This window comes from Rhodanobacter sp. C01, assembly GCF_002001045.1.
Lineage (GTDB): Bacteria > Pseudomonadota > Gammaproteobacteria > Xanthomonadales > Rhodanobacteraceae > Rhodanobacter.
This window is the reverse complement of sequence record NZ_MUNR01000011.1, coordinates 346,030-515,415: the sequence shown is the minus strand read 5'-3', so window position 1 is coordinate 515,415 and position 169,386 is coordinate 346,030. Positions and strand designations below refer to the sequence as shown.

At 64.0% G+C, this 169,386-nt stretch carries 168 protein-coding genes, 2 tRNA genes, 1 pseudogene and 1 riboswitch (1 of these 172 only partly in view); of the genes and pseudogenes, 80 read left to right on the top strand and 91 right to left on the bottom strand.

Translation table 11 applies throughout. The features are described 5' to 3' along the window. Both B0E50_RS18415 and B0E50_RS11600 read left to right on the top strand, forming a co-directional pair. Positions 1 to 337: pseudogene (locus B0E50_RS18415) on the top strand (hypothetical protein); the annotation flags it as partial. A gap of 144 nt (positions 338 to 481) precedes the next feature. Next, complete coding sequence (locus B0E50_RS11600; protein ID WP_077441333.1) at positions 482 to 1,576, top strand: phospholipase A; 1,095 nt, start codon at positions 482 to 484, stop codon at positions 1,574 to 1,576. Between the two features lie 86 nt (positions 1,577 to 1,662). Here the strand turns inward: B0E50_RS11600 and B0E50_RS11595 are convergent, their stop codons facing one another. Next, a complete protein-coding gene (locus B0E50_RS11595; RefSeq protein ID WP_077441332.1) occupies positions 1,663 to 2,145 on the bottom strand; it encodes a peptidylprolyl isomerase in 483 nt (160 codons plus the stop codon). A 121-nt stretch (positions 2,146 to 2,266) separates the two neighbouring features. Here B0E50_RS11595 and dacB point away from each other — a divergent pair, with 121 nt between their 5' ends. Beyond that, positions 2,267 to 3,817 (top strand): D-alanyl-D-alanine carboxypeptidase/D-alanyl-D-alanine-endopeptidase, encoded by a 1,551-nt coding sequence (gene dacB / locus B0E50_RS11590; RefSeq protein ID WP_077441331.1) that lies wholly within the window; start codon positions 2,267 to 2,269, stop codon positions 3,815 to 3,817. A 15-nt stretch (positions 3,818 to 3,832) separates the two neighbouring features. Here dacB and B0E50_RS11585 read toward each other — a convergent pair whose 3' ends face one another. After that, complete coding sequence (locus B0E50_RS11585; RefSeq protein ID WP_077441386.1) at positions 3,833 to 4,318, bottom strand: glutathione peroxidase; 486 nt, start codon at positions 4,316 to 4,318, stop codon at positions 3,833 to 3,835. Positions 4,319 to 4,420: 102 nt separating this feature from the next. Between B0E50_RS11585 and B0E50_RS11580 the strand changes: the two genes are divergently transcribed. The 3 genes from B0E50_RS11580 (at position 4,421) to B0E50_RS11570 (ending at position 7,131) form a co-directional block, all read left to right on the top strand. Then, positions 4,421 to 5,431 carry a methionine ABC transporter ATP-binding protein gene (locus B0E50_RS11580; RefSeq protein WP_077441330.1) on the top strand — a complete coding sequence of 337 codons (1,011 nt, stop codon included), beginning with the start codon at positions 4,421 to 4,423 and terminating at the stop codon, positions 5,429 to 5,431. Next, complete coding sequence (locus tag B0E50_RS11575) at positions 5,428 to 6,105, top strand: methionine ABC transporter permease (protein ID WP_077441329.1); 678 nt, start codon at positions 5,428 to 5,430, stop codon at positions 6,103 to 6,105. Before B0E50_RS11580 ends, B0E50_RS11575 begins: the two co-directional genes overlap by 4 nt. A 228-nt stretch (positions 6,106 to 6,333) precedes the next feature. After that, complete coding sequence (locus B0E50_RS11570) at positions 6,334 to 7,131, top strand: MetQ/NlpA family ABC transporter substrate-binding protein (RefSeq protein ID WP_077441328.1); 798 nt, start codon at positions 6,334 to 6,336, stop codon at positions 7,129 to 7,131. 4 nt (positions 7,132 to 7,135) lie between these two features. Here the strand turns inward: B0E50_RS11570 and pncB are convergent, their stop codons facing one another. Continuing rightward, entirely contained in the window at positions 7,136 to 8,320 is a 1,185-nt protein-coding gene (pncB, locus tag B0E50_RS11565; protein WP_077441327.1) for a nicotinate phosphoribosyltransferase, read from the bottom strand. 364 nt (positions 8,321 to 8,684) lie between these two features. On the opposite strand from pncB, the gene B0E50_RS11560 reads away from it, so the two are divergent. Continuing rightward, positions 8,685 to 9,506, top strand: coding sequence for a cytochrome c (locus B0E50_RS11560; protein WP_077441326.1), 822 nt, complete (start codon positions 8,685 to 8,687; stop codon positions 9,504 to 9,506). On the opposite strand, the gene B0E50_RS11555 is transcribed toward B0E50_RS11560, so the two are convergent. From B0E50_RS11555 to B0E50_RS11540, 4 genes are all read right to left on the bottom strand, one after another. Further along, positions 9,500 to 10,525, bottom strand: coding sequence for an aminopeptidase (locus B0E50_RS11555; protein WP_139350851.1), 1,026 nt, complete (start codon positions 10,523 to 10,525; stop codon positions 9,500 to 9,502). The two genes, B0E50_RS11560 and B0E50_RS11555, sit on opposite strands and share 7 nt — an antisense overlap. Before the next feature lie 94 nt (positions 10,526 to 10,619). Continuing rightward, positions 10,620 to 10,985: a hypothetical protein gene (locus B0E50_RS11550; protein WP_077441324.1), complete on the bottom strand. Its 366-nt coding sequence runs from the start codon at positions 10,983 to 10,985 to the stop codon at positions 10,620 to 10,622. Positions 10,986 to 11,113: 128 nt separating this feature from the next. After that, positions 11,114 to 11,806: a histone H1-like repetitive region-containing protein gene (locus B0E50_RS11545; RefSeq protein WP_077441323.1), complete on the bottom strand. Its 693-nt coding sequence runs from the start codon at positions 11,804 to 11,806 to the stop codon at positions 11,114 to 11,116. 125 nt (positions 11,807 to 11,931) lie between these two features. Next, a complete protein-coding gene (locus B0E50_RS11540; RefSeq protein WP_077441322.1) occupies positions 11,932 to 12,540 on the bottom strand; it encodes a rhomboid family intramembrane serine protease in 609 nt (202 codons plus the stop codon). Between the two features lie 200 nt (positions 12,541 to 12,740). Here B0E50_RS11540 and B0E50_RS11535 point away from each other — a divergent pair, with 200 nt between their 5' ends. Beyond that, on the top strand, positions 12,741 to 13,625 hold the full coding sequence (locus B0E50_RS11535; RefSeq protein ID WP_077441321.1) for a PhzF family phenazine biosynthesis protein: 885 nt from the start codon (positions 12,741 to 12,743) through the stop codon (positions 13,623 to 13,625). A 28-nt stretch (positions 13,626 to 13,653) separates the two neighbouring features. Here the strand turns inward: B0E50_RS11535 and B0E50_RS11530 are convergent, their stop codons facing one another. Both B0E50_RS11530 and B0E50_RS11525 read right to left on the bottom strand, forming a co-directional pair. Continuing rightward, the gene (locus B0E50_RS11530; protein WP_077441320.1) at positions 13,654 to 14,544 is read right to left on the bottom strand and encodes an NAD(P)-dependent oxidoreductase; all 891 of its coding nucleotides are present in this window, start codon (positions 14,542 to 14,544) and stop codon (positions 13,654 to 13,656) included. Between the two features lie 91 nt (positions 14,545 to 14,635). Next, positions 14,636 to 15,808 carry an NAD(P)/FAD-dependent oxidoreductase gene (locus tag B0E50_RS11525; RefSeq protein WP_077441319.1) on the bottom strand — a complete coding sequence of 391 codons (1,173 nt, stop codon included), beginning with the start codon at positions 15,806 to 15,808 and terminating at the stop codon, positions 14,636 to 14,638. Positions 15,809 to 15,904: 96 nt separating this feature from the next. On the opposite strand from B0E50_RS11525, the gene B0E50_RS11520 reads away from it, so the two are divergent. After that, positions 15,905 to 16,387 carry a YajQ family cyclic di-GMP-binding protein gene (locus B0E50_RS11520; protein WP_077441318.1) on the top strand — a complete coding sequence of 161 codons (483 nt, stop codon included), beginning with the start codon at positions 15,905 to 15,907 and terminating at the stop codon, positions 16,385 to 16,387. Between the two features lie 108 nt (positions 16,388 to 16,495). Here B0E50_RS11520 and B0E50_RS11515 read toward each other — a convergent pair whose 3' ends face one another. Both B0E50_RS11515 and B0E50_RS11510 read right to left on the bottom strand, forming a co-directional pair. Continuing rightward, complete coding sequence (locus tag B0E50_RS11515) at positions 16,496 to 17,149, bottom strand: NrsF family protein (protein WP_077441385.1); 654 nt, start codon at positions 17,147 to 17,149, stop codon at positions 16,496 to 16,498. Between the two features lie 5 nt (positions 17,150 to 17,154). After that, positions 17,155 to 17,742, bottom strand: coding sequence for a sigma-70 family RNA polymerase sigma factor (locus B0E50_RS11510; RefSeq protein ID WP_254427261.1), 588 nt, complete (start codon positions 17,740 to 17,742; stop codon positions 17,155 to 17,157). A 206-nt stretch (positions 17,743 to 17,948) separates the two neighbouring features. On the opposite strand from B0E50_RS11510, the gene B0E50_RS11505 reads away from it, so the two are divergent. The 7 genes from B0E50_RS11505 to B0E50_RS11475 all read left to right on the top strand — a co-directional run bounded on the left by B0E50_RS11505 (position 17,949) and on the right by B0E50_RS11475 (position 25,149). Further along, entirely contained in the window at positions 17,949 to 19,670 is a 1,722-nt protein-coding gene (locus B0E50_RS11505) for a cytochrome c biogenesis protein DipZ (RefSeq protein WP_077441316.1), read from the top strand. Between the two features lie 113 nt (positions 19,671 to 19,783). Beyond that, on the top strand, positions 19,784 to 20,386 hold the full coding sequence (msrB, locus tag B0E50_RS11500) for a peptide-methionine (R)-S-oxide reductase MsrB (RefSeq protein ID WP_077441315.1): 603 nt from the start codon (positions 19,784 to 19,786) through the stop codon (positions 20,384 to 20,386). Between the two features lie 121 nt (positions 20,387 to 20,507). Further along, on the top strand, positions 20,508 to 21,251 hold the full coding sequence (locus B0E50_RS11495) for an SH3 domain-containing protein (protein ID WP_168170859.1): 744 nt from the start codon (positions 20,508 to 20,510) through the stop codon (positions 21,249 to 21,251). Between the two features lie 97 nt (positions 21,252 to 21,348). Further along, positions 21,349 to 21,774, top strand: coding sequence for an FKBP-type peptidyl-prolyl cis-trans isomerase (locus B0E50_RS11490; protein WP_077441313.1), 426 nt, complete (start codon positions 21,349 to 21,351; stop codon positions 21,772 to 21,774). Positions 21,775 to 21,854: 80 nt separating this feature from the next. Further along, positions 21,855 to 22,958 carry an SRPBCC family protein gene (locus tag B0E50_RS11485; RefSeq protein ID WP_077441312.1) on the top strand — a complete coding sequence of 368 codons (1,104 nt, stop codon included), beginning with the start codon at positions 21,855 to 21,857 and terminating at the stop codon, positions 22,956 to 22,958. Then, a complete protein-coding gene (locus B0E50_RS11480) occupies positions 22,955 to 24,265 on the top strand; it encodes an amino acid permease (RefSeq protein WP_077441311.1) in 1,311 nt (436 codons plus the stop codon). The genes B0E50_RS11485 and B0E50_RS11480 overlap by 4 nt, the downstream gene beginning before the upstream one ends. 113 nt (positions 24,266 to 24,378) lie before the next feature. Continuing rightward, on the top strand, positions 24,379 to 25,149 hold the full coding sequence (locus B0E50_RS11475; protein WP_168170858.1) for an SH3 domain-containing protein: 771 nt from the start codon (positions 24,379 to 24,381) through the stop codon (positions 25,147 to 25,149). 99 nt (positions 25,150 to 25,248) lie between these two features. Here B0E50_RS11475 and B0E50_RS11470 read toward each other — a convergent pair whose 3' ends face one another. Then, on the bottom strand, positions 25,249 to 25,737 hold the full coding sequence (locus tag B0E50_RS11470; protein ID WP_077441309.1) for a hypothetical protein: 489 nt from the start codon (positions 25,735 to 25,737) through the stop codon (positions 25,249 to 25,251). Between the two features lie 100 nt (positions 25,738 to 25,837). Here B0E50_RS11470 and trxC point away from each other — a divergent pair, with 100 nt between their 5' ends. Together trxC and B0E50_RS11460 are read left to right on the top strand one after the other, a co-directional pair. Continuing rightward, positions 25,838 to 26,281 carry a thioredoxin TrxC gene (gene trxC, locus B0E50_RS11465; RefSeq protein ID WP_077441384.1) on the top strand — a complete coding sequence of 148 codons (444 nt, stop codon included), beginning with the start codon at positions 25,838 to 25,840 and terminating at the stop codon, positions 26,279 to 26,281. Between the two features lie 84 nt (positions 26,282 to 26,365). Then, positions 26,366 to 27,871 carry a peptidase S10 gene (locus B0E50_RS11460; protein ID WP_077441308.1) on the top strand — a complete coding sequence of 502 codons (1,506 nt, stop codon included), beginning with the start codon at positions 26,366 to 26,368 and terminating at the stop codon, positions 27,869 to 27,871. A 51-nt stretch (positions 27,872 to 27,922) separates the two neighbouring features. Here the strand turns inward: B0E50_RS11460 and egtD are convergent, their stop codons facing one another. The 5 genes from egtD to B0E50_RS11435 form a co-directional block, all read right to left on the bottom strand. Continuing rightward, positions 27,923 to 28,912 carry an L-histidine N(alpha)-methyltransferase gene (egtD, locus tag B0E50_RS11455; protein WP_077441307.1) on the bottom strand — a complete coding sequence of 330 codons (990 nt, stop codon included), beginning with the start codon at positions 28,910 to 28,912 and terminating at the stop codon, positions 27,923 to 27,925. After that, the gene (gene egtB / locus B0E50_RS11450; RefSeq protein ID WP_077441383.1) at positions 28,909 to 30,159 is read right to left on the bottom strand and encodes an ergothioneine biosynthesis protein EgtB; all 1,251 of its coding nucleotides are present in this window, start codon (positions 30,157 to 30,159) and stop codon (positions 28,909 to 28,911) included. Before egtB ends, egtD begins: the two co-directional genes overlap by 4 nt. 230 nt (positions 30,160 to 30,389) lie before the next feature. Further along, positions 30,390 to 30,782, bottom strand: coding sequence for a hypothetical protein (locus B0E50_RS11445; RefSeq protein ID WP_077441306.1), 393 nt, complete (start codon positions 30,780 to 30,782; stop codon positions 30,390 to 30,392). A 65-nt stretch (positions 30,783 to 30,847) separates the two neighbouring features. Further along, positions 30,848 to 33,049: a bifunctional 23S rRNA (guanine(2069)-N(7))-methyltransferase RlmK/23S rRNA (guanine(2445)-N(2))-methyltransferase RlmL gene (rlmKL, locus tag B0E50_RS11440; RefSeq protein ID WP_077441305.1), complete on the bottom strand. Its 2,202-nt coding sequence runs from the start codon at positions 33,047 to 33,049 to the stop codon at positions 30,848 to 30,850. Continuing rightward, on the bottom strand, positions 33,046 to 33,573 hold the full coding sequence (locus tag B0E50_RS11435; protein ID WP_077441382.1) for an alpha/beta hydrolase: 528 nt from the start codon (positions 33,571 to 33,573) through the stop codon (positions 33,046 to 33,048). The genes rlmKL and B0E50_RS11435 overlap by 4 nt, the downstream gene beginning before the upstream one ends. Positions 33,574 to 33,664: 91 nt before the next feature. On the opposite strand from B0E50_RS11435, the gene B0E50_RS11430 reads away from it, so the two are divergent. Genes B0E50_RS11430 through B0E50_RS11415 form a run of 4 tightly spaced genes read left to right on the top strand, consistent with a single transcriptional unit; the run spans position 33,665 to position 36,340 of the window. Next, positions 33,665 to 34,225, top strand: coding sequence for an N-acetylmuramoyl-L-alanine amidase (locus B0E50_RS11430; RefSeq protein WP_077441304.1), 561 nt, complete (start codon positions 33,665 to 33,667; stop codon positions 34,223 to 34,225). Between the two features lie 56 nt (positions 34,226 to 34,281). Next, positions 34,282 to 35,148, top strand: coding sequence for an acyl-CoA thioesterase II (locus B0E50_RS11425; RefSeq protein ID WP_077441303.1), 867 nt, complete (start codon positions 34,282 to 34,284; stop codon positions 35,146 to 35,148). Positions 35,149 to 35,181: 33 nt separating this feature from the next. Continuing rightward, complete coding sequence (locus tag B0E50_RS11420; RefSeq protein WP_077441302.1) at positions 35,182 to 35,574, top strand: DUF2007 domain-containing protein; 393 nt, start codon at positions 35,182 to 35,184, stop codon at positions 35,572 to 35,574. A gap of 58 nt (positions 35,575 to 35,632) precedes the next feature. Continuing rightward, a complete protein-coding gene (locus tag B0E50_RS11415) occupies positions 35,633 to 36,340 on the top strand; it encodes an arginyltransferase (RefSeq protein WP_077441301.1) in 708 nt (235 codons plus the stop codon). Positions 36,341 to 36,410: 70 nt separating this feature from the next. Here B0E50_RS11415 and B0E50_RS11410 read toward each other — a convergent pair whose 3' ends face one another. Together B0E50_RS11410 and purT are read right to left on the bottom strand one after the other, a co-directional pair. Continuing rightward, positions 36,411 to 37,931 carry an FMN-binding glutamate synthase family protein gene (locus B0E50_RS11410; protein ID WP_077441300.1) on the bottom strand — a complete coding sequence of 507 codons (1,521 nt, stop codon included), beginning with the start codon at positions 37,929 to 37,931 and terminating at the stop codon, positions 36,411 to 36,413. Between the two features lie 75 nt (positions 37,932 to 38,006). Beyond that, positions 38,007 to 39,188, bottom strand: coding sequence for a formate-dependent phosphoribosylglycinamide formyltransferase (purT, locus tag B0E50_RS11405; protein ID WP_077441299.1), 1,182 nt, complete (start codon positions 39,186 to 39,188; stop codon positions 38,007 to 38,009). Between the two features lie 151 nt (positions 39,189 to 39,339). Between purT and B0E50_RS11400 the strand changes: the two genes are divergently transcribed. The 5 genes from B0E50_RS11400 to B0E50_RS11380 are packed head-to-tail and all read left to right on the top strand — an operon-like array spanning position 39,340 to position 41,863. Then, positions 39,340 to 40,209 (top strand): SPFH domain-containing protein, encoded by an 870-nt coding sequence (locus B0E50_RS11400; RefSeq protein ID WP_077441298.1) that lies wholly within the window; start codon positions 39,340 to 39,342, stop codon positions 40,207 to 40,209. Positions 40,210 to 40,259: 50 nt separating this feature from the next. Next, a complete protein-coding gene (locus B0E50_RS11395) occupies positions 40,260 to 40,451 on the top strand; it encodes an Arc family DNA binding domain-containing protein (RefSeq protein WP_077441297.1) in 192 nt (63 codons plus the stop codon). 21 nt (positions 40,452 to 40,472) lie between these two features. Continuing rightward, complete coding sequence (locus B0E50_RS11390; RefSeq protein WP_077441296.1) at positions 40,473 to 40,667, top strand: DUF4177 domain-containing protein; 195 nt, start codon at positions 40,473 to 40,475, stop codon at positions 40,665 to 40,667. 26 nt (positions 40,668 to 40,693) lie between these two features. Then, positions 40,694 to 41,074 (top strand): DUF3887 domain-containing protein, encoded by a 381-nt coding sequence (locus B0E50_RS11385; protein WP_077441295.1) that lies wholly within the window; start codon positions 40,694 to 40,696, stop codon positions 41,072 to 41,074. Positions 41,075 to 41,077: 3 nt separating this feature from the next. Then, positions 41,078 to 41,863, top strand: coding sequence for a CPBP family glutamic-type intramembrane protease (locus B0E50_RS11380; protein ID WP_077441294.1), 786 nt, complete (start codon positions 41,078 to 41,080; stop codon positions 41,861 to 41,863). Between the two features lie 13 nt (positions 41,864 to 41,876). Here the strand turns inward: B0E50_RS11380 and B0E50_RS11375 are convergent, their stop codons facing one another. Further along, positions 41,877 to 42,239, bottom strand: coding sequence for a hypothetical protein (locus tag B0E50_RS11375; RefSeq protein ID WP_139350840.1), 363 nt, complete (start codon positions 42,237 to 42,239; stop codon positions 41,877 to 41,879). Between the two features lie 51 nt (positions 42,240 to 42,290). Then, a complete protein-coding gene (locus tag B0E50_RS11370; protein WP_077441381.1) occupies positions 42,291 to 42,668 on the bottom strand; it encodes a DUF423 domain-containing protein in 378 nt (125 codons plus the stop codon). An 82-nt stretch (positions 42,669 to 42,750) separates the two neighbouring features. Between B0E50_RS11370 and B0E50_RS11365 the strand changes: the two genes are divergently transcribed. Next, the gene (locus B0E50_RS11365) at positions 42,751 to 43,368 is read left to right on the top strand and encodes an SCO family protein (protein WP_077441292.1); all 618 of its coding nucleotides are present in this window, start codon (positions 42,751 to 42,753) and stop codon (positions 43,366 to 43,368) included. Continuing rightward, complete coding sequence (locus B0E50_RS11360; RefSeq protein WP_077441291.1) at positions 43,365 to 43,817, top strand: copper chaperone PCu(A)C; 453 nt, start codon at positions 43,365 to 43,367, stop codon at positions 43,815 to 43,817. The genes B0E50_RS11365 and B0E50_RS11360 overlap by 4 nt, the downstream gene beginning before the upstream one ends. Before the next feature lie 19 nt (positions 43,818 to 43,836). Here the strand turns inward: B0E50_RS11360 and B0E50_RS11355 are convergent, their stop codons facing one another. The 7 genes from B0E50_RS11355 to B0E50_RS11325 all read right to left on the bottom strand — a co-directional run bounded on the left by B0E50_RS11355 (position 43,837) and on the right by B0E50_RS11325 (position 52,243). Further along, complete coding sequence (locus B0E50_RS11355; RefSeq protein ID WP_077441290.1) at positions 43,837 to 44,715, bottom strand: cytochrome c oxidase assembly protein; 879 nt, start codon at positions 44,713 to 44,715, stop codon at positions 43,837 to 43,839. 132 nt (positions 44,716 to 44,847) lie between these two features. Next, complete coding sequence (locus tag B0E50_RS11350; RefSeq protein WP_077441289.1) at positions 44,848 to 46,764, bottom strand: Gldg family protein; 1,917 nt, start codon at positions 46,762 to 46,764, stop codon at positions 44,848 to 44,850. A 3-nt stretch (positions 46,765 to 46,767) separates the two neighbouring features. After that, a complete protein-coding gene (locus B0E50_RS11345) occupies positions 46,768 to 47,502 on the bottom strand; it encodes an ABC transporter permease subunit (protein ID WP_077441288.1) in 735 nt (244 codons plus the stop codon). Then, a complete protein-coding gene (locus B0E50_RS11340) occupies positions 47,499 to 48,455 on the bottom strand; it encodes an ABC transporter ATP-binding protein (protein ID WP_077441287.1) in 957 nt (318 codons plus the stop codon). The genes B0E50_RS11345 and B0E50_RS11340 overlap by 4 nt, the downstream gene beginning before the upstream one ends. 204 nt (positions 48,456 to 48,659) lie before the next feature. Continuing rightward, on the bottom strand, positions 48,660 to 50,024 hold the full coding sequence (locus tag B0E50_RS11335) for a polyketide cyclase (protein ID WP_077441286.1): 1,365 nt from the start codon (positions 50,022 to 50,024) through the stop codon (positions 48,660 to 48,662). A 254-nt stretch (positions 50,025 to 50,278) separates the two neighbouring features. Next, positions 50,279 to 50,920 carry a response regulator transcription factor gene (locus tag B0E50_RS11330; protein ID WP_077441285.1) on the bottom strand — a complete coding sequence of 214 codons (642 nt, stop codon included), beginning with the start codon at positions 50,918 to 50,920 and terminating at the stop codon, positions 50,279 to 50,281. Positions 50,921 to 51,019: 99 nt separating this feature from the next. Further along, positions 51,020 to 52,243 (bottom strand): sensor histidine kinase, encoded by a 1,224-nt coding sequence (locus tag B0E50_RS11325; protein WP_077441284.1) that lies wholly within the window; start codon positions 52,241 to 52,243, stop codon positions 51,020 to 51,022. Between the two features lie 209 nt (positions 52,244 to 52,452). On the opposite strand from B0E50_RS11325, the gene B0E50_RS11320 reads away from it, so the two are divergent. From B0E50_RS11320 to B0E50_RS11300, 5 genes are all read left to right on the top strand, one after another. Then, positions 52,453 to 53,073 carry a GNAT family N-acetyltransferase gene (locus B0E50_RS11320; protein WP_077441283.1) on the top strand — a complete coding sequence of 207 codons (621 nt, stop codon included), beginning with the start codon at positions 52,453 to 52,455 and terminating at the stop codon, positions 53,071 to 53,073. Next, positions 53,070 to 53,840, top strand: coding sequence for a septum site-determining protein MinC (gene minC / locus B0E50_RS11315; RefSeq protein WP_077441282.1), 771 nt, complete (start codon positions 53,070 to 53,072; stop codon positions 53,838 to 53,840). Before B0E50_RS11320 ends, minC begins: the two co-directional genes overlap by 4 nt. Before the next feature lie 48 nt (positions 53,841 to 53,888). Beyond that, positions 53,889 to 54,704 carry a septum site-determining protein MinD gene (gene minD / locus B0E50_RS11310; protein ID WP_077441281.1) on the top strand — a complete coding sequence of 272 codons (816 nt, stop codon included), beginning with the start codon at positions 53,889 to 53,891 and terminating at the stop codon, positions 54,702 to 54,704. 5 nt (positions 54,705 to 54,709) lie between these two features. Continuing rightward, positions 54,710 to 54,976, top strand: coding sequence for a cell division topological specificity factor MinE (gene minE / locus B0E50_RS11305; RefSeq protein WP_077441280.1), 267 nt, complete (start codon positions 54,710 to 54,712; stop codon positions 54,974 to 54,976). 89 nt (positions 54,977 to 55,065) lie between these two features. Beyond that, the gene (locus tag B0E50_RS11300) at positions 55,066 to 55,563 is read left to right on the top strand and encodes a hypothetical protein (protein WP_077441279.1); all 498 of its coding nucleotides are present in this window, start codon (positions 55,066 to 55,068) and stop codon (positions 55,561 to 55,563) included. A gap of 29 nt (positions 55,564 to 55,592) precedes the next feature. On the opposite strand, the gene chaB is transcribed toward B0E50_RS11300, so the two are convergent. Together chaB and B0E50_RS11290 are read right to left on the bottom strand one after the other, a co-directional pair. Then, entirely contained in the window at positions 55,593 to 55,820 is a 228-nt protein-coding gene (gene chaB / locus B0E50_RS11295) for a putative cation transport regulator ChaB (RefSeq protein WP_077441278.1), read from the bottom strand. A gap of 105 nt (positions 55,821 to 55,925) precedes the next feature. Beyond that, on the bottom strand, positions 55,926 to 56,516 hold the full coding sequence (locus B0E50_RS11290) for a DNA-3-methyladenine glycosylase (RefSeq protein WP_077441277.1): 591 nt from the start codon (positions 56,514 to 56,516) through the stop codon (positions 55,926 to 55,928). 255 nt (positions 56,517 to 56,771) lie between these two features. Between B0E50_RS11290 and B0E50_RS11285 the strand changes: the two genes are divergently transcribed. Continuing rightward, positions 56,772 to 57,923 (top strand): DUF2235 domain-containing protein, encoded by a 1,152-nt coding sequence (locus B0E50_RS11285; protein WP_077441276.1) that lies wholly within the window; start codon positions 56,772 to 56,774, stop codon positions 57,921 to 57,923. 32 nt (positions 57,924 to 57,955) lie between these two features. Here the strand turns inward: B0E50_RS11285 and B0E50_RS11280 are convergent, their stop codons facing one another. Further along, complete coding sequence (locus B0E50_RS11280; RefSeq protein ID WP_077441275.1) at positions 57,956 to 59,224, bottom strand: multidrug effflux MFS transporter; 1,269 nt, start codon at positions 59,222 to 59,224, stop codon at positions 57,956 to 57,958. A 107-nt stretch (positions 59,225 to 59,331) separates the two neighbouring features. Continuing rightward, positions 59,332 to 59,434: riboswitch (Fluoride riboswitch) on the top strand. Between the two features lie 69 nt (positions 59,435 to 59,503). Between B0E50_RS11280 and crcB the strand changes: the two genes are divergently transcribed. From crcB to B0E50_RS11240, 8 genes are all read left to right on the top strand, one after another. Next, complete coding sequence (gene crcB, locus B0E50_RS11275; protein WP_077441274.1) at positions 59,504 to 59,890, top strand: fluoride efflux transporter CrcB; 387 nt, start codon at positions 59,504 to 59,506, stop codon at positions 59,888 to 59,890. Positions 59,891 to 59,904: 14 nt separating this feature from the next. Beyond that, positions 59,905 to 60,243 (top strand): DUF190 domain-containing protein, encoded by a 339-nt coding sequence (locus B0E50_RS11270; RefSeq protein WP_077441273.1) that lies wholly within the window; start codon positions 59,905 to 59,907, stop codon positions 60,241 to 60,243. A 31-nt stretch (positions 60,244 to 60,274) separates the two neighbouring features. Continuing rightward, complete coding sequence (gene cfa, locus B0E50_RS11265; RefSeq protein ID WP_077441272.1) at positions 60,275 to 61,393, top strand: cyclopropane fatty acyl phospholipid synthase; 1,119 nt, start codon at positions 60,275 to 60,277, stop codon at positions 61,391 to 61,393. A gap of 66 nt (positions 61,394 to 61,459) precedes the next feature. Next, entirely contained in the window at positions 61,460 to 62,338 is an 879-nt protein-coding gene (locus B0E50_RS11260) for a TraB/GumN family protein (protein ID WP_077441271.1), read from the top strand. 68 nt (positions 62,339 to 62,406) lie between these two features. Beyond that, positions 62,407 to 64,647, top strand: coding sequence for a DNA topoisomerase IV subunit A (parC, locus tag B0E50_RS11255; protein ID WP_077441270.1), 2,241 nt, complete (start codon positions 62,407 to 62,409; stop codon positions 64,645 to 64,647). A gap of 115 nt (positions 64,648 to 64,762) precedes the next feature. After that, on the top strand, positions 64,763 to 65,224 hold the full coding sequence (locus B0E50_RS11250; protein WP_077441269.1) for a hypothetical protein: 462 nt from the start codon (positions 64,763 to 64,765) through the stop codon (positions 65,222 to 65,224). 43 nt (positions 65,225 to 65,267) lie between these two features. Next, positions 65,268 to 65,558, top strand: coding sequence for a biotin--protein ligase (locus B0E50_RS11245; protein WP_077441268.1), 291 nt, complete (start codon positions 65,268 to 65,270; stop codon positions 65,556 to 65,558). Continuing rightward, entirely contained in the window at positions 65,555 to 66,331 is a 777-nt protein-coding gene (locus B0E50_RS11240; protein WP_139350839.1) for a biotin/lipoate A/B protein ligase family protein, read from the top strand. Before B0E50_RS11245 ends, B0E50_RS11240 begins: the two co-directional genes overlap by 4 nt. A 26-nt stretch (positions 66,332 to 66,357) precedes the next feature. On the opposite strand, the gene B0E50_RS11235 is transcribed toward B0E50_RS11240, so the two are convergent. Beyond that, positions 66,358 to 66,846: an 8-oxo-dGTP diphosphatase gene (locus B0E50_RS11235; RefSeq protein WP_077441267.1), complete on the bottom strand. Its 489-nt coding sequence runs from the start codon at positions 66,844 to 66,846 to the stop codon at positions 66,358 to 66,360. 238 nt (positions 66,847 to 67,084) lie between these two features. Here B0E50_RS11235 and B0E50_RS11230 point away from each other — a divergent pair, with 238 nt between their 5' ends. The 3 genes from B0E50_RS11230 to B0E50_RS11220 all read left to right on the top strand — a co-directional run bounded on the left by B0E50_RS11230 (position 67,085) and on the right by B0E50_RS11220 (position 70,772). Beyond that, entirely contained in the window at positions 67,085 to 67,786 is a 702-nt protein-coding gene (locus B0E50_RS11230) for a phosphodiester glycosidase family protein (protein ID WP_254427253.1), read from the top strand. Between the two features lie 2 nt (positions 67,787 to 67,788). Next, entirely contained in the window at positions 67,789 to 70,212 is a 2,424-nt protein-coding gene (locus B0E50_RS11225; protein ID WP_077441379.1) for a penicillin acylase family protein, read from the top strand. Between the two features lie 218 nt (positions 70,213 to 70,430). Continuing rightward, on the top strand, positions 70,431 to 70,772 hold the full coding sequence (locus B0E50_RS11220) for a hypothetical protein (RefSeq protein WP_254427252.1): 342 nt from the start codon (positions 70,431 to 70,433) through the stop codon (positions 70,770 to 70,772). 57 nt (positions 70,773 to 70,829) lie between these two features. Here B0E50_RS11220 and B0E50_RS11215 read toward each other — a convergent pair whose 3' ends face one another. The 6 genes from B0E50_RS11215 to dapD form a co-directional block, all read right to left on the bottom strand. Then, the gene (locus tag B0E50_RS11215) at positions 70,830 to 71,915 is read right to left on the bottom strand and encodes a class I SAM-dependent methyltransferase (RefSeq protein WP_077441266.1); all 1,086 of its coding nucleotides are present in this window, start codon (positions 71,913 to 71,915) and stop codon (positions 70,830 to 70,832) included. A 60-nt stretch (positions 71,916 to 71,975) separates the two neighbouring features. Then, a complete protein-coding gene (gene dapE, locus B0E50_RS11210; RefSeq protein ID WP_077441377.1) occupies positions 71,976 to 73,142 on the bottom strand; it encodes a succinyl-diaminopimelate desuccinylase in 1,167 nt (388 codons plus the stop codon). Positions 73,143 to 73,215: 73 nt separating this feature from the next. Continuing rightward, positions 73,216 to 74,280 carry a VIT1/CCC1 transporter family protein gene (locus tag B0E50_RS11205; RefSeq protein ID WP_077441265.1) on the bottom strand — a complete coding sequence of 355 codons (1,065 nt, stop codon included), beginning with the start codon at positions 74,278 to 74,280 and terminating at the stop codon, positions 73,216 to 73,218. Between the two features lie 15 nt (positions 74,281 to 74,295). After that, the gene (locus tag B0E50_RS11200) at positions 74,296 to 74,793 is read right to left on the bottom strand and encodes a DUF2165 domain-containing protein (RefSeq protein WP_077441264.1); all 498 of its coding nucleotides are present in this window, start codon (positions 74,791 to 74,793) and stop codon (positions 74,296 to 74,298) included. Positions 74,794 to 74,802: 9 nt separating this feature from the next. Further along, the gene (locus tag B0E50_RS11195) at positions 74,803 to 75,159 is read right to left on the bottom strand and encodes a Spx/MgsR family RNA polymerase-binding regulatory protein (RefSeq protein ID WP_077441263.1); all 357 of its coding nucleotides are present in this window, start codon (positions 75,157 to 75,159) and stop codon (positions 74,803 to 74,805) included. Further along, positions 75,156 to 75,983, bottom strand: a complete 828-nt coding sequence (gene dapD / locus B0E50_RS11190; RefSeq protein ID WP_077441262.1) for a 2,3,4,5-tetrahydropyridine-2,6-dicarboxylate N-succinyltransferase — start codon at positions 75,981 to 75,983, stop codon at positions 75,156 to 75,158. The genes B0E50_RS11195 and dapD overlap by 4 nt, the downstream gene beginning before the upstream one ends. Positions 75,984 to 76,231: 248 nt before the next feature. Here dapD and B0E50_RS11185 point away from each other — a divergent pair, with 248 nt between their 5' ends. After that, complete coding sequence (locus tag B0E50_RS11185) at positions 76,232 to 76,426, top strand: hypothetical protein (protein WP_077441261.1); 195 nt, start codon at positions 76,232 to 76,234, stop codon at positions 76,424 to 76,426. Positions 76,427 to 76,481: 55 nt separating this feature from the next. Beyond that, the gene (locus B0E50_RS11180) at positions 76,482 to 76,763 is read left to right on the top strand and encodes a hypothetical protein (protein WP_077441260.1); all 282 of its coding nucleotides are present in this window, start codon (positions 76,482 to 76,484) and stop codon (positions 76,761 to 76,763) included. A gap of 104 nt (positions 76,764 to 76,867) precedes the next feature. Here B0E50_RS11180 and B0E50_RS11175 read toward each other — a convergent pair. Both B0E50_RS11175 and uvrB read right to left on the bottom strand, forming a co-directional pair. After that, positions 76,868 to 76,942, bottom strand: a tRNA-Val gene (locus tag B0E50_RS11175). 86 nt (positions 76,943 to 77,028) lie between these two features. Next, positions 77,029 to 79,050: an excinuclease ABC subunit UvrB gene (gene uvrB / locus B0E50_RS11170; RefSeq protein ID WP_077441259.1), complete on the bottom strand. Its 2,022-nt coding sequence runs from the start codon at positions 79,048 to 79,050 to the stop codon at positions 77,029 to 77,031. A 151-nt stretch (positions 79,051 to 79,201) separates the two neighbouring features. On the opposite strand from uvrB, the gene B0E50_RS11165 reads away from it, so the two are divergent. Then, positions 79,202 to 79,759, top strand: a complete 558-nt coding sequence (locus B0E50_RS11165; protein ID WP_077441258.1) for a GspH/FimT family pseudopilin — start codon at positions 79,202 to 79,204, stop codon at positions 79,757 to 79,759. A gap of 57 nt (positions 79,760 to 79,816) precedes the next feature. On the opposite strand, the gene B0E50_RS11160 is transcribed toward B0E50_RS11165, so the two are convergent. The 8 genes from B0E50_RS11160 to grxD form a co-directional block, all read right to left on the bottom strand. Next, positions 79,817 to 79,893 (bottom strand) — tRNA-Asn (locus B0E50_RS11160). Positions 79,894 to 79,963: 70 nt separating this feature from the next. Beyond that, positions 79,964 to 81,364 carry a nucleotide 5'-monophosphate nucleosidase PpnN gene (gene ppnN, locus B0E50_RS11155; protein WP_077441257.1) on the bottom strand — a complete coding sequence of 467 codons (1,401 nt, stop codon included), beginning with the start codon at positions 81,362 to 81,364 and terminating at the stop codon, positions 79,964 to 79,966. Positions 81,365 to 81,520: 156 nt separating this feature from the next. Next, positions 81,521 to 84,880 (bottom strand): carboxypeptidase regulatory-like domain-containing protein, encoded by a 3,360-nt coding sequence (locus B0E50_RS11150; RefSeq protein ID WP_077441256.1) that lies wholly within the window; start codon positions 84,878 to 84,880, stop codon positions 81,521 to 81,523. Positions 84,881 to 85,196: 316 nt separating this feature from the next. Next, the gene (locus B0E50_RS11145) at positions 85,197 to 87,713 is read right to left on the bottom strand and encodes a TonB-dependent receptor (protein ID WP_077441255.1); all 2,517 of its coding nucleotides are present in this window, start codon (positions 87,711 to 87,713) and stop codon (positions 85,197 to 85,199) included. Between the two features lie 523 nt (positions 87,714 to 88,236). Then, complete coding sequence (locus tag B0E50_RS11140; RefSeq protein WP_077441254.1) at positions 88,237 to 89,949, bottom strand: lysophospholipid acyltransferase family protein; 1,713 nt, start codon at positions 89,947 to 89,949, stop codon at positions 88,237 to 88,239. A 125-nt stretch (positions 89,950 to 90,074) separates the two neighbouring features. After that, entirely contained in the window at positions 90,075 to 90,674 is a 600-nt protein-coding gene (locus B0E50_RS11135; protein ID WP_077441376.1) for a YhgN family NAAT transporter, read from the bottom strand. 65 nt (positions 90,675 to 90,739) lie between these two features. Then, positions 90,740 to 91,507 carry an SDR family NAD(P)-dependent oxidoreductase gene (locus B0E50_RS11130; RefSeq protein WP_077441253.1) on the bottom strand — a complete coding sequence of 256 codons (768 nt, stop codon included), beginning with the start codon at positions 91,505 to 91,507 and terminating at the stop codon, positions 90,740 to 90,742. Then, on the bottom strand, positions 91,507 to 91,830 hold the full coding sequence (gene grxD / locus B0E50_RS11125; protein ID WP_077441252.1) for a Grx4 family monothiol glutaredoxin: 324 nt from the start codon (positions 91,828 to 91,830) through the stop codon (positions 91,507 to 91,509). Before grxD ends, B0E50_RS11130 begins: the two co-directional genes overlap by 1 nt. 114 nt (positions 91,831 to 91,944) lie before the next feature. Between grxD and B0E50_RS11120 the strand changes: the two genes are divergently transcribed. Then, a complete protein-coding gene (locus tag B0E50_RS11120) occupies positions 91,945 to 92,526 on the top strand; it encodes a Fe-Mn family superoxide dismutase (RefSeq protein ID WP_077441251.1) in 582 nt (193 codons plus the stop codon). A gap of 121 nt (positions 92,527 to 92,647) precedes the next feature. Here the strand turns inward: B0E50_RS11120 and B0E50_RS11115 are convergent, their stop codons facing one another. Further along, on the bottom strand, positions 92,648 to 93,421 hold the full coding sequence (locus tag B0E50_RS11115; protein ID WP_077441250.1) for an RNA methyltransferase: 774 nt from the start codon (positions 93,419 to 93,421) through the stop codon (positions 92,648 to 92,650). Positions 93,422 to 93,578: 157 nt separating this feature from the next. Here B0E50_RS11115 and B0E50_RS11110 point away from each other — a divergent pair, with 157 nt between their 5' ends. After that, positions 93,579 to 94,382, top strand: a complete 804-nt coding sequence (locus B0E50_RS11110; protein WP_077441249.1) for an inositol monophosphatase family protein — start codon at positions 93,579 to 93,581, stop codon at positions 94,380 to 94,382. Between the two features lie 53 nt (positions 94,383 to 94,435). Here B0E50_RS11110 and hda read toward each other — a convergent pair whose 3' ends face one another. The 3 genes from hda to B0E50_RS11095 form a co-directional block, all read right to left on the bottom strand. Next, positions 94,436 to 95,143 (bottom strand): DnaA regulatory inactivator Hda, encoded by a 708-nt coding sequence (hda, locus tag B0E50_RS11105; protein WP_077441248.1) that lies wholly within the window; start codon positions 95,141 to 95,143, stop codon positions 94,436 to 94,438. After that, entirely contained in the window at positions 95,140 to 96,279 is a 1,140-nt protein-coding gene (locus tag B0E50_RS11100; RefSeq protein ID WP_174575044.1) for an AI-2E family transporter, read from the bottom strand. Before B0E50_RS11100 ends, hda begins: the two co-directional genes overlap by 4 nt. A gap of 111 nt (positions 96,280 to 96,390) precedes the next feature. Then, positions 96,391 to 97,374, bottom strand: a complete 984-nt coding sequence (locus B0E50_RS11095; RefSeq protein WP_077441247.1) for a DUF2066 domain-containing protein — start codon at positions 97,372 to 97,374, stop codon at positions 96,391 to 96,393. A gap of 150 nt (positions 97,375 to 97,524) precedes the next feature. On the opposite strand from B0E50_RS11095, the gene purM reads away from it, so the two are divergent. From purM to B0E50_RS11080, 3 genes are read left to right on the top strand one after another with little or no spacing between them, the layout of a single operon-like run. Next, positions 97,525 to 98,553 (top strand): phosphoribosylformylglycinamidine cyclo-ligase, encoded by a 1,029-nt coding sequence (gene purM / locus B0E50_RS11090; protein ID WP_077441246.1) that lies wholly within the window; start codon positions 97,525 to 97,527, stop codon positions 98,551 to 98,553. A gap of 23 nt (positions 98,554 to 98,576) precedes the next feature. Then, positions 98,577 to 99,263 carry a phosphoribosylglycinamide formyltransferase gene (purN, locus tag B0E50_RS11085; RefSeq protein ID WP_077441245.1) on the top strand — a complete coding sequence of 229 codons (687 nt, stop codon included), beginning with the start codon at positions 98,577 to 98,579 and terminating at the stop codon, positions 99,261 to 99,263. A gap of 35 nt (positions 99,264 to 99,298) precedes the next feature. Then, positions 99,299 to 100,006, top strand: a complete 708-nt coding sequence (locus B0E50_RS11080) for a DUF3108 domain-containing protein (RefSeq protein ID WP_077441244.1) — start codon at positions 99,299 to 99,301, stop codon at positions 100,004 to 100,006. 29 nt (positions 100,007 to 100,035) lie between these two features. Here the strand turns inward: B0E50_RS11080 and B0E50_RS11075 are convergent, their stop codons facing one another. The 3 genes from B0E50_RS11075 to B0E50_RS11065 all read right to left on the bottom strand — a co-directional run bounded on the left by B0E50_RS11075 (position 100,036) and on the right by B0E50_RS11065 (position 102,526). Then, on the bottom strand, positions 100,036 to 101,052 hold the full coding sequence (locus B0E50_RS11075; RefSeq protein ID WP_077441243.1) for a HAMP domain-containing sensor histidine kinase: 1,017 nt from the start codon (positions 101,050 to 101,052) through the stop codon (positions 100,036 to 100,038). 23 nt (positions 101,053 to 101,075) lie between these two features. Next, a complete protein-coding gene (locus tag B0E50_RS11070; protein ID WP_077441242.1) occupies positions 101,076 to 101,807 on the bottom strand; it encodes a response regulator transcription factor in 732 nt (243 codons plus the stop codon). Between the two features lie 107 nt (positions 101,808 to 101,914). Beyond that, positions 101,915 to 102,526 carry an arylesterase gene (locus tag B0E50_RS11065; RefSeq protein WP_077441241.1) on the bottom strand — a complete coding sequence of 204 codons (612 nt, stop codon included), beginning with the start codon at positions 102,524 to 102,526 and terminating at the stop codon, positions 101,915 to 101,917. Between B0E50_RS11065 and B0E50_RS11060 the strand changes: the two genes are divergently transcribed. From B0E50_RS11060 to B0E50_RS11045, 4 genes are read left to right on the top strand one after another with little or no spacing between them, the layout of a single operon-like run. Then, positions 102,525 to 103,226, top strand: a complete 702-nt coding sequence (locus B0E50_RS11060) for an ATP-binding cassette domain-containing protein (RefSeq protein ID WP_077441240.1) — start codon at positions 102,525 to 102,527, stop codon at positions 103,224 to 103,226. The genes B0E50_RS11065 and B0E50_RS11060 overlap by 2 nt on opposite strands. Continuing rightward, positions 103,223 to 105,706: an FtsX-like permease family protein gene (locus B0E50_RS11055; RefSeq protein WP_077441239.1), complete on the top strand. Its 2,484-nt coding sequence runs from the start codon at positions 103,223 to 103,225 to the stop codon at positions 105,704 to 105,706. Before B0E50_RS11060 ends, B0E50_RS11055 begins: the two co-directional genes overlap by 4 nt. A gap of 44 nt (positions 105,707 to 105,750) precedes the next feature. After that, a complete protein-coding gene (locus B0E50_RS11050) occupies positions 105,751 to 106,380 on the top strand; it encodes a glutathione S-transferase family protein (protein WP_077441238.1) in 630 nt (209 codons plus the stop codon). Between the two features lie 26 nt (positions 106,381 to 106,406). Then, entirely contained in the window at positions 106,407 to 107,549 is a 1,143-nt protein-coding gene (locus B0E50_RS11045; protein ID WP_077441237.1) for an SLC13 family permease, read from the top strand. A 9-nt stretch (positions 107,550 to 107,558) separates the two neighbouring features. Here the strand turns inward: B0E50_RS11045 and B0E50_RS11040 are convergent, their stop codons facing one another. Continuing rightward, positions 107,559 to 108,332, bottom strand: coding sequence for a DUF4097 family beta strand repeat-containing protein (locus tag B0E50_RS11040; protein WP_077441236.1), 774 nt, complete (start codon positions 108,330 to 108,332; stop codon positions 107,559 to 107,561). 140 nt (positions 108,333 to 108,472) lie between these two features. Between B0E50_RS11040 and B0E50_RS11035 the strand changes: the two genes are divergently transcribed. Continuing rightward, entirely contained in the window at positions 108,473 to 108,976 is a 504-nt protein-coding gene (locus B0E50_RS11035; protein WP_077441235.1) for a hypothetical protein, read from the top strand. 52 nt (positions 108,977 to 109,028) lie between these two features. Here the strand turns inward: B0E50_RS11035 and mazG are convergent, their stop codons facing one another. Genes mazG through B0E50_RS11010 form a run of 5 tightly spaced genes read right to left on the bottom strand, consistent with a single transcriptional unit; the run spans position 109,029 to position 112,798 of the window. Further along, on the bottom strand, positions 109,029 to 109,841 hold the full coding sequence (gene mazG / locus B0E50_RS11030) for a nucleoside triphosphate pyrophosphohydrolase (RefSeq protein ID WP_077441234.1): 813 nt from the start codon (positions 109,839 to 109,841) through the stop codon (positions 109,029 to 109,031). Between the two features lie 4 nt (positions 109,842 to 109,845). Beyond that, entirely contained in the window at positions 109,846 to 110,661 is an 816-nt protein-coding gene (gene cysQ, locus B0E50_RS11025) for a 3'(2'),5'-bisphosphate nucleotidase CysQ (protein ID WP_077441233.1), read from the bottom strand. Next, the gene (nudE, locus tag B0E50_RS11020) at positions 110,658 to 111,215 is read right to left on the bottom strand and encodes an ADP compounds hydrolase NudE (protein ID WP_077441232.1); all 558 of its coding nucleotides are present in this window, start codon (positions 111,213 to 111,215) and stop codon (positions 110,658 to 110,660) included. Before nudE ends, cysQ begins: the two co-directional genes overlap by 4 nt. Positions 111,216 to 111,254: 39 nt before the next feature. Continuing rightward, positions 111,255 to 112,049, bottom strand: a complete 795-nt coding sequence (locus B0E50_RS11015; protein WP_077441231.1) for an inositol monophosphatase family protein — start codon at positions 112,047 to 112,049, stop codon at positions 111,255 to 111,257. Then, on the bottom strand, positions 112,046 to 112,798 hold the full coding sequence (locus B0E50_RS11010; protein WP_254427259.1) for a type II secretion system protein N: 753 nt from the start codon (positions 112,796 to 112,798) through the stop codon (positions 112,046 to 112,048). Before B0E50_RS11010 ends, B0E50_RS11015 begins: the two co-directional genes overlap by 4 nt. Positions 112,799 to 112,919: 121 nt before the next feature. On the opposite strand from B0E50_RS11010, the gene B0E50_RS11005 reads away from it, so the two are divergent. Beyond that, positions 112,920 to 114,299 carry an adenosylmethionine--8-amino-7-oxononanoate transaminase gene (locus tag B0E50_RS11005; RefSeq protein WP_077441229.1) on the top strand — a complete coding sequence of 460 codons (1,380 nt, stop codon included), beginning with the start codon at positions 112,920 to 112,922 and terminating at the stop codon, positions 114,297 to 114,299. A 25-nt stretch (positions 114,300 to 114,324) separates the two neighbouring features. On the opposite strand, the gene B0E50_RS11000 is transcribed toward B0E50_RS11005, so the two are convergent. Next, positions 114,325 to 114,648 (bottom strand): hypothetical protein, encoded by a 324-nt coding sequence (locus B0E50_RS11000; RefSeq protein ID WP_077441228.1) that lies wholly within the window; start codon positions 114,646 to 114,648, stop codon positions 114,325 to 114,327. 184 nt (positions 114,649 to 114,832) lie between these two features. Between B0E50_RS11000 and B0E50_RS10995 the strand changes: the two genes are divergently transcribed. After that, complete coding sequence (locus B0E50_RS10995) at positions 114,833 to 115,567, top strand: 16S rRNA (uracil(1498)-N(3))-methyltransferase (protein ID WP_077441374.1); 735 nt, start codon at positions 114,833 to 114,835, stop codon at positions 115,565 to 115,567. A 24-nt stretch (positions 115,568 to 115,591) separates the two neighbouring features. Here the strand turns inward: B0E50_RS10995 and B0E50_RS10990 are convergent, their stop codons facing one another. The 7 genes from B0E50_RS10990 to B0E50_RS10960 form a co-directional block, all read right to left on the bottom strand. Continuing rightward, positions 115,592 to 116,113 carry a chemotaxis protein CheW gene (locus tag B0E50_RS10990; RefSeq protein WP_077441227.1) on the bottom strand — a complete coding sequence of 174 codons (522 nt, stop codon included), beginning with the start codon at positions 116,111 to 116,113 and terminating at the stop codon, positions 115,592 to 115,594. Further along, positions 116,110 to 117,840, bottom strand: coding sequence for a chemotaxis protein CheB (locus tag B0E50_RS10985; protein ID WP_077441226.1), 1,731 nt, complete (start codon positions 117,838 to 117,840; stop codon positions 116,110 to 116,112). Before B0E50_RS10985 ends, B0E50_RS10990 begins: the two co-directional genes overlap by 4 nt. After that, positions 117,833 to 123,868 carry an Hpt domain-containing protein gene (locus B0E50_RS10980; protein ID WP_077441225.1) on the bottom strand — a complete coding sequence of 2,012 codons (6,036 nt, stop codon included), beginning with the start codon at positions 123,866 to 123,868 and terminating at the stop codon, positions 117,833 to 117,835. The genes B0E50_RS10985 and B0E50_RS10980 overlap by 8 nt, the downstream gene beginning before the upstream one ends. A gap of 74 nt (positions 123,869 to 123,942) precedes the next feature. Beyond that, the gene (locus tag B0E50_RS10975; RefSeq protein WP_077441224.1) at positions 123,943 to 125,973 is read right to left on the bottom strand and encodes a methyl-accepting chemotaxis protein; all 2,031 of its coding nucleotides are present in this window, start codon (positions 125,971 to 125,973) and stop codon (positions 123,943 to 123,945) included. A gap of 132 nt (positions 125,974 to 126,105) precedes the next feature. After that, complete coding sequence (locus tag B0E50_RS10970; RefSeq protein WP_077441223.1) at positions 126,106 to 126,645, bottom strand: chemotaxis protein CheW; 540 nt, start codon at positions 126,643 to 126,645, stop codon at positions 126,106 to 126,108. Then, the gene (locus tag B0E50_RS10965) at positions 126,642 to 127,013 is read right to left on the bottom strand and encodes a response regulator (RefSeq protein ID WP_077441222.1); all 372 of its coding nucleotides are present in this window, start codon (positions 127,011 to 127,013) and stop codon (positions 126,642 to 126,644) included. Before B0E50_RS10965 ends, B0E50_RS10970 begins: the two co-directional genes overlap by 4 nt. Positions 127,014 to 127,035: 22 nt before the next feature. Next, positions 127,036 to 127,446, bottom strand: coding sequence for a response regulator (locus B0E50_RS10960; protein ID WP_305775357.1), 411 nt, complete (start codon positions 127,444 to 127,446; stop codon positions 127,036 to 127,038). 356 nt (positions 127,447 to 127,802) lie between these two features. On the opposite strand from B0E50_RS10960, the gene gshB reads away from it, so the two are divergent. The 7 genes from gshB to B0E50_RS10925 all read left to right on the top strand — a co-directional run bounded on the left by gshB (position 127,803) and on the right by B0E50_RS10925 (position 134,206). Further along, entirely contained in the window at positions 127,803 to 128,780 is a 978-nt protein-coding gene (gene gshB / locus B0E50_RS10955; protein WP_077441221.1) for a glutathione synthase, read from the top strand. Beyond that, positions 128,777 to 129,643 carry an energy transducer TonB gene (locus B0E50_RS10950; RefSeq protein ID WP_077441220.1) on the top strand — a complete coding sequence of 289 codons (867 nt, stop codon included), beginning with the start codon at positions 128,777 to 128,779 and terminating at the stop codon, positions 129,641 to 129,643. The genes gshB and B0E50_RS10950 overlap by 4 nt, the downstream gene beginning before the upstream one ends. A 57-nt stretch (positions 129,644 to 129,700) precedes the next feature. Continuing rightward, positions 129,701 to 130,270: a YqgE/AlgH family protein gene (locus tag B0E50_RS10945; RefSeq protein ID WP_077441219.1), complete on the top strand. Its 570-nt coding sequence runs from the start codon at positions 129,701 to 129,703 to the stop codon at positions 130,268 to 130,270. Continuing rightward, positions 130,267 to 130,716, top strand: a complete 450-nt coding sequence (gene ruvX, locus B0E50_RS10940; RefSeq protein ID WP_077441218.1) for a Holliday junction resolvase RuvX — start codon at positions 130,267 to 130,269, stop codon at positions 130,714 to 130,716. The genes B0E50_RS10945 and ruvX overlap by 4 nt, the downstream gene beginning before the upstream one ends. A 33-nt stretch (positions 130,717 to 130,749) precedes the next feature. Further along, on the top strand, positions 130,750 to 131,676 hold the full coding sequence (locus B0E50_RS10935; protein WP_077441217.1) for an aspartate carbamoyltransferase catalytic subunit: 927 nt from the start codon (positions 130,750 to 130,752) through the stop codon (positions 131,674 to 131,676). Positions 131,677 to 131,796: 120 nt separating this feature from the next. Then, the gene (locus tag B0E50_RS10930) at positions 131,797 to 133,584 is read left to right on the top strand and encodes a hypothetical protein (RefSeq protein ID WP_077441372.1); all 1,788 of its coding nucleotides are present in this window, start codon (positions 131,797 to 131,799) and stop codon (positions 133,582 to 133,584) included. A gap of 250 nt (positions 133,585 to 133,834) precedes the next feature. After that, complete coding sequence (locus tag B0E50_RS10925; RefSeq protein WP_077441371.1) at positions 133,835 to 134,206, top strand: BON domain-containing protein; 372 nt, start codon at positions 133,835 to 133,837, stop codon at positions 134,204 to 134,206. 74 nt (positions 134,207 to 134,280) lie between these two features. On the opposite strand, the gene B0E50_RS10920 is transcribed toward B0E50_RS10925, so the two are convergent. Next, positions 134,281 to 135,453, bottom strand: coding sequence for a PilT/PilU family type 4a pilus ATPase (locus B0E50_RS10920; RefSeq protein ID WP_077441216.1), 1,173 nt, complete (start codon positions 135,451 to 135,453; stop codon positions 134,281 to 134,283). 98 nt (positions 135,454 to 135,551) lie between these two features. Continuing rightward, positions 135,552 to 136,589 (bottom strand): type IV pilus twitching motility protein PilT, encoded by a 1,038-nt coding sequence (locus tag B0E50_RS10915; protein ID WP_077441215.1) that lies wholly within the window; start codon positions 136,587 to 136,589, stop codon positions 135,552 to 135,554. Between the two features lie 366 nt (positions 136,590 to 136,955). Between B0E50_RS10915 and proC the strand changes: the two genes are divergently transcribed. The 3 genes from proC (at position 136,956) to B0E50_RS10900 (ending at position 140,548) form a co-directional block, all read left to right on the top strand. Continuing rightward, a complete protein-coding gene (proC, locus tag B0E50_RS10910; RefSeq protein WP_077441214.1) occupies positions 136,956 to 137,780 on the top strand; it encodes a pyrroline-5-carboxylate reductase in 825 nt (274 codons plus the stop codon). Then, the gene (locus B0E50_RS10905) at positions 137,777 to 138,352 is read left to right on the top strand and encodes a YggT family protein (RefSeq protein WP_077441213.1); all 576 of its coding nucleotides are present in this window, start codon (positions 137,777 to 137,779) and stop codon (positions 138,350 to 138,352) included. Before proC ends, B0E50_RS10905 begins: the two co-directional genes overlap by 4 nt. An 84-nt stretch (positions 138,353 to 138,436) precedes the next feature. Continuing rightward, positions 138,437 to 140,548, top strand: coding sequence for a M13 family metallopeptidase (locus tag B0E50_RS10900; protein WP_077441212.1), 2,112 nt, complete (start codon positions 138,437 to 138,439; stop codon positions 140,546 to 140,548). A gap of 39 nt (positions 140,549 to 140,587) precedes the next feature. On the opposite strand, the gene B0E50_RS10895 is transcribed toward B0E50_RS10900, so the two are convergent. From B0E50_RS10895 to pdxH, 3 genes are read right to left on the bottom strand one after another with little or no spacing between them, the layout of a single operon-like run. Beyond that, the gene (locus B0E50_RS10895) at positions 140,588 to 141,406 is read right to left on the bottom strand and encodes a cobalamin-binding protein (protein WP_077441211.1); all 819 of its coding nucleotides are present in this window, start codon (positions 141,404 to 141,406) and stop codon (positions 140,588 to 140,590) included. Between the two features lie 4 nt (positions 141,407 to 141,410). Further along, the gene (locus B0E50_RS10890; RefSeq protein WP_077441210.1) at positions 141,411 to 141,851 is read right to left on the bottom strand and encodes a secondary thiamine-phosphate synthase enzyme YjbQ; all 441 of its coding nucleotides are present in this window, start codon (positions 141,849 to 141,851) and stop codon (positions 141,411 to 141,413) included. Next, positions 141,848 to 142,435, bottom strand: coding sequence for a pyridoxamine 5'-phosphate oxidase (gene pdxH, locus B0E50_RS10885; protein WP_077441209.1), 588 nt, complete (start codon positions 142,433 to 142,435; stop codon positions 141,848 to 141,850). Before pdxH ends, B0E50_RS10890 begins: the two co-directional genes overlap by 4 nt. Before the next feature lie 239 nt (positions 142,436 to 142,674). On the opposite strand from pdxH, the gene B0E50_RS10880 reads away from it, so the two are divergent. Continuing rightward, a complete protein-coding gene (locus B0E50_RS10880) occupies positions 142,675 to 143,505 on the top strand; it encodes a kinase (RefSeq protein WP_077441208.1) in 831 nt (276 codons plus the stop codon). A gap of 42 nt (positions 143,506 to 143,547) precedes the next feature. Here the strand turns inward: B0E50_RS10880 and B0E50_RS10875 are convergent, their stop codons facing one another. Beyond that, positions 143,548 to 143,892, bottom strand: coding sequence for a YbjQ family protein (locus B0E50_RS10875; RefSeq protein WP_077441207.1), 345 nt, complete (start codon positions 143,890 to 143,892; stop codon positions 143,548 to 143,550). A 29-nt stretch (positions 143,893 to 143,921) separates the two neighbouring features. After that, the gene (locus B0E50_RS10870; RefSeq protein ID WP_254427251.1) at positions 143,922 to 144,773 is read right to left on the bottom strand and encodes an NAD-dependent epimerase/dehydratase family protein; all 852 of its coding nucleotides are present in this window, start codon (positions 144,771 to 144,773) and stop codon (positions 143,922 to 143,924) included. 32 nt (positions 144,774 to 144,805) lie between these two features. Between B0E50_RS10870 and B0E50_RS10865 the strand changes: the two genes are divergently transcribed. From B0E50_RS10865 to hemE, 4 genes are all read left to right on the top strand, one after another. Beyond that, the gene (locus tag B0E50_RS10865) at positions 144,806 to 145,363 is read left to right on the top strand and encodes a shikimate kinase (RefSeq protein ID WP_077441206.1); all 558 of its coding nucleotides are present in this window, start codon (positions 144,806 to 144,808) and stop codon (positions 145,361 to 145,363) included. Then, a complete protein-coding gene (gene aroB, locus B0E50_RS10860; RefSeq protein WP_077441205.1) occupies positions 145,360 to 146,451 on the top strand; it encodes a 3-dehydroquinate synthase in 1,092 nt (363 codons plus the stop codon). The genes B0E50_RS10865 and aroB overlap by 4 nt, the downstream gene beginning before the upstream one ends. Positions 146,452 to 146,599: 148 nt before the next feature. Continuing rightward, on the top strand, positions 146,600 to 146,860 hold the full coding sequence (locus B0E50_RS10855) for a WGR domain-containing protein (RefSeq protein ID WP_077441204.1): 261 nt from the start codon (positions 146,600 to 146,602) through the stop codon (positions 146,858 to 146,860). Positions 146,861 to 146,865: 5 nt separating this feature from the next. After that, positions 146,866 to 147,936 carry a uroporphyrinogen decarboxylase gene (gene hemE, locus B0E50_RS10850; protein WP_077441203.1) on the top strand — a complete coding sequence of 357 codons (1,071 nt, stop codon included), beginning with the start codon at positions 146,866 to 146,868 and terminating at the stop codon, positions 147,934 to 147,936. Between the two features lie 46 nt (positions 147,937 to 147,982). Here the strand turns inward: hemE and B0E50_RS10845 are convergent, their stop codons facing one another. Beyond that, positions 147,983 to 148,915, bottom strand: a complete 933-nt coding sequence (locus B0E50_RS10845) for a bifunctional helix-turn-helix transcriptional regulator/GNAT family N-acetyltransferase (protein WP_077441202.1) — start codon at positions 148,913 to 148,915, stop codon at positions 147,983 to 147,985. A 228-nt stretch (positions 148,916 to 149,143) separates the two neighbouring features. On the opposite strand from B0E50_RS10845, the gene B0E50_RS10840 reads away from it, so the two are divergent. Next, on the top strand, positions 149,144 to 151,972 hold the full coding sequence (locus B0E50_RS10840; protein ID WP_077441201.1) for a valine--tRNA ligase: 2,829 nt from the start codon (positions 149,144 to 149,146) through the stop codon (positions 151,970 to 151,972). 76 nt (positions 151,973 to 152,048) lie between these two features. On the opposite strand, the gene rimI is transcribed toward B0E50_RS10840, so the two are convergent. From rimI to B0E50_RS10825, 3 genes are all read right to left on the bottom strand, one after another. Continuing rightward, entirely contained in the window at positions 152,049 to 152,531 is a 483-nt protein-coding gene (gene rimI, locus B0E50_RS10835) for a ribosomal protein S18-alanine N-acetyltransferase (protein ID WP_077441200.1), read from the bottom strand. Positions 152,532 to 152,535: 4 nt separating this feature from the next. After that, complete coding sequence (locus tag B0E50_RS10830) at positions 152,536 to 152,898, bottom strand: hypothetical protein (RefSeq protein ID WP_343124519.1); 363 nt, start codon at positions 152,896 to 152,898, stop codon at positions 152,536 to 152,538. 134 nt (positions 152,899 to 153,032) lie between these two features. Then, positions 153,033 to 153,812, bottom strand: a complete 780-nt coding sequence (locus B0E50_RS10825; protein WP_077441199.1) for a phosphatidylcholine/phosphatidylserine synthase — start codon at positions 153,810 to 153,812, stop codon at positions 153,033 to 153,035. Between the two features lie 124 nt (positions 153,813 to 153,936). Between B0E50_RS10825 and B0E50_RS10820 the strand changes: the two genes are divergently transcribed. The 3 genes from B0E50_RS10820 (at position 153,937) to B0E50_RS10810 (ending at position 156,770) form a co-directional block, all read left to right on the top strand. Further along, positions 153,937 to 154,359 carry a DUF4124 domain-containing protein gene (locus B0E50_RS10820; RefSeq protein WP_254427250.1) on the top strand — a complete coding sequence of 141 codons (423 nt, stop codon included), beginning with the start codon at positions 153,937 to 153,939 and terminating at the stop codon, positions 154,357 to 154,359. Positions 154,360 to 154,470: 111 nt separating this feature from the next. Next, the gene (locus B0E50_RS10815) at positions 154,471 to 156,168 is read left to right on the top strand and encodes a proline--tRNA ligase (RefSeq protein WP_077441197.1); all 1,698 of its coding nucleotides are present in this window, start codon (positions 154,471 to 154,473) and stop codon (positions 156,166 to 156,168) included. A gap of 278 nt (positions 156,169 to 156,446) precedes the next feature. Continuing rightward, positions 156,447 to 156,770: an H-NS histone family protein gene (locus tag B0E50_RS10810; RefSeq protein WP_077441196.1), complete on the top strand. Its 324-nt coding sequence runs from the start codon at positions 156,447 to 156,449 to the stop codon at positions 156,768 to 156,770. 165 nt (positions 156,771 to 156,935) lie between these two features. On the opposite strand, the gene B0E50_RS10805 is transcribed toward B0E50_RS10810, so the two are convergent. The 11 genes from B0E50_RS10805 to B0E50_RS10755 all read right to left on the bottom strand — a co-directional run. Next, positions 156,936 to 158,216: a threonine/serine exporter family protein gene (locus tag B0E50_RS10805; protein WP_077441195.1), complete on the bottom strand. Its 1,281-nt coding sequence runs from the start codon at positions 158,214 to 158,216 to the stop codon at positions 156,936 to 156,938. Continuing rightward, complete coding sequence (locus tag B0E50_RS10800; RefSeq protein WP_077441368.1) at positions 158,213 to 158,659, bottom strand: NfeD family protein; 447 nt, start codon at positions 158,657 to 158,659, stop codon at positions 158,213 to 158,215. Before B0E50_RS10800 ends, B0E50_RS10805 begins: the two co-directional genes overlap by 4 nt. 10 nt (positions 158,660 to 158,669) lie before the next feature. After that, positions 158,670 to 159,614 carry an SPFH domain-containing protein gene (locus B0E50_RS10795; protein ID WP_077441367.1) on the bottom strand — a complete coding sequence of 315 codons (945 nt, stop codon included), beginning with the start codon at positions 159,612 to 159,614 and terminating at the stop codon, positions 158,670 to 158,672. Between the two features lie 49 nt (positions 159,615 to 159,663). Continuing rightward, the gene (locus B0E50_RS10790) at positions 159,664 to 161,082 is read right to left on the bottom strand and encodes an ATP-binding protein (protein ID WP_077441194.1); all 1,419 of its coding nucleotides are present in this window, start codon (positions 161,080 to 161,082) and stop codon (positions 159,664 to 159,666) included. A 31-nt stretch (positions 161,083 to 161,113) separates the two neighbouring features. Beyond that, a complete protein-coding gene (locus tag B0E50_RS10785) occupies positions 161,114 to 161,407 on the bottom strand; it encodes a hypothetical protein (RefSeq protein WP_139350837.1) in 294 nt (97 codons plus the stop codon). Between the two features lie 136 nt (positions 161,408 to 161,543). Further along, positions 161,544 to 162,884 (bottom strand): sigma-54 dependent transcriptional regulator, encoded by a 1,341-nt coding sequence (locus B0E50_RS10780; protein ID WP_077441192.1) that lies wholly within the window; start codon positions 162,882 to 162,884, stop codon positions 161,544 to 161,546. A 147-nt stretch (positions 162,885 to 163,031) separates the two neighbouring features. Next, positions 163,032 to 164,855, bottom strand: coding sequence for a DUF885 domain-containing protein (locus B0E50_RS10775; RefSeq protein WP_077441191.1), 1,824 nt, complete (start codon positions 164,853 to 164,855; stop codon positions 163,032 to 163,034). Positions 164,856 to 164,945: 90 nt separating this feature from the next. Then, positions 164,946 to 166,181: an FtsX-like permease family protein gene (locus B0E50_RS10770; RefSeq protein WP_174575038.1), complete on the bottom strand. Its 1,236-nt coding sequence runs from the start codon at positions 166,179 to 166,181 to the stop codon at positions 164,946 to 164,948. 8 nt (positions 166,182 to 166,189) lie between these two features. Beyond that, a complete protein-coding gene (locus B0E50_RS10765; protein WP_077441189.1) occupies positions 166,190 to 167,497 on the bottom strand; it encodes an ABC transporter permease in 1,308 nt (435 codons plus the stop codon). Positions 167,498 to 167,626: 129 nt separating this feature from the next. Next, positions 167,627 to 168,832, bottom strand: coding sequence for an FtsX-like permease family protein (locus B0E50_RS10760; RefSeq protein ID WP_077441188.1), 1,206 nt, complete (start codon positions 168,830 to 168,832; stop codon positions 167,627 to 167,629). 11 nt (positions 168,833 to 168,843) lie between these two features. Further along, positions 168,844 to 169,386, bottom strand: partial view of an ABC transporter permease gene (locus B0E50_RS10755; protein WP_077441187.1) — the end only. 765 nt of this gene lie beyond the right edge of the window; 543 of the gene's 1,308 nt are visible here — the last part of the coding sequence; the start codon falls outside the window, past its right edge — the gene reads right to left on this strand; the stop codon is at positions 168,844 to 168,846.

Here is a 169,386-nt window from a genome sequence, read left to right as displayed (position 1 = left end):
CAGCGAAACGCCCGACCAGCGTCGGGCGGCGTGGATGGCTGCCGCGCAGGCGGGCGATCGGCGTGCCTACGAGAAGCTGCTGGCCGATTCGGTGGCCTTGATCCGTGCAGCAGCACCGGCTCCCCAGGCTCAAGTCACCGTACAAAGCGTTCAACCTCCGGCACCGTCGATAGGGCAGGCTCCCTCATTCGAACAGCTGTCCGGTGGCAGCAAATGGATCACCGCCGACCAGGCGAGTGCCTATCCACCGCTGGCCAACGATTTTCTGAATGCCAGCCACAACGGCAGCCGCGTCAGCAAAGCCCAGTACGACGCGTGGGTAAAGCAGCTTCAATGAAGCTTTGATGCAATGGCCGGCCATGAGCATGCTCGTGGCCGGCACATTGCTGGCAACATGCAGGGCTTCACCCCGTCAATCTGCCATCCGGCTTAAACTCCCGCCTCGATTCCCCAGCCTCGATCGTGCGGCGTGGAGCATTTGATGAAGCCACATTTCATTGCGGCCTGCCTGTCACTGGCAGGCTGTCTGTTCGCCAGCTCCAGCCACGCGCAGAATCCGGATCCAGCCGATATCCGCGCCTGCACCGGGATCGAAAGCGACGCCCAGCGGCTGGCCTGCTATGACCAGGCCACGGGTCGGGTGAACCTGCCAGCGGCACAGAAACGTACCGAGCAGCAGGCGGCCGCACCAGGCGTCTTCGGACACGATCGGAACGGTACTTCAACGATTTCAGCGCAGCCCGACAGTGGGGTTACGCAGCCACTGTCGCTGCTTGACAGTCGCTGGGAGCTTTCGCCGGAAAGCAAGCTCGGCACGTTCAATGTGCGCGGTTACAAGCCGGTCTATGTGATGCCGGTGTTTGCAACCAGCAACCAGAACAATGAACCGCACAGCCCCAATCCGGTCAACACGGTGACTTCGCCGCAGCTGCTGGACAATGTCGAGTCGAAGTTCCAGCTCAGCCTCAAGACCAAGGTCTGGCAGGGCGTGTTCGGCGACGCCGGCGACATCTGGGTGGCTTATACGCAGGACTCGCACTGGCAGGTCTACAACTCACAGGCGTCGCGTCCCTTCCGCGAAACCAACTACGAACCCGAAGCCATGCTGGTGTTCGACACCCACTATGAGGTGCTCGGATGGGATGGCCGGCTGCTCGGCATCGGCGTTGATCATCAGTCCAACGGCCAGTCCGACCCGCTCTCGCGCAGCTGGAACCGGGTGATGGCCGATATCGGTTTCGAACGCGCCGGCTGGACCGTGATGCTGCGGCCGTGGTGGCGCATCCCCGAATCACGCGCGGACGACAACAATCCCGACATCAGCAACTACATGGGTCGTGGCGACATGCAGATCATCCACGAATGGAATGGTCAGGAGTTCGGATTAATGCTGCGGCACTCGTTGCGCGGTGGCAGCGAAAGCCACGGCGCCGCCCAGTTCACCTGGAGCTTCCCGCTGATCGGCAACCTGCGCGGTTACATGGAAGCCTTCAAGGGTTACGGAGAAAGCATGATCGACTACAACCACAACGCCACCTACCTCGGCATCGGCATCTCGCTGCTCGACTGGTATTGACCGACAGCCACAATGACAGAGGCCCGGCGACTGCGAGTCGCCGGGCCTCTGTGTGATGGATCACCAGACATCCGTGATCCGGCACATCAATGGTGATGACCACCGGCGCCGTGCACGTGACCGTGCGCCAGCTCCTCTTCACTGGCCGCGCGCACATCGGTCACTTCGATCGCGAAATGCAGGGTCTTGCCGGCCAGCGGATGGTTGCCATCGATGAACACCTTGTCATTCTCGACCTTGGTGACCGTGACGTTGATCTCGCCCTGCGGGCCGCGGCCCTGGAACTGCATGCCTGGCTGGATGTCCTCGACGCCCTGGAATGCCTCGCGCGGAACTTCCTGCATCAGCTCGGCGTGGTGCACGCCGTAACCTTCCTCGGGCGACACGTCGGCCGTGAACTTGTCGCCTGCTGCACGGCCTTCCATCTGCCTCTCCAGGCCCGGCACGATGTGCCCGCTGCCGTGCAGATAGGTCAGCGGTTCGCGTCCCTCGGAGCTGTCGATGATCTGGCCCTGGTCATCGGTCAGCGTGTAGTGGAAGGCGGCAACGGCGTTCTGTGCAATCTGCATGGGAGTCTCGCGAATAGGTTCAAGTCCGCCGGCCAGGTGCCGACACGAACGTGCAAGGTTAGCAGAACCCCGACATCCCGCCCCGCTGCAGGCGATGGCGGGATTGGCGATACTGGGGACCATGAGCCTGCCGCCCCGCCGCCCCCGACACCGCCTCATTTCATTTCTGCTGCTCGTGGGTGCATGTTTCACCACGCTGGCGACGGCCGCATCGACAACACCACCAGCCGCCACGTTCACCGCCAGCGCATCGCCACTGGCGGCGCAGATTGACGCCTACATCGGACAACCCCGTTTTGCCGCAGCCAGCTGGGGCATTGCGGTGGTCTCGCTGGACAGTGGCCGCACGGTTTATGCATACCACGCCGACCAACTGCTGCAACCCGCCTCCACTGCCAAGCTGTTCGCCGCCGGACTGAGCCTGGCCACGTTCGGCCCCGATTACCGCATCCCCACCCGGCTACTGAGCGACGCGCGTGAACAGGACGGCCGCCTGAATGGCCCGCTGATTCTCTATGGCATGGGTGACCCTACCCTGGGTACCGCCGAGAGCACCGCCTGGGCCGATCAGCTTGCCGCTCAGCTCGCGGCAAGCGGCGTGCGGACCGTGCATGGCGACTTGATCGTCGACGACAGCTACTTCACCGGTCCGACCTTTGGCGCCGGCTGGGAGGCCGGCGATCTGCAGAGTTCGTTTGCAGTGCCCTCCTCGGCACTCAGCGTGCAGGAAAACACCGTCGATATCACGGTGAACCCCGGAAGCGCCGTCGGTCTGCCAGCCAGCCTGGGTTTCACGCCGATCGACGCGCAGCCGCACGTGTCCGGCCAGATCACCACCACCCTGCCGCGCACAACCAGCGACATAAACCTGTATCGCGCACCGGGTTCGGACACGCTGCACGTCTTCGGCAACGTGCCTGCACAGGCACCACCGCAACAATTCAAGCTGGCCATGACGGAGCCCACCCTGCAGGCCGGACGGGAATTGCGCAGCGCGCTGCAGCGCCATGGCATCCGCGTCACCGGTCAGCTGCAGGCGCTGCATTGGCCGCAGGATGATGCCGGACTACTGGCACACGCCCGGACCGTCGGCGAAGTGTGGTCGCCGCCTGTGCTGGAAATCCTCAAGCGCGGCCTGAAACGCTCGCAGAACCTGTACCTGCAGAACCTGCTGCTGAATGTGGGCGCACACGAGCAGGCCACGACTTCCCCACCGCCCCCCGGCTTCACCAGCACGGAGAGCTACGGCATCAGGGCACTGCAGGCGTGGTTGCCGCAGATCGGAATTCAGCCATCGACCAGCCTGATCGCCGAAGGTACCGGCCTGTCCCGCCGCGACCTCGTGACGCCCGACGCGCTGGTTCGCCTGCTCGGTTACCTGGCTGCACAGCCATATGCCGCCGCGCTGCGTGACGCACTGCCGATCGCCGGCGTCGACGGCACCCTGATCGGCCGCATGCGCGGTACCGCCGCCGAAAACAACGTGCATGCAAAAACCGGCAGCATGACCTATGTGCATTGCCTGGCCGGTTACGTCACCACGGCCGCAGGCGAACGGCTGGCGTTCGCGATCATGCTCAACAACTATGAACCGCCCACGGATGCCCCACGCGCCAGCAGTGATCTGGACGCGATCGCCGTGCTGCTGGCGGACCATCGCGGCAGCGATTGAACGCTTCCGACCGCCTCAGCCAGCCAGGCGCACCTGCGTATCCTTGGCGATCTTCTCCGGAGTATCGGTGGGCGCATAACGCTTCACCACCTGCCCTTCGGCATCGACCAGGAACTTGGTGAAGTTCCACTTGATCGATTCGCTGCCAAGGATGCCCTTGCCCTCGCTCTTCAGCCACTGGTAGAGCGGATCGGCATGTTCGCCGTTGACCTCGATCTTGGCGAACATCGGAAACGTGACGTCGTAATGCGTGCTGCAGAAATTCATGATCTCCGCTTCGCTGCCGGGCTCCTGATGCCCAAACTGGTCGCACGGAAAACCCAGCACCACCAGCCCGCGGTCGCGCTGGTCCTGCCACAGCGTCTCAAGTCCCTTGTACTGCGGCGTGAAACCGCACTTGGATGCGACGTTGACGATCAGCAGGGTCTTGCCGCGCCATTCGGCCAGCGAGCGCGGCTTGCCATCGATATCGCGGACGGTGAAATCGTAGACGCTGGACATGGTCACACTCCGGTTGATCGGGTCAATCCAGCAGTCTACGCCATCGCTGGCCGTATCCGTGGCATAGAATGACGCTTCCGCCCGCAGGTCGAATCCCACGCCGTGATCCGCTTTGTCGATGTCCACAAGTCCTACCGCGTCGACGGCCGGGACATTCCCGCGCTGCAGCCATTCAGTCTGGACGTCAGCGATGGCGAGGTATTCGGCATCATCGGCCTGTCCGGCGCCGGCAAATCGACGCTTATACGGCTGATCAATCTGCTGGAGCGACCCAGCGGCGGCAGCATCTTCGTCGACGACACCGAGATGACCGCACTCGCCGAGCCGGCGCTGCGCGCGCAGCGCCGCAAGATCGGCATGATCTTCCAGCATTTCAACCTGCTTGCCTCCCAGACGGTGGCAGACAATGTCGCGTTTCCGCTGCGACTGGCCGGCGAACGCGATGCCGGCGTCATCCGTGCACGTGTCGACGAGCTGCTGGCACGGGTCGGGCTGACCGCGCATGCCGACAAGTACCCGTCGCAGCTCTCCGGCGGCCAGAAACAGCGCGTCGGCATTGCACGCGCGCTGGCCAATCGGCCGTCGATCCTGTTGTGCGACGAGGCAACCAGCGCGCTCGATCCGCAGACCACCGCGTCGGTGCTGGAGCTGCTGGCCGAGATCAACCGCGAGCTGAAGCTCACCATCGTGCTGATTACCCACGAGATGGATGTGGTACGCCGCATAGGCGATCGTGTGGCGGTGCTGGATGCAGGCGTGATCGTCGAGCGCGGCGCGGTGGCCGACGTGTTCCTGCATCCGCGGCATCCGACCACGCGGCGCTTCGTCAACGAGGCGTTGCCCGAAGAGGCGGCCAGCGAGCTGGCGCCGTTCGCGCAAGTGCCTGGGCGCATCCTTCGGCTCAGTTTCCGTGGCGACACCACCTTGACTCCCGCGCTGGGGCGCGTCGCCCGCGAGACCGGCATCGACTTCAACATCCTTGCCGGTCGCATCGACCGCATCAAGGATCTGCCCTACGGTCAGCTCACCCTCGCGATGCAGGGCGAACATGTGGACGCCGCACTGGTCGCGCTCCGTCAGGCTGGTATCGAGATCGAGGAACTGCACCGATGAACCTGCTGCAGACACTGTTCCCCAACATCGACGACTGGAGCGAGCTTGGCCGCGCCTGTGTCGACACCTTGCTGATGCTCGGCGGTTCGCTGCTGCTCACCGTGCTGATCGGCCTGCCGCTCGGCGTGCTGCTGTATCTCACCGGCAGCGGTCAGTTGCGTCCGATGCCCAAGTTCCATGCCGTGACCTCGCTGCTGGTGAACATCCTGCGCTCGGTACCGTTCATCATCCTGATGATCGTGCTGATGCCCGTGACGTATTTCCTGGTCGGCACCAAGCTCGGCATCCGCGGCGCCATCCCGCCGCTGGTGATCGGTGCGGCGCCGTTCTTTGCACGGCTGGTGGAAACTGCGTTGCGCGAAGTGCAGCAGGGCGTGATCGAAGCCAGCCAGGCAATGGGCGCCAGCCTGTGGCAGATCGTGCGCCACGTGCTGCTGCCCGAAGCACGCGGCGGGATCTTCGCCGGCATCACCGTCACCGCGATCGCCCTGGTCGGTTACACCGCAATGGGGGGTGCCATCGGCTCCGGCGGTCTTGGTGATCTGGCCTACCGCTACGGCTACCTCAGCTACAAATCCGACTATATGGTAGTCACCGTGGCGCTATTGGTAGTGCTGGTGCAACTGCTGCAGATGCTCGGCGACCGTATCGTGACGCGTTATAAGCAACGCTGATTTTTTCATTTGCGCTTGGCGGCATGGGCGGCCTACTTTCGTTTGCCACTCATGAGAATCACCGCCATGACCTTGCTGCTCGCCGCCATTGCCGCCATCCTGGCCCTGATCCTGTTGGGCCGCTCTATCGCGCCAAAGGCGTGACGCGTCGCGAGCTCCGCTGGCCCATGTTTGTGTTTGGCAGTATAGACGGCTTATCATTGTGCATCGCACAAGTGAATATTTTCCATGAAACTTCCGTTTGTCGCCCTCGCCACTGCCCTGACTCTGTTCTTGCTGGCGGGCTGCTCCGCGCCGAAGGAGGACGACCATACGCTCACCGTGGCCGCGACCGCGGTACCGCACGCGGAAATCCTCAAGCAGATCCAGCCTGTCTTGGCGAAGGAAGGCGTGAACCTGCAGATCAAGGTATTCGCCGACTACGTACAGCCGAATACCCAGGTGGCCGAGAAGAACATCGACCTGAACTATTTCCAGACCAAGCCGTACCTGGATGCGTTCAACCGCGAGCGTGGCACCCATCTGGTCATTGTTACCGGCGTGCACATCGAGCCGTTCGGCGCGTATTCGCGCAAGTACAAGAGCATCGACCAGCTGCCCGACGGCGCCAGCGTGACCATCCCGAACGACCCCAGTAACAATAGCCGCGCCTTGTTGCTGCTGGCCAGGCACGGACTGATCACGCTGAAGGATCCCACCAACGAGCTGTCCACCCTGAAGGACATCACCGTGAATCCGAAACATCTGAAGTTTCGCGAGCTGGAAGCGGCCATGTTGCCGCGCACGCTGGACGAAGTGGATCTGGCCCTGATCAACACAAACTATGCGCTGGCTGCCGGCCTCAACCCGACCAGGGATGCGTTGCTGATCGAGGACAAGGACTCGCCTTACGTGAATTACCTCGTCGGTCGTCCGGACAACCAGAATGACCCACGCGTGCAAAAACTGGCGAAGGCATTGAACAGCCCCGAGGTGAAGGCTTTCATCGAGCAGAAGTATCAAGGGGCGGTATTGCCCGCATTCTGAATGCTCAACCCTGTGTCGCAGGTATCTCGAACACCTGGCGAAGATAGGTCACATAAGCCTCATCCTCGCACATGTTCTTGCCCGGCGAGTCGCTCAGCTTGGCCACCGGTTGCCCGTTGCAGCGGATCATCTTGATCACGATGTTGAGCGGTACCGGCCCCACGTCATTGGTGAGGTTGGTGCCGACGCCGAATGCCAGCAGACAGCGATCACGGAAATGCGCGTACAGCTGCATCACCTTCGGGATATCCAGGCCGTCGCTGAACACCAGCACCTTGCTGCGCGGATCGACCCGGTTCGCACGGTAATGCGCCAGCACCTTCTCGCCCCATTCGAACGGGTCGCCGGAATCGTGCCGGGTACCGTCGAACAGCTTGCAGAAATACATGTCGAAATCGCGCAGGAAGGCATTGAGTCCGTAAACGTCTGACAGCGCGATGCCGAGATCGCCGCGATATTCCTTTGCCCACGCCTCCAGCGCGGCCACCTGCGAATCGCGCAGGCGCGGCCCCAGCGCCTGATGCGCCTGCAGGTATTCGTGCGCCAGCGTTCCCAGCGGAACCAGGTTGAGCTTGCGCGCGAGCCACACGTTGCTGGTACCGGCCAGTTGGGTGCCGAGCCCGTCGCGCAACGTGGTCACCACCTCTTCCTGCCACGCCCGCGAGTAACGCCGCCGCGTGCCGTAATCGGCAATCCTGCAACCGGCGTAATCCGGCGTATCACGCAACAAGGCGATCTTCGCGTGCAGGCGCCGGCGGCCCTCGTCCAGATCAAGGCCCGCACTCGTATTGCGGAAATACACCTCGTTGACGATCGCCAGCAACGGCACCTCGAACAGGATCGTATGCAGCCATGGACCGCGGATGCGGATATCGATCTCGCCGTTGCCTGCCGCGGCCGGAGCGATCTCGACATATTTCTCGTTGAGCTGGAACAACCCGAGGAAATCGACGAAGTCGCTCTTGATGAAACGCCACGTGCGCAGGTAGTCGAGCTCGTCCATCGTAAAACGCAGCCGGCACAGCGCTGCCAGCTCGGCGCGGATCTCGTCGATATACGGCACCAGGTCGATGCCCGGATTGCGACACTTGAAGCGGTACTCGACCTGCGCCGCGGGATACTGATGCAGCACCACCTGCATCATCGAGAACTTGTACAGGTCGGTGTCGAGCAGTGAATCGATGATCATCAGTCGCCCAAGCGAAGAAGGGGGATGCGCAAGTCCATTATCCATGTCGAGGCGCATCGCATGCGAACCATGCTCATCCGGGCAAAAAAACCCCATCAGCCAGGGGAGGACTGATGGGGTTTGTCAGGCGGCCTCCAGGGGAGGAAAGGCCGGCCCCTCAGTGTCACGATGATCTGTGCCACTTCCTGTCGCCGTCACGGCGATACATGGAGTTAGTGTGGCTGGCACGACGTGAGTTCAACGTGCATGCTGAAATTTGTTCAGCTTTCCGACAGGCTCACGAACAGGTAGCTGGTGCGAGCCCAGCGTGCCTTGCATGCGCGACTGGACCTACAATTTCTTTACATCCCTGCCAGAGTCCGTCATGAAGCTGTTGACCCTGTATCTGCTGATGCTGAGTGTGGCCCTGCCGGTGACCGCCGCCGAACTGAAGGTCGATCTGGGCCAAGGCATCATGACCTATCGCACGGAAGCGCTGCTCAAGCGCCATGACGCACGCACGATCAGCGTACCTGCCGATGTCGCATTCGAACACACGATGCAGTATCGCGCCGTGCCTTTGGCGGCCTTGCTCAAGGGCATCGGCCCGGGCGATCACCTGCAGTTCGTCGCCAGTGATGGTTTTGCCGCGGAGATTCCAGCGGAGATCATCCTGAACCATCGTGGCAGCGAAGCATGGCTGGCCATCGAGGATCCCGCCCATCCATGGCCGGCGCTGGGCAAGGATCATGGCCATGCCGGACCCTTCTACGTGGTGTGGACGCAACCACGAGCGGCCCATATCGGCCCGGAACAATGGCCTTACCAGCTCGCGACGATTCGCAGGATGGACAGCGTGGCCAGGCGCTTCCCTGCGATCGTGCCTGATTCATCGCTGCCGGCAGACAGCGAAGTTCAACACGGCTTCGTCGTGTTCCAGCACACCTGCTTCGCCTGCCACACGCTCAATGGCGAGGGTGATGCACGACTCGGACCCGATCTGAACATTCCCCACAACCCCACCGAATACCTGCGCGCAGACCTGCTGCGTGCCTACATCCGCAATCCGCAGTCGCTGCGGCAATGGCCACAGGCAAAGATGCAGGGCTTCGATACGCAGGCATTGTCCGATGCCGATCTCGATGCCTTGCTGGCGTATCTGCGGCATATGGCGGGGCGCAAGGCGCAAGGCTCAGCTGCTCACTGAACCGCCTTGCGTCCATCCAGCAGGCGTTGCAATTCCTTGTCACGTGCGTCCGCAGGCTGGCGTGCCAGCATACGCACCTGAGCATAGAAAGCCGGCCATTGCTGCCCAGCACGCTGAAACAGCATGGCGAACGCAGGTGTCCACTGGTCGTACAGACCAAATGGCAACAGTCGCGCGTTGTTGATCGGCTGCGCCACCCAGGCATCGTAGCCGTGCTCGTTCGGCCACTTGCGATCCCGCCATTGCGCATAACGCGTGCGGAACGCCGCGATCTCGCGTTGCTTGCCTTCGGCCATCGCTGACTCGGCCATACCGCTGGCATAAAGAGTCTTGAGGCGCTCGCGCAGGTCCAGCACGAGCTGGGTGAAACCATCATCCATCGCCTCTGCATGATCGTCCTGCGGCAGCAAGCCACGCGACTTCCGCCATTCGCGCAGGCCTTCGGTCTGCACGAAGGTGGCGAAGGATTCGTTGAATGCCGTGTCGTCCTTCACGTAAATCAGCTGATGTGCCAGCTCATGGAAGATCGTGCTGTCGAGTTCGTCGTCGTCCCAATCGAGCATGCTGCTGAGGATCGGATCGGCGAACCAGCCAAGCGTGGAGTACGCCGGTACACCGCCGATCCAGACATCGTCGCCGCGAGCCTGCAACCGCGCGGCATCCGCCTTCGCATCAGCCTCTTTGAACCAGCCGCGATAGGCGACACAGCCGGCGATCGGGAAGCATTGCGGCAACGCTTCCACCGAGAACGGTGGCGCGGCAAACACGTTCCACACCACGTACGGACGGTGCAGGTCGACGTAACCGGTGTAACTGCGGTTGTCTGGCAGGCCCAGCCGCTCTGAGGCGAACCGGCGCGCCTTCTGTGCCAGCTGCAGGCGCACCGCGAGCTTCGGATCGGTGGCCGGATCGCGCAAGACGGCACTCACCGCGCGCCGATGGGTAACCAATTCCCCTTGTCCATGCGCAGCCTGCGCGTAGTAACGCAGGCTGCTGCAGGCACAAAGCACAAGGCCCACCGTCGCTATGACGATGAGCCTTGGAAAGCTGATGGATTGCGGCACGAATCGAAATCGGGGCATGCCGCGATTGTGCCTGAAGCGTCAGGCCTGCCTAGTGGCCGTTGTGATTGCCACCGTGCCCGCTGCCATGGGAGACACTGCCGCGGGCCGCGCCACGCGCCGCACCTTGCCAGTGACCAGCCGGACCACGGTAACCCCGGTAACCATAACCGCCACGGTAATAGCCATAACCCGGGCCGCCATACCAGAGGTTCACGCCGGGTGCGTAACAGCATCCGTAATAGCCGTTGTAGTAACCGTAGTAGCCACCGTAGTAGTAGCCCGGCGTCACGTATGCATTCTGGGTGTAATAGACGCCGTTGTAACCGGTGGCGCGCACGTAGCCCGGATCGTAGTAACAACCTGACAGCGTCGCCGCAGCGGCAATCAGTGCAAGACCAGCCAACAGGCGTTTCATGATCCGTCTCCCTCTGGAGTGACGGCACCATTCTGGGACGTAGTGCTTGAATGCGTACTGAGTTTTCAGCACGTGGCTGACCGGCATTTACCTGCCAGCCATGTGCCGCGGATGGACCACCCCATGACTCAGTCCTTGCGTTTGCTCTGTTCACCGCGTTGTGGGGCGAGCACGCGACCATCGCCTCGCTCAAGGGCTGCATCAGCGGGTGCGGAACGGTGTATTTCTGCACCATTCGAGTCCGGATGTGTTGAATTGGCACCTGGCCAGCTCGGTCCTTGCCGCACCCGCTCCTGCTTGGCCTCGAGGAGTGCCTGGATATGCGCTACCGCTTCTTCCGGACTGATGTGCTTGATCGGCGCCTCGACCACCGGACGCCTGCGCAGAGTCGGCCTTTTCGCAGGGGCCACCGGTTTGGCGACGGCTCTGCTGACCGGGCGCTTGGCAACCTTTCGAGCGACCGGTTTTTTCGCAGCCACCTTCTTTGTGGCGATCTTGCGGCCGCTGGTCTTCCTGGCGATGGCTTTCTTCGCTGCCGGCTTCCGGGTCGCGATTTTCTTTGCAGATACTTTCTTCGCTGGCACTTTCTTCGCAGCGACCTTCCTGGCGACAGCTTTCCTTGCGAGCGGTTTCTTCAGCGCTGGTTTCTTCGTCGCTGATTTTTTGACGGCAACCTTCTTCGCAACCTGCTTGCGGGGTGCCGTCTTGGCCACGTCACGCGCGGCTGCCTTCTTCGCAGATGCTTTCTTCGTGGTGGTCTTTTTGGCGGGAGCCTTCTTTGCCGCGGACTTCTTCGCAGCTGACTTGCGGGTCATAGCCATGCGTTCGTTCTCCTGCGGTGATCAATGGTACCGAGGCCAGTATGCTCGCCCCGATGCCACAGATCATCATCGACGGCGTGATGTCTCCGTCATGAGCGTCCGCTCATGTTCATCTTGAACCTCGTTTATCGAAAGCTTGGCCGCATCAGCGCGTTGAGGAAATACGGCAGCACACGCGGGTCCACCAGCAACATGAAGATCACACCATAAGCTGCACCCCACAGATGCGCACTGTGATTCACATTGCCCTGCCCACGCCGGTCCATGTAGATCGAGTAACCGGTGTACAGCACTGCATAGACGATCGCCGGCATCGGTATCACAAGCACGATGATCCGCGACCACGGCGCCAGCAGGATGTAGGCGAACAGCACGGCCGACACCGCGCCAGAGGCACCGAGACTGCGGTAGTTCGGGTTGCCGCGGTTCTTCAAGTAGGTCGGCAGGATCGATACCACCAGGCCGCCGATATAGAACAGCGCGAAACCGAGCATACCCAGGCGATCGTTGATGAATCCCTCCATCGCCCGCCCGAAGAAGAACAGCGTGATCATGTTGAACAGCAGGTGGTTGAAGTCCGCATGCACCAGCCCGTAGGTCACCAGCCGGTGGTATTCGCGCTGACGGGTGATCGCCGGTGGCCACAGGATCAGGTCGTTCATCAGCCGGGTGTTGTTGAAGGCCATGAACGAGACGATGCAGGTGATGGCGATGATGGCCAGGGTGATCAGCATGAACGCATCCGCAGCAGGTGGACAAGGTTCGGCATCTTGGCGCCCCTGCCGGCGCTTGTCGACTTTCCGCTGGCGCCGCCCCGCTTGATAGGTGCTTATGCCACGGTCCGGCGCCGATATTTCGAAAAATCACTGCCCGGAGCACCGCTGCAGGACTATCATCCGCCGCTTTACGCAGCTTGCTGCTGTGTCACGGAATCATGACCTTGCTTCGTTATCTGCATCTGGACGTCTTCGCCGCCACCCTCGGCGGTGGCAACCATCTCGGCGTGGTCATCGGTGCGGATGACTGGAGTGACGCTGCGATGCAGCGTTTCGCACGCTGGACTGCACTGGTCGAAACCACCTTCCTGTTGCCGCCGACCGACCCGAAAGCCAGCTACCGCGTGCGGATCTTCACTCCGCACAAGGAAATCCCGTTTGCCGGGCATCCCAGCATCGGCAGTGCACATGCGGCACTGGAATGCGGGCTGGCCGAGCCACGCGATGGCCTGCTGTGGCAGGAATGCGGAGCCGGTGTGTTGCCGATCCGGGTTGAAGGCAGCGGCGCCAGTCGCGATCTGCTGCTGAAATCACCCGGCGAACGCGTATTGGAAACGGGCCATGCGGCGCACCCGCTGCTGTCAGCGGCACTTGCCGGCATCGAACCCGGTGTACTGCCGCCAGCACTCGTCGATGGCGGCCGGCGCTGGTGGCTGGCCGAGGTTGCCGACGAGGCCAGCCTGCGCGGTTGGCAACCCGATCATGCCGCGATCGCCGCACTGGCGCAGGCCAGCGACAGCATGGGCCTGTGTGCATTCACGCGAGCTCGTGATCCGGACTATCAGCTCGTCGTGCGTGCTTTCCCGGCCGGCGTCGGCATCGTCGAGGATCCTGCCTCCGGCGCCGCCAACGGCCTGATCGCTGCGTATCTCGTGCACGCCGAGCCGCAGGGCACGCTGGCACGCGGTTACTGCGTCAGCCAGGGTCGCGAGATCGGTCACGATGCGCGTTTGATCGTGCGCATCGATGGCAGCGCGATCTGGGTCGGTGGCCGCAGCCACACCGTAGTGAGCGGACCGCTCGACTGGCTGCCGCGCGAGTAATGCCAAGGGGATGACGACCTCGTCCTTGTCAGCCCTGTTTGCGCTCATCCAGATGCGCACGTCGCGCCGCTACCAAGGCCAGTGCCGACCAGTCGAGTTCGGCATCGCCGGCAGCCAGAGCCTCCAGCAGACTGTCACGCAGTACACCAGCGAATGGCAGCGGTACGCGTGCCGCCGAACCTGCGGTCAGTGCCAGCTCCACGTCCTTGAGACCCAACGGCAGCGTGAATCCTGCCGGCTTGAAGCGCTGCTCGGCGATCAGCTTGCCGTAACCCTGATAGGCCGGCGCAGCGAAGAGGGTGTTCACCATCACCTCCAGGAAATCCGCGGCACTGACACCGTGTGCACGGGTCAATGCGGTCGCCTCGGCCATGCTCTCGATCGCCGCGGCCAGCATGAAGTTGCCGGCGATCTTCGCCACGTTGGCGCGTTCCGGCGACTCGCCCAATGGCCACAGCTTGCTGCCCATCGCTTCCAGCAACGGCCGCACGCGTTCGATGGCCTCCGGTTGGCCGGCCACGAGGATATTCAGCTTCGCCGCGGCCGCCATATCCGGGCGACCAAACACCGGCGCAGCGACATATTGCAACCCGCGTTTCGCGTGTTCCTCGGCAAGCTGCCTCGCCAGCGCCACCGAAATCGTCGCGTGATTCACATGCACCATGTCGCGATCCATCGCATCGAGCAGGCCGCCGTCGAGGAACACCTCGCGCACAGCCTGATCGTTCGCAAGCATGCTGCACAGCACCTCACCCTGCGCGGCACGATCAGCCGTACGCGCCGTCTTCGCACCGAGCGAGGCCAGCGGTTCCATGGCTGCTTCGGAACGGTTCCACACTGTCACTGTGTGACCGGCCGCAACCAGATTGCTGGCCATGGCGCTACCCATGGCGCCCAGCCCGATAAATCCGACTTTCATGAAGGCTTCCTCATCTCAACGATGCCGCAGTGGAACATCCTGTGCGTTCAGGGCACGCGAAGCGTCTGCGAACAACCAGGGGCGCAGCCCATCAAGCCATTGCACCTGCCGCCTGCCCCGAAGCCCACGCCCACTGGAAGTTGTAGCCGCCGAGCCAGCCGGTGACATCGACCACCTCGCCAATGAAATACAGGCCAGACACCAGCTTCGACTGCATGGTGCTGGAGGACAGACCGTCGGTATCGACGCCACCCAGCGTCACTTCGGCAGTGCGATAGCCCTCGGTGCCGCTGGCGGTGATCGGCCATGCGTTGAGCTGGTCACCGATCTGCATCAATTCGGCTTCGCGGTACTGGCGCATGGGTCGATTGCCAAACCACTGCTCGCACAATCGTTGTGCCAGCCGTTTCGGAAGCACCTCGCCGAGCACGGTCTTCAGCTCGGCCAGTGACCGTGCGCCGCGCTGTTCGACCAACCAGACGCCCGCGACCTGATCAGGCAGCAGATCGATACGCAGGTCGTCGCCCGGTTGCCAGTACGAGGAAATCTGCAGGATCGATGGCCCGCTGATGCCGCGATGGGTGAACAGCAAACCGGCACGAAAACCCTGCTTGCCCATGCGCGTTTCCACCGCAGACAACGCGACACCAGCCAGATCCTGGTAATGCTCCTGATGCTTGCCGCTCAGCGTCAGCGGCACTAGGCCTGCGCGCGTTGGCAGTACGTCATGACCGAACTGCCGCGCGAGCTGGTAACCGAAGCCGCTGGCGCCCATGCTGGGGATCGACAGGCCGCCACTGGCCACCACCAGTGATTCGGCATGCACCTCGCCGCGCGCGGTAAGCACGCTGAAACCTTCCGGCGTCTTGCGCACGCGCTGCACGCCGCAGCTCGCTTCCACCGTGACGCCAGCGGCGGCGCATTCGTCCAGCAGCATGCGCACGATCTGCTTGGACGAGTCGTCGCAGAACAGCTGGCCCAGCTCCTTCTCGTGATAGGCGATGCGATGCTTCTCGACCAGCGCAATGAAATCGGCCGGGGTGTAGCGCGCGAGCGCGGACTTGGCGAAATGCGGGTTTGCCGAGAGATAGTTCGCCGGGGTCGTGCCGGTATTGGTGAAATTGCAGCGCCCGCCGCCGGACATCAGGATCTTCTTGCCGACCTTGTTGGCGTGATCGACCAGCAGCACGCGGCGACCGCGTTGGCCGGCGGCAATCGCACACATCAGCCCGGCGGCGCCGGCGCCGATGATCAGCACATCCATTTTCACGAATTCGCGTCCTCGCGCCGCATAGACTGCGCATTATTGCCCAGATGCATCGCTTACACTTGCCGCTCCGCCTTCCATCGAGCCACCGCCATGCCTTCCTTTGACGTGATCTCCGAAGTCGACAAGCACGAACTGACCAATGCGGTCGATCAGGCTAACCGCGAGCTGACCACGCGCTTCGATTTCAAGGGTGTGGATGCGAAGTATGTGCTGGACGAATTCGTGATCACGCAGAGCGCCCCCAGCGAATTTCAGCTGCAGCAGATGCTGGACATCCTGCGTGGCCGCCTTGCAGCAAGGAAAATCGACATTCGTGCACTGGACGTTGGCGACCCGGAAACCAACCTGGGTGGTTCGCGGCAGAAGATCACCGTCAAGCAGGGCATCGAGCAGCCGATCGCGAAGAAGCTGGTCGCTTCGTTGAAGGCCGCCAAGCTCAAGGTCGAGGCGCAGATCAACGGCGACAAGCTGCGCGTCAGTGGCAAGAAGCGCGATGACCTGCAGGATGCGATGGCGGTGCTGCGCAAGGCGGAGGTCGAGCTGCCGCTGCAGTTCGACAATTTCCGCGATTGACGAAATCCCTGCAGGAGCGGCCTCAGCCGCGATGTTCTTGATTTGATGCTGGTCGATCCCGAAGACCATCGCGGCTGAAGCCGCTCCTACACATCGAGGCGCCCTGGATCAGGCCTTCGAAAGAAGCCGACCACCCATCGCCGCATTGACACCCACCACTACCGCCACGGCCAGTGCGTGCGTCAGCAGATCGGTCGCAGCGGCATCGTATGCATGGCAGATCTCCAGCAGGCTGGCCGAAGCCGCCGCGCTGGCCAGCCCGATCATCACGGCGGTGAGCACCGGCCGCAGCGGACAGGCGCGTCGCAGTAGCACGATCAGCAACGCAGACAGCGGGATCGAGAAGCTGATGATGAAGACCAGGCAATCGGCGGACTGATGCATGCTGGCGATATGCGTACCCGGAGCAATCCACGTGCGCAGGCAGCCCATACCGCTGGCGCCGATCCACAGCAAGGCACCTGGCAGCGGCAGCCACGCCCAGGCTGCACGCTGCCCCGGCACGCCCAAGGCAAAGGCAGCCCAGGCCGCGGTGATCGCGGTGATCACCGCTCCCATGCCGGCCCAACCGAGATCCGGTGTGCCCGCCCAGCGCCGCAACATCGGATCCGCGCCGTAATGCATCAGCAGCACGACTGCGATCGCCACCACCGCCAGCAGCCAGCCGGCGGTGCGAAGCCATGGCGGCAACAGACGACGCACCGGCACCAGCTCGGTGCCGAGCTGGTCGATCAATGCCTCATGCGATCGCGGGTCGGACATGGTGTTCAAGATTCTCCATGGAAACGTTCGCGCAGCGCCTTCAGCGCGCGATGCAGGTTCACTTTCAGTGCGCCAGTGTTGCGTCCGGTGATTTCGGCTGCCTCGCTCAACGAACGTTCGCGCAGACCCAGCTGCTCGACTGCCTCACGCTGGCCCGGCGGCAATTCGGCGATCGCCTCGCGCAGACGTTGCGCGCGTTGGCCGCTTTCGGTGGCGGCACTGGCATCGTCGGTGTCGGGGTGACTGTCGAGCGCGAATTCGTCATGCAACTCGCGACTGTCGCGACGACCGCGACTGCGCAATGCGTCGATCGCCCGGCGGTTGGCGATCGCGGTGAGCCACGCATCATAGGAGCGGGTTGGATCATAGGTGTGACGTACGCGATGCACGGTGATCAGGGTTTCCTGCACCACGTCATCCAGATGATCCTGCGCCACACCCTGCCGGCGTGCTGCTGCACGGATCAAGGCCACCGAATCGGCCAGCAGCTTCTCGTAGGCACGCCGATCGCCCGCCTGCGCGGCAGCCATCCACGCCGCCCGACGCTGGTCGGGCGTTTCGCTGATGCTGGCGGCGGCGGATTCGACTGGCACGGTCCGGACGAGACTCATCCCACGGGAAAGTCCACTATCTAGACCCATGAAGCCGGTGGCGGTCAAGGTTTGCGACATGCTCGGTCCACGACGGAACGTCTATCGGGTCTTCGCTGCATCTGCGGCCGGCGTTACCTCGTACCTGCAGGTAACCGCCGCGAGCCTGCCGGCGAATAACCAGACAACCTCCCACGGATGACGCTTCCATGCTCGTGTTGATCCTCGCCTACCTCGGCGGCGTACTGACCATCCTCAGCCCATGCATCCTGCCGGTGCTGCCATTCGTGTTCGCCCGCTCCGACCGGCCGTTCATGCGCAACGGGCTGCCGATGCTGCTGGGCATGGCGATCACGTTCTCTGCGGTGGCCACGCTGGCTGCCCTCGGTGGTGGCTGGGCGGTGCATGCGAACCAGTACGGTCGCTACGTGGCGATGGTGGTGCTGGCCTTCCTCGGCCTGACCCTGTTGTCAACTCATCTGGCCGAGTGGATCAGCCGCCCGTTCGTGGCTCTGGGCAACCGGCTGTCGCAGCGCTCGGCCGGCGATGGCGACTCGATCTGGGGCGCCGCCGGTCTCGGCGTGGCCACCGGCTTGCTATGGGCACCATGCGCGGGGCCGATCCTCGGTCTGCTGTTGACTGGCGCGGCGTTGAACGGCGCCAGCGTGCAGACCACCTTGCTGCTGCTCACCTATGCCGGGGGCGCGGCGACCTCGCTCGGCCTGGCACTCCTGATCGGCGGCAAGGTCTTCGGCTTGATGAAGCGCTCGCTCGGCGCCGGCGAATGGGTCCGCCGTGCACTCGGCGTCTTGGTGCTGTGCGGCGTCGCCGCGATCGCGCTGGGGCTGGATACCGGCCTGCTCACCCGCGTCTCGCTGGCCAGCACCGGCGGCATCGAGCAGAAGCTGATCAACGCGGTGCGCCCGGCACCGGCGCCCGAACCCGTGTTGAAAGCCGGCGCACCGCTGCCGGTGGAAGGCGACATGCCGTCGCTGGCCGGCGCCACGCAATGGCTAAATAGCCCGCCGCTGACCACCGAGTCACTGCGCGGCAAGGTGGTGCTGGTCGACTTCTGGACCTACTCCTGCATCAACTGCATCCGCTCGCTGCCGTATGTGCGCGGCTGGGCCGACAAGTACAAGGATCACGGCCTGGTGGTGATCGGCGTGCATGCGCCGGAGTTCGCGTTCGAGAAGGATCCGGCCAACGTGACCAAGGCGGTGAAAGACTTGAGCGTCGATTACCCGGTCGCGCTGGATAACGACTACGCGATCTGGCAGGGCTTCCACAACGAGTACTGGCCCGCGCATTACTTCATCGATGCGCAGGGACAGATCCGCCATCACCACTTCGGCGAAGGCGGCTACCAGGAAAGCGAGGATGTGATTCGCCAGTTGCTGACCGCGGCGGGCCAGAAGGATCTACCCGGCGGTTACGTCAGCGACGACCATCATGGCGTCGAGGCCGCCGCCTCGAACGATCCCACCCGCTCGCCGGAAACCTACGTCGGCTATGCCCGTGCGCAGAACTTCGTCGGTGGCCGGGTGGCGCATGACGATGCCGCGGATTACCGCGCGCCCGACTCGCTCGCCGCGGACCACTGGTCGCTGGACGGCCACTGGAACGTGCACGGCGAAAGCGCCCAGCTCGACCAGGCCGGTGGCGCCATCGTCTACCGTTTCCGCGGCCGCGATCTGCACCTGGTGCTCGGCCCCGCCAACGACGGCAAGCCAGTCCGCTTCCGCGTCACCATCGACGGCAAGGTACCCGGTGCCGATCACGGCATGGATACCGATGCCGACGGCAACGGCACGGTCAGCGCACAGCGCCTGTACCAGTTGGTGCGCCAGGCCAGCGGCAGCGGTGAGCGGCTGTTCGAGATCACCTTCCTTGACCCTGGTGTGCAGGCGTACGCCTTCACGTTCGGCTGATTCGAAACCCGGCTCTTGCAGGAGCGACTTCAGTCGCGATCGCTCTTCTCGAATGGCGCATAAAGCATCGCGACTGAAGTCGCTCCTACAGAAACACAATCACGGAGGTTGCCATGTCACGCATCGATGAAACCCTTGCGATGGATCGCCGCCGCTTCCTGCGCGCTGCACTCTCGGGCGGCGCGCTGCTGGTGGCTGGTGGGGGGCTGGTCATGCCACGCCTGTTCGCCGCCGACAACACGCCGGTCGGCAAGCCCGGCAGCGTGCTGCTGGAAATCTTTGCCGACAACGGCCGCGACCTCGGCCCACGCCAGGTCCCGAAGCTGGTGCTGACCGATGCGCAGTGGCGGCAGCGGCTGTCGCCGGCAGCGTTCGACGTGATGCGCCGCGATGGTACCGAACGGGCCTTCAGCGGCGACCATGAGAAGCCTGCCCATGCCGGCCTGTTCCGCTGCGCCGCCTGCGCCACCGCGTTGTACGACGCAGCCACCGAATTCGATTCCGGCACCGGCTGGCCCAGCTTCTGGCAACCCATTGCCGCGCGCAATCTGATCCAGCACCGGGACGACAGCTTCGGCATGGATCGCACCGCGATCAGCTGTGCCGGATGCGACAGCCACCTCGGTCATGTCTTCGACGATGGCCCGCAACCGACCGGCCTGCGCTACTGCATGAACTCGGTGGCGTTGCGCTTCGTGGCGCGGACGACAAGCTGAGCTGTACCGGCGATATATCGGGCATGTACCGGACATAACCCGGACATGGATGGCTCCGGATATCGCCGTGCTCGCGCGCGCATATACTGTCGCCGACACCCACCCGTCGGAGATCGTCCGCATGAAACGCCTCACCCGTTTTGCCCTTGCATCACTGTCTGTGGCGTCACTTTCACTGGCCTTCTCCGCACTGGCATACGCGCAGGACGGCTATGTCACCGGCAACGTCAACTTGCGCGCAGGCCCTGATCCGAGCTACCCGCTCGTCGACCAGCTTCCTGCAGGCACGGGAGTCAGCGTGCAAGGCTGCACCTCGGGCTGGGAATGGTGTGACGTGATCAACGCCAACGACGGCAATCGTGGCTGGATCGCCGGCAACTTCATCCAGTACGAGTACCAGGATCAGCCGGTGCTGTTGTCCGACTATGGCGCAGAGATCGGCGTTCCCATCGTCGCCTTTTCGATTGGCCTGTACTGGGACAATTACTACCGCGGGCGGCCGTTCTATGGCGAACGCGAGCAATGGTACCGCCGCCCCATCATGAGCCGACCACCGCCGCCGCGGCACGAGTTTTACCGTGGACCGATCCGTGGCGGCGGCCCGGACAACCGGCAGTACCATGGCTCACAGCCGGGTCACCCGGAGGCTGTCGGACCGGCACGTCCGGTTCAACCGGTTGAGCATGGCCGACCGCAGGAGTACGGCAATCGTGCGCCAGCAGCCAACTATGCCCAGCCGGCCCAGAACGGCCGGCCGCAATTCAATGGAAACCGTCCGGCTGCTCCCGCCCATGGCCAGCCGGCGCGGCCAGCCAATGGCAACGCCAAGCCAGCCGAGCACAAGGACGATCACGACAATCACTGATCGCCGGATCACGCGATGATGGCGCGGCGGGGTGAACCCTGTTCATCCCGCCGCGTCGTTTTACACTGGCGGCTTGCCTGTCACCGGAAATCCCCGCATGCACCGATCATGGTTGTTGACCGCCAGCATGCTGCTGACCGCCATTGCAGTACTCCCTGTCAGCGCCGCCGATGGACCCTCCGGGCTTGTCGTGATCGACCGACAGGTAGGTACCGGCGCAATCGCCCGCAACGACGCACAAGTTGAGCTCAATTACACCGGCTGGCTGTACGACGAAAACGCGAAGGATCACCATGGCGCGAAAATCGACAGCTCCTACGACCACGGCCAGACCATCACTTTCACTCTGGGCGAGGGCAAGGTCATTCCTGGCTGGGAACGCGGCATCAAGGGCATGCGCGCAGGCGGCAAGCGCACCTTGCTGATCCCGCCGAAGCTCGGCTACGGCGGACGCAGTGTCGGCAAGGTGGTGCCACCGAATGCCTCGCTGGTCTTCGATATCGAACTGGTGAGCGTGCACTAGCAGCCGCCCGCCAGCGAAGCCCTTTCCGCGGCACGCCCGGCGGTCAATACTGTGGCATCGCATCCGACCGGCGCGTGGCCATGGCTGATCTGCCTTCTACCGATCTGTTCTCTCCCGGCGTGCTTGCCGCGCAGCCGCTCGACCATGCACTGGCGCTGCCAGCTCGCTACTACACCGACCCGCGCATGCCAGCGCTGGATGCTGCTGCGGTGTTCGCGCAGAGCTGGCAGCTGGTCTGCCACCAATCACAGCTGAGCGGCGTGGGCGATCATGTGGTAACGGCGATCGCCGGCCTGCCGCTGCTGATCGTGCGCAGCGATGCCACCACGATCCGCGCGTTCCACAACGTGTGCCGGCATCGCGCCGGCCCGATCGCCAGTTGCGACGGCCGTGGCGCTACCGCATTGCGCTGCCGTTACCACGGCTGGACCTACGGGCTGGATGGCGTGCTGCGCGGTGCGCCGGAGATGGGCCGCACGCCGCACTTCGATCCGGCCACCATCCGCCTGCCTGAAGTGCGCGTGCAGGTCTGGCAGGGACTGGTGTTCGTCGCCACCGGCGAGGCTCCGCCGTTCGACGAGTTCGTCGCCGGCATCGATGCACGGCTCGGCCCTGACCGCTCGCTGGCCGGCTTCGAATTCCATCACCGCGCCAGCTGGGAAGTCGCCTGCAACTGGAAGGTCTACGTCGACAACTATCTGGAGGGCTACCACGTCCCGCACATCCATCCGGGCCTCAACAGCGTGCTCGACTATCGCAGCTACATCACCGAGACGGCGCAATGGTATTCGTTCCAGTTCAGCCCGCTGGACAGCGGTGACGACCTGTACGGCAGCGGCGAGGCGCTGTACTACTTCCTGTATCCCAACGCGATGCTCAACATCCTGCCCGGCCGCCTGCAGACCAATCGCGTGCTGCCGCTGGGTGTTGATCGCTGCCGCGTCGAATTCGATTTTTACTACGCTCCCGCGGCCAGCCCCGAGGCGCTGGCGCGGCGCGCGAAGGACATCGCGTTCAGCGACGAAGTACAGGACGAGGACGTCACGATCTGCGAGGACGTCCAGCGCGGCCTCGCCTCCGGCTCCTACGAGGCCGGCCGGCTGAATCCGTTGCGCGAGAACGCCGTGCACCACTTCCACGAACTATTGCGCCGTACCTACCGCACCGCTCGCGTATCCCCATGAGTCACGACACTCGCGTACTCGGCCTGTGGACGCTGATCGCGCTGGTGGTTGGCAACATGATCGGCTCCGGCGTGTTCCTGCTGCCGGCCGCGTTGGCGCCATATGGTGCGGCAAGCGTGCTCGGCTGGGCATTCACCCTGGGCGGCGCCTTGTTGCTGGCACTCGTCTACGCATGGCTGGCGCAGGCGATGCGTAACCATGGTGGCGGTTATGGCTATGCGCGCAAGGCATTCGGCGACGGCATCGGTTTCGTGGCGGCGTGGAGCTACTGGGTCAGCGTATGGACGGCTAACGCGGCGATCGCCGTGGCATTTGCCGGCAGTCTCGGCGCGGTGTGGCCGGAGGCCACCGCGACACCATGGCGTGGTGCCGCCTGTGCGCTGGGAGCGCTATGGTTCTGCACCGTGGTGAACCTGGCCGGCATACGCGAGGCCGCGCGCATGCAGTTCGTCGCCACCGTGCTCAAGCTGGTGCCGCTGCTGCTGTTCGGCGTGGTCGGGCTGGGCTGGGTCCATCTCGACGCCTATCGACCGTTCAACCCCAGCGGCCAGCCTCTGCTCCAGGTCACCACCGCCGTGGCGGCATTGACGCTGTGGGCACTGCTCGGGCTGGAATCGGCCACGGTTCCGACCGGCGTGGTGCGCGATCCCGAACGCACGGTGCCGCGCGCCACCGTGATCGGCATGCTGATTGCCGGTAGCACCACCATGCTTGCCTGCACCGTGGTGATCGGCCTGTTGCCGATCGACATGCTGCGCAATTCAGCGGCGCCGATGGCCGAGGCAGCAAGCCGATTATGGGGACCGCTGGCCGGCGTCGGCGTCGGCGTGGTCGCCACGGTCTCCTGCTTCGGCGCACTCAACGGCTGGGTGCTGCTGCAGGCGCAGACACCACTGGCGGCAGCACAGGATCGGGTGTTTCCTGCAGCGTTCGCGCAAGTGGATCATCACGGCACGCCACGTTTCGGCCTGCTGCTCAGCAGCGTGCTGGCCAGCGCACTGATTGCCGCCAACTACAGTCGCAGCCTGGTCGCGCTGTTCACCTTTTCGATCCTGTTGTCCACCGCGACCTGCCTGCTGCCGTATGTGATCAGCGTGCTGGCATGGTGGCGCATCGATGCCTCGGCGCATGCGCATGGATGGCGTAAGCTGGTTGCCGCGGGCGCCTTGCTGTACAGCCTGTGGGCGCTGGTCGGTACCGGCACGGAGTCCCTGTGGTGGGGACTGGTGCTGCTGGTCGCCGGATTGCCGATCCATGTCTGGCAGCGCATCCACATCAGGTCACACAAGAAGGCCCAGCCAGGCTGACAAGGCTTGCGCCACCACCACAACCGGTCCAGAGTAGCCAGGCCTTTCAGCACCTGATGGAACGCGAACCCGGGAACGCTTGTTGCCAGACGGCAACACAGGAGATGTCATCGATGAAACGTCTAGCCTGGCTTGTTCTTGCTTCACTCGCACTGGCCGTACCTGCCTTGGCACAAGCTGCGGATGGCTTCGTCACCGGCAACCTCAATCTGCGCGCGGGTCCTGATCCGAGCTATCCGCTCATCACCACGGTTCCTGCCGGCACCGCGGTCAATATCCAGGGCTGCACCGAGGGTTGGGAGTGGTGCGATGTGATCACCATGGGCACCCGCGGCTGGGTAGCCGGTACGTACATCCAGTACCAATATCAAAATCAACCGGTGATCGTGCAGGAGTACGGCGCGAACATCGGCATCCCGATCGTGAGCTTCGTGATCGGTACCTACTGGGGCAACTACTACAGCAATCGTCCGTTCTATCGGCAGCGCAATTACTGGTACCGCCGTCCGATCATCAGTCGTCCGCCACCGCGGCCGATACATCGCCCGCCGCCGCGGCCGCAGCCAGGTCATGGGAACAGGCCACCACCTCGCCCGCAGCCGGGTAATGGCAACAGGCCGCCACCTCGCCCACAACCGGGCAATGGCAACAAGCCGCCACCTCGCCCGCAGCCGGGCAATGGCAACAGGCCGCCGTCGCGGCCGGGCACCGGAAACCCAGCCCAGGGACAAAAGCCGCCACCGGCCCAGGGCAATCGTCCTCAACCGGGACAGGGTAATCGCCCACAACCCGGACAAGGCAATCGTCCGCCGCAGGGGCAGGGTAATCGTCCCAAACCGCAGACCCGACCGGCGCCTGACGACAAGAGCAAGAACGGCAACTGACTGCACTTGTCCGGGCACCTTCAGCAAAACGCCGCGCCAACCCGCGGCGTTTTGCAATTGGAGCTTCGTCGCGATCGGTGCAAGTACGATATCAGGCAGTCATTCGTGGCTGGTCCATGGCCACCAGCCCCGTCCACTCTGCGCGTAGCGATCCGCTGCACGCTCAAACGGATTGCGCACACTGACGCCGCCGCACAGCATGTACAGCGGCAGGAACAACGGCCCGAGCAGCATGTACTGATGCACATGCGCGCGCTCATGATCGGCCAGCGACACTGGTGGCTCGACGTCGTAACCGGCACGATGCGCATAGGTGAAGCAGAGCGTATCCAGCCGCTCGCCCGTATGCAGGATCACATTGCCGAGCGTCAGCGCACCGCCTGTTCCCCATGGCCACGGCCAGCAGCGCACCACTACAGCCAGCTCGGCCCCCTGCCAGTGCATGCGCGCGCCGAATGCGCAGCCGATGATCCCGGCCAGCAACCCGAGCAGGCTGTTTGGCAAGGTCCAGCACATTCCGAGTACAACCAGGCCACGCAACAGCAGCCGGGGTGTGGACTGGCTGACATCAGGCAAAGGTCTCTTCATGCTCATCCGCCGCGGCACTGGTCGATGGCTTGGGTTGGCGCAAGGCCGCCGCCATCTTGCCGACCATGGCGCGGAATACCTGCCCATGCCGGAGTCTGCCATGAGTACAGTACTGACGATCCCCTGTCCGCATTGCGGCGCGCTCAATCGCGTGCCTACCGCGCGCGTGGGCGAGCAACCGAATTGCGGCCGATGCAGGCAGGCCTTGTTTGACGGGCACCCGGTCGACTTGACGACCGCGAACTTCGACGCCGTTGCCGGGCGTGGCGACCTGCCGGTGCTGGTGGATTTCTGGGCACCATGGTGCGGGCCATGCGTCGGCTTCGCACCAGTGTTCGTGCAGGCCGCACGCCAGTTCGAACCTCGCCTGCGGCTGGCCAAGCTCGACACCGAGGCACAGCCGCAGCTGGCCCAACGCTTCGGCATCCGCAGCATCCCCACCTTGATCCTGTTTCGTCAGGGACACGAGATTGCGCGACAGTCCGGCGCGCTCAACGCGGCACAGCTGCAGCAATTCATCCAGACGGCGCTTGCAGGGCCCTGAGCCGCCTTCACCCATGCCTTTGTGCACACTCCGGCCGCATCGCGGCCCGCTACGCTTGGATCTTTCACCCACGAGGAAATATCCGTGCGCAAGTCCCTGCAAACGGCCCTGCTGGCAGCCATGGTGCTGGCCGGATTCAATACATCGCTACTGGCGGCCGATTCCCACAAGCCGCCGCCGACGCAGGATGCGGCCAGCAGCAATGGTTTCCACCTGCCGCCGTTCCCGGCCGACGCGCACGTGACGCAATCCGCCACGGTGGCTGGCAAGACACTCAAATACACCGTCACCGTGGGTTCGCTGCCGGTGCTCGACGAGAAGGGCACCACCATTGGCGAAGTGGTGTTCACGGCCTACACGATGCCCGGCAAGGATCGTCCGGTGACATTCGCGCTCAATGGTGGTCCGGGCGCCTCGTCGGTGTATCTGAACCTCGGCGCGATCGGGCCGAAGAAGGTGAACTTCGGCGTCGAGGGCGACAACCCGTCCGACCCCGCGACCTTGCACGACAACCCCGGCACCTGGCTGGGCTTCACCGACCTGGTGTTCATCGACCCGATCGGTACCGGTTTCAGTCGCGCGCTGGTGGACGACAAGGAGGCGACCAAGCAGTTCTACAGCACCGACACGGACATCAAGTATCTCTCGCGCATCGTCTACGACTGGCTGGTGAAGAACGGTCGCATGACCTCGCGCAAGTACCTGGTCGGCGAGAGCTACGGCGGCTTCCGTGGTCCACGCATCACCGACTACCTGCAGACTCAACTTGGCGTGGCGATGAGTGGTGTGGTGCTGCTGTCGCCGTATCTCGACCCCGCCGCATCGGACGACGAGAACGTGTCGCCGCTGCCGTGGATGCAGACCCTGCCCTCGATCGCAGCCGCGCACCTGGAGCGTGAGCACAAGCTCACCGCCGATGCGATGGCACCGATCATCGAGTACACACGCGGCGAATATGCCGCTGACCTGATGCGTGGACGCTCCGATCCCCAGGCCACCGACCGCGTGGTGAAGAAAGTCACCGATCTGACCGGACTCGATCCGCTGTTCGTGAAGCGCTCCGGTGGCCGGCTGGAAACCCAGGCCTACCTCCGCGAGGTCTATCGTGCCGAAGGACGGCTCGGCAGCCGCTACGATTCCAACGTGACGGCGTGGGACCCGTTCCCGTATGCGCCACATCAGCAGACCGGCGACCCGATCCTCAACGGCATCATCGCGCCGACCACCAGTGCGATGGTCAACTTCGTCACGCAGACGGTGGGCTGGAAATACGCAGGCCGCTACAACGCGTTGAGCTACGAAGTGAACAAGCTGTGGCATGAAGACGACGATGCCAACCAGGGTTCGGTATCGCAGTTGCGCGAGGCGGTGGCAAACGATCCTGGCCTGCGCGTGCTGATCGCCCATGGCTGGGACGATCTGTCCTGCCCGTTCATGGCCTCGGTGCTGATCGTCGATCAGATGCCGGCGATGGGCGATCCGACCCGGGTGCAGGTGAAGGAATACCCCGGCGGCCACATGTTCTACGCGCGACAGGACAGCCAGGCGGCGCTGACGTCCGACGTGCGGGAGCTATACGGCGTGAAGTGAGCGACTCTGCCGGGGCGCGTGATACGCGCCCCGACAAGCACACGCAGGAACTCAGCGTGCCACGGTGCTGGCACGCACCAGATATTGCAGGCTGAACATCTGCGCCGGGTCGGTCCATGTGCGCAGCACAGCCAACCCGGCCCTGGCCGCCAACGCGGCGAAATCGGCCAGCGAATACTTGCAGCTGTATTCGACCAGCATGGCCTCGTCCTCGCGGAACGCCACGTTCAGGCGCCCAAGCTTCACCTGTTGCTCCCGCCGGCTGACGATATGCGTCTCGATGCGCCCGGCCATCCGGTTGTAATGCGCCCGATGGGCGAACGCCGACAGCTCGAAGTTGCTGCCGATCTCGCGGTTCAGCCGGGCCAGCATGTTGAGCGTGAACTCCGCCGTGACCCCGGCACGGTCGTTATAGGCAGCCTCGATCAGCGCGTGGTCCTTCTTCAGGTCCACCCCGATCAGGATGCCACCTGCATCGCCCATCTCGTTGCGCATCTTGCGCAGCAATGCCGCCGCCTCGCGATTCTCGAAGTTGCCGATGGTCGAGCCGGGGAAATACACCACCGTGCGGCGCGGCGCACGTGGCGGGATCGGCAGGCGCAACGGCCTGCTGAAATCCGCGCACAACGGCTGTACCGGCAACGGCGGAAATTCCCTGGCCAGCCGCACGACACTCTGACGCAACGGCTCGGGCGAGATTTCCACCGGCACATAGGCCACCGGCTCATGCAGGTGTTGCAACAGCATGCGGGTCTTGAGTGCGTTGCCACTGCCGTATTCGACCAGACGCACGTCACTACCGAGAGTGTCGGCGATGCTTTCCGCGTGCTCGTCCATCAGCGCAATTTCGCAGCGGGTGAGGTAGTACTCCGGCTGCTCGCAGATCCGCTCGAACAGGGCCGAGCCGCGCTCGTCGTAGAACAGCCACGACGGCAGCCGCTTGGGCTTGAGCGCCAGTCCGCGCTGGGCGATTTCCAGCAAATCGTTTACCGGCGGCCGACGGTCGTCGTCGCTGACGCCACAAGGCTGCACACTGCTCATCGGTCCTGTCCCAGTCGTAGCCCGGCAAATTGCCAACGGGCGTGAGGTGGAAAGAAATTGCGGTAACTGGCGCGGATATGGCTGCGTGGAGTGGCACAGGAACCACCTCGCAACACCCATTGCCCGCACATGAATTTGCCGTTGTATTCGCCCAGCGAACCAGGCAACGGGCGAAAGCCCGGATAGCTGACATACGGCGAGGCGGTCCACTCCCACACATCGCCATACAGCTGCTGCAAGCCGTCGCCATCTGGCGCGACTCGCGGCTGGAAGCGCTGCTCGTCCTGCAGATTGCCGTCGATCCCGGCACCCTGCGCCGCCGTTTCCCATTCGGCTTCGGTCGGCAGCCGTACGCCTGCCCAGCGGGCAAATGCCTCGGCCTCGTAATAGCTCAGATGACATACCGGCTCATGCGGATCGAGCGCACGCACGCCAGCCAGGGTGAACTCGCTGGCCAGGTCGGCCTGCCAGTAGAGCGGATGCTGCCAGCTCTCGCGCTGCACGGTGGCCCAGCCGTCGGACAGCCACAGGCCGGGCTCGCGGTAACCACCTTCGCGCACGAAGGCCAGGTATTCCGCATTGGTCACCAGCCGGTTGGCCAGTGCATGCGGCTGCAACAGGGTGCGATGACGCGGTGTCTCATTGTCAAACGCAAAGCCTTCACCGCGGTAGCCAATCTCGACGATGCCATCGTGGCCATCGACAAAGCGCAGCGGCGGCGCTTTCGCATTCACCGTGACAACCGGAGTCGTGCGATACACCGGCTGCAACGGATTGCACCAGAACGCATGCTTGATGTCGGTGAGCAGCAGTTCCTGATGCTGCTGCTCGTGCTGCAGGCCCAGCTCGACCAGGGTCGCCAGTTCGGCGTCCTCGCTGCGTTCGAGCAATTCGCCCACCGCATCGTCGATATAGCGCCGGTAACCATGCACCTCATCCAGCGACGGACGTGACAGCAGACCGCGCTGCGGCCGCTCGTGCATGGGCCCGATTGACTGATAGTAGGAATTGAACAGGTAATGCCATGCCGGATCGCGCGGTTGGTAGGCGGGATCGCGCCCGAGCACGAACTGCTCGAAGAACCAGCTGGTATGCGCCAGATGCCATTTGCCGGGGCTGGCATCCGGCATCGACTGCACCTGCAGATCCTCGGCACTGAGACCGGCGCACAACTCCAGAGTCCGCTGGCGCACCTGCCGGAACCGCGTCGTGATCGGCAGCTGACCGGGCACCGCTCGAACAGTCATTACGACGACCTCGGCGTAGTCATCCGTGAGATCCCGGCTCGAAGTGTCGCGCGACATGGATGGTGCGGAAACATGGCCGCCAGCATGCCGTGCCCATCGTTCAAATCCCGTGATACGAGGATGGCTGTTTGATGGCACGTCACCTGAAGTCAGCCGTTCACGGCGTGACAGCCTGCAAACGAGAGAGCCCGGCTTTCGCCGGGCTCTCTGGCATCACCGATCAGGCAGACTCAGTTGCTGTAACCGTCATCGCGGACGTAATTTCCCGGCGGCGGATTGTTGTAGATCACCGTGCGACTCGGGCCGTCCTGATAGACCACACCAGGCTGGGCATAAACCACGCCCGGCTGTGCATAGACTACCGGCGGTGCGTAATACACCGGTGGCGGGCTGAGGGCGTTGGCCACCAGTCCGACCACGGCACCCGTGACGAGTGCGCCGGCAATCCAGCGACCACCGCTCCAGTAACCACCACGGTAGCCACCGTGGTAATAACCGTGATAACCGCCATGGTAGCCGTAACCCCAGCCACGAGCCGACGCGCTGAGCGGCATTGCCACCGCGGCCGCGACTGCCAGACTGATGACTGCCAGCTTGCCCGCATTGCTGAAACGTTTGCTCATGACACTGGTCTCCGTTTAGACGATGCCAATGCTCGTCTTGTCGCGCTTAATGTGGACTGAAGGGTTCATTTTTTGATACGGGCGCTATCCCAGGGGTTAATGCCGGCGTCAGGTTTGCGCCGCCGCAGCAGCCAGCAGCCGTGGATGTCGGCGCGACGGGCGAAGTCGAACGGGATGCTGGGCACGGTCCAGTCCTCGATCTCATAACGCTGTTCCAGTTCCGCGCGTTCGAGCTTGAAACGGCGAAAATTGTTGGAGAACACGATCACGCCGTCGCGGGTCAGCCGCTCATTGCAGGCATCGAGCAGCTTCACGTGATCGCGCTGCACGTCGAAATCCTCGGCACGCTTGGAATTGGAGAATGTCGGTGGGTCGACAAAGATCAGCCCGTAGTGCCCGCGATCGCGTTGCAGGAAGTCCAGCGCATCGAACTGCATCAGACGGTGACGAGCGCCACTGAAGCCGTTCAGTGCCAGATTGCGCGAAGCCCATTCCAGGTATGTGGCGGACAGATCCACGCTGGTGGTCTCCACCGCGCCGCCCGCCGCCGCATGCACGCTGGCGGTGGCGGTATAGGCGAACAGGTTGAGGAAGCTTTTACCTTTCGCCAGCTCGCGTACCTTGGCACGCACCAGCCGGTGATCAAGAAACAAGCCGGTGTCGAGGTAATCGGTGAGGTTGACTAGGAACTTCAGACCACCCTCTTCCACCTCGATGAACTCGTTGCGTTGATCGAGCTGGCCATACTTGGAGCCGCCCTTGCCACGCTCGCGCGTCTTGATCGCGATGCGTTCACGCGGCACGCCGAGTACTTCACCGGCAACACGGGCAATCTCGCGCAGGCGCAGGCGCGCGATGTCGGCAGGTACGTCGGCCGGCGCACGGTATTCCTGGATGTGCAGGTGATCGTCGCCGTTCGTCGCACCGTAGACGTCGATTGCGGCGGCGTACTCCGGCAGATCCTGGTCATAGGCGCGCCAGCAATGGATGGCTTCGCGGGTCAGCCGCTTGCGCAGGTGCTTGAGGTTCTTCTCCAGCCGGTTCTTCAGCATCTGTGCGCCGGCCGACAGCGGCTTCGGTTCGCGCGGAGCTTCTTCGCGCTTGCCCAGGTCGAACGTCAGCAGCACGGTTTCCAGCGCACCGTTGTACAACACGTAGCGCTTGTCTGCGTGCAATTGCATCGCGCGCCCCAGCTCCACATCACCGGCCAGTACGGCGGCACGCCAGCCGCTGAAGCGGTTGCGCAGCGTGTCACCGAGCGCACGATACAGCTTCGGCATCTCGGCGCGCTCGCCGAGCCGTTCGCCGTAAGGCGGGTTGGTGATGACCAAACCGTAATCGCCCCCCGCAGGTGGCGCGGCGTGCGTCATGTCCTGCCGGTCCAGCGTGAAGAAGCCGGCCACGCCCGCCTCCTGCGCATTGCGTTTGGCCGTCTGCACCATGCGTGGATCGGCATCGCTGCCGAAGAACACGCTGCGCAGACCGCGCAGGCCGGTTTCGGCCCGCTGTCTCGCCTCGTCCAGCAGACCGCGCCACAGCGCAATGTCATGCTGCTGCCAGCCGAGGAAACCGAAATATTCGCGGCGCAAACCTGGCGCCACATCTGCCGCCATCAGCGCGCCTTCGATCAGCAAGGTGCCGGAACCGCACATCGGATCCAGCAACGCGCCGCCGGCGGCGTATACCTCCGGCCAGCGCGCACGCAGCAGCATCGCCGCGGCGAGGTTCTCCTTCAGCGGCGCCTCGCCCTGCACCTCGCGCCAACCGCGCCGATGCAGCGGCGAACCGGCCAGGTCCAGCGACAACGTGGCGCGATCGCGACGCAGGCGCACATTGATGCGGATATCGGGCTCATCCGTGTCGATGCCGGGCCGCGTGCCGTCACGCTGGCGGAACTGGTCGACCACTGCATCCTTCACGCGCAGACCGATGAACTGGCTGTGCGTGAGCTTGCTCATCGCGGTACCGGCATCCACCGCGAAGGTCGCATGCGCGGCCAGATGCCGGCTCCAGTCGATCTCCTGCACGCCGCGATACAAGGCGTCGTCGTCGGCCGCATCGAACTCGGCCAGCGGCAACAGGATGCGGCTGGCCAGCCGCGACCACAGGCAGGCGCGATACGCGGTTTCCAGTGTGCCTGAAAAGTGCGCGCCAGCCAGCGCCTCGCGCACGTCGCTGGCACCGATCGCAATCAGCTCGTCGCGGAGCAGGTATTCCAGCCCCTTCGGGCAGGTGGCAAAGAACAAACCCGATGAAAGCAGGCTCATGCGCCGGCCGCCAGTCGATCGAGCATCTGCCGGAACTGTACGGTGATCACATCCATGCTGGCACCCAGTCGATGGTCGTCGTCCAGTACCAGCAACGGCAGCCGGCGCTGTGCTGCGAGCGCATGCACGCCTGCCAGCGGGCACACGTCGTCCCGCCAGCCATGAATCAACATGGTCGGCACTTCGCGGCGCAGGTCGAACGGACGCGGATAACCGGGGATCGCACTGGGCGTGGCCAGCAGCAGCAACCCGGCCACCGGCACGTCCAGCGACGCCAAGCCGGACACGAATGCGCCCATGCTGGAACCCACCAGCAGCGGCGGCGCATCCAGCGCCTCGATGGTGGCGCGCAGCCGGGCGATCCGCGGCGCCACCGAGCCGGCATGGCCGCGTGCATCGTCGCTGCGGTAATCCGGCCGCTGCGTGCGCCAGCCCAGTGATTCGGCCAGCGCGGCCAGCATACTGACCTTGGTCGCATCCGGACCGGAATCCGAGCCGTGCGAAAGAATGATCTGGCCGCGCATGGCGGTCTCCATGGAAAACTTCGAAAAGCCAAGGCGTGCATGGTAACAGGCGGCGTTTCCGCCCGACCTCGCTGCGTGCGAGACTTGGGCGATGCCACTGACCATCCACGACCAGCCGCTACCCTACGTCCCCCAGCTGCCCGAGCGTACCGCCAGCGCGGTCGAACTGGTGGTGGTCCACTGCACCGAGCTGCCGGATCTGGCCACTGCCCGCGAATACGGTGAAAAGGCGCTGTACGACAACGGCACCGGCAACAGCGGTCATTACTACATCGACCGCGACGGTGCGATTTACCGCTATGTACCCGGCACCCACGTCGCGAACCACGTGCGCGGCCACAACCCGAATTCGATCGGCATCGAACTGGTCAACCTCGGACGCTACCCGCACTGGTGGGATTCGCATCACCAGCAGATGACCGAGCCGTACACCACCGCCCAGATCGCTGCGCTGCGCGCCCTGCTGGCGCAACTGCGCCAGGATTTCCCGAACCTGCGGCAGATTGCCGGCCATGAGGATCTGGATACCGCGCTGATGCCGGCCAGTGACGACCCGGCGAAGGAAATCCATCGCAAGCTCGATCCCGGCCCGATGTTCCCATGGACTGCGGTACTGGAAGACAGCGGCCTGACGCGGATCGGCGCGCACTAGGCGCCAGCCTGCGGCCGGTATAATCGCGCCTTCGCCGCCACAACGAGTTGCTCCCCATGTCGCCAAACCACGTCACCGAACTGGTCGAGCTGCTGCAGCTCGAACGGCTGGAGGACAACCTGTTCCGCGGCCAGAGCCGCGATATCGGTACGCGCTTCGTGTTCGGCGGCCAGGTGCTTGGGCAGGCGCTGGCGGCAGCGCAAGAAACGGTGGACCCGGTGCGCGAGGCGCATTCGCTGCACGCCTATTTCCTGCGCGCCGGCGATATCGAGGCACCGATCGTGTACAGCGTGGAGCGTACCCGTGACGGCGGCACGTTCTCATCGCGGCGTGTGGTGGCGATCCAGCACGGCCAGCCGATCCTGAATGGCTCGATCTCGTTCCAGGTGCCTGAATCCGGCGTCGAGCACCAGACTTCGATGCCGGAGGTGCCCGCACCGGAAGACATCGAACCGCTGCATCCGCTGCCGCCGGACGAACTGGCCCGGCTGCCGGTGAAACTGCAACGCTGGCTGGGCATCGACGGCCCATTCGAGTTTCGCCAGGTATGGCCACGCGACGAGCTGCATCCGGTCAAACGGCCGCCGATCCAGCACATCTGGTTCAAGCTGACCTCGCCGATCAGCGACTCGGCGATCCTGCATCGTGCCCTGCTGGCATACGCGTCGGACTTCCACCTGATCGGTACCGCCACGCTGCCACACGGCATCTCGTACATGACCCACAACGTGCAGATGGCCAGCCTCGACCACGCGCTGTGGTTCCACCGTCCGTTCCGCGTCGACGAATGGCTGCTGTATTCGTTCGACAGCCCGACGGCGCAGGGTGGCCGCGGCCTGGCGCGCGGGCAGATCTTCAGCCGCGACGGGCGATTGGTCGCATCCACCGCGCAGGAAGGACTGATCCGCGTCCGCGGCGACTGAGCCGGTTCAAGGCCGATCGCGTAAACTGCGCACATGCGCCAGATCTATACCTCGCCCCGCCCGGAAAACATCGATCGTGTGGTCGCCCTGATGGCCGAGCACGGCATCGAGGCCACCGTGGCCAATCGGTCCAACTACAACCGCCAGAGCTGGCAGCGCTTCAGCTATACGCAACGGCAGGACAACCGTGACAGCTGGGCGCAGGTGTGGATCACCCGCGCCGACGACTACACCAGGGCGCGTGAACTGCTGCGCCAGATCGGCATCGAGCCGGTAATCCGCCACGCCGACGAACTGGCCGCCGTGCGCAACCCCACCCCGGAAATGCGTCGAGAGCACACCGTGGCCCGCGTGCGCCGTATCGTGATGCTGGTGGTGCTCGCTGCGTGCGCGATGGTGATGTTGCGCTACCTGCACGTGGTCTAGCGAGCGCCAAGTACGGCCCAGCCGTGCGCATGGCGATCCTCAAGCATAGAATCGGGACATGCGCCGTTCCGATCCCGTCCGCCTGTTCCAGACGCTGCCTCACGTGTGCGGCTACTACGCCGAGCGCACGGCACAGAACCTGGTGATCGATCCGGCTGCGCCGCAACTGGACAAGCTGTACGGCGCAGCGCTGGAACGCGGCTTCCGGCGCGCGGGAGGCCATCTGTACTTCCCGCACTGCCCGCAGTGCCGAGCCTGCACGCCATGCCGCATCGATGTGGCGAACTTCCAGCCGGACCGCACGCAACGCCGCTGCCTGAAGCGCAATGCCGACCTCGTCGTCAGTGAATCGATCCCCGGCTACAACCGCGAGCGCCATGGTCTGTACGAACGCTACCTGCAGAGTCGCCATGCCGGTGGTGGCATGGACGATGCCGAAGCCAGCGATTTCCGCCGTTTCCTCACCGCGCCGTGGAGTCCCACGCTGTTCCTGGAACTGCGCCAGCGCGAACGCCTGGTCGCGGTAGCCGTCACCGATGTCTGCGCCAACGGGATTTCAGCCGTCTATACGTTCTACGACCCTGATGAAACTTCACGCAGCCTCGGCACCTACGCGATCCTGCAGCAGCTGGCACTCGCCCGCCGCCGCGACATGCCGTGGCTGTACCTTGGCTTCTGGATCGATGGCCATCCGAAGATGGATTACAAGCGGCGCTTCAGGCCACTGCAGGTTCGCACGGTCGATGGATGGGTGGAGATGCCATAGGCTGGCAACGAGCGCAGCGAGTCCAAACTTCCCGGCACCCCACGTTGGGCTTCGCTTCCGCCTGCCTGACCTATACGGCTTCGGTCGGCTTCGTCGCCTGCGGATACGGATACAGCTTCTCCAGCGGTATAGACAACCCGTCATCGCCCACAACACGACAGTGACTGCGATTGAGCTCGCGCGGTTCGCTGACACCACAGCTGTGCGCGATGATGCCGACCTCCTTCATCACGTTGCTGGCGTAGTGATACACGCGCTCGCTCTTGTCGGTGACGACCAGGCCGCGCTGCAGTTTCGGGTTCTGCGTGGTGATGCCGGTGGGACAGGTGTTGCGGTTGCACTGCAGCGACTGGATGCAGCCCAGTGCCAGCATGAAGCCGCGCGCCGAGTTGACGAAGTCTGCGCCGAGCGAGAGCGCCCATGCGACGTCGTAGGCGGTGATGCACTTGCCCGAGCAGACCACCTTGATGCGTTCGCGCAGGCCCTTGACGATCAGCATGTCGAGCAGGGCCGGCAGCGCCTCGTGCAGCGGCAACCCGACGCCTTCCATCAGGGTTTGCGGCGCCGCGCCGGTGCCGCCCTCGGAACCGTCGACGATGATGAAATCCGGTGCGCTCGCGATGCCGCGCCGATGCACTTCGTCGCACAGCTCGCCGATCCATTCCACACCGCCGAGTACCGCCTTGAAACCTACCGGCTTGCCGGTGAGCTCGCGGATGTGGTGGATTGCGTCCATCAGCTGCGGAACGTTGCCGATGTCGAGGTGACGGTTCGGGCTCTGCGAATCCTCGCCGACCGGAATGCCGCGGATCGCCGCGATCTCCGCGGTGACCTTGGCGCCGGGCAGCAGGCCGCCCATGCCCGGCTTGGCACCCTGCCCCAGCTTGATGCTGACCATCTTCACCTGCTTGTGCGCGCAGATCGCCAGCAGCTTGCCATCGTCGAGCTTGCCGTCCGGCGTACGCACGCCGTACTTGGCGGTGCCGATCTCGAAGATGATGTCGCAGCCGCCTTCGAGGTGATAAGGCGCCAGGCCGCCTTCGCCGGTATCCATCCAGATCCCGGCCTTGGCCGCACCACGCGACAGTGCGCGCACTGCTGGCGCCGACAGCGCACCGAAGCTCATCGCCGAGATGTTGAAGAACGGAGCGTGGCTGTAGGGCTCACGTGCATACGGACCGATCGTTACCGGCACCGGCTTGACGTGATCCACTCCCAGGTCCGGAAACGGCGCGTTTACGAAGAACGGCACACCCTCGGCGCGCAAGTCGCGGCTGGACCCGAACGCGTTGGTGTTGTCCACGTCCTTCGCGGCGCGATACACCCAGGTGCGCTGCGCGCGGTTGAACGGCATCTCCTCGCGGTCGCTGGAATACAGGTACTGGCGGAAGAATTCGCCCAGATGCAGGAACCAGTAACGGAAATGGCCGATCACCGGGAAGTTGCGCAGCACCGCATTGCCGGTCTGGTTGCGATCGGCGACCCAGGTCGCCAGCACGATCACCACCGCCAGTGCGAACAGCAGCAGCGCGAAGGCCGTGCAGAGTTCCACCACCACGACCAGCCAGTGTGCAAATCCCGTCGATTCCATGCTGTTTCCTCTCTCGCGGTTCAGTCGCCTTGCGGCAGTCAGGCTAGCGCATCGTACCGATATCGATACTGGTGCTCACAGCTCGATGCGCAGGCATTTCGCGGCACGCACCGCCTTGGCTACCGAAGCCTCCAGCGTGTCGGCACGGGCCAGTGTCACCGCCATGCGTCGACGCCCCTTGACCGCCGGCTTGCCGAAGATGCGCAACTGCGTATCCGGCTCGGCCAGCGCCTCGGCCACGCCGTGGTAGCGCGGCCCCGAACCGTCGCCCTCGACCAGCACGGCGCACGAGGCTGATGGTCCGTATTGATGGATCACCGGAATCGGCAGACCGAGGATCGCGCGCGCGTGCAGCGCAAATTCGGAGAACTCCTGCGAGATCAACGTGACCAGACCGGTGTCATGCGGGCGCGGACTGACCTCGGAGAAGATCACCGCATCGCCCTTGACGAAAAACTCCACGCCGAACACGCCCCAGCCGCCGAGTGCACCAGTTACTGCGGCAGCCTGTCGCTGCGCCTCGGCCAGCGCAACCGAGCTCATCGGCTGCGGTTGCCATGACTCGCGGTAGTCGCCGTCTTCCTGGCGATGACCGATCGGTGCGCAGAAGCTGACGCCGTCGACGTGTCGCACGGTAAGCATGGTGATTTCGTATTCGAAGGCGACAAACCCCTCGACGATCACCCGCCCCTTGCCGGCACGGCCACCGGACTGCGCGTAATCCCACGCATGCTGCAATTCATCTGCGCTGCGCACCACGCTCTGGCCCTTGCCGGACGAACTCATCACCGGCTTGATCACGAACGGGTAGCCGATCGCCGCAACCGCCTCGCGATACTGCACCTCGTCATCGCAGAAACGGTACGGCGACGTCGGTAGCTTCAGTTCTTCCGCCGCCAGCCGGCGGATGCCTTCGCGATCCATCGTCAGCCATGCCGCGCGGGCGGTCGGGATTACCCGCTGCCCCTCTTTCTCAAGCTCGATCAGGGTAGGCGTGTGGATCGCCTCGATCTCCGGCACCACCAGGTCGGGCCTTTCCAGCTCGATCACCGCGCGCAGCGCGTTGCCATCGAGCATGTCGATCACGTGGCTGCGATGGGCGATCTGCATCGCCGGCGCGTTGGCGTAGCGATCCACCGCGATCACCTCCACCGCATAGCGCTGCAGCTCGATCGCCACCTCCTTGCCCAGCTCACCCGCACCCAGCAGCAGGACGCGCAGGGCGTGATCGGAATGGGGCGTACCAAACGGCTTCATCGGGGGTTCTCCGGCGCGGACAAAGCGCCATTGTATGCGGCTCACATGCCGATCAGGCCGCCATGAGCCGCCTGATCAGACAGCCACGGAGAGGCACTTGAAATTGATATCTTTTTAATATCTACTTTGCATATCTCAGGGAGACAACACCATGAACGAACGCAATGGTTTTTCCTTCGCGGGTATTCCCGTCATCGCTTTCTGCGTTGCCTTGGCCGGAATCGGCATCGTGATGCTGCTCTCGGCTGATTCGACGGCGCCGGGCGCACATGTGATTGGCGCCGCCGCCTCGATGTTCATCGAGGTCTTCATGCTCAAGGGCTTCTTCCAGGTGGCACCGAATGAAGGCCAGGTGCTGCAGTTGTTCGGCAAATACGTCGGTACCGTGCGCGAGGCCGGCCTGCGCTGGACCAATCCGTTCTACAGCAAGCAGCGCCTGTCGTTGCGTGTGCGCAACTTCGAGAGCAGCAAGTTGAAGGTCAACGACAGCGACGGCAACCCGATCGAGATCGCCGCCGTGGTGGTGTGGCAGGTGGTGGATACCGCCGAGGCCGTGTTCTGCGTGGACGATTACGAGAACTACGTGCACATCCAGAGCGAGTCGGCATTGCGCCAGATGGCGCAGAGCTACCCTTACGACTCGCACGACGACGGCAAGCCGTCGCTGCGCAGCCACGGCGACGAGATCAACACGCACCTGCGCGACGAGATCCAGACCCGTCTCGGCAAGGCCGGCGTGCAGGTCACCGAGGCGCGCATCAGCCACCTCGCCTACGCGCAGGAAATCGCCCAGGCGATGCTGCAGCGACAGCAGGCCGGTGCAATCATCGCGGCGCGCACGAAGATCGTCGAAGGTGCCGTCAGCATGGTCGAGATGGCGCTGGAGCAGCTCAGCCAGCGCGGCGTCGTGAATCTCGACGAGGAGCGCAAGGCGTCCATGGTCAGCAACCTGCTGGTGGTGCTGTGCGGCGAGCGCGGCACCCAGCCGGTGGTGAACACCGGCACGCTGTACAGCGGCTGACAAACGCCATGACCCGCGCCGTCAATCGACCACGGCAATACTGAGATCGCATGGCTGCCGAGAAAAAAGCCTATCCGCTGCGTATCAGCGCCGTCGTGCTCGATGCGATGCAGCGCTGGTCCGACGACGAATTGCGCAGCGTGAATGCGCAGATCGAATACGTGCTGCGCGAGGCACTGCGCAGGAACGGACGCCTGAAGCCCGAAAAGACCGCACCACTGGTCGATGACGACAACCACTGAATCTATCCGGGAGAAAACCCGATGGCTGTTACATGGGAATACAAGGTTGTGACGCTGAAACATGGTGGCGGCGGCCTCAAACTCAGCCTGACGCCGACCGACGATGAGGCCGTCGCCGCACTCAACCGCGAGGGTGCGCTGGGCTGGGAGCTGGTCAATGCGGTCTGCGTCGGCCCGGCCCAACCGACTGTGCTGTATCTCAAGCGCCCGCGCTGAGCGGCCACATCCAGGGGGAAATCGCCATGATGAAATCTGCTTTTGCTACCTGTATTGCACTCGGCCTCGGTGTCGCCGGCATGGCGCACGCCGCCACTCCCGACTGCCAGGTCACCTCCGTAAAGATGCTTGACCATCTGGACCAGGCTGACTACGCCGGCGCCACAGCCGATTTCAATGACCGCATGAAAGCCGCACTCGGCGCCGACAAACTGGCCAAAGTCTGGCCGGCCGTCGCGCAACAGTTCGGTGCACGCGGCGCGCGCGGGCAGGCTCGGCTCAGTGAGGTGGGGGGCTATGCCCTGGTGGTTACCCCGCTGCATTACGGCGGGAGCCTAATCGACGCACAGGTGGCCTGTGATGCCAACGGCAAGGTCGCCGGCTTCCACATCAAGCCGGAACACTGAGCCATGCCCACGACATCCCCCGATCTGCCGGTGCGTGGACCACACCTGAAACTGGCGCTGCTGCTGGGCATTGCGGGCATCCTCGCTGCATTGGCACTGAGCCCGTATCTGATGGCGTTGATGCCGCTGAAATTCGCGACACTGCCGATGCCGTTGTGGGCGGCAATCGCCGCGCAGGCGCTGCAGGCAGGCGTGCTGTGCTGGCTGCTCGGCTGGCTGGGCCTGTTCCTCGGCGCGCGTCATGGCCTGGATGCCCCATGGTTGCGCGCCTGGACCTATCGTCGGCCGCGCGATCCTGCCCAACACGCAAACTGGTGGGTGGCCATCCTGCTTGGCGCAGTGGCGGCGCTGCTGGTGATCGGTATCCAGCGGACCGGCTTGCCCTGGCACAGGGTCGACTCGGGCGCGGCCCTCGGCTCGGCCTGGCGTGGCGCGCTGGCTTCGTTCTATGGCGGCATCGTCGAGGAAACCGAATGCCGGCTGTTGCTGGTCAGCCTGTTCGTGTGGCTGCTGGCATGGTGCAACCGGCGGCAGGCGCGACCATGGATGTTTGCGGTCGCGATCGTGCTGGCTGCACTGCTGTTCGGTGCCGGCCACTTGCCGACCGCGTTCGCAATCGGGATGGCGCACGCGCCACTGCCGATCGCCCGCATCGTGTTGCTCAATGCGATGGTCGGGCTGGTGACCGGCACGCTGTTCTGGAAGTACGGACTGGAACACGCGATGCTGGCGCACTTCAGCGCCGACCTGGTGCTGCACGTGGGGTTGCCGCTCGTGGCCAGCCTCTGACCGCGGCAGCACGTCAAGGCGTGCTGGAGGCCACCGTCTTCAGCTGCGGCAGCTCAAGTTCGTTCCGTTTGCCGTCATCGCCCACTACAAACAGGCGACCATCGCGTTGCATGAGCGTCGCGACATCGCCAACGTCTCCGGCGCCGAACCGGCGCACGGGTCGACCGCTGGTGGCGTCATAGACGGTCAATTGATTGGCCTGGTCATCGGCGACCAGCAGCCAGTCGTGACGGGCATCGTGCCAACGCATCAGCGAGCCGGACCCCGGCAGCGGCCGAACCAGACCAAAACCATTCAGCACGATCACCAACAGCAACGCCAGCAGGCTGGCAGCGGCCAACCATGGATGGGTGCGCAGGGTCATCGCGAAGTTCATGCCGGCATGCTGACGCGACGCCATGACAGGCGAATGACGGGTTGGCCGGAATCAACCCCCGCGTGTGCGCAGCGACAGTCCCAGGGCGATCCAGCCGCTGATGAAGGCCACGCCGCCGAACGGGGTGATGATGCCGATCCAGCGCGGCGCGCCCAACGCCAGTGCGTACAGGCTGCCACTGAACAGCACGATGCCGAGCGCGAAAGCCGCCATTGCAAAACGACCGCTGCGACCATGACCAAGCCCGACCGCAAGCACCAGGGCGAGTGCATGCCAGGCGTGATAATTCACCGCGGTGCGCCATAGCTCGCTGGCGTGATCGTCGAGTACGCCACGCAGGGCATGCGCACCAAACGCCCCCAGCAACACCGCGCTGGCTCCGGCAATGCCGGCCAGCAGGCCGGCGTGGGTACTGACAGGTTGTCGCAGCATCGGTGAATTCTCCGGCGGCCAAACCCTCTACTGCAGCCGCTGTCGTATGCTTGATCGGTTGAAGATCCCGGATTCTCGCATGAAGCCCCACCACCTACCGCGCATCGCTCTGCTCTTGCTGCTGCTCGCCGCTGGCCTGTTGTTGGGCGGCTGCCAGCGCAGCGAGCCGCTGCCGCTGCTACTGACCAATGTCAGCGGCCACATGCCTGATCTCGATTTCAAGCTCATCGACGATCATGGCAAGACGGTCACCGGCGCGGACTATCGCGGCAAGGTGGTGCTGCTGTATTTCGGCTACACCCATTGCCCGGATGTCTGCCCGCTGACCCTGGCGCATCTGCATGTGGTGATGCAACGACTGGGGCCACTGGCCGATGGCGCACGCATCCTGTTCGTCAGTGTCGATCCGACCCGCGATACGCCAGACGTGATGCATGCCTACGTCAATGCGTTCGACCCGCGCGCAGTCGGCCTCACCGGCAGCCCGCGCATGGTCGAGGCACTGGTCAAGCGCTACCGCTCGTCATTCACCCGCGAGCCGACCAGCACCGACGGCAACTACGAGGTCAGCCACGGCTCGGCCATCTACCTGTTCGACCGTGACGGCCGCGCACGCGCGCTGGCCACACCGGCAGCCTCGCAGGATGACATCGTTCACGACCTGCATCTGCTGCTCGACACCGGAGCCGCGCCATGAGAGCCGTTCATCTACCACTCCTGCTCGCTGGCCTGCTGCTGACTGGCGGCGCGCATGCCAGTGTTGCCGAACACGTCCATGCCAGCCACGCCTGGATTCGCGTACTGCCTGGCAACCTGCCTGCCGGCGCCTATGTGACGCTGTCCAACGATGGCGACAAGGCGATCGCGCTGAGTGGCGCGAACAGCACAACGTACAGCGAGGTGATGCTGCATCAGAGTTCCAGCGAAGGCGGCATGAGCCGCATGGCGATGGTCGACTCGCTGAGCGTTCCGGCCCATGGCTCGGCCGTGCTGGCGCCGGCCGGCTATCACTTGATGCTGACGAAGCCGATGCGGCCGGTGAAGCCCGGCGACTCAGTCAGGCTGATCCTCCGGTTCACCGATGGCAGCACCCTGGCCACCGATTTCCTCGCACGCCCGGCCAATGCCGTGGACGACAGTCACTGAAAAACATGCCATCCCTGCTTCATTCCGCGGATGGACTGGTCGTCGCCGACGAACGCAGCGTCGGTTGACGCAACGGGCGACGTGGCAGTCGTCCATTGCGCGACAGCCGCAACCACTGGCGCAATGCCAGCAGGCCACCGATCGACTCGATCAGGGCCGCCGGCACCCAGGTGATCACGCCGCCGATCAGTTGCCCGGTCAGCACGTTGAAGGTGAACGCGCGACCGCAGATCTCGAAGATCGGGTACAGGTCGGTCTTCGAAAACGTGACGATGGCACCAGCGAGGATTTGCGGTGTCATGGTGACGGCGGGCGACAGCACGCGCAGGCCGGCCGTCATCCGTCCCGGCGGATGCGGCCGGTGATCGAGCACCAACGACCAGTAGGCGAAGCCACTGATCAGCATCGTCCAGTTCATGAAGCGATAGACCCTCCAGTCCAGCATCGCCAGCGTCTGCAACGACGGAACCAGCCAGATCAGCACGAACACGACGAACAGCAGCGTGGCCACCAGCGGATTCAGGATCACCCCGCTGATCAGGCGCCACGGCCATGATCGCTGCAGCGGACGCAGCACGCGCAGGCGCCACGCCAACGGCAGGCCGGCACGCAACACCGTGGCCGGATAGGTGGCCACGATCAGCAACGGCGCGAGGTGATGCAGCAGCACCTGCTGGATGCGATGCATGAAGAACTCGTGCTCGGCGTAGTAGTCCAGATAGGTATGAAGCGACAAGTAGATGATCGCCATGCCGATCCAGAACGCCAGCTTGCGGCCGAAGCTCACCGGCAAGCGGCGGCTGCCACGCAGGTAGAGCACGCAGGTCGACAGGAAGATCGCGAGAAACACCCACGAAAACTCCCACGGCACCATCCATTTCAACAACGTTGCCATCACGTCAGTACACCAGCGATCCCATCCGACCCGAAACCCATCTGCGATCGCCCAGCATACTGCCGCACAGGTCATTCGCGTTGCGGCAGATTGCCACTCGCAGGCTCGGGTGATACCCGCAATGACCCGTCGTGATCATCTGCGCTGACGGCTGCGCCGGCTGCGGCGCCAGCCATAGAGCAACCCGATCAGCGCCACCAGCGCCGGCACCAGCACGATGTTGATGAATTTCAGGCGCAGCCCGAGCGCGTCAATCTCGGCATTGAGCTGGTGCTGCACCTCGCGCAACTCCTTGTTGATCGCCAGCTGGCGCTGGCGGAACTGCTCGATTTCCTGCCGCTGCTCGGTCGTCATGGTGCTGCCGTGGTTGCCCTTGGACGGCTGCAACTCATCAAGCCGGCGCCGGGTCTCGGCCAACTCCTGCTCCAGCTCGTGCTCCTTCTGCAGGAATTTCTGGTCAGCCACGTTGCGCAGCGCATCCACGCGCGTGAACGGGCGCTGCGAGGTGGAACGGCCGCGGATCGACAGCAGCGCCGAGGAACCGCTGAGGTTGTCGACCAGGTTGGTGACGAAATCGCCGTTGTTGGCGAACGCCTGCATCATCGTCTGGCCGAGCATGGTCTGCGGCTCGACCCACAGGCGGTCGCTGAGCAGGTCGGTATCGGCGACCAGGATCACCTCGGCATTCGGTGCGGAATGGGCCAGATATCCCGGCTGACCGGCACGCTCCGGAAACGCGCTGTCGAGCGTGCCGCGCAGTCGTGCGGCCAGCACGTACTGGTTGTTGTCCGGCTTGTATCCCTGCAGCAGCCCCGCGGGATCGCTGGAAGCATCCAGCACCCGCTGGGTCGGCACTACCTCGGCTTCCGCACTGCTCTGCAGCAGGGGAATCAGCCGCGTGTGCGCATCGTGCGTCAGATCGAAATAGCCGATGGTGGAGACGTTGATCCGCTGCAGGCTGGCCGTGATGGCGTCATCGCGGTTGAGTTCCTGCGTGCCGAGACCGAGCATCGCCGGATGATTGAGGCTGCTGCCGGCCAGTTCGATCTGCAGCGCGCGAGAGCGGTCGAGTACCACCTTGTGCGGGTCGTACAGGACGCCCCACGCCGCAAACAGGCGCGGCAGGTCCGAGCTGTGGTCGGGGAAGGTCGGGCTGTCGGCAGCATAGGGTGTGGTATCGAGCTCCGCGTCCGGATCGACGAACACCGCCAGGTGGCCACCATGCAGCACGTACTGCTCGATTGCATACTGCGCATCGGTTGGCAGCTGCCTGGGATGGATCAGCAGCAGCACCCTGACGCTCTCGTCGACATGCTTCAGCGTGGTCGCGTCCAGCATCCTCACGTCGAACAACTGGTCGAGCTGCTGCATCACCGTCCACGCCGGCTGGCCTAGCATCGGATTGCCGGCGACCGGCAGCGAGCTGATCACCCCGATGGACGGCTTGCTGGCCTGGTTCAGTTCGTACAGCAGCTTCGCGATGTCGTATTCGACAAAGGCCTCGCGTGCCGGGTCGAAGAACGGGATCGACAACGTCTTCTCGGCCACGCGATCGTCTGCGGTCTCGACGTCGGCATTACCCGCCATCGCGCTGCCAGTCAAGCCGAAGAACACCCGCTCGCCATTGCTGCCGCCATTGGCTGCGGTGAGGCCATCGCCTTCCGCACTCGCCTCGTCGTCCGAGTACGGCACCGGATCGATCACCTGCAGGCGGATGCGGCCGTGCGACCGCGCCACCATCTCCTGCAGCATTTCGCGTACGCGCTGCTCGTAACTGCGCAACTGCGGCAGATCGCGGGTCGCGTGGTCGGAGAAATACAGGGTCAGCCGCAGCGGCCGTTTCAGCGTATCGACGATCTGCAGTGTCCCCGGCGTCAAGGTGTACAGCTTGTCGGTGGTGAGGTCGATCCGCGACGCATGCAGCCAACGGCTGCTGGCCACGATCAGTGGCACAAATACCAGCACCAGCAACAACAGTCCCCCATACAGCGCAGTGCGCCGTGTCAATCGCAGCGGGGTGGACAGGACTCGTGGCAGACGCAGGTGGCGCATGGGTCAACGCACCCGTTTCAGGTCAAGCAGCAATACGCCCGCAAGCAGCCAGCCGATCGTGCTGAGCAGGAAATACAGCAGGTCGCGCACATCCAGCACGCCGCGCGAGATCGCCTCGAAATGACGCAGCATCGACAGGTGCGCGACGCCATTGATCAGCTTGCGCGGCAGCGTACCCTGGAAGAAATCCAGCACTTGCGGCTGCCCGGCCAGGATCAGCAGCACACAGACCAGCGCGGTCAGGATGAAAGCCACCACCTGGCTGCGGGTCAACGCCGACAGGCAGGCACCGATCGCGATGAAGGTACCGGCCATCAGCCAACTGCCCAGATAGCCGGCCAGGATCACGCCGTTGTCGGGCGAGCCCAGGTAATTGACCGTGATCCAGATCGGAAACGTCAGCACCAGTGCCAGCCCGATGAACAGCCATGCCGCCAGGAACTTGCCGAGCATGGCCTGCCACAACGTGATCGGCAGGGTCAGCAGCAGCTCCAGCGTGCCCCCTCTGGTTTCCTCGGCCCACATGCGCATGGTCAGCGCCGGCACCAGGATCAGGTACAGCCATGGATGCATCACGAAAAACGGCTGCAAGTCAGCCTGCCCGCGCTCGTAGAAGTCGCCCGCATAGAACGTGAGGATGCCGGCCAGCACCAGGAAGATCACCAGGAACACATAGGCCACCGGCGTCACGAAATAACTGCGCAGCTCACGCCGCATAACCACGCCCGGCAAGGTCATGGCGTTCCCCCGTTCGCCGTATTGGCATGGCTGCCGTCGCGGGTGGTGATCTGCCGGAACACCTCGTCCAGCCGGCCGCGCTCCAGCTGTATCTCCGACACCTCCAGGCCCTGTTCCCGCAACAGGCGCTCGACCGGCTCCAGAATGCGCTCACCGGGCTTCGGAAACACCGTGATACGGCCATCCAGCGGATCGACCTCGATCGACGCCACTTGCGGCAGGCGACCCAGCATTTCCTGCGACATGCCGCTGCCCGGCGCACTGAACGACACCGCGCCGTGATAGCGCGAACGCTGTTCCAGTTCGGCAGGCGTGGCATCGGCCATCAGCTTGCCGTTGGCGATGATCACCACGCGATTGCACAGCGCATGCACCTCTTCCAGCAGATGGGTGGAAATCAGGATCGTGCGCTCGCGCGCCATCATGTCGATCAGCTGGCGCACTGCATGCTTCTGGTTCGGATCCAGGCCGTCGGTGGGCTCGTCGAGCATCAGCACCGGCGGGTCGTGCAGGATCGCCTGGGCCAACCCGACACGTCGGCGCAAGCCCTTCGACAGGGTATCGATGCAGACTCCCAGCACGTCCTCGAGCTGCAGCCGGTGCACCACTTCGTCGAAGCGGCGGTAGCCGACTTCGGGCTTGAGTTCACGCATCCGCACGATGAACTGCAGGAATTCCTGCACGGTCAGCTCGCCATAGCTCGGCGCACCTTCCGGCAGATAGCCCAGCGCACGCTTGGCCTTCGTCGGTTCACGCACGACGTCGTGGCCGCAGACCCGCGCCGTGCCCGAGGTAGGTATCAGGAATCCCGCGATCATCCGCATCGCGGTGGACTTGCCGGCACCGTTGGGGCCCAGTAGACCGAGCACCTGACCGGGCTCGACGCGCATGCTCAGCGCATCCACCGCGGTCAGGTTGCCATAGCATCGGGTGAGCTGGTCGGTTTCGATCATGTCCGCTGGAAAATCATGAGGAATGCGAGGCCGACTGTTGCCATGCGGCAGCCGCGACGTTGCAAGTCGTTTCGCAATGTACCGCAAGACACCCAGGCGGTTCGCATGATGACGCGGCCGCTGCCCGCGGTGGATGCAAAAGCTGCCGACAAAGAAAAGGCCCTTCCAGTCGGAAGGGCCTTTGGTCTCTGCAACGCGCCCGGGTTACTGGGCAGCGCTGGCAGCTGCAGCCGGGGCTGCTGCCGTGCTGGCCGGTGCCGGCGCCGTGCCGGAAGTGGCCGGCGCCCCCGTATCGGGCGACGGCGGCTGGATCCCGGCTTCCTGCTCCGGCGTCTGTGCCGGTGCGTTGGTGATCGGCAGGAACACGTTGTACTTGGCGTAGGTGGTGATGTTGCCGCCGGCGTCCTTCACTTCCGGCGTGACGATGATGTCGTACGGCCGGTTGACCACGTCGTCAAACGTGTAACCGTGGGTCTGCGCATAGGCCTTGAGCAAGTCGCGGGTAAGCGGCACGCCGGCGAACGTGCCGTTCCACACACCCTTCAGGGCAGCACCGCCGAACGCCAGCGTGGCACGCACATCGTTGTCCACCACCAGTCGGCCGAAGCGGTCACGGCTGCCCACCGCGAGCGGTGCGCTGGCGGCGCCAGCGGTGCTGCTGGCGTCAGCCGGCGCGGATGTGTCCAGCGGGGCCGCGGTCGGCGCAGTCAGCTGTTCGCTCTGACCGTTGACAGTCAGCGTGCTGGAGTCGATCGGCAGCGCCACGTCGAAGGTGTAGGTCTGGTCGCCATAGTTGGTGGTGAACAGGATGCGCGGACCCGTCACGTTCACACCGAGCTTCTTGGCCGCCGCCTGCAGTTCCCCGATGGCCTTGCTGGTGGCATCGTCCAGCCCTTCCAGGCCGTCCTTGCGTGCAATCGAGGTGGACACCAGCAGCACCGGCGTCGGCTGGGTCTGCTCGATGTACGGAATCAGCGCGCTGTAATCGACGTTGGCGATACCTGCCAGCACGTTCTGCAGGTTGTTCAGGCTGAACTGCACGAATGCATCGGGGTCGCCATGGATGTACATGCTGGAGAACCGGTTGACCAGGTTCCAGCCGTAGGCCACGTCATACGACCAGGTGACCTGGGTCAGCTGGCCGCGGCTGCCCTGGCGATCCAGGTCCAGCGTGAAGTGCTTGTCCAGGCCGCGCCAGTCGTTGTCCAGATTCCAGACGATGCTGGCGCTCTTGGTGGTGGGCGAGATCTTGTCGAAATCCGGCGTGGCGCTGGCGATGGTCAGACCACCGTTGCCGACCTTGGGATCGGTGCTGGTCCAGCTGACCTCGGCGCCCGGGCCGAAAGCCTTGCCGGAAAAGCTGAACTGCACGTTGTGGTCGTAGCTGCGCAGCACGGCGTAGTCGGGCAGCCGGCGGTAGTTGTCGAGTACATCGTAAACCTGGCGCAGATCCTTGCCGATCACCAGCTGGCGCTCCACATGGCCACTGCCGGGCATGATCACGGCTGCCACGACACCGAGTGCAGCAACGATGACCAGGGCAACAAGAAATTCAAGGACACGCATCATTCCAGAGTTCTCCGAAGCGTCTTTACGCCATACCTAAAGATGTCGCCCCAGCCGCCGCACGGGTCTGCCCAAAGGTTCCCGAGGGCCGTGGCAGGGGGTCGGCAAACGCCGAAGCTACGGATGTTACTTGCTCGCGAGCTGGAACGCTATCCGCCGGCGCATGCGTGTCTGGAAGGCCAAAAACGGGGCGCAAGGCCCCCTGCATCGAGCATGCGGGCGCTCCGCGACCCAGCCGGCCGCAGCCTGCGCCTTGCTCAGACGATGCCCATCTCCAGTGCCTTGAGCACGGCACGGGTACGGTCGCGCACGCCCAGCTTGGAGAGGATGTTGGAAACGTGGTTTTTCACCGTCCCCTCGGCCACTTTCAGCGAATTGGCGATTTCCTTGTTGCTGTAGCCGCCTGACAGCAGCCGCAGGATCTCGGTCTCGCGTTCGGTCAGCGGGTCGGGCTGCTCCAGGCTGGTGAAATGGTTCTGCATCCGCGAGACACCTGCCATCAGGCGCTGTGTGACCATCGGCGCCACCAGCGAACCGCCGCCAGCGACGGTGCGCACCGCTTCCACCAGTTGCTCCAGCGAGACATCTTTCAGCAGATAGCCGCGCGCACCGGCCTTGAGGCCCTGCAGCACCAGTTGGTCGTCATCGAAAGTGGTGAGGATGATGGTGGGTGGCAACTCGTTGCGCACCGACAGTGCCTGCAGCACCTCCAGCCCGCTCATGTTCGGCATGCGCAGATCCAGCAGAACCACGTCGGGCTTGATTCGCGGAATATCCTGCACCGCCTGCGCGCCGTCGGCACACTCGGCCACCACGCGGATGTCTTCCGCCAGGTCCAGCAGCGAACGTACCCCCTGGCGCACCAGATTCTGGTCGTCAACGAGACAAACGGAGATCATCGCGAATCCTCGGAGAAACATGACTCGGGGACGGCCCGGACGCCGCCCTGCCAGCGAAGGCGCATTCTGCCACGCCAACACCCGTGCGAACCGCCAACATTACGACACATTCAATGCAGGCGGCTCAAATCGTGACGGCGCATGCGCCAGTGCGGTGTGCTCGCCCAGTGGCAGCCGCACGGTCAGGGCAAACCCCCGGCTCAGACCGGTGTCCAGCGTCATGCTGCCGCCAAATTCGGCCAGCCGCTCGCGCATGCCGGACAGACCGTTACCCGGCTCGACCTGCTCGGCACCGCGGCCATCGTCACGCGCATGCAGTCCCAGCAGGCTTTCCCCGGCATAGGCAAAATTCAGCCACAGGTTGCGCGCACCGGCATGCCTGGCGGTATTGGTGATGATTTCCTGCGCGCAGCGCAGCAACACCTGCGCACGACGCGGATCCTCCACGCTGAAGCGTGGCGGCATGACCACGTGCACATTCAGTCCCGGCACGCCTTCGGTAAGGCTGCGCAGTGCCTGGGTCAGGTCGATGGCGTCGTCCTGGCGCAACTCGCTGACCACTTCGCGTACATCGGCGAGCAGCAGCCGGGCCGTGCTCTGTGCCTTGCGCACATGGGCGCCAGCCGCTTCGTTGGTGAGGTGGCTGGCCACCTCCAGGTTCAGGCTCAGCGCGGTCAGGTGATGGCCGATCAGATCATGCAGATCGCGCGCAATGCGCATGCGTTCGGCAATGCGGCTGGACTCGGCCAGCAACGCGCGGGTCGCGCGCAGTTCGGAATTCAACCGGCGCTGCCCTTCACGTTGCTCGGCCTGCTGGCTGGCCACCGTCGAAGTGATGAATACCAGCACCGAAATGCCCAGGTAGATGCTCGCCTGCAGGAATCCCAGCCCGATGCTGTGGTCGTATTCGGGAAAGGTGGCAAAGATCGCGACCAGGCTCAGGTGCTGCAATACAAGCCAGAAAGCGGCAAGCCAGAACGGCAACAGCCAAGGCAGCACCAGCGAGGCGACCACCATCAGCATCGCCGAAAGGCCGCTGTGGCTGTACCAGCCCACCGCCACCGCCGCCGCCGTCATCAGGGCCAGTCCCAGCAGTTTCAGGCCTGGGTAGCGGCGTGAGCCGAGGTTGCTGGTCAGCAGCCAGTACATCAGGCCGAAGACCAGGTAACACAGCGTCCACAGCAACAACGAGAAATTCGGGCGCTGCAACTGATTGAGCCGCTCGGTGGCCCAATTGGTAATCAGTGGCGTGCCCACCGACAGGTAGGTGAAGAAGCCCGCATAACGAAGCAGGCGGATGTGATTGAAGAAAGGCCAGCGCATACCAGCATCATTGAGGGCGCATCGTTTTCACGCAATGCGCGAGAAGTCATGGATGGCTGCTGCAACTGCCGGACAGCCAGCCGCTTTACGAAGCCTTTACATGTGCCCTTGCGAGATGAACCCGCACCGGCCGCATGTCATAATGCGCCCATTGTGAGGTCGACCCGTCGACCTTGGGTTCCTGTCCTCATTTCATTGCGGAGCAACGAATGGCCCTTGCCATCCGCGACGTGCGCGAGCACGACCTAGATGCCGTGCTGGCGCTCAACAACGCCGCCGGTCGCTCCATCCTCGCCCTTGATGCCGCCCGGCTGCGCTATTTCCATGAGCACGCCGAGTATTTTCGCGTGGCCGAGATCGACGGTCATCTGGCCGGGTTCCTCATCGCCCTGCGTGAAGGCGGGGATTACGAGAGCCCCAATTATCGCTGGTTCGCCGAACACTACCCTCAGTTCGTCTACATCGACCGCATCGTGATCGCGAATGCCTACCGTCGTCACGGGCTGGGCCGGATCTTCTATTGCGACGTGCACAGCTACGCCGAAGTGCGCGTGCCGCTGCTGACCTGCGAGGTGTTCCTGGAGCCGCGCGACGACGTGGTGGTGCTGTTCCATGGTACCTACGGTTTCCAGGAAGTCGGCCAGCAACGCATGGGCAAGGATGGTCCACAGGTCAGTCTGCTGGCCCGCGATCTGCCCAGTTACGCCTATGTGCGCGATACCTGGCTTGAGCACGGCGGCTTGCCGGACGTGCCATGGCTGGCCGAACGCGAACGCCCTTCCCTGCACGACAGCAACCCGCGCCGTCTCGCCGGAGAGCGGCGCCCATGAATGCGAAAATGGATACTTCCGACGCCTGTGACCTGCGTTTCGGCCAGGTCGGCATTGCCTGCGTGCGTGTGCGCCGGGTCGACGCGGCCTCGCTGTGCGATGAGCTGGAGCGACGCGTGCGCGCCGCACCGCAGATGTTCTCCCGAGCAGCTGTGGTACTGGACCTGAGCCACCTGCTCAACCTGCCCGACGATGGTGCCGTCGATGCGCTGCTCGAAGCCGTGCGCAGCGCCGGCATGCTGCCGGTCGGCCTGGCTTACGGCACCAGCGAGACCGAGGCACTCGCCAAGCGCATGGGATTGCCGCTGATTGCGAAGTTCCGGGCCGCCTACGAGCCGATCAGCGGTGGTCAGGCAGCTGTCGAACCGGCTGCTCGTACCGAGCCAGCCGCCCCGGTTCAGCGCGAACCGATCCTGTCCGCGCCTGCACCAGGCAGCATGCAGGGTGCCCAGCACCATGCCAGCTCGGTACGTTCAGGCCAGCAGATCTATGCGCGCGACCGCGACCTGATCGTCACCGGCGCCATCGCCAACGGCGCCGAGGTGATCGCCGACGGCAACATCCACATCTACGGGGGGCTGCGCGGTCGTGCCATGGCCGGCGCGCAGGGTGACGAGAAGGCGCGCATCTTCGTCTCCGACTTCCGCGCCGAACTGGTAGCGATCGCCGGTCACTATCGCGTGTTCGAACAAATTCCTGACGACCTCGAAGGCCAGTCCGTGCAATGCTGGCTCGAAGGCGAAAAACTGCTGATCGCCAAGTTGTGATCAGCGACAACAACAACGACAACAAGAACTACACCGGGAGATGGGCCATTGACTGCTGAGATTATCGTTGTCACCTCCGGCAAGGGCGGCGTCGGCAAGACGACGACCAGTGCCTCGCTGGCCACCGGCCTGGCGATGGCCGGCAAGAAAGTCGCCGTCATCGATTTCGACGTCGGCCTGCGCAATCTCGATCTGATCATGGGCTGCGAGCGGCGCGTGGTGTACGACTTCGTCAACGTCGTGCATGGCGAGGCGACGCTGAAACAGTCGCTGATCAAGGACAAGCGCCACGAGAACCTGTACGTGCTCGCCGCCAGCCAGACGCGCGACAAGGATGCGCTGACCCAGGAAGGTGTCGAGAAGGTGCTCGACGGTCTGTCCGAGGACGGTTTCGACTATGTCGTATGCGATTCGCCGGCCGGCATCGAAAAGGGCGCGCATCTGGCGATGTACTTCGCCGATCACGCCGTCGTGGTGGTCAACCCCGAGGTGTCCTCGGTGCGTGATTCGGACCGCATTCTCGGCCTGCTCGCCAGCAAGACCCGGCGTGCCGAAAAAGGTGAGGGACCGGTCACCCAGCACCTGCTGCTGACCCGCTACAACCCGGCCCGCGTCGCCATCGGCGAAATGCTCAGCGTCAAGGATGTCGAGGAAATCCTCGGTATCGAGGTGGTCGGGGTCATCCCCGAATCGGAAAACGTGCTGACGGCCTCCAACAACGGCATCCCGGTGATCGTCGATGCCAATTCACACGCAGGTCAGGCCTATAGCGACACCGTGGCTCGCATTCTCGGCGAAGAGCGCCCCCTGCGCTTCATCGACGTGCCCAAGAAGGGCTTTCTCCAGCGCGTGTTCGGAGGTTGATCACGATGGGCATTCTTGATTTCCTGAAGCGCAAGCCGGAAGCCACCGCGACCGTTGCCAGGGAGCGCCTGCGCATCATCGTGGCACAGGAACGCTCCAACCGCGGCGCGCCGGACTACCTGCCGATGATGCGCAGCGAATTGCTCGAAGTGATCAAGAAATACGTCCACGTCGATATTGAGGCGATCAACATCAATGTCGAGCGCGACAGTGGTCACGAGATTCTCGAGCTTTCGGTGGCACTCCCCGAAGGCAAGCCTGCCGCCGTGTAATTGCACGACCCCACCTTCTTCAGCCGTCATCACAGGAAGCCAGGCACAAACTGGCTTCCTGCAGTCGATCCGCGCTGGCTGCCACGCGCATGCAATCTGAAACCCGCACCCAGCAAGAATCCAGCGACCCTGCCGACAGCGTGATGCGGCTGAGCCAGCTCGGCTTCGATGCGCCCGCAGCCCTGCTTGCCCGCTTTGGCCTGCAACTTCATCGCGTCGAGCCCGGCGAACCGATACCCGGTAGTTTCTGGGGCGACGAGGAAGCCGGCATCATCGGCAATACGGTGCACGCGCGCGACGATACGCCGGTACATTCATTGCTGCACGAGGCCTGCCACCTCATCGTGCTGCCGCCGGAAAGACGTCTGGACGTCCATACCGACGCCACTGACTCGATCGAGGAAGAGGATGCCACCTGCTATCTGCAGATCGTGCTGGCCGACGAGCTGTCCGGCGTGGGACGTGCGCGACTGATGGTCGACATGGATGCCTGGGGCTATTCGTTCCGGCTCGGCTCGACCCGCGCATGGTTCGAGCAGGACGCGAACGAGGCAAGGGAGTTTCTGAAGGCACGCGACCTGATCTGAGCCGCTGCAGGCGGCAGCGCTCCGAACCCTTACCTGGCGTGCCAGTCACCATCCTCGCCCTTGCTGTATTTCTTCCTGACTGCCGACCAGGCCACCTTGTGCGCGACTTCCTCGCGCGACTCGCTGCCGCGCCGCTCGCTCTTGTCGCTGTATTCGTCCCACGCACTGTTGAACGCCTTCTTGTAGATTTCCTGGGCATGCTTCGGCACGTGATCGCGCACGCTATCGGGCAGATCGCTGATGGCTTTGTATGGCATCGCAGAAGGCTCCGTTGCATGGATCATGCAGGACGCACCGTGCGCCCCGTACGATCAAGCCACCGTCAACTTCATGTTGTCGTGACGGGAAACATCACGCCCCGTTCAGCGACGAGATACGTGCTGATCGCCCGGCACATACCAGCGCCAGGGCAGGTCGACCGCACGAGTGATACCCACGCGCGTCGTCGCCACGGGGGTTGCAGGCGGTGGCGTGCCATCGTCAACGATGCTGAAACCGCCGCTGCCGCTGACCAGATCGATACCGTCCTGCGCACCGTCGATGCCCATCGCCTGACACAGCCGCGCGGGGCCACGGCACAAGTCGCGGTCGCTACGGCAGGCCGGTCGCGCGGCGCGCATCGCATCGAGTCCGCCGAGTGGCGCAAGCGCCCGCAGCAGCACCGCGACACCCTCGCCGGCTTCACCGCACACCGGATTGCAGCACCAGTGCATGCCGTAGGTGAAATACACGTAGAGCAGTCCCGGGCCACCGAACATCGTTGCATTGCGCGCCGTCCGGCCACGCCAGGAATGTGCCGCGGGGTCGAGTGCCCCGTTGTAAGCCTCGGTCTCCACGATACGCCCGCTGCGACCGTCCGCATTGACCAGGACCTTGTTCAGCAAAGCCACGGCGACCGTGCACGAATCGCGCCGATAGAACGCACGATCGAGCGTGCCGCGACGGTCAGTCATGTGCAAACAGCTGCGGCAGCAGGACCGTCAAACGATGACGCATGTTCCGGAACACCTGCATCCGTTCGATCTTCATCCGCCTGTGCATCTGTCGATGATCCATGCCGATATGGAGACGCGCAGGTTACGCCGCTTGCGCAGGCTGTGCAGTCTGCCAACCAGGTCACGACATCGAACGGTGCCACACTGGCTCTACACAGCATGGCGGCCTAGAGTTTCGCCAGGCAATCGGAACAGATCGCGCTGGAGGGCATCATGGCTACCCGCAGGCTGGTGCTGTTGTTCGACGGCACCTGGAACAAGCCGGAGTCGAACACCAACGTGGAGCGTCTGCGTCGGTTGATCGCAATGCGCGACGCTGCCGGCGTCGAGCAGCTCGTCAACTACATCCCCGGCGTCGGCGTAGCGTCGGGCTGGGTTCACCTGCTCGGGGGTGCGTTCGGGTACGGTCTGTCGGACAATGTGCTGAGAGGCTATCGCCGCCTGTGCGAAACGTGGCAGCCAGGCGACGATGTCTATCTGTTCGGATTCAGCCGCGGAGCCTATACCGCGCGCAGCCTCGCCGGCCTGATCCGCAAGTGCGGACTGCTCAAGGCAAGCGCCGATGGCCGGATTGCCAAGAGTGCCATTTCCACTGCCTACGACTTCTATCGCGACACCACGATCCAGCCCGATGATGATGCTGCCGTGGATTTCCGCATACGACACTCCGTCGAAATCGACATCCATTTCATAGGCGTCTGGGATACGGTCGGCGCGCTCGGCATCCCGGATACCGCCTCGTGGTTCCCCTATGCCCGCGCGCGCTACCAATTCCATGACACCGAGCTGAGCAAGATCGTCAAATACGCCTATCAGGCACTGGCACTGGACGAACATCGTGCCGACTTTGCACCGGCCGTGTGGACGCGCAATCCTTACAGCGTGAAACCCGGCGAGACCCTGACCTCGAAAAAGGTCGAGCAGATCGAGATCGAGCAGCGCTGGTTCATAGGCGCGCATGCCGATGTCGGTGGCGGCAACGACCGCGACGGCGCCGGACGCAAACCGGATCCACTGCCCGAGTTGCCACTTGCGTGGCTGCAGCAGAAGGCGATCGCCGCAGGCCTCGCCTGCGATGAGATTCTCGTCCCGGAGATCGATGCCAACGCCGGCATGCCGCGCGACTCCTACGCGGAGTTCATGTACGGCCTCTACAAGGAATTCAAGCCGCCGTTCGACCGCACGCTGGGCAACGGCATCAATGAAAAGGTGGACGATTCCGTATGGCAGCGATGGATGGCGGATGCCAGCTACCGTTCGCCTTCACTGGCGCAGGCACTGGCGCACGCGGTCGTGCTGATGTCGTTCGAAAACGTGATCGCTCCGGATACGGTCACCGCTACCCAGCCATCGGCATCTTCCTGAAACCCTTGGCTGTCGCGCTCAACCCGACCAACTCAGCGCGGCTCGGCAATCTCCGCCTGCATCGCTGTAGCCGCATCGATACCCGTCCCGGCAAGCTCCAGCGCGCGCCGGGCAACCGCGCCATACCACATCCATCCCAGCATACCGATCACCGTCAGCGTCGATGCGCCCAGCGCAAGTTGCAGCAGGCTGACTGACAGCAGCGGCGACATTACGCCAGCGACGAAGCTGCACAGCAGCAGACTGGCAAATGCCTGCACCGAGGAAATGCTGCCGCGCTGCTGCGGGAAGCGGTCCAGCAGCAACAGCGTCAACGTGGGAAACGCCAACTGCACACCGACGCCGTGCAGGATCAGCGGCAGCATCGACCATGGCAGCCGCGGTACCGGAAATACCAACGCCAGCAGCAGATGCAACGCGCAGGCCAGCAGCATCACTGCATACCCCAGATTCACGGTGAAACCCGCACTGCGCCGCTCGGCCATCCGTCCGGACAGCCATGCACCGCCGATCAGGCCCGTCACCACCGGCAGGAACAACCATGGAAAACCTGCCGCCGACAGATGCAGCAATTCGCGCACGATCCTGGGCGCCGAGGCGATGTACAGGAACAGTCCGGCAAAATTGACCGAACTGGAAATCAGCAATGGCCAGAACGGACGATCTCGACCAAACGAGACATAGCTGGCCAGCAAAGTCCTTGGCGCAAATGACTTGCGAAGCGCGGGTGGATGGCTTTCCGCCAGCAGCAACGCGAGCGCCAGCGCCAGCAATGTGGTGAACCCTGCCAGCACCCAGAAGATGCCGTGCCAGCCGCCCAGCGGCAGCAGCAGCGCACCGACCATTGGCGCGATCACCGGCGCCACCCCGAAAATCATCATCACCTGGGACATCAGCCGCTGGGCAGCTGGGCCTTCGAACGTGTCGCGGATCACCGCGCGCCCTACCACCAGCCCCGCTCCGGCGCATACGCCCTGCAGGCCGCGACAGGCCAGCAGCATCGCGAACGAGGTCGACATCGCGGCGCCCACCGAAGCGAGCGCATACACCAGCATGCCGGCAACCATGACCGGCTTGCGCCCGATCGCATCGGAGATCGCGCCATGGAACAGGCTCATCGCCGCATAGGTGACCAGGTACACGCTGATCAACTGCTGCAAGGCGATGCCGTCCACCGCGAAGCGTGCACCGATCAATGGAAACGACGGAAACACCGCGTCGATCGAGAATGGCCCGATCATCGACAGTGCGGCCAGCAGCCAGGGCAGGCTGCGGCGCATAGGGTGATTGGTTGGATTCATGCAGGGATCGGCAGCTCGACAGGGCAGCAAGTATAGGGCCCATCCCCTACGGAACCCGCGCCACAGCCCATCGTGCTTGACGGCATGACGGCCAGATCGACTAGGATGATGGCTCGGGAGATGGCATGCCTCCCGTTTCGCGGAAGCTTTCGGCATCCCGAAACAAACCACCTCTCGCCATGCGTTGAGGTTGATGATGCCTGCACCACCGGCTTCCGGCGGCGCAGGCGTGCCTGCCACCGCGGCAACCGGACACTTTCATTGTCAGGAGGCGCGCACGTGGGCTTGAACGGATTTGTAGCGGTAGGTATTGGCGGCGCTTTGGGCTGCTGGATGCGCTGGGGGTTGGGCGTGGTGCTCAACCCGATATTCCCCACTATCCAGCTGGGCACGCTAGCGGCCAACTTGGCTGGCGGCCTGCTGATGGGCTGCGTAATGGGCGTGTTCGATCATTTCCAGACCCTGTCACCGGAACTGCGACTGTTTGTGTTCACTGGCTTTCTAGGTGGCCTGACCACGTTCTCTACCTTTTCGGCCGAATCCACCACCCTGCTACTGCGCCAGCAGTACCTATGGTTCAGTGGCCACGCGTTAGCACATGTAGTCGGCTCGCTGGCGATGACCGTGCTCGGCATCACTCTCACACGCAGCCTGCTGCGTCACTAATCTGGAGAGCGTGCATGAATCAGGAAACCGTGCGACAAGGCGTTCATCTGACCTTCTATTGCCATCTGCGTGCGAAACACGACGGGATGTTGCTGTCCGAATGGTTGCTGGAGCAGGCCAGGGACAACGGCCTCGGCGGCGGTTCGGTATTCCGTGCAATCGCCGGCTTCGGTCGGCATGGCGTGCTGCATGAGGAACAGTTCTTCGAGCTGGCCGACGACCTGCCGGTCAAGATCGAGTTCCTGTTGCGCGAGGATCAGGCCGAGCTACTGCTGCAGCTCGTGCGCGTGGCCGATGTCGACGCGACGTATGCACGCTGGCCGGCAAGCTTCGCGGTACTCAGCAAGCACTGACCATTACGGTTCACCCACTGCGAGGCAATGCATGAGCCAGGACGACCTTAAGAACCGCGCCAGCGAACTACTCGAACAAGCCGGTATCCGCATCGACGGCACAGCGCCAATCGACTTGCGCGTACATGACGATCGCCTGTACGCCCGGGTGTTCGCGCATGGCTCGCTGGGCCTGGGCGAGGCCTACATGGACGGCTGGTGGAATGCCGACGATCTGCCCGGCCTGTGCACCCGCCTGCTCACCGCAGGGCTGGATCAGGAGCTGAAGACCCTCGATACCCTGCTCGCGCATCTCAAGGCCCGCTTCATCAACCTGCAACGCGGCGAGCGCGCGTTCGAGATCGGCAAGGCCCACTACGACCTCGGCAACGACCTGTTCCACGCCATGCTTGGCACCCGGCTGGTGTATTCCTGCGCTTACTGGGCACGGGCCGACAACCTGGACGATGCGCAAGCGGCCAAACTCGACCTGATCTGCCGCAAGCTGCAATTGCAGACCGGCCAGCGCGTGCTGGACATCGGCTGCGGCTGGGGTGAGGCGCTGAAGTACGCGGCCGAGCACTACGGCATCGAAGGTGTCGGCATCACGGTGTCGCAGGAACAGGCCGATTACGCACGCGAGCTGTGCGCCGGACTGCCGATCGAGATCCGCCTGCAGGATTACCGCGAGATCGACGAACGGTTCGATGCCGTGTATTCGGTCGGCATGTTCGAGCATGTCGGCGGCAAGAACTATCGCACCTACTTCGAGGCCGTGAGGCGTTGCCTGAAGGACGACGGCCTGTCGCTGCTGCACTGTATCGGCAGCAACAGCGCACCGGCACAAACCGATCCGTGGATAGAAAAATACATCTTCCCAAACTCGATGATTCCCGCCGCCAGCCAGGTCACGACAGCACTGGAAGACCTGTTCGTGGTCGAGGACTGGCACAACTTCGGTACCGACTACGACCGGACCCTGATGGCTTGGAGTGCCAACTTCGAAGCGGCATGGCCAACGCTTTCGGCCCGTTACGACGAACGCTTCCGGCGCATGTGGCGCTACTACCTTGCCGTGTCCACCGCGGTGTTCCGCAGCCGCCGCGACCAGCTGTGGCAAATCACCCTGAGCCCGCACGGCGTACCCGGCGGCTACCGCGTGCCGCGCTGAGTCCGCCAACACCGCACCAGCGTCGTGTCACCATCGGCGGTGCCGCCGTTACTGCAAGGAATATCCATGCGTCTGTCCCGCTTCGCCCTCGGTTGCTCAGCGATCGCGCTGCTCAACCTGCTGCTGGTCACCCGGGCATTTGCCCAACCGGCGTTGTGGGTCTTGCGCAATGAACATGCCACGGTCTATCTGTTCGGCACCGTGCACCTGCTGCCGGACGATACCGACTGGCACTATCCGGCGCTGGACAAGGCACTCGCTGCCAGCGATTCGCTGACGATCGAACTGACCGACGACGATGCCGCGACCATGCAGACGCTGGTGTTGCAGTACGGGCTGGATCCCGCCCATCCGCTGGCAGACAAACTCACCGCCGCCGAAAACGCCAGCCTGGCCCAGGCCGCACAGGATGCGGGCATGCCTGGCGGCGCCCAGGCCTTGCAGATCATGCGGCCGTGGCTGGCTGCCGTGACGCTGGCCGTGGCGCCATTGATGAAAGCCGGCCTCGACCCCGAACATGGCGTGGACAAGCTGCTGAAGTCGCAGATGCTCGCGTCCGGCAAACCGGTGAACGGGCTGGAAACCTCCGAGCAGCAGATCCGTTTCCTTGCGGACCTGCCACCCGCAGTCGAACTGAGCTTCCTGCGCTCGACTCTGCATGACGTCGACAAGGGCCCGGCCGAACTCACCCAGCTGATCAGTGCGTGGAAGAACGGTGATATCGCCACCATCGCGCGGATCGAGGACGAGGATGTGCGCACACAGGCACCGGAGCTTTATCAACGCCTGCTGGTGCAACGCAACCAGGCATGGGCCGGCAAGATCGCCGCCATGCTGCAGCAACCCGGCACCGTCTTCATCGCGGTCGGCGCCGGGCATCTGGCCGGACCGGACAGCGTGCAGGTGCAGCTGCACAAGCTGGGCATCGATGCGGTTCGCCAATAGCGCCTGCTTTCTGGCACCATCGTCCGGCTATCCGCGCAGTCTGCGCGCTACCTGATTGATGCAACCCCATGAACCTGCAAGCCAATTACGAACAAATCCCGCTCAAGGAATACGCCGAGCGAGCCTATCTCGACTACTCGATGTACGTGGTGCTGGACCGCGCCCTGCCCTTCGTCGGCGACGGCCTGAAGCCGGTGCAGCGACGCATCATCTACGCGATGAGCGAGCTGGGCCTCGCTGCCACCGCGAAACCGAAGAAATCCGCACGCACCATCGGCGACGTGATCGGCAAATTCCATCCACACGGCGACAGCTCCTGCTACGAAGCGATGGTGCTGATGGCGCAGCCGTTCTCGTACCGCTACCCGCTGGTCGACGGCCAGGGCAACTTCGGCTCGCCGGACGATCCGAAGAGCTTCGCGGCGATGCGTTACACCGAGTCCAAGCTCAGCCCGATCGCCGAAGCGCTGCTCGGTGAGCTTGGCCAGGGCACGGTGGACTGGGTGCCGAACTTCGACGGCACGCTGGAGGAGCCGAGCTGGCTGCCGGCGCGCGTGCCGCACGTGCTGCTGAACGGTTCGATGGGCATCGCGGTGGGCATGGCCACAGACATCCCGCCGCACAACTTGCGCGAGCTGGCCAGCGCCTGCATCCGCCTGCTGGACGATCCGGACGCCACCGTCGCCGATCTGTTCGAGCATGTGCGCGGCCCGGATTATCCGACCGAGGCGGAAATCATCACTCCGCGCGCCGACCTGCTGGCGATGTACCAGAGCGGCGGCGGTTCGGTGCGCGCTCGCGCGGTATACCAGCGCGAAGAAGGCAACATCGTGATCACCGCGCTGCCGCATCAGGTCAGCCCGTCGAAGATCCTCGAGCAGATCGCCGCGCAGATGCGCGCGAAGAAACTGCCGATGATCGAGGACCTGCGCGACGAGTCCGATCACGAGAACCCGATCCGCCTGGTTATCGTGCCGCGCTCGAACCGAGTCGATGCCGACGAGACGATGCAGCACCTGTTCGCGACGACGGATCTGGAGAAGAGCTTCCGCGTCAACCTCAACATGATCGGCCTGGATGGCCGTCCGGCGGTGAAGGATCTCAAGCGCATCCTCACCGAATGGCTGGCGTTCCGTACCAGCACGGTCACCCGGCGACTGGAGCACCGGCTGGCCAAGGTCGAGCGTCGCCTGCACCTGCTCGAGGCGTTGCGCATCGCCTACCTCAATCTCGACGAGGTGATCCGCATCGTGCGCAGCGAGGACGAGCCCAAGCCCGTCCTGATCGTCCGCTTCAAGCTGTCCGAGGAACAGGCCGACTACATCCTCGAAACCCGCCTGCGCCAACTGGCGCGGCTGGAAGAGATGAAGATTAACGCCGAGCGCGACCAGCTCGAAGAAGAACGCGCGAAGATCAGTGTGCTGCTGAAGTCGCCGGCCAAGCTGAAGAGCCTGATCAAGGACGAGCTGCGCGCCGACGCGGCCAAGTTCGGCGACGACCGCCGCTCGCCGCTGGTGCAGCGCGATGCAGCACAGGCACTGGACGAGAGCGCGCTGGTCGTCAGTGAACCGGTCACCGTGGTGCTGAGCCAGAAGGGTTGGGCACGCGCGGCCAAGGGCCACGACATCGATGCCGAAGGCCTGAACTACCGCGAGGGCGACGGCCTGCTCGCCGCGGTGAAGGCACGCACCACCCAGCAGGTGGCGTTCATCGATTCCACCGGCCGCAGCTATTCCACACCGGCACACACGCTGCCCTCCGCGCGCGGCAACGGCGAACCGCTGACCGGTCGCTTCAGCCCGGCCGCGGGCGCCAGCTTCGATGCGGTGATCGCTGGCGACAACGACACCCGGCTGATCCTCGCCACCGATTTCGGCTACGGCTTCGTCACCCGCTTCGAGGCGCTCACCGGCCGCAACAAGGCCGGCAAGCAGATCATCAGCCTCAGCGATGGCGCGCATGTCCTTGCGCCGCAGGTCAGCGCCGATCCGGCGCGCGACCGCATCGTGGTGGTCACCACCGAGGGCCATCTGCTGATGTTCTCGGTCGCCGAGCTGCCGGAACTGGACAAGGGCAAGGGCAACAAGCTGATCGAGGTGCCCAAGGCGAAACTCGCCAGCGGTGATGAACGCGTGGCCGGTATTGCCGTGGTCGCCGAAAGCAAGGGTGAAGTCACCCTGTACGCCGGTCAGCGTAAACTCACCCTGAAATGGTCAGACTTGGTCGAGTATGGCGGCAACCGCGCCACCCGTGGCGGTCTGTTGCCACGCGGCCTGCGTCGGGTGGAACGGATCGAGACGACTGCCTGACGAGATTGCCTGACGACAGGGGATGGCAGGAACTTCCCGCCATCCCGTGTTTCAAATGCGGATGTGCACGCTGATACCACTCGTGCGTTGAAAACGTCATATCCCCGGAGCACACATGAACATGAAACGTCTGATCATCGCCTTGGCAGGCACCCTGTTGGCCGGTTCAGTGGCTGCACAAACGGCCAGCCAGCCGCTGAACCTCAAGCTGCCACCTGGTGACGTGCCGGCCTCCAGTTCGACGGCAGCTGCCCCCGCCAGCAGTTCCAGCATCGCCAACTCGACCGCCAGCAAGCCTGCACCGGGCGTGTATTACGGCGACACCAGTGGGCGCATGGGCAACACCGAGCGCGACACGGCCTCGACGCATCAATGCGACGACTCTACCTACAACCAGGCGCAGACCCACGGCAGCGTGGGCATGGGCGTGGTCGGCGGCAATCATGTGAGCGGCAGCTACCAGACCGCCTCGGTCGACGTCACCAAGAACCTCGGCGACTGCGACCACCCCACCGGCTCGGTAGGCTTTTCCATCAATGTCGGCCAGGGCAATTTCCATGGTGGTCACGGCTACTGACCGACAGTTACAACTGTTCTGATTGACCCGGGGAATACGGTCGATGCACGGCGAGTACAAGATGCCCGGCGGCAAACTGGTCGTGATCGACCTCGACGTGCGGGACGGGCATCTCGCGAATGTGCAGCTGAGCGGCGATTTCTTCCTTGAGCCGGACACTGCGCTGTACATGATCAATGCCGCGCTGGATGGACAGCCCGCAGATGCCGGCAAAGCCATGCTCGCCGCCTGCCTGCTCGATGCGCTGCCGGCCGACGTAATGATGTATGGAGTCTCGCCGGAAGCCATTGCGGTCGCCGTGGGCCGCGCCTTGCAATGGGACTCGCACGCATGATGCGTACGGACTGGCGCGACCACGACTGGCAACTGATCCACACCACCCCGCAATCGCCCACGCTGCACATGGCACTGGACGACGTGCTCACCCACGAAGTTGGTGCCGGTCGACGCGCACCGACGCTACGCATCTGGGAATGGGCTGCGCCGGCGGTGGTGATCGGCCGCTTCCAGTCGCTGCGCAACGAAGTCGACGCAGCCGCCGCACAACGCCACGACATCCAGGTGGTTCGCCGGGTCAGCGGCGGCGGCGCGATGTTCATCGAACCGGGCAACACGATCACCTACTCGATCTACGCGCCGCTTTCGCTGGTCAAGGACATGTCGTTTCAGGAGGCTTATGCCTTCCTCGACGCGTGGGTGCTGCAGGCACTCGGCGAACTCGGCATCAAGGCCTGGTACCAGCCACTGAACGACATCACATCCGAAGGGGGCAAGATCGCCGGTGCCGCGCAGACGCACCGTGGTGGCGCCGTGCTGCATCACGTGACGATGGCCTATGACATCGACGCCACCAAGATGCTGGACGTGTTGCGCATCGGCCGCGAGAAACTGTCCGACAAGGGCACCACCAGCGCGGCCAAGCGGGTCGATCCGCTGCGCAGTCAGACCGGTCTGCCGCGTGAGGCAGTGATCGCCCAGATGATCGCCACGTTCCGGCGCCTGCATGGTCTACACGACGACCGCTTGCGACCTGACGAGCTGGCTGATGCCGAGGCCCTGGCGCGGAACAAATTCTCCAGCGCCGCGTGGCTGGCCGACGTACCGTAACTCCCCGTTCCTACAAAAACAAACCCTTACAACCGCGTAAACGACCACGACTGCATGCGCCCGTCGCGATACGGCATCACACCGTGGAACGGGCGCGGATCGTCGTCGAATACCAGCGGCAGGAAATGGCGATCGCCTTCCCACATCGGCAACTCCATCAGCCGGTCACGCGGCACCCACTCCAGCGTGCCTTCCGCATTGGCAACCAGCGCCTCGCCGCGGTAGGTATCGATCACGAAGATGAAGCCGAGCCAGTCCTCGCCTTGCTTGCCGAAGCCGGGCCAGTTCAGCGTGCCGCGCAGGCGCATCGACTCGCACACGATGCCGGCCTCCTCGAGAATCTCGCGCTTCATGCAGGCGGCGATGTCCTCGCCCGGCTCCATCTTGCCGCCAAGCCCGTTGTACTTGCCGAGGTGCTGATCGTCCGCACGCGCGTTGCGGTGGATCATCAGCACCTTGCTGCGATCGGGCGACAGCACATAGCCGAGTGTGGCCGTGATCGGGGTGTACGGCATGAAGAATCCCCTGTGGAGAAAGACGAAAGTTTAGCTGCAGTCGCGCGTGCGCACTGGTCATCGGCTGCATATCGTCATGATCGGACTTGCACCAGCATCGCCGGGCGGCGACCATCGGCAGATGCGCCACCATGCCCCGACATCCGCTCTCCGGCCCCCTGGCCATCTTCCCCTGCGCTGCCTGTTGGCGCTGACACTGCTGGCCCAGCTGGCCGGCTGCACGTCTGCATCCAGAGCCATGGACAGCAGCGAACTGGCGTTCGACGGGCAGAACTATCGTGTCGTGCATCTGGATCTCAAGCGCGAGCCGTTGAGCCTGCACTGGCGCGATCCGCAGAGCGGCCAGGCGTTCGGCAATATCGAGGCATTGCGCCAGTGGGGCCAGGCACAGGGGCAGCGACTGCTGTTTGCCACCAACGCGGGCATCTACGACAGGCAGTTTGCGCCGCTCGGCCTGTACGTCGAAAACGGCAAGACCGTGGTGCCGTTGAACCTTGCTCATGGCAACCCTGCATCAGGCAATTTCTCGCTGCTGCCGAACGGCGTGTTCGCGGTGTATCCGGACGGCCATGCCGCGATACGCACCAGTACCGCCTTCAAGGCCGACAACAAGGCCACCCAATGGGCGACCCAGTCAGGTCCGATGCTGCTGATCGACGGCAAGCTCAACGAGCAATTCGTCGACGATTCCGCCAGCCTGAAGTGGCGCAGCGGGGTGTGCGTGAAAACACCCACCGACGTGATCTTTGCCGTGAGCGAGGCGCCCGTGAATTTCCATACGTTTGGACGGCTGTTCCGCGACAAGCTGGGTTGTCGTGATGCCCTGTACCTGGATGGCAGCATCTCGCAGCTGTACGTCGATGGCGAGGGCTATGCAGGTGCCCCGGCCTTCATGATCAAGCCTTACGCCGGCATCTTTGCCGTGTTCGCCAAGCCGTGACGGTGCGCCCCGCAACGTCGCGGAGCTGGCGTATCCTGCGCACCCTGCTGCTCGTTCTGGCGATACTGCTGACGGCTGCGCTGGCGACCGGCTGGTGGCTGCTCGCCGGCAGCCGTCCACGACTCGATGGCGTGCGCCGGCTGCCCGGCCTGGGCGCCAGCGTAAGCATCAGCCGCGATGCCCTCGGCACAGTCACTTTCGAAGGGAAGAACCGTACCGATCTCAGCTACGCACTTGGTTATGTGCACGCGCAGGAACGCTTCTTCGCCATGGACCTGATGCGCCGCGTGGCCGCCGGCGAACTTTCCGCATTGGTCGGGCCGGCTGCGCTCAAGGTCGACCTTGATCACCGGCCTCACCGTCTGCGCGCCGTCGTCGAGGCTGCCTACGCACAGCTTCCACCCGCGCAGAGACTCGAGCTCGACCGCTACCGCGACGGTGTCAACGCCGGCCTTGCCGACTTGCGCGTGCGACCGTGGGAGTACCTGCTGCTTGGCAGCAAGCCGCAGCCGTGGCGCTCGGAAGACAGCGCGCTGGTGATCGCCGCGATGTATCTGGACCTGAACAGTGACGGCCGCAACGAGCGCGAGCTTCGCATCGCGCAGATGCGCGCCGTGCTGCCCGGCCCGGTGGTGGATTTCCTGCTCGCGCCCGATCCCGACTGGGAAGCGCCGTTGAGCGGTCCGTTGTCGCCCTCCCCGGTGATCCCGGATGCCGACGTTTTCGATCTGCGCCGCCCCGCGCCAGCCAGCGTGCTCATCAGGTCGTCCGCGAGCCTGGCCGCGGCGCTTGCGCCGGCACTCGATGCACCCCGCCCCGGCAGCAACAGTTTCGCGGTTGCCGGTGCGCTTGGTGGCAATGGCGCGGCGATCCTCGCCAACGACATGCATCTGGGCCTGCGCGTGCCGAACATCTGGTTCCGCACCCGCCTGCGCTATCCCGACCCCACCGCGCCGAACGGGCTGCGCGATGTCAATGGCGTCAGCCTGCCCGGCACACCGGCGATGATCACCGGTTCCAACGGCCAGATCGCCTGGGGCTTCACCAACAGCTACGGTGACTGGCAGGACTGGGTGCGCGTGCTGCGCGATCCATCCCACTCCGAACGCTACAAGGTGCCGGAAGGCTGGGCCAGCATCGAAAGCCATACCGAACACATCCAGGTCAGGGGTAACCCGGACACCATCCTCACCGTCGAGGACACCCGCTGGGGCCCGATCATGGGCAAGGATGCTGACGGCACGCCGCTGGCGCTGGCCTGGATCGGCGCACGATCGCGCGGCTACAACATCAACCTGATGCAGCTGGAACGCATGCCGGACGTGCACAGCGCGCTGGACCTGGCGCCACAGCTCGGCATGCCGCCGCAAAACCTGCTGGTGGCCGACAGCAGCGGACAGATCGGCTGGACGATCGCCGGCAACAGCATCCCGCTGCGGACAGGCATCGATCCGCTGCTGCCGTCCGACTGGTCCAAACCCGGCACGGGCTGGCGGGGCTGGGCCTCGCCGTCACAGTACCCGCGCATCGAGCATCCCGCCGAGGGTCGTCTGTGGACGGCCAACAACCGCACGGTCAGCGGTGATGCACTGGCCCTGCTCGGCAATGGTGGCCACGATCTCGGCGCACGGGCACAACAGATCCGCGATGACCTGCACGCACGCGCCGAGTTCACCCCCGCCGACCTGCTCGACATCCAGCTGGACAATCGCGCCGTACTGCTGACCCGCTGGCAGCAATTGCTGCAGCAGACGCTCGCCGACAGCCAGGACCCGGCATTGCAGCAACTTCGCCAGCTCACCGCGACGTGGCAGCGGCGGGCCGCTGTCGACAGCGTCGACTACCGGCTGGTGCGCGCATTCCGCACCAAGGTCAGCGAAGCGGCGCTGGCACCGTTCGTCGCGCGGGTGAAGCACCGCTACGACGACTTCAGCTGGCCCGGCCAGAACAGCGCCGAAGCGGCGGTATGGGCACTGATCCAGGCGCAGCCACCGCAACTGCTCGATCCGAAGTACCACGACTGGCACGCGCTGCTCGTCGACGCCGCCAGGCAGGTAATCACCGAACTCGGCCAGCAACCTGGTGGCCTCGCCGCACGCAGCTGGGGCGAGCACAACCGCAGCGAGATCAACCACCCGCTGTCAGCTGCATTGCCGCACTGGCTCGGGCGCCTCATCGACATGCCCGACCAGCCGTTGCCTGGCGACAACAACATGCCTCGCGTCGCCGCGCCTGGCTTCGGCGCATCCGAGCGCCTCGACGTGGCACCGGGCCACGAGGCCGAGGGCATCCTCGAGATGCCCGGCGGCCAGAGCGACAACCCGTTGTCGCCGTACTTCGGCGCGGGGCACGAGGACTGGGTCCAGGGGCGACCCACGCCGCTGCTGCCTGGTCCGAACCGGCACACGCTGACTCTCGAGCCATGACCGCAGCTGCGCGGACCTAAGCGAAATGTGATTCACATCACATTTCGCTTGTTATTGTCATGAAGGTGCAGGCGCCTGCCAGGGCGCTGTGATGGCCCGGCGCCCGATTTATGGCAAACGGATGGGAACCTTCCCGGCAAGGGAATGCCAGACCACCTGCGGGGGTGCGGTGAGTCATCACACAGACTTCCGTGATAGCGGCTTTCCGCTATCGCGCCTTGAACAGCAACAGCCAGCAGGGCGAATCCCTGGCCGAGCGGCTGCACAAGGCGCTGCACGAAATTTCCCGACCCGCGCTGATGCCAACCACTGACTCCCCGCTGTCGATCATCGCCGCCGTTCGCGAGGCCTATGCCTACCGCAAGGCCGACAAGGAGCTCATCAAGCAGTACCGTTTCATGCAGCGCATCTTCGCCAGTGCGCGGGTCGTGCTGGACCGCACGCACGATCCGGCAGAGCAGCGCGAGATCCTGCTCCCGCTGGGCGATGCAGCACTGACCGAGCACGTGAAGTGGACGCTGATGCAGCGCGAGCGACAGGTGGAACAAGGCAAGCTTTGATGCCTGCCGGGACCAGCGCTGGTGCCTGACGATACCTGCAGCAGACCCTCGCGCCCTTCAGTCGCTGACTTTTCTGGCAATCAGCGTCAGAAACTCATCATCCCGGAGGCTGCCAACCGGCCATGCCTGGCGAATCCGCATCATCACGGGCAGACGGCGCGGCTGGTCACCGTCGGGCGACTTGCCCAGTTGCATCCGCAGGCTGGCCAGGTCCATCGACTTCCTTACGGCCGTACGTCGCTTCGTCTCGATGTTGCCGAAACCACCGGCCTGCAGCATGCCGATCAGCCCGGTGCGACTGAACAGCACAAGATGTCGTGGCGTCTCCAGCCCGCGCCAGTTCCTGCCCCAGCGCCGCGCGCCACGGCTCTCGATGTTCGGGGTGTCGACGAAGAGCACTCCATCCGGCTTGAGCAGGCGATGGACCGCACGGAGGAATGACGTGGGATCATGCAAATGCTCCAGCACATGGCTCAGCGTGATCGCATCGAAGCAACCGGAGGCATCGGCGAACAGCTCGATGGAACCCATGCCGACTTCGAGGCCACGCTGGCTGGCAGCGGCCACCGCCCCGGGATCGGGATCCACACCCGCCACATCCCAGCCCGCATCGCGTGCATTGACCAGGAAATCGCCATTGCCGCAACCGATGTCCAGCAGCCGCTGGCCGGGGAGCGGTTTGGGCAGGTAGCGGAATTCGGCATCACGCCGTTGTCGTCGCGACGGCAACACCTTGGCCAGCCAGACGCCCAGCCTGCTGGCAGGCTGGCGCCTGGTGCCATAACGGGAGTTCGCATAGCCGTTGTTCAATGCCTGCTTCAGGCCGTTCATAATGCCGGGCTTGCCCGACGTGGTCCGCGATCCGCCAACGCTGTGCGTGTAATAGACCCCATAGGCCTTGCCGATGCTAGCCTTGCTCGGACGTGGATCGAGATACGCGCTGCGACAACGGGTACAGCGGTAAAGCATCCAGCGACCCGGGGCGACGAAGAACGCATTGTCCACCAGATCCCGCTGCAGCAGTTCGCGCGCCGTGCCGCTGCAGACCGGGCATGCGGACAGTGGTTCCAGCTCGTCGGCGGGCCAGGGCTCCTGCCACGCCGGCATGGATTGCGACGTCTTGTCTTCGATGATTTCCGGCATGTCCCGACCCGCGCGTTCCGACCCCGGCAGCGCAAGCGGCAAACAGTGCCACACGAATACTCAACGTGCCTGTCGCAAGTCCTCACGCTGCAGCAAGCGTTCACAAATCGCCCGGTATATCGCCGGCAAACGCTCCAGATCTTCCACCGCGACGCACTCGTCCACCTTGTGGATCGTTGCGTTGACCGGACCGATCTCCACGACCTCGGCACCCATCGGCGCGATGAAACGACCGTCCGAGGTACCGCCGCCCGTGCTCTGTTCGGGATCGATGCCACAAAGATCGCGGCACACGTCGATGACGGTCTGGCGCAGCACGCCTCCGGGCACCGTCAGGAACGGCGCGCCGGACAGATTCCACGCAAGTGCGAAGTCCAGACCATGCCGGTGCAGGATCGTCTCGGTGCGCTCCCGCAGATCCTCGGCACGACTGGCGGTGCAGTAGCGGAAATTGATCAATGCCTTCAACTCGCCCGGAATCACGTTGCCTGCGCCGGTGCCCGCGTTGAGATTGGAAACCTGGAATGAGGTCGGCGGGAAATCGTCATTGCCCTCGTCCCAGCGCTCGGCAGCCAGTTCGGCCAGCGCCGGCGCGAAAGCGTGGATCGGATTCAGCGCCTTTTCCGGATAGGCCACATGGCCCTGCACGCCATGCACGACGAGGGTGCCTGACAGCGACCCGCGCCGCCCCACCCGGATCAGGTCGCCAAGCCGCTCTTTCGCCGATGGCTCGCCGACCACGCACCAGTCGATGCGCTCGCCAGTGGCACGGAAATGCTCCACCACCTTGCGCACGCCGTCGAGATTGGTCGGCCCCTCCTCGTCGCTGGTGAGCAGGAGGGCGATCCGGCCGCGATGTTCGGGCTGCGCTGCCACGAATTGCTCTAGCGCCACCACCATCGCCGCCACCCCGCCCTTCATGTCGGCCGCGCCACGGCCGTATAGATGGCCATCGCGGATCGTCGGCTCGAACGGCGGACTCTGCCACGCCTCTTCCGGCCCGCTCGGCACGACGTCGATGTGTCCGAGAAAAGCCAACGTCGGCTCCGATGTCGCATGTCCTCCGTGGACTGCCCAAAGATTGTCGACCTCGCCATAGCGCAGGTGTTCGATGCGGAATCCTGCCTGCTGCAGGCGTTCTCCGATCAGCCGCAGACAACCGGCATCTTCGGGTGTCACCGAGCGGCGCCGAATCAGGTCGCAGGCAAGATCGAGGACAGCGGACATGGGCACTCGCAGAACGCGGAGGTAAGGGTCCGTGCAGCATACCAAGCACAGGCAAGCACCGGCCGCCTGCCGCTCAACCGGCCAGTACTGCACCGAGCAGATGGCCCACCGCATAAGTGATCGCCGCGGCGGCGGCGGTGATGCCGAACTGGCGCGCAATCGAGAACAGCATGCTGCGCCCGGTGAACAGCGACGTGCCGATACCGATCAGCGCCAGCCCGGCAGCGGTGGAAACCATGCTCATCTGCAATGCGGCAGGTCCACCGAGAAAGAAATACGGCGCCACCGGAAACAGCGCGCCGCAGGCAAACAGGCAGAACGACGAAACTGCCGCACCATATGCCGAACCACCCAACTCCCCGGGGTCGATCCCCAGATCTTCACGTACCAGCATGTCGAGCGCTGCCCGCGGGGTTTCGGCAAGGTGCTCGGCCAGATGCTCGGCTGCCGCCGGCTCCAGCCCCTTGTCGCGATAGATGCCAGCGATATTCTGCAAACCGTCCTCGGGCGCCACTGCCAGGCGTTCGGCCCGCTCGGTGATCTGTGCCTGATAGAACTCGCGCGAGCTGTTCATCGACAGCCATTCGCCCAGCGCCATCGAGCAGGCGCCGGCAACCAGGCCAGCCAGGCCGGCCAGCAAGACCGCGCGGTCACCCGAGGCGGCGCCAGCCATGCCCATCACCAGACTGACGTTGGACACCAGACCATCATTGGCGCCGAGCACCGCCGCGCGCAGCGTGTTGCCGCTCTGCGTGCGATGCCGGTGGCCATGTCCGGCCGGCTCGCTCCCCGGAATGAAATGATCGCGATGGCCGTTGCGATCGACCGGCGTGACCTCATGGTCGGCATGCTCCAGCCGCACCACCGTCGGCATCACGAACTCGGTGCCGAAACGGCGCGCGAACCAGCTCAGCGCGCGCACGCGCAGACCGATGCGCGGCGGCGGCACGGCCACGCCAAGTTCGTGCAGGCGAGCTTCCCAGAACTGCGCATTGCCCTGCTCGCCCGCGGCGATGCGCCGATAGGCACGGCTCAAGCGTGCGTCCGTCGTCAGCTCGGCCAGTTGCGCGTACAACGCCGCGTTGTCACGCTCTATGCGCAGATTGTTCTGGAATCGTCGCGCGCGGTGATTGCTCATGTAACCAACCCGGTATCAATCGTCGAGTTCGTCGTCATGCTGGCCGAGGTAACCCAGGGCCAGCAACAACACGACTACAAAGCGGAACGCGCTGGCCAGTCCGTTCCATTGGGTGGACATCCACATGCCGAACCATTCGCCACCGATCGCCATGAAGCCGCCCAGCCAGAGCAGGACGCCCACGCTCAGGCCGGTCACTGCCATGCGCTTGGCACGTCGGAAAGCCGCCGCGTGGGCGCTGCGTGCGCGCCACATACGCCAGGCGCCGAACCAGCACAGCACTGCCGCCAGCACTTCGGCAGCAATGATCAGCGCGTAAGCGACATGCTGCAGCGATGGAGAATGGATCGCACGGTACTGGATACCCGCATCGGGGAAGATCGAATCCATCGCCAGGACGTGCTGCACGAACACCCAGTTGCTGCCGTAGTCGGTCAGGTTGCCGAACGCCACCAGCGCCAACCACAGCGCGATCACCGCCACCAGCAGGATCCGTGAAAGGCGCATCACCATGCCGTCCTCTCAGCGTCCGAACAACTTCTTGAAGCCGTTGTCGGTGAAGCCCACGCTCACAGTGCCAGCAGGCTGCACCACCACCGGCCGACGGATCAGTGCGGGATATTCCTTCAGCAACAAGGTCCACTCCGGATCGCTGCCGGGGTTCTTGCGTTGTGGCAGCAGGTTGCGCCAGGTGGTGCCGGCCTTGTTGACCAGCTTCTCCCAGCCGCCAAGCTGGCGTGCCCAATCCTTCAGCGTCGCTGCCGGCACCGGGTTGGCGCGGTAGTCGACGAAGGTGTGCTCCACCTCGAAACGGGTGAGCCAGTTGCGTGCCTTCCTGCAGGTGTCGCAATTGGGAAGTCCATACAGAACCGGATTCATTCGGCACTCCGCAGCAGTTCGTTGATGCCGGTCTTGCTACGGGTCTTCTCGTCGACCTGCTTGACGATGATCGCGGCATACAGGCTGTGACTGCCGTCCTTCGCCGGCAGGCTGCCGGCCACCACTACACTGCCGGCGGGTACCCGGCCGTAACTCACTTCACCGGTGGCACGGTTGTAGATGCGGGTGGACTGGCCAAGGAATACGCCCATGCCGATCACACTGCCCTTCTCCACGATGACACCCTCGACGACTTCGGATCGCGCGCCAATGAAGCAGTGGTCCTCGATGATGGTCGGGTTCGCCTGCAAAGGTTCCAGCACGCCACCGATGCCGACGCCACCAGACAGGTGCACGCCGGCGCCGATCTGCGCACAGGAACCGACCGTGGCCCAGGTGTCCACCATCGTGCCGGCACCCACATGCGCACCGATGTTGACGTAGCTCGGCATCAGCACCGCGTCTTTGGCGATGTATGCGCCGCGGCGCACCAGCGCACCGGGCACCACTCGCGCGCCAAGCTGCTGCAGTTCGGCGTCATTGCCGTGGGCGAAGCGCAGCGGCACCTTGTCGAACGCCTGTGCCGGGCCGCCGTCGACCACGCGGTTGTCGTTGATGCGGAAATACAGCAGCACGGCTTTCTTGATCCACTGGTTCACCGTCCAGCCACCGTGGCCGTCCGGTTCAGCGATCCGGCGTTCACCGGATTCGAGCAAGCCGATGACCTGGCCAATCGCGGGCCGCAGGTGGGTCTCGATCTCGGCGTGAGTGAGTTCGTTGCGACGTTCGAAGGCGTCGTCGATCAGGGTTTCAATGGCTTGCATGGGACATGGTTCACTGGTTGTGGGGCTGAAGGCATGCGATTAGCGCCAGGCTGGTCGCAAAGAGTACATGCTGCAGGCAGCCGATACGGCCCCATCGGGCATGCGACCTTCCATCAGGCCATGCCGCCAGCCGCGGCTTCATCTGCCTTTAACCCGTTCCCGCAGTACATTGGGCAGCCAGATGCAGCAGAACAGCTGCCATCTCGACAAGTCGGTTCGTTCCCCACGCCATGGCAAGGAATACCGAAGTGAGTCAGCTGGAGATCGCCGGTTTCGTCGCGAGCCTGTGCAAGGATTCGCTCCACCGCCGGCTCATTCGAGCCATGAAAAAGCTGGCGCCGGCCGAGTTCGCGTTCCTGCGCATCCCGATCGACGGCCTGCCGTTGTACTTGCAGGGTTTCGTGGACAGCCACGTCGGATGGATCAGGCGATTCGCAGGTTGAAGACATGCCCACGAGCGATGCCAGCCCGTGGATAAAGCGACAGGAGAATCAAGCCATGCATGAAGAGATCAGCGAGGGCTTCATGGTCTTCCTCTCCGATGGCGACGAGGGGATCGGCTCGGTCCGCGAGGTTCGTCATGGCCTGCCGGAACTGGTGATCTATATCGAGAATGCCGGCGACTTCGTGGTGGCTATCTCGGCGATCCATGCAGTTCACTCCGGCAAGGTCATCCTGGCCTGGGACAGGCTGGACCTTCGCCTGCGCAACGCGATCGCCCATGCACGCGATTCCGAGGACCCCGATTACGTCGCGCCGGATTCCACCGAGGACGAATAGCGAAACCGGACTCCGCTCACTGCACGGAATCAGGCCAGGAGCCGCGACCCATGCATACAGAAACGGCGCAAAGCCCGCAGGCCGCGCCGTTGCTGGTGTCGAATTGGTGGGCGGTACAAGGATCGAACTTGTGACCCCTACCATGTCAAGGTAGTGCTCTACCGCTGAGCTAACCGCCCGTCTCGCCTCGGATGACCGCGCGAGCCGCGCAGTATACGGCAGCGGCCGGCACTCGACAATATCCCGCCACGCCAGCACCCGTTGATCAGCGCAGGGCCTGCTCGCGCAACTGGTGGATCTGGTCACGCAGCCGGGCGGCATCCTCGAATTCCAGATTCTGCGCGTGCCGGTACATCTGCGCCTCGAGTTTCTTCAGCATGGCAGCCGCTTGCTGCGTGTTGAGCCCGACATAATCGGCAGCCTGCTCGGCCACGGCGCTACGACCACGCGACGATTTGCTGCCACGGCGGTTGCCCGCTTCGCTGCGCGCGCCCTCCATGATGTCGGCGATGCGTCGCACGATGGTGGTCGGCACGATGCCCTGCTGTTCGTTCCAGGCCATCTGCTTTTCGCGGCGCCGGGCGGTCTCGTCCATCGCTGCCTGCATCGAACGTGTGACCGTGTCGGCGTACAGAATCGCTTTGCCGCGCACGTTGCGCGCGGCGCGGCCGATGGTCTGGATCAGCGAGCCGGTGGAACGCAGGAACCCTTCCTTGTCGGCGTCCAGGATCGCCACCAGCGACACCTCGGGCATGTCCAGCCCCTCGCGCAGCAGGTTGATGCCGACCAGCACGTCGAACTCGCCCAGGCGCAAGTCGCGGATGATCTCGCTGCGCTCGACCGTCTCGATGTCCGAGTGCAGGTAGCGCACCTTGACGTCGTGTTCGGCCAGGTATTCGGTGAGGTTCTCCGCCATGCGCTTGGTCAGCGTGGTCACCAGCACGCGATCGCCGATCGCCACGCGCTTGTGCACTTCGCCGAGCAGATCGTCGACCTGGGTGCGCACCGGACGGACTTCGACCTCGGGGTCCACCAGACCGGTCGGGCGCACCACCAGCTCGGTCACCGCGTCGCCGGACCTGTGCAGCTCGTAGTCGCGCGGCGTGGCGGAAACGTAGATCGCCCGCGGCACGCGCTCTTCCCACTCCTCGAAGCGCAGCGGCCGGTTGTCCATCGCCGACGGCAGCCGGAAGCCGAATTCCACGAGGGTCTCCTTGCGCGAGCGGTCGCCCTTGTACATCGCACCCAGCTGCGGCACGGTGACGTGCGACTCGTCCACCACCAGCAAACCGTCGGACGGCAGGTAGTCGAACAGGGTCGGCGGCGGCTCGCCAGGCTCGCGCCGGGTCAGATGACGCGAATAGTTCTCGATGCCCTGGCAGTAGCCCACCTCGGCCATCATCTCGATGTCGAAACGCGTGCGCTGGTCCAGCCGCTGCGCCTCGACCAGCTTGTTGTCCTTGTACAGCTGTTCCAGCCGATCCTTCAGCTCGACCTTGACCGTCTCGATCGCGTTCAGCACGCTCTCGCGCGTGCTGGCGTAATGCGTGCGCGGGTAGACGGTGTAGCGCTGCACCTTGCGGATCGTTTCGCCGGTGAGCGGATCAAACAGCGACAAGTTCTCCACTTCGCCGTCGAACAGCTCGATGCGCAGCGCCTCGGTCTCCGATTCGGCCGGGAACACGTCGACGATCTCGCCGTGCACGCGGTACATGCCGCGGCGCAGTTCCATCTCGTTGCGGCTGTACTGCAGCTCGGTCAGCTGATGGATCAGCTTGCGCTGGTCGATGCGTTCGCCCTTGGCCAGGATCAGCCGTAGCGACAGGTAGTCTTCCGGATTGCCGAGGCCGTAGATCGCCGACACCGTGGCAACGATGATCGAATCCCGACGCGACAGCAGCGCCTTGGTCGCCGACAGCCGCATCTGCTCGATGTGCTCGTTGATCGAAGCATCCTTCTCGATGAAGGTATCCGACGCCACCACGTAGGCTTCCGGTTGGTAGTAGTCGTAATAGCTGACGAAATACTCCACCGCGTTGTGCGGGAAGAACTCCTTGAACTCGCCGTACAGCTGCGCCGCCAGCGTCTTGTTCGGCGCCATCACGATGGTCGGTCGCTGCACCTGCTCGATCACGTTGGCGATGGTGTAGGTCTTGCCCGATCCAGTGACACCAAGCAGGGTCTGCGCGGCCAGACCTGCCTCGAAACCCTCAGACAGGCGCTGGATCGCCTGCGGCTGGTCACCGGCAGGCTGATAGGGGGCAACGAGCTGGAAGCGGTCAGTCATCGTCTACACATGTGGGCGAGGCAGGGCATTCTAAATCGGGCCTGCTGACAGGATGCGTCAGCAGAATCCGACACCCGGACAGTTGCTCAGCTGGTGGCTGCACTTCTGTGCCGTCCTAGCATGAAACCCTTGGCTACGCAGGGATGACGCCATGCGGAATCACAGGAACGGCGGATCATCAGGCAAACAGCTTGGCGTGACCTTGATCGAGCAGATCATGGTGCTCGCCATCATGGCCGCACTGACCAGCATTGCCGCACCGCCGCTGCGACAGTTGCTGAGCCGCAACCAGCTGCAGGTCGCACAAACCGATTTCATCGCAGCATTGCAGCACACCCGCGGAACCGCCATCACCACAGGAAGGCGCACGCTGTTCTGTCCGAGCCGCGACGGCCAGCGCTGCAGCGAGGAAACACGCTGGGATGGCGGCTGGCTGATCGGCCACGATGTCGATCACGACAACCAGCCTGACAACGGCCCGCTGCGTACCGGGCGTGGCTACGACAAGATCAGCATCCTCGGCGACAGCGGACGTCGTCTCGTGCGCTTCCAGAGCGATGGCACTGCCGTCGGCACCACCAACACCTGGAGATTCTGCCGCCAGGGCCAGCCGGATCAGGCACTGGTCGTAGTGCTCTCCAACTCCGGCCGCATCCGCGGCGCGCCCGCCAGTGCTGCCCAGGCGGCAGACTGTGCACAGACGAAATGAGCGGATGCCTGCCGCAGAAATGCAAAAAGCCGGCAATATGCCGGCTTTTGCGAATGATGGCGCCCGAAGCTGGACTCGAACCAGCGACCCCCTGATTAACAGTCAAGTGCTCTAACCAGCTGAGCTATTCGGGCGTGAGCTGCGTAGTTTGTCGGGACCGAAGAAAGCTGTCAAGCCATTGCCGGCGAATCCCGCGGCAAAATTTCAGCGTGTAATCACCCGATAACACGGCACGTAAGCCGCGCCGCCGGGAAGCTTCATGCGGTGCTGATCGACAAACGCCTGCAGCAGCTTGTCCAGGGCGCGCATGATGTCTGCATCACCGTCGATATCGAACGGACCGGACTGTTCGATCGCCTGCACACCCTCCTCCTTCACGTTGCCTGCGACGATGCCGGAGAAGGCCCGGCGCAGATCCGCAGCCAGTTCATGCAGCGGCCGGCCGTGATGGATCTGCAACGCTCGCATCGCCTCATGGGTGGGGCGGAACGGCGTCTGGAACACCAGCGGAATCTGCAACGCCCAGTTGAAGAAGAACGCATCCTTGGTGTCCAGCCGATGATTGCGCACCTTGTCGATGCCCTTGATCATCGAGCGCGCCACAGCCGCCGGATCATCCACGATGATCTGGTAGTGCTTGGCCACCTCGTCGCCGAGAGCCAGCCGCAGGAAACGGTCGATCTGTTCGAAGTACGCCGCCGACTGCCGCGGCCCGGTGAAGATCAGCGGGAATGGCGTGCCGGCGTTGTCCGGGTGCAACAGGATGCCCAACAGATACAGGATTTCCTCGGCGGTGCCGACGCCACCGGGGAACACGATGATGCCGTGCCCCATGCGCACGAATGCTTCAAGCCGCTTCTCGATGTCCGGCATGATCACCAGATGGTTGACGATCGGGTTCGGCGACTCGGCAGCGATGATGCCCGGCTCGGTAATGCCGATGTAGCGATTGTGCCGGCGCCGTTGCTTGGCATGCGCAATGGTCGCACCCTTCATCGGCCCCTTCATCGCGCCGGGACCGCAACCGGTGCAGATATCCAGTCCACGCAGGCCGAGCTGGTAGCCGACCGACTTGGTGTAATCGTATTCCTCGCGCGAGATCGAATGACCGCCCCAGCACACCACGAGGTTGGGATCGATGTGCGGCTTCAGGATGCGCGCATTGCGCAGGATCTCGAACACGCCCTGCGTCAAGCCGGCCGAACCATCCAGATCGAAGCCGATCTGCTCCAGCTGGGTCGATACATAGACGATGTCGCGCACCACCGCCACCAGCAGCTCGTTGATGCCGCGGATGATCTGGCCGTCCACGAAGGCCTGCGCCGGTGCGTGGCTGAGCTCGATCTTGATGCCACGATCCTGCTGCAACACTTGTATGTCGAAATCCGGGTACTGCTCGAGAATCGCGCGCGGATCGTCGCTGATGCTGCCCGAGGTCAACACCGCCAGCGCGCAGCGTCGCAGCAGCGCATGCAGGCCCGAATCGCTGGCGCCGCGCAGCCGCATCACCTCGTTGCGGGAAAGGATATCCAGTCCACCCACCGGCGAGATGCGCGCGCTGACGGTGGCTGACTTGTCGCGCGTGGCGGCGTTTGTATCGTTCATCCGAATCATTCTCCTGACCGCTCGTCCGCGGCATGCATTCCGCCATCAATCGTTAGCGGACCGGGTAGCTTTACGCGCCGCCCACCTACCGTCAAGCGCGCACAAAAAAGCCGGCGCCCGTGAGGGCGCCGGCCACCGTGTCAGCCATCCGATGGATCAGAAGACATACTTCACCGTCAATTGCACAGCCCAGCGCTGGGCCAGATCGTCGCCGTTGTTGATGTAGGTAGGCACCGTCAAGGGGCTGTAATGACCGTTCTGGCTGTAGTTGGTGCAGGTGGCCGGAGCCTTGCCCGTACCGCTGCCGCAGTCGATGTTGTAGATGTACTTGCCGGTCGCCGGATCGACGCCGTAGAAATCGGCCAGTGCACGACCACCCGGGAACGTCACGCGCTTCTCGATACCCCAGTTCTTGTTCAGCAGGTTGGTGAAGTTGTAGACGTCCAGCTTGATCAGGCCCTTGTTGCCCTTGAACAGACCCGGAATTTCCTGACTGAAGCTCAGGTCGAGCTGGTTGATCCAGCCTGCGCGATCGCCATTGCGCTTGGCGATCTGGCCCTGGTGATCCTTCAAGTAATCGTTGTGCTGAATGTAGTCGTAGAACTGCTGGATCAAGGCCGGATCGGTACCGGGACGGAACTCCACCTGGCCCGGCTTCGGGATGAAGACCAGATCGTTGGTGAAGGTGTCGCCATTGGCGTCATTGCCGAACGACCAGCTGTACGGGTATGCCGAGTGACCGTCGAAGAACGCGCTGGCGCTGGTCACGTAGTCGCCGAAGAAGTGATGCTGCCAGTTCAGCGACGCGATAACCCGTTTGGGCACGGAGTAGTTCGATACGCTGGCCACGTTCTCGTTCGAGTTGGCAACATAGTTGTACTTGTAATTCGACGACGCCACGCTCGACGTGCCCGGGTTCACCTCGGTGGCACGGCTCCACGTGAAGCCGACCATGCCGGCCCACTCATTGCTGAACGATTTCTTCAACTGCAGGGTCAGGCTGTCGGCTTTGCCGCGGTTGCTGTCGGCCAGATTGATCGTGTTCGCGCTGAAGGCCGAATTCGAGTTGTAGACCGACTGCTGGCCGGTGGCCTTGGGGTCACCGTTGACCAGCTTGTAGTAGGTGTTGCGCCCATCCGGCAACTGCCCGGTGGGTGCGCCCAGGTTGATCGCCTGGTACCAGATCGCATCTCGCTGGATGATGTGCTGGTAGTCGGCGGTAGCCACCAGACCCCACCACGGCAGCTCCTTGTCGAAGCCCAGGCTGAGCTTCCACGCGCTGGGAATCAGGAACCCTGGCGAGATCGTGTTGACCGTCATCGCGCCGGAGCCCGTGGGGCCGTTGTTCTGCGCGTACGGGTTCGCACTGAACGGCGGCAGGTTGGTGTTGCACGGCGCCTTCTGGGTCGGACCGCAGTTGTACTGGGTCTGGGTGATGCCGGAGTTCGAGAAGATGTTGCCGATCCACACGCCTGGCGGATTGGACACGAACAGGCCGGCACCGCCGCGCAGCTGGGTCATGCGCTCGGTGTCAAAGGCGTAATTGAACGAGATGCGCGGTTGCACCACGCGGTTGCCATTGATCGTGGTCTGGTTGGTCCGGCCGAAACCGCCCGTGGACTGGTTCTTGTTTTGGCCAGTGCCGCCGACGACACCCGGCGCCGCAGCGAACTTGGCGTTGTACAACGGCTGATCGCTCATCAGCGGGATGTCGACTCGCACGCCGTACTGCACCGACAACTGGTTGTTGACCTGCCAAGTATCCTGCAGGAACACGCCGTACTGCTTCAGGCCGTAGCCGGCCGCGGTCTGCGCCAGGCTCAGGCCATCCGCCGGACGGTTGTAGTAATACTGGTAGTAGTTGCCAGCCAGGAAATTCTGCAGGCCATTCATCGCCGGCGTGCTGCCGCTGGCCTTGGAATCCTCGAAGGTGTAGCTGCCGAACAGGTTCTGCACGAAGAGGTTGTAGTAGGTGTCCTTCTCGAAATCGACGCCACCCTTCAGCGTGTGGTCGCCGAGGAACAGCGTACCGGCCCACGCCGCATTCAGGGTCTTCACCTTGAGCACGTTGGCCTGGCTGGAATACTCGGTGCCGAACTCCACCGACGGGCCACCGTAGGCCACCGGGTAGATCTTGATGTCGGGCATCGGCGTGCCGTTGTACGGGCCACGGTTCTGCACGAAATTGGAGAACGACACCGTGGTGTCGCTGGAGAAGATATCCGACCAGTCGTCATAAAAATGCAGCGCATAGTTCTTGTTGTCGACCGAGGTCTTGTACCAGCCGCTGGAAAGCACCAGGTTGGTCGTGCTGCCGGTGATGATCGGCTTGTTTTCCTTGGTCTCGGTGTAGGTGAAGCTGGCGCGATGGTCGTTGCTGATGTTCCAGTCGATCTTGGCCAGGTAGCGCTTGTCGAGCAGGTTCGAATTGCCGCCGCCGACCGTGCCGATGTCGGTCAGGCCGTAGGTCGCCGCCGCGTCACGGATCTGCTGCACCTGCGCGGAAGTCAGGCCGGCGATCGGCGATGCCGCGCCGGAGTCGGCCGGCCCGTACGGGCTGCCAGGGCCGATCTGCGTGCTCTTTTCGTACGACCCGAAGAAGAACAGCTTGTCCTTGATGATCGGGCCACCGACGGTGGCACCACCCGTCCAGGCGCGCGAAAAACCGGTGTACGGCTTGTCGTTCTGATTGTCGCCGATCATGTTGTCGTTCTGGAACACGTAGTAGACGGAACCATGGAAATCGTTGGTGCCGCTCTTGGTCACCGCATTCACCGTGGCACCCAGGCCGCGGCGGTTGGCCACGTCGTAGTTCGCGGTGGAAATGTTGTATTCCTGGATGGTGTCCTGCGAAATCGGCGTGGCCAGCGTGGGCAGGCCGTTCGCGTTCAGGCCGAACGGATCGTTGGCACTGATCGAGTCGACGGTGATGTTGTTGTAGCGGCTGTTCTGGCCGTTGGCCGAGATCTCGCCACGGGCGCGGTCGGTGATGACCACGCGCGGATCCATGCGCACGATGTTCTGGATCGAGCGGCCCGGAGTCGGCTGCGCATCCAGTTCGGCACGCGAGACATTCGTGCTGATGCCCTTGTTGTCCGACGAGAACGTCTGCGCCAATGCATTCGCCGACACGGTCACGCCGGCCAGATTTTTTGCGTCCTTCGTATCAGCGCCGCCTGCCATCGTCAGGTTGACCGGGGTTTCCTGGGCCAGCTGCAGATACACGTTGTCCTGCTCGACCTTGGTCACGCCGTCCTTGGATACGGTCACGTCGAACGGCCCACCCACGCGCAGGCCCTGTGCGGCATAGCGGCCATCCGCGTCAGTCGTCGTGACCTTGGTGGTACCGGACGGCTCATGCACGATCTGCACGGTGGCGCCGGCCAGCGGCTGGCCGCTGGCATCAAGCACGCGGCCGGAGATGGCGGAAGAGGTGTCCTGCGCCAGAACAGGCGAGGAGGCGAGCAGCGCGGCGATGGCCACCGGCAGCAGTTTTGCGCGAATAGTGCTTTTCATCGAACATCGACCCCATGGTGGTTCGCAATAAATAACGATGTCAGGGCAACAAGCGAAACCTCTCGCCGCCAAGGGAAATCCCGGCAAGACGATGATTTTTCTCTTTTCCCCTGAAGGGACTGACGAAGCCAAGGTGGCTTGGCCGGGTCAGACCGGGCTAAAGTTACGGAAAGAATATTACAATTTCGTAACTATTTGCCATATTCGCAATTTATTGCTTGCACGCCAAGGAGTTGCCGGCAACAAAAAAAGCCGGCACCCGAAGGTGCCGGCTTGGCGAACCACGCAGTGCATGCCGTGGTGCGTGACTTGCGTTTTAGAAGAACGAGGCGCCGAAAGTCACCATCACCGTGCGGCCTTCCAGCAGCGAGTAGTACGGCTCCGAGGCATATAGGGTCGTGCCGACCGGATTCTGAATCTTGTCCGGGTTCGCTGCCAGGAACGCACCGATGTTGTTGGCATTGGTAAGTGCCTGACGATCGGCAAGATTGAACATGTTGAGCTTGATGTACGGCTTGGTGAACCACGACGAGAAGTCCTGGAACTTCCAGCCAGCGCTGAGGTTGAGCGTGGCGTAACCGCCCACTTTCTGCGTGTTGGACCAATCGCCCCAGATCGGGCCGCGGTACTTCTCGTCCAGGCTGGCCCAGAACGGCCCCTGGTCGTAGCTCACCCGCACGAAGCCGATGTTCTTCGGCGTATTCAGCAGGGTCTTGCCCTTGGTGTCGTAGATGCCGTCACCTGACGAATTGAGATCATCTTCCAAGGTCGCCTTGGTGTACGCATAGGAGCCGTACAGCGTCCAGTTCGGCGTGATCTTGTAGCTCGCCTCGGTGTTCACGCCACGCATGTGCACGAGGGGCAGCGACAGATATACCGTCGCGTAGCTGACCTCGTCAAAGCCGGATATCTGCTTGTTGTTGAGGTTGGACGCGTAGGCATCGACGCTGGCCGAGAACGTGTCATTGTAGAAACGCCAGCCTAGGTCGGCCGTGCTCGCCGTCTCCGGCTTGTTGAGGAAGCTGCCCGCCGGAGCCGTCTGACCCGGATAACTTGCCGAGGCCCCATTTTGCAGGACTGCACCGTTGATGGGTGCACGGAACGTCTTGCCCCAGCCGAAGTAGAACTGGTTCTGCTCGTTCAGCTGGTACTTGACGCCAGCGGTCGGGCTCACCTTGTGGAAGGTCGCGCTGGCACCCGTAATGCCATATTGCGTGTCGTAGCCCTTTGCCGAATCGGGGTACTCATAGTCCCAGCCAGTACGCTGCACCCACAGGTAGGAGGCACCCGCCGTGATGGTCCACTGGTCAGTCGGCGTCCACGTATCCGTGGCGAACACCTTGCGGGTTTCGGTGGTCGTGTATTCGTTGTACGCCCGCTGGATCGTGCCGTCCGGATAACGGATCAGATCGGTCTGCGCCCAGTAGTCGGACGGAATCCCCGTGGCCTGGTCAACCGGTGTGAAAACCTCGCTCTGCTCCTGGCGTGGACGCTCCCACCACACGCCGTATTCGAGGCTGTTGTTCTCGCCGAAGTCCTGGTTCAACTTGGCGATAATGCCGGGACGCATGGTGTACGAGGTATTCATCGAATACACCAGGGCCTTGGCCTGGTTGCCCTTCCCGCCGATGAGACCGTCGCCGTTGATGTCCTGGTTGACGTACTGGTATTCGTTGGCCGTCGACGTCGTCTCAGTGAAAACGGAGCCGCCACTGCCACCGCCAAAGCCATACTGGAAGTAAGGCACCACGGAGAGGCGCAGGTTGTCGCTCAGCTTGAACTCGCCATCCATGCTGACCAGCCAGCTGCGGAACGGGTTGGTGTGCAGTTTGTAATAGCAGACCCCGTAGTTATGCGCCGTATCCGGGCCACAGTAGGTCGTGCTGCCGGTCGAACCGAAATTCACCGGATTTTCAAGAACGCCGGAAAAGCTCTGGTTGTAATCCTGCTGAGCTTGCGCCTTCGTCAGGCTCATGTAGGTATTCGTGAACTCGCGGTTGTACTGGAATGATGCCGAGATCGAGTCATTGTCGTCGATGGTCCACAGCGACTTGCCGTCCACCTTGGTTACGTTCTGCTCGCCGGGGCCGCGCCACAGATCAGCACTGTTGTTGGAGTAGGACAACCACGAACGCACCGGACCCGTATCGCCGGTATTCAGACGGAAGAAGGTGCGGCTGTAGTCATTGCTGCCGAACGTCTGGCTGAAGTCCACGCCTGCCGTATGCGACGGGTCGATGGTGACCCAGGCGATCGAGCCGCCGGCCGCGCCGCCGATCGGTGTATCCACGTCCGGATAGCCCTGCAACACGGTGATGTCGCCATAGTTCTCCGCGTCGCCATACTCGGTCGAATAGACTTTGTAGTTGCCGCTGTCGTTGATCGGCGCGCCATTGACGGTGGTGCCGATCTCGTCGCTGGTGAAGCCGCGGATGCTGTAGTTGCCGTTGGCGAGACCGGTGTAGTCGTCGGTGGAGGCATTCACGCCCGGGATGCTGTCGATCATCTGCACGAAGGTGCCGCCCGGTGCCGCTTTGACGATCGCGTCGCGGGTGATCGTGGAAACGGCTTTCGGCGCAGTCTGCACCGACATCAGGCCGCCACCCAGCGACAGCGACTGCGCCGTGACCTGCACTGCGCTCAACTGCTGCACGCGCTTGGTGTCATTCGAGGTCGTCGTGTTGGATGTGCTCGATGCACTGACTCGCTGTGCGGGCGTGGTCGTGGCGGGCTGGCCGGCATTGGTCTGATCCGCCGTGCTCTGTGCCAGTGCCAACGATGACGTCAGGCCGAAAACCAGCGCAATCGATACAGATAGATAGGTTCGTTTCATTATGGATTCCATCTCGCAAGTTCAAACAAATGAATGATCGGCTCGGTGTCCGATCGCATGACGACCCATCCATTGCCGGCCGGGTCGCTCACATCCCAATCCGGCCACGCCGGGAACTTTCAGAACGCGCCGATGTTCGAAGGTGGGCACGTTGATCGGGCAGAACTATTCAAACGCGCAAAATCGCAAGTAATAGCGAAATGCGGCTCATCTGCCCGAAAGAAAAAACGTAAAACCCGGGCACAAAAAAACCCGACATGCCAGCCGGGCGGGTAAATCTCTGGTTTTCGTATTTGCTTGCGATTATTCCTTGCCAGACACGACACACTGCTGAAAGTACGTGGTTATCGTCCCTGATTTACCTTACAACAATTTTACAATATTTCCAGCCATTGACGATCCGCCGAATGGCCAGCATTTTATTGCTGCTTATTGCTTTGGCGCCGCATATCCGCGCCCTGTCGCCGACGCTTGGGGTGCACGCAATGACGTTCTACAGCGCCGCACGACCAGGATATGGCAGTCAGGCCATCTTGCCGAGGTAGCGCGACCGCTTGGCCGGCTTCAGCGCCGCAAGATCCAGCATCACCAGTCCATCGACGCAGCCTGAAAAACCCGGGTCCTCGCCAAAGTCGAGGAATTGCACGCCTTCCGGCTCGACCAGGTCGACATACTGGCGATACAGCACCGGCAGGCTGACACCCAGCGCATCCAGATGATGCTTCAGCCGACCCAGGCCAGCGGACGCATCCAGTCCATCTAGCGCCTGCCGCACCCCATGGATGACTTCCGTGGAGATCACGAAGGGCTGCCTGGCTGCTGCCAGTCCCGGCGCGCCAAAATAATGCTGATGCGCGGCAGCAATCCATTCGCGCGCCTCGCGCGGCAGATTGACCGACATGCTGACCGGACCGAACAGATAGCGCAGCTCGGCGTGACGTTGCAAGTACAGCCCGATGCCCTGCCACAGCTGATCCAGTGCACGCGAGCGCCAGTACGCCGGCGCGATGAAGCTGCGCCCCAGTTCCAGCCCCTGCGCCAGACGCGATTCCAGCGCCGGCGAATAATGGAACAGGCTGGAGGTATACAACCCTGCCATGCCACGCTCGGCCAGCAACCGGCCGCCATGACCGAGACGGTAGGAGCCGACAATCCGCAGGGCAGCGGGATCCCACAGCAGCAGATGTTCGTAGTGCGGATCGCAGGCATCCAGATCGCGCCGCATGCCGGTACCCTCGCCGACCTTGCGGAAGGTCAGTTCGCGCAAACGACCGATCTCGCGCAGCACCACGCTGTCGGCACTTCCCTTGAGCAACAGCACCTGCTTGCCATCGTTGAGTTCGGCCAGTCTTTCGGCCTGCGCCAGCTCGGCAGCGACCTGTTCGGCCGGCTCCGGATGCGCCAGCGACGCCTGGCCGCCAAAGATCAGCCCGCGATGCCGGCCGACCCGGTAGACATGCCGGCGCATGAGCGTGGCTGCCTGCTTCGGCGAGCCACCACTGCGCTGTTCGAGCTCGCTCGCCGCGACCAGTGCACCGATGCTGAAACCGATGCGCCGGCTGCCGGATGCCACCGCTTCGCGAGGCAGCATCGCCGTGCTCAATGGCCTGGCCAGCATCGACATGCCATAGAACATGGTCGAATTGCGCGCAGCGACATGGACCGGCAGCACCGGCACCTTGCGACGTAGTGACAATCGTGCAAAACCGTCCGACCAGCGCCCGTCGCGCACACCATCGGCACGCATTCGCGATACCTCGCCAGCGGGAAAAACGATCAATGCCTCGTTGTTGTCGAGGGCGCGGTAGATGCCGCGCAGCTTCGACGAGGCACGCTTGCCGAACACGTCCACCGGCAGCAGCAGTTTGCCCAGCTGCGGTATCGTCGCCAACCAATCGTTGCCGAGGATGCGCACATCCGGACGTACCGAACCGATCAGCTGCAGGAGTGCCAGCGCATCCTGCATGCCCAGCGGGTGATTGGCCACTACCAGCAACGGGCCATCCAGAGGGATGTGCTCGCGTTCGCGCAGATTGATGTGATAGCTGGTGCCGAGCACATCCAGCACCCGCTCGACAAAATCGAAACCCTCGGCGGTGCCGACCCTGTTCAACACGCGGTTGAAACCGTCCTCGTCTGCCAGGCGCCCGAGCATGCCGGCCATGGGGCGACGGATGGCGGGGTACTGCGAGAGCCAGGGCAGGCGCTCGACCAGAGACTGCTCGATGCTCAGCATGACCGTGTCCTCGAATCGACTGCCTCCATCCTGAAGGCCGATTGTGACAAGCGGTCGGTCACGCAAAATGCCGGCCAGAATGCCGGAATGACTGGTCCGACGCGGCGGCTTTCCAGATGTTCCGTTCAGACGGCCAGATGCAGGAACGACGCCACGCCGGCCATGAACATCTGCACCGACAGTGCGATCAGCAGCATGCCCATCACGCGCTCCAGCGCAGTCAGCACACTCTCGCCAAGCCAGCGGAACAGGTAGGTGGCGCTGAGCAGGATCACCGAGGTGGCCAGCCACGCCAGCAGCAGGGCGATCATCCAGTCGGCGGTGCGACCAGGCTGGGTGTTGGTCAGCAGCAGCAAGGCCGCCATCGCCGATGGGCCGGCCACGCCGGGGATCGCCATCGGCACGATGAACGGCTCGCCCTCGCCCGTCTTGCCGAAGATGCCGCCGCCGTCAGCCGGCGGAAACACCATGCGGATACCAATCAGGAACAGCACGATGCCACCGGCAATGCTGATCGAGTCCGGTTTCAGTTGGAGCAATTGCAGGATGTGTTGGCCGCCAACCAGGAACGCGACCAGCACGCCCAGCGCGATCAGCAGCTCGCGCACCATCACCCGGCGCCGGCGCTTCGGCGGCACGTCTTTCAACAGGCTGAGGAAGAACGGGATATTGCCCAGCGGGTCCATGATCAGAAACAACATGATTCCCGCGGACAACGTGGTCATCTGCGTTTCCATCTCGACTCCATCCTCGCCAGTCTGGCGCCGCGCCGGCGGCGCGGCACATACATTCAGTCGACTCGCAGATCCAGCACGGCGCCACGCATCGGCAGTGCCTGTGCACTCAGCAGATATACCGCGGCCGCAGCCGTGGCATCCGGCAGCGGGCGCTGCATGATGTCCTCGCCGAAATACGCCTGTCGCCGCAGCGCCGTGCGCATCGGCGCGGGCAGCATCGCATGGACACGCAGCGGACCGTCGTCGTTTTCCTCATGCAGGATCGCCACGAAGCGCTCCAGCGCCGCCTTCGATACGCCGTATGCACCCCAGTGCGCCCGCTGCAGCAATTCGGGATTGTCCAGCACGAACACGGCCGCGCTGTCGCTCGACTGATTCAGCAGCGGCAGACAGGCCTGGGTCAATGCGAACGGTGCCGAGACATTCACATGCAATGCGCGCAGCCAGTCGTCCGGCTTGTGCATCGCCAGCGGGGTGAGCCCGGTGAAGCTTGCGGCGCAATGCACGATGCCGTCGAGCCGGCCGAGATCGCGCTCCAGCCCTTCGGCCAGCGCGGTGTACTCGCGTGGAGTGGCGACCTCCATGTCGAGCGGATGGATCACCGGCTCCGACAGACCCTCGGCCAGCATCGCGTCATAGAGCTGTTCCAGCTGGCGCTTGCGCTTGCCGGTAATCACCACGGTCGCACCGGCACGTGCCGCGGCGCGCGCCACGGCAGATCCGAGGCCGCCATAGGCGCCGGTCACCAGCACCACCCGATCGGACAGGGTATCGGCAGCCGGCATCCAGTCTGCCGGCAACCGGGCCACGGGCAAAGCCATCAATGCATCACTCCGGCCACGTCACGGGCCATCTGTGCCAGCTCGCCGGCGGAATTCAGATCCTCGATGATGTCGCAGCCCCCGATCAGTTCGCCCTGGATGAACAGCTGCGGGAAGGTCGGCCAGTTCGCGAAATGCGGCAGTGCGGCGCGCACCTGCGGATCCGCCAGCACATTCACCACATGGAACACGGCGCCGGCGTCGGTCAGCGCCTTCGCGGCGCGGGCAGAAAAGCCGCACATGGGAAACTCCGGCGTGCCCTTCATGAAAAGCACGATGGAATGCTCGGCCAGGGTGGCCCGGATCTGTTCGTTGATGTCCATAGTTCGGTGATTCATCTTTACAATGCAGGCAGACCGGTATTGTATCAGTCCGCTGTCGGCCACCGTCCGCGGCGCCGACCTTTTCTCCCCCAGCCACCGCTAAGGAGCCTCATCATGGCGATCGAACTTCCCCCGCTTCCGTATGAAAAGAACGCACTGGAACCGCATATTTCCGCTGAAACGCTGGATTATCACTACGGCAAGCACCATCAGGCCTATGTGACCAACCTCAACAAGCTGATCGAAGGCACCGAATTCGCGAACGCCGCGCTGGAGGACATCATCAGGAAGTCATCCGGTGGTGTGTTCAACAACGCCGCGCAGATCTGGAACCACACGTTCTACTGGAACTCGATGCGCTCGGCACGCGACAACAACGTCCCCGGCGGCAAGCTGGCCGATGCGATCAACAAGGCGTTCGGCTCGTTCGACAAGTTCAAGGAAGAATTCACCAAGTCGGCGACCGGCAACTTCGGCTCAGGCTGGACCTGGCTGGTGCAGCGCCCGGATGGCGCCCTCGGCATTGTCAACACCTCGAACGCCGCCACGCCGATCACCGGCAGCGACAAGCCGCTGTTCACCACCGACGTGTGGGAACACGCCTATTACATCGACTACCGCAACGCCCGTCCAAAGTATCTGGAGGCGTTCTGGAACCTGGTGAACTGGGACTTCGCGGCCAGCAATCTGGCCTGATCGAGTCGTCTGCGCGATCGGGGTTTGTGCGATCAAGGAAGGCGGAGTCGGCAACGGCTCCGCCTTTTTGCTGGGACACATCGTGCCCTGGTTTCACGGGGCGTGACGCACAAACCTGCCGTCACTTGCCGCCGGCGATCCGCCCGTTCGCGATCCCTGCCATGCGTTGTGCGTCAGCCAGGATGCCGTGCAATACGCGCAATTCGCGCTCGTCCGGCTGGGCACGCTGGAACAGCTTGCGCAGGCGCAGCATGATCGTGGTGGGCTCGCGCCCCTTGTGGAATTCTATATCGTCCAGCGTCTGCGCCAGATGCCGGTAGAACTGCTCCATCTGCGCGGCGTCGGCAGGCGGCTCGTCGTGTGCCGGGGGCGCTGCCGGCAGATCGTCGCCGAGCATGGCCACGCGCAATTCATACGCCATCACCTGTACCGCCTGCGCCAGGTTGAGCGAGCTGAAATCCTCCACGCTGGGAATCCGCACCATCGCATGGCAGCGTGCCAGCTCATCGTTCTCCAGCCCGGTGCGCTCGTTGCCGAAGACGAGCGCCACCTGCTCGCCACGCACTGCCGCAGCAAGCGCCTGCTGCGCCGCCTCGTGCGGTGAGATCTCGGGCAGGTTCACGCCGCGCCGCCGCGCCGACAGCCCGAGCGCCAGACTGCTGCCGGCGAGACTGTGGACCAGTTCGGCATGGATGCCGGCGCGGGCAAGCACCTCGTCCGCGCCAGCGGCCAGCGCACTGGCCTCCGGATCCGGGAAACGGTGCGGCGCCACCAGTTCCATCCGCTCGAAACCCATCGTGCGGATCGCTCGCGCTGCGCTGCCGATATTGCCCGGATGCGAGGTGCGAACCAGCACGAAACGGAGCTGGGAAGCGAGGTTGGCGGCAGTGGTCATGCGCGTCTGGCTAGCGTGAAGTGATCGACAAGGATAGTGGATGAGCCGGCGGAAGGCTCCGTTGCCCAGGCAGACCCCGCCAGGGCCACCAAGCCCGGAAGCCCCGCCTCTGCTAGAATCGCCGGCCGCAACCCTGCTCTCTTCCAAAGTCGAAACCATGGCCAGACCCCACGTCACGATCGCGGCGCGCGCCGCGCGCTCTGCAGGCAACGTGATCCTGCGCTACATGAACCGCATCGACGGCCTCAATATCGTCGAGAAGCAGCAACTGGACTTTGTCTCCGAAGTCGACAAGCTGGCCGAGGCGGAAATCATCAAGGAACTGCGCCGCGCCTATCCCGACCACGCGATCCTCGCCGAGGAAAGCGGCGCGATCGGCAAGGGCCCGCTGACCTGGGTGATCGACCCGCTCGACGGTACCCACAACTACCTGCGCGGCATCCCGCATTTCAGCGTATCCATCGCGCTGCTGGAAAAGGGCGTCCCGATCCACGCGGTGGTGTTCGACCCGCTGCGCGACGAGCTGTACACCGCCAGCAAGGGTGACGGCGCCTACATCAATGACCGCCGCATGCGTGTCAGCAAGCGCGAGAACCTCGGCGGCGCGATGATCGCCACCGGCTTTCCGTACCGCCAGCGCGAGCATCTCGGTCCGCAACTCGACATGACCCGCGCGATCCTCGGTCAGGCCGAGGACATCCGCCGCTCCGGTTCCGCCGCGCTCGACCTGGCCTATGTCGCCGCCGGCCGCTATGACGGCTACTTCGAGATCGGCCTGAAGCCGTGGGACATGGCCGCCGGCGTGCTGCTGGTGCACGAAGCCGGCGGCCGCTACTGCGACTTCGCCGGCCGCGACGGCATCCCCGCCAGCGGCAACATCATTGCCGGCAACCTCAACGTGGCGAAGGCGATGGTCGATGCGATCGGTCAGCAGGCGACGCCGGGGCTGCTGAAAGCCTGAGCGTTCTCGACGCGGTTGCACGAGCAAAGGCGCCCATGGGCGCCTTTGCTGTTTCAGGAGGCGGTTTCGCCGGTCTCGCGCAGAAATCCGCGCAGGAACGGAATCGTGATGCGCCGCTGCGCCGCCAGCGACGCCACATCCAGCTTGTCCAGCAGGTCGAGCAACGCACCCAGATCACGCGCATAACGCGCGAACAGCCAGTCCAGCACGCCATCGTCCAGTTCGATGCCACGCGAGGCTGCCTGCGCCTTCAGCACGGCGCGACGCTCGTCGTCGTCGAGCGGTTTCAGTACGAACTGGGTGCAGGCGCCAAGACGCGAACGCAAGTCGGGCAGGACGAGACCCAACTGGGTCGGCGTGGCATCGGCAGCGAACAGCAGCGCGCTGCCTTCGGCGCGGGCGCGGTTGTAGAGGTCGAACAATGCGTGTTCCGCTTCGCGGTTGCCGGCGATCGCACCCAGATCGTCCAGCGCCAGCAGTTCACTACCGGCGACACCCCGCAACGCCGCCGCGTGATCCGTGATCGTTGCCAACGGCAGGTATTGCACGCGCCGATCGGCAGCACTGGCTGCCTGGCATGCAGCCATCAACAAATGACTGCGACCGCTGCCGTTGGCACCGAGCAGATAGAGCCACGACGCGCCAGGCTCAAGCGCGAGTGTCTGCACCGCAGCCAGCGCGGCAGCATTGGCACCGGCATGAAAATGTTCGAAGCGCTGGCGGCGTGGCCAGCGCAGGGCCAGCGGCAACTGCGGAATCATGGTGCGGGCCGGTTGTCCTGCGATGGCTTCACGATGGTGTCGGTCTCGACCTCGCCATCCTGATGCACGGTGACATCCACTTCCGCGATGACCGGGTCGTCCGGTCCTTCCTCGTTGTACAGCTCGCTCATCCGGTAGCGTTCGACCAGATAGCGCAGCAACACCATGATCACCGACGCTGCCGGCAGCGCCAGCAGTACACCGAGAAAGCCGAACAGCTCGCCACCTGCCAGCACCGCGAAGATCACCGCCACCGGATGCAGGCCGATCTTCTCGCCGACCAGCCTGGGCACCAGCACGTAGCCTTCCAGCAGCTGGCCGACGATGAACACGCCACACACGATCAACACGTGCGTCCAGTCACCGTATTGCACCAGCGCGGCGATGATCGCGCCGGCGAAGCCCACGATGAAGCCCAGGTACGGCACGAAGCTGAGCAGGCCGGCGACCATGCCGATCAGCGGACCCACGCTCAACCCGGTCAGCGTCAGGCCGGCACCGTAGAACACACCCAGCGCCAGCATGACCAGCAACTGGCCGCGCACGAACGCACCAAGCACCTTGTCCGACTCGTGCGCCAGGTGGGCGATGGTCGGCTGGATCGAGCGCGGCAGCATGCGGTCGATGGTGGCAACCAGCCGGTCCCAGTCGCGCAGCAGGTAGAACGCCACGACCGGGATCAGCACCAGATTGGTCAGCCACATCACGATGCCGAGTCCGGATCGCGACACCTTGCCCAACACGGTCGAGGCGGCACCACCGATCGAACCGAGGTGTGACTTGATCTCGACCAGCAGACGATCGCTGTCGAACATGCGCGGATCCAGATGCAGGCGCGCCTGCAACCACGGCCACGCGGTGTTCTCGGCCCATTCACCGTAGCGCGGCAGGTTCTCGATCAGGTTTTCAATCTGCCTGGCGATCAGCGGGATCAGCAACAGCAACACGCCGCCGACCACGATCAGCAGCACCATGAACACGATGGTGGCCGCCCACGAACGGTTCAGCCCCAGCCGCTCCAGCCGGTCGGCCAGTGGATCGCCCAGATAGGCCAGCATGGCAGCGACCGCGAACGGCATCAGCATCGGCGCCAGCAGCCAGAGCAGATAGACGATGACCGCCACGATGGCGAGCATCTGCCAGCGCCGTGAATTATCAGGATTCACACGATTGCCTCGGAAAGAACCCGGTTTCTTGGGGAGGCCGCCCATGGAGGCGCGGTTTTTCGCTGGCGATTCGCATGTCGATCAATGCAGCCAGCGCAGATTCGCGTCGGCGCCCTGATGCGGCTCACCCTGCAAGAGCAGGCGGCCACCGGCAGCCAGATTTGCCGCCAGTCCACTCAGCGGCAAGGATGCCTTGACGGACAGCAGCACGCTGTCGTCCTGCGCACCCAGGGTGGTGACCTGACGTACTGAAGGATCGGCACGCAAGGTGGCCAGCAGGTTCGCGTAGTCCATCGCCGAATGCAGCCCGCTCACCCACAGCTTGCCTTCGCTTGTGCCGGCACCAACGACGTTCAGCTGTCTGCCGATACGGTCGACCATGCTGCTGCCGGCCGTACCCAGCAGCGCGTCCTCGGTGGCGCCTTGGCTGTTCCAGTGCTGCGCCTGCCCTCCGGAGATCAGCGTCCAGTCGGCACTGCCGTCATGCAATTTGCCGAGCAGCACCAGACCGGTGTGGTACTGCTGGTCGACCGCCGCCAACGCGGCCGGGTCGGCGTCACCGACCTTGGCCATGTCAAGCGTGCTGCCGGTTTCCGGATATGCCACATTGGTGCCGCGCGAGGCTGCTGCCGAGGCAAGACTGGCCAGCGCAGGCTGGTCGAGCAGCTTGCCATCAGTACCCTGCACCAGCAGCAACACCGGTGGCTTGATGCCCGTGCTCGCCACGCCCAGTTGGGATACCAGCCGGCGCACCGAACCCGGCTCGAAGTCCACCGCCAGGGTCAAGCCGGTCGCGGCACGCTGGTACTGGAATTTCTGCACCATCGAACCGGCGCTGCCCAGCGCCCCGGCGTAACCGGCATTGCTGCGCAGATCCTGGCCACCGGCGACTCGCGTCAGCACCTGCCCCAAGGCAGTGGCGAAGGCCTGGTCGCGCTGGGCGGCGCTGGTGTCGGCCACCGGCACGATGACCGAATAGGGCGAGCCAGCCGATTGCGCACGCAAAGCCGGCAGCGTGGCAAGACCCAGCAGCAGGGTGACGATCAACAGACGGGACAGGCGCATGGAGGTGGGCATCTTCGAGGGAAGCTGCCGGAAGTCTGCCCAATCACGCCCCCAGCGTCCATCGAAGCTGTCACCAGATCCACCATGGGCGTCCGGCAACGACCCCACAAGCTGCTAAACTTGCGCGTTTCATCCACGCCGGTTTCCGCCATGTCTGACGCCCTCACCTACCGCGCCGCCGGCGTCGATATCGATGCCGGCAATGCCGTGGTCGAACGCATCAAGCCGCTGGTCAAGCGCACCTTCCGCCCGGAAGTGATGGGTGGACTGGGCGGTTTCGGCGGCCTGTTCGACCTCTCCGGCCGCTACAAGGAGCCTGTGCTGGTCTCCGGTACCGACGGCGTCGGCACCAAGCTGAAGCTGGCGCAGATCCTGAGCCGCCACGACAGCATCGGCATCGACCTGGTCGGCATGTGCGTCAACGACGTACTGGTGCAGGGTGCCGAGCCGCTGTTCTTTCTCGACTACTTCGCCACCGGCAAGCTGGATGTGGACACCACCGTCGCCGTCGTTGGCGGCATTGCGAAAGGCTGCGAGCTGGCTGGCTGCGCGCTGATCGGCGGCGAGACCGCCGAGATGCCCAACATGTATCCGCCAGGCGAATACGACCTGGCCGGCTTCACCGTGGGCGCGGTGGAGAAATCGCAGATGCTCAGCGGCAGCGCGATCGTCGCCGGCGATGCGATTCTCGGCGTGGCCTCGTCCGGCCCGCATTCGAATGGCTATTCGCTGATCCGCCGGATTCTCGAGCGTGCCGGCAACCCTCTGGATCTGGATCTCGGCGGAGTGAAGCTGGCCGACGCGCTGATGGCGCCAACGACGATCTATGTGAAGGCCATGCTTGATCTCCTGCATGGCCAAACCGTGCACGGCATGGCCCACATCACCGGCGGCGGCCTGAAGGAAAACATCATCCGCGTGGTGCCGGACGGCCTCGGCATCACGCTTGACGCGTCCGCCATCGTGCTCCCGCCGGTATTCGACTGGCTGATGCGCGAGGGCAACGTGGCACGCGAGGAAATGTGGCGCACGTTCAACTGCGGCATCGGCTTCACCGTGATCCTGCCGCAAGATGCAGTGACTGCGGCCTCCGCCCTGCTGGCCAAACACGGCCTGGCCAGCTCGGTGATCGGCAGCATCGTGCCGGCACAGGGCGATGAGCGCGTGCGGATCGGCTGATCCACCCGCCTGAAACGCTGCCGATGAACACGTCACTGCCACGTGTCGCCGTGCTTGCCTCCGGGCGCGGCAGCAATCTTGCCGCCCTGCTCGCCGCACGGGAACAAGGCGAGTTGCCTGTGGATTTCGTACTGGTCGGCAGCGACAAGGCTGCGGCCGGCGCGCTGCGCCTGGCCGAGGCCGCCGGCATCCCCACGCTGGCGCTCGATCCGCGCAGCTACCCGGACCGACGTGCCTTTGACCTCGATCTGTTCGCGCGCATCGCTGCCAGCGGCGCGGAGCTGCTGGTGCTGGCTGGCTACATGCGCATTCTCGATGGCGACGCGTTGCGCCCGTGGGTCGGCCGGATGATCAACATCCATCCATCGCTGTTGCCGAAATACCGCGGCCTGCATACCCATCGGCGCGCGCTGGAAGCAGGCGACCATGAACATGGTGCCAGCGTGCACTTCGTCACTGCCGAACTGGATGGCGGCCCGGTGATCGCGCAGGCGCGGCTTGCGGTCGAGACTGGCGACGACGAGCACCGGCTGGCGCAACGGCTGCTTCCGCTGGAGCACCGGCTGTTGCCCGCGGTATTGCGCCTGCTGGCCAGCGGCCGGCTGCAATGGGATGGTCATGCCCCCCGATTCGATGGCCAGCCGTTGCCGGCCCCTCTGATCCTGAGCGATCACGGTTTGGGCGATCCCGACCTGCCGCTCGCAGAGTGATCCACGGTTCAGCCCGGAGCCGGCAGACTCGGTACATGACTATCCGACCCCTGCTTGCCCCCCTTTTCGGCCTTGGCCTGCTGCTCGGTACGCAGGCCGTCACCGCCGCCGCACCCGCCAGCTTCACCGCCACCTACAACGTACTGCAGGGCAACGAACCGATTGGCGTCGCCACGGTGACCTTGCGCGCCGGCGGTAACGGTGAATGGGTCTACCGCAAGGACATGAAAGGCACCGGCGGCCTGGCCGCCATGCTCGGTGCCGATGTCACCGAGACCTCGCATTTCCGCTGGAATGGCGATGTCCCCGAGGCGATCAGCTACGACTACCAGCTGGTGGCGTCGATCAAGAACAAGCAGCGCCACATGAAGGTGGACTGGGCGACCCATCAGGTGACGGTCAACGAGGGCAAGGGCCCGCAGACCTACCCGGCCAGCGCCGGCATGGTGGAACGCAACACCACGCCCCTGGCGTTGGGTCTTGCACTGCGCGATGGCAAGCAGCAGATCACCTTGCCGGTGGCGGTGCGCCAGAACGTGCAGACGCAGAACTTCAAGATCACCGGCCATGAGCCGGTCAAGGTGCCCGCTGGCAGCTTCAGTGCCGTGCGCGTCGATCGCACCGATGCCGATCGCGGATTCAGTGCGTGGTACGTACCGGGCCGGTATCCGCTGCCGGTGAAGCTGTCGCAACACGATGGCGGCGATACCGTGATGGAACTGGTGAGCTACCACTCACTCTGACTGAGCGGGACCGTTCGACACCGATGTGATCACTGCCGCCGGGTGTTGTCCCTGACCGTAGCTTCCGGCAAAGGCTGCGGAAACCGGATGCGTGCGATGTTTCCCTGCCCTGAACGCCTCTGCAGTTCCAGCGGCCAGCCGAAACGGTCGCTGATGCGTTGTGCGATCGCCAGCTCGAAGCCGTGTCGATCCACGCTGTGTGCACGCGGCGGGACACCAGATGCAGGCCCATCGGCAGGCCCGCTCACACTCACTGCGCCAGGCAGGATGGTAATCACCACACGTCCCTGCTCGATCTGCTGGCAGGCATTGCGGATCAGCTGCCAGCACAGCACCGCGAAGGCCCGCGATGAGCCCTGAAGCGCAAAATGCGCCCCTTCCTCCAGTTGCAGCACGATCGGCCGCCCGGCCAGCACTTCGCGGGCTGACTCAAGCTCCTGTCGCAACACGTCATTGGCGACAAAGCATTCATGATCGAGGCCGGTGTCCGGTTCACGCGCAAGGATCAGCAGCGCCTCGACCAACGCCTCCATCTCCAGCGTGGCACGCTTGATCCGGCGTACCGAACGGGAGCCGAATTCACTGATGCTCTCTTCGTCGGCCAGCATGTCGACCGACATCTTGATGACCGTGAGCGGACTGCGCAGTTCGTGGCTGGCGTCGCGGGTGAAGTTGCGCTCCCGCTGGTTGTAGCCGGCAATCCGGGTGGCGAAGCCTTGCAGCCCGCGCGCCAGCGAGGCGACATCATCATCGACATGGCTGGACAGCTGGTCCAGGCGCCGTGATTCGGGGCTCGGCTGCTGACCGTCCCAACGGTTGACCAGGCGGGCCAGTGCACGCACGGGTCGCCACTCGCGGCGAGTGGCGACCCAGGCAAGCATGGTGGTGATCACAATCGCGGCAATCACCGCCGGCGCCGGCGCGGCGCCGTAGATGCCCATGATGCAGATGATCACCACGGCCACGAATTGCAGTGCGAACACCCATGCGATACGCCGGCGGAAGGCTCCTGCCCGAAATTGGAGTGCTTTGACCCTGCTGTCCATGACCCTCTTTCGCTGTGTCGGTTTCACACCGTCTGGACAGTCGACGCCAGCTCCGATTCAAGATCCGCGAGGCGATAACCGGCCGAATGGATGGTGTGTAGCAGGGGGCGTGCGAAGGGTTTGTCGATGACCCGGCGCAGGTTGTACAGATGCGAGCGCAAGGTGTCGGAATCGGGCAGCGTGTCGCCCCAGATCTCGCGCTCGATGTCGCGCCGACTGACTACCCTCGGCGACTCGCGCATCAGGATCGCCAGCAATTTCAGGCCGATCGGTGAAACCACCAGCTCCTGGCCCTCGCGGGTCAGCCGCAAGGTGGCGGTATCCAGGGTCATGTCGCCGACCGTGAGCACCTCGGTGGACACCTGGCGACGATCGCGGCGGATCAGCGCGCGCAGCCGTGCCTCCAGTTCGCGCACCTCGAACGGCTTCACCAGATAGTCGTCAGCACCCGCCTCGAGACCTGCCAGCTTGTCCTCCAGCGTGTCGCGCGCGGTCAGCATGAGTACCGGCGTGGACTTCTTGGCCTCCCGGCGCAGCTTGCGACAGACCTCCAGCCCGTCCAGACCAGGCAGCATCAGGTCCAGCACGATCACGTCGTAGCTGTTCGCCACCGCCAGGTGCAGGCCGCTGACGCCATCGGCGGCATAGTCGACGGAGTACCCGCGACGCTCCAGGAACTCGCCGACCATCTCGGCAATCTGGCGATTGTCCTCGACCAGAAGAATCAGTCCCGCTTGCTCGTCATGCATCGTCATGTTGTCCCACCTCCATTCACTTCACATTTGTGAAGATCTAATCGGCTGCAGGGTGATGATCGCGTGAAACGGAGCGTCCGTGGTTCAGAGCGGGTTCGGGTTGGCGCTCAATGCAGCAGTGGCCGCAGCGGCTGCCAGACCGTGTCCAGCACCTTGGGCTCTGCGCTGGCCACCGGATGCAGGCCATCGTCCTGCATCTGCGCAGGATCGAGCGCGATGCCATCAAGCAGGAACGGCACCAGCGCGACATGCCGGCTCCGCGCCAGCTCCGCATAGACCGCGCGCAAGCCATCGCGGTACTGCGGGCCGTAATTCACCGGCAGCTCGATGCCCACCAGCAGCACTCGCGCCTTTGCCTGCTGCGCCATGTCGAGCATTGCAGTGAGGTTGTCGCGCAAAGCAGGCAATGGCAACCCCTGCAGACCGTCGTTGGCACCCAGCTCCAGCACCAGCACCGTCGGGTGGTACTTCGTGAGCAGCGCGGGCAGACGGTTGCGCCCGCTCAACGAAGTTTCGCCGCTGATGCTGGCATTGACCACGGTCCACTTCGGCACCATGTTGCCAAGACGCGCATCCAGCAAATGCACCCAGCCGGACTCGATCGGGATGTTGTGCGCGGCGGACAGCGAATCACCCAGCACTAGCACGGTTTTCGGTTGCGCCGCCTGGGCGCTGCCGATGCCATACAGAAGTATCAACAACCAAAGGCACCGACGCATGAGTGATTCTTCCCGTCCACTTCTCGAAGCCTGCGATGTTAGCAAGTCGGTCAGCGGCCCCGAGGGAAGACTCGACATCCTGCACGAGGTCAGCCTGCAGATCCGCACGGGCGAGAGCTTCGCCATCGTCGGCGCCTCCGGCTCCGGCAAGACCACCCTGCTCGGCCTGCTCGCAGGTCTGGATACACCGAGCAGCGGCCGCATCCAGCTTGAGGGCCATGCGCTGGAGCAACTCGACGAGGAAGCGCGCGCGGATCTGCGCCGGCGGCTGGTCGGCTTCGTGTTCCAGTCGTTCCACCTGCTACCGGCGCTCACGGCCGAGGAAAACGTGATGCTGCCGCTGGAACTGGAAGGCAGCAGCGCGGCCCGGCAACGCGCGCGCGAAGCACTGGAAGCGGTCGGGCTGACGCCACGGCGGCGACACTACCCGGCCCAACTGTCCGGTGGCGAGCAACAGCGGGTGGCGATCGCCCGCGCATTCGTGCACGGCCCGCGCGTGCTGTTCGCGGACGAGCCCACTGGCAATCTCGACCAGCGCACCGGCCACCACATCTGCGACCTGCTGTTTGCGCTGAACCGCGATCACCGCACCACCCTCGTGCTGGTGACCCACGACGCAACGCTGGCCGCGCGCTGCGATCGTCGGATCGAACTGGAAGAAGGTCGTACCGTGCTGCCCGATGCGGGCGCGCACGCATGAAACTCCTGCTGCTTGCCGTGCGCAACCTGCGTCGCGAATGGCACCTGCCGGAACTGCGCACACTGGCTGCCTCGCTGGTGCTGGCAGTGGTCGCGCTCGGCGTGGTTGCCACCCTGGCGACACGAATCGAGCGCGGCATGCTGGCCAGTGCTGCCGAATTGATCGGTGGTGACATCGGCGTGTCGTCACCACAGAACGTGCCGGAAACCTTCCTCGCCGAGGGCCGCCAGCGTGGCCTGCAGAGCACGCGCACGGCCAGCTTTCCCAGCGTGGCATTCGCCCATCAGCAGAGCCAGCTGCTTGATGTGCAGGCCAGCGACGCGCGCTATCCACTGCGCGGCACGCTGGAGCTGGCCGATGCAACCGGGCACTCCTACAACGGCCATGCACCTGCCGCAGGCCAGATCTATCTCGACCATCGCGCCCTGGTTGCCCTGAATCTCAAGGTCGGCCAGCCACTGCAACTGGGTGGCAGCGAACTGACGATTGCCGCTGAGTTGCTGCGTCAACCCGATGGCGGCGAACTGCTTGCGCTGGCACCGCGTGCGCTGATGAGCCTGGTCGACGCCGAACAGGCCGGGCTGCTTGGTGCCGGCAGTCGCGCCCATCACCGCCTGCTGCTGGCCGGCGAGCCGGCGGCGGTGCAGGGTTGGCGCGACTGGGCGCAGTCGACCGCCCTGCCGCAGGGCGCCGAACTGATCACTCCGGAGCAGACGCAGGAGCGCATGCGCAGCGCGTTCGATCGTGCCGGCGCCTTCCTGCGTCTCACCGCGCTGCTGTCGGCACTGCTCGCCGGCGTCGCCATCGCGCTGTCCGCGCAACGCTACGCACGCCGCAAGATGGCCGAAGTGGCCTTGTTGCGTGCGCTGGGTACATCGCGTCGGCGTGTGCTGGGATTGCTGCTCGGCACGCTCGGTGCACTCGCCCTGCCCGCGACGGTGCTCGGCATGTTGCTGGCGCTCGGGCTGTCACAGCTGGCATGGCTGTTTGCCAGCCAGTTGTTCGGCAGCGTGCCCACCTTGCTGCCGCTGGCACCGTCATTCGCCGCCGCGGCGATGGGCCTCGCCGTGCTGGCCGGCTTTGCACTGCCGCCGCTGGTGCGACTGGCCGAGGTACCGCCAGTGGCGGTATTCCGTCAAAGCATGACGGCGCGGATGCGGCGTTTCGATCTGCTGTACCTGATACCTGTCCTGGTCGCGCTGGGCCTGATCTGGAGCCAGAGTGATTCACTCAGGCTGGCCGGCATCCTCGCCATGAGCCTGTTCGGCGTAGCGGTGGCGGCAGCACTGCTGGCCGCGCTGCTGCTATGGCTGGCCCGTCGTATCGCGCCGGGGGCCCACCCGGCATTGCGGCTGGGCCTTGCTGCACTGGCGCGGCGCCGCACGTTGAGTCTGATCCAGGCCACGGCGCTCAGCCTGGGGTTGTGCGCCCTGCTGTTGCTGGCCATCGTTGCACCCGCCTTGCTGCAGGGTTGGCGACAGGAGCTTCCGGCAGATACCCCGAACTGGTTCGCGCTGAACCTGCAGGACGACCAGCGTGCAGGTTTCGCGCACACCCTGGCCGGCATCGGTGGCGACAAACTCAACATGATGCCGCTGGCGGTGGGCAAGCTCACTGCGATCAATGGCCGTCCGGTCGACAAGATGGCATTTGCCGATGAGCGCGCGAAGGACTGGGCCGACCGTCAGTTGCGGCTGTCGTGGGCTGGTGAATTGCCGCCGTCGAACCAGATCGTCACCGGACATTGGGCCGGGACAAATCCGCCACAGGCCGAAGTGTCGATCGACACCATGTGGCGTGACATGTTTGCGTTGAAGGTGGGCGACACGCTGAGCTTCAACGTCGGCGAAGGCAGCATCGATGCCCGCGTCGGCAGCATTCGCAAGGTCGACTGGAGTTCGTTCCGGGTCAACTTCTTCCTGCTGCTCGATCCGGCCCACGCGAGCGATCTGCCGCATACCTGGCTGGCCAGCTTCCATCTGCCGCGCGGCCATGCCGTGCAACTGGCACAGTTGTCGCGCGACTACAGCAACCTCAGCCTGGTTGACGTCGACTCGTTGCTCGACCGCGTGCGCGAGATCGTCGATCGCGTCGGCAACGCGGTGCGCTGGATTCTCGGCTTCAGCCTGCTCGCCGGCGCCCTGGTACTTGCCGCCGCACTCGCCGCCAGCGCCGCCGAACGACGGCATGAAGCTGCCTTGCTGCGTACGCTCGGCGCGCGTCGCAACCAGCTGCGCATCGCCGCCGCCTGCGAATTTGCCCTGCTCGGCCTGATCGCCGGCCTCACTGCCGCGTTCGGTGCCGCCGGTGCCGGCTTGTGGCTGGGCCATGCGATTTTCCATATCGAAAGCTTCGTGCCACCGATATGGCCGCTTGCGTCCGCAGCTCTTGGCGCCGCCTTCATCGTCATGCTGCTGGGGCTGGGCGGGACGCGGAAGGTAACGCGAACCTCACCGATGCGTTTGTTGCGCGAAGGCTGATCCACCGCCAAGATCAGGCGATCCCGCACACTCACGGAGCCTCCATGTACACGCTCTACTACTCTCCCGGCACCGCCAGCATGGTGGTGCATCTGGCGCTTCTGGAGATCGGCGCGCCGCATGAATTGCGGCTGGTGGATTTCGACGCAGATGCCCAGCACTCTGCCGAATACCTGAAACTCAATCCGCGTGGCGTGGTGCCGACCCTGATCATCGATGGCCGGCCGTTGTCGGAATCGGCGGCGTTGCTGATGGTGCTGTCCGAACGTCATCCGGAAGCAGGGCTGGCGCCCGCACCGGGTACACCCGAACACGATACCTGGCAGCAGTGGATTGTCTATCTCAGCAATACGCTGATGTCGACGTACCGCTTCTGGTTTTATCCGCCCGAACTGGGTGCCGTCGAGCACACGCCGGAAGTGCACTCTGCCCTGCAGCGCAAGATCGAAGGCGTGTGGGATCTGCTCGATGCGCAGCTTGCCGCACACGGTCCATACCTGCTCGGCCAGGAATTCTCGGGTGCCGACCTGCTGCTGACGATGTTGATGCGCTGGTCGCGCAACATGCCGCATGCGGCGACCGAATGGCCCGCGCTGAAGCGGCTTGCCGATCTGGTGCGCGCACGGCCCAGCTGGCGGAAGTTGTACGAGATCGAAGGACTCAGCGAGTGGTGATCTACGGTTCGGCCGGACGCTGACGCATGAGCGATGCGAATGCCTCGCCCGCGGCGCCGGTGTCATGGGCGCAAAAGCTGCAGGCCGAATGGCTGTTGCTGCTGTTTGTCGCGCTGACAGCCGCGTTGGCGCTGCTCGATCCGCAGCCGCTGGCGAAGTACCGGCACTGGTTGCAGTTGCCGACCCTGGCTGGCCTGACGGGTCTGCTGATCGCGATCCAGGGCATCCGCGACAGTGGGCTGATACAGCACGCGGCGGTGGCCGTCGTCGCGCGGGCGCATTCACTGCGCAGCCTTGGGCTGTTGCTGATAACCGCGACGGCGCTGCTGGCGATGGTGCTGACCAACGACGTGAGCCTGTTTCTGATCGTGCCGCTGACGCTGACGATCGGCGGCATCTCGAACCTGCCCGTGTTGCGCATGGTGGTGCTGGAGGCGCTGGCGGTGAATGCGGGTTCCACCCTGAGCCCGATCGGCAACCCGCAGAACCTGTTGCTGTGGCAGCACTCGCAACTGCCGTTCCTGCATTTCACCCTGGCCATGTTGCCGGCTGCCTCCGTGATGTTCGCCCTGCTGGTGGTGCTCACCTTGCTGTGGCTGCCACGTGACCGGATCGAACTGGCTCCGGACCGAATCGACGGCCAGGTGAGTTCGCGAAGGCTCGGCGCATGCTCGATGGCCGCATTGGCGGCCATGGTGGTGCTGATGGAATACCATCACGCACCGCTCGGCGCCGCACTGCTGCTGATGATCTTCGCGCTGCTGGCACGATCCAGCCTGGTACGCATCGACTGGTTGCTGTTGCTTACCTTCGCCGCGATCTTCCTGGGTCTCGGGCACGCCGCCGAGTTGCAGCCGGTACGCCATGCACTGGATCGACTCGACTTCAACCAGCCGCTGACCCTGTACGCTGGCGGCATCCTCGCCTCGCAACTGATCAGCAATGTGCCATCGACGGTCTTGCTGCTGGATCGAGCCCCTGACGCGATCGCATTGGCAGTCGCAGTAAACGTGGGTGGTTTCGGCCTGGCGATCGGTTCACTGGCAAACCTGATCGCGCTGCGCCTCGCGAAACAACCGCAAGGATTGCGGCTGTTCCATTTCGTCTCGATTCCCTTCCTGCTCGTGTGTGCACCGCTGGTCTATCTGGTCTGCCGCTGGCTGGACTGAATGCGCTCATCAATCGTCATCTTTCGGCACGCTGACCCTGCCCTTGACCCCACTGTGGTTGACGTCACCGCTGCCCTTGGCGCCGAGGCTGAAATCGCCGGTGACATCGCTCACGGTGAGATCGCCGGAACCCAACGTATCCGCCCGCACACTGCCGCCGACTTTGCGCAACACCACATCACCCGAGCCGATGCTGCCGACCTTGGCGTCACCGCTGATGCCCGTGGCCTTGAAGTCACCCGAACCCACCGAGCCCAGTTCCAGACTGCCTATATCGGTGGCATCGACATCACCGGAGCCCACACTGCTGGCCAACCTGCCGGATATCCTGCGGACATGCAGGTCACCCGAACCAACGCTGCTTTGCAGCTGCTGCACGTCGCTGACATCGGCGTCGCCAGAGCCCACGCTGACTGTGACCGGCAGACTCGCCGGCAATTGCACGGTGACCTCGAGGTTCGCATAAGAGCTTCCGAACAGGCCGAAGCTGGTGTGATTGTCGCCACCGATGTCGAGCAGCAACTGATCGCCTTCGCGTCGCTGGGTGATCTGCAGCCCGTCCAGCAGCGTCTTGTCCGAGGCGCAGGCACGCCCGTCAAGAGTGAGCCCCCTGGCACTGGTGCTGCCCGTCAGGTGCAGGTTCTGGTTGTGAACGCCGATCTGTACCGCGCGCACTCCGGCCAGGTCGAGCTGGAGATTGCGCGGCGCCTCGTATTTGCACGAGGTCGCGGCAAACGCGGCAAACGGGGCCAGCAACAGGGTGGCGGCAAAAAGACGACGCATGGTGACTCTCCTCGAATGGTCAACAACCATGGGATGCAGCCAACGACAAAAGGGTTGCAAGCAAGGCGCGAAAACGCACGCCCATGTCAACGGGCACGGAGGCACTGCGTTTTTTGAGCTACACAACAAGGAGATTCACCATGCATCGCAACACCCTGCTTGCTTCCGCGCTGGCCGTGCTGATGGCCGGATCGGCTTCGCTCGTAATCGCCCAGGATGCACCGCCACCGCCCGCTGCCGGCCCCTCTGCGACCATGCGCGCACCGGCCAAGCCGCATGGCGATCGTCGCGGCCCCGGCATGCATGAGCGAGGCTTTGGCGACCAGCATGGTGGCGTAATCGGCGACCTGCGCGGTCTGGAGCACCTGTACATGCAGGCAGGTCGCAGCAAGGATCTGGCCGCCCTGTACAACGACGTACTGGCGAAGTCGCAGGATCCGCGCGTGCGCGATTACGTCTACCAGCACCTGGCGCGTCTGCAGGCGCGACCGACCAATGTGGATCAGGCGATCGCCACGCTGCGCAAGGGGCTGGACGAGAGTCTGGCCAACGAGGCGAAGATGCGCGCTGAGCACGACAAGATGCGCGCCGCCTGGCAGCAGCATGCCGGTGCGCCGACACCGCCGGCACCGGCCGCCCAGTAAATCGTCAATCCAGCGAGCATTGCGATGGCCCAGGCCATCGCAATGCAATGCTTCATGACTTGCGTTCGAGTACCTTGGCGCGCTGCCAGAGTTGTTCCTGTTCGGCGAGTGTGCGCTCGCCGAATGCACCACCCTCCGCAACGGCCAATTGCTCCATCTGCCGGAAACGCCGCTCGAACTTCGCGTTGGCATGGCGCAGCGCACGCGAGAAATCGACCTTGGCGTGGCGCGCCAGATTCACCATCACGAACAGCACATCGCCGATTTCATCTTCCAGCCGCGCCGGATCGGCACCGTCCACGAACTCGGCGCGTACCTCGTCCACTTCCTCGGCCAGCTTGGCCAGCACTGGCTGCGGATCGGTCCAGTCGAAACCCGTGCTGGCCGCCCGCTGCTGCAATTTCAGCGCGCGCTTCCATTCCGGCAATCCCGTTGAAATGCCGGCCAGCGCGCTGGCATCGGCCGGCTCGCCCTTGCTGGCGCGTTCGGCCGTCTTGATGTCTTCCCATGCCTGCTTCTGTGCCTCGGCGTCGGCATAGCGCACGTCACCGAACACATGCGGATGGCGTCGGCACATCTTGCTGCTGATCGCATCGGCGACATCGGCAAAGTCGAACAGCCCAGCTTCTTTCGCCATCTGCGCATGGAACACCACCTGCAGCAACAGATCACCCAGTTCATCGCGCAGGTCATCGAAATCGCCGCGGTCGATCGCATCGGCGACCTCGTAGGCTTCCTCGATCGTGTACGGCGCTATCGAAGCAAAATCCTGCTGTACGTCCCACGGACAACCACGCTCGGGATCGCGCAGACGCGCCATGATGGCGAGCAGGTCATCAAGGCTGTAGCGGCGATCGTCGCTCACTGGATCATTCACAACCGGCCGCGCGCAGCCGCGCCGCCCAGTCGACCGAGGGGTCGCCGACGGCGATGAACTCGGGATTGAGCAGCGATTCGCCGCGGTTGTAGCGGAACATGCGCCCTTGCAAGTCCATCACCGCACCGCCAGCTTCCTGCAGCACGCATTGCGCAGCAGCGGTATCCCATTCGCTGGTCGGGCCGAGGCGCAGATAGACGTCTGCGCCACCACGTGCGATCAGACAGAACTTCAACGAGGAACCCAGCGGCACCAGCTCATGCTCGGCGCCGAGCAAAGCCTGCAACATGGAATCGTGCAGGCTGCCGTGCGAGCGGCTGCCGGCCATGATCGGCGGCTGCGCCAGTGCCCGCGCCTGAAGGCGTTGCCAGTCGCCACCGGCCTGTTTCTGCATCCACGCGCCATGGCCACGTTCAGCGATATACAACTCGCCAGTCACCGGCGCCAACACCACGCCGAGCACAGACTGGTGATCGTCGATCAAAGCGATGTTGACGGTGAACTCGCCGTTGCGCTTCACGAATTCGCGAGTGCCGTCGAGTGGATCGACCAGCCAGTAGCGCGACCAGTGCTGGCGTTCGGACCAGGCCAGCGCCTTGGCTTCTTCCGACAGCACCGGTAGCGCCGGCTCAAGCGTGGCCAGTGCGGTCATGATGAGCTGCTGCGCCGCCAGATCCGCCGCCGTCAACGGCGACGCATCCGCCTTGGTCTGCACTGCGAAATCGCTGTGATAGATCGCAAGAATGGCTTCGCCGGCGGCGCGTGCGATCTCACCAATCTGCCGGGCAAACGCGGGAACCGTACTCATGCGCGTTGAAAACGCCCGGCGAGGTATTCGCGGGCCATGAACAGCGCGGCGATCGAGCGCCCTTCGGTCACGTCATCGCGACCGAGCAAGGTATGCAGTTCGGACATCTTCCATGGCACCACATCGAGTTCCTCGGGTTCATCGCCGATCAGTCGTTCGGGATACAGCTCCTGCGCCAGCACCACATGCGCCATATGCGTCATGTACGAGGGCGACAGCGACAGGTTGTGCAGGATTTTCAACCGGCGCGCGCCGTAGCCGATCTCTTCCTTCAGCTCGCGCTCGGCGCCCTGCTCGGCCGTCTCGTCCTGATCCAGCCGGCCCTTCGGCAGGCCAAGTTCGTAACGACCGACGCCCGCGCCGTATTCGCGTACCAGCAGCACCGTCTCGTCGTCCAGCATCGGCACGATGATCACCGCACCTAGGCCACCACCCTTCAGCCGCTCATAGGTGCGGCGTTCGCCGTTGGAAAATTCCAGATCGAGCTGTTCGACATGCAGGAAGTGGCTGTTGTCGACGTCACGCGTGGCATGGATGATCGGTGGCTTGCGCATCCGGCCATTCTAGCGCGGTGGCCGCCTCGACGCAGGCGATCATGGCGCCGTGCCGGCATCCCTGCGCAACCGCTGCAGCGCCTGCCGGTGGATCGCCGGCGTACCAGCCAGCACGCTGCGTGTATCCAGCGTCAACGCCGCGCCCTGCAGATCGGTGAACACCCCACCAGCCTCACGCACAATCACGGCCAATGCAGCGATGTCGAGGATGTTCACGTCCGACTCGATCACAAGATCCAGCGAGCCCCGTGCAAGCAGATGGTAATGACAGAAGTCGCCGTAACCGCGAATGCGGTTGCTGTCGCGGATCAGCGCACCAAGCGCATCCCAGCGTGCATCAGCGGTCAGCGTCTTGACGTTGCCGGTGGAAATCGAGGCATCGCTGATCGTGCTGGTATCCGCCACCCGCACGCGCTCGCCATCGAGCCATGCACCGCCACCGACGCTGGCCCACATGGTCTCGCCGTAGATCGGTGCACTGGATACCCCCAGCACAAGCTCGTCACCATCCATCAAGGCAATCTGGGTGGAAAAGAACGGTGTACGCCGCACGAAGCTCTTGGTGCCATCGAGCGGATCGACCAACCACAACAGGCCACCGCGCTCGCCTTCGAGTCCAAATTCCTCGCCATAGATCGCCGCCTGCGGCAGCGCCGCCTGCAGGATCTTCCGGATCGCGCGCTCGGCCTCACGGTCGGCGACGGTCACCGGCGTCGCATCGGACTTGAGCTCCACCTCGACGCCGCGATGCCAGTAGTGGCGGATCACTTCGGCAGCCGCGGCAGCCGCTTCGCGCGCGGCAGTCAGTGCGGACACGGCCATCTCGGGATTCATGGTGATTTCGTGCCCTGATTGGTGGCGGTCGTACCGGGCAAAGCAGCCGCCAGTCCGCCGCTATGCTGGATATTTATCTTGCCATCGGCATCCGGCTGGCCCAACCCGGACAGCCAATGGCGCAATGCCGGATCAGTCTGTCGCGCTCGCAACGTCGCGTCCAGTCGCCAGCCCAGCGGACTCAACTGCAAACGGCCGTCAACCTGCAACGGCCCGTGCCCGTCATCCTGCCATTGCGCCTGGATCACTCCATTCTGCGATTGTGCCTGTCCCTGCAGGTCGCCCAAGGCCACATCGCCATTTCGCGTGCGCATGACTGCATCCTGCCACCGCGCCTGCGCCTGCAGCTGCAACGGCCAGCCACCTTGCAGGATGGCGTGCTCGATGGTCAGTTGCAGTTCGCCGCGCGGCTGCCCGTACGGCAAGTTGACCCGGGCCGGCCATGCTGCGAGTGCGGCATGCAAGTTCACGCCGCGCCATTCGACCTTCTGCCCGGGCAACCGTCGCATCTCGCCGGAAAAATCGAATTGTGGCCCCTGGAAGTCCAGCTTGGCCTGCGTCTGTCCGAACAACGCCCGCCGTGACAGCGTCCACTGCAACTTGCCTAGCGGGCGACCATCCGCAGCCAGAACCTGCCCGGCCCGACCATCCCACAATGACCCCTGCAGCTGCTGCAGGCGCAACCCGTGCAGTTGCGGTTCGATCCACGGGAGCGCCCATCGCACTGGCAGAAACCACAACAGAAGCACTCCGGCCAGCAGCAATATAGCAAGGCCGATGAGGCAATTTCGCAGGTACTTCAAACGCCGACTCCCGGAATGACCCATATGCGGGCTTGAGGGCCCATCATGAAGCACCGATGATAGCCGGATGACCATCCACGCAAGCGGCAATGCCGCGCTCGCCACGCGCGACCTGAAACACCTGTGGCATCCCTGTACGCAGATGCATGACCACGACATCACCGGCAAAGGCGGCGTGCCGATGGTGCCGATCGTCCGTGGCGAGGGTGCCTGGCTGATCGACGCCGATGGCAGGCGCTATCTGGATGGCATCAGCTCGTGGTGGACCAACCTGTTCGGTCACGCCAATCCACGCATCGCTGCCGCGCTTGCGGATCAGGCACAGCGGCTGGAGCACGTGATCTTTGCCGGTTTCACCCACGAGCCGGCGATCGAGCTGGCCGAAGAACTGGTGCGCATCACGCCACCCGGACTGGATCGCGTGTTCTATGCCGACAACGGCTCGGCAGCGATCGAAGTGGCGCTGAAGATGAGCTTCCACTACTGGCTCAACCAGGGTCATGGCGAGAAGACGCGCTTCATCGCACTCACAGGCAGCTATCACGGCGAGACGCTGGGCGCGTTGTCGGTCAGCGACGTGGCGTTGTACCGCAAGACCTATGCGCCATTGCTGCTTACACCGTTCCTGGCGCCTTCGCCGGATGCCTATGAAGGCGAGCCCGGCGAATCGGCCGAACAGACGACCAAACGTCGCCTTGGCGAGCTGCGCGCTCTGCTCGAACGCCATGCCCATGAAACCTGTGCCGTGATCGTCGAGCCACTGGTGCAATGCGCCGGCGGCATGCGCATGTATCACCCCGCTTACCTGACCGGCCTGCGCGCGCTATGCGACGAGTTCGCCGTGCATTTCATCGCCGACGAGATTGCGGTCGGCTTCGGCCGTACCGGCACGCTGTTCGCCTGCGAGCAGGCTGGCGTGTCACCGGATTTCATGTGCCTGTCGAAGGGACTTACCGGCGGCTTCCTGCCGCTTTCGGCCGTACTCACCACCAGCAGTATCTATGAGGCGTTCTACGCGGAATACAGTGCCGGCAAGGCCTTCCTGCATTCGCACAGCTACACCGGCAACCCGCTGGCTTGCCGCGTGGCGCTGGAGACATTGGCGATCTTCCGTGACGAGCCGGTACTCGAACGCAACCGCCAACTCGCAGCGCATCTGAGTAGCCGCCTGGAAACGTTGCGCGACCACCCGCATGTCGCCGACGTGCGCCAGACCGGCATGATCGCCGCGATCGAACTGGTCGCCGACAAGACCGGGCGCCGACCATTCCCGGCGACGGACCGACGCGGTCTGCGCGTGTACCTGCACGGACTGCGGCACGGCGCTCTGCTGCGCCCGCTCGGCAACGTGGTGTATTTCATGCCGCCCTATATCGTCAGCAAGGCGGAGATCGACCTGCTGGTGGATGTGGCGGTGGCTGGCATCGAACGTGCCGTGGCGGAATGAACCATCGCGCCACTGAAGCCAAGCCTCAGTGAATGGACGGATCCAACATGCGCAGGGCCTGGGCGTTATTGATCTGGCCCGTGTTCAACAGGTCCTGCTGCGAATAGCTGCGACCCGAAACACCCTGCAGGCATTGCCCTTTCTTCGCCGGAATCAGGCTGCCGGTATCGCGGATGCAGCTGCGATCACCTGGCTTGAGCACCTGATGCTGCTGTGTGGCACTGGCTTTGCTGGATGGCATGTCGGCATTCGGGCTGGTCACCTGCGCGGGGGCGCTCTGGCCGACGGCGAGTGCGCTGACGCCGAGGCCAACGACCAGTGCGAATGAAATGACAGTTGTCTTGAGCATGGCGCATACCTCTGTTCTGCCTGCATCTGTGCCTCTTCATCCTCCCCCGATGGCCGCTGGCAAGCAAGGATTGCGATGCGGGCATCTCGCCGGCATTCAGCTAGCCGCCAGCCACCGCTAGCTTGTGCTCTGAAGCGCCGTAACCTCCGCTATGCTTCTGCTTTTGCACGACCGCGACGCCCGCATGCGCATCATCCGTATCCATGTCGATCTGCCGCTTGCCCTCGATGCCGAACTGGCGTTGCCGGTACAGGCTGGCGAGCACGTGGCGCGGGTATTGCGCCTGACCACTGGCGATTCGCTGACCCTGTTCAATGGCGATGGCAACGATTATCCGGCGACGATCCAGGCCGTCGGCAAGCGCGAAGTCGTGGTCCAGGTGAATGCGCGGCAAACCCTCGCCAACGAATCGCCGCTGCCGCTGACCCTGGCGCAAGGCGTCGCCCGTGGCGAAAAGATGGACCTGATCGTGCAGAAGGCCACCGAACTCGGTGTGGTACGCATCGTGCCATTGCTGACCGAACGCTCGGAGGTGAAGCTGGACGCCACCCGTGCGGAAAAGCGACTGACACACTGGCGTGCAGTAGCGGCGAGTGCCTGCGAACAGAGCGGCCGCGCGCGGCTGCCCGAGATCATGCCGGCACTGCCGTTGCCAACATGGCTGGAAAGTCTGGCCGAGGACGGTGCGTTGCGGCTGGCCCTGCTGCCGGAAGCAACACGTTCATCCCGTGAACTGCGCTTTGCCGCGGACGGCGGCTTGCTGGTGGTGGGTCCGGAAGGCGGTCTGGGTGAACGCGATATCAACGCATTGACCGCTGCCGGCTTTGACAGGCTGCGACTGGGGCCACGCATCCTGCGCACGGAAACGGCAGGTCTGGCCGCACTGGCGGCACTGCAGGCATTGCACGGCGACGGCTAGACCATCGCCGATACAAGTCTGTTTTCAGTCTTCGCTGTCGAGCAGCGACCCGGGTGCCTCGGCTGGCTCAACCGCGTCGCCGCCCTCGAGCAGACCGAGCAGTTCGGCTTCGATCCATTCCATATCGGGAATCATCGCGACGTCGTCGCGCACCAGTACCTGTGCCCGCACGCCTGGCGGCAGTTCGCTGCCGTCGTGTGTAGGAATGATCAACTCGGCGTTCAGCGTGGTCAGGCGCGGGAAGCCCTGCGTCAATACGGCGATGAACGGCAGTCTGGGATTGCCACCGAGCGCCTTCAGCACAGCCACGCGCACGCTCAGTTCGGCATCGCCTTCTTCCGTGCCAGCCAGTTGCGTGAATGACACCAGCGGTACACGCCAGCCGCGCCAGGCGATGCGCCCGAGCAACCAGTGCGGAGCATCAGCCACCGGCTCGGGCCTGCTCTGGGTAATCACCTCGGCGATGGTGGCATTGGGCAGCAGCAGACGCTGGTTGCCGACCGGCACCAGCACGCAACGGATTTCACGCGGCAGCGGATCACTCATGGAAACACCTCGATCAGATGCGCCGCCAGCTCGGACGGCGTACCGGAAAAACTGACCAGTCGTTCGGCAAAGATGCCGCTGACCATATCGGCGAAATGCTCGCCGGACGACGACTCAACCCAGACCTGGCCATTGCGGTCATGGATCGCCTGCGCGCCGGCAACGGCGTCGTTGCCCCGGCCCGCGAACACGATGGCCACGGCATCGCGACCAAACGCATTTGCCGCCATGGTGAAACTGGCATCGATCGACGTACCTTGTGGCTGGTCCGAAACGATCGTCTGCAATTCGATCCTGCCGTCGCGACGAAGTTGTACCTGCCGTCCTGCGGGAACGACCAGCACTTCACCCTGTGTGGCGCGACCACCTTGCACAGCCAGCTTCACCGGCAGCGGGCAATGCGCAGCGAGCCGCTCCACCAGCGCAGCGTCCGACTGCTGCTCGGTCAGATGCTGGGTATGCAGAAAGGTCAGCTTCGAGCTCGACGGCAACGCAGCAAGGAAGTCGCAGACGGAATCCACGCCGCTGACTGCAGCGCCCAGCAGCACGAGTCGGCTCAGCGCACTGCCCGGTTCATCGAGCACCATCTCATGCTCATGCACGTATTGTTTCGGGGCGATCGCTTCCTCGATCGACACCAGCTCCAGACTCATGACCGGCTCGATTCCCTGCGCTACCGGCTCGACATCCGGCGCGAGGAAATCCGCCGCACTCAGTTTCTCGATGCCGAATTCAGCAGCGTCAGGCCTGGCAGATTCGGTGAGCAATGCCTCGTCATCCAGCAGCGCCCAGTTGTCGGGCGCACGGGCGGCCACGGCGGCCTTGGCGGCGAGAACGGGTTCGTCTGCCGACGCAGGCGTGGTCACGATCGACGGATCGGCAGGTGATTCAAGTTGCAGATTGCCAAAATGCAGGGCGGCTGCCTGCGGCAACTCGGCATGCGTGGTAGCGCCGGACGAAACATCGTGATGGATGACCTGCATATCCGCTGTCACCGGCGACACACCGAAATTGCCGTCATGCAGCGGCGGCAGTTCCTCATTGGCACTGAAGCGCAAGCCGGGGCCAGGCTCGTCCTCGTCGCTGGCCGGCAACTCACCGGACGCCAGCAACGCCTCAAGTTCCGCCGCCAGGCTTTCCGACTCGGCGGTGGCTACCTTCTCGTGCTCGTCATCCAGCTCGGCATGTGACAGGAAATCCGGCTCTGGCAACGTCGTTTCATGTTCGGCAGGGGTGGGGACTTCGACCTCGGCAGCCGATGGTGCAATCGGCGTTTCCGCAACAACCGCTGTCTCGACCGGAACTTGAGCCACAACCAGGACAGGTTCGACCGATTCGGCCGACGACGGTGCCTCGATACCGCGGGCATCCTGCGGACGCGGTGGATCGATATCACCTGCCGCCAGCACCTTGACCGCCAGATGCCGAGCCCAGCGTGCACGATCCCAGCCTGAGAGGCTGCGGCTGGCCTGCGCGTCGTTGAATACCACCCGCGGCCGATCCCCATCGATCAGCTCGTACAGATGATCGAGCGCATCGTCGGCACTGTCATCCAGGTTGACTACCAGCACATCGGCGCCGACCTGATGCAGCAACGCCCGGTCGAGACTGGAAACGCCGCCCTCGTGAACAATCCGGGCGCCCCGCACATGCAGGGCGTTGCGCAATTGACCACCCAGCTCGGTATCATCAAACAGCAGCGCAATCGCCGGCGTCATGTCAGTCATGAACAGGCTCCGCCGCCCGCTGCTCCAGTACCTCGTTGATCTGCACCAGCAGCTCGGCTTCCTGATACGGCTTGCCGAGATAGCGGTCGACACCGATATCGAATGCCCGCTGGCGATGCTTGTCGCCGCTGCGTGAGGTGATCATGATGATCGGCACGTTGCGCAACCGCGGATCGGCCTTCATGTGCGTCGCCAGCTCGTAGCCGTCCATGCGCGGCATCTCGATATCGAGCAGCATCAGATCCGGCACGCGCTCGTGCAGTTTCTCCACCGCGTCGACACCATCCTTGGCCGTGCTGACTTCGTATTCGTGACGTTCCAGCACGCGGCTGGTGACCTTGCGCATGGTGATCGAATCGTCCACCACCATCACCAGCGGACGTGTCCGGACTTCCTCGATCACCGGTGCCTGCACCGCGCTGAGGCCGTCGGAAAGACGCTGGATGCGACGCGTGATGCCATGGCGGACCAGCGGCGCCAGATCCAGAATGATCAGCACCGAACCATCGCCCATGATGGTGGCACCGAGCAGGCCCGGCACCGAACTGATCTGCGGACCGACCGACTTGACCACAATCTCGCGCGAGCCGAGCACGGCGTCGATGCGGATCGCCGCACGCAGATCACCTGCGCGGGTAAGCAGCAGCGGCTGCTGCTCGCCCTCGGGCAGCAACCCGGGCGGCAAGCCCAGCAGTTCGGCCAGGTCGTGGATACCGTAGTCTTCGTTGCCGTACTTGAACGAGGGCTCCTCCTCGGCCAGCAGGGTCGCCAGATCGGCCGGATTGACCCGTGCCACGCCCTGCACCGAGGTCATCGGAATCGCGAACGTCGCCTCGCCGATGCGCACCAGGATGGCCTGAGTCACGGCGAGCGTGAACGGCAGGCGCAGGACGAAGGTACTGCCCTTGCCCTCCTCCGAATCGATCGACAGCGAACCACCGAGCTGCTTGATCTCGTTCGCCACCACATCCATGCCCACACCGCGGCCGGCCAGCTGGGTGACCTTGCTCGCGGTGGAGAAACCTGGCTGGGTGATCAACGAAAGCAGCTGGTTGTCGGTCGGCTTGATGTCGGCACGCAGCAGGCCGCGTTCGATGCCCCGCTTGCGGATCGCCTCGCGGTTCAGGCCACGGCCATCGTCGCTGACCCGGATCACCACTTCGGTGGCCTCGCGTGCGACCTGGATGTGCACCGAACCTTCCGCCGGCTTGCCCGCCTTGCGGCGTTCGGCCGGGGTCTCGATGCCGTGCGCAATCGCATTGCGCAACATGTGCTCGAACGGCGCCTTGATGCGGTCAAGCAGGTTGCGATCCATCTCGCCGTGGGCACCATCGACGTACAACTGGGCGCTCTTGCCCTGCTCCTGGGCTGCCTGTCGAAGGGTGCGACGCAGGTTCGGCACCATCGTGTCGAACGGCAGCATGCGCGTGCGCAGCAGACCGTCCTGCAGTTCGGTACTGACCCGTGACTGCTGGATCAGCAGGGTCTCCGCCTGCCGGGTCAGTTCGTCGAGCATGCTCTGGATCGACACCAGATCGGAAACTGACTCGGCCAGGGCACGCGAGTATTGCTGTAGCTGCGAGTAACGATCGAGCTCGAGCGGATCGAAAGCCGCCATGCCCGCTTCGCGATGCTCGCGCTGGAAGCGCGCGATGATCTGCGCCTCGGTCTCGATCTCCAGCATGCGCAGCTGGCTGCGCAGACGTGCCACGGTCTGTTCCAGCTCGACCAGGTTGAAGCGGTAGCCGGCGACCTGCTGTTCGAGGCGCGAACGGTAGATGGCCACCTCGCCTGCATGGTTGACCAGGTTGTCCAGCAGGTCGGCGCGGACGCGAATCTGTTCCTGGGGAGAACGAATTTCTTCTTCCTCTTCCGGCAACAGCTCGGGCAATTCCAGGCCTTCCGGCAAAGCTGATACCACCGGAGCTGCAACGGATCGCACCACCGGCGTCTGCATCGATACCGGCAACATGGCGGTTGCCGGTGCGTCGTCTTCGGCGAGGACGTGCTCGCCAGCCATCTCCAGCAGGCGGTCGATCGTGGCCTGCGGGTAGTCGGGCAACTGGCCTTGCGATACCTGCTGGGTCAATGCATGCAGCTGGTCGAAACTCGCTTCCAGCGCAGCAATCAGCGGGCCGGTCTTTTCCGCATCGCGAATCGGCTTCTCGAGCAGTGTTTCGATCGCGTGGGTGAGGTCGCCCACCGACGACAACCCGGCAATCCGCGCACCACCCTTGAGCGTATGCAGGTCACGCTGCAATTCCGCCACATGGGCAAGTTCGGCCGGCTCGGCATGCCAATGCGCCAGCACGCCATCGGCGTGATCGAGGATTTCGCGTGCCTCGTCGAGAAACACTTCGAGCAGGTCGGCATCGATCAGGCCCGCCCCCGCAAGCGCGTGGAGCGACTCGTGCCCCGGCGCGGCATCGGCCTCCACCGCTTCGCGGACGCCAGCCGCATGCGCAGCTGCCTGTTCTGCTTCAGCTTGCTCCGCTGCCGATTGTTTCGCAGCGGCATGCTCGGCAGCCAGCTTCTCGGCAGCCAACCGTTCCCCTTCAAGCTTTTCTGCTTCGGCTTTTTCTGCCGCAGCCTGCTCCGCTGCGGCTTGCTCTGCGGCAGCCTGCTCGGCAGCCAGCCGCTCGGCTTCAATCTTTTCTGCCGCAGCCTGCTCTGCCGCGCGTTTCTCGGCTTCAGCGTGCCTCGCCTCTTCTGCCGCCTTCTCGGCAGCCGCCTGTTCGGCCGCAGCCGCTGCCGGCTCGAATGCGCCAAGGGCAGCGACCAGCTCGGCAGCCAGCTCGGCATGGTGGGCATCGTCCGGATGAACCTCCGTTGGCCGGTCGATATCCGAGGACGTCCCGGCGTCTCCCGCATCCGATGGTTCAGCTGCGAGCCGCTCCATACTGCCGTCCGATACGGCGGCCGTTGTCGCTACATCGCCTCCGGCATGCGTCGGGGCGACGGTTTCCACTGTCGGTTCCGCCTCGCCTGGATGCGGCTCGAAAACCACATGCGCCACCTGCGATTCGGGATAGTGGTCACGCATGGCGATAATCTGTGCCGTCAGCGCATCCACGTTGGGCAGTTGCGGTTCAGCCACATCGAACTGGCCCATCACATGATCGACTGCGTCAACCGACTGGCCGAGCAGACGCACGCCATCGGCCGGCAGTGGCAGATTGGCCGCACGCAGCCGCTTGAACAGGCCTTCCAGCGGCGACAACAGCTGGGTCAGCAGCGGAATGTCGACCATCGCGATGGCGCCATGCAGCGTATGCACTGCACGCAGCAGTTCTTCGCCAATCGGCAGTTCGCTGCCGCCGCGATGAATCGCGGCACGAATGGTTTGCAGGTATTGCGCGACCTCGCTGCGCAGGATCTCCAGCAGCACCGGATCGACTGCCGGCATCACCGGCATGGCGATAACAAACGTCGGTGCGGCGGTTTCATGCTCGGCGGTTGCGCTGTGGGCATCGGTCACACCCGCTTCCGGCACGGCTTGCGCGACCTGATCGAGTCGCGGTACACGCCGGCGAACCACGCGACGCACCGTTTCAGTGGCAGCCGAGGTGTAATCCTCCACTCGCGCCGGCTGACCGGCGGCGACTTGCTCGGCAGCCTTCATGATGGCGCTGAGTGGTGCAGTCGGCTCACCGTCACCCTTGAGCGCCGCCAGCAGCTGCGGCAGTGCATCGATGGCGTGCCGCACCACGGCCTGCATGCCTTCATGAGGCTGGATCGTGTTGTCCAGCACCCGGTTGAGCATGTCCTCGACTTTCCACGCGAATTCGCCGAGCACGCCAGCGCCCACCAGGCGACCGGAACCCTTCAGGGTATGGAACGAGCGGCGAATGCCGACGAGCGAGGAATGCTGGGTCGGGTCAGTCAGCCAGACCTGCTCGGCGCCACGCAAGCTCTCGATTTCCTCCTGCATTTCCTCGAGGAAGATCTCGCGGATATCGTCGTCGATGCCTTCCGCATTCGCATTGAAGTGGGTATTGGCCGCGAGTGCATCGCGCACTGGCGCCTGTTCAAAGACCTCTTCCTCGATCTCGATCCAGTCGCCGTCCGGCAGATCCGGCGCATCACCTTCGAGTGTGGCGGGCGTGGTCGCCTCGGTCTGCGCAAGTCGCAGTCCATCGAGGTTGTGGACAGGGGTTTCGTGCGGCACCGCGGCACCGATGAACAGATGCCCCAGGTCATCCCCCGGGAGCAGACTGACGGACTCGGAAAGTTCCGGATGCTGCTCGTGTTCGAAGACAGCATCGCTGTCTGCCTTCACCTCAGGGGCTGCAGACGTCGCCGCGGACGGTTCACGCACCGCCGGCAATGGCCAGTAACCGAGCAAACCGAGACTGTGCTCGGCCACGTCGAGAATATGTTCCAGCCCGCCGCGGTGCTCCCGCGCAGCCTCAAGGTAATACTCCAGCGCCGCGAGGGCATCGGCCAGATGATCCATTTGCGCGCCACTGGGCACGCGCCGGTCTTCCAGCAATTCGTAACCGACGAAACGGCCGACGCCTTCCGCCAGTTCAGCCGAGCGTGTGGCGGACAGCATGCGCATGGCACCAGCCACTTCATCCATCAGGACCGGTGTGCCGGCGAGACGATTGTGCTCCCAGCCAGACTCGACGAAGGCAACGATCGCATCCTTGACCTTGCTGGTATTGCTGATCGCCTCCTGCATCAGGGTCGTGACGACACCCAGCGCTTCGGTACGCGGCAACCCGTGCGCGGGGGAGCCCGCCGTTGATTCGTCCTCCGAGCCCAGGCTCTCGATGTGATCGTCCAGCGAGGCCTCGACATACAGCAGGGCCCCCGCCACGTCGAGAAGGGTGTCTTCGTCGGCCGTACGCAGGCGGTTCGCGATCTCGTCGAGTACCCGCCGCTGTTCATTGATCACGCGACGCGGTACCGCCAGCGCCAGCATGCCCAGCGTGTCGCCAACGCGTTCGAGCACTTCACCTTGCGTAGCCAGCTGTGCCGGATCGCCGTCCTGCTGACGCAGGAACAGGTCGAGCGCTTCCTTGACGCGCAGCAGATCGTCCTTCAGGGCACGCGATACCGAATCGAGCAGCGCGCGATTGTGCCCGGACATCGAGCCACGGGCATGCTCCAGCTCGCTGGCACCCGGCAACAGACTGTCCAGAGCATAGGTCGTGCGCAGCAGTTCCATCTGCGGACTGCGCTGCTTGGCCTGGGCCACGATATAGAGCAGCTTGCAGGCCACCTCGTCCGCTTCGCCGCCGCGCAGGCTGTTCTCGCCCTGTTCGATCAGCAGACGGATGTTGCGGTCAACCTTGCCGATCAGCTGGCGTATTTCACCGGACTGACCCTTGAGTGCGCCCTGCTCCAGGCCTTCCAGCACGCCGGCGGCAATCCACCACAGGCGGCGGCCATGCACGTGATGGCAGCGTGCAGTGATCGCCAGCAGGGTCTTGCGCATGCCGACCAGTTGCTGCGCGGCATTCTGCCCACGGAACCAGCCCAGCAGCTGTTGCTGGAAGCGCAGACGCAGATCCACCAGTTCGCCACGATGCGCCTCGGCATACGCCTCGCTCATCGCTGCCGGTGCCTGCTCCGGCAGGAACGCGTCGAGATTGGGATGGAACATCGCCGACTCGGGCAGCGGCTCCTGATCCCGGCTGGCGCGCAGGTCGTTGAGCAGCGGCAACAACACCACCGGCACATCGCGATGACCGCTTGACAGGCGCTCGAGGTAATCCGGCAGCTGCATCAGACCACGCATCAGCGCGGCATAGGCTTCTTCTCGATGGGTTACATGCTCCTCAAGCAGCGCGATGGATAGTGTTTCCATCTCTGCGCTCACCATCGCGGCGCCATACAACTCGACCATCCGCAAAGTGCCGTGCACCTGATGCAGATAGTCCGCGCAGGTGCGCATGAAGTCGCGCTTGCCCGGATTGTCGACGTAGGACTCCAGGGCTTCGCGGGCGTTCGACAAGGTATCGTCGAGCTCCGGCTTGACCCACTGGAGGGTGGTGAAATCGATGTGGTCTTGAAGTCTCATGCGCCTCTCTCAACGGTTGCGCAACGCAGGCATCACGCAACCAACGAGACTGCCCCCCGTCATAAATTCCGATGTCAACCCGGCAGCTTGAAGTGCGCCACCGAGCGCCGCAGATCACTCGCCAGCTGCGCCAGCGTACCGATCGAGTCGGCCGTCTGGCTCGCACCCTGCGAGGTCTGCGAAGTAATTTCCTGAATCGCGTTCATCGAATGCGAAATATCGGTCGCCGCCGCGGACTGCTGACGCGCCGCGCTGGAGATGTTCTGAATCAGCGCCGACAGATCGTGCGACACGCGCTCGATGTCACCCAGCGCACTGCCGGCATCCTCCGCCTTGCGTGCACCGGCCACCACCTCGGCGGTGGTCTGCTCCATCGAGTTCACCGCCTCGTTGGTATCGGACTGAATCGTCTGCACCAGCGTCTCGATTCGCTTGGTCGCGCTGGTCGAGCGTTCGGCCAGTCGCTGCACTTCGTCCGCCACCACCGCGAAACCGCGACCCGCCTCGCCGGCCGAAGCCGCCTGGATCGCCGCGTTCAATGCGAGGATGTTGGTCTGCTCGGCAATGTCGTTGATCAGTTCCACGATCGAGCCGATCTCCTGCGAGGATTCACCCAGGCGCTTGATTCGCTTGGAAGTCTCCTGGATCTGGTCGCGGATCGAGTCCATACCGGAGATCGTCTCGCGCACCACTTCGGCGCCATGCGAGGCGATCTTCACCGAGCGCTCGGCCACGTCGGCCGATTCGGCGGAGTCCTTCGACACGATGTCCATCGAGCTCACGATCTGGTTGATCGCCGAGGTCGCCGAACTGATCTGCTGCGCCTGCTGCTCGGCCGCGTTGGCCAGATGGCGCGCGGTGGTCTGGGTTTCCTGCGCCGACGACGACACCTGCTCGGAGGTCTCGTTGATGGTGGTCACCAGGGACCGCAGCTCGTCGATGGCGTAGTTCACCGAGTCGGCAATCGCACCGGTGATGTCCTCGGTCACGGTGGTCTTTACGGTCAGGTCACCTTCGGCGAGCGAGCCCATCTCGTCCAGCAGGCGCATGATCGCCTCCTGGTTGCGCTGGTTCAGCTCGGTACTGCTGGCGAACCGGCGACGCTGGTCGCCCACCAGGGTGATAACCAGCAGCAGCGCGAACGCCACCGCGGCAATCGCGCCGAACAGACCCCACCACACGTTCGGGAAAAGCCTGCGCAACGGCAATTTGCCGATCTGCTCGGACAAGTCGTTTGCGCGCAACAGCACCGTCTGCGAATCCAGCGAGGCCTGGTTGCCGGCGTGCTTCACGTCGGCAATATTGCCCGCCGCCGCCGCCAGCTTGGCCACCGGGTCGGCCAGCTTGGCCCAGCTGGCATCCATGTCGGTGAGGATCTTGCGTGCGTTGGCATCGGCAATCGGCTTCACGCCACTGTCTGTATTGCCTTCAATCAGGCCCTTGAGCACGCTGCCATACAGCTGCGCATCGCGGGACAGGCCGTCAGCCGCCGACTGCGCGTTGTCGCCACCCTGCAACACCTCCTGCACGCGACGGATGATGCGGTCAGCCGACAGCATCTGACGGGAGGTGCCCAGCATCTGCTCGGAGCTGCCGTTGCGCTGCTGCAGGATGTTGACCACCTGTTCCATGCTCGAGTTGAGCAGGGGCATCTGCTGCGACAGCGTGTCCGCGCGTTGTCCGGAGTCCAGCACGACGGCCTTGTTGGAAAGGATCTTGCCGATATCGGCATCGAGCTGCTGCCACGAGGCATCGAGCGCGCTGACGGCGCGACCGGCCGGCGTGGCGTTGTTGTCGGCGTAGGCCTGCATGCCGCCCGCAGGATCACCCTTGTCCAGCCGCTTCACGGCCGAATCGATCGAGTTACGGGTGCTCTCGAGCTCCTTGAAGGAGTCCGTGTTGCCACTCGCCGACTCCAGCGCGAACTTCGCAGTCTGCTGCGACAGCACCTGGATCTGGGTGGTCAGCGCGATGGCCTGGCGGTCCTCGTCGTTCTTGATGTTCAAGCGCCAGAAATCGAACGCCGCAAGACCAATCGCAATCAGCAGCAGGACAATGAGTGCGGTGTAACCCCGTTCCCTGCTGACGCCCCCTGTAGTGCTCATGTTCACCTCATCCGTCTAACTAAGTGCTTTGCCGGCTCCGCATCATCGGGCGGCGGCTGGCCAGGGAAATGTCGTTTCAAGCCTCCGGCCACGCTCGGCACCGGCCCTTCGATTACCGCAACCGCGCCCCGCTCAGGCTGCCGCCTGCCGGAAATCCGGTGCGCGCACCAGCCTGTTCATGCTGAAAACCGCCAGCTGCTGCTCGCCCACGCGGTTTTCGACGAAACGGACCAGCCGCGGATCATCCTCGCGCTCGGCCTCGCGTCGCTGCTGCTCGTCCACCGTTCGCTGGCCGAACACCTCGTCGACCAGCAACGCCACGCTGCCACTACCCTGACGCACGACCAGCAGGCGGGTGCGCTCGGAGTGCTGGGTTCGTTCGCCAAACAGGAAGCGGCCGAAATCAACCACCGGCACCAGGTTGCCACGCACGTTGGCCACCCCGAGCAGCCATGGCTGGGTACCAGGCACTGGCGTCAGTGTGGGGACCGCGAGCAATTCGTTGATCTCGTCGATGCCGCTGACCAGCATGCGTGCGCCGACGCGAAAACCGATGCCACGCCACAACCCGGGCGCCTCCAGCTTGTCGCGTGTGTCGGAGGCATGCGCCAGCGACAACCGCTCGTAGCGGGCCAGGATTTCAAACGGGGTGCGATTGACGGACTGGTTCATGACGCGCTCGACAGCAGATCGTTGATGCAGGCCAGCAGTTCCTTCTCGTTCACCGGCTTGGTGATGAACGCGCGTGCCCCCTGGCGCAGGCCCCACACGCGATCGGTTTCCATCGACTTGGTGGTGATCATCACGATCGGCACCGCCGAGGTGACCGGATCGCGACTCAGGGTGCGGGTCGCCTGGAAACCATTCATGCCCGGCATGATCACGTCCATGATGACGAGGTGGGGCAGCTCGGCGCGCGCTCGCTCGATGCCCTCCTCGGCGGTTCCGACAGCGACAACCTGATGACCGGCGCGCTCCAGCAGCGTGGTGAACACGCGCACGTCGGTCGGCGAATCGTCGATGATGAGAATATTGGCCACAGGTCCCCCTCAGAATCTGCAGTCAGTGGTTCGATACCGTGCTGACATGGCGATGGATGGCACCAAGCAGTTCGTCCCGCGTGAACGGCTTGGTCAGATACTGTTCGGCACCCACGATGCGCCCGCGGGCCTTGTCGAACAGCCCATCCTTCGAGCTCAGCATGATCACCGGTGTAGCACGGAAAAGCGGATTGTTCTTGATCAGCGCGCAGGTCTGATAACCATCCAGCCGCGGCATCATGATGTCGACGAAGATGATGGCGGGCTTCTGGTCGGAAATCTTCGCCAGCGCCTCGAAACCATCAACAGCCGTCAGCACGTCACAACCTTCCTTCTTCAGCAAGGTTTCCGCCGTGCGACGGATGGTCTTGGAGTCGTCGATCACCATGACCTTGAGACCCGCCAAGCCATTAGCACTCACGTTCAAATTCACTACTCCCCCCTGCGGCCCGGCCCGAGCTCAGGATAGACACCAAGACATGCAACAGCCATGCCGCACAGTGTGCATGTAAAAAATTTCGAAACGAACCACCCGATACCCGCTCTGCGGCAGTGTATCCAAGGCTTTGTTGTTTACTGCCTGCCCGCCGAGACTGTCAAGCAATACTTCGGGCTGCTTCACAAAGTGACCCATAGTGGCACCATCGGGCCACTTGCGACAGCATCGGGTCGTGCACGAGATACCGCTGCACAAACGCCCCATCACCATCCCACTTACTATAGGCGCCTGACGATCCGCGCCTGCCCGCATGCGCAACCCGTAACCCAGGCTACCCACGGAGAACCGCAATGCCCCTTTCGCTCGGCGTGCTGATGGATCCCATCGGTGCGATCAAGATTGCCAAGGACACCAGCTTCGCCATGCTGCTGGAAGCCCAGCGGCGTGGCCATACGCTGCATTACTTCGAACAGGGTGATCTGGCGCTGCGCGACGGCATGCCATGGGCACGGACAGCCCCGCTCAGCGTGCGCGAGGATCCGAAAAGCTGGCATACGCTGGGCCCGGCGCAATGGCGCAATCTCGGGGAACTCGACGTCGTGCTGATGCGCAAGGATCCGCCGGTCGACGCACAGTTCATCTACGACACGATGGTGCTGGAAGCCGCCCAGCGCGCCGGCGTCAGCGTGATCAACGACCCGCGCGCGCTGCGCGACTGCAACGAGAAGCTGTTCGCACTGATTTTCCCGCAATGCATCGCACCGACCCTGGTTTCGCGTGATGCCGCAGAACTGCGCCGCTTCGCGGCCGAACACGGCGAGGTCGTGCTGAAACCGCTGGACGGCATGGGTGGACGTGGCATCTTCCGGGTCAAGGCTGGCGACAGCAACCTCAATTCGATGCTGGAGACCCTGCTCGGCGGCGATGCACATGGTGAAGGGCACCAGCTGACCATTGCGCAGAAATACATCCCCGAGATCACCGCCGGCGACAAACGCATCCTGGTCATCGATGGCGAACCGGTGCCGTACGCACTGGCGCGCATCCCGCAGGGCAACGAGTTCCGCGGCAACCTCGCCGCCGGTGGCCGTGGCGTCGGCGTGCCGCTGTCCGAACGCGATCGCTGGATCGTGGCCCAAGTGGCTCCCGAACTGCGCCGTCGTAGCCTGCTGTTCGTCGGACTGGACGTGATCGGCGACTACCTGACCGAGATCAACGTCACATCCCCGACCTGCGTGCGTGAGCTGGACGCCCAGTTCGGGCTTAACATTGCCGGTCAGTTGTTCGACGTCATCGAGCAGCACGTCATCGGAAAGCGTACCGCGTGAGCACCCCTGCCACTGTCTCCACCGCGCCGAACCCCATCGGCGCCACCATGCTGTTTTCGCTGCTGCTGCATGGCGTGCTGCTGTTGGGAATCACGTTTCATTTCGTGAAACCCGCTCCCAGCCTGCCGACGCTGGACGTGACCCTGGTCAACGTCGCGAACCAGCAGGCCCCGGACAAGGCGGATTTCCTGGCCCAGGCCAACAACAGCGGCGGCGGCCAAAGTGACCGCGCCGCGCGACCCTCGCAGATGTTCTCCGGAGCGCTGCCCAAACCCGACCCGGGCACGGCGGCACAACCGGTCGATGCCACCACGCCACAGCCGCGGGAAGCCATGCCGACCCGAATGGTCACCACCAGCGGCGCCACCGACTTCAGCGTCGCCAGTGACACTGCACAGACCCAGGTCGACCCCGAGGATCAGACCCCCACCGCCGCCGAACTGACGCGACAGCAGGCGATCGCCCAGCTGGCCGCCGAACTGCGCGCACAGACTGAAGCGCTGGCCAAGCGGCCGAAGAAGAAATTCATCTCGGCCAACACGAAGGAATACGTCTACGCCAGCTACATGCGTGGCTGGTCCGACCGGGTGGAGCGGATCGGCAACCTCAATTACCCGGACGAAGCCCGCCGGCGCAAGCTGTATGGCGATCTGCTGCTCACCGTCGGGCTCGATCGCGACGGCAGCATCAAGAGCATCACCATCATCAAGAGTTCCGGCCAGCCCCTGCTGGACGCCGCCGCCGAACGCATTGTGCGGCTGGCCGCGCCCTTCCCGCCACTGCCACCGGACACCCAGGTGGATGAGCTGTACATCACCCGCACCTGGCAATTCCTGCCGGGCGATGTGCTGCGCAACAAATAGCCTCGCCGTCACCTGCCGTTAGCGCGACTTGTCGCCGGCGGGGCTTACAATGGCCGCATGAGCATCACCGCGCCAAACACTCTCACCGGGCACTTCTTGATCGCCATGCCGGGCCTGGCGGAACCGCCGTTTTCCCGTGGCGTGGCCCTGCTGTGCCAACACGACGAGGATGGCGCGGTCGGTCTGCTGGTGAACCAGCTGTCCGAATACCGCTTCGGCGACGTGATGGCGCAGATGCGACTCGAATGCACGGACAGCGAACTGGCCGACGCACCTGTGCTGATCGGCGGCCCGGTGCAGCAGGAACGCGGCTTCGTACTGCATCGCGAACCTGGCGACTGGGAATCCAGCTATCGCATCAATACCGACTGGTCGGTCACCACCTCGCGCGACATCCTCGTGGCGATGGCCGCCGGCGACGGCCCGCGCCAGGCCATCATGGTGCTCGGCTATGCCGGCTGGGATGCCGGTCAGCTGGAGCAGGAGCTGATGGCCAATGCCTGGCTGACCGCCGAAGCCTGCGGCCGGGTGGTCTTCGACACGCCGCTCGAGGAACGCTGGAGCGCCGCCGCCGGGCTTGTCGGAGTCGATCCGCGCCAGCTGTCCGGCTACGCGGGCCACGCATGAGTTGTGTGCTCGGCTTCGATGTCGGCAGTCGCCTCACCGGTGTGGCCATCGGCAATGCCTTCACCGCCAGTGCGCGGGGATTGACCACGATTGCGGTACGTGAGGGCGAACCCGACTGGCAGCAACTCGATCGCCTGCGTACTGAGTGGCTGCCGGAGACCCTGATCGTCGGCCTGCCGCTGACGCTCGATGGCACCGAGCAGCCCGCCAGCCGCAACGCCCGCCGTTTCGCCGCCCAACTGCAGCAGCGTTACGGCCTGCCGGTCGTGCTGGTAGATGAACGCCACAGCTCGCAGGAAGCCGCCCTGCGATTCGCCGCGGCTCGCGGCGCCGGACTCAAGCGACGCCGCGATGCCGCCACGATCGACGCCGAAGCCGCAGCGATCATCGTGGAACGCTGGCTGGGTGGCGCCGATGCCTTGCCTGCCGACGTTGCCGATCGCTGACTTCTCATCCACATCCCACCCAGACCTGCCGCCATGAGCCCTCGCCTGCGCCACCTGACCACCCTGGAAAATCTTCCGCGCGAGACGATCGAGCGCCTGCTCGATCGCGCCGAGGCGCTGCGCGATGCCTGCGCCCACGGCACCCGCAAGCTCGATGTGCTGGCCGGGCGCACCGTGCTGAACCTGTTCTTCGAACCGTCCACCCGCACGCGCACCTCGTTCGAACTGGCCGCACGGCGGCTCGGCGCGGACGTGATCAACTTCGACCTCGGCTTCTCCTCCACAAGCAAGGGCGAGGAACTGTTCGACACGCTGCACACGCTCGAGGCCATGCACCTCGATGCTATCGTGGTACGCCACAAGCTCTCGGGCACACCGGACGAACTGGTCCGCCACGCGATGAGCGGTGTCTCGGTGATCAACGCCGGCGACGGCAACCGCGCGCATCCCACCCAGGGCCTGCTGGATGTGCTGACGATCCGCCAGCACCGCCCCGATTTCGATAATCTCACCGTGCTGATCTGCGGTGACATCAAGCACTCGCGCGTGGCACGTTCGGACATCCATGCGCTGCACACGCTGGGCATACGGCAGATTCGCCTGTGCGGGCCAGCGGCCCTGATGCCGGCGGCAGAGGAATTCCCGCATTGCCGGCTCTTCGACGATTTCGACGCGGCGATCGAAGGCGTCGATGCGGTGATCATGCTGCGCCTGCAGAAAGAGCGCATGGTGGCGATCGACCTGCCGGACGAAGCAGCCTACTTCGCCCGCTACGGACTGGATCAGCGACGCCTCGCACGCGCCGGGAAAGGTTGCCTGGTGATGCATCCCGGACCGATCAACCGGGGTATCGAGATCGCTCCGGACGTGGCCGACGGTGCGCAGTCGCGCATCCTGGAACAGGTCGGCAACGGCGTCTTCGTGCGCATGGCCGTGCTGAACGAAGTACTTGCCCGCTGAGCATCCAACGCCAACGGAATGCCTTCGATTCATCGCCGCCGGGCCGCGAATGCGGCACCGCGGCAAACCATCAAAGCGGGCATACTATGCCGCGTGACATTCACCACTCTGGGGATCAACATGCGATCGACGACGCGATTCTTCGCGCTGAGTCTTGCCGGCGCCATGCTGGCGGCCTGCGGGCACAAGGACAAGGATGCACCACTGGCCTTCGTACCGGCGGACACGCCGTACGTGGTCGCCAATCTGGATGTACTGGATGATGACACCCGCACGGCCCTGCTCGCCCAGGCCGATTCGCAGCTGCCGTCCCAGCTGACCCAGATCAATGCGGCAGCCGATCGTCTGGCCGCGAAGGATCCCGACGGCGCACGTCTGATGCATGCGCTGACTGCCGAGTTCAAGGACAAGACGGTCGAGAGCTTCGCCGCCGGTGCCGGCGTGAATATCAAGGGCCTGTCGGCGTTCTACGGCCTGGGTCTGGCACCCGTCATGCGCCTGCAGCTGAACGATCCGAACGCCTTCGAAGGCTTCGTCGGTCGGCTGGAGACTGCCTATGGCAAGAAGCTGGATATCGCCAGTGTCGGTACGCAGAGCTACCGCAAATACACCTTCCCCGCGTCGGGTACCGAGATAATCCTGGCCACGGTCGGCAAGCAGGCCGTGGCTGCGCTGCTGCCAGCCGATGTCACACCCGCCATGCTGCGCGAGGCACTGGGCCTGGATCGGCCGCAGAAGAGCCTGCAGGACGATGGCCGCCTGGACACGCTGGCCAAGGCCAAGGGCTACCAGAAGTGGGTGGTCGGCGATCTGGATCTGACCCGTGCCCTGCCGCTGGCGCTCGGTGGCAAGGACCCGCTGGTCGGCGCGATCCTCAAGGCGCATGCCGAAGCCGAATCCGCCAAGACCGGCGAGCCGGTCGCCAACCAGTTGCAGACCTCGCCCAACTGCGCAGTGGATGCCGCGCGCATCGCCGCCCGCGTACCAGCTCTCAGCTTTGGCTATACCCGGCTCGACACCAAGCATCAGGACGTTCGCTTCAACGTGGCGCTCGCCGACGACATCAGCAAGGCGTTCACCGGCCTCAAGGTGGATCTGCCCGGACTGGGCAGCGCGGGTACCGCACCGTTTGACCTGAGCCTCGCGCTGCCGATCGCGCAACTGCGCGCGTTCTGGTCCGACCAGGCCGATGCCGTGGTCGCCAAGCCATTCAGCTGCCCTGCCCTGGCTGACCTCAACGACAGCTTCGCCAAGCTCGGGCCGGCCATGCAGAAGGCGGCCATCCCGCCGTTCGGCGACATACTCGGCCTGCGCATCGCATTGGACACCCTGGTTCCCGGCCAGGGCGCCGCCATGCCGGGCTTCAGCGGCCGCCTCGTTCTCGGCAGCAACAATCCTTCCGGTCTGCTCGCGACCGGGCAGATGATGGTGCCTGCGCTGGCCCAGCTGAAACCGACCAGCGACGGCAAGCCGCTGCCGCTGCCGAAGGACATGCTCACCATCCTGGGCCAGCCGGCGTGGATCGCGATGGGTGACAAGGCCCTGGCGCTGGGCATTGGCGCCGGCGAGGACGCCAAACTCGCCGACACGCTGAAGGATCCCACCGGCGATGCGGGCCGCATGACCCGCATGCACCTGAGCGGCGCGATGTATCTGAGTTGGTTGCAGCTGATGGAACAGAAGGTCGACAGCCTGGCTGCCGCGACAGCTGCGCTCAACAAGAGCGATGAGCCCTCGGTCGATGGCGACAGCTCCGACGAAGCGACTCAGGCCGCCGCCAACGCGGCCCAGTCCAAGGCGCAGTTCGCTGCGATGAAGGCCCAGGCCGAACGCGTCGACAGCATCGATGCCGAAATGCACGTCGATAGCGAGGGCATGGTGTTCAACACCCAGACCGTCCTGAAGTAATTCGTCTCGATGGTCGATTCCGGAAACCGGGGCGCTGCGGCGCCTCGGTTTTTTCATGCTCGATGACTGCATATCGAACATCCCGCCAACATCGCCGTGACCTGGCGTTCGCATAGGTAATCACCCGCTGAACCGGCATCGGCTGCTGCCACGCGACATTCACGCGCCGACTGTTGGGATGGATCACGAAGATGGCAACAGCAGCGCAAGCCGTCGTTGCCGACCGACCTTCGCCCAACAGGAGATTGCCATGCGTACTCGTTCGATGATCCGCAACAGCGTGTTTGCCACCGGCCTGATGCTCGCTTTCGCGGCGGTGCCGTTTGCTCAGGCTGTCGCACAGGATGCCGGCTCCATGCAGAAGTCGTCCGACAACCAGACCGTGCCGGACAAGGCAGCCGATGCCTGGATCACCACCAAGGTGAAATCCGAATTCGGCACCACCAAGGGCATCAAGGCCACCGATATTTCAGTGTCGACCAGTGATGGTGTGGTGACACTCAGCGGCAATGTCGCCACCGAGAAGGAGAAACTGCATGCCGAACGCGTGGCCAAGAACGTCAAGGGCGTCAAGAATGTCGACGCCAGTGGCCTGACGGTGAGCGCCGCACCGGCACAGTAATGTTCCGACGGATCGTGCAGAAACGAAGAAGGAGCCCGCGGGCTCCTTCTTCGTTTCTCATGCAGCGATGATGCTCATCGATTCAGCAGATGGTTGCCGCCGCCAAAGTTCTGCGCATCACGATCTTCCTCCAGCTCCACCCCGTCCAGCCCCTGCGACAAGGTATGCGCATCGCCACCTTGCGCCAGCTTGATGCGCAGGCGCACCTCGTTGGAACTGTCGGCGTAGCGCAGCGCATCCTCGTAACTGATCTCGCCCGCGTGATACAGCTCGACCAGGCTCTGGTCGAACGTCTTCATGCCGAGCAGGGTGGATTCCTTCATCAACTCCTTCAGCTTGTGGATCTCGCCCTGGCGGATGTAATCCTGCGCCAGCGGCGTGCCCAGCAGCACTTCCACCGCAACCCGACGTGCCTTGCCGTCGGGGGTGGGGATCAGCATCTGCGCCACGATGCCCTTCAGGTTCAGCGACAGATCCATCAGCAACTGCGTGCGACGGTCTTCCGGGAAGAAATGCAGGATGCGATCCATCGCCTGGTTGGCGTTGTTCGCATGCAGCGTGCACAGCACCAAGTGGCCGGTTTCGGCGAAGGCGATCGCATGATCCATGCCCTCCCGCGTGCGCACCTCGCCGATCATGATCACGTCCGGCGCCTGGCGCAGCGTGTTCTTCAGCGCATTGTCCCAGCTGTCGGTGTCGATACCGACCTCGCGCTGGGTAATGATGCAGCCCTCGTGCTTGTGCACGTACTCGATCGGATCCTCGATCGTGATGATGTGGCCGGTCGAGTTCAGGTTGCGATAGCCCACCATCGCGGCCAGCGAGGTCGATTTGCCCGAGCCGGTGGCGCCGACGAAAACGATGATGCCGCGCTTGGTCATCGCCAGCTGCTTGATCACCGGCGGCAGGTTCAGTTCCTCCGGCGTCGGGATTTTCGACTCGATCCGGCGCAACACCATGCCGACGCAATTGCGCTGGTAGAAGCACGACACGCGGAAGCGGCCTACGCCCTGCGCGGAGATCGCGAACTGGCACTCGTGGGTCTTCTCGAACTCCTCGCGCTGGCCCGGCGTCATCACGTTGAGCACCATGTCGCGCGACTGCTGCACGCTGAGCGGGCTCTGGGTGATCGGCACGATGCGGCCCTGCACCTTCATCGACGGCGCCACCCCGGCCGTGATGAACAAGTCGGAGGCCTTCTTGTGCACCATCAGTTTCAGGAACGAGGTGAAATCAAAATCGCTCATGGCGAGTCTCCTCTGGAGACAAAAACGGAGAATGGTGGAACGGAGAACGGGATCGTACTTTTGCCGCTTTCACGATATCCGACCCTGCGCTTCCGGCCTTACTTGAAGGTGTCCTTGTTCTTGGCATAGCTTGAAGCCTGCTGACGCGTCACCAGGCCGCGCTTGACCAGATCCTGCAGGCACTGGTCAAGTGTCTGCATGCCGAACTGCTGACCGGTCTGGATCGACGAATACATCTGCGCGACCTTGTCCTCGCGGATCAGGTTGCGGATCGCCGGGATGCCGACCATGATCTCGTGCGCCGCGATGCGCCCGCCACCGACCTTCTTCAGCAACGACTGCGAAATCACCGCGCGCAGCGATTCGGACAGCATCGAACGCACCATCGGCTTTTCGCCGGCGGGGAACACGTCGATGATGCGGTCGATCGTCTTCGCCGCCGAGCTGGTATGCACGGTGGCGAACACCAAGTGGCCGGTTTCCGCCGCGGTCAGCGCCAGGCGGATGGTTTCCAGATCGCGCAATTCGCCGACCAGGATGTAATCCGGATCCTCGCGCAGCGCTGAACGCAGCGCCTCGTTGAAGCCGTGCGTGTCGCGATGCACTTCGCGCTGGTTGACCAGGCACTTCTGCGAGGTATGCACAAACTCGATCGGATCCTCGATCGTGAGCATGTGGCCGTATTCGTTCTTGTTGATGTGGTCGACCATCGCCGCCAGCGTGGTCGACTTGCCCGAGCCGGTCGGACCGGTGACGAGGATCAGACCCTGCGGCTGCTCGATCAGCTCCTTGAAGATGCGCGGGCAACCCAGATCCTCCAGCGTCAGCACCTCGGACGGAATGGTGCGGAACACCGCGCCGGCGCCACGGTTCTGGGTGAAGGCATTGACGCGGAAACGCGCCAGCCCGGGAATCTCGAACGAGAAGTCGGTCTCGAGGAATTCCTCGTAATCGCGTCGCTGCTTGTCCGACATGATGTCGTAGATCAGCGAATGCACCTGCTTGTGCTCGAGCGCGGGGATGTTGATGCGGCGAACGTCGCCGTCAACGCGAATCATCGGCGGCAGCCCGGCGGACAAGTGCAAGTCCGAGGCCTTGTTCTTCACCGAGAAAGCAAGCAGTTCGGCAATGTCCATCTGTCGTTCCCCTCAACCGATCGCCTGGATGGCATGAATTGGATGCCGCAGCGGAAACCGGAGAGGATCCACAGGCATGGTGCACCGCAGCGCATGGCGCAGTCACCACTCGAGTCACCCTGTCGAACTACCGATTCCCCTTGCAGCCGCGTCGATACTACTCGCGCAACCGCCTGTGCGGCCAGTCTTTCCCGTCGTCGACGTGCAAACTGTCGACCCGGTTCGCAACATCGCCTTCAACGCCATCGTCCAGCCGCGTTGCCGGACCGCTACCGCTTGTATCGGTGTCCCGCCATACCCATGAACCGCCTCGCGACCATGCCAGCTCCGGTAAGGTAGCGGCCTGGATGATCGAGGAACTCCTGCATGACCCAACTTGCCTTCATCGGCGGCGGCAACATGGCGCGCAGCCTGATTGGCGGCCTGCTGAAAACCGGCGTGGCCGCGTCGACCATCAGTGTCGCCGAACCGCTTGCCGAAGCCCGACAAGCGCTTGGCCGCGAATTCGGGGTTGCCTGCTACGCCGAAAACCGGCTTGCGGCCGCCCAGGCCGAGGTGATCGTGCTGGCAGTGAAGCCACAGGTCATGCCGGCGATCCACGCCGAGCTGCGCGATACCTTGCAGCGCAACCGTCCGCTGCTGATCTCGATTGCCGCCGGCGTGCGGCTGGACCAGTTGGAACGCTGGTTCGGCAGCAGCCTGCCGATCGTGCGCTGCATGCCGAACACGCCGGCGTTGATCGGCGCCGGCGCCACCGGCCTGTGCGCCAACAATCGGGTCAGCCCGTCACAGAAGGCACAGGCGCAACACATCCTAGACACCGCCGGGATCACCCGCTGGATCGACGACGAGGCGCTGATGGACACCGTCACCGCGTTGTCCGGTTCCGGCCCGGCTTACTTCTTCGCCCTGGTCGAAGCCCTGGAGGCCGCCGCCGTCGCGCAAGGCCTGCCACGCGACACTGCCCGCGCACTGGCCACGCAGACCTGCCTCGGTGCCGGCCGCATGCTGGTCGAGGGCGGCGAGGATCCTGCCGTGCTGCGTCAGCGCGTGACCTCGCCCAACGGCACCACCCAGGCCGCCCTGGAAAGCTTCGGCACGGATGGCCTGCCACGTATCGTCGCCCGCGCCGTCGCTGCCGCCACCCGGCGTGGCGAGGAACTGGCCGCCCAACTGGACACACTTCCTTGAGCTACCTGCTGAATGCCCTCTCCACGCTGATCGAACTGGCCTTCGAGGCCGTGGTCGCCCTGCTGCTTTTGCGCGTGGCGGCCGAAGCCTGTCGCGCGGATTTCAACAACCCGCTGAGCCAGTTCGTCTATCGCTATACCAACCCGATGCTGGCACCGATCCGGCGCGTGCTGCCGAACTGGCGCCGGATCAACCTGGCAGCGTTGCTGCTGGCGTGGCTGGCAATGTTGCTCAAGCGCCTGCTGCTGTTCGCGATGCTCGGCGTGATGCCGCACCTTGGCGGCCTGCTGCTGGTGTCGCTGGCCGAGCTGCTCGACTTCGCCCTGCTGTTCTACATCGTGCTGCTGTTCGGCTGGTCGTTGCTGAGCATGTTTGCCGTGGACCGGCGGCAACCATTGCTGCGGCTGGCCGGCACGATCATCGAGCCGCTGCTGCGCCCGCTACACGGCAAGCTGATTGCCGGCCAGATCGACTTCGCGCCGATGGCGGTGATGATCGTACTGCTGCTGGCCCGGCTGCTGGTCGCGGCGCCACTGCTCGATTTCGGCGCACAACTGGCGATGAGCGGCTAACCCTGTCTTCAGTCATGGCCCCTGCCACCATCTGGTGCAGCGTTGATCCGCTAGCATGCTCCGTCATCCATACGGAACCTGCGCATGAAAGCGAACCGGCATAGCCTGCCCCTCTGTCTGCTGGTAACCGCCATCGTCACCACGATCGGTGGTTGTGACCGGACACCACCACAAGCATCACAACAGACGACGGCACCCGCCACCACGGCAGCAGTCGCACCCGCGGCCACGGCGAAACCCGATGTGGTCGCCGTCAATATCGACAACTCGGTGAAGCCCGGCGACGACTTCTTCAGCTACGCCAACGACGCATGGCTGAAGAGCCATCCGATTCCGGCCTCCGAAGCCTACTGGGGCATCGGCAAGCTGGTGCAGGAGGACCTTTACGACAAGCTGCGCAAGATCAGCGAAGCCGCTGCCGCGACGAAGAATGCGGCCAACGGCAGCGACGAGCAGAAGATCGGCGACTTCTGGAGCACGGCGATGGACAGCGAGCTGGCCGAGCGCCAGGGCCTGACCCCGCTAAAACCCGAGCTTGACCGCATCGATGCCATCACCAGCGTGCCGGGCGCACTCGAGGCGGCCTTCGAACTGCAACCGCTTGGCGTCGATGCGTTCTTCGACTTCGGCGTGCAGCAGGACGAGAAGCAGAGCGATGTGATGGCGGTCTATCTCGAGCAGGGCGGCCTTGGCCTGCCCGACCGCGACTACTACTTCAACACCGAGGCTGGCGTGGCCAAGGCGCGCACGGCTTACGTCGAACACTTGCAGCGGATGTTCAAGCTGCTCGGCGAGGACGCTGCCGCAGCGGATGCCAGCGCAGCCAAGGTGATGGCCTTCGAGACCGCGCTGGCCAAAGTGTCGCGGCCACTGGCCGACCTGCGTGACCCGCAGAAGAACTACAACAAGATGGCTCCTGCCGACCTGACCCGCAAGCTCACGCCGGACATCGGGTGGAACCAGCGGTTGCAGGCATGGAAGCTGGATCCGTCGTACGTCATCGTCGGCCAGCCCGAGTTTTTCGGCGGCCTGCAGAAGCTGCTCACCCAGACGCCGGTGCCCGTGCTGCGCGACTACCTGCGCGTGCACCTGGTCGACGAATACGCCTCGACCCTGGGCAAGGCCTTCGATGACGAGCATTTCGATTTCTACGGCCGCCTGCTCACCGGCCAGAAGGAGCAACGACCGCGTTGGAAGCGCACGCTCGATGCGGAGAACCGCGCGATCGGCATGATCCTCGGCCGCATCTTCGTCAAGGAATACTTCCCGGAAAAGACCAAGCAGCGCTACAACGACCTGGTCGAGGCGATCCGCACCGCCTACGGCGAGCGCATCGACAAGCTGGACTGGATGAGCGATGCCACCAAGACCAAGGCACGCGAGAAGCTGGCCGCCGTGACCAGGAAGGTGGGCTACCCGGACAAATGGAAGGATTACTCCGCGCTGCAGATCGGCCGCGATTCCTACGCGCAAAACGAGATGAACGCCCGACACTGGGCCTTTGACGACCAGGTATCGAAATTCGGCAAGCCGGTCGACCGTAGCGAATGGGACATGACGCCGCAGACCTACAACGCCTACTACAACCCGTCGAACAACGAGATCGTGCTGCCGGCGGCGCAATTCGCGATCCCAGGCTTCAAGGACGACGAGGTCGACGACGCCGTGGTCTACGGCTATGCCGCCGCCTCGACCATCGGTCATGAAATCACCCATGGCTTCGACGACGAAGGGCGCCAGTTCGATGCGAAAGGCAACCTGTCCGACTGGTGGACCAAGGACGACGCGAAGAAGTTCGGCGAGCGCGCCGACGTCCTGGTCAAGCAGTTCGATGCATACGAGCCGCTGCCTGGGCTGCATATCAACGGACGTGCCAGCCTCGGCGAAAACATGGCCGACTTCGGCGGCGTGCTGATCGGCCTGGACGCATTCAAGAAGACCGAGCAATACAAGAAGGGCGAGAAGATCGCTGGCTACACGCCGCTGCAGCGTTTCTTCCTCGGCTACGCGCTGTCGTGGATCTTCGAGGAACAGGATGCCCTGCTGCGTCGTGGTCTGCTCAGCGACGTGCATGCCCCGGCCAAATGGCGGGTGAACGGGCCGCTGTCGAACATCCCGGAGTTCTACCAGGCGTTCGGCGTCAAGCCTGGCCAGCCGATGTGGCGCGACGAGAAGGATCGCGCGCGCATCTGGTAAACCGATATCCGGTCGGGATCCGCGCCACCTCGGCGCGGATCATCCCTGCCGCGCCGACCAGTCGAGAATGATCCGATGGATCGCATCCAGCCCATCGAACAGCGCTGCCGGCCCCGGCTGCAGGATGATCGGTGACTTGATCTCGTAAAGGTCGCCGTTGCGCACCGCCGGAATGGTTTCCCAGCCCGGCCGCGCTGCGACTTTCTCCGGCCGGAAACGCTTGCCGCACCACGAACCAAGGATGATGTCCGGCGCACGCCGCACCACTTCGTCGCCGTTCGGCAGGATGCGCTGCTTTGCCAGTGGCTCGCGGGCGAGTTCGGGAAAGCAGTCGTCGCCACCGGCGATACCGATGATCTCCGCGACCCACCGGATCCCGGTGATGATCGGCTCGTCCCACTCCTCGAAATATACCTTCGGCCGACGTGGCAGCTGCGCGACCGCGGCTCGGATTTCCGCGATGTGCTGCTCGGCACGCTGCGCGTAGGCCTCAGCCTTATCGTGCACACCGACCATCGCGCCAAGCCGGTGGATATAGGCAAGAATGCCGTCGACGCTGCGATGGTTGCTGATCCACACCTCCACGCCAGCTTTGATCAGCTCGCGCGCGATATCGGCCTGGATGTCGGAAAAGCCAATCGCCAGGTCCGGTTCGAGCTTCAGGATTTCGCCGATCTTCGCACTGGTGAACGCCGAGACTTTCGGCTTCTCCTTGCGTGCCCGTGCCGGCCGCACGGTAAAGCCGGAGATGCCGACGATGCGATCCTGCTCGCCCAGCGCGTACAGCACTTCGGTCGGCTCCTCGGTGAGGCAGACGATGCGCTGCGGATAATGGCCTGACACGACGTGACCGGTCATGCGCTCAATGTCCCAGCACGGTCACCGTGACCTTGCGCTGATGCGGGTCGACACGATGCTCCCACAGATAGATGCCTTGCCAGGTGCCGAGCAGCAGCTTGCCGCCATGCACCGGCACGGTCAGGCTGACCCCGGTGAGGATCGAACGCACATGCGCGGGCATGTCGTCCGGGCCTTCCGCATCATGTCGGTAGATCGCATCGCCGTCGGGTACCGCGCGGGCGAACCAGCGTTCCAGGTCCTCGCGCACCGCCGGGTCGGCATTTTCGCTCAGCAGCAGCGAGCAGCTGGTATGCGCCGTGAAGATGTTCGCAATGCCGATCTGCACGCGACTGGCAGCCACCGCATTGCTGGCCTGCGTGGTGATCTCGCTGAAGCCGCGGCCGCGCGTATGCACGACGAACCCTTCCTGCGCGACATGCTCCGCGGGCAAAGACCGGGTCATGGATACAGCAGCCGGCTGGTCCAGGTCTGCCCGTGCCGACTCCAGCGCACCCGTTCGTGCCAGCGGAATTCGGCGCCGTACCAGAACTCCAGCGTGTCAGGCTCCACCACGTAGCCACCCCAATGCGGCGGACGGGGCACCACGCGCCCGTCAAACTCGTGCTCGTAGCGAACCAGGCGCTGCTCGAACGTCTCGCGATCGGGCAGGGTCTGCGACTGCAGCGAAGCCCAGGCGCCGATCTGGCTACCGCGTGCACGACTGGCGAAGTAGGCGTCCGACTCCTCTTCCTGCAGCTTGCGTGCAACGCCTTCCACCCTCACCTGCACGCCCTCGCGCAGCTGCTTCCAGTGGAAACACAGGGCCACCTGCGGGTGAACCTCCAGCTGGCTGCCCTTGTCACTCTGGTAGTTGGTGTAGAAGCGGAAACCACGCTCGTCGACGCTCTTCAGCAGCACGATGCGCGAGGTGACGCGGCCGGAGCTGTCGACGGTGGCCAGGTTCATTGCCGTCGGCTCACGATCGCCACTGGCCGTGGCTTCGCCCAGCAGCTTCTGAAAGGTACCCAGGATCTCGGGATTGAGCATGGCGTCTGAAACTTTCCTTTTGCATCATGGCCGACACGCGCCATCATGGTGCGGATGAACATGACCGATAATAGTGCAATGCCCTACCCATCCTGCATGGCTGCGACGAATTGGCTGGCGGCAACAGTTCCTGCCGCGACATGTTATTGCGCCAACCGTGAAAGCACCGTGGCCGGGACAGCTTGCCAGCACGGCCCGACAACCGCCGGGCGGCCGTCGTCCAACCGGGTGCGATCCTGATGATGTCACTCGCCAGCATGCAGAACGAAGCGCTCGCCGGTCATCTGCTCGACCAGTACGCCGGACGTATCGCGCGCGCGCGGCGGCCTTACATCCTGGGCCTGTCCGGCCTGCAGGGCAGCGGCAAGAGCACGCTGGCACGGGTGATGAAGGCACAGGCCGAAGCGCGTGGCTGGGCCACCGAAGTGCTGTCGCTGGACGATTTCTACTATTCCCGCAGCGATCGCGAGGCGCTGGCGCATCAGGTACACCCCCTGCTGCGTACGCGCGGCGTGCCGGGCACGCACGAGGTCGAACTGCTGCTGTCGGTACTCTCGGCCCTGCCGCACGCGTCGGACAAACTGCCGGTGACCCACCCTCGTTTCGACAAGGGCCGCGACACGCGCATACCACCGTCCCGCTGGCCCCGCGTCACGCGACCGCCGAAGCTGGTGATCGTGGAAGGCTGGGCCTTGGGCATAAGGCCACAGCTGCAGGCCGCCCTGGACATGCCGGTCAACGAACTGGAGCGCACCGAAGATGCCGACGGCAGCTGGCGGCACTGGGTCAACAAGCAGCTGCGTGGCTACCAGCCGTTATGGCGCAAGTTCGACGCGCTGATCGTGCTGCAGGCGCCAGGCTGGGAGATCGTGCGCGACTGGCGTGGCGAGCAGGAAGATGACCTGCTGGCGCGACACGCACCGCTGGCGATGGACGGCCTGGCGATGAAACGTTTCCTGGCGCACTTCGAACGCCTGAGCCGGCACGCCCTGGCCACCTTGCCGGCGCTGGCGGATACCTGCGTGGAATACGACGAACAGCGACATGTGACCGGGCTCAATCACTCCTGAGCCAGGCCATGTCCAGCACCTGACCGCCATCCGGATCGTGCGCTACGCCAAAAGCTCGACCTGCACCGCAGTGCCATACGCCAGCACTTCGGTGACACCTTCGGCAACGTCGTTGGCGTCATAACGCATCGCCACCACCGCATTCGCGCCCATGGCCGCCGCGTGCTGCAGCATCAGCTCGAACGCTTCTTCGCGCGCCTTCTCGCATAGTTCGGTATAGATCGAGATGTTGCCGCCGACCAGGGTCTGCAGGGCCGCACCGAAATTGCCGATCACGCTGCGCGAACGCACCGTGATGCCACGCACGATGCCGAACGAACGCACGATGCGGCAACCGATGATCTCATTGCCGGTACTTACCTGATGATGCGGAATGGGATTGGCCATGCGGGTTCTCCGTGGATTCGGGGGAATGATCAGGCATCTAGGAGGGCAGCATAGCCCTCGCGCGAATCCGGCCAGCGCGGCACGAAACCGCTGGCGCGCAGTCGTGCATTTCTGAGTCGCTTACTGCCGATACCCACCGGTGCCGGACCATCGGCAACTGGCGGCATGCCGACCAACGCAGACAGATGGTCGTACAGCACATCGAGTGGAAGCGGCGTGTCATCCACGCCGAGATACAGCGGCAGCGGATCGACCAGCGACAGCAGATGCACGATCGCCGCAGCGGCATCGTCGACATGGATGCGATTGGCCCAGTGCGGTCGCGCACGCGGCGCCTGCAGCTGACCCGCGCGCAGGCGTTCGAGCAGTTGCAGCCGACCTGGCCCGTACAAGCCGGCCAGCCGCAGCACGATCGAAGGAACCGGCTGCGCAGCAAGCCACTGCTCCGCCTCCAGTAGCACGCCGCCATTGAATCCCAGCGGGGATGGTGGCGTGCCTTCATCGATCCAGCCGCCGGCATGCTCGCCATGCACCGCGCTGGAGGAGACCAGCAGCACGCGTTGCAATGATGCGTGACCGAGCGCGTCGAGCACATGCCGCAAACCGTCCACGAATGTGCCGCGATAGGCCGCCGCATCGCGCCGGTCCGGCGTCGGCAAATAGACCACCCGGGCGATGTCGGCGGCCAGTTTGCGCAGGGTTTCCGGCCGGGTCAGGTCGCCGCGCAGCCAATGGATACCGCTGTCGTCTGACATTGGCGGCGAGCGCCGCAGCGCCCACACCTCGTCGCCACGCGCCAACAGGCGCCGTGCGACACGCAGGCCCAGGTCGCCACAACCAGCCAGCAATATCCGTTCGTTCGCCACCGCTTCCTTCAGCACAGCCGTCGAATCCGCCCTGTTAGCATCTGCACATGAATCCGTCGCACAACCTTTTCATCATCGGCCCGACCGGCGCCGGCAAGACGTCGATCGGGCGACGACTCGCTGCGCATTATGGCCTGCCGTTCGTCGATCTCGACCAGGAAATCGAACGTCACTGCGGCGTGGACGTGAACACCATCTTCGAGATCGAGGGCGAGGCCGGCTTCCGCCAGCGTGAAAGCGCGTTGCTCGACGAATGCAGCCGGCGCCACGGCGTGGTGCTCGCCACTGGTGCCGGTATCGTGCTGGCCGAACACAATCGCCAGCTTCTGCGTGAACGCGGCTACGTGGCGTGGCTGCAGACCAGCATTGAGCAGCAGCTGGAGCGGCTGGAACGCGACCATCACCGTCCACTGCTGGCCGTGCCAAACCGGCATGAACGACTGCAGGCAATGGCGCAAGTACGCGAGCCGCTGTATCACGACCTCGCTGACCTGGCCGTCCCCGGCGAACACGGCAGCGTCGCCGCCGCCACTGACCGCTGCATCGCGCTGATCGATCATCATTGGCAGCGTCCACCCCATCCATGGCAACAACACAGCGCATGAACCAACCGGTACTCCAGACCATCACCGTCGCCCTCGGCACGCGCAGCTATCCGGTATGGATCGGCGCCGGCCTGCTCGCCGACCATGCCCGCTGGCGCGCCATGCTGCGCGGCCGGCATGCACTGGTGATCAGCAATACCACGGTGGCGCCGTTTTATCTCGATCGCGTTGCACAGGGGCTGGAGGGCATACACTGGTCGTCGTTCCTGCTCGACGACGGCGAGGCGCACAAGAGCTTTGCCAATGTAGGTCGCGCACTGGAAGCGCTGGGCCAGCTCGGCGCCACCCGCGATGCCTGCGTGATCGCGCTCGGCGGCGGCGTGGTCGGCGATCTGGCCGGCTTTACGGCCGCCTGCTGGATGCGCGGCATCGACTTCATCCAGATGCCGACCACCTTGCTGGCGATGGTCGATTCCTCGGTCGGCGGCAAGACCGGTGTCAACCTGCCGGTCGGCAAGAACCTCGCTGGCGCGTTCCACCAGCCGCGCGCGGTGCTCGCCGACATCGACACGCTGGCCACCCTGCCCGTGCGCGAATACCGCGCCGGACTCGCCGAAGTGATCAAGGGCGCGGCGATCGGTGACGAGCCGTTCTTTGCCTGGCTGGAACAGCATGCCGACGCGCTGGCGGCGCGCGACCCCGCCACCGTGATGGATGCGATCGCGCGCAAGGTGCGCTACAAGGCCGGCGTGGTCGCCCGCGACGAAACCGAGCAGGGCGAACGCGCCCTGCTCAACCTCGGCCACACCTTCGGCCACGCGCTGGAAACCGCCGGCCACTACATCACCCTGCTGCACGGCGAAGGCGTGGCGATCGGCATGTTGCTGGCGGCGCAGCTATCCGAGCGCCTGGGCATGAGCACCGCCGCCGATACCTCGCGGCTGCGGCACTTGCTGGAAAAACTCGGCCTGCCCACCACGATTCCACCCGGCATGGAAACGCAGCAATTGCTGGCGCTGATGCGACTGGACAAAAAGAACACCGCCGGCGTGTTGCGGCTGATCCTGTGGCGCGGCATTGGCCGCGCCGAGATCGTCGGCGGAGTGAGTGAAGCCGACGTGCTCGCCGTACTGCAAGCGGCCGTATAACCGGTAGGAGCGCACCCTAATGCGCGATGCTCTTCCACGCCACACGAAAGCATCGCGCACAGGGTGCGCTCCTACAAACTAGCGGCTGCTCCTATAAACTGTCGCATCCGGCCCTGCACCGGGATTCACGCTTGAGCCACTGGAACCCATGCGCCTCTATCTGCAAACCGTGCCCGGCAGCTCCGACGCACCCCGCTACGTCCAGATCACGCTGGAGCAGGATCTGCTTGGCGGCTGGACGCTGTATCGCGAATCCGGCACCCAGGGCGGCCGCGCGACCATGAAGCGCGAGCAGTTCCTGGAGCGCGACGAGGCGGTCAGCGCGTTCGAGAAAGCCCGCGATGCCCAGCTCAAGCGTGGCTTCCGCCTGATGTTTGCCCAGGGGCTGGAAGGCCCGTACGGACGTTGACGTTGATGAACACCCCGCTGAAGAACGACCGCTTCCTGCGCGCACTGCGCCGGGAACCCACCGACACTACCCCGATCTGGGTGATGCGCCAGGCCGGCCGTTACCTGCCCGAGTACCGCGCCACCCGCGAACGCGCCGGCAGCTTCATGGGCCTGGCGCAGAACCCCGAGTTCGCCTGCGAAGTTACCCTGCAGCCACTGGAACGCTTCGAGCTCGACGCCGCGATCCTGTTTTCCGACATCCTCACCATCCCCGACGCGATGGGCCTAGGCCTGTCGTTTGCGCAGGGCGAAGGCCCGCAGTTCGCACGCCCGGTACGTACGGCGGCCGATATCGCGAAGCTCGCCGTGCCCGACATGGACGGCGAACTGCGCTACGTGATGGATGCGCTGCGGCTGATCCGCCAGGAACTGCATGGCCGCGTGCCACTGATCGGCTTCTCCGGCAGCCCGTGGACGCTGGCCTGCTACATGGTCGAGGGCCACGGTTCGAAGGATTTCGCCACGCTCAAGGCGATGTGCTGGAACGAACCGAAACTCGCCCACCAACTGCTCGATACGTTGGCGCAAGCCGTCGCCCACTACCTGATCGCCCAGGCCGCCGCCGGCGCGCAGGCGCTGATGATCTTCGACACCTGGGGCGGCCTGCTCGGCCCCGCCCCGTTCCGCGAATTCTCGCTGCGCTACATGACACAGATCATCGCCGCCCTGAAGGCCGACCCGCACGCCCGCGAACTACCGATGATCCTGTTCTCCAAGGGCGCCGGCCAGCACCTCGCCGAGATGGCCGACACCGGCTGCGCCGCGCTCGGCGTCGACTGGACCATGGATCTGGCCGACGCGCGTCGCGCCGTCGCTGGCAAAGTCGCCCTGCAAGGCAACCTCGACCCCGCGATCCTGCGCGCCAGCCCGGACGTGATCCGCCGCGAAGCCCGCGCCGTGCTCGACAGCTACGGCAACCACCCCGGCCACGTGTTCAACCTCGGCCACGGCATCACCCCGGAAGTCGATCCGGAGCATGTGAAGGTGCTGGTGGACGAAGTGCATGCTTACGGGTGTACGTTGCGCAGCAGATAAAACCCCGCTCCTCTCCTATGGCGCCGGTTCACACACGAACCATGCATCAGAGATCCCGCGTCCAGACCTGGCCAACCAGATCATGGCCAAAGCTGTGGTGATGCTCCTTTTTGACAAGTGCAAAACCTGCGGCTTCGTAGATGCGACGGGCTGAGGTCAGCACATCGTTGGTCCACAGCATCATCTTGGCGTAGCCGGCGCCTTTCGCAAACGCCAGGCATTCGTCGACAAGGCGTTTTCCGACACCCAGACCACGCGCCTTCGGATCGACCAGCAGGCAGCGCAGTTGCGCGATAGTAGGGTCATCCGCATTGCGAACCACAAATACACAGCCGACCCGCTCATCGTCCACTTCGGCGATCCAGCAACGTTCCGATTCAGGATCATGCCTGGTCGCAAACTGCGCGAACAACGTGGCTACCAAGGCTTCAAAATCTTCGTTCCAGCCGAACTCGTCGGCGTAGATTTGACCATGGCGTTCGATGGCCCAACCAATGTCGCCGGCGCGGTGTGCGCGGACAGTCAGCGTGCCATTACCGGTTTTAGCCGATAACGTGCGCTGAAAGTCATGCATCAGTCGCAATAATCGCTCGCGCTGCGGCGCCGACAGTCTGGACAGTTGCGCGGCTGTGACCGCATGAGATTTGCGGTCAAGCTCTCGAAAGGCCTTCTTCCCTTCGGGGGTGAGCGACAGCACGATCTGGCGGCCATCCTGTGGGGATGGCTCGCGACGAATGAGTCCTTGTGAGGCGAAGTTCTGCACCATGCGACTCAGATAACCAGCATCGAGACCCAAGGCATCACCAATCTCGCGCGCCGTCACCGCTTTGCGGGTACCCAGCTCAAATAACACGCGAGCCTGTGTCAATGAGAACGGACTGGCAAGCAGGCCTTCATCAAGAACCCCGATCTGTCGGGTGTAAAACCGATTGAAGCTTCGAACGGCCTCGGCTTGGTTGCTCAACAAATTTTCGGTCATGGCCCACCTCGTGACGGCAAGGTGCCATCTCACTCCATTTGGTTGACTAAGTCAACTATATGAAATGAAAGAGGCATGGATGCCTTCTGCGCTACACACACTGGACCTTGTGACTCATGGGAGAAGGAGAAGGGCGACCTTTTGGCAGCCCAGTCCCCGCCCCGTACAATGGCACGCTTTCCCCAAGACAAAGCGTGCGCCCTGCGCATGCCACCGAGCCCAATCCCGATGGAAAAGAGTTTCGAGCCTGCCCAGATCGAGTCGACGTGGTATGCACGCTGGGAAGCCAGCGGTGCGTTCAAACCATCGGGCAAGGGCGATCCGTATTGCATCCTGCTGCCGCCGCCGAATGTCACCGGCACACTGCACATGGGGCATGCGTTCCAGCAGACCGTGATGGACATGCTGGTGCGCTACCAGCGCATGCGTGGGATGAACACGCTGTGGCAGGTCGGTACCGATCATGCGGGCATCGCCACCCAGAAGATCGTGGAGAACCAGCTCGCGGTCGAAGACAAGACGCGGCATGACCTGGGCCGTGACGCCTTCGTCGAGCGCGTGTGGAAGTGGAAGGAGGAGTCCGGCTCCACCATCACCAACCAGATGCGCCGCATCGGTGCCGCCGCAGACTGGTCGCGCGAGCGTTTCACCATGGACGAGGGCCTCTCGGCCGCGGTGCGCAAGGTGTTCATCGACTGGTATCGCGCGGGGCTGATCTACCGCGGTAACCGGCTGGTGAACTGGGATCCGGTGCTGGGCACCGCCGTGTCCGATCTGGAAGTGAACAACGTCGAGCGCGACGGCCATATGTGGTCGATCCGCTACCCGGTCGTGGGCAGCGACGAGAGCGTGGTCGTGGCTACCACCCGTCCGGAGACCATGCTGGGCGACGTCGCCGTGGCGGTGCATCCGGAAGACGACCGCTACGCGCATCTGGTTGGCAAGACGCTGAAGCTGCCGCTTACCGATCGCGAGATTCCGGTGATTGCCGACGATTACGTCGACAAGGATTTCGGCACCGGCTGCGTGAAGATCACCCCGGCGCACGACTTCAACGACTACGCGATCGGCCAGCGCCACAAGCTGACGCCGATCACCATCTTCACACTGGCTGCGAAGGTCAACGAGAACGCACCGGAAAAGTATCGCGGGCTGGATCGCTACGACGCGCGCAAGCGCGTGCTGGCCGATCTCGAAGCCGCCGGCCTGCTGGTCGAAACCAAGCCGCACAAGTTGCAGGTGCCGGTGAGCGATCGCTCGGACGCGGTGATCGAGCCGATGCTGACCGACCAGTGGTTCGTCGACCTCACCTCGGACGCGCTGGCCGATGGACGTCCAGGCGGCCGCCAGGCGATCACCCAACCGGCGCTGGACGCGGTGCGTTCGGGTGAGATCAAGTTCGTGCCGGAGAACTGGGCGACCACGTACACGCAGTGGCTGGACAACATCCAGGACTGGTGCATCAGCCGCCAGCTGTGGTGGGGCCATCGCATCCCGGCGTGGTACGACGAAGCTGGCAACATCTTCGTGGGCGAGGACGAGGCGGACGCGCGCAAGTCCGCAACCACGGCGCCAGTCGGCACGCTGCGCCAGGACGACGACGTACTCGACACCTGGTTCAGCTCCGCACTGTGGCCGTTCTCCACGCTCGGCTGGCCGGCGAATGGGCCGGTGAAGAATGAGCGCGGCGAAATCGTCGCGAACTGGGAGCAGGACAAGCTCTTCCTGCCCAGCGCGGTGCTGGTCACCGGCTTCGACATCATCTTCTTCTGGGTCGCCCGCATGGTGATGGCGACCAAATACTTCACCGGCCAGGTGCCGTTCCGCGAGGTGTACATCAACGCGATCGTGCGTGATGCGGAAGGCCAGAAGATGTCCAAGTCCAAGGGCAACACACTGGACCCGCTGGACCTGATCGACGGCATCGAGCTGGAGCCGTTGGTGGCGAAGTCCACCAAATCCCTGCTGATACCGCAGGTGCGCGAGAAGGTCGAGAAGCGTGTCCGCAAGGATTACCCCGGCGGCATCCCGGCGATCGGTACCGATGCGCTGCGCTTCACCTTCGCCGCGCTGGCCAGCTACAGCCGCACGATCAACTTCGACATCAAGCGCGCCGAAGGCTACAAGGCGTTCTGCAACAAGCTGTGGAATGCAGCGCGGTTTGTGCTGATGAACCTGCCCGAGGGCGAGATCGCCGCGCCGACTGGCGCGCCGGTGACCGAAGCGGAGCGCTGGATCCTTACCCGCCTGAAGCAGACCCTGGGCGAAGTCGAACAGCACTTCGTCACCTACCGCTTCGATCTGCTGGCGCAGTCGCTCTATGAGTTCGTCTGGAACGAGTATTGCGACTGGTTCCTGGAGCTGTCCAAGCCAGCCTTGAATGGCGATGACGCGAACGCCACGGCATCCACCCGCCACACCCTGCTGGTGGTGCTTGAAAGTGTGTTGCGCGCCCTGCACCCGATCATTCCGTTCATCACCGAGGAAATCTGGCAGTCGGTGGCGCCAAAGCTCAAGCTCACCGACAACAGCCTGATGCAGCGGCCGTGGCCCCGCGCCGACGAGATCGTTGCGGACGATGCCGCCACGGCCGAAATCGAGTGGTTCAAGAATGTGCTGAACGGCATCCGTCGGATCCGCTCGGAGATGAACATCTCGCCTGCCAAAACGATCCCGCTGCTGCTTGCCGGTGGCGACGCCAACGATCGTGCCCGCGTGGCGAAATTCGCTATGCAGATCGCCTTTCTCGCCCGCACCGAAGCGCCACAGTGGATCGACAATGGTGCCGATGAGCCCGCTGCCGCCGCGTCCGTGGTCGGTACGTTGCGCGTGATGATCCCGCTTGCCGGACTGATCGACCTCGGTGCCGAAAAGACGCGCGTGGCCAAGGAAATCAGCCGCATCGAAGTCGAGATCAAGAAGTGCGAAGGCAAACTCGGCAACGCCAACTTCGTCGCCAATGCCCCTCCGGAAGTGGTTGCCCAGGAGCGTCAGCGCATCACCGAGTGGAATACCACGCTGACTGCACTGCGCGAGCAGGCGCAAAAGCTGGGGTGACGTCTAGTGTCTCGGGGGTTTCCCTGGAACACGTTCCACCCTGCTGTCATGAGCGGAAGATCAAGAACGCCTTTGCCTATTGCTCAATATGGTCTTCGACCATATTGAGCGCCATCACGATGGCATCCTCGCGCCCATTGCGCGCCGGGTAATAACGCGGACGCCGACCGATCTCGTTGAACCCCACCGATTCGTACAACGTCTTTGCCAGCGGGTTCGACGGCCGCACTTCCAGGAACACACGCTCGGCGCCATTCCAGCGCGCAATGTCCAGCAAGCGGCCGAGCAGATGGCGACCCAGCCCTCGGCCGCGGTATCCCGGCGCAATGCAGATATTCAGCACATGAGCCTCGCCCGCTCCCATCGACAGGATGCCATAACCGGCGATGGTCGAATCCAGGCTCAGCACCCAGCAAGGATGGCCGGCTTTCAGGCAGTCGTTGAAGATGCCGTGCGACCAGGGGAATTCATAGGAGGCCGCCTCCATCTCGCTGACCGCATCCAGATCGTCGAGGCGCATGGCGCGCACCTGCGCAACAGGCCGGACCACCGCGGCCATGGTGTCAGCGCTCCATCGTGGCCAGTGCGCTGCGCACACTGCGCAGCGCGTTCCACAACCGCCGCTTGGCCGCCGCGCTGGTCAACACCAGCGCCGGCTCGTCGGCCAGCACGATCTGTGCACGATGCAGCACAGCTGCCGGCAGGCTGCGCCCAAGCGCATGCGCCTGCGCTTCGCCGAATACCAGGTAGGCCCGCGCCTCCGGCACATCGGCGGCCAGTTGTCCGCCACACACCATCACGCGCCCGGCGCGTGCCAGAGCCGGGCCGCAGGCGACCAGCGCACGTCCGAGCAGGTCGAGTTCGCGAGTGCCACAGCCCTCCGGCAATACCACTATGCAGGCGGTACCCGCAGCTTCAGCGGTCACTCCGCTATCGACTCGAGCAGGCCCGGCATGACCCGCCGGTATCGATGAGGCACGACGCACCCAAGGTGTCACCCCAAGTGCATGCAGGACGCGTGCACGATGGCTGGTACTGATGGACTGACGCAGCGGCAGGTTCATGGCGTACCGCGCCTTGCGCGACGGCGTGTGGCCAGCCCCCAGATCGTCCATACCGGGCCGGACAGCAGGTATAACGTGAAACCGACGAACAGTACCCGAGCCGTGTCGAGGATCAACAAGGCAATCAGCAACACCGCACCGACCATCCAGCCAAACGGCACACGTGGGCTGTCACCCTTCGACAACGATTTGAAGCTGAAATAGCGGAAACGACTGACCATCAGCAGCCCCACCAGCACAGCCATCACCGGCGTGATGAAACAGAGGTCGTCGCCGGAAAAGCCGGACTTCTCCGCGCTCCACACGAACGACATGCACACGGCCGCAGCAGCCGGGCTGGCCAGCCCCTGAAAATAGCGCTTGTCAGCCACGCCAACCTGGGTATTGAAGCGCGCCAGTCGCAGCGCGGCACAGGCCGCATAGACGAACGCGGCAGCCCAGCCCAGCTTGCCCCACAGCGGGCCGAAGTCCCGCAGCGACGACAGCGACCACGTATACATCACCAGCGCCGGCGCCAGTCCGAAACTGACCAGGTCGGACAGTGAGTCGTACTGGACGCCAAACTCTGTCTGGGTACCGGTCATCCGCGCCACCCGGCCGTCCAGGCCATCCAGCACCGCGGCGAAGAACACCGCCACTGCCGCCTCGGTATAGCGCCCGTCGATGCTGGCGACTATGGCGTAGAAGCCCGCGAACATCGCTGCAGTGGTAAACAGGTTCGGCAGCAGGTAAATACCCCGGTGACGGGGCGGCCGAACTGGCATGGACTCACTCATGAATCAGGACCGTGACAGGATGCGCGCAGTGTAAACCATTGGCTGCTTGAGTCCGGACAGCCGGAGTGATAACAAGGGATACTAGGAATTGTCCACCGGCATGACCCCTGATATGGAGAACACCATGCACCGTTCGCTGATCGCCGTGGCGTTGCTTTTGCTAGCCCCGCTGGCCACCGCCCAGGTCTACAAATGGACGGATGCCAGCGGCACCGTGCATTACTCGCAGGATGCGCCGCCGCAGGGCACCAAATACAAGCAGGTAAAAACGGTAGGCTCCGCGGAGCCCTTGTCCGCGCCGGCAGCTGCGTCAGCCCCCGAAAGCTCCAGCCAGACCGCAGCCGCAGCCCCTCCGGCGGCCGATACGTCGGGGAACCAAAGCACGTTCTGTGTATCCCTCAGAGCCAATCTTGCTGCCCTGCAAGGCAGCGCTCCGGTGGTGATGAAGCAGCCGGACGGCAAGACCACCGCGCTCGACGACGACCAGCGCAAGCAGCAGGCCAGCTCGGCGCAAACGCAATACGACCAGTACTGCCAGAGCAAATAGTCGTCATTTAATGGCGCCGGCGGCCTTCCAGCTGCCGGCGCCTGTTGATGACCAGCGACGGTGACGGCAGGCCGCTACAATAGGCGTCTTTACCACGCCGGAACCGTTCGCATGCGCCTCAGCCAATTCCACCTGGCCACCGTCAAGGAAGTCCCTGCCGACGCCGAAATAGCCAGCCACCGGCTGATGCTGCGTGCCGGCATGATCCGCAAGCTCGCTTCGGGCCTGTACACCTGGTCGCCGCTGGGCCTGCGCGTGTTGCGCAAGGTGGAAACGATCGTGCGCGAGGAAATGAACCGCGCCGGCGCGCTCGAAATGCTGATGCCTACCATCCAGCCCCGGGAACTGTGGGAGGAAAGCGGCCGCTGGGCGAAGTTCGGCCCGCAGCTGCTGAAGATCAAGGATCGCAAGGAGCAGGAGTTCTGCTACGCGCCCACCGCCGAGGAAGTGATCACCGATTACGCGCGCAACGAACTCAAGAGCTACAAGCAGCTGCCGGTCAACTTCTACCAGATCCAGACCAAGTTCCGCGACGAGATACGCCCACGCTTCGGCGTGATGCGTGCACGCGAATTCCTGATGAAGGACGCGTACTCCTTTCATCTCACGCAGGAATCACTGGCCGAAACGTACGCCGCGATGTATCAGGCCTACACACGCATTTTCACCCGGCTCGGGCTGACCTTCCGGGCCGTGCAGGCAGATACCGGTGCGATTGGCGGCAATGCCAGCCATGAATTCCAGGTACTGGCCGACTCCGGCGAAGACTCCATCGCGTTTTCCGACGGTTCCGATTACGCCGCGAATATCGAAAAGGCTGAGGCACTGGCCCCGATCAGCGTGCGGCCCGCTCCTGCCAACGCCTTGCAGCGGATCGATACTCCCACCCAGAAGACCATCGGCGATGTCGCTGCCTTCCTCAAGGTATCGCCGCAGCAATGCGTAAAGACACTGCTCGTGCGTGGCCGCGACGGCCTGGTCGCACTGTGCCTGCGCGGCGATCACGAGATCAACGAGGTCAAGGCCGGCAAGCTGGCCGAACTGCCGGACGAATCGGTACTTGCCAGTGAAGAGGAAATTCTTGCCGCCACCGGGACCCGCCCAGGCTTCATCGGGCCGGCCGGCCTGCCGGATTCCATCCCCGTCATCGTCGATCGCGATGCGGCCGTACTCGCCGATTTTGTCTGCGGCGGCAATGCCGATGGCAGTCATTACACCGGTGCCAACTGGGATCGCGATGCGCGAATCACCCGCATCGCCGATCTGCGCAACGCGGTCGAGGGCGACCTGTCACCCGATGGCAAGGGTGTGCTGCGCATGGCACGCGGCATCGAGGTCGGCCATGTATTCCAGCTCGGCCAGAAATATGCCGAGGCACTCAAGGCCACCGTGCTGGACGACCAGGGCAAGGCCCAGCTGATGACCATGGGCTGCTACGGCATCGGCGTCAGCCGCATCGTCGCCGCGGCGATCGAGCAGCGTCATGACGAAGCCGGCATCCGCTGGCCCGAGGCGATGGCGCCGTGGCGCGTGGTGGTATGCGTGATCAACCAGCGCAACGTACCGGCGGTGAACGAAGCGGCCGAAGCGTTGTACCAGCGGCTCAGCCAGCGCGGCATCGAAACCGCGCTGGACGACCGTGGCCTGCGCCCTGGCGGCATGTTCGCCGACATGGAGCTGATCGGCATCCCGCACCGCGTGGTAGTCAGCGAGCGCGGCGTGGCTGCCGGCACGCTGGAATATCGCGCCCGCGACGAAAGCGAAAGCCGCTCGGTCAGCGAAGATGAATTGTTCGCCCTGCTCGATTGAGCAACGGTGGTATCCGTTTTATCCCGGGATAACGGCCGCCTCGTGCGGCCGTTTCCTTATGCAGCAATAACAAACGGTGCAATTCCAGTACGTTTATTAAAATCACATATCGCGATTAATTGCATTTGATCCGACATTACCTTGCATCAAGCTCAGTGCTTTACAAGCATTCGGCAAATCAGCGAAAATCGACCGTGATTCACGGGGTCCGGCCAAGTCCCCATCCATAATAGCCGGACCATTCAATTCAATTACCGATACCCACCCGGGAGTCCATCATGGCCGTCGATATCAAGAATCTCAATCACAACCAGCTCAACGACCTGATCAGCAAGGCGCAGGTGCGCCAGAATGAATTGCGCAAGGAAAAAGTCGTCAAGCTGCGCGAGAAAGTGCATGCGCTGATCAAGGCCGAGGGTTATACCTTCGAGGATATTTTCGGCAGCACACGTGGCAAGGCCAGGCGCGGCACCGGCACCGTTGCACCGAAATACCGCAACCCGGCCAATCCGGCCCAGACCTGGTCCGGTCGCGGCAAGCGCCCGCACTGGTTCAGCGACGCACTGAAAGCCGGCAAGAAGGAAAAGGATCTGGCGATCTGATCGCCGATTCGTTCTTTCGTTTCGTACAAAACGCCGGCTTCGTGCCGGCGTTTTTTTGTTGGCCCGAACTCGGGAGTGAAACATTGAAAGAAGTATTGCCGGCCAACAGACTCGGGCGGTCGCCTCTCTCGATGCTCTCCTATTTCCGATGCTCCATTATCCGCCTCAGAGTGAGCGACGCGGGGAAACCAGCAATTCGCCAAACATCAGTCCACCAACCAGTGCTACCAGCAAGGTCAGTAGCAGCAGTCCGGTATCCATGCCCAGCGACGTATCGCGTTCGAGCAGGAAAGACATGCTGCGAAAACCGACACTGCCCGGCACCAGCAACAGGATGCCCGGTTCGCGCACCACCGCACCCGGCCGCTGCGCATACCTCGCATACATATTGGCGAATGCGCTGAGCAACAATCCGCCAAGGAACACGCCAAACGGCGCTGCAGGCAGCGAACCCGAAATCTCGCCCCCCCAGCGCGTGGCCAGATAACCCACGATCACCGCCACGATCACCACCGGCCAGTCGCGCCGGGCCGCTCGGAACAGGATCGCGAACGCGATCGCCGCCACCAGCAGGGCCGGGTAATCGGTCCATGCCGGCAGTGCCGGCAGCGCGAAGTCGCGCGCATGGATGCCCAGTGCGGCGCACAACTGGGTAGCCGCGAGCGTGCCGAAGGTGAGCTTGAGCAGGGTTGCCATGGCGCCACCCATGCGCGCCATGCCGGAAACCAGATGCTGGCTGGATATCTCGCGCACGGCCGTGGTCAGCGACATGCCCGGAACCAGGATGATCAGGCTGGCCAGCACCACCGACTTGATCGCCAACGGCACCACGAACGCACTCACCACGATCGTGACTGCCGCGGCCACCAGCGCGCAGATCGCGTCGCTGGCCACCGCCAGTCGTGGTCGGCTGGCCGCCAGCAAGGTGATGCCGCCGATGATCACGCCGATCACGCCGGCGACCACCACGTCGACCCACGAGCTGTGCAGGAACAGCGCGGAGATACTGCCCCCCGACAGTCCGTAACTGGCAATCAGGCCGATCTTTTCGCGGCGCGTATCCGGCCGACCCAGTGCACGCAGCCGATGGAAACCTTCGCGCAGGTCCAGTTCACCGGCAATGGCACGGTCGGCGATTTCATCGGCCTCGCACAATCTCGCCAGGTTCACCTCGCCGGGCGCCAGTCGCATCACCTGGGTGCTCTGTGCAACACCCTCCTCGCCCTGGGCCAGATCGGCAAAGGAAATGATGATCGCGGTGGGACTGGACCACACATCCGCGACCAGCCCCATCCGCTTGGCAGCACGACCGATCGCCATCTCCAGCCGCGGTGCGGAGGTGCCGTACTGGTGCAGCCGACGCGCCAGCTCAAGCAGGAACGCCATGCGGGTATTCAACGCCGTGGTGGCGAACAGCTGCGTGCCGGTCGGATCGCCGGCACTCATGTTGCGGCGCGCACCTTCAGCGTGGTGCCGTCGACCGCCAGCACTTCCACCGTAGTGCCCAACGGCAGGTCCGGTCCGCTGACCAGCCACTGGCCGTCACCGACACGAGCCTTGCCGCGGCCGTTGACGATCGGCTCGACCAGTTCGTAACGCTGGCCGATCATCTGCTCGCCACGCCGGTTCAGTCGCTCGCTGCCCGGCTCGCGCCGCTCCAGCCTTGGCCGCAGCAGACGCGCATACAGCACGCAGGCGGCCAGTGCCAGCACGGCAAACAGCACTGCCTGCGCCAGCAGTCCCAGCGATGGCACGACCCACAACACTGCGCCCATCGCCGCCGCGGCCAGGCCGATCCACAACAGGAAATAGCCCGGCAGGAGCACCTCGCCCGCAATCAGCAGCAGCGCGAGGATCCACCACAGGTAATGCACGGAAAGCTCCCACATGGCATCCACCTCAGCGCAGTGGCGGCTGGATCGCCACCGACTTCTGCTGCTGGCCCAGCGACTCCTTCGCCAGCTCGGCGATGCCAGCCAGCGAACCGAGGATGCCGGTGGCCTCGATCGGCAGCAGCAGCATCTTCTGGTTCGGCGATTTCGCCATTTCCTTCAAGGCCTCGACGTAGTTGTTGGCGACGAAGTAGTTCAACGCGTTGACGTTGCCGCTGGCGATCGCATTGGAAACCATAGTGGTCGCCTTGGCCTCGGCCTCGGCCGAACGCTCGCGTGCCTCGGCCGCACGGAATGCGGCTTCCTTCTCGCCCTCGGCGGCGAGAATCACCGACTGCTTCTCGCCCTCGGCCTTGAGGATCGCCGCCTGGCGGAAACCCTCGGCGTCGAGGATGTTGGCGCGCTTCTCGCGCTCGGCCTTCATCTGCCGCGCCATCGCATCGACCAGGTCGCGCGGCGGTGCGATGTCCTTGATCTCGATGCGGTTGACCTTGACGCCCCACGGATGGGTCGCTTCGTCGACCACCTTGAGCAACTTCGCGTTGATCGCATCGCGCTGGCTGAGCGATTCATCCAGATCCATCGAACCAAGCACGGTACGTATATTGGTCATGATCAGCGCCAGCGAGGCCTGCTCGAGATTGGATACCTCGTAGGCCGCCTTGGACGCGTCGAGCACCTGGTAGAACACCACGCCGTCGACACGCACCACCGCATTGTCCTTGGTGATCACGTCCTGCGAGGGTACGTCGAGCACCTGCTCCATCATGTTGATCTTGCGTCCGACAGCCTGATAGATCGGAATCAGGAAATGCAGGCCTGGCGTGAGCGTACGGGTGTACCTGCCGAAGGTTTCCACCGTCCACTCGAAGCCCTGCGGCACGATGCGCACCAGCTTGGCGATACCCACGACCACAACGAACACTATGACCAGCGCGAGCAACTGTCCCATGACTTCCTCCATTCCCTCATTGAAGACTGGAGTATAGGCGAGCCAACCGCTATCTCGTCGCTCCCTGCGGCAGCACCAGGCTTACCCGCAGACCGCCACCTTCGCGGTTGGCCAGCAGGATGCGGCCGCCATGTGCCTCGGAGATCTCGCGTGCCAGTGCCAGGCCCAGGCCCGTACCTGAACGCTTGGTCGAATAGAACGGCAGCAGCGCCTGTGCCAGCACGGTTTCGCTCATGCCGGGACCGCGGTCGGCCACTTCGATGCGCAACTCGCGGCCAAGATCCAGGATGGACAGCGTGACCTCGTCGTCCGCACCGCCCGATTCGTGTGCGTTCTTGATCAGGTTGATCAGCACCTGCTCGATCTGCGTCGCATCGAAATGACTCGGCTCGGTCGGCACCGGCGTGGCCAGCCGAAAGCGGCAATGCAGCGCCAGTCCCTCCAGGAACCGCGCCCATGCCACGGGCACCGGCTGCGGCGTGGGCAGCTTGGCGAAACTGGCGTAGCCGGCGATGAAGCCATGCAGGTGCAGCGCACGTTCGCCGATGGTCGCGAACACGCCCGGCAGACGCTCGGTCTGCCCGCGCCGGGCCAGCTCCGCACCGGAATGCGCCAGCGAGGTGATCGGCGCCAGCGAGTTGTTGAGCTCGTGACTGATCACCCTGATCACCCGCTTCCATGTCGCCACCTCCTGCCGCGACAGCTCGCGCGTCATGCGCCGGAACAGCTGCAGCCGGTGCGGCCGGCCCTGCAACCGGAACGCGCGCTGTGACAGGTGGAAGGTTTCCTCGCTGCCGTCCATCTCCACGCTGAGCAAGGCATCCTCACCGCTCTCCACCGCATGACGCAGTGCTTCGGGCGCATCGGCGAGCAGTTCGGCGAAATCCAGGCCGTTCAGGCTGCGCCCTTCGTTGAACAGGTGCCGCGAGGCAATGTTCGAGTAGGCGACACGGCCGGCCGCATCGGTCAGCACCAGCGCCACCGGCGTGTTCTGCACCACGGTGTCCAGCAGCAGCTCGCGCTGCACCAGATGTTGACGCTGATCACGCAAGGTCTGTCCCAGCGCGTTGTGCATGCGGATCAGTTCGCCCAGTTCGTCGCGCCGGTCCACTCCGATGGAAAAGCTGAAATCGCCATCGCGGTAGCTGGCCACTGCTCCTTCCAGCGCGCGCAGCAGCCGGCTCACCGGCGCCATGACCTGGCGCGCCAGCCAGAACGCCAGCAACAGGAGTATCACCATGCAGATGCCGAGCGTGCCATAGACGCCCAGATGTATTTCAGGAGGCGCTGTGGCTACGGCGGCGGTGATGGCCGCTGCGTCCTTGACCTCCAGCTCCTTCTGCATCCATATCAGCAACTGGGGCAGCGGCCACTCGGTAACACCGGCGTAGATGAGCGCGCCGGCCACACTGGCCAGCGCCAGCAACATGGTGAGCCGCGCCTGCAGCGAATTCAGCCAGCGCCACATGGGCCATCCTCCATGATGCATCGACGCCCCATCAATGCCGGCATGTGGGGTCCATCGGTGTCCGCACGCAGTCGACGGGTGGCCGGCCGTCCAGCCAGGGTCGGTCGCCGCCCATCACCGCGGTCCTGTCCATTGCGCTGGGTGGTGGCTGGCTCAACGGGCCGTCCTGATCCTGTCGACGGTCCTTGAACTTGAAGTGGTCCCCACTCGCGGCCACCGCCGTCGGCGCCTGGTCGCGATAACCGGCTGAACTGGCAGCCACCGGCTGCCATGCCCAGCTCTCCTCGCCCTGACTCGACGATACGGGAGTGGATGTCTGTGCCATGGCCGTCGCGGCCATCAGCAACGTTGCAAGAAAAACGCTCCGCCGATATCGCATGCCATCACTCCCGTCGTCGAGGTATCGTCATCTTTCTACGCCATCACCACCACGGCAAGCGCGTGCGGCATGCTCGACGACGTCAGGCCGGCGCCGCAAGACCATAGCGTTCCATCCGCCGATACAGTGCTTGGCGCGACAGGCCGAGGTTCTGCGCGGCACGACTGACCACGCCGTCGGCCTTGTGCAGAGCAATCTCCACCGCTTCGCGACTGGGCTCGTCGAGGTTGCGCGCGCCAGCAGCGACATGCTGCGGCAGATTGAGCAGTTCCGGCGTGATCGGACCATCGCCGGCGAGCAGCGCTGCACGTTCGATCGCGTTCTTCAGTTCCCGCACGTTGCCCGGCCATGGATAGCCCAGCAAGGCTTCGCGTGCGGCATCGCCGAGTTCTGCGCGGCCGTCCAGGAAGAATTCCGCCAGCGGCAGGATGTCGTCGCTGCGTTCGGCCAGCGACGGCAGGTTCACCTCGATCACATTGAGCCGGTAGTACAGATCCTCGCGGAAGGTACCTGCGCGGATCATCGCCTTGAGGTCGGCATTGGTGGCGGAAAGCACGCGCACCTTGACCTGCCGCGTGCGGCCCGAACCGAGCCGTTCGAACTGTCCGGTCTCCAGCACCCGCAGCAGCTTCATCTGTCCGGGCAGCGGCAGGTTGCCGATCTCGTCGAGGAACAGGGTGCCTCCGTCAGCCAGTTCGAAACGACCCTCGCGGGCCTTGTTCGCGCCGGTATACGCGCCTGCATCGGCGCCAAACAGTTCGGCCTCGATCAGTTCGCCCGGCAATGCGCCGCAATTCACCGCGATGAACGCGCCGCGCTTCACCGCCGAGTTGGCGTGCACGATCGACGCGATGCGCTCCTTGCCGGTGCCATTCGGGCCGGTGATCAGCACCGGCACGTCCGAGCGGGCGATCTGGCAGGCCAGCTCCAGCGTGCGCGCCATCGCCTCGGAAGCGAACACCAGTCCGTCCAGATCATACTTCTGCTGCAGCTGCTCGCGCCGCTGGCGACGCTCGCGCCGGCCACGCGTCACCTCGCGGGTGGATTCGGACAGCTCCAGCAGGTTTTCTACCGTGGCCAAGAGCTTGTGGTCGTCCCACGGCTTACCCAGATAATCGGCCGCGCCAGCCTTGACCAGTTCCACCGCGGTTTCCAGATGCGTCCATGCGGTAAGCAGGATCACCGGCAGATCGGCATGTCGCTCGCGGATCGCGCGGAACAGCGCCACACCTTCCTCGCCCGAGGTGGTGTCGGCGGTGAAGTTCATGTCCTGGATCACCACGTCGACCGCCTCCCGTTGCAGCAGCGCCAGCCCTTCATCAGGCGTCAGCGCCGTAAGCGGACGGATTTCGTGCAGCGACAGCGCCAGCGAGAGTGCCTCGCCCACGGCCGGGTTGTCGTCAATGATCAGTACGGTTCGCATCTTTCTTCTGCACATGCGGACATGGATGCCGCTCCGGCCATAAAGGTTGCCATGACTTGCGGACTATGCAACCTGCCGACCGTGTCGCCGTCGGCACTCCCGGCATGTTGCCGCCCCGCTCCGGACGGTTCCGGAGCGAGGCGCTGCTCATGACGCGACCGGGTGCGCCGGCGCCTTGCCGGCCTTCACCGCGGTGATCCAGTCGTTGACACGGCTGTCCAGCACGTCCAGCGGCAGTGCGCCACCGCCGAGGATCTCGTCGTGGAAGGCACGGATGTCGAACTGGTCGCCCAGTTCCTTCTTGGCGCGCTCGCGCAGCTCGAGGATCTTCAGCTCGCCGGTCTTGTAGGCCAGCGCCTGACCGGGCCAGGTGATGTAGCGATCGGTCTCGGCCTGCACGTCCGGCTCGTCTTCGCCGGAATGCGTGTGGAAGAAGTCGACCATCTGCTGGCGCGTCCAGTGCTTGTAGTGCACGCCGGTATCGAGCACCAGGCGATCCGCGCGCAGCAGCTCGTCGCTGAGGTGACCGTAGTAGGACAGCGGATCCTTGTAGAAGCCGATCTCCTTGCCCAACTGTTCGGCATACAGTGCCCAGCCCTCGATGTAGGCGGTGTAACCGGCCTGCTGGCGGAACGGCGGCAGCGCCGGCAGCGTTTGCGCGATCGAGATCTGCAGGTGATGGCCCGGGATTCCTTCGTGATAGGCCGTCGTTTCGATGGTCAGCACACTGCGCTGCGCGTAGTCGCCGGTATTGACGAAGATCTGGCCTGGCCGCGAACCGTCCGGGGTGCCCTGATGGTATTCGGCTGCCGGCGCTTCCTTCTCACGGAACGCCTCGACCGGCATCACCACCACCTTCGTCTTGGGCAGCAGACCAAACAGCTTGGGCAGCTCCGGCTGCATCTGTGCCAGGTAGCCGCGGTAGCGATTCAGGATGTCGTCGCGCGAAGTGGCGAAGGTCTTCGGGTCCTTCTTCAGCGCCGCGCGGAAGCTGGCGAGATCGGGATAACCCTGCGCCTTGGCGATCTTTGTCATCTCCCCCTCGATGCGCTTGACCTCGGCCAGACCCAGCTCGTGGATCTGCTCGGGGGTCTCGTCGGTGGTGGTCATCTGCTCCACGTCGAAGCGGTAGATTGCGTCGCCATTGGGCAGATCCCAAACACCCGGCTCGGCTCGACCTTGCGGCGCGTAGTCCTTTGCCACGAACTCGCCCAGCTTGCGATAGGCCGGGCGAACGTCCTGGTCGATCGCGGCGAGGATATCGTCATGCAGGCGCTTCTGGTCCGCCGCAGACACCGATTTCGGGAAATGTTTCAATGGCTCGGCGAAGACGCTGTCCATGCCGGCCGGCTTCTCGATGCTGCCGATCTGCGTGACCACTTTCTCCAGCAGGTACTTCGGCGGCATCATCTTGTCGCGCATGCCCTGCGTGGCCACGCCGATGACCTGGTCGAAACCCTTCGGCACCGCCTTCAGGCGCGCCAGGTAATCCTCGTACTCCTTGGTGTTGTCGAACGGGATCGAGCTGACGAAGCCGGCTAGCGCCAGATGCACGCCGGCCATCTGGTCCAGTGGCATCTCGTACAGCTTCAGGTCGTAGCTCTTCAGGCCATCCTTGAGCTGGCGCACCATCAGCTGCTGATTGAGCCTGTCGGTATCGGAGAAACCGGTGGTGTCGATCGCCTCGAAGCGCTTTAGGAAATCCGCATCCACCTTGCGCTCGGCCGCCGCATGCGCCAGCGACATGTCGCTCCAGCGGTCGTTGTAGCGCAGATCGCCGAGAATGGTCGCGAACTCGGGCGAACTCTGCAGCGTGTGCTGCCATTGTTCGGCCAGCAGCGCATTGAGCGCGGCCACCCTCGTCGCCACATCCGTCGAGGCGGCTTGCGCGGCGGGCGCAGCCTGCAGCATTGAAACCATCGACACCGAGCCCAGCAGGCTCGCACAGATCAGCAACGGCAAGGTCTTCATCAGGCTCAGCTCCGGATTGTATTCATGGGACCATGAAGGTTCATTGTGACTGCCGCGGGAAGCATCTTCCCGTGCCAGATTGCATGGTACTTATACCGACCGCGTCGCCACCACCGGCGGCACTGCCGCCGCGCGCAGCGCCGGGCCGAGCACGGCCAATTGGCAAAGGAGCCACAATACAAGCGCGCCAATCGGCAGGTAGTACAGCGGCAGCCGCGGCAGCTCATAGTGTTTCATCAGCACCAGATTCAACATGACCGCCAGTAACAGGCCCAGCACGATACCGGCAGTGACGATCAGGAAGTTCTCGGCCTGGAAGTAGCGCAGGATATCGCCACGGGTGGCGCCGATCGCGCGGCGGATGCCGATGCTGCGGCGGCGCTGCTGCACCCAGAAATTGGCCAGTCCGGTGATGCCCAAGGCCGTGACGAACAGCAGGCCGAGCCCGGAGGCCAGCAGCAGGCCGATCATGGTGGTGTCGCGCTGGAAGTATGCATCACGCATCTGGGTATAGGTGCGTATGCTGCTTGCTGGAATGATCCGTTCGGGACTGAGCTGTTCGAGCTTCTCTGCGGCTATCCGCAGTACGCGTTCGCGATCCTGCGGCGCACTGCGCAACAGGTACGTCACCTCGCCGTCGTTCGGCAACATGGGAAACAACATCGCGTACTGGTTCACTTCCGACGCGCGCAAGTGGGGACGCAACAACGTATCGACGATGCCGATGACACGGATCGGCTTGTCGCCGCCGGCATAGATGCTCTGACCCAGCGCGGCCTTGCCGGGATAGAGCTTTTCCGCAAGCGCACGACTGAGGATCACCACGGACACGCCCGAGCCGGCCACATATTCATCGGCGCGGAAATCGCGCCCTGCGATCAGATGCAGTCCCAGTGCCCCGACTTCGCCCTGGGTACCGCCATAAACCGCCGGTTGCACGCAAAGGCCCTCACGCATCATCGAACGGGCAGCGATCGCCTTGGCCAGGTCCTCGGCGCTGGCGCAGGTGCCATAAGACGACTCGTCTCGCCCCAGCGGCAGCGTATCGACAGCCACCGCCGCAGTGACGCCAGGTATCGCGCGCAACCCGGCCAGATCGGCGGCGTGGCGCGCCAGTCTGTTTTCATTTTTGTCGATGGATTCACTGTTGAGCATCGACAACCCGGCTTCGTCGACACCGCTGGGCAGTGTGACCTGTTCCAGCCGGTTGGTGATCATGAACACCACGTTGCAGACGATCGCGCAGGTCAGTGCCACCTGCAGCATCAGCAATGACGCGGTGAGCTTGTGGTGGCTCAGGCTGGAAAGAATCGGTCGCAGTTGCATGGTCATTCCTAGAGGGTCTTCAACTGCAGCGCAGGCGCCACACGGCATGCACGCCAGGCCGGCAACAGACCGGCCAGCACGCTGGCCAGCACTGCGAGCACGAAGGTGCCGATCAACATGGAGACGTCCATTTGCGCCAGATGCGCGTAGTCGTCCGGGCGATGCCGCACGCTCCACAGCCCCAGCTGGGCAATCACCAGCCCCAGCACACCGCCGGCCAGACCGATCACCGCCGACTCGATGCCGAACTGCAGGAAGATATCGCGCCGCCGCGCACCCAGCGCACGCCGGACACTGACCTCACCACTGCGGCGCAGAAACTTCGCCAGCAGCAGCGCCACGATGTTGATCATGCAAACAAGCAGGAAACCCAGCGCCAGCCACAGCTGCAGACGGACGTCGGCAGGCACCAGATTCTGGCGATCCAGCCAGCTCATCAGTCCGTATAGCCGGGCCTGGGTTGGGGGCCGCTCGAAGCGGCCCAGCGCCTTCTGTTGCGCCGAGTAGTCGATCAGGAATTGCCGATATGCAGCAACCTGCCCTGCATCCTTCAACTGCACCCACACCTGCAACCAGGTGAGTACCGGGCTTTTCATGTCACCTTCGAACGACGACCAACTCGACTGGTTGCTGTTGGTATCGAACTTCAGGTCCAACGCCGTCGACAACGGCAGGAAGAACTGATCGGCATCATCAAACACCTTGGCTGAGGCATCCGCATAGAACATCGGCTGCGGCTGCCAGTCGGCGCTGACGCCGATGACACGCAAGTCGGCGTCACCGAAGCGCACCGTGCGGCCAACGCTGTCATTCGTGCCAAACAGCTTGCGACTGAGCTTTTCGCTCAGCACTACTACCCGTGCCCGTCCATCATCATCCGCCCCCGACCAGCCCTGGCCGCGCAGGAACGTCACGCCGAACATCGCAAAGAAATCGGTGGTGGCGTAGCGACCATCGACGTAGAACGGCCGCAATCCCGTCTGCGCCGGTCGGACCAGCAAGGCGCCACCGGCCATCGCTGCCTGCCGCTCGGCGCGATGCGCCGCCAGCAGGGCCATCGCATCGGGCCAGGTGAAGTTCAAGCGCGGATCCGGGCCGTATGCACTTTGCTGATATTTCAACGGCAACGGGTCGAGCTGCGGGTAATACAACTGGTTGCTGCGCCCCGGCAACGGATCGCCCGACATCACGTGCAGCACGGTGATCATCGTCATGCTGGCGCCGATGCCGAGCCCGATCGCGAGCACCATCAGCGCCGTAAGCACCTTGCTGCGCGTCAGGCTGCGCAAAGCCAGATCGAGGTAATAACCGAACATTCCATGTATCCCGTCAATGATTGAAATCACATGCCGCCTTGTAGGAGCGCACCCTGTGCAAGATGCACTTTCTGCACGTACACGCCAAAGCATCGCGCACAGGGTGCGCTCCTGCAGACCCCCCAGTCGTCACACTGATCGCGTCGCCACCACCGGTGGCACCGCGGCGGCGCGCAGTGCCGGGCCGAGCACGGCAAGCTGACCGAGCAGCCAAAGTGCGATGGCACTCCCGGGCAGGTAATACCAGGGCATGCGACTCATCTCGTAATGCGTCATCAGGTACAGGTTGATGCCGAACGCCAGTGCCATGCCCGTGAGTACCCCGGCCGTGCTGAGCAGAAAATTCTCGGTACGGAAATAGCTGAGGATATGTCCGCGTGTGGCGCCCACGGCGCGGCGTATGCCGATCTGTCGCCGCCGCTGCTGCACCCAGAAGCTGGTCAGGCCGACGATGCCGAACGCAGTCACCGCCAGCATCACCACGCACACAAGCACCAGCATCCACACCATGCTGTTGGCATCGGCGAAATAGTCGGAACGCATGCCGGCATAGGTCGTCCCTTCCACTACTGCACCCGGCTGCAGCTTGCCCAGCACCTGCACCGCTTCGCGCACCACGCGCTCGCGATCCTGCGGCACGCTGCGCAACATGTAGTCGCCCATCACCCCGTCAGGCTGCAACGGAAAGAACACGCTGGAATACATGCCACCGGGGCCACTGAGCTTGGGATCCTCTGCAAGTACATCAGCAACAACACCGACAACCGTCCAGCCCGTGGCGTCGGTATACAAGGTCTTGCCCAGCGCGCTCTGGCCAGGCCACAACCTGTTCGCGTCGCTCTGCGTGACCAGCGCGACATGACCGGTGGAACCGAAATTCTTGAAACCGCTGCCCGCGTATTCGTCCGCATTGAACCATCGACCTTGCAGCAAGCGCAGCCCCATCGCTTTCTCGCCGTCGCCGCCGATGAAATACACCGAGCTGTTCACCGTGGTAGTCGCATACGGCTTGGTGACGAAGGGCGACAGGGCCGGATTCTGGTCCAGCGGCATGCTGGTTGCCGCGGCCGCCGCGGTGACGCCGGCGATACCGCGCAAGGCGGCCAGATTGCGCGGTATCTCGCTGGCGGCGAGTTTCGGATCGGCCCCATTCACGGTGACCACCGAAATGCCCTGTTCGTCGATCGCATTCGACCAGTGGATGTCGGCCATGCGCTGGCCGATCATGAAGACGGCGTTACAGAGTACGGCGCAGGCCAGTGCGATTTCCAGCACGATCAGAACGGCCGGGATGCGGTGCTTGCGCAGGCTGGCGAGTATCGGACGGATTTCCATGATGACTCCCCTCAGGCAGCTTTGAGTTGAGGAGCGGGCGCGACCACGCAGGCGCGCCACGCGGGCAGCAGGCCGGCGATCAGGCTGGAAACCAGCGCGACCACGAAGGTGAACAGAAACATCGACAGGTCCAGATGCGCGAGGCTGGCGTACTGCGCGGGCTGGTGGCGGATGCCCCACAAGCCCAGCTCGGCGAAGCCCAGACCCAGCACGCCGCCGGCCACGCCAACGATGCCGGCCTCGACCATGAACTGCGCGAAGATCGCGCCGCGCGAAGCGCCCAACGCACGGCGCACGCCGATCTCGCGCGAGCGGCGCAGGCACTTGGCCAACAAGAGGCCCACCGTGTTCACCACGCAGATCAGCAGGAAGCCGAATGCCAGTCCGGCCTGCAGGCGCACGTCATCGGGCACCACCTGTTCGTTGTGCAGCCATGACATGAGGTCCGACAAGGCCACCCTGGACAGCTGGAAACGCCCCAGCGCAACCTGCTGCTGCGCGTAGTTGCCCAGGAACAGCTTATAGGCCGACGCCTCGTCGGTACTGGACAATTG

Excerpts from the sequence above, each read along its gene's own strand:
- B0E50_RS11115 (WP_077441250.1), bottom strand. The coding sequence starts at position 93,421 with ATGACCACTGCCGCCAACCTCGCTTCCCAGCTCCGTTTCGTGCTGGTT.
- B0E50_RS11150 (WP_077441256.1), bottom strand. The coding sequence starts at position 84,880 with ATGAAAAGCACTATTCGCGCAAAACTGCTGCCGGTGGCCATCGCCGCG.
- B0E50_RS11540 (WP_077441322.1), bottom strand. The coding sequence starts at position 12,540 with ATGCTGATCACCCTGGCCATCATCGCCATCACCTGCATCGTCTCGTTC.
- B0E50_RS10970 (WP_077441223.1), bottom strand. The coding sequence starts at position 126,645 with ATGAACCAGTCCGTCAATCGCACCCCGTTTGAAATCCTGGCCCGCTAC.
- gshB (WP_077441221.1), top strand. The coding sequence starts at position 127,803 with ATGCCCCTTTCGCTCGGCGTGCTGATGGATCCCATCGGTGCGATCAAG.
- hda (WP_077441248.1), bottom strand. The coding sequence starts at position 95,143 with ATGATTCCGCAGTTGCCGCTGGCCCTGCGCTGGCCACGCCGCCAGCGC.
- B0E50_RS10920 (WP_077441216.1), bottom strand. The coding sequence starts at position 135,453 with ATGAGCGATTTTGATTTCACCTCGTTCCTGAAACTGATGGTGCACAAG.
- B0E50_RS10900 (WP_077441212.1), top strand. The coding sequence starts at position 138,437 with ATGAAAGCGAACCGGCATAGCCTGCCCCTCTGTCTGCTGGTAACCGCC.
- B0E50_RS11140 (WP_077441254.1), bottom strand. The coding sequence starts at position 89,949 with ATGCTGAGCATCGAGCAGTCTCTGGTCGAGCGCCTGCCCTGGCTCTCG.
- B0E50_RS11260 (WP_077441271.1), top strand. The coding sequence starts at position 61,460 with ATGCGTCTGTCCCGCTTCGCCCTCGGTTGCTCAGCGATCGCGCTGCTC.
- minC (WP_077441282.1), top strand. The coding sequence starts at position 53,070 with ATGAATGCGAAAATGGATACTTCCGACGCCTGTGACCTGCGTTTCGGC.
- B0E50_RS11520 (WP_077441318.1), top strand. The coding sequence starts at position 15,905 with ATGCCTTCCTTTGACGTGATCTCCGAAGTCGACAAGCACGAACTGACC.
- B0E50_RS11470 (WP_077441309.1), bottom strand. The coding sequence starts at position 25,737 with ATGAAGAGACCTTTGCCTGATGTCAGCCAGTCCACACCCCGGCTGCTG.
- B0E50_RS11430 (WP_077441304.1), top strand. The coding sequence starts at position 33,665 with ATGCCACTGACCATCCACGACCAGCCGCTACCCTACGTCCCCCAGCTG.
- B0E50_RS11575 (WP_077441329.1), top strand. The coding sequence starts at position 5,428 with ATGAACCTGCTGCAGACACTGTTCCCCAACATCGACGACTGGAGCGAG.
- B0E50_RS11180 (WP_077441260.1), top strand. The coding sequence starts at position 76,482 with ATGCATGAAGAGATCAGCGAGGGCTTCATGGTCTTCCTCTCCGATGGC.
- rimI (WP_077441200.1), bottom strand. The coding sequence starts at position 152,531 with ATGGCCGCGGTGGTCCGGCCTGTTGCGCAGGTGCGCGCCATGCGCCTC.
- B0E50_RS11005 (WP_077441229.1), top strand. The coding sequence starts at position 112,920 with ATGACCATCCACGCAAGCGGCAATGCCGCGCTCGCCACGCGCGACCTG.
- B0E50_RS11375 (WP_139350840.1), bottom strand. The coding sequence starts at position 42,239 with ATGAACTTCGCGATGACCCTGCGCACCCATCCATGGTTGGCCGCTGCC.
- B0E50_RS11360 (WP_077441291.1), top strand. The coding sequence starts at position 43,365 with ATGAGAGCCGTTCATCTACCACTCCTGCTCGCTGGCCTGCTGCTGACT.
- hemE (WP_077441203.1), top strand. The coding sequence starts at position 146,866 with ATGAACACCCCGCTGAAGAACGACCGCTTCCTGCGCGCACTGCGCCGG.
- B0E50_RS11585 (WP_077441386.1), bottom strand. The coding sequence starts at position 4,318 with ATGTCCAGCGTCTACGATTTCACCGTCCGCGATATCGATGGCAAGCCG.
- B0E50_RS11530 (WP_077441320.1), bottom strand. The coding sequence starts at position 14,544 with ATGAAAGTCGGATTTATCGGGCTGGGCGCCATGGGTAGCGCCATGGCC.
- egtB (WP_077441383.1), bottom strand. The coding sequence starts at position 30,159 with ATGACTGTTCGAGCGGTGCCCGGTCAGCTGCCGATCACGACGCGGTTC.
- pncB (WP_077441327.1), bottom strand. The coding sequence starts at position 8,320 with ATGATCATCGATTCACTGCTCGACACCGACCTGTACAAGTTCTCGATG.
- B0E50_RS11600 (WP_077441333.1), top strand. The coding sequence starts at position 482 with ATGAAGCCACATTTCATTGCGGCCTGCCTGTCACTGGCAGGCTGTCTG.
- B0E50_RS10810 (WP_077441196.1), top strand. The coding sequence starts at position 156,447 with ATGGCCGTCGATATCAAGAATCTCAATCACAACCAGCTCAACGACCTG.
- B0E50_RS10915 (WP_077441215.1), bottom strand. The coding sequence starts at position 136,589 with ATGGACATTGCCGAACTGCTTGCTTTCTCGGTGAAGAACAAGGCCTCG.
- dapD (WP_077441262.1), bottom strand. The coding sequence starts at position 75,983 with ATGCAAGCCATTGAAACCCTGATCGACGACGCCTTCGAACGTCGCAAC.
- B0E50_RS11065 (WP_077441241.1), bottom strand. The coding sequence starts at position 102,526 with ATGCGTCGGTGCCTTTGGTTGTTGATACTTCTGTATGGCATCGGCAGC.
- B0E50_RS11080 (WP_077441244.1), top strand. The coding sequence starts at position 99,299 with ATGACTATCCGACCCCTGCTTGCCCCCCTTTTCGGCCTTGGCCTGCTG.
- B0E50_RS11395 (WP_077441297.1), top strand. The coding sequence starts at position 40,260 with ATGGCTGCCGAGAAAAAAGCCTATCCGCTGCGTATCAGCGCCGTCGTG.
- B0E50_RS10990 (WP_077441227.1), bottom strand. The coding sequence starts at position 116,113 with ATGAGTGATCCGCTGCCGCGTGAAATCCGTTGCGTGCTGGTGCCGGTC.
- B0E50_RS11525 (WP_077441319.1), bottom strand. The coding sequence starts at position 15,808 with ATGGATGTGCTGATCATCGGCGCCGGCGCCGCCGGGCTGATGTGTGCG.
- proC (WP_077441214.1), top strand. The coding sequence starts at position 136,956 with ATGACCCAACTTGCCTTCATCGGCGGCGGCAACATGGCGCGCAGCCTG.
- B0E50_RS10790 (WP_077441194.1), bottom strand. The coding sequence starts at position 161,082 with ATGTGGCGCTGGCTGAATTCGCTGCAGGCGCGGCTCACCATGTTGCTG.
- B0E50_RS11410 (WP_077441300.1), bottom strand. The coding sequence starts at position 37,931 with ATGGAATCGACGGGATTTGCACACTGGCTGGTCGTGGTGGTGGAACTC.
- cysQ (WP_077441233.1), bottom strand. The coding sequence starts at position 110,661 with ATGAGTACGGTTCCCGCGTTTGCCCGGCAGATTGGTGAGATCGCACGC.
- B0E50_RS10785 (WP_139350837.1), bottom strand. The coding sequence starts at position 161,407 with ATGGCACAGACATCCACTCCCGTATCGTCGAGTCAGGGCGAGGAGAGC.
- B0E50_RS11550 (WP_077441324.1), bottom strand. The coding sequence starts at position 10,985 with ATGAAACGCCTGTTGGCTGGTCTTGCACTGATTGCCGCTGCGGCGACG.
- B0E50_RS11505 (WP_077441316.1), top strand. The coding sequence starts at position 17,949 with ATGCTCGTGTTGATCCTCGCCTACCTCGGCGGCGTACTGACCATCCTC.
- B0E50_RS11145 (WP_077441255.1), bottom strand. The coding sequence starts at position 87,713 with ATGAAACGAACCTATCTATCTGTATCGATTGCGCTGGTTTTCGGCCTG.
- dapE (WP_077441377.1), bottom strand. The coding sequence starts at position 73,142 with ATGTCCGCTGTCCTCGATCTTGCCTGCGACCTGATTCGGCGCCGCTCG.
- B0E50_RS11345 (WP_077441288.1), bottom strand. The coding sequence starts at position 47,502 with ATGACCTTGCCGGGCGTGGTTATGCGGCGTGAGCTGCGCAGTTATTTC.
- B0E50_RS10975 (WP_077441224.1), bottom strand. The coding sequence starts at position 125,973 with ATGAGCACTACAGGGGGCGTCAGCAGGGAACGGGGTTACACCGCACTC.
- B0E50_RS10880 (WP_077441208.1), top strand. The coding sequence starts at position 142,675 with ATGATGTCACTCGCCAGCATGCAGAACGAAGCGCTCGCCGGTCATCTG.
- B0E50_RS11000 (WP_077441228.1), bottom strand. The coding sequence starts at position 114,648 with ATGCTCAAGACAACTGTCATTTCATTCGCACTGGTCGTTGGCCTCGGC.
- B0E50_RS11195 (WP_077441263.1), bottom strand. The coding sequence starts at position 75,159 with ATGAATCCGGTTCTGTATGGACTTCCCAATTGCGACACCTGCAGGAAG.
- B0E50_RS11240 (WP_139350839.1), top strand. The coding sequence starts at position 65,555 with ATGATGCGTACGGACTGGCGCGACCACGACTGGCAACTGATCCACACC.
- ruvX (WP_077441218.1), top strand. The coding sequence starts at position 130,267 with ATGAGTTGTGTGCTCGGCTTCGATGTCGGCAGTCGCCTCACCGGTGTG.
- B0E50_RS10930 (WP_077441372.1), top strand. The coding sequence starts at position 131,797 with ATGCGATCGACGACGCGATTCTTCGCGCTGAGTCTTGCCGGCGCCATG.
- B0E50_RS10875 (WP_077441207.1), bottom strand. The coding sequence starts at position 143,892 with ATGGCCAATCCCATTCCGCATCATCAGGTAAGTACCGGCAATGAGATC.
- aroB (WP_077441205.1), top strand. The coding sequence starts at position 145,360 with ATGAACCAACCGGTACTCCAGACCATCACCGTCGCCCTCGGCACGCGC.
- B0E50_RS11425 (WP_077441303.1), top strand. The coding sequence starts at position 34,282 with ATGTCGCCAAACCACGTCACCGAACTGGTCGAGCTGCTGCAGCTCGAA.
- B0E50_RS10935 (WP_077441217.1), top strand. The coding sequence starts at position 130,750 with ATGAGCCCTCGCCTGCGCCACCTGACCACCCTGGAAAATCTTCCGCGC.
- B0E50_RS11015 (WP_077441231.1), bottom strand. The coding sequence starts at position 112,049 with ATGAATCCCGAGATGGCCGTGTCCGCACTGACTGCCGCGCGCGAAGCG.
- B0E50_RS11595 (WP_077441332.1), bottom strand. The coding sequence starts at position 2,145 with ATGCAGATTGCACAGAACGCCGTTGCCGCCTTCCACTACACGCTGACC.
- B0E50_RS11110 (WP_077441249.1), top strand. The coding sequence starts at position 93,579 with ATGGCCAGACCCCACGTCACGATCGCGGCGCGCGCCGCGCGCTCTGCA.
- B0E50_RS10820 (WP_254427250.1), top strand. The coding sequence starts at position 153,937 with ATGCACCGTTCGCTGATCGCCGTGGCGTTGCTTTTGCTAGCCCCGCTG.
- dacB (WP_077441331.1), top strand. The coding sequence starts at position 2,267 with ATGAGCCTGCCGCCCCGCCGCCCCCGACACCGCCTCATTTCATTTCTG.
- B0E50_RS10890 (WP_077441210.1), bottom strand. The coding sequence starts at position 141,851 with ATGACCCGGTCTTTGCCCGCGGAGCATGTCGCGCAGGAAGGGTTCGTC.
- minE (WP_077441280.1), top strand. The coding sequence starts at position 54,710 with ATGGGCATTCTTGATTTCCTGAAGCGCAAGCCGGAAGCCACCGCGACC.
- B0E50_RS11290 (WP_077441277.1), bottom strand. The coding sequence starts at position 56,516 with ATGACTGACCGTCGCGGCACGCTCGATCGTGCGTTCTATCGGCGCGAT.
- nudE (WP_077441232.1), bottom strand. The coding sequence starts at position 111,215 with ATGCGCAAGCCACCGATCATCCATGCCACGCGTGACGTCGACAACAGC.
- B0E50_RS10855 (WP_077441204.1), top strand. The coding sequence starts at position 146,600 with ATGCGCCTCTATCTGCAAACCGTGCCCGGCAGCTCCGACGCACCCCGC.
- B0E50_RS10865 (WP_077441206.1), top strand. The coding sequence starts at position 144,806 with ATGAATCCGTCGCACAACCTTTTCATCATCGGCCCGACCGGCGCCGGC.
- B0E50_RS11230 (WP_254427253.1), top strand. The coding sequence starts at position 67,085 with ATGGACAGCAGCGAACTGGCGTTCGACGGGCAGAACTATCGTGTCGTG.
- egtD (WP_077441307.1), bottom strand. The coding sequence starts at position 28,912 with ATGAGCAGTGTGCAGCCTTGTGGCGTCAGCGACGACGACCGTCGGCCG.
- B0E50_RS11070 (WP_077441242.1), bottom strand. The coding sequence starts at position 101,807 with ATGACGATGCATGACGAGCAAGCGGGACTGATTCTTCTGGTCGAGGAC.
- B0E50_RS11495 (WP_168170859.1), top strand. The coding sequence starts at position 20,508 with ATGAAACGCCTCACCCGTTTTGCCCTTGCATCACTGTCTGTGGCGTCA.
- B0E50_RS11250 (WP_077441269.1), top strand. The coding sequence starts at position 64,763 with ATGAACATGAAACGTCTGATCATCGCCTTGGCAGGCACCCTGTTGGCC.
- B0E50_RS10985 (WP_077441226.1), bottom strand. The coding sequence starts at position 117,840 with ATGACTGACATGACGCCGGCGATTGCGCTGCTGTTTGATGATACCGAG.
- B0E50_RS11135 (WP_077441376.1), bottom strand. The coding sequence starts at position 90,674 with ATGACCACGTTGTCCGCGGGAATCATGTTGTTTCTGATCATGGACCCG.
- pdxH (WP_077441209.1), bottom strand. The coding sequence starts at position 142,435 with ATGCTCAATCCCGAGATCCTGGGTACCTTTCAGAAGCTGCTGGGCGAA.
- B0E50_RS10925 (WP_077441371.1), top strand. The coding sequence starts at position 133,835 with ATGCGTACTCGTTCGATGATCCGCAACAGCGTGTTTGCCACCGGCCTG.
- B0E50_RS11535 (WP_077441321.1), top strand. The coding sequence starts at position 12,741 with ATGACCTTGCTTCGTTATCTGCATCTGGACGTCTTCGCCGCCACCCTC.
- B0E50_RS11165 (WP_077441258.1), top strand. The coding sequence starts at position 79,202 with ATGCGGAATCACAGGAACGGCGGATCATCAGGCAAACAGCTTGGCGTG.
- cfa (WP_077441272.1), top strand. The coding sequence starts at position 60,275 with ATGAGCCAGGACGACCTTAAGAACCGCGCCAGCGAACTACTCGAACAA.
- B0E50_RS11245 (WP_077441268.1), top strand. The coding sequence starts at position 65,268 with ATGCACGGCGAGTACAAGATGCCCGGCGGCAAACTGGTCGTGATCGAC.
- chaB (WP_077441278.1), bottom strand. The coding sequence starts at position 55,820 with ATGCCATACAAAGCCATCAGCGATCTGCCCGATAGCGTGCGCGATCAC.
- B0E50_RS11385 (WP_077441295.1), top strand. The coding sequence starts at position 40,694 with ATGATGAAATCTGCTTTTGCTACCTGTATTGCACTCGGCCTCGGTGTC.
- B0E50_RS10800 (WP_077441368.1), bottom strand. The coding sequence starts at position 158,659 with ATGTGGGAGCTTTCCGTGCATTACCTGTGGTGGATCCTCGCGCTGCTG.
- B0E50_RS11100 (WP_174575044.1), bottom strand. The coding sequence starts at position 96,279 with ATGCTCGCCATCGTGGCGGTCATCGTCTATCTGCTCTGGCTGCTGGCG.
- B0E50_RS10815 (WP_077441197.1), top strand. The coding sequence starts at position 154,471 with ATGCGCCTCAGCCAATTCCACCTGGCCACCGTCAAGGAAGTCCCTGCC.
- B0E50_RS11485 (WP_077441312.1), top strand. The coding sequence starts at position 21,855 with ATGGCTGATCTGCCTTCTACCGATCTGTTCTCTCCCGGCGTGCTTGCC.
- B0E50_RS10980 (WP_077441225.1), bottom strand. The coding sequence starts at position 123,868 with ATGAGACTTCAAGACCACATCGATTTCACCACCCTCCAGTGGGTCAAG.
- B0E50_RS11060 (WP_077441240.1), top strand. The coding sequence starts at position 102,525 with ATGAGTGATTCTTCCCGTCCACTTCTCGAAGCCTGCGATGTTAGCAAG.
- B0E50_RS11415 (WP_077441301.1), top strand. The coding sequence starts at position 35,633 with ATGCGCCGTTCCGATCCCGTCCGCCTGTTCCAGACGCTGCCTCACGTG.
- rlmKL (WP_077441305.1), bottom strand. The coding sequence starts at position 33,049 with ATGAGCCTGCTTTCATCGGGTTTGTTCTTTGCCACCTGCCCGAAGGGG.
- grxD (WP_077441252.1), bottom strand. The coding sequence starts at position 91,830 with ATGGACATCAACGAACAGATCCGGGCCACCCTGGCCGAGCATTCCATC.
- B0E50_RS11480 (WP_077441311.1), top strand. The coding sequence starts at position 22,955 with ATGAGTCACGACACTCGCGTACTCGGCCTGTGGACGCTGATCGCGCTG.
- B0E50_RS11270 (WP_077441273.1), top strand. The coding sequence starts at position 59,905 with ATGAATCAGGAAACCGTGCGACAAGGCGTTCATCTGACCTTCTATTGC.
- B0E50_RS11235 (WP_077441267.1), bottom strand. The coding sequence starts at position 66,846 with ATGCCGTACACCCCGATCACGGCCACACTCGGCTATGTGCTGTCGCCC.
- B0E50_RS11300 (WP_077441279.1), top strand. The coding sequence starts at position 55,066 with ATGCAATCTGAAACCCGCACCCAGCAAGAATCCAGCGACCCTGCCGAC.
- trxC (WP_077441384.1), top strand. The coding sequence starts at position 25,838 with ATGAGTACAGTACTGACGATCCCCTGTCCGCATTGCGGCGCGCTCAAT.
- uvrB (WP_077441259.1), bottom strand. The coding sequence starts at position 79,050 with ATGACTGACCGCTTCCAGCTCGTTGCCCCCTATCAGCCTGCCGGTGAC.
- B0E50_RS11435 (WP_077441382.1), bottom strand. The coding sequence starts at position 33,573 with ATGCGCGGCCAGATCATTCTTTCGCACGGCTCGGATTCCGGTCCGGAT.
- B0E50_RS11045 (WP_077441237.1), top strand. The coding sequence starts at position 106,407 with ATGAGCGATGCGAATGCCTCGCCCGCGGCGCCGGTGTCATGGGCGCAA.
- B0E50_RS11075 (WP_077441243.1), bottom strand. The coding sequence starts at position 101,052 with ATGGACAGCAGGGTCAAAGCACTCCAATTTCGGGCAGGAGCCTTCCGC.
- B0E50_RS11445 (WP_077441306.1), bottom strand. The coding sequence starts at position 30,782 with ATGAGCAAACGTTTCAGCAATGCGGGCAAGCTGGCAGTCATCAGTCTG.
- parC (WP_077441270.1), top strand. The coding sequence starts at position 62,407 with ATGAACCTGCAAGCCAATTACGAACAAATCCCGCTCAAGGAATACGCC.
- B0E50_RS11475 (WP_168170858.1), top strand. The coding sequence starts at position 24,379 with ATGAAACGTCTAGCCTGGCTTGTTCTTGCTTCACTCGCACTGGCCGTA.
- B0E50_RS11545 (WP_077441323.1), bottom strand. The coding sequence starts at position 11,806 with ATGGCTATGACCCGCAAGTCAGCTGCGAAGAAGTCCGCGGCAAAGAAG.
- B0E50_RS11095 (WP_077441247.1), bottom strand. The coding sequence starts at position 97,374 with ATGCGCCTGTCCCGTCTGTTGATCGTCACCCTGCTGCTGGGTCTTGCC.
- purN (WP_077441245.1), top strand. The coding sequence starts at position 98,577 with ATGAACACGTCACTGCCACGTGTCGCCGTGCTTGCCTCCGGGCGCGGC.
- B0E50_RS11215 (WP_077441266.1), bottom strand. The coding sequence starts at position 71,915 with ATGCCGGAAATCATCGAAGACAAGACGTCGCAATCCATGCCGGCGTGG.
- B0E50_RS11120 (WP_077441251.1), top strand. The coding sequence starts at position 91,945 with ATGGCGATCGAACTTCCCCCGCTTCCGTATGAAAAGAACGCACTGGAA.
- B0E50_RS11320 (WP_077441283.1), top strand. The coding sequence starts at position 52,453 with ATGGCCCTTGCCATCCGCGACGTGCGCGAGCACGACCTAGATGCCGTG.
- B0E50_RS11205 (WP_077441265.1), bottom strand. The coding sequence starts at position 74,280 with ATGAGCAATCACCGCGCGCGACGATTCCAGAACAATCTGCGCATAGAG.
- msrB (WP_077441315.1), top strand. The coding sequence starts at position 19,784 with ATGTCACGCATCGATGAAACCCTTGCGATGGATCGCCGCCGCTTCCTG.
- B0E50_RS10825 (WP_077441199.1), bottom strand. The coding sequence starts at position 153,812 with ATGAGTGAGTCCATGCCAGTTCGGCCGCCCCGTCACCGGGGTATTTAC.
- B0E50_RS11200 (WP_077441264.1), bottom strand. The coding sequence starts at position 74,793 with ATGGTGATGCGCCTTTCACGGATCCTGCTGGTGGCGGTGATCGCGCTG.
- B0E50_RS10840 (WP_077441201.1), top strand. The coding sequence starts at position 149,144 with ATGGAAAAGAGTTTCGAGCCTGCCCAGATCGAGTCGACGTGGTATGCA.
- B0E50_RS11380 (WP_077441294.1), top strand. The coding sequence starts at position 41,078 with ATGCCCACGACATCCCCCGATCTGCCGGTGCGTGGACCACACCTGAAA.
- purT (WP_077441299.1), bottom strand. The coding sequence starts at position 39,188 with ATGAAGCCGTTTGGTACGCCCCATTCCGATCACGCCCTGCGCGTCCTG.
- B0E50_RS11490 (WP_077441313.1), top strand. The coding sequence starts at position 21,349 with ATGCACCGATCATGGTTGTTGACCGCCAGCATGCTGCTGACCGCCATT.
- B0E50_RS11035 (WP_077441235.1), top strand. The coding sequence starts at position 108,473 with ATGCATCGCAACACCCTGCTTGCTTCCGCGCTGGCCGTGCTGATGGCC.
- B0E50_RS11350 (WP_077441289.1), bottom strand. The coding sequence starts at position 46,764 with ATGCGCCACCTGCGTCTGCCACGAGTCCTGTCCACCCCGCTGCGATTG.
- purM (WP_077441246.1), top strand. The coding sequence starts at position 97,525 with ATGTCTGACGCCCTCACCTACCGCGCCGCCGGCGTCGATATCGATGCC.
- B0E50_RS11560 (WP_077441326.1), top strand. The coding sequence starts at position 8,685 with ATGAAGCTGTTGACCCTGTATCTGCTGATGCTGAGTGTGGCCCTGCCG.
- B0E50_RS10760 (WP_077441188.1), bottom strand. The coding sequence starts at position 168,832 with ATGGAAATCCGTCCGATACTCGCCAGCCTGCGCAAGCACCGCATCCCG.
- B0E50_RS10775 (WP_077441191.1), bottom strand. The coding sequence starts at position 164,855 with ATGAAGACCTTGCCGTTGCTGATCTGTGCGAGCCTGCTGGGCTCGGTG.
- B0E50_RS11515 (WP_077441385.1), bottom strand. The coding sequence starts at position 17,149 with ATGTCCGACCCGCGATCGCATGAGGCATTGATCGACCAGCTCGGCACC.
- B0E50_RS11400 (WP_077441298.1), top strand. The coding sequence starts at position 39,340 with ATGAACGAACGCAATGGTTTTTCCTTCGCGGGTATTCCCGTCATCGCT.
- B0E50_RS10795 (WP_077441367.1), bottom strand. The coding sequence starts at position 159,614 with ATGGGACAGTTGCTCGCGCTGGTCATAGTGTTCGTTGTGGTCGTGGGT.
- B0E50_RS11280 (WP_077441275.1), bottom strand. The coding sequence starts at position 59,224 with ATGAATCCAACCAATCACCCTATGCGCCGCAGCCTGCCCTGGCTGCTG.
- B0E50_RS10845 (WP_077441202.1), bottom strand. The coding sequence starts at position 148,915 with ATGACCGAAAATTTGTTGAGCAACCAAGCCGAGGCCGTTCGAAGCTTC.
- B0E50_RS10945 (WP_077441219.1), top strand. The coding sequence starts at position 129,701 with ATGAGCATCACCGCGCCAAACACTCTCACCGGGCACTTCTTGATCGCC.
- B0E50_RS10770 (WP_174575038.1), bottom strand. The coding sequence starts at position 166,181 with ATGCAACTGCGACCGATTCTTTCCAGCCTGAGCCACCACAAGCTCACC.
- B0E50_RS11285 (WP_077441276.1), top strand. The coding sequence starts at position 56,772 with ATGGCTACCCGCAGGCTGGTGCTGTTGTTCGACGGCACCTGGAACAAG.
- B0E50_RS10765 (WP_077441189.1), bottom strand. The coding sequence starts at position 167,497 with ATGTTCGGTTATTACCTCGATCTGGCTTTGCGCAGCCTGACGCGCAGC.
- B0E50_RS10780 (WP_077441192.1), bottom strand. The coding sequence starts at position 162,884 with ATGCGAACCGTACTGATCATTGACGACAACCCGGCCGTGGGCGAGGCA.
- B0E50_RS10995 (WP_077441374.1), top strand. The coding sequence starts at position 114,833 with ATGCGCATCATCCGTATCCATGTCGATCTGCCGCTTGCCCTCGATGCC.
- B0E50_RS11390 (WP_077441296.1), top strand. The coding sequence starts at position 40,473 with ATGGCTGTTACATGGGAATACAAGGTTGTGACGCTGAAACATGGTGGC.
- B0E50_RS11325 (WP_077441284.1), bottom strand. The coding sequence starts at position 52,243 with ATGCGCTGGCCTTTCTTCAATCACATCCGCCTGCTTCGTTATGCGGGC.
- B0E50_RS11420 (WP_077441302.1), top strand. The coding sequence starts at position 35,182 with ATGCGCCAGATCTATACCTCGCCCCGCCCGGAAAACATCGATCGTGTG.
- B0E50_RS11040 (WP_077441236.1), bottom strand. The coding sequence starts at position 108,332 with ATGCGTCGTCTTTTTGCCGCCACCCTGTTGCTGGCCCCGTTTGCCGCG.
- B0E50_RS11335 (WP_077441286.1), bottom strand. The coding sequence starts at position 50,024 with ATGATGCGTGTCCTTGAATTTCTTGTTGCCCTGGTCATCGTTGCTGCA.
- B0E50_RS11570 (WP_077441328.1), top strand. The coding sequence starts at position 6,334 with ATGAAACTTCCGTTTGTCGCCCTCGCCACTGCCCTGACTCTGTTCTTG.
- B0E50_RS11055 (WP_077441239.1), top strand. The coding sequence starts at position 103,223 with ATGAAACTCCTGCTGCTTGCCGTGCGCAACCTGCGTCGCGAATGGCAC.
- B0E50_RS11330 (WP_077441285.1), bottom strand. The coding sequence starts at position 50,920 with ATGATCTCCGTTTGTCTCGTTGACGACCAGAATCTGGTGCGCCAGGGG.
- B0E50_RS11050 (WP_077441238.1), top strand. The coding sequence starts at position 105,751 with ATGTACACGCTCTACTACTCTCCCGGCACCGCCAGCATGGTGGTGCAT.
- B0E50_RS10805 (WP_077441195.1), bottom strand. The coding sequence starts at position 158,216 with ATGAGTGCCGGCGATCCGACCGGCACGCAGCTGTTCGCCACCACGGCG.
- B0E50_RS11340 (WP_077441287.1), bottom strand. The coding sequence starts at position 48,455 with ATGATCGAAACCGACCAGCTCACCCGATGCTATGGCAACCTGACCGCG.
- ppnN (WP_077441257.1), bottom strand. The coding sequence starts at position 81,364 with ATGAACGATACAAACGCCGCCACGCGCGACAAGTCAGCCACCGTCAGC.
- B0E50_RS10895 (WP_077441211.1), bottom strand. The coding sequence starts at position 141,406 with ATGACCGGTCACGTCGTGTCAGGCCATTATCCGCAGCGCATCGTCTGC.
- B0E50_RS11130 (WP_077441253.1), bottom strand. The coding sequence starts at position 91,507 with ATGGCTTTGCCCGTGGCCCGGTTGCCGGCAGACTGGATGCCGGCTGCC.
- B0E50_RS11365 (WP_077441292.1), top strand. The coding sequence starts at position 42,751 with ATGAAGCCCCACCACCTACCGCGCATCGCTCTGCTCTTGCTGCTGCTC.